General features: G+C 69.2%; 216 protein-coding genes and 3 tRNA genes (2 of these 219 running past the window's edge). 136 read left to right on the top strand and 83 right to left on the bottom strand.

The annotated features are described in order from the left end of the window. Both AA0Y20_RS03250 and AA0Y20_RS03245 read left to right on the top strand, forming a co-directional pair. A protein-coding gene (locus AA0Y20_RS03250; protein WP_412937410.1) for a LacI family DNA-binding transcriptional regulator crosses the window boundary here: on the top strand, positions 1-412 show its 3' portion. The gene continues 596 nt to the left of window position 1, outside the view; only the last 412 of its 1,008 coding nucleotides appear in the window; its start codon lies beyond the left edge, outside the window; it ends in the stop codon at positions 410-412. Between the two features lie 25 nt (positions 413-437). Beyond that, on the top strand, positions 438-1,070 hold the full coding sequence (locus AA0Y20_RS03245) for a LysE family translocator (RefSeq protein ID WP_412937407.1): 633 nt from the start codon (positions 438-440) through the stop codon (positions 1,068-1,070). Positions 1,071-1,412: 342 nt separating this feature from the next. Here AA0Y20_RS03245 and AA0Y20_RS03240 read toward each other — a convergent pair whose 3' ends face one another. Both AA0Y20_RS03240 and AA0Y20_RS03235 read right to left on the bottom strand, forming a co-directional pair. Continuing rightward, positions 1,413-2,831 (bottom strand): HNH endonuclease, encoded by a 1,419-nt coding sequence (locus tag AA0Y20_RS03240; protein WP_412937405.1) that lies wholly within the window; start codon positions 2,829-2,831, stop codon positions 1,413-1,415. Positions 2,832-2,960: 129 nt separating this feature from the next. After that, a complete protein-coding gene (locus AA0Y20_RS03235; protein WP_412937403.1) occupies positions 2,961-3,698 on the bottom strand; it encodes a GNAT family N-acetyltransferase in 738 nt (245 codons plus the stop codon). A 181-nt stretch (positions 3,699-3,879) separates the two neighbouring features. On the opposite strand from AA0Y20_RS03235, the gene AA0Y20_RS03230 reads away from it, so the two are divergent. Further along, a complete protein-coding gene (locus AA0Y20_RS03230) occupies positions 3,880-4,599 on the top strand; it encodes a Pr6Pr family membrane protein (protein WP_412937401.1) in 720 nt (239 codons plus the stop codon). A gap of 15 nt (positions 4,600-4,614) precedes the next feature. On the opposite strand, the gene map is transcribed toward AA0Y20_RS03230, so the two are convergent. Next, positions 4,615-5,385 (bottom strand): type I methionyl aminopeptidase, encoded by a 771-nt coding sequence (gene map / locus AA0Y20_RS03225; protein WP_412937398.1) that lies wholly within the window; start codon positions 5,383-5,385, stop codon positions 4,615-4,617. Between the two features lie 63 nt (positions 5,386-5,448). On the opposite strand from map, the gene AA0Y20_RS03220 reads away from it, so the two are divergent. Further along, positions 5,449-5,721, top strand: coding sequence for a helix-turn-helix transcriptional regulator (locus AA0Y20_RS03220; protein WP_412939694.1), 273 nt, complete (start codon positions 5,449-5,451; stop codon positions 5,719-5,721). Between the two features lie 69 nt (positions 5,722-5,790). On the opposite strand, the gene AA0Y20_RS03215 is transcribed toward AA0Y20_RS03220, so the two are convergent. After that, positions 5,791-6,375, bottom strand: a complete 585-nt coding sequence (locus AA0Y20_RS03215) for a hypothetical protein (RefSeq protein ID WP_412937396.1) — start codon at positions 6,373-6,375, stop codon at positions 5,791-5,793. 68 nt (positions 6,376-6,443) lie between these two features. Continuing rightward, positions 6,444-7,019: a dihydrofolate reductase family protein gene (locus AA0Y20_RS03210; protein WP_412937395.1), complete on the bottom strand. Its 576-nt coding sequence runs from the start codon at positions 7,017-7,019 to the stop codon at positions 6,444-6,446. A 71-nt stretch (positions 7,020-7,090) separates the two neighbouring features. On the opposite strand from AA0Y20_RS03210, the gene AA0Y20_RS03205 reads away from it, so the two are divergent. Next, on the top strand, positions 7,091-7,657 hold the full coding sequence (locus AA0Y20_RS03205) for a TetR/AcrR family transcriptional regulator (protein WP_412937393.1): 567 nt from the start codon (positions 7,091-7,093) through the stop codon (positions 7,655-7,657). Between the two features lie 28 nt (positions 7,658-7,685). Here the strand turns inward: AA0Y20_RS03205 and AA0Y20_RS03200 are convergent, their stop codons facing one another. Further along, positions 7,686-8,177 (bottom strand): FBP domain-containing protein, encoded by a 492-nt coding sequence (locus AA0Y20_RS03200; protein WP_412937390.1) that lies wholly within the window; start codon positions 8,175-8,177, stop codon positions 7,686-7,688. Positions 8,178-8,512: 335 nt separating this feature from the next. After that, on the bottom strand, positions 8,513-9,601 hold the full coding sequence (locus AA0Y20_RS03195) for a type I restriction endonuclease (RefSeq protein WP_412937389.1): 1,089 nt from the start codon (positions 9,599-9,601) through the stop codon (positions 8,513-8,515). Positions 9,602-9,765: 164 nt separating this feature from the next. On the opposite strand from AA0Y20_RS03195, the gene AA0Y20_RS03190 reads away from it, so the two are divergent. Both AA0Y20_RS03190 and AA0Y20_RS03185 read left to right on the top strand, forming a co-directional pair. After that, a complete protein-coding gene (locus AA0Y20_RS03190; protein WP_412937387.1) occupies positions 9,766-10,449 on the top strand; it encodes a hypothetical protein in 684 nt (227 codons plus the stop codon). An 81-nt stretch (positions 10,450-10,530) separates the two neighbouring features. Further along, entirely contained in the window at positions 10,531-11,217 is a 687-nt protein-coding gene (locus AA0Y20_RS03185; protein ID WP_412937385.1) for a phosphatase PAP2 family protein, read from the top strand. On the opposite strand, the gene AA0Y20_RS03180 is transcribed toward AA0Y20_RS03185, so the two are convergent. Continuing rightward, positions 11,162-11,767 (bottom strand): hypothetical protein, encoded by a 606-nt coding sequence (locus AA0Y20_RS03180; protein WP_412937383.1) that lies wholly within the window; start codon positions 11,765-11,767, stop codon positions 11,162-11,164. The genes AA0Y20_RS03185 and AA0Y20_RS03180 overlap by 56 nt on opposite strands. On the opposite strand from AA0Y20_RS03180, the gene AA0Y20_RS03175 reads away from it, so the two are divergent. Together AA0Y20_RS03175 and AA0Y20_RS03170 are read left to right on the top strand one after the other, a co-directional pair. After that, the gene (locus AA0Y20_RS03175; RefSeq protein WP_412937381.1) at positions 11,766-12,434 is read left to right on the top strand and encodes a peptidylprolyl isomerase; all 669 of its coding nucleotides are present in this window, start codon (positions 11,766-11,768) and stop codon (positions 12,432-12,434) included. The two genes, AA0Y20_RS03180 and AA0Y20_RS03175, sit on opposite strands and share 2 nt — an antisense overlap. Before the next feature lie 158 nt (positions 12,435-12,592). After that, complete coding sequence (locus AA0Y20_RS03170; protein ID WP_412937379.1) at positions 12,593-13,465, top strand: helix-turn-helix transcriptional regulator; 873 nt, start codon at positions 12,593-12,595, stop codon at positions 13,463-13,465. Positions 13,466-13,511: 46 nt separating this feature from the next. On the opposite strand, the gene AA0Y20_RS03165 is transcribed toward AA0Y20_RS03170, so the two are convergent. Next, complete coding sequence (locus tag AA0Y20_RS03165) at positions 13,512-14,720, bottom strand: MFS transporter (RefSeq protein WP_412937377.1); 1,209 nt, start codon at positions 14,718-14,720, stop codon at positions 13,512-13,514. 295 nt (positions 14,721-15,015) lie between these two features. Here AA0Y20_RS03165 and AA0Y20_RS03160 point away from each other — a divergent pair, with 295 nt between their 5' ends. The 4 genes from AA0Y20_RS03160 to argG all read left to right on the top strand — a co-directional run bounded on the left by AA0Y20_RS03160 (position 15,016) and on the right by argG (position 19,263). Beyond that, entirely contained in the window at positions 15,016-16,002 is a 987-nt protein-coding gene (locus AA0Y20_RS03160; RefSeq protein WP_412937375.1) for a methionine ABC transporter ATP-binding protein, read from the top strand. Next, on the top strand, positions 15,999-16,742 hold the full coding sequence (locus AA0Y20_RS03155; protein WP_412937373.1) for a methionine ABC transporter permease: 744 nt from the start codon (positions 15,999-16,001) through the stop codon (positions 16,740-16,742). Before AA0Y20_RS03160 ends, AA0Y20_RS03155 begins: the two co-directional genes overlap by 4 nt. A gap of 84 nt (positions 16,743-16,826) precedes the next feature. Then, positions 16,827-17,660, top strand: coding sequence for a MetQ/NlpA family ABC transporter substrate-binding protein (locus tag AA0Y20_RS03150; protein ID WP_412937371.1), 834 nt, complete (start codon positions 16,827-16,829; stop codon positions 17,658-17,660). A gap of 169 nt (positions 17,661-17,829) precedes the next feature. Continuing rightward, positions 17,830-19,263: an argininosuccinate synthase gene (gene argG / locus AA0Y20_RS03145; RefSeq protein ID WP_412937370.1), complete on the top strand. Its 1,434-nt coding sequence runs from the start codon at positions 17,830-17,832 to the stop codon at positions 19,261-19,263. A 104-nt stretch (positions 19,264-19,367) separates the two neighbouring features. Here argG and AA0Y20_RS03140 read toward each other — a convergent pair whose 3' ends face one another. From AA0Y20_RS03140 to AA0Y20_RS03130, 3 genes are all read right to left on the bottom strand, one after another. Continuing rightward, complete coding sequence (locus AA0Y20_RS03140) at positions 19,368-20,834, bottom strand: glycoside hydrolase family 1 protein (protein ID WP_412937369.1); 1,467 nt, start codon at positions 20,832-20,834, stop codon at positions 19,368-19,370. After that, entirely contained in the window at positions 20,831-22,738 is a 1,908-nt protein-coding gene (locus tag AA0Y20_RS03135) for a glucose PTS transporter subunit IIA (protein WP_412937368.1), read from the bottom strand. Before AA0Y20_RS03135 ends, AA0Y20_RS03140 begins: the two co-directional genes overlap by 4 nt. 67 nt (positions 22,739-22,805) lie before the next feature. Continuing rightward, positions 22,806-23,630 (bottom strand): PRD domain-containing protein, encoded by an 825-nt coding sequence (locus AA0Y20_RS03130; RefSeq protein ID WP_412937367.1) that lies wholly within the window; start codon positions 23,628-23,630, stop codon positions 22,806-22,808. Positions 23,631-23,805: 175 nt separating this feature from the next. Here AA0Y20_RS03130 and AA0Y20_RS03125 point away from each other — a divergent pair, with 175 nt between their 5' ends. Genes AA0Y20_RS03125 through AA0Y20_RS03115 form a run of 3 tightly spaced genes read left to right on the top strand, consistent with a single transcriptional unit; the run spans position 23,806 to position 27,049 of the window. Then, complete coding sequence (locus tag AA0Y20_RS03125; protein WP_412937365.1) at positions 23,806-24,444, top strand: TetR/AcrR family transcriptional regulator; 639 nt, start codon at positions 23,806-23,808, stop codon at positions 24,442-24,444. After that, complete coding sequence (locus AA0Y20_RS03120; protein WP_289330567.1) at positions 24,444-25,109, top strand: hypothetical protein; 666 nt, start codon at positions 24,444-24,446, stop codon at positions 25,107-25,109. The genes AA0Y20_RS03125 and AA0Y20_RS03120 overlap by 1 nt, the downstream gene beginning before the upstream one ends. After that, the gene (locus AA0Y20_RS03115) at positions 25,106-27,049 is read left to right on the top strand and encodes a YhgE/Pip family protein (RefSeq protein ID WP_412937363.1); all 1,944 of its coding nucleotides are present in this window, start codon (positions 25,106-25,108) and stop codon (positions 27,047-27,049) included. The genes AA0Y20_RS03120 and AA0Y20_RS03115 overlap by 4 nt, the downstream gene beginning before the upstream one ends. A 19-nt stretch (positions 27,050-27,068) precedes the next feature. Here AA0Y20_RS03115 and AA0Y20_RS03110 read toward each other — a convergent pair whose 3' ends face one another. Then, entirely contained in the window at positions 27,069-27,755 is a 687-nt protein-coding gene (locus AA0Y20_RS03110) for a helix-turn-helix transcriptional regulator (RefSeq protein ID WP_412937361.1), read from the bottom strand. A 73-nt stretch (positions 27,756-27,828) separates the two neighbouring features. On the opposite strand from AA0Y20_RS03110, the gene AA0Y20_RS03105 reads away from it, so the two are divergent. Both AA0Y20_RS03105 and AA0Y20_RS03100 read left to right on the top strand, forming a co-directional pair. Then, the gene (locus tag AA0Y20_RS03105; RefSeq protein WP_412937359.1) at positions 27,829-28,590 is read left to right on the top strand and encodes an alpha/beta fold hydrolase; all 762 of its coding nucleotides are present in this window, start codon (positions 27,829-27,831) and stop codon (positions 28,588-28,590) included. A gap of 30 nt (positions 28,591-28,620) precedes the next feature. Further along, positions 28,621-29,631: a glycoside hydrolase family 6 protein gene (locus AA0Y20_RS03100; RefSeq protein WP_412937357.1), complete on the top strand. Its 1,011-nt coding sequence runs from the start codon at positions 28,621-28,623 to the stop codon at positions 29,629-29,631. A gap of 29 nt (positions 29,632-29,660) precedes the next feature. Here the strand turns inward: AA0Y20_RS03100 and AA0Y20_RS03095 are convergent, their stop codons facing one another. The 8 genes from AA0Y20_RS03095 to AA0Y20_RS03060 form a co-directional block, all read right to left on the bottom strand. Beyond that, entirely contained in the window at positions 29,661-30,959 is a 1,299-nt protein-coding gene (locus AA0Y20_RS03095; RefSeq protein ID WP_412937355.1) for a PP2C family protein-serine/threonine phosphatase, read from the bottom strand. A gap of 85 nt (positions 30,960-31,044) precedes the next feature. Next, positions 31,045-31,395, bottom strand: coding sequence for a monovalent cation/H(+) antiporter subunit G (mnhG, locus tag AA0Y20_RS03090; RefSeq protein ID WP_412937354.1), 351 nt, complete (start codon positions 31,393-31,395; stop codon positions 31,045-31,047). After that, complete coding sequence (locus AA0Y20_RS03085) at positions 31,392-31,664, bottom strand: monovalent cation/H+ antiporter complex subunit F (RefSeq protein WP_112615609.1); 273 nt, start codon at positions 31,662-31,664, stop codon at positions 31,392-31,394. The genes mnhG and AA0Y20_RS03085 overlap by 4 nt, the downstream gene beginning before the upstream one ends. Continuing rightward, positions 31,661-32,224, bottom strand: coding sequence for a Na+/H+ antiporter subunit E (locus tag AA0Y20_RS03080; protein ID WP_412939693.1), 564 nt, complete (start codon positions 32,222-32,224; stop codon positions 31,661-31,663). Before AA0Y20_RS03080 ends, AA0Y20_RS03085 begins: the two co-directional genes overlap by 4 nt. Before the next feature lie 2 nt (positions 32,225-32,226). Continuing rightward, positions 32,227-33,792 carry a Na+/H+ antiporter subunit D gene (locus AA0Y20_RS03075; RefSeq protein WP_412937352.1) on the bottom strand — a complete coding sequence of 522 codons (1,566 nt, stop codon included), beginning with the start codon at positions 33,790-33,792 and terminating at the stop codon, positions 32,227-32,229. Beyond that, the gene (locus tag AA0Y20_RS03070) at positions 33,789-34,310 is read right to left on the bottom strand and encodes a Na(+)/H(+) antiporter subunit C (protein WP_412937350.1); all 522 of its coding nucleotides are present in this window, start codon (positions 34,308-34,310) and stop codon (positions 33,789-33,791) included. Before AA0Y20_RS03070 ends, AA0Y20_RS03075 begins: the two co-directional genes overlap by 4 nt. Further along, a complete protein-coding gene (locus AA0Y20_RS03065; RefSeq protein WP_412937348.1) occupies positions 34,307-37,219 on the bottom strand; it encodes a Na+/H+ antiporter subunit A in 2,913 nt (970 codons plus the stop codon). Before AA0Y20_RS03065 ends, AA0Y20_RS03070 begins: the two co-directional genes overlap by 4 nt. Positions 37,220-37,290: 71 nt before the next feature. Continuing rightward, positions 37,291-38,349: a LacI family DNA-binding transcriptional regulator gene (locus AA0Y20_RS03060; protein WP_412937346.1), complete on the bottom strand. Its 1,059-nt coding sequence runs from the start codon at positions 38,347-38,349 to the stop codon at positions 37,291-37,293. 56 nt (positions 38,350-38,405) lie between these two features. On the opposite strand from AA0Y20_RS03060, the gene AA0Y20_RS03055 reads away from it, so the two are divergent. Both AA0Y20_RS03055 and AA0Y20_RS03050 read left to right on the top strand, forming a co-directional pair. Next, on the top strand, positions 38,406-39,662 hold the full coding sequence (locus AA0Y20_RS03055) for an MFS transporter (RefSeq protein WP_412937345.1): 1,257 nt from the start codon (positions 38,406-38,408) through the stop codon (positions 39,660-39,662). Positions 39,663-39,844: 182 nt separating this feature from the next. Further along, positions 39,845-40,147 carry an HIT family protein gene (locus tag AA0Y20_RS03050; protein WP_412937343.1) on the top strand — a complete coding sequence of 101 codons (303 nt, stop codon included), beginning with the start codon at positions 39,845-39,847 and terminating at the stop codon, positions 40,145-40,147. A 657-nt stretch (positions 40,148-40,804) separates the two neighbouring features. Here the strand turns inward: AA0Y20_RS03050 and AA0Y20_RS03045 are convergent. Beyond that, positions 40,805-41,392, bottom strand: a complete 588-nt coding sequence (locus AA0Y20_RS03045) for a TetR/AcrR family transcriptional regulator (protein WP_412937341.1) — start codon at positions 41,390-41,392, stop codon at positions 40,805-40,807. A 64-nt stretch (positions 41,393-41,456) separates the two neighbouring features. Between AA0Y20_RS03045 and AA0Y20_RS03040 the strand changes: the two genes are divergently transcribed. Genes AA0Y20_RS03040 through AA0Y20_RS03030 form a run of 3 tightly spaced genes read left to right on the top strand, consistent with a single transcriptional unit; the run spans position 41,457 to position 43,355 of the window. Continuing rightward, the gene (locus tag AA0Y20_RS03040; protein WP_412937340.1) at positions 41,457-42,194 is read left to right on the top strand and encodes a CPBP family intramembrane glutamic endopeptidase; all 738 of its coding nucleotides are present in this window, start codon (positions 41,457-41,459) and stop codon (positions 42,192-42,194) included. A gap of 26 nt (positions 42,195-42,220) precedes the next feature. Then, complete coding sequence (gene nucS / locus AA0Y20_RS03035) at positions 42,221-42,919, top strand: endonuclease NucS (RefSeq protein ID WP_412937339.1); 699 nt, start codon at positions 42,221-42,223, stop codon at positions 42,917-42,919. A 52-nt stretch (positions 42,920-42,971) separates the two neighbouring features. Further along, positions 42,972-43,355, top strand: a complete 384-nt coding sequence (locus AA0Y20_RS03030) for a hypothetical protein (RefSeq protein WP_412937338.1) — start codon at positions 42,972-42,974, stop codon at positions 43,353-43,355. 97 nt (positions 43,356-43,452) lie between these two features. Here the strand turns inward: AA0Y20_RS03030 and AA0Y20_RS03025 are convergent, their stop codons facing one another. Next, positions 43,453-44,325 carry an aldo/keto reductase gene (locus AA0Y20_RS03025; RefSeq protein ID WP_412937337.1) on the bottom strand — a complete coding sequence of 291 codons (873 nt, stop codon included), beginning with the start codon at positions 44,323-44,325 and terminating at the stop codon, positions 43,453-43,455. Positions 44,326-44,388: 63 nt separating this feature from the next. On the opposite strand from AA0Y20_RS03025, the gene AA0Y20_RS03020 reads away from it, so the two are divergent. Both AA0Y20_RS03020 and AA0Y20_RS03015 read left to right on the top strand, forming a co-directional pair. Beyond that, positions 44,389-45,060, top strand: coding sequence for an HAD hydrolase-like protein (locus AA0Y20_RS03020; RefSeq protein ID WP_412937336.1), 672 nt, complete (start codon positions 44,389-44,391; stop codon positions 45,058-45,060). A 174-nt stretch (positions 45,061-45,234) separates the two neighbouring features. Beyond that, positions 45,235-45,726, top strand: a complete 492-nt coding sequence (locus tag AA0Y20_RS03015) for a GNAT family N-acetyltransferase (protein WP_412937335.1) — start codon at positions 45,235-45,237, stop codon at positions 45,724-45,726. Positions 45,727-46,088: 362 nt separating this feature from the next. On the opposite strand, the gene AA0Y20_RS03010 is transcribed toward AA0Y20_RS03015, so the two are convergent. Then, positions 46,089-46,856 (bottom strand): DUF2510 domain-containing protein, encoded by a 768-nt coding sequence (locus AA0Y20_RS03010; RefSeq protein WP_412937334.1) that lies wholly within the window; start codon positions 46,854-46,856, stop codon positions 46,089-46,091. A gap of 749 nt (positions 46,857-47,605) precedes the next feature. Between AA0Y20_RS03010 and AA0Y20_RS03005 the strand changes: the two genes are divergently transcribed. Beyond that, complete coding sequence (locus AA0Y20_RS03005) at positions 47,606-47,845, top strand: hypothetical protein (RefSeq protein ID WP_412937332.1); 240 nt, start codon at positions 47,606-47,608, stop codon at positions 47,843-47,845. Between the two features lie 416 nt (positions 47,846-48,261). On the opposite strand, the gene AA0Y20_RS03000 is transcribed toward AA0Y20_RS03005, so the two are convergent. Further along, positions 48,262-48,855 (bottom strand): DUF6531 domain-containing protein, encoded by a 594-nt coding sequence (locus AA0Y20_RS03000; RefSeq protein WP_413331954.1) that lies wholly within the window; start codon positions 48,853-48,855, stop codon positions 48,262-48,264. Positions 48,856-48,935: 80 nt separating this feature from the next. Here AA0Y20_RS03000 and AA0Y20_RS02995 point away from each other — a divergent pair, with 80 nt between their 5' ends. The 4 genes from AA0Y20_RS02995 to AA0Y20_RS02980 all read left to right on the top strand — a co-directional run bounded on the left by AA0Y20_RS02995 (position 48,936) and on the right by AA0Y20_RS02980 (position 54,786). Beyond that, positions 48,936-49,094, top strand: coding sequence for a helix-turn-helix domain-containing protein (locus AA0Y20_RS02995; protein WP_412937329.1), 159 nt, complete (start codon positions 48,936-48,938; stop codon positions 49,092-49,094). Between the two features lie 115 nt (positions 49,095-49,209). Further along, positions 49,210-50,682 carry a DUF3375 domain-containing protein gene (locus AA0Y20_RS02990; protein ID WP_412937328.1) on the top strand — a complete coding sequence of 491 codons (1,473 nt, stop codon included), beginning with the start codon at positions 49,210-49,212 and terminating at the stop codon, positions 50,680-50,682. Next, positions 50,675-51,430: a DUF4194 domain-containing protein gene (locus AA0Y20_RS02985; protein WP_412937326.1), complete on the top strand. Its 756-nt coding sequence runs from the start codon at positions 50,675-50,677 to the stop codon at positions 51,428-51,430. The genes AA0Y20_RS02990 and AA0Y20_RS02985 overlap by 8 nt, the downstream gene beginning before the upstream one ends. After that, positions 51,427-54,786 (top strand): ATP-binding protein, encoded by a 3,360-nt coding sequence (locus tag AA0Y20_RS02980; protein ID WP_412937324.1) that lies wholly within the window; start codon positions 51,427-51,429, stop codon positions 54,784-54,786. Before AA0Y20_RS02985 ends, AA0Y20_RS02980 begins: the two co-directional genes overlap by 4 nt. A gap of 496 nt (positions 54,787-55,282) precedes the next feature. Here AA0Y20_RS02980 and AA0Y20_RS02975 read toward each other — a convergent pair whose 3' ends face one another. Continuing rightward, positions 55,283-55,747, bottom strand: a complete 465-nt coding sequence (locus AA0Y20_RS02975; protein ID WP_412937322.1) for a hypothetical protein — start codon at positions 55,745-55,747, stop codon at positions 55,283-55,285. A 73-nt stretch (positions 55,748-55,820) separates the two neighbouring features. Next, complete coding sequence (locus tag AA0Y20_RS02970) at positions 55,821-56,603, bottom strand: hypothetical protein (RefSeq protein ID WP_412937320.1); 783 nt, start codon at positions 56,601-56,603, stop codon at positions 55,821-55,823. 240 nt (positions 56,604-56,843) lie between these two features. Here AA0Y20_RS02970 and AA0Y20_RS02965 point away from each other — a divergent pair, with 240 nt between their 5' ends. The 3 genes from AA0Y20_RS02965 to AA0Y20_RS02955 all read left to right on the top strand — a co-directional run bounded on the left by AA0Y20_RS02965 (position 56,844) and on the right by AA0Y20_RS02955 (position 60,400). Further along, a complete protein-coding gene (locus tag AA0Y20_RS02965) occupies positions 56,844-57,644 on the top strand; it encodes a toll/interleukin-1 receptor domain-containing protein (protein ID WP_412937318.1) in 801 nt (266 codons plus the stop codon). Positions 57,645-58,422: 778 nt separating this feature from the next. Continuing rightward, positions 58,423-59,487, top strand: coding sequence for a DUF262 domain-containing protein (locus AA0Y20_RS02960; protein WP_412937316.1), 1,065 nt, complete (start codon positions 58,423-58,425; stop codon positions 59,485-59,487). A gap of 7 nt (positions 59,488-59,494) precedes the next feature. Continuing rightward, positions 59,495-60,400, top strand: coding sequence for a hypothetical protein (locus AA0Y20_RS02955; protein ID WP_412937314.1), 906 nt, complete (start codon positions 59,495-59,497; stop codon positions 60,398-60,400). On the opposite strand, the gene AA0Y20_RS02950 is transcribed toward AA0Y20_RS02955, so the two are convergent. Both AA0Y20_RS02950 and AA0Y20_RS02945 read right to left on the bottom strand, forming a co-directional pair. Then, positions 60,300-60,869 (bottom strand): recombinase family protein, encoded by a 570-nt coding sequence (locus AA0Y20_RS02950; RefSeq protein WP_412939692.1) that lies wholly within the window; start codon positions 60,867-60,869, stop codon positions 60,300-60,302. The two genes, AA0Y20_RS02955 and AA0Y20_RS02950, sit on opposite strands and share 101 nt — an antisense overlap. A 153-nt stretch (positions 60,870-61,022) precedes the next feature. After that, positions 61,023-61,106, bottom strand: a tRNA-Leu gene (locus tag AA0Y20_RS02945). 141 nt (positions 61,107-61,247) lie between these two features. Here AA0Y20_RS02945 and AA0Y20_RS02940 point away from each other — a divergent pair. From AA0Y20_RS02940 to pknB, 7 genes are read left to right on the top strand one after another with little or no spacing between them, the layout of a single operon-like run. Then, positions 61,248-61,988, top strand: a complete 741-nt coding sequence (locus AA0Y20_RS02940) for an FhaA domain-containing protein (protein WP_412937313.1) — start codon at positions 61,248-61,250, stop codon at positions 61,986-61,988. Continuing rightward, positions 61,985-62,542: an FHA domain-containing protein gene (locus AA0Y20_RS02935; protein WP_114598255.1), complete on the top strand. Its 558-nt coding sequence runs from the start codon at positions 61,985-61,987 to the stop codon at positions 62,540-62,542. The genes AA0Y20_RS02940 and AA0Y20_RS02935 overlap by 4 nt, the downstream gene beginning before the upstream one ends. Before the next feature lie 9 nt (positions 62,543-62,551). Further along, a complete protein-coding gene (locus tag AA0Y20_RS02930) occupies positions 62,552-63,787 on the top strand; it encodes a PP2C family protein-serine/threonine phosphatase (RefSeq protein WP_412937311.1) in 1,236 nt (411 codons plus the stop codon). Positions 63,788-63,843: 56 nt separating this feature from the next. Then, positions 63,844-65,169, top strand: coding sequence for an FtsW/RodA/SpoVE family cell cycle protein (locus AA0Y20_RS02925; protein ID WP_412939691.1), 1,326 nt, complete (start codon positions 63,844-63,846; stop codon positions 65,167-65,169). Continuing rightward, entirely contained in the window at positions 65,166-66,626 is a 1,461-nt protein-coding gene (locus AA0Y20_RS02920) for a peptidoglycan D,D-transpeptidase FtsI family protein (RefSeq protein ID WP_412937310.1), read from the top strand. The genes AA0Y20_RS02925 and AA0Y20_RS02920 overlap by 4 nt, the downstream gene beginning before the upstream one ends. Beyond that, positions 66,623-68,464, top strand: coding sequence for a protein kinase domain-containing protein (locus AA0Y20_RS02915; protein ID WP_412937308.1), 1,842 nt, complete (start codon positions 66,623-66,625; stop codon positions 68,462-68,464). The genes AA0Y20_RS02920 and AA0Y20_RS02915 overlap by 4 nt, the downstream gene beginning before the upstream one ends. An 11-nt stretch (positions 68,465-68,475) precedes the next feature. Continuing rightward, entirely contained in the window at positions 68,476-70,224 is a 1,749-nt protein-coding gene (pknB, locus tag AA0Y20_RS02910) for a Stk1 family PASTA domain-containing Ser/Thr kinase (protein ID WP_412937306.1), read from the top strand. 18 nt (positions 70,225-70,242) lie between these two features. Here pknB and AA0Y20_RS02905 read toward each other — a convergent pair whose 3' ends face one another. From AA0Y20_RS02905 to AA0Y20_RS02890, 4 genes are all read right to left on the bottom strand, one after another. Beyond that, positions 70,243-70,884, bottom strand: a complete 642-nt coding sequence (locus tag AA0Y20_RS02905; RefSeq protein WP_412937305.1) for an anthranilate synthase component II — start codon at positions 70,882-70,884, stop codon at positions 70,243-70,245. Further along, positions 70,881-71,039 carry a hypothetical protein gene (locus AA0Y20_RS02900; protein ID WP_183045331.1) on the bottom strand — a complete coding sequence of 53 codons (159 nt, stop codon included), beginning with the start codon at positions 71,037-71,039 and terminating at the stop codon, positions 70,881-70,883. Before AA0Y20_RS02900 ends, AA0Y20_RS02905 begins: the two co-directional genes overlap by 4 nt. Continuing rightward, positions 71,039-71,749 (bottom strand): class E sortase, encoded by a 711-nt coding sequence (locus tag AA0Y20_RS02895; RefSeq protein WP_413331948.1) that lies wholly within the window; start codon positions 71,747-71,749, stop codon positions 71,039-71,041. Before AA0Y20_RS02895 ends, AA0Y20_RS02900 begins: the two co-directional genes overlap by 1 nt. Before the next feature lie 132 nt (positions 71,750-71,881). Next, positions 71,882-72,286, bottom strand: a complete 405-nt coding sequence (locus AA0Y20_RS02890) for a hypothetical protein (protein ID WP_412937301.1) — start codon at positions 72,284-72,286, stop codon at positions 71,882-71,884. A 223-nt stretch (positions 72,287-72,509) separates the two neighbouring features. Between AA0Y20_RS02890 and AA0Y20_RS02885 the strand changes: the two genes are divergently transcribed. Further along, on the top strand, positions 72,510-72,749 hold the full coding sequence (locus AA0Y20_RS02885) for a cell division protein CrgA (RefSeq protein WP_023953414.1): 240 nt from the start codon (positions 72,510-72,512) through the stop codon (positions 72,747-72,749). 75 nt (positions 72,750-72,824) lie between these two features. Here the strand turns inward: AA0Y20_RS02885 and AA0Y20_RS02880 are convergent, their stop codons facing one another. Together AA0Y20_RS02880 and AA0Y20_RS02875 are read right to left on the bottom strand one after the other, a co-directional pair. Further along, complete coding sequence (locus tag AA0Y20_RS02880) at positions 72,825-73,724, bottom strand: rhomboid family intramembrane serine protease (protein WP_412937299.1); 900 nt, start codon at positions 73,722-73,724, stop codon at positions 72,825-72,827. Between the two features lie 7 nt (positions 73,725-73,731). After that, entirely contained in the window at positions 73,732-74,289 is a 558-nt protein-coding gene (locus tag AA0Y20_RS02875) for a peptidylprolyl isomerase (RefSeq protein ID WP_412937297.1), read from the bottom strand. 92 nt (positions 74,290-74,381) lie between these two features. Between AA0Y20_RS02875 and AA0Y20_RS02870 the strand changes: the two genes are divergently transcribed. The 3 genes from AA0Y20_RS02870 to AA0Y20_RS02860 all read left to right on the top strand — a co-directional run bounded on the left by AA0Y20_RS02870 (position 74,382) and on the right by AA0Y20_RS02860 (position 76,713). Next, positions 74,382-74,960 (top strand): DNA helicase, encoded by a 579-nt coding sequence (locus tag AA0Y20_RS02870; protein ID WP_412937296.1) that lies wholly within the window; start codon positions 74,382-74,384, stop codon positions 74,958-74,960. Positions 74,961-74,965: 5 nt separating this feature from the next. After that, positions 74,966-75,451, top strand: a complete 486-nt coding sequence (locus AA0Y20_RS02865; RefSeq protein WP_412937295.1) for an aminoacyl-tRNA deacylase — start codon at positions 74,966-74,968, stop codon at positions 75,449-75,451. A gap of 149 nt (positions 75,452-75,600) precedes the next feature. Beyond that, the gene (locus AA0Y20_RS02860; protein WP_412937293.1) at positions 75,601-76,713 is read left to right on the top strand and encodes a S1 family peptidase; all 1,113 of its coding nucleotides are present in this window, start codon (positions 75,601-75,603) and stop codon (positions 76,711-76,713) included. 62 nt (positions 76,714-76,775) lie between these two features. On the opposite strand, the gene AA0Y20_RS02855 is transcribed toward AA0Y20_RS02860, so the two are convergent. From AA0Y20_RS02855 to dnaA, 9 genes are all read right to left on the bottom strand, one after another. Beyond that, positions 76,776-76,848: transfer RNA gene (locus AA0Y20_RS02855), tRNA-Ala, on the bottom strand. Between the two features lie 14 nt (positions 76,849-76,862). Continuing rightward, positions 76,863-76,936, bottom strand: a tRNA-Ile gene (locus AA0Y20_RS02850). Positions 76,937-76,997: 61 nt separating this feature from the next. Further along, on the bottom strand, positions 76,998-77,402 hold the full coding sequence (locus AA0Y20_RS02845; protein ID WP_023953427.1) for a DUF3566 domain-containing protein: 405 nt from the start codon (positions 77,400-77,402) through the stop codon (positions 76,998-77,000). Beyond that, on the bottom strand, positions 77,399-79,978 hold the full coding sequence (gene gyrA / locus AA0Y20_RS02840; protein WP_412937290.1) for a DNA gyrase subunit A: 2,580 nt from the start codon (positions 79,976-79,978) through the stop codon (positions 77,399-77,401). The genes AA0Y20_RS02845 and gyrA overlap by 4 nt, the downstream gene beginning before the upstream one ends. A 33-nt stretch (positions 79,979-80,011) precedes the next feature. Further along, entirely contained in the window at positions 80,012-82,069 is a 2,058-nt protein-coding gene (gyrB, locus tag AA0Y20_RS02835) for a DNA topoisomerase (ATP-hydrolyzing) subunit B (RefSeq protein WP_412937288.1), read from the bottom strand. A 123-nt stretch (positions 82,070-82,192) separates the two neighbouring features. Beyond that, the gene (locus AA0Y20_RS02830; protein ID WP_412937286.1) at positions 82,193-82,681 is read right to left on the bottom strand and encodes a DUF721 domain-containing protein; all 489 of its coding nucleotides are present in this window, start codon (positions 82,679-82,681) and stop codon (positions 82,193-82,195) included. After that, positions 82,668-83,834, bottom strand: coding sequence for a DNA replication/repair protein RecF (gene recF / locus AA0Y20_RS02825; protein ID WP_412937284.1), 1,167 nt, complete (start codon positions 83,832-83,834; stop codon positions 82,668-82,670). The genes AA0Y20_RS02830 and recF overlap by 14 nt, the downstream gene beginning before the upstream one ends. Positions 83,835-83,892: 58 nt before the next feature. Next, a complete protein-coding gene (gene dnaN, locus AA0Y20_RS02820) occupies positions 83,893-85,032 on the bottom strand; it encodes a DNA polymerase III subunit beta (protein WP_412937282.1) in 1,140 nt (379 codons plus the stop codon). A gap of 441 nt (positions 85,033-85,473) precedes the next feature. Beyond that, on the bottom strand, positions 85,474-86,799 hold the full coding sequence (dnaA, locus tag AA0Y20_RS02815; RefSeq protein WP_396652017.1) for a chromosomal replication initiator protein DnaA: 1,326 nt from the start codon (positions 86,797-86,799) through the stop codon (positions 85,474-85,476). Between the two features lie 396 nt (positions 86,800-87,195). Here dnaA and rpmH point away from each other — a divergent pair, with 396 nt between their 5' ends. From rpmH to AA0Y20_RS02770, 9 genes are all read left to right on the top strand, one after another. Next, a complete protein-coding gene (rpmH, locus tag AA0Y20_RS02810) occupies positions 87,196-87,333 on the top strand; it encodes a 50S ribosomal protein L34 (RefSeq protein WP_036304730.1) in 138 nt (45 codons plus the stop codon). Positions 87,334-87,346: 13 nt separating this feature from the next. Continuing rightward, the gene (rnpA, locus tag AA0Y20_RS02805; RefSeq protein ID WP_412937281.1) at positions 87,347-87,685 is read left to right on the top strand and encodes a ribonuclease P protein component; all 339 of its coding nucleotides are present in this window, start codon (positions 87,347-87,349) and stop codon (positions 87,683-87,685) included. Next, positions 87,682-88,038, top strand: coding sequence for a membrane protein insertion efficiency factor YidD (gene yidD, locus AA0Y20_RS02800; protein ID WP_412939690.1), 357 nt, complete (start codon positions 87,682-87,684; stop codon positions 88,036-88,038). Before rnpA ends, yidD begins: the two co-directional genes overlap by 4 nt. A gap of 7 nt (positions 88,039-88,045) precedes the next feature. Further along, positions 88,046-89,134 carry a membrane protein insertase YidC gene (yidC, locus tag AA0Y20_RS02795; RefSeq protein ID WP_412939689.1) on the top strand — a complete coding sequence of 363 codons (1,089 nt, stop codon included), beginning with the start codon at positions 88,046-88,048 and terminating at the stop codon, positions 89,132-89,134. 45 nt (positions 89,135-89,179) lie between these two features. Then, positions 89,180-89,686, top strand: a complete 507-nt coding sequence (locus AA0Y20_RS02790) for a protein jag (protein WP_412937279.1) — start codon at positions 89,180-89,182, stop codon at positions 89,684-89,686. Beyond that, entirely contained in the window at positions 89,679-90,326 is a 648-nt protein-coding gene (gene rsmG / locus AA0Y20_RS02785; RefSeq protein ID WP_412937278.1) for a 16S rRNA (guanine(527)-N(7))-methyltransferase RsmG, read from the top strand. Before AA0Y20_RS02790 ends, rsmG begins: the two co-directional genes overlap by 8 nt. Positions 90,327-90,456: 130 nt before the next feature. Continuing rightward, on the top strand, positions 90,457-91,386 hold the full coding sequence (locus tag AA0Y20_RS02780; protein ID WP_412937277.1) for a ParA family protein: 930 nt from the start codon (positions 90,457-90,459) through the stop codon (positions 91,384-91,386). Further along, a complete protein-coding gene (locus tag AA0Y20_RS02775; RefSeq protein WP_412937275.1) occupies positions 91,386-92,363 on the top strand; it encodes a ParB/RepB/Spo0J family partition protein in 978 nt (325 codons plus the stop codon). The genes AA0Y20_RS02780 and AA0Y20_RS02775 overlap by 1 nt, the downstream gene beginning before the upstream one ends. A gap of 34 nt (positions 92,364-92,397) precedes the next feature. Then, positions 92,398-92,736, top strand: a complete 339-nt coding sequence (locus AA0Y20_RS02770) for a tryptophan synthase subunit alpha (protein WP_412937273.1) — start codon at positions 92,398-92,400, stop codon at positions 92,734-92,736. An 80-nt stretch (positions 92,737-92,816) separates the two neighbouring features. Here the strand turns inward: AA0Y20_RS02770 and trxA are convergent, their stop codons facing one another. The 4 genes from trxA to AA0Y20_RS02750 form a co-directional block, all read right to left on the bottom strand. Further along, a complete protein-coding gene (trxA, locus tag AA0Y20_RS02765; RefSeq protein ID WP_023953450.1) occupies positions 92,817-93,140 on the bottom strand; it encodes a thioredoxin in 324 nt (107 codons plus the stop codon). A 68-nt stretch (positions 93,141-93,208) separates the two neighbouring features. Further along, complete coding sequence (trxB, locus tag AA0Y20_RS02760) at positions 93,209-94,240, bottom strand: thioredoxin-disulfide reductase (RefSeq protein WP_412937270.1); 1,032 nt, start codon at positions 94,238-94,240, stop codon at positions 93,209-93,211. A 102-nt stretch (positions 94,241-94,342) separates the two neighbouring features. Beyond that, positions 94,343-95,938: a murein biosynthesis integral membrane protein MurJ gene (gene murJ, locus AA0Y20_RS02755; RefSeq protein WP_412937268.1), complete on the bottom strand. Its 1,596-nt coding sequence runs from the start codon at positions 95,936-95,938 to the stop codon at positions 94,343-94,345. After that, a complete protein-coding gene (locus tag AA0Y20_RS02750; protein ID WP_412937266.1) occupies positions 95,935-98,076 on the bottom strand; it encodes a DUF6049 family protein in 2,142 nt (713 codons plus the stop codon). The genes murJ and AA0Y20_RS02750 overlap by 4 nt, the downstream gene beginning before the upstream one ends. 127 nt (positions 98,077-98,203) lie before the next feature. Here AA0Y20_RS02750 and AA0Y20_RS02745 point away from each other — a divergent pair, with 127 nt between their 5' ends. From AA0Y20_RS02745 to AA0Y20_RS02705, 9 genes are all read left to right on the top strand, one after another. Further along, positions 98,204-99,721, top strand: coding sequence for a methyltransferase (locus AA0Y20_RS02745; protein WP_412937264.1), 1,518 nt, complete (start codon positions 98,204-98,206; stop codon positions 99,719-99,721). A gap of 45 nt (positions 99,722-99,766) precedes the next feature. Beyond that, positions 99,767-101,200, top strand: a complete 1,434-nt coding sequence (locus AA0Y20_RS02740; RefSeq protein WP_412937262.1) for a CCA tRNA nucleotidyltransferase — start codon at positions 99,767-99,769, stop codon at positions 101,198-101,200. Positions 101,201-101,276: 76 nt separating this feature from the next. Beyond that, positions 101,277-102,605 carry a GAF domain-containing protein gene (locus AA0Y20_RS02735; protein ID WP_412937260.1) on the top strand — a complete coding sequence of 443 codons (1,329 nt, stop codon included), beginning with the start codon at positions 101,277-101,279 and terminating at the stop codon, positions 102,603-102,605. Positions 102,606-102,679: 74 nt separating this feature from the next. After that, positions 102,680-103,216 carry a putative glycolipid-binding domain-containing protein gene (locus AA0Y20_RS02730; protein WP_412937259.1) on the top strand — a complete coding sequence of 179 codons (537 nt, stop codon included), beginning with the start codon at positions 102,680-102,682 and terminating at the stop codon, positions 103,214-103,216. A gap of 34 nt (positions 103,217-103,250) precedes the next feature. Then, a complete protein-coding gene (malQ, locus tag AA0Y20_RS02725) occupies positions 103,251-105,407 on the top strand; it encodes a 4-alpha-glucanotransferase (RefSeq protein WP_412937257.1) in 2,157 nt (718 codons plus the stop codon). An 85-nt stretch (positions 105,408-105,492) separates the two neighbouring features. Further along, positions 105,493-106,002, top strand: coding sequence for a DUF2231 domain-containing protein (locus AA0Y20_RS02720; protein ID WP_412937255.1), 510 nt, complete (start codon positions 105,493-105,495; stop codon positions 106,000-106,002). Positions 106,003-106,015: 13 nt separating this feature from the next. After that, the gene (locus AA0Y20_RS02715; RefSeq protein ID WP_412937254.1) at positions 106,016-106,531 is read left to right on the top strand and encodes a DUF2231 domain-containing protein; all 516 of its coding nucleotides are present in this window, start codon (positions 106,016-106,018) and stop codon (positions 106,529-106,531) included. Positions 106,532-106,720: 189 nt separating this feature from the next. Continuing rightward, positions 106,721-108,268 carry an aldehyde dehydrogenase family protein gene (locus tag AA0Y20_RS02710; RefSeq protein WP_071918848.1) on the top strand — a complete coding sequence of 516 codons (1,548 nt, stop codon included), beginning with the start codon at positions 106,721-106,723 and terminating at the stop codon, positions 108,266-108,268. Positions 108,269-108,287: 19 nt separating this feature from the next. Further along, positions 108,288-108,725 (top strand): DUF779 domain-containing protein, encoded by a 438-nt coding sequence (locus AA0Y20_RS02705; RefSeq protein WP_412937252.1) that lies wholly within the window; start codon positions 108,288-108,290, stop codon positions 108,723-108,725. On the opposite strand, the gene AA0Y20_RS02700 is transcribed toward AA0Y20_RS02705, so the two are convergent. Further along, on the bottom strand, positions 108,685-109,884 hold the full coding sequence (locus AA0Y20_RS02700; protein WP_412937251.1) for an MFS transporter: 1,200 nt from the start codon (positions 109,882-109,884) through the stop codon (positions 108,685-108,687). The genes AA0Y20_RS02705 and AA0Y20_RS02700 overlap by 41 nt on opposite strands. 247 nt (positions 109,885-110,131) lie before the next feature. Between AA0Y20_RS02700 and AA0Y20_RS02695 the strand changes: the two genes are divergently transcribed. From AA0Y20_RS02695 to AA0Y20_RS02640, 12 genes are all read left to right on the top strand, one after another. Next, entirely contained in the window at positions 110,132-110,920 is a 789-nt protein-coding gene (locus tag AA0Y20_RS02695; protein ID WP_412937250.1) for an NAD-dependent epimerase/dehydratase family protein, read from the top strand. A gap of 121 nt (positions 110,921-111,041) precedes the next feature. Further along, the gene (locus AA0Y20_RS02690; protein WP_412937248.1) at positions 111,042-111,674 is read left to right on the top strand and encodes a TMEM175 family protein; all 633 of its coding nucleotides are present in this window, start codon (positions 111,042-111,044) and stop codon (positions 111,672-111,674) included. Between the two features lie 199 nt (positions 111,675-111,873). Then, the gene (locus tag AA0Y20_RS02685; protein ID WP_412937246.1) at positions 111,874-112,923 is read left to right on the top strand and encodes a LacI family DNA-binding transcriptional regulator; all 1,050 of its coding nucleotides are present in this window, start codon (positions 111,874-111,876) and stop codon (positions 112,921-112,923) included. Further along, the gene (locus AA0Y20_RS02680; protein WP_412937244.1) at positions 112,920-113,864 is read left to right on the top strand and encodes a carbohydrate ABC transporter permease; all 945 of its coding nucleotides are present in this window, start codon (positions 112,920-112,922) and stop codon (positions 113,862-113,864) included. The genes AA0Y20_RS02685 and AA0Y20_RS02680 overlap by 4 nt, the downstream gene beginning before the upstream one ends. After that, positions 113,861-114,700, top strand: coding sequence for a carbohydrate ABC transporter permease (locus tag AA0Y20_RS02675; RefSeq protein ID WP_354451755.1), 840 nt, complete (start codon positions 113,861-113,863; stop codon positions 114,698-114,700). Before AA0Y20_RS02680 ends, AA0Y20_RS02675 begins: the two co-directional genes overlap by 4 nt. 43 nt (positions 114,701-114,743) lie before the next feature. After that, a complete protein-coding gene (locus tag AA0Y20_RS02670) occupies positions 114,744-116,033 on the top strand; it encodes an ABC transporter substrate-binding protein (RefSeq protein ID WP_412937242.1) in 1,290 nt (429 codons plus the stop codon). A 67-nt stretch (positions 116,034-116,100) separates the two neighbouring features. Further along, positions 116,101-117,270 carry an ADP-ribosylglycohydrolase family protein gene (locus tag AA0Y20_RS02665; protein ID WP_412937240.1) on the top strand — a complete coding sequence of 390 codons (1,170 nt, stop codon included), beginning with the start codon at positions 116,101-116,103 and terminating at the stop codon, positions 117,268-117,270. Continuing rightward, positions 117,267-118,637: an ADP-ribosylglycohydrolase family protein gene (locus AA0Y20_RS02660; protein ID WP_412937239.1), complete on the top strand. Its 1,371-nt coding sequence runs from the start codon at positions 117,267-117,269 to the stop codon at positions 118,635-118,637. Before AA0Y20_RS02665 ends, AA0Y20_RS02660 begins: the two co-directional genes overlap by 4 nt. After that, positions 118,634-119,566, top strand: a complete 933-nt coding sequence (locus tag AA0Y20_RS02655) for a ribokinase (RefSeq protein WP_412937238.1) — start codon at positions 118,634-118,636, stop codon at positions 119,564-119,566. The genes AA0Y20_RS02660 and AA0Y20_RS02655 overlap by 4 nt, the downstream gene beginning before the upstream one ends. Then, positions 119,563-121,533 carry an SUMF1/EgtB/PvdO family nonheme iron enzyme gene (locus AA0Y20_RS02650; protein WP_412937237.1) on the top strand — a complete coding sequence of 657 codons (1,971 nt, stop codon included), beginning with the start codon at positions 119,563-119,565 and terminating at the stop codon, positions 121,531-121,533. Before AA0Y20_RS02655 ends, AA0Y20_RS02650 begins: the two co-directional genes overlap by 4 nt. Further along, positions 121,530-122,717 (top strand): CaiB/BaiF CoA transferase family protein, encoded by a 1,188-nt coding sequence (locus tag AA0Y20_RS02645; protein ID WP_412937235.1) that lies wholly within the window; start codon positions 121,530-121,532, stop codon positions 122,715-122,717. Before AA0Y20_RS02650 ends, AA0Y20_RS02645 begins: the two co-directional genes overlap by 4 nt. Continuing rightward, entirely contained in the window at positions 122,714-123,574 is an 861-nt protein-coding gene (locus AA0Y20_RS02640; RefSeq protein ID WP_412937234.1) for an HpcH/HpaI aldolase/citrate lyase family protein, read from the top strand. The genes AA0Y20_RS02645 and AA0Y20_RS02640 overlap by 4 nt, the downstream gene beginning before the upstream one ends. A gap of 88 nt (positions 123,575-123,662) precedes the next feature. On the opposite strand, the gene AA0Y20_RS02635 is transcribed toward AA0Y20_RS02640, so the two are convergent. After that, positions 123,663-124,655: a LacI family DNA-binding transcriptional regulator gene (locus tag AA0Y20_RS02635; RefSeq protein ID WP_412937232.1), complete on the bottom strand. Its 993-nt coding sequence runs from the start codon at positions 124,653-124,655 to the stop codon at positions 123,663-123,665. 133 nt (positions 124,656-124,788) lie between these two features. On the opposite strand from AA0Y20_RS02635, the gene AA0Y20_RS02630 reads away from it, so the two are divergent. The 13 genes from AA0Y20_RS02630 (at position 124,789) to AA0Y20_RS02570 (ending at position 137,805) form a co-directional block, all read left to right on the top strand. Continuing rightward, positions 124,789-126,672 carry a glycoside hydrolase family 2 protein gene (locus tag AA0Y20_RS02630; protein WP_412937230.1) on the top strand — a complete coding sequence of 628 codons (1,884 nt, stop codon included), beginning with the start codon at positions 124,789-124,791 and terminating at the stop codon, positions 126,670-126,672. A 77-nt stretch (positions 126,673-126,749) separates the two neighbouring features. Then, a complete protein-coding gene (locus tag AA0Y20_RS02625) occupies positions 126,750-128,060 on the top strand; it encodes an ABC transporter substrate-binding protein (protein WP_412937228.1) in 1,311 nt (436 codons plus the stop codon). A 61-nt stretch (positions 128,061-128,121) separates the two neighbouring features. After that, the gene (locus tag AA0Y20_RS02620) at positions 128,122-129,063 is read left to right on the top strand and encodes a carbohydrate ABC transporter permease (RefSeq protein ID WP_412937226.1); all 942 of its coding nucleotides are present in this window, start codon (positions 128,122-128,124) and stop codon (positions 129,061-129,063) included. After that, on the top strand, positions 129,060-129,983 hold the full coding sequence (locus tag AA0Y20_RS02615; RefSeq protein ID WP_412937225.1) for a carbohydrate ABC transporter permease: 924 nt from the start codon (positions 129,060-129,062) through the stop codon (positions 129,981-129,983). The genes AA0Y20_RS02620 and AA0Y20_RS02615 overlap by 4 nt, the downstream gene beginning before the upstream one ends. After that, the gene (locus AA0Y20_RS02610; protein WP_412937223.1) at positions 129,980-130,603 is read left to right on the top strand and encodes a hypothetical protein; all 624 of its coding nucleotides are present in this window, start codon (positions 129,980-129,982) and stop codon (positions 130,601-130,603) included. The genes AA0Y20_RS02615 and AA0Y20_RS02610 overlap by 4 nt, the downstream gene beginning before the upstream one ends. Positions 130,604-130,630: 27 nt before the next feature. Next, positions 130,631-131,425 (top strand): SDR family NAD(P)-dependent oxidoreductase, encoded by a 795-nt coding sequence (locus AA0Y20_RS02605; RefSeq protein WP_412937221.1) that lies wholly within the window; start codon positions 130,631-130,633, stop codon positions 131,423-131,425. Then, on the top strand, positions 131,422-132,168 hold the full coding sequence (locus tag AA0Y20_RS02600; protein ID WP_412937219.1) for an SDR family oxidoreductase: 747 nt from the start codon (positions 131,422-131,424) through the stop codon (positions 132,166-132,168). Before AA0Y20_RS02605 ends, AA0Y20_RS02600 begins: the two co-directional genes overlap by 4 nt. Positions 132,169-132,347: 179 nt before the next feature. Then, complete coding sequence (locus AA0Y20_RS02595) at positions 132,348-132,914, top strand: helix-turn-helix domain-containing protein (protein ID WP_412937217.1); 567 nt, start codon at positions 132,348-132,350, stop codon at positions 132,912-132,914. Between the two features lie 161 nt (positions 132,915-133,075). Continuing rightward, on the top strand, positions 133,076-134,167 hold the full coding sequence (locus AA0Y20_RS02590; protein ID WP_412937215.1) for an ABC transporter substrate-binding protein: 1,092 nt from the start codon (positions 133,076-133,078) through the stop codon (positions 134,165-134,167). Beyond that, positions 134,164-135,501: an amidohydrolase family protein gene (locus tag AA0Y20_RS02585; protein WP_412937213.1), complete on the top strand. Its 1,338-nt coding sequence runs from the start codon at positions 134,164-134,166 to the stop codon at positions 135,499-135,501. Before AA0Y20_RS02590 ends, AA0Y20_RS02585 begins: the two co-directional genes overlap by 4 nt. Next, positions 135,498-136,256 carry an ABC transporter ATP-binding protein gene (locus AA0Y20_RS02580; protein ID WP_412937211.1) on the top strand — a complete coding sequence of 253 codons (759 nt, stop codon included), beginning with the start codon at positions 135,498-135,500 and terminating at the stop codon, positions 136,254-136,256. Before AA0Y20_RS02585 ends, AA0Y20_RS02580 begins: the two co-directional genes overlap by 4 nt. Continuing rightward, positions 136,253-137,074, top strand: a complete 822-nt coding sequence (locus AA0Y20_RS02575) for an ABC transporter permease (RefSeq protein WP_412937209.1) — start codon at positions 136,253-136,255, stop codon at positions 137,072-137,074. Before AA0Y20_RS02580 ends, AA0Y20_RS02575 begins: the two co-directional genes overlap by 4 nt. A gap of 20 nt (positions 137,075-137,094) precedes the next feature. Next, the gene (locus AA0Y20_RS02570) at positions 137,095-137,805 is read left to right on the top strand and encodes a DUF1028 domain-containing protein (protein ID WP_412937208.1); all 711 of its coding nucleotides are present in this window, start codon (positions 137,095-137,097) and stop codon (positions 137,803-137,805) included. 78 nt (positions 137,806-137,883) lie between these two features. Here AA0Y20_RS02570 and AA0Y20_RS02565 read toward each other — a convergent pair whose 3' ends face one another. Next, on the bottom strand, positions 137,884-138,636 hold the full coding sequence (locus AA0Y20_RS02565) for an IclR family transcriptional regulator (RefSeq protein ID WP_412937206.1): 753 nt from the start codon (positions 138,634-138,636) through the stop codon (positions 137,884-137,886). A gap of 244 nt (positions 138,637-138,880) precedes the next feature. On the opposite strand from AA0Y20_RS02565, the gene AA0Y20_RS02560 reads away from it, so the two are divergent. The 11 genes from AA0Y20_RS02560 to AA0Y20_RS02510 are packed head-to-tail and all read left to right on the top strand — an operon-like array spanning position 138,881 to position 150,144. Further along, the gene (locus AA0Y20_RS02560; RefSeq protein WP_412937203.1) at positions 138,881-140,131 is read left to right on the top strand and encodes an ABC transporter substrate-binding protein; all 1,251 of its coding nucleotides are present in this window, start codon (positions 138,881-138,883) and stop codon (positions 140,129-140,131) included. Positions 140,132-140,149: 18 nt separating this feature from the next. Continuing rightward, positions 140,150-141,160, top strand: coding sequence for a branched-chain amino acid ABC transporter permease (locus AA0Y20_RS02555; RefSeq protein ID WP_412937201.1), 1,011 nt, complete (start codon positions 140,150-140,152; stop codon positions 141,158-141,160). After that, positions 141,157-142,236: a branched-chain amino acid ABC transporter permease gene (locus AA0Y20_RS02550; RefSeq protein WP_412937199.1), complete on the top strand. Its 1,080-nt coding sequence runs from the start codon at positions 141,157-141,159 to the stop codon at positions 142,234-142,236. The genes AA0Y20_RS02555 and AA0Y20_RS02550 overlap by 4 nt, the downstream gene beginning before the upstream one ends. Then, positions 142,233-142,967 carry an ABC transporter ATP-binding protein gene (locus AA0Y20_RS02545; protein WP_112615403.1) on the top strand — a complete coding sequence of 245 codons (735 nt, stop codon included), beginning with the start codon at positions 142,233-142,235 and terminating at the stop codon, positions 142,965-142,967. The genes AA0Y20_RS02550 and AA0Y20_RS02545 overlap by 4 nt, the downstream gene beginning before the upstream one ends. After that, positions 142,957-143,658, top strand: a complete 702-nt coding sequence (locus AA0Y20_RS02540) for an ABC transporter ATP-binding protein (RefSeq protein WP_412937197.1) — start codon at positions 142,957-142,959, stop codon at positions 143,656-143,658. The genes AA0Y20_RS02545 and AA0Y20_RS02540 overlap by 11 nt, the downstream gene beginning before the upstream one ends. A 2-nt stretch (positions 143,659-143,660) precedes the next feature. Next, positions 143,661-145,031: an MmgE/PrpD family protein gene (locus tag AA0Y20_RS02535; RefSeq protein ID WP_412937195.1), complete on the top strand. Its 1,371-nt coding sequence runs from the start codon at positions 143,661-143,663 to the stop codon at positions 145,029-145,031. Next, positions 145,028-145,711, top strand: coding sequence for a cysteine hydrolase family protein (locus tag AA0Y20_RS02530; protein ID WP_412937194.1), 684 nt, complete (start codon positions 145,028-145,030; stop codon positions 145,709-145,711). The genes AA0Y20_RS02535 and AA0Y20_RS02530 overlap by 4 nt, the downstream gene beginning before the upstream one ends. Further along, positions 145,708-146,661: a polysaccharide deacetylase family protein gene (locus AA0Y20_RS02525; RefSeq protein ID WP_412937193.1), complete on the top strand. Its 954-nt coding sequence runs from the start codon at positions 145,708-145,710 to the stop codon at positions 146,659-146,661. Before AA0Y20_RS02530 ends, AA0Y20_RS02525 begins: the two co-directional genes overlap by 4 nt. Further along, positions 146,658-147,581, top strand: coding sequence for a hypothetical protein (locus AA0Y20_RS02520; protein WP_412937192.1), 924 nt, complete (start codon positions 146,658-146,660; stop codon positions 147,579-147,581). The genes AA0Y20_RS02525 and AA0Y20_RS02520 overlap by 4 nt, the downstream gene beginning before the upstream one ends. Next, positions 147,578-149,023, top strand: coding sequence for an MFS transporter (locus tag AA0Y20_RS02515; RefSeq protein ID WP_412937190.1), 1,446 nt, complete (start codon positions 147,578-147,580; stop codon positions 149,021-149,023). Before AA0Y20_RS02520 ends, AA0Y20_RS02515 begins: the two co-directional genes overlap by 4 nt. Then, a complete protein-coding gene (locus tag AA0Y20_RS02510; RefSeq protein ID WP_412937189.1) occupies positions 149,020-150,144 on the top strand; it encodes an NADH:flavin oxidoreductase/NADH oxidase in 1,125 nt (374 codons plus the stop codon). Before AA0Y20_RS02515 ends, AA0Y20_RS02510 begins: the two co-directional genes overlap by 4 nt. Positions 150,145-150,727: 583 nt before the next feature. Here the strand turns inward: AA0Y20_RS02510 and AA0Y20_RS02505 are convergent. The 3 genes from AA0Y20_RS02505 to AA0Y20_RS02495 form a co-directional block, all read right to left on the bottom strand. After that, positions 150,728-151,183: an N-acetyltransferase family protein gene (locus tag AA0Y20_RS02505; RefSeq protein WP_412937188.1), complete on the bottom strand. Its 456-nt coding sequence runs from the start codon at positions 151,181-151,183 to the stop codon at positions 150,728-150,730. Between the two features lie 165 nt (positions 151,184-151,348). Then, positions 151,349-152,644, bottom strand: coding sequence for a hypothetical protein (locus AA0Y20_RS02500; protein ID WP_412937186.1), 1,296 nt, complete (start codon positions 152,642-152,644; stop codon positions 151,349-151,351). Continuing rightward, a complete protein-coding gene (locus AA0Y20_RS02495) occupies positions 152,641-153,627 on the bottom strand; it encodes a hypothetical protein (RefSeq protein ID WP_412937185.1) in 987 nt (328 codons plus the stop codon). Before AA0Y20_RS02495 ends, AA0Y20_RS02500 begins: the two co-directional genes overlap by 4 nt. Before the next feature lie 175 nt (positions 153,628-153,802). Here AA0Y20_RS02495 and rpsF point away from each other — a divergent pair, with 175 nt between their 5' ends. From rpsF to rplI, 4 genes are read left to right on the top strand one after another with little or no spacing between them, the layout of a single operon-like run. Next, positions 153,803-154,159 carry a 30S ribosomal protein S6 gene (gene rpsF / locus AA0Y20_RS02490; RefSeq protein WP_210007747.1) on the top strand — a complete coding sequence of 119 codons (357 nt, stop codon included), beginning with the start codon at positions 153,803-153,805 and terminating at the stop codon, positions 154,157-154,159. A gap of 5 nt (positions 154,160-154,164) precedes the next feature. Continuing rightward, positions 154,165-154,695: a single-stranded DNA-binding protein gene (locus AA0Y20_RS02485; protein WP_023953543.1), complete on the top strand. Its 531-nt coding sequence runs from the start codon at positions 154,165-154,167 to the stop codon at positions 154,693-154,695. Between the two features lie 59 nt (positions 154,696-154,754). Continuing rightward, positions 154,755-155,009, top strand: coding sequence for a 30S ribosomal protein S18 (rpsR, locus tag AA0Y20_RS02480; protein WP_023953545.1), 255 nt, complete (start codon positions 154,755-154,757; stop codon positions 155,007-155,009). 11 nt (positions 155,010-155,020) lie between these two features. Further along, positions 155,021-155,473, top strand: coding sequence for a 50S ribosomal protein L9 (gene rplI, locus AA0Y20_RS02475; RefSeq protein WP_412937183.1), 453 nt, complete (start codon positions 155,021-155,023; stop codon positions 155,471-155,473). 401 nt (positions 155,474-155,874) lie between these two features. On the opposite strand, the gene AA0Y20_RS02470 is transcribed toward rplI, so the two are convergent. Both AA0Y20_RS02470 and AA0Y20_RS02465 read right to left on the bottom strand, forming a co-directional pair. After that, positions 155,875-157,782, bottom strand: coding sequence for a beta strand repeat-containing protein (locus AA0Y20_RS02470; RefSeq protein WP_412937182.1), 1,908 nt, complete (start codon positions 157,780-157,782; stop codon positions 155,875-155,877). 80 nt (positions 157,783-157,862) lie between these two features. After that, complete coding sequence (locus tag AA0Y20_RS02465) at positions 157,863-158,939, bottom strand: hypothetical protein (protein ID WP_412937181.1); 1,077 nt, start codon at positions 158,937-158,939, stop codon at positions 157,863-157,865. A gap of 493 nt (positions 158,940-159,432) precedes the next feature. On the opposite strand from AA0Y20_RS02465, the gene dnaB reads away from it, so the two are divergent. Both dnaB and AA0Y20_RS02455 read left to right on the top strand, forming a co-directional pair. After that, positions 159,433-160,803, top strand: coding sequence for a replicative DNA helicase (gene dnaB / locus AA0Y20_RS02460; protein WP_412939687.1), 1,371 nt, complete (start codon positions 159,433-159,435; stop codon positions 160,801-160,803). 102 nt (positions 160,804-160,905) lie between these two features. Further along, on the top strand, positions 160,906-161,580 hold the full coding sequence (locus tag AA0Y20_RS02455; RefSeq protein ID WP_412937180.1) for a DsbA family oxidoreductase: 675 nt from the start codon (positions 160,906-160,908) through the stop codon (positions 161,578-161,580). A gap of 133 nt (positions 161,581-161,713) precedes the next feature. On the opposite strand, the gene AA0Y20_RS02450 is transcribed toward AA0Y20_RS02455, so the two are convergent. Further along, on the bottom strand, positions 161,714-162,049 hold the full coding sequence (locus AA0Y20_RS02450; RefSeq protein ID WP_413331924.1) for a winged helix-turn-helix transcriptional regulator: 336 nt from the start codon (positions 162,047-162,049) through the stop codon (positions 161,714-161,716). A gap of 148 nt (positions 162,050-162,197) precedes the next feature. Here AA0Y20_RS02450 and AA0Y20_RS02445 point away from each other — a divergent pair, with 148 nt between their 5' ends. Together AA0Y20_RS02445 and AA0Y20_RS02440 are read left to right on the top strand one after the other, a co-directional pair. After that, the gene (locus tag AA0Y20_RS02445; RefSeq protein ID WP_412937176.1) at positions 162,198-162,869 is read left to right on the top strand and encodes an NAD(P)-dependent oxidoreductase; all 672 of its coding nucleotides are present in this window, start codon (positions 162,198-162,200) and stop codon (positions 162,867-162,869) included. 352 nt (positions 162,870-163,221) lie between these two features. Beyond that, positions 163,222-164,250, top strand: coding sequence for an AbaSI family restriction endonuclease (locus AA0Y20_RS02440; protein ID WP_412937174.1), 1,029 nt, complete (start codon positions 163,222-163,224; stop codon positions 164,248-164,250). A gap of 32 nt (positions 164,251-164,282) precedes the next feature. Here AA0Y20_RS02440 and AA0Y20_RS02435 read toward each other — a convergent pair whose 3' ends face one another. Further along, the gene (locus AA0Y20_RS02435; protein ID WP_412937172.1) at positions 164,283-164,492 is read right to left on the bottom strand and encodes a YkvA family protein; all 210 of its coding nucleotides are present in this window, start codon (positions 164,490-164,492) and stop codon (positions 164,283-164,285) included. Between the two features lie 201 nt (positions 164,493-164,693). On the opposite strand from AA0Y20_RS02435, the gene AA0Y20_RS02430 reads away from it, so the two are divergent. After that, positions 164,694-164,885, top strand: a complete 192-nt coding sequence (locus AA0Y20_RS02430; protein ID WP_064955809.1) for a hypothetical protein — start codon at positions 164,694-164,696, stop codon at positions 164,883-164,885. A 27-nt stretch (positions 164,886-164,912) separates the two neighbouring features. Here the strand turns inward: AA0Y20_RS02430 and AA0Y20_RS02425 are convergent, their stop codons facing one another. The 5 genes from AA0Y20_RS02425 to AA0Y20_RS02405 form a co-directional block, all read right to left on the bottom strand. Continuing rightward, positions 164,913-165,623 (bottom strand): ABC transporter ATP-binding protein, encoded by a 711-nt coding sequence (locus AA0Y20_RS02425; RefSeq protein ID WP_412937170.1) that lies wholly within the window; start codon positions 165,621-165,623, stop codon positions 164,913-164,915. A 35-nt stretch (positions 165,624-165,658) separates the two neighbouring features. Continuing rightward, entirely contained in the window at positions 165,659-167,149 is a 1,491-nt protein-coding gene (locus AA0Y20_RS02420; RefSeq protein ID WP_412937168.1) for an ABC transporter permease, read from the bottom strand. A 129-nt stretch (positions 167,150-167,278) separates the two neighbouring features. Next, positions 167,279-168,673: a phytoene desaturase family protein gene (locus tag AA0Y20_RS02415; RefSeq protein WP_412937166.1), complete on the bottom strand. Its 1,395-nt coding sequence runs from the start codon at positions 168,671-168,673 to the stop codon at positions 167,279-167,281. Further along, on the bottom strand, positions 168,670-169,560 hold the full coding sequence (locus AA0Y20_RS02410) for a UbiA family prenyltransferase (protein ID WP_412937165.1): 891 nt from the start codon (positions 169,558-169,560) through the stop codon (positions 168,670-168,672). Before AA0Y20_RS02410 ends, AA0Y20_RS02415 begins: the two co-directional genes overlap by 4 nt. Before the next feature lie 4 nt (positions 169,561-169,564). Beyond that, positions 169,565-171,127: a cryptochrome/photolyase family protein gene (locus tag AA0Y20_RS02405; protein WP_412937164.1), complete on the bottom strand. Its 1,563-nt coding sequence runs from the start codon at positions 171,125-171,127 to the stop codon at positions 169,565-169,567. A 170-nt stretch (positions 171,128-171,297) separates the two neighbouring features. On the opposite strand from AA0Y20_RS02405, the gene AA0Y20_RS02400 reads away from it, so the two are divergent. Next, entirely contained in the window at positions 171,298-171,834 is a 537-nt protein-coding gene (locus AA0Y20_RS02400; RefSeq protein WP_412937163.1) for a hypothetical protein, read from the top strand. Between the two features lie 64 nt (positions 171,835-171,898). Here the strand turns inward: AA0Y20_RS02400 and AA0Y20_RS02395 are convergent, their stop codons facing one another. Continuing rightward, positions 171,899-172,855, bottom strand: a complete 957-nt coding sequence (locus AA0Y20_RS02395) for an ATP-grasp domain-containing protein (RefSeq protein ID WP_412937161.1) — start codon at positions 172,853-172,855, stop codon at positions 171,899-171,901. Positions 172,856-172,995: 140 nt separating this feature from the next. Between AA0Y20_RS02395 and AA0Y20_RS02390 the strand changes: the two genes are divergently transcribed. Beyond that, positions 172,996-174,024, top strand: coding sequence for an LLM class flavin-dependent oxidoreductase (locus AA0Y20_RS02390; RefSeq protein WP_412937160.1), 1,029 nt, complete (start codon positions 172,996-172,998; stop codon positions 174,022-174,024). A gap of 64 nt (positions 174,025-174,088) precedes the next feature. Here AA0Y20_RS02390 and AA0Y20_RS02385 read toward each other — a convergent pair whose 3' ends face one another. Beyond that, on the bottom strand, positions 174,089-177,031 hold the full coding sequence (locus AA0Y20_RS02385; protein WP_412937159.1) for a chitobiase/beta-hexosaminidase C-terminal domain-containing protein: 2,943 nt from the start codon (positions 177,029-177,031) through the stop codon (positions 174,089-174,091). Positions 177,032-177,285: 254 nt separating this feature from the next. Between AA0Y20_RS02385 and AA0Y20_RS02380 the strand changes: the two genes are divergently transcribed. From AA0Y20_RS02380 to AA0Y20_RS02350, 7 genes are read left to right on the top strand one after another with little or no spacing between them, the layout of a single operon-like run. After that, positions 177,286-178,956: an ABC transporter substrate-binding protein gene (locus tag AA0Y20_RS02380; protein ID WP_412937157.1), complete on the top strand. Its 1,671-nt coding sequence runs from the start codon at positions 177,286-177,288 to the stop codon at positions 178,954-178,956. A gap of 10 nt (positions 178,957-178,966) precedes the next feature. Continuing rightward, a complete protein-coding gene (locus tag AA0Y20_RS02375) occupies positions 178,967-179,956 on the top strand; it encodes an ABC transporter permease (protein ID WP_412937155.1) in 990 nt (329 codons plus the stop codon). 3 nt (positions 179,957-179,959) lie between these two features. Further along, on the top strand, positions 179,960-180,868 hold the full coding sequence (locus AA0Y20_RS02370) for an ABC transporter permease (protein WP_412937154.1): 909 nt from the start codon (positions 179,960-179,962) through the stop codon (positions 180,866-180,868). Continuing rightward, complete coding sequence (locus tag AA0Y20_RS02365; protein WP_412937152.1) at positions 180,865-181,722, top strand: ABC transporter ATP-binding protein; 858 nt, start codon at positions 180,865-180,867, stop codon at positions 181,720-181,722. The genes AA0Y20_RS02370 and AA0Y20_RS02365 overlap by 4 nt, the downstream gene beginning before the upstream one ends. Next, entirely contained in the window at positions 181,719-182,507 is a 789-nt protein-coding gene (locus AA0Y20_RS02360; RefSeq protein ID WP_412937150.1) for an ABC transporter ATP-binding protein, read from the top strand. Before AA0Y20_RS02365 ends, AA0Y20_RS02360 begins: the two co-directional genes overlap by 4 nt. Further along, positions 182,504-183,793, top strand: coding sequence for a hypothetical protein (locus AA0Y20_RS02355; RefSeq protein ID WP_412937149.1), 1,290 nt, complete (start codon positions 182,504-182,506; stop codon positions 183,791-183,793). Before AA0Y20_RS02360 ends, AA0Y20_RS02355 begins: the two co-directional genes overlap by 4 nt. Further along, positions 183,777-184,964, top strand: coding sequence for an ROK family transcriptional regulator (locus AA0Y20_RS02350; protein WP_412937147.1), 1,188 nt, complete (start codon positions 183,777-183,779; stop codon positions 184,962-184,964). Before AA0Y20_RS02355 ends, AA0Y20_RS02350 begins: the two co-directional genes overlap by 17 nt. Here the strand turns inward: AA0Y20_RS02350 and eda are convergent. Genes eda through AA0Y20_RS02315 form a run of 7 tightly spaced genes read right to left on the bottom strand, consistent with a single transcriptional unit; the run spans position 184,955 to position 190,518 of the window. Then, positions 184,955-185,584: a bifunctional 4-hydroxy-2-oxoglutarate aldolase/2-dehydro-3-deoxy-phosphogluconate aldolase gene (eda, locus tag AA0Y20_RS02345; RefSeq protein ID WP_412937145.1), complete on the bottom strand. Its 630-nt coding sequence runs from the start codon at positions 185,582-185,584 to the stop codon at positions 184,955-184,957. The genes AA0Y20_RS02350 and eda overlap by 10 nt on opposite strands. After that, a complete protein-coding gene (gene rbsD, locus AA0Y20_RS02340) occupies positions 185,581-185,973 on the bottom strand; it encodes a D-ribose pyranase (RefSeq protein ID WP_412937143.1) in 393 nt (130 codons plus the stop codon). Before rbsD ends, eda begins: the two co-directional genes overlap by 4 nt. Continuing rightward, positions 185,973-186,698 carry an SDR family oxidoreductase gene (locus AA0Y20_RS02335; RefSeq protein WP_412937141.1) on the bottom strand — a complete coding sequence of 242 codons (726 nt, stop codon included), beginning with the start codon at positions 186,696-186,698 and terminating at the stop codon, positions 185,973-185,975. The genes rbsD and AA0Y20_RS02335 overlap by 1 nt, the downstream gene beginning before the upstream one ends. Further along, a complete protein-coding gene (locus tag AA0Y20_RS02330; protein WP_412937139.1) occupies positions 186,695-188,230 on the bottom strand; it encodes a xylulokinase in 1,536 nt (511 codons plus the stop codon). The genes AA0Y20_RS02335 and AA0Y20_RS02330 overlap by 4 nt, the downstream gene beginning before the upstream one ends. 2 nt (positions 188,231-188,232) lie before the next feature. Beyond that, the gene (locus AA0Y20_RS02325; RefSeq protein ID WP_412937137.1) at positions 188,233-189,204 is read right to left on the bottom strand and encodes a shikimate dehydrogenase family protein; all 972 of its coding nucleotides are present in this window, start codon (positions 189,202-189,204) and stop codon (positions 188,233-188,235) included. Beyond that, entirely contained in the window at positions 189,201-189,920 is a 720-nt protein-coding gene (gene deoC, locus AA0Y20_RS02320; RefSeq protein WP_412937135.1) for a deoxyribose-phosphate aldolase, read from the bottom strand. The genes AA0Y20_RS02325 and deoC overlap by 4 nt, the downstream gene beginning before the upstream one ends. After that, positions 189,913-190,518 carry a glucose-6-phosphate isomerase family protein gene (locus AA0Y20_RS02315; protein ID WP_412937133.1) on the bottom strand — a complete coding sequence of 202 codons (606 nt, stop codon included), beginning with the start codon at positions 190,516-190,518 and terminating at the stop codon, positions 189,913-189,915. The genes deoC and AA0Y20_RS02315 overlap by 8 nt, the downstream gene beginning before the upstream one ends. Before the next feature lie 134 nt (positions 190,519-190,652). On the opposite strand from AA0Y20_RS02315, the gene AA0Y20_RS02310 reads away from it, so the two are divergent. Together AA0Y20_RS02310 and AA0Y20_RS02305 are read left to right on the top strand one after the other, a co-directional pair. Next, positions 190,653-193,121, top strand: coding sequence for a glycoside hydrolase family 2 protein (locus AA0Y20_RS02310; RefSeq protein ID WP_412937131.1), 2,469 nt, complete (start codon positions 190,653-190,655; stop codon positions 193,119-193,121). Positions 193,122-193,337: 216 nt separating this feature from the next. Continuing rightward, the gene (locus AA0Y20_RS02305) at positions 193,338-193,643 is read left to right on the top strand and encodes a helix-turn-helix domain-containing protein (protein WP_412937129.1); all 306 of its coding nucleotides are present in this window, start codon (positions 193,338-193,340) and stop codon (positions 193,641-193,643) included. Between the two features lie 73 nt (positions 193,644-193,716). Here the strand turns inward: AA0Y20_RS02305 and AA0Y20_RS02300 are convergent, their stop codons facing one another. Genes AA0Y20_RS02300 through AA0Y20_RS02290 form a run of 3 tightly spaced genes read right to left on the bottom strand, consistent with a single transcriptional unit; the run spans position 193,717 to position 196,558 of the window. After that, positions 193,717-194,670 carry a phosphotriesterase gene (locus tag AA0Y20_RS02300; RefSeq protein ID WP_412937127.1) on the bottom strand — a complete coding sequence of 318 codons (954 nt, stop codon included), beginning with the start codon at positions 194,668-194,670 and terminating at the stop codon, positions 193,717-193,719. Next, a complete protein-coding gene (locus AA0Y20_RS02295) occupies positions 194,667-195,635 on the bottom strand; it encodes an NAD(P)-dependent oxidoreductase (RefSeq protein ID WP_413331916.1) in 969 nt (322 codons plus the stop codon). Before AA0Y20_RS02295 ends, AA0Y20_RS02300 begins: the two co-directional genes overlap by 4 nt. After that, positions 195,632-196,558, bottom strand: a complete 927-nt coding sequence (locus tag AA0Y20_RS02290; protein ID WP_412937124.1) for an SIS domain-containing protein — start codon at positions 196,556-196,558, stop codon at positions 195,632-195,634. Before AA0Y20_RS02290 ends, AA0Y20_RS02295 begins: the two co-directional genes overlap by 4 nt. 62 nt (positions 196,559-196,620) lie before the next feature. On the opposite strand from AA0Y20_RS02290, the gene AA0Y20_RS02285 reads away from it, so the two are divergent. Beyond that, positions 196,621-197,373 (top strand): SDR family NAD(P)-dependent oxidoreductase, encoded by a 753-nt coding sequence (locus tag AA0Y20_RS02285; RefSeq protein WP_412937122.1) that lies wholly within the window; start codon positions 196,621-196,623, stop codon positions 197,371-197,373. A gap of 13 nt (positions 197,374-197,386) precedes the next feature. Here AA0Y20_RS02285 and AA0Y20_RS02280 read toward each other — a convergent pair whose 3' ends face one another. Next, a complete protein-coding gene (locus AA0Y20_RS02280) occupies positions 197,387-199,921 on the bottom strand; it encodes a family 78 glycoside hydrolase catalytic domain (RefSeq protein WP_412937120.1) in 2,535 nt (844 codons plus the stop codon). After that, positions 199,918-201,234 carry a DUF3863 domain-containing protein gene (locus AA0Y20_RS02275; RefSeq protein ID WP_412937118.1) on the bottom strand — a complete coding sequence of 439 codons (1,317 nt, stop codon included), beginning with the start codon at positions 201,232-201,234 and terminating at the stop codon, positions 199,918-199,920. Before AA0Y20_RS02275 ends, AA0Y20_RS02280 begins: the two co-directional genes overlap by 4 nt. A gap of 181 nt (positions 201,235-201,415) precedes the next feature. Between AA0Y20_RS02275 and AA0Y20_RS02270 the strand changes: the two genes are divergently transcribed. The 7 genes from AA0Y20_RS02270 to AA0Y20_RS02240 all read left to right on the top strand — a co-directional run bounded on the left by AA0Y20_RS02270 (position 201,416) and on the right by AA0Y20_RS02240 (position 211,460). After that, entirely contained in the window at positions 201,416-202,678 is a 1,263-nt protein-coding gene (locus AA0Y20_RS02270) for an ABC transporter substrate-binding protein (RefSeq protein ID WP_412937116.1), read from the top strand. Beyond that, a complete protein-coding gene (locus AA0Y20_RS02265) occupies positions 202,675-203,937 on the top strand; it encodes an ABC transporter substrate-binding protein (RefSeq protein ID WP_412937114.1) in 1,263 nt (420 codons plus the stop codon). Before AA0Y20_RS02270 ends, AA0Y20_RS02265 begins: the two co-directional genes overlap by 4 nt. 119 nt (positions 203,938-204,056) lie before the next feature. Then, complete coding sequence (locus AA0Y20_RS02260) at positions 204,057-206,153, top strand: DUF6259 domain-containing protein (protein WP_413331913.1); 2,097 nt, start codon at positions 204,057-204,059, stop codon at positions 206,151-206,153. Next, positions 206,150-207,142 carry a carbohydrate ABC transporter permease gene (locus AA0Y20_RS02255; protein WP_412937111.1) on the top strand — a complete coding sequence of 331 codons (993 nt, stop codon included), beginning with the start codon at positions 206,150-206,152 and terminating at the stop codon, positions 207,140-207,142. Before AA0Y20_RS02260 ends, AA0Y20_RS02255 begins: the two co-directional genes overlap by 4 nt. Further along, on the top strand, positions 207,139-207,975 hold the full coding sequence (locus tag AA0Y20_RS02250) for a carbohydrate ABC transporter permease (protein WP_412937109.1): 837 nt from the start codon (positions 207,139-207,141) through the stop codon (positions 207,973-207,975). The genes AA0Y20_RS02255 and AA0Y20_RS02250 overlap by 4 nt, the downstream gene beginning before the upstream one ends. 3 nt (positions 207,976-207,978) lie before the next feature. Next, positions 207,979-210,744, top strand: a complete 2,766-nt coding sequence (locus AA0Y20_RS02245) for a beta-mannosidase (RefSeq protein WP_412937107.1) — start codon at positions 207,979-207,981, stop codon at positions 210,742-210,744. After that, positions 210,741-211,460: a Type 1 glutamine amidotransferase-like domain-containing protein gene (locus AA0Y20_RS02240; RefSeq protein ID WP_412937105.1), complete on the top strand. Its 720-nt coding sequence runs from the start codon at positions 210,741-210,743 to the stop codon at positions 211,458-211,460. The genes AA0Y20_RS02245 and AA0Y20_RS02240 overlap by 4 nt, the downstream gene beginning before the upstream one ends. A gap of 85 nt (positions 211,461-211,545) precedes the next feature. On the opposite strand, the gene AA0Y20_RS02235 is transcribed toward AA0Y20_RS02240, so the two are convergent. After that, a complete protein-coding gene (locus AA0Y20_RS02235) occupies positions 211,546-212,427 on the bottom strand; it encodes an Abi family protein (protein ID WP_412939685.1) in 882 nt (293 codons plus the stop codon). A gap of 114 nt (positions 212,428-212,541) precedes the next feature. Here AA0Y20_RS02235 and AA0Y20_RS02230 point away from each other — a divergent pair, with 114 nt between their 5' ends. After that, positions 212,542-212,934 (top strand): DUF3253 domain-containing protein, encoded by a 393-nt coding sequence (locus AA0Y20_RS02230; RefSeq protein WP_412937104.1) that lies wholly within the window; start codon positions 212,542-212,544, stop codon positions 212,932-212,934. 32 nt (positions 212,935-212,966) lie between these two features. Then, on the top strand, positions 212,967-213,248 hold the full coding sequence (locus AA0Y20_RS02225) for a hypothetical protein (protein ID WP_412937102.1): 282 nt from the start codon (positions 212,967-212,969) through the stop codon (positions 213,246-213,248). On the opposite strand, the gene AA0Y20_RS02220 is transcribed toward AA0Y20_RS02225, so the two are convergent. The 3 genes from AA0Y20_RS02220 to AA0Y20_RS02210 all read right to left on the bottom strand — a co-directional run bounded on the left by AA0Y20_RS02220 (position 213,245) and on the right by AA0Y20_RS02210 (position 215,905). After that, a complete protein-coding gene (locus AA0Y20_RS02220) occupies positions 213,245-214,351 on the bottom strand; it encodes an acetamidase/formamidase family protein (RefSeq protein WP_412937100.1) in 1,107 nt (368 codons plus the stop codon). The two genes, AA0Y20_RS02225 and AA0Y20_RS02220, sit on opposite strands and share 4 nt — an antisense overlap. Then, positions 214,348-215,082: a YoaK family protein gene (locus tag AA0Y20_RS02215; RefSeq protein WP_412937099.1), complete on the bottom strand. Its 735-nt coding sequence runs from the start codon at positions 215,080-215,082 to the stop codon at positions 214,348-214,350. Before AA0Y20_RS02215 ends, AA0Y20_RS02220 begins: the two co-directional genes overlap by 4 nt. Before the next feature lie 88 nt (positions 215,083-215,170). Continuing rightward, positions 215,171-215,905, bottom strand: coding sequence for a FadR/GntR family transcriptional regulator (locus AA0Y20_RS02210; RefSeq protein ID WP_412937097.1), 735 nt, complete (start codon positions 215,903-215,905; stop codon positions 215,171-215,173). 182 nt (positions 215,906-216,087) lie between these two features. Between AA0Y20_RS02210 and AA0Y20_RS02205 the strand changes: the two genes are divergently transcribed. Genes AA0Y20_RS02205 through AA0Y20_RS02195 form a run of 3 tightly spaced genes read left to right on the top strand, consistent with a single transcriptional unit; the run spans position 216,088 to position 218,717 of the window. Next, a complete protein-coding gene (locus AA0Y20_RS02205) occupies positions 216,088-217,335 on the top strand; it encodes a dicarboxylate/amino acid:cation symporter (RefSeq protein ID WP_412937095.1) in 1,248 nt (415 codons plus the stop codon). Between the two features lie 45 nt (positions 217,336-217,380). Next, on the top strand, positions 217,381-217,773 hold the full coding sequence (locus tag AA0Y20_RS02200; protein WP_412939684.1) for an ArsR/SmtB family transcription factor: 393 nt from the start codon (positions 217,381-217,383) through the stop codon (positions 217,771-217,773). Continuing rightward, complete coding sequence (locus tag AA0Y20_RS02195; RefSeq protein ID WP_412937093.1) at positions 217,773-218,717, top strand: cation diffusion facilitator family transporter; 945 nt, start codon at positions 217,773-217,775, stop codon at positions 218,715-218,717. The genes AA0Y20_RS02200 and AA0Y20_RS02195 overlap by 1 nt, the downstream gene beginning before the upstream one ends. Before the next feature lie 3 nt (positions 218,718-218,720). Here AA0Y20_RS02195 and AA0Y20_RS02190 read toward each other — a convergent pair whose 3' ends face one another. Continuing rightward, positions 218,721-219,467 carry an EI24 domain-containing protein gene (locus AA0Y20_RS02190; RefSeq protein WP_412937091.1) on the bottom strand — a complete coding sequence of 249 codons (747 nt, stop codon included), beginning with the start codon at positions 219,465-219,467 and terminating at the stop codon, positions 218,721-218,723. A gap of 110 nt (positions 219,468-219,577) precedes the next feature. On the opposite strand from AA0Y20_RS02190, the gene AA0Y20_RS02185 reads away from it, so the two are divergent. Next, on the top strand, positions 219,578-220,924 hold the full coding sequence (locus tag AA0Y20_RS02185) for an APC family permease (protein WP_412937089.1): 1,347 nt from the start codon (positions 219,578-219,580) through the stop codon (positions 220,922-220,924). Here AA0Y20_RS02185 and AA0Y20_RS02180 read toward each other — a convergent pair. After that, positions 220,909-221,679, bottom strand: coding sequence for an IclR family transcriptional regulator (locus AA0Y20_RS02180; protein ID WP_412937087.1), 771 nt, complete (start codon positions 221,677-221,679; stop codon positions 220,909-220,911). The genes AA0Y20_RS02185 and AA0Y20_RS02180 overlap by 16 nt on opposite strands. A 163-nt stretch (positions 221,680-221,842) precedes the next feature. On the opposite strand from AA0Y20_RS02180, the gene AA0Y20_RS02175 reads away from it, so the two are divergent. From AA0Y20_RS02175 to AA0Y20_RS02160, 4 genes are all read left to right on the top strand, one after another. Beyond that, a complete protein-coding gene (locus tag AA0Y20_RS02175; protein WP_412937085.1) occupies positions 221,843-222,778 on the top strand; it encodes a carbohydrate ABC transporter permease in 936 nt (311 codons plus the stop codon). Beyond that, positions 222,775-223,677, top strand: a complete 903-nt coding sequence (locus AA0Y20_RS02170; RefSeq protein ID WP_412937083.1) for a carbohydrate ABC transporter permease — start codon at positions 222,775-222,777, stop codon at positions 223,675-223,677. The genes AA0Y20_RS02175 and AA0Y20_RS02170 overlap by 4 nt, the downstream gene beginning before the upstream one ends. 28 nt (positions 223,678-223,705) lie before the next feature. Then, positions 223,706-224,992 carry an extracellular solute-binding protein gene (locus AA0Y20_RS02165; RefSeq protein ID WP_412937081.1) on the top strand — a complete coding sequence of 429 codons (1,287 nt, stop codon included), beginning with the start codon at positions 223,706-223,708 and terminating at the stop codon, positions 224,990-224,992. Positions 224,993-225,097: 105 nt separating this feature from the next. Then, positions 225,098-227,352, top strand: partial view of an FAD-dependent oxidoreductase gene (locus AA0Y20_RS02160; RefSeq protein WP_412937079.1) — the 5' portion only. Its footprint extends 1 nt past the window's final position; the window shows 2,255 of its 2,256 coding nt (coding positions 1-2,255); it begins with the start codon at positions 225,098-225,100; only part of the stop codon is in view: it crosses the right edge, with 2 bases visible at positions 227,351-227,352.

The following is a 227,352-nucleotide window of genomic DNA, read 5'->3' as shown; positions in this document are numbered from 1 at the left end:
GCGACTGGCGGGGTACCGCGACGCGCTCGCGGAGGTGGGGGTGAGCCCGACCGATCGCTGGTTGAGCCTCGGCGACGACCCGTCGGCGAGCACGCGCGACGCCGTCGTCGAGCTGATGCGTTCGAGTGAGCCGCCGACCGCGATCGTGACGGGGAACAACCGGGCGACGACGGCGACGCTGCAGGCGCTGCGCGACCTGGATTCGCCGTGCGCGCTGATCGGCTTCGATGATTTCGAGCTCGCGGAGATGTTGGGGATCTCCGTCGTCGCGCACGATGCGCACGCGCTCGGCCGAGCCGCGGCGCTGCTTGCGATCGATCGGATCGACCGCCCCACGGCGCCGCCGCGACGTGTCGAGATCGCGACCTCGCTGGTGCAGCGCGGGTCGGGCGAGCGCCCGCCGCACGGCTGAAACATCGAGGGAGTAGCGTTCGCTCGTGATCCCGTTCGAGAACCTGCTGGCCTTCCTGCTCACCGCGGTCGTCATCATCGTGATTCCCGGGCCGAGCGTGCTGTTCGTCATCGGGCGGTCGATCGCGTTGGGACGCCGGGCCGGGGTGCTGAGTGTCATCGGCAACGCGCTCGGCACCGTGCCCGCTGTGATCGCGGTGGCGTTCGGCGTCGGCGCGATCGTCGCGTCGTCGGTCGCGGCGTTCACCGTGATCAAACTCGTGGGCGCCGCCTACCTGGTGTGGTTGGGTGTGCAGGCGATCCGCCATCGCCATGTGCGGGTCGACGCTCCGGGAGGCGAACGGACCTCGCCGATGCGTCTGCTCGCCCAAGGGTTCATCATCGGCATGACCAACCCGAAGACGATCGCGTTCTTCGTGGCGGTGCTGCCGCAGTTCGTCGCCCCCGAAGCTGGTCCGATCTGGATGCAGCTCCTCGCGCTCGGCCTCCTCTTCCAGGTGCTCGCGGTCGCGTGCGACAGCTTGTGGGCGCTGGCTGCGGGAACGGCCCGCGCCTGGTTCGCCGACTCGCCGCGGCGCATGTCGACGCTCACGGGGACGGGCGGCGTCATGATGATCGGTCTCGGCGGCACCCTTGCGTTCGCCGGCTCGAGGAGCTGACCCAGCACGCGCGCGCGGGTGCGTGTTCGCGCGTTCGCGCCGGAGCAGAGCGTGCGCCGTCGAGCCAACGGCGTGCCCGTTAGCGTCGGCAACGCACCCGGAGAGCATCGCGATGAACGCGGCCCGCGTCGAGCACGGCCGGGAGCATCAGGCACGGCCGGGAGCATCAAGCACGGCTGGCGCCCGAAGGCCAGCGCCAGAAGGCCAGCGTCAGAAGGCGGAGCTTCAGAAGGCCGACGTCGGTGGGCTGGCGTCAAAAGGGGTGGCGTCGAGCGCGGATGGCGTCAGATGGCCGGCGTCGGATGGTCGGCGTCGAGCGCGGCTGACGTTGGAGGGCTGGCGTCAGAAGGGTGGCGGTTCGTCGAGTGGGGCTTGACCGGGTGCGGGGTCCGGTGGTGGGTTCGCCGTGTCGATGGCGTCGCCCGTGTCGATCGTGAAGCACACCGCCGGTATCGGTACGTCTTCGCGGTAGACCCGCCCGAGGGGTGAGGTCCATTCCAGAACTCCGCCGCCGAGTTGTCTGACTTCCCATTTGGTGAATTGCTTCATCGAGTGGTGTCTTTGGCAGAGGTGCGCGAGGTTGTAGATGTGGGTGTGCCCACCCAGGGCGTAATCGATCGTGTGATCGAGTTCGCAGCGGATCGCGGCTCGTCGGCATCCGGGGAACCGGCAGTGCTGGTCTCTCGCGGTGAGGAGTTTCTTCATCGCCGCAGTGGGCCGGTAGGTGTCGATCTCGACGGGGGTGCGGGTGACCGGGTCGATGAACAGCCGGTCCCACTCCGATACCTGCCCGGCGAGCTGTCGTGCCGTTTCGGCGTCGATGAGCCCGGCGCCGACGGCCTCGGCGGGGTGCTCATCCCGACCCGTCAGGGTCTCGGCGGTCACGGCGACCTGCACGCGTGCGCGGATCGCGCCGAGCCCACCGGCCCGGTCGACCCCGTAGGTCGGGTCGACCACCGGCGCCCCGCCGAGGACGAGGTCACTGAGGATGTCCGCGCGCAGCTGATCCATCGAGCGAACATCCGATGCGGCATCCGCATGGACACTCGCGCCCGGGGCATCCAGCCTCTGAGCGCTCGGCTCTGCCACGGCGCCGGCCGCCTCAGCCCGGGCGTCCTTCACGGACTGTCCCATCTGCGTGAGGCGGTCGAGGATTCCGGCGGCGATGACGGTGGGGAGGGTGGCGATGAGGTCCGACATCCCGTCGGCACCGTGCGATACCCGAACGCACCTGCCTGCGGCGGCTTCTCGGTGCCGGTCGGTGAAGGTGCGTTCGTGCAGTTGCTCGGCCAGGGCCCGCAGGGCGGGTTTGACCCGCGTCGCGATGTCGCGCTCGCAGACCGCGATCGCGGCGACCTCGAACTCGCCCCGCACCTCATCGGGCAGCCCGGTTCCCGCTTTGACGACCACCTCGATGTGGTCGCGGGTGATCCGCCGCTGCTCCCACGCCTCGAACACGGCCGGGTAGTCATCGACGATCGTCAACGCATGGTCGATGTCGGCCTGCAGGCGCCGGTCGCTGCGCCGTGCCAGGCCGGCCGCTTCGGCCGCGACCGAGCGCAGCTCCATGTCCGACGCCATCCCGCGCACACCCTCACGGCGCGCTTCACGCAACGCCGACCGGCCCAGTTCAGCCAGAGCCCGCACCGACGCGACATCCGCGTCATGCACCAGCGCGAGCGCCTCGCCGTACGCCGCGATCGCGGGGCCGTGCGGCGAGACCTCGCCACCGTCCGCACCACCGCTGCCGTTCGCTGCCATGTTCCCATCGTGACAGCAGGATCAGACATTCGAGTCGAACAAAGGTACGAAGAATGAGAACTCATCCGACCCGCCACGTGGGGAGGAAGCCCCGGACAGCGTGAACGCCCCGGACAGCGACCGCCCTCGTCAGGGAACTCGCACGCCCGTGAAGTTCGTCCGCTGCCGCAGCTCGAAGCCGAGCTTCTCGTAGCCGGCGATCGCGTTCACGTTCGACGCGGCCGCATGCATCAGCGCGCGTCCGCCTCGCTGCTGGATGTGGAACGCGACATCCAGCACCAGCCGCGACGCCAGCCCCTGCCGGCGATACGCCTCGTCGGTCGCGACGGCGCTGATCTCGGTCCACTCGCCCGGCTGCAGGCGCTCCCCCGCCATGGCGATCAACCGCCCCTCACGGCGGATGCCGATGTACCGGCCGAGCAGGTGGGTGCGCGGCCGGAACGGACCGGGCCGATTCCGCTCGACGAGCGCGAGCATGTCGGCGACATCCGCCTCTCCGAGCTCGATCGCCTCGTCGTCCGGCCGCGGGCGAAGACGGTCCGTCTCGACAAGCTGCACTCCCGCTCCGCCGAACGTGCGGTCCCACCCCTCCGGCAGTTCCGGCACAGAGGCGGTGCCGAGCGCGTCCGCACGGTCGGGCGTGCTGATGCTGAACTCGTTGCCCGAGCCGACGACCGCGGCGAGCGAGTCCCAGACCGCCGGGTCATCCCATGTGCGCACGCCCACGAAGCCGGCGACGTCGTCGGGATACCGCCGGACGAGGTCGTCGCCGATCGCGAGATGGGCATGCGCCCCGATCAGCGAATGCCAAGCAGCGTTATCGCGGACGTCAGCGACTTCCAGAACGGGTGGGGTGGTGATGGTCATCGGGTTCGTCCTCTCACGTGCCGCGTGTTGCCTTCGTCACGGCCGCCGTCGGAGCCAACGCGTCGAGGCGTCGATCCATGCCCGCGGATGCCGCACGGCGACGCTAGTGGTCCGGACCCGCGACATCCCGCACGGGCGCCACATGCGTTCACGTTGACCCTGCGAGCGATAGGGTGCCCACGTGCAGAGCTCGAGACAGGCGACGGGATGGGCGGTCCTGCGGTTGGCGATGGCGATCGTCATCGTCGCAGCCGTCATCACCCAGCTGACCGTGTCGCTGACTCGCACGGCCGAGACCGGCGGCGACGTCGCGACTGTATTCGCGAACTTCTTCAGCTTCTTCACGATCCTCTCGAACGTCATCGCGGCGGTCGTCCTCGCGACGGCGGGCATCCGCACGCTGACTCGGCCCGACGCCGCCCTCTCGTCACTCGGGCTCTCGGCCGCGCTCGCCTGCGCGACGACGTACATGGTCATCACCGGCGTCGTCTACAACACACTCCTGCGCGGGATCACGCTGCCGCAGGGCTCGGAGCCCGTCCCGTGGTCGAACGAGGTGCTGCACCTGATCGGCCCGATCTTCCTGCTGCTGGATCTGCTGATCGGCACTCGCCGGCGAGCACTGCGGTGGCAGACGGTGTGGGTCGTGATCGCGTTCCCGCTGCTCTGGGTGGCGTATACGCTCATCCGCGGCCCGCTCGTCACCAACCCGGCCAATGGCCAGCCGTACTGGTACCCCTACCCGTTCCTCAACCCGAACAATCCGGGCGGCTGGGGCATGGTCGCCGCCTACGTCGTCGTCATCGCGATCGCCTTCGTCGCGGTAGGTTTCTTCACCGTCTGGATCACCCGGCGTCGCGAGCGCGCCGTCGACGCAGCATCCGGTCGCCCGTCGGCCTGACCTCCCGCATCCGCGTCAGCGCGGCAGCGTCAGGATCTCGGCAGCGCCCTCGGTGACGGCGATCGTGTGCTCGGTGTGGGCGGTGAGGCATCCGGTCGAGCTGCGCAGCGTCCACCCGTCGGCGTCGGTGACGAGCACCTTGGTGTCGGTCATCACCCATGGCTCGATCGCGATCAGCAGGCCCGGGCGCAGCGTGTAGCCCCGCCCCGGCCGCCCGCTGTTGGGGATGTGGAGGTCGCCGTGCATGACCGACCCGATGCTGTGTCCGCCGAACTCGGTGTTGATCGAGTAGCCGGCACCCGACAGCACGTTGCCGATCGCGCGCGAGATGTCGCCGACCCGGTTGCCCGGCCGGGCGACCTCGATCGCCGCAGCGAGCGCACGCTCGGTCGCGTCGATGAGGGCGAGGGCTTCGGCGTCGCGGGGCGTGCCGACGACGAAGCTGATGGCGGCATCCGCGGCGATCCCGTTCTTGATCACCGCGAGGTCGAGCGTGAGCAGATCTCCGTCCGCGAGGCGGTAGTCGTGAGGGAGCCCGTGCAGCACGGCGTCGTTCACGGCCGTGCAGATGTAGTGGCCGAACGGCCCGCGCCCGAACGACGGGGCGTAGTCGACGTAGCAGGAGGTCGCGCCGTTCTCGACGATGAGCCGGCGGGCCCACTCGTCGATCTCGAGGAGGTTGACGCCGACGCGCGCTCGCGACTTCAGCTCGTTCAGGATGCTGCCGACGATCGCACCCGTCTCGCGGGCTCGGTCGATCTCGTGCGGTGCGAAGATCTCGATCATCGACCGTCCTTCCGGTGCGGTATACAAATACCGGTCAAACTATACCGCTACGATGGGCGCATGATGGTCCGTCGGGCATTGACCCCGGAAGCACGCGACCGCGGCCGCCGCCTCGGAACCGTCCTGCGGCGCGCCCGCGGCGATCGGTCGATCACGCAGATCGCGAGCGCCGCCGGCGTCTCGCCCGAGACTCTCCGCAAGATCGAGACCGGCCGCCTCGCGACGCCGTCCTTCGCGATCGTCGCAGCCGTCGCTACCAGCCTCGACCTCTCCCTCGACGCCGTCGCCGCCGAGGCCTTCGCGCCCGCCACTGCGGTCGCCGACTCGCCGCACTGACGGAAGGGGACCGTCGCGCTCGTCTCGTGACGGGGCGACGCGCGGGCTCGCGGCGCGGCGGCTGTGGAGTCAGCCCATGCCCGACATCCGGTCCCACCTGATCGAGCGGTACTGGAGGTAGATGCACAGCTCCGACGCGATGCGCATCTCGGCGGCGAAGCGGGCGAGCTGCCATCCATCGATCCGGAGGTCCTCGTCGCGCGCGGTCAGCGTGACCTTCCAATCGGACCGGTCGAGACCGGCCGGCTCCATGTAGACCTCGATCGGGGTGTTGATCGGGATCATGGTGACCAGGCCCGTATCCCGCCCCAGGGAGCCGTCCTGTTCGGCCACCTTGAACGCCGAGGCGGTGCGAACGCCCTCCGTCTCGAGGAAGTCCGCAAGCCACTGCTCGAGCAACTCCTTGGAGCGGACCGGGAAGCGGGGCAGCAGGGCGTCGATCTCCGTCCACACGCTCTCGAGCCGGGCTTTGAGGGGCTGCGGTTGCGCTTCGCGCACCCTGTCGGTCTGCAGAACCCATCTCACCTGCATGAGGATCTCGGTGCCCGTCGCGCCCGTCAGGACCGCGTCCCGGAGCTGACCCGCGACGTCTCCGTAGCCGTTGTCGTCAAGCTCCGCCTCGAGGATGCGCAGACGTGCGTACAGGTCTTCCATCGCACCATCCTGCCGTTCTTCAGGGCAACGCAGGGGCGATCAGCGCGGTGCTCCCCCGGAGCAGGTGTTCACGCCCCGGTCGCGGAGACCCAGTCCTCGATGACGACGCCCGTCTTGAAGGAGCAGGTACGGGCCAGTGAGAACGGGCGCGGCTCGTACGCTGCGCCGCCGAAGATCCGGATGCCGGCACCGAAGACGACAGGGTGGCGCTTGACGACGACACGGTCGATCTCCGGCAGCAGCGCCCCGGCGAGCTGCCCGCCACCGCATAGCCAGACGTCGAGACCGTCCTCGCCCTTCAGGCTGCGGACCGTGGCGAGGGGGTCTGCCGTCAGGGTGATGCTCGCGTCGACCTCGCGAGCCTGCCGGCTCGCGACTATCTGACGGAGATGAGGGTAAGGACTGGCGATACCGGCATCGAGCGCGGGCGTGAGCGTGTTCCACCCCATGACGACCGTGTCGAATCGGGTCCTCGGGGGTTCGATTCCCAGCGCGGCGTGGGCGTGGGCGGGCAGCGCGTCCGCGTACTCGCCGAGCACCACCGAGTCGTGCTCACCCGTGGTGGCGAACGCGTCGAATCCGCCGTCCGGGTCGGCGATGAACCCGTCGATGCTGGCAGCGACGTAGTAGACGAGGTCTCTCATGGCTTCTCCGATCACGACGGGTGTCGTAGTTAAAGTACTACAGAAGCCGTGGTTCGAATAGCATGAGCGCCATGGTCCGCAACGACGAACGACGCTCCGCACTCGCCGACGCCGGCATCCGGGTGCTCGCCCGAGAGGGGGCCCGCGGCCTCACTCACCGTGCCGTCGACGCCGCGGCCGGTACGCCGCGCGGCACGACCTCGAACTACTTCTCGACGCGCGACGACCTGATCTCCGCACTCGTCGACCGCATCGGCGAGCGTCTCACGCCCGACCCCGACACGATCGCTTCGCGCGCTGCGCTGGTGCCGGACCGAGCGCTGTTCGCCGAGTACATGCGCGACATCGTGCGACGGCTCAGCGCCGACCCGGAGGTGCCGCTCGCCCTCTTCGAGCTTCGGCTCGAAGCCGCACGGCGCCCCGCTGTCGCCCTGGCCCTGACGGCCTGGCGACAGCGGGCGTTCCACGACGACGTCGCGTTCCACAGGGCTGCCGGTCTGCCTGGGGAGCGCACCGAGATCGCTCTCTTCCATTACGCGATCGATGGGCTGATGCTCGATCACCTCACCGCGCCGATCGACACAGGGCTGTCAGCCGACACGGCGATCGACGAATTCGTCGATCGGTTGCTCCCATGACACCGCGACGTCGGTCAGCTGCGTTCCCTCACTGTCCGTCACGAAGGTCGCGGAAGAACGCGTCGACGTTGGTCTGCAGCATCGCGATGCGTCGATCACGCGCTGCTGCGGCGTCGAACCCGAGATAGGGCGGCGGGTCGAGACGGCGGACGTTCCGCGAGCATTCGAACCCGGAGCACAGGAGGGTCCCGACGGTGTTGCCTGCGCGTCCGGCCTTGCCCGCACGCTTCGCGGCGAAGAAGACGACCTCGTTGGGGAGGGTGACGTCGCAGCACCACGAGCACTGTGGACGCGTGCGCGTGGCCTGGTCGGCCTGGCGAAGCTGCAGGCCGACGGCCTCGCCGTCTATCTCGGCGACGACGAAACCGAGCAGCGGGGTCTTCGGGTCGCGCCATCCGTAATAGTCACGCGTCGACCAGTCGACGTCGCCGAGATCGGCGGGGACGACGAGGGAGTTGCGCTCGCGGAGCGAGACGTTGATGAACGAGGAGCGGATGGCTTTGGCCGTGAGGGCGAACATGGAAGGGTCCTGTCTGAATACGCGTTCGCGCACCACCGCCGCGTCGACGCCCGGAACGGGCAGCGAGCGGACGATCGTGAGCGGATCATCCCGGGACGACGGAGCCGTCGCCCGGGACCGGGAGAGCGCATCGCGGACGAGAGTCGACGCGACGCGCGCCGGATCAACCGGCGAGGAGGACGAAGGATGCCGCGCCTGTGCCACCGGCGCTGAGCGCGCCGGAGACCCCCTCACGCCCAGAGGGCATCGGCAGACGGACGGTACTCACACGCCCAGGCTACTCCCTGCCCGCCCGGGCGTCGCCGGCGATAGCCCCATCGCTGGCCCAGCGCAGCTCAGCGGTAACGGACGACCGCCTCGCGGATCGCATCAGCGTGCTCGTAAATATCATCGAGGCCGTCGATCGGGTGGCGCGTTTCAATCTTGTCTACATCGAGCAGGCCGATGTACTTCTGGCGTGAGTTAAAGTGCAGCCGGGCAATGGGCTTCCGGTTGTTGTCATCCAGGAGCACGGCGAAGTAGCTCTTCGCGTCACGGTGGGTCACCCGCTGCGGCTTCGTCTCACCACACGCAATCGCCTTGACGATCTGGTAACCCTCCAACTCCTCGAGCGTCGTCTCGATCTCCGTGTCGCGATCCAGATCGTCCTGTACCGCAACCTCGCTCGTGGGGATGGGGGCATCCTGCTCGGGAACCTTGACTGCCACACCGGCGCCGAGCGCGGTTTTCAGGCGGTCGTTGACGCTCTCAGTGAGGAACTGACGCGCAGCCTTCGCCACAAGGGCCGTGAACTGCTCGCGAACGCGTGCGGTGTAGGAGCCTTCGTAGACGCGCTGGGCGAAGAACTTGATCCACTCATCGCTCGGGTCACGAAACTGGCCCGCGATCTCACGCTTCAGCGCACCGACGTACTTCAGCTCTTCAGCGGCATTGATGATCGACTCGAGGTCGAAGCTGTCCTTGCTGAGCTTCTGGACCTCGGCGATCAGGGTGTCGTCGATATCGAGCAGGTCCAGTACGAGGAAGGGCTTCGCATCCATGCGATTCGGAGCATCGAGGTCGGTAAAGAACTGCCAGATGACCCCGTTGGTGAGCGCCGCGATCCGCGCGTTCGTCGTCGAGAAGTAGCGGAAGAGCTGTGAAGCGTGCTCGATTTTTGGCACACCAGAAGAAGCCTTGCATTCGATGAGGATCTGGACCTCCCCGTCGCGCATGATGGCGTAGTCGACCTTCTCACCCTTCTTGATGCCAACGTCCGCGGTGAACTCAGGCACCACTTCTAGGGGATCGAAAACGTCGTAGCCGAGGATCGAGGAGATGAACGGCATGACGAATGCGTTCTTCGTCGCCTCTTCGGTGCCGATAATCGACGCCTGATTCGACACCTTGTTTGCGAGCGCGGCAAGACGGTCCTGAAAATCCACTGTTCCCCCGAGGATGATTTATCTTCTGTGACCTTATCCGCATCAACGCCCGAGCGCGCAACCCCCGGGTCCATCTACGCCTAACTCCGCGCATTCTGTCTCCGCCGCGTATCCCCACACCGGCGATACCACCGCCCGGGCGTCGCCGGCGATAGCATCCACCCGTGACGACGAACGATCGGGGACGACGCCTCGTCGAGCGAGCCGGGGCTCGGCTGGAGGAGCACCATCCCTCGTTCCTCACGGCGCACCCCACGGCTCTCGGTCTGGTGTGGATGATGACCGTGGTCGTCGTGCTCATCGTCTGCGACCTCCTCGGCGGCCCGCACTGGCTGCGCGCGACCCTCACCCTCACGGCCGCGCTGCCTCCGCTGGTGGCGACGCTCATCGTCCTGTCGCAGACGCCGAGGTCGCACCTCGAGTACGAGCCGTCGATCCTGACCCACTTCTTCGCGCGGTTCCTCGCCCTCTTCAGCGCCTTCGTGTTCTGGCTCGGCTCGGTCGTGATCGGCGGCGCGATCGCCGTGCAGCTCGCCGATGAGAGCGGCACGAACATCGAGACGGCCTGGCTCACCGCCGCCGACCTCTTCGCGCGCATCGTTCCGCCGGTGACCGTGCTGCTGTACTGCGTGCTGATCATCCGGTACGCCGGCTATCTCGTGCGGTTGCGCGGCTGGTCAGCCGTGCCCACCCGCCACCGCATCCCGGAGCACTTCCTCGCCGAGGCGCCGCGCACCCGCCAGATCGTGATCGGCCTCGCGCATCCGGGACTGCTGCTCGCCTCGGGTCTGCTGTCGACCCTCGTCGCGATCGCGCTCACCCTGCGCGCCGAGGCCCTGCTCTCCTGAGCGAGGAATACACCTCCCGGAGGATGCACGTGCATCTGAGAGCGGATGCCGCCGGCCGGCCCGCTTTCTAGCGTTGCTGAGGTGAGCACCGCCATCCCTCGATCGTCGATACTCCCGCTGTCCGCCGTCGCCGCCGTCGCCGCGGCCGTCCTGCTCATCCCCTGGTGGGGCGCGAGCCTCAGCGTCCTGGTGACACGCGAGGCGATGACCACCGGGCTCGCCCTGCCGGCGACCGCGTACCTATCGGACGTCTTCCTGTCGCTCCTCGCCGTCGGCACGGTCGTGTCGTTGGTCTTCGCCGTCCGGGACGGATCACGGCACCGCATCGTCTCGCTCGCCGCAGCCGGCGGCGTGGTCATCGCCTACGCGACCAGCGAGATGGTGAAGGTGGTCCTGATGCAGGCGCGCCCGTGCACCCGCTGGGCCGCGCTGACGGCCTGCGATGCGACGGACTACTCCTTCCCCTCCAACCACTCGGTACTCGCACTGGGCGCGGTCTGGGTCATCGCCGTCGCCGCGCGACGGACGTGGGCCACGTGGGCGGCCGTGGGAGCGGCGCTCATCGTGCTCTCGGGTCGGCTGTTCGAGGGCGCGCACTACCTGCACGACGTCGCCGCCGGGGCCCTGCTCGGCCTCGCCGTACCCGCACTGCTGACGATCGTCGCGGTCGGCGTGACGCGCGAACCTCGGACGACGCGGTCGGCGCCGGAGATCAGTCGATCGCGGCGCGGACCAGCTGCCGCACGCGACTCTCGACCTCGGGAGTGACCTCGACGATCGCGAACGAGGTCGGCCACATCGACCCGTCGTCCAGGGTGGCCGTCTCGTCGAAGTTCAGCGTCGGGTAGCGGGTGTCGAACTTCGACTTGGGCTGCACGAAGATGACGACCTTGCCGGCTCGCGCGTAGGCCGGGAAACCGTAGAACGTCTTCGGGTCGAGGTCGGATGCCTCCTCCGACACGATCCGGTGAACCATGCGGGCGACCTCGCCGTCGATGGACGCGAGCGCATCGATCGCGTCCATGCAGGCCTCGAGCTCCTTGGCGAGCTTGGCCGCGCCCTTCAGGCCTTTCGTCGAACGGAGCTCGTCGCCCCGCTGCTTCATCGCCGCCTTCTCCTCGTCGGAGAACCCGGCACCGCTCGCCGTGCTGTCAGCCATCGCCATCCCTTCCGCGGCCCGCGACGCGGGCATCACGGTCTGATCGTGCCACTCGCGGCGCGCGCGGACCAGGCCCGGCATCCCGACACCGCCCTGAGGCCGAATCGCGTCGATCCCGGTATCCGTCAGGCGGCATCCGAGACCGTAGGCTCGGACCATGCGCGCTCGCCTCGGTTCCGCCCTCCTCGTCCTCTCGGCCCTCGCTCTCGCCGGATGCGCATCGTCGCCCGCGCCGGCCGACCCCGACACGATGCCGACCGCCGAGACCGTGCCGGATGGCGCCTGCGCCTACGTCGAGGCCGCCGGCGGAGTGCGCGACGTCGAGCTCCCGCCCGCCGAGGCCGAGGTGACGGGCCAGGTCTCCGCCGTGCTGCAGACGTCGGCCGGCGACATCCCCATGACCCTCGACGCCGACCGCACGCCGTGCACGGTGGGCAGCTTCGTCTCGCTCGCCGAACAGGGCTACTACGACGACTCCCCCTGCCACCGCCTGACCACCTCGGGGATCTTCGTGCTGCAGTGCGGCGACCCGTCGGGAACCGGCCGCGGCGGCCCCGGGTACAACTACGCCGACGAGCTCGACGGCAGTGAGACCTACCCGGCCGGCACGGTCGCGATGGCCAACGCCGGACCGAACACGAACGGCTCGCAGTTCTTCCTCGTCTACGAGGAGACCCCGCTGCCCGCCAAGTACACCGTCTTCGGCACGCTCGACGAAGCGGGCCTCGCCGTGGTGCGCGAGGTCGCCGCCGCAGGCGCCGAGGGCGGCGCGGCCGACGGCGCCCCCGCGACCCCCGTGACGATCACCGGCATCTCGCTGGGCTGAGCCCGGGGCCCGCCCGCGCCCGCCGAGAACGTACCGTCGCGGCGAGAGCGCACCGTTCGGGGTGCGTGCTCACGGCGGCGGTACGTTCTCGGCGCGGCGGCGCGGCCGGCGCGGCGGCGCGGCGGAATGAGCCCGCCCCGCGCGGCGTTGGGAGCAGCGTGATCGCGCTCGAACAGGCCCTGGCATCCCTCGAGATCCGCCCGGGCACGGCCCACCGGGCCGGCCTCGAACCCGGTGCATCGCTGCACCTCGGCACGGGCGACGCGACGCTGGTCTACGTGCTGTCGGGCGAGATCACCGGAGATCCGGCATCCGGCACGAGTTGCACCGTCGCCGGGCCGTCGGGCGATGCCGCGGCGGCGTCGGGCGCACGCACCCTCCTCGCCGGCGACGCCTTCCTGAGCCTCGGATGCCGTCCGATCTCGCTGACCTCGCAATCGGGGGCGCAGCTCACGGTCGTGCCGGCCGATGTCTCCCTCGCTGCCGTGACCCCGTTGCCGCCCTTCGTCTTCGTCGGAGGCTTCGTCGGACTCGAGCCCGCCGCTGCGGCGCTCGCGAGCCATCTCGGCACCGGCACCCCCTCGGGACGATCCGGAGACGCGGTCATCTGCCAGATGATGATCAAGACCGTGCTGCTCGCGGCCATCCGCGCCTGGGCGGCCCCCACCACCGGCGCCTCGGCCTGGCCCGCGGCGGCGGTCGACCCGTTCCTCAGCCGCGCGGCCGAGGCCATCGCCGCCGATCCCGGCCGCGACTGGACCATCGACCAGCTCGCGAGCCTCAGCGCCATGTCACGGACGGTCTTCGCCGCGAGGTTCCGGCGCGCGTACGGCCGCCCTCCCGCGAGCTTCGTCGCCGAGATCCGGATGCAGCACGCCAAGGACATGCTCGAGTCGGGCGCGTCCGTCTCGGAGACCTCACGCGCCCTGGGCTACGGCTCAGACGAGGGCTTCAGCCGGGCCTTCCGCCGCCACACCGGGATGCCGCCGTCGCTGTGGCGATCCCGGGCGGCGGCGCCGTCGATGCACTGACGACGCCGCGCGCCCGGACCCGCATCGGCTCAGGACTCGCGCCGGGTCAGGAGTGCTGCATCCGGTCCGCCTCGTGCGTACGGACGACCCAGCCGAACAGCACGGCGCCGACCGCGAGCAGCGACAGGGCCACGATATCGACGGTGACGACGCCGGCGACATCGACCAGCAGCCCGCCGACGCCCGCCGCGAGCACGATCGCGAGCTGGAAGCCGGTGACGGTCAGGCTGCCGCCGGCCTCGAGGCGGTCGGGCATCCGGTGGCCCACCCACGTGTTGACGATGATGAGCCACGACGCGAAGAAGAAGCCCCACGCGAAGACCGCGAGGACGACGGCCGGAATCGACCCGGGCAGCACCACCAGGAGGGCGATCGCCGCGGCGATGACGACGGGCGCGGTCACGGCGAGCACGCGGAACGCCCGGTCGACGAGCAGCCCGATCACGAGGTTGCCGATGAGCCCGCCCGCGCCGAACACCGCCAGCAGCAGCACGATCGTCTCGGCACCGACATCCGGAACCCGCTCCAGCGCCAGCCGGATGTAGGTGTACGCGAGGAAATGGCCGAGGACGACGAGGACGTGGCCGATCATGCCCGCCGCGACGCCGGTGCGCCGGAGCGAGTCGACGAGCAGCCGCAGACTGGATGCCGCCGCGGCGGGCACCGCGGGCAGCGTGAAGCGCACGGCGATCGCGACGGCTGCGGTCGCGGCCCCGACGACGGCGAACGCGATGCGCCAGTCGAGCGTCTCGCTCAGGAGCACGCCGAGCGGAACGCCTGCCACAGTGGCGAGCGACACTCCGGCGGAGGTGAACATCATCGCCCGACCGATGCGTTCCGGGCCGGCCAGCCGCGCGGCGACCGTGATCGACATCGACCAGAAGGCGCTGATCGAGGCGCCGAGGAAGAAGCGCGCGACGAGGATCGTGACGAGGTGCGGTGAGAGAGCGACGACGATGCTCGACACGGATGCCGCCGCTGCGGCCCACACGAGCAGGGTGCGGCGATCGAGGCGCGGGAAGATGAGCCCGATCGTCGGGGCCACGAGGAGCCCGGCGAGCGCGGTGATCGTCACCGTCTGGCCCGCCTGGCCCGGGGTCACCCCGAGGCCCGCGGCCATCTCGGTCAGCACGCCGTTGGGGAGGAACTCCGCGGTGACCACGAGGAATCCCATGAGCATGACGACGATGAGGCCGCCGTATCTCATGGGCGCGGCGTTCTCGTGGGTGAGGGGGATCGATGCGGTCGAGGTCATGGTTCCGATGCTCCCTTGTTTGCCCGGGTCGGCGCCCGACCGAACGTCCGCGGCATCCGACCGTCCGGCCGCGGCACCGGCTCGCTGCCGCCAAAACGTACCTTCGTCGCGAGAGGGCACCGTGCAACGTGCGTTCTCGCGGCGGGGGTGCGCGCTCGCGCGGCAGGCCGCGACCGCGTGACCGCAAACCGCGGCGACATCCGGGGTAACGGGAATTCGTTTCGGCGGGCGAACACCGGGAAACTCGGGGATGACGCCGGCGACCCGACGGCGCACACCTCCGAAAGGCCCGACCGTGATCGCGCTCGAGCACGTATCGAAGACGTACGGCGGACTGACCGCCGTCGACGACGTCTCGCTGCAGATCCCCTCCGGGGAGATCTACGGCATCGTCGGCCAGTCCGGCGCGGGAAAGAGCACGCTCGCCCGCATGGTCAACCTCATCGAACGGCCGGATACAGGCCGAGTGGTCGTCGATGGCGTGGATCTGACCGCCCTCGACGCGAACAGCCTGCGCGCGGCACGCCGCCGCATCGGCATGGTGTTCCAGCGGTTCAACCTGCTCGGCAGCCGCTCGGTGCGGGGCAACGTCGAGCTCGCCCTCGAGCTCGACGGCAGCCCGCGCGCCCGGCGACGTGATCGGGCTCAGGAGATGCTCGACCTCGTCGGTCTCGGCCACCGCGGCGACGCCGCCGTGCACGAGCTGTCGGGTGGTCAGCAGCAGCGCGTCGGCATCGCCCGCGCCCTCGCGAGCGGCCCGAGCGTACTGCTCTCCGATGAGGCGACGAGCGCGCTCGACCCCGAGACCACGGCCTCGATCCTCGATCTCTACCGGCGCATCAACGCCGAGCTCGGACTCACCGTGCTCCTCATCACGCACGAGATGGATGTCGTGAAGTCGACGTGCGACTCGGCGGCGCTCATCGAGCACGGGCGAGTGATCGAGAGCGGCCGCCTGACCGACGTCATCCGCACACCCGGCTCGCGCCTGACCTCGCAGCTCTTCCCGCTCGGGCCGATCCCCGCCGGGGCCGACCCGAGCGCGACGGTCATCGACATCACCTTCGCCGGCGGCACCGCGGATCGACCCGTGATCGCGAGGATCGTCCGCGATCACGACGTCGACGTCTCGCTGCTCGGCGCCCTCGTCGAGCAGATCGCCGGCACGCAGGCCGGCCGCACCCGCCTCGAAGTGCCCGCGGCCGCGGCATCCGCCGTCATCGCCGACCTGCGCGGACAGGGTCTCCTCGTCGACGTCCTGCAGGGAGGGGATGCCGCGTGAACGAGCAACTCCTCAATCTGCTGCTGGTCGCCACCGGCCAGACGCTCTACATGGTCGGCGTCGCGCTTCTCGCGACGATCGTCATCGGCCTGCCCCTCGGCGTCGTGCTCGTCGGCACCGAGCAGGGGCGCTTCCTCGCGACCCCGTTCGGCTCGCGCCGCATCGGCATCGTCGTCAACCGTGTGCTCGACTTCATCGTCAACCTCGGCCGCTCGGTGCCGTTCATCATCCTGATGGTCGCGCTGATCCCGTTCACGCGTCTCATCGTCGGCACCTTCATCGGGCCGACCGCGGCGATCGTGCCGCTCTCTGTCGTCGCCATCCCGTTCTTCGCACGCATGGTCGAGATCGCGATCAAGGAGGTCGACGACGGCCTGCTCGAGGTCGCCGCCTCACTCGGGGCGAGCCGCTGGCAGCTCGTGACCAAGGTGCTGCTGCCCGAGGCCGCGCCCGCGATGCTGCTCGGTCTGTCGACGACCGTCACCTCGATCATCAACTTCTCGGCGATGGTCGGCACGGTCGCGGGAGGCGGCCTCGGCGACGTCGCCATCCGCTACGGCTACCAGCAGTACAGCTGGATCCACATCGTCAGCGTCATCGTCGTGATCTTCGCGATCGTCATGGTGCTGCAGGGCCTCGCGAGCTGGGGCGCCCGGCGCCTCGCCCGCCGTTCACCCCGAGCCCGCACGTCCGCGTCGAGCGCCCGGATGCAGCGGGCCGACGCCCGCAGCACCGCCTGACGCGCCCACCCGCACCACCCACGCACCGCCCGCACCGCCCGCTCAGCACCGCCAGCTCCGCCCGCACCCCGAGAGGAACCCACCATGTCCCGCACCGCACGCACCCCGCTCCTCCTCGCCGCCGTCGCCTCGGCTGCGCTCCTGCTCTCCGGATGCGCCGGCTCGCCGGCATCCGAGTCGGGCGGCGCCGACGGCGACAGCCTCGGCACGATCAAGGTCGGCGCGCTGCAGACGCCCGCCGGCGACATCCTCAACCACATCGCCGAGAACGGCGCCGCCGAGCTGGGACTCACGATCGAGTTCGTCCCGTTCACCGACTACAACACGCCCAACACCGCGCTGGTCGACGGCTCGATCGACGCGAACCTGTTCCAGAACACGACCTTCCTGGAGAACTTCAACACCAACACCGGCTCCGACCTGATCAGCGTCGGCGAGGCCTACCTGCCGTCTGCCGCGTTCTACTCGGACAAGGTCGACAGCCTCGACGAGCTCGAGGACGGCGCGACGATCGCCATCCCGAACGACCCGACGAACGAGGGCCGCGCGCTCAAGCTGCTCGCGCAGGAGGGCCTGATCGAGGTCTCCGACGACGTCGCCGACCTCACCGGCATCACCGACAACCCGCGCGACCTCCAGTTCCAGGAGATCGAGAACGCGACCCTGCCGCAGGCCGTGCCCGACGTCGACGCCGCCTTCGTCACAATCAGCTTCGCGCTGCCCGCCGGCCTCACCGCCGACCAGGCGATCCTCACCGAGGGCGAGGGCAGCCCGTACTACAACGTGCTCGCCACGCGCCCCGACCTGAAGGACGACCCCCGCATCGTCGCGCTCTACGACCTGCTGACCTCCGCCGAGGTCGCCGACTTCGAGAACGAGACCTGGGGCGGCCTCGTCGTCCCCGTCACCAAGAACTGAGCCGCGCCGCTCCACCTGCAGCAACTCCTCAGGTCCCGGCGCCCGCTCCCTCCATCGGCTCAACACCGGCCGATCGCGCCCGGATCTGAGGAGTTGGCGCGTGCCCATCGCCCCTCCCCTGGCGCCGGTCCGCACAACGGCCGCGCCCGCGCTCAGTAGGATTGTCCCCATGTCGAAGGTCCTCCAGTCCCTGCCCGTCGGCGAGCGCGTCGGCATCGCCTTCTCGGGGGGTCTCGACACCTCCGTCGCGGTCGCGTGGATGCGTGACAAGGGCGCCATCCCCTTCACCTACACCGGCGACCTCGGCCAGTACGACGAGGACGACATCGCCTCGATCCCGGGTCGCGCGCTGCAGTACGGCGCCGAGGGCTCGCGCCTGATCGACTGCAAGCCGATGATGGTCGAGGAGGGTCTCGTCGCCCTCGCGTGCGGCGCCTTCCACATCCGCTCGGGCGGCCGCACCTACTTCAACACGACGCCGATCGGCCGTGCCGTCACCGGCACGATGCTGGTCCGCGCCATGAAGGAGGACGGGGTCGACATCTGGGGCGACGGCTCCACCTACAAGGGCAACGACATCGAGCGGTTCTACCGCTACGGCCTGCTCGCCAACCCCGCGCTGCGGATCTACAAGCCGTGGCTCGACGCCGACTTCGTCACCGAGCTGGGCGGCCGCACCGAGATGAGCGAGTGGCTCGTCGCGCACGGCTTCCCGTACCGCGACTCCGTCGAGAAGGCCTACTCGACCGACGCCAACATCTGGGGTGCCACGCACGAGGCGAAGACCCTCGAGCACCTCGACGTCTCGCTCGAGATCGTCGAGCCGATCATGGGCGTCCGCTTCTGGGATCCTGCCGTCGAGATCGAGACGGAGGACGTGTCGATCACGTTCGAGGCCGGCCGGCCCGTCGCTGTCAACGGCGTCGAGTACTCCGACATCGTCGAGCTCGTCATGGCGGCGAACGCGATCGGTGGCCGCCACGGCCTCGGCATGAGCGACCAGATCGAGAACCGCATCATCGAGGCCAAGAGCCGCGGCATCTACGAGGCCCCGGGCATGGCGCTGCTGTTCATCGCCTACGAGCGTCTCGTCAACGGCATCCTCAACGAGGACACCCTCGCGACCTACCACGAGCAGGGTCGCCGCCTCGGCCGACTGATGTACGAGGGCCGCTGGCTCGAGCCGCAGTCGTTCATGCTGCGCGAATCGATCCAGCGCTGGGTGGGGTCCGCGATCAGCGGCACCGTCACGCTGCGCCTGCGCCGCGGCGAGGACTACACGATCCTCAACACCGAGAGCCGCAACCTGTCGTACTCGCCCGAGAAGCTCTCGATGGAGCGCGTCGGCGACTCGGCCTTCGGTCCCACCGACCGTATCGGCCAGCTCACGATGCGCAACCTCGACATCGCCGACTCGCGCTCGCGCCTCGAGCACTATGCCGGCATCGGCCTCATCGGCGGCCCGACGGCCGAGCTCGTCGGCGACCTCGAGCGGGGCGGCGCGGCCGAGATCACCGGCAACGTCGAGCCGACCGACCAGGATCTGGCCGACCGGGTGGATGCCGCAGGCGAGTCGGCCTCGTTCGACTTCGGCGCCGACTGACCCGGCGAACCGCCCCGACGCGACGCAACCCGCCGCATCCGATCGATCCGGACGCGGCGGGTTGCGTCATGTGCGGCGTGTGACGGCCGACACCGCGTCGCCAGTCAGTCGCGGTCGAGCAGCGCCCCGCGCGTGGTGATGAGCTCGCGGTACCAGGCGAAGCTCGCCTTCGGCGTGCGGCGCCCGGTGCCGTTCCCGTGGTCGTCGAGGTCGACGTGCACGAGCCCGTACCGCTTCGTCATCTGCGAGGTCGAGGCACTGACGATGTCGATGCCGCCCCAGCTCGTGTAGCCCATCAGCTCGACGCCGTCGGCGACCGCCTCGGCGACCTGGCGCAGGTGCTGACGCAGGTAGTCGATGCGGTAAGGATCGTCGACGGAGCCGTCGGCCGAGACGGTGTCGCTCGCGCCCAGCCCGTTCTCGACGATGAACAGCGGCACCTGGTAGCGCGTCCACAGGTCGGTCAGGGCAACGCGGATGCCGATGGGATCGAGGTGCCATCCCCATTCCGACGTCTCGAGGTGCGGGTTCTTGATCGTCGAGAAGAGGTTGCCGCCGGTCGCCCCGTACTTCTCGGGCTCGACGGCGGACACGAGGGTCATGTAGTAGCTGAACGACAGGAAGTCGACCGTTCCGTCCGCGAGCACCTGCTCGTCGCCCGGCTCCATGTGCACCTCGATGCCCTTCTCGCGCCAGAACCGCCGCACGACGCCCGGGTACGCGCCGCGCACCTGGACGTCGGTGTGCGACAGGTTCATGTCGTTGTCGTGCTGGGCCTGCTCGATGTCGCGCGGGTCGGACGACGCGGGGTAGTGCAGCATCCGGGCGAGCATGCACCCGACCTGCGCCTCCGGGTCGATCTCACGCACCAGCCGCACGGCGAGCGCACTCGCGACGTACTGGTGGTGCAGCGCCTGATGCGCGCGTCGGGTGCGGTCGCCGCGAGCAGGGTCGTCGACCACGCCGCCGCCGGTGTACGGCTCGATCGTCGTGGTATTGATCTCGTTGAACGTCAGCCAGTACTTCACGAGACCGCGGTAGCGCGTGACGATCGTGCGCGCATAGCGCTCGAAGTGGCCGATCACCTCGCGCCCCGCCCAGCCGTCGTACTCGGTCACGAGGTGCAGCGGCATCTCGTAGTGCGACATCGTGACGACGGGCTCGATGCCCCGGTCGCGCAGACGCGTGAAGAGCCGCTCGTAGAAGGCGAGACCCGCCTCGTTCGGCTCGGACTCGACCCCGTTGGGGAAGATCCGGGTCCACGCGATCGACATGCGCAGCGCCCGGATGCCGAGCTCGGCGAAGAGCTCGACATCGCCCTCCCAGTTGTCGTAGAAGAGCGATCCGTTGCGCTTGGGGTACCCCGCGGTGCCCGTCGTCGCGGCCGCGGCGCGGATGCGGTCGGGCGAGGGGCTCATCGCCTCGTGCAGGTCGACGTAGTCGAGGTCCTTGCCGAAGGGCACGACGTCGGCCTGCGAGAGCCCCTTGCCGTCGGCGTCGTAGGCGCCCTCGGCCTGATTCGCGGCGAAGGCGACGCCCCAGAGGAAGTCGTCGGGGAAGACGGTGCTCATCGCGTGGCCTCCGCGTTGACGGGCTGCATCGCGAAGAGCGGGTCGCCCGCGGTGACCGCACCCGTCCGGAGGTCGCGCAGGTCGGTGCCGGCAGCCTCGGTGACGACGACGATGACCGACGTGTCCTTCGTGCGTCCGACCTCGTCGAAGTCGACGGTCAGCACGCGCTGCCCGGCCTCGACGCAGTCGCCCTGCGCGATGTGGGCGGTGAAGCCGCGTCCTTCGAGTGCCACGGTGTCGATGCCGACGTGCACGAGCACCTCGACGCCGTCGTCGCCGCGGATGCCGAAGGCGTGGTTCGTCGGGAACAGCGCGACGACGGTGCCGGCTACGGGGGCGACGACGTCGGATGCCGCGGGCGCGATCGCGGCACCGGGGCCCATGACGCCGTCGGCGAAGACGCGGTCGGGAACGGACGAGAGGGGGACGATCTCCCCGTCGACCGGGGCGATGACCGGCACGGCCGCGCCCGCGACGCCGCCGGATGCGACGGACGACGACACGACGCCGGATGCGACGGACTCGCCGCCCGCGTCGACGGGTGCGTTGGTGGCCGCTGCCGCATACGCCGACTCGTCGAAGCCGAGCACGAGGGTCAGCACGGCGGCCACGACGAACGAGAGGACGATGCCGACGATCGCCCAGCCGAACGTCGCCCCCACGAGTCCGGGCAGGCCGGGGATGCCGCTGTTGCCCGCGAGCACGTATGCGTTGACGCCGAGACCGAGGCTCACCGCGCCACCGGCGGCGCTTCCGATCATGGTGGCGATCAGCGGGCGACGCAGCGGGACGATGAGGCCGTACAGCGCGGGCTCGGTCACGCCCATGAGCCCCGTGAAGGTCGTCGAGAAGGCGAGCGACTTCAGGGTCTTCGACTCCGCGCGGATCGCCACGCCGAGTGCCGCACCCGTGGTCGCGAAACTCTGCATGTAGGTGAGCGGTAGGAACTTGTCGGCACCGACCTGCGCGAGGTTGGTGAGGATGAACGGCACGAGGGCGTAGTGCATGCCGGTCATGATGATGAGCGGCAGGAGCGCGCCGATGACCACGCCGGCGAGCGGGCCGCCGTTCTCGAGGGCCCAGTTGATCCCGCCCGAGACGCCGTTGCCGACGAACGAGCCGAGGGGGCCCAGGACGATGAGCGTCACGGGGGCCACGACGACGAGCGTGATGAGCGGGACGACCATCATCCGCACCACGCGGGGGATGATGCGGTTGAGGCCGCGCTCGACCCACGACATCAGGTAGATCGCCAGCAGGCTGGGGATCACGGTGTACGAGTAGGTCGTCGCCGTGACCGGCATCCCGAGGAAGTCGACGGCTTCGCCCGAAGCGAGCGCCGTCACGAGCGCGGGATAGATGAGCACGCCGGCGATGGCGACGGCCACGTACTGGTTGGCGCCGAGCTTGCGGGCCGCGGTCATCGCGACGAGGACGGGCAGCAGGAAGAACACCGCGTCGCCGATCGCGCTGAGGACGAGCGCCGTGTCGGACGTGGGGTCGATCCACCCCGCGAATCCGAGCAGCGCCAGGATGCCCTTCAGCAGACCGGCGCCCGCGATCGCGGGCAGGAGCGGGGCGAAGACGCCGCCGATGAAGTCGAAGAAGCGCTGGCTGAGCTTCTGGCGCGGTGCGGGCGCCGCGCTCTCGCCGGCCAGACGGGGTTCGACGGCGGCGACGGCAGCGAAGACGTCGGGCACCTTGTCGCCGACGATGACCTGGTACTGGCCGCCGGTGTCGTTGACGCCGACGACGCTCGGGACGGCGGTCAGGGCCGTCGCATCGGCGAGCGTGTTGTCGCGCAGGGTGAAGCGCAGCCGGGTGATGCAGTGGTAGGCCGACACGATGTTGTCGGCACCGCCCACGCCGTCGATGATGGCGCGAGCATCCTTGTCGTAGGACATGAGGATCTTTCTCGGTGGTGATGAGCGGCTGACGCGGGGGTCCCTGAGCGCGCCGAGAACAGTCGGTTCAGACGAAGCGACTGACGTGCATGGCGATGTAGACCTTCTCGGTCGAGGTCATCGTGTGGTGGTGGGCTTCGCGGACGTAGGCCTCGATGCGGTCGATGGCCGCGAAGACGTGGGGCAGCTGACGGCGCAGCAGGGTCATCAGCTCGTCGTCGTCGCGCTCGATCACGGTGCCGGCGAGCACGCGCTGCGCGAAGTAGCGGACGTGCGTGGCGAACCGGGCGTACGCGGGGTCGTCATCGGCATAGACGATGCCGAAGTGCAGTCGGACGATGTCGAGGACGTCTTGCGTGAAGCTCGTCAGGGCCGCCGCCGATCCGTCACCGCCGCCCACCTCGGCGGTGATGAGGTGCAGTGCGATGTTCGCGGCCTCCGCCGCCGGCATCGCGACACCGGTCGCGGCCTCGATGAGCGGGAGCGCGTTGGTGGCGACCGCGTACTCCTTGGGGTAGAAGCGGCGCACATCGGCCTCGAGCGCCGACGCGAGGTCGATGTTCTCGCGCACACGATGCACCGCGAAGGCGATGTGGTCGGCGAGCGCGGCGTAGACCGAATCGCTGAGCTTCTCGGTGAGCTGCTCGCGCGCGAGCGTGACGATCTCGTCGGTCACCGCGAGGATCTCGGCGGGCACGTCGGCTGCGACCTGCGCCAGTCGGCTGCCCTGGGCGCTGTCGTCGAGGCGGAAGACCTTCTCGATCGCCGTCGCGTCGATCGTGTCGCCGGGCTGTGCGCGGAAGCCGATGCCGCGACCGAGCACGATGACTTCGCGCATCGCGTCATCGAGGGCGTCGACGACGCTGTTGTTGAGCACACGGCGGACGATCATGGGCAATACCTCTGGGACGATGAATCCGTCTACTCCGACGGATCGGTATTGCCCGGCGACCGGTAACAAGCCACGTTCAGCGTAGGCGAGGGCCGCTCGTCCCGCAAACGTGTTCGCCCGTTCGTCGCCGAAAGGCTTACTTGCACATGCGTGTGCAAGTTCGTATCATCGACGGGTGACCGACACCGTCTCCCCCCGTCGCCCGCGGAAGGATGCCGCCGCGAACCGCGCCGGCCTGCTCTCCGCCGCCGCACGCACGCTCGCGCTCGACCCGAGCGCTTCCGTCGACGCGATCGCCCGCGCCGCCGGCCTCAGCCGCCGCGCCCTCTACGGTCACTTCGACGACCGCGACGCGCTCGTGCGCGAGCTCGTCGCCTCGGGCGCGCAGCGCTTCAACGCGATCGCCACCGATCCCGCACTGCAGCTCGACACCGAGCCGGTCCCCGTCGCGCTCGCCCGCCTGACGGGTCGGCTGTGGGGCGAGGCATCCCACGTGCAGGTCGCCGCGGCCGTCGCCCTCGATGAACGGCACGTCGAAGACTCCGCCGCCGCCCTCGCCCCGCTTCGGCGAGCGCTGATGGAGCTCGTGCGTCGCGGGCAGCACGAGGGCACGCTCCGCACCGACGTCGCGGCACCGACGCTCGCGCGGCTCATCGAGGAGACGGCGCGAACGGTGATCGTGCGCCTCGACGCGTCGTCACCCGAGGCGCATTCGCTCGTCGTCCGTGCGGTCCTCTCGATCGCCGGGCTCTCGTGGCGCGACGCCGCCGCCCTCATCGAGTCCCACACCGACGTCGTCGAGACGGCATCCTGATGCGCGTCGAACTGCGCGAGGTGGCCAAGGGCCGGAAAGACCTGGCCCTGCCGCCCACGAGCCTGACGTTCCGCACCGGACGCGCGACGCTCGCGATCGCCGAGACCGAGCAGCGTCCGACCGTTCTGGGCCTGATCGCGAGCGGGCGGATGCGCCCCGACGGCGGCACCGTGCTTCTCGACGGCGCGCGTGCGTCGCGCACCCTGCGACACAAGACCGCGCTGATCGACGCGCCCGACGTCAGCGACCCGCCGCCGAACATCTCCACGGTCGGCGTCGTCAGCGAGGAGCTGATGTTCGCCGGCCGCCTCGCCGACCCGATCTCGGCACGGCGGTGGCTAGACGAGCACGACCTCCGCTCGTACTCGCGTGTCCCCATCGGCGATGTGCCGGCGACCGACCGCATCCGGATGCTGCTCGAGCTCGCGGTCCTGCGTCCGGGGGTCGAGGGCATCGTGCTCGTCTCCCCCGACCGCCACGGCGGCGATCCCCACGCCTGGTGGACGCTCGCCCGCGAGTTCGCGGGCCGCGGGCAGGCCGTGCTCGTGATCGCCGGGCAGGCCGCTGCGACCCTCCTCACCGAAACCGATCCCCTCGCGCCGCATCGGCGTCTGGTGCCCAGCGGCATCCGACTTCGCGGCACCCGTCCGAAGGCCTCCCGATGAAGATCCCCGCCCTGATCAGCGCGGAGCTGCGACGCCTGACGGCCACCCGGATGTCGGTGGTCGCCCTGATCGCGCTCATGCTCGTCCCCGTCCTGTACGGCGGCCTGTACCTCTGGGCCAATCAAGACCCGTACGGGAAGTTCGCCGACATCCCGGTCGCCCTCGTCGACCTCGACTCCGGTGCTCCGGCGAGCGACGGCGACGGCACGGTCAACTACGGGTCGGAGGTCGCCGACAAGCTCGTCGAGGGCGAAGACTTCGGCTGGAAGCAGATGGATGCCGCCGAGGCGCAGGAGGCACTGCGCACCGGTGAGGTCGACTTCTCGGTGACGCTTCCCGAGGACTTCTCGCTCGCCCTCACGAGCGCGGCGGGCGACGAGCCCCGACAGGCGACGCTGGTGCTCGCCACCAACGACGCGAACAACTACCTCGCGTCGTCCATCGGCTCGCAGGCGGTCGAACGCATCCGTTCGTCGGTCGCCGAACTCGTCGGCCGTGAGGCCGCATCGCGCCTGCTCACCGGCATCGCCGACATCCGCGTGCAGCTGCAGAACGCCACCGACGGCGCGAACCAGCTCGTCGACGGCGCGGGTCAGGCCCTCGACGGGGCCAACCAGCTCGCCGACGGAACGGGCCAGCTCTCGGCCGGCGCAGTGCAGCTGCGCGACGGAGCGAACCAGCTCGCCGGAGGCGCATCGCAACTCGCCGACGGCACGCGCACGCTGGCACAGGGCTCATCCGACCTGGCTTCCGGCGCGGCGCAGGTCTCGGACGGCACCGCAGAACTCGCCGGATACGCTGATCGGGTTCGCTCGGTCGTCAACGATGCGGCGGGCCAGCTCCCGCAGGTCCGGGCGGACATCGCCGCCCTGCTCGCCGACGGCGGACTCGACCAGGCGCAGGTCGCCGAGGTCCTGGCCCGGCTCGATCCGATCGGCGAACGCCTGCAGTCGGGCGTGACGCGCGTCGACGAGGCGACCGGTCAGATCGATCGCCTCGCCGCGGGGGCGGCCCAGGTCAGCTCGGGCGCCGCTCAGCTCGCGAGCGGTGCCGCGCAGGCGGCCGACGGTGCCGCATCCGTGTCGTCGGGAGCGGGCCAGCTCGCCTCGGCCACGGATGAGGCCGCGAGCGGCGCCGCTCAGCTCGACGACGGTGCACGCCAGCTCGCCTCGGGGCTCGGGACGCTCGACGGCGGCCTCGTCGAGCTGCGCGACGGGCTGAGCTCGGGCGTCGCTCAGCTGCCCGACTCGACGCCCGAGCTGCGCGACCAGCAGGCGCAGACGATCGCCGACCCCGTGTCGGTCGATTCCGGGAACATCGCGAAGGCCGGCGACTACGGTGCAGGCCTGGCCCCCTTCTTCGCAGCTCTCGCCGGATGGATCGGCATCTACGCCCTGTTCCTCATCGTCAAGCCGGTGTCGCGCCGCGCCGTGACCGCGCTGCGCTCACCGCTGCGGGTGACCCTCGCCGGATGGCTGACACCGGCGATGCTCGGCGGGATCGGCATGATCGTCCTGTTCGGCGTGCTGTCGATCGCGCTGGGGTTCAACTTCTCGAGCCCTGTCGGCACGCTCGGGATGCTCATCACGGCATCGTTCACGTACGCGGCCATCATCCTCGCGCTCAACGTGTGGCTGGGATCGGTCGGGCAGTTCATCGGACTCGTGCTGATGGTGCTCCAGCTCGTCACGGCGGGCGGGACGTTCCCGTGGCAGACCCTGCCTGCCCCACTCGCGGCCCTGCACCACGTGCTGCCCATGGGTTACGTCGTCGACGGTATGCGGCAGTGGATGTACGGGGGCGATCTCAGCCGGGTCAGTCTCGACCTGGCGGTGCTCTTCACGTGGATGGTCGGCGCCCTCGTGCTCGCCGCGATCGGCGTGGCCCGGATGACGCACGGCCGAACGCTGCGCGATCTGCAGCCGAGCCTCATCGGGTGAGCTCGACAGGCCCGATTCGCTAGAACACCGGTCGGGCATGTTCGGGCGGTTCCCCCACCTCCGCGACGGTGTGACCCGTGCACACCGTCGCGGTGACGGAGGCGCGCTCGACGCGGTGCACGGCGAACCACCGCATCGCGTCGCGCAGGCGGCACCATCCGATGAGGTACCAACGACCGCCGTTCGAGGCGAACAGCACCGGTTCGACGTCTCGCGTCGTCGTCGAACCATCGTCCGCCGTGTACCGGATGCGCACGACACGCTGCTCGACCATCGCCTGTTCGAGCGCTGATCTGACGGCGCGCGAGGTGCCGGGCGAGCCATCCACCCAGACTCTTCCGGCCAGGTCCACCGCGCGCTCCCGGGTGCGGGGGTCGAGCACATCGACGATCTTGCGCACCGCGGCCGATGCGAGGTCGGCGTACGGCGCGTCCGCGGCCGCCGCGACCGCCGCCATCAGCGCGACAGCCTGAGGGGGCGACAGGCTGATCGGCGGGAGCGAGGAGCCGGCGGCGAGCCCGTAACCACCACCGGGGCCGGGCCGCGACCAGATCGGGGCACCGGCACGTTCGAGTGCGTCGAGATCGCGCTTGACCGTCCGGACCGAGACCTCGAACTCCCGTGCCAGGCGGTCCGCTGAAACACCCCTCGCCCCGCTGCGGCGCAGTGCCTCGGACAGGGCGTGCAGGCGCTCCGCCCGCTTCATCCTCGAAACCGCGGTGAATTCATGACATAGATGATGACACACAGGTGTCCACGGCGGGGCGGATGCTGATGTCATGAACGATCAGCTCGCCTCTCCCCCGCTCCTCCTCGTCCCCGGCCACTGGCTCGGCGCGTGGGCGTGGGACGAGGTCCTCGCCCATCTCCCCTCCGCCGACGCTCGAACGCTGGCGATCACCCTTCCCGGCCTCGACGGCGACGACGCGGAGCGCGCGACGCGCACGCTCGCCGATCAGGTCGACGCGATCCGGAACGCGCTCGCCTCGCTCGGCGCCTCGTCGGACGACCCGGCGGTCATCGCGGCTCACAGCGGGGCGAACGCTCCGGTGAGCATCGTCCTCGACCGGCACCCGGAACTCGTCCGGCGCGTGGTGTGGGTCGATTCGGGCCCGATGGCGAGCGGCATGGCGTTCGCCCCCGGACTGCCCGCGGCCGTCTCGGAACTGCCGCTCCCGCCCTTCGACGAACTCGCGCAGCAGGCGAGCCTCGAGGGCATCGAGCCGGAGGGCCTGGCGCGGTTCCGCGCCCGGGCGGTCGCCGAACCCGCGCCCGTGGTGCGGGAACCGGTGATCCTCACGAACGACGCCCGCCTCGCCGTGCCGACGACCCTGGTGTGCTGCTCGATCTCCGGGGAGCAGGTCATGCAGATGGCCGAGAGCGGGCACCCCATGTTCGCCGAGGTCGCACGGCTTCAGCAGGTCGACGTCATCGACTTGCCCACGGGCCACTGGCCGATGTGGAGCACCCCGCGCGCTCTCGCTGAGATCATCCGGGCGGAGGCGGACCGACCCGCTGACGAGCGCGCGGCATCCCGATAGTCTCGGGGCACGTCTCGAGGGAGGTCTGTCGTGCGACGCATTCTCGGTGTCTTCTCGGCCGTTGCGGCGGTGCTCGCGCTCGCGGGTGCCGCCGGGATCGCCCACGCTGCGCCCGCGAACGCTCACGAGGAGAGCCGCCGCGGCGCACCCTCCGCCACCTCGACGTCGGGCTCGAATCCCCTCGCCCGCGGGGCCGCCCTGCCGACCGACTCGGCCGCAGCCCGAGCGGCGGCCGACGCTCGAGCCCAGGGGCGGACGGCTGAGGCCGACGCTTTCGACGTCATCGCGCGTATGCCCACCGCCACCTGGCTCGGCGAGTGGTACAGCGACGACGAGCTCGTCAGGGTGCTCCGGGCCGAGACCGCCGCCGCAGCCGCACAGAACAAGGTCGCGACGTTCGTCATGTACGCGATCCCCGCGCGGGACTGCTCGGCGTACTCCTCGGGCGGCCTCACGATCGAACGCTATACGGAGTGGGCGCAGCTCATCGCGCGAACACTGCGCGGAACCGCGTCAGCCGTCATCGTCGAACCCGACGCCCTGGCGATGCTCGGGGAGTGCGCCGGCCAAGGTCCGCGCACGACACTGATCCGCGACGCCGTCCGCGCCCTCGCTGCGGCCGGCGTCGCCGCCTACGTCGACGCGGGGAACGCGAACTGGGTGCCGGCCGAGACGATGGCCGAGCGCTTGCGGGATGCCGGGGTGCGGGAAGGCCGCGGATTCTCCACCAACGTGTCGAACTTCTCGCCGACGGCGGACGAGCAGCGGTACGCGGAGCGTCTGCGATCCCTTCTGGGCGGTGGCCCGCACTACGTCATCGACACGTCGCGCAACGGCCGCGGATGGCAGGGCACGTGGTGCAACCCGAGCGGCGCGGGCCTCGGCTCGCCGCCGCGCGCCGGCGTGGACGGCTCCGGCCTGGATGCGCTGCTGTGGATCAAGCGCCCCGGAGAGAGCGACGGGACCTGCAACGGCGGGCCCGCGGCGGGCAGCTGGTTCGAGCAGGCTGCGCTCGAGCTGGTCCGCAATCGCGCGTTCTGAGCATCGAGCTCGTCAGCGCCAAGCCCGCGTCACGCCGATCCCCAGCTCACGGCGAGCACCGTCACGTCGTCCTCTTGCTCACTCTGTCCGGCACGCGCGGCGAGCTCGCTGACGACGGCGTCGATGTCGTCGCTGCCGCTGACGAAGTCCCGGTAGCGATCGATCGAATCGAGCGACCCGCCGAAGAGGTCGAGCACGCCGTCGCTGACGCTGATGACGCTGTCGCCGGGCCGCAGTGAGATCTCGTCACTGCTCCAGCTGGAGCCCACACCGATCGGGAGCTGGCCCGAACGAAGGAACACGCTCGTGCCATCGGCGCTGCGCACGATCGTGAGGCCGTGCCCCGCATCGACCCATCGCAACGTGCCGTCCACGCTGATCCGCGCGTGGAAGCACGTCGTGAACTGGGCGCCGATCGCGTCGGTCGGGCCCGTGTTCAGACCCACCGCGGCACGGCGCACCGCCACCGCGGGATCGGGTTCATCGACGCTGCTCCGGATCACCGTGCGGACCGCGGCGGCGATCATCCCGGGTCCGACTCCCTTGCCCATGACATCGCCGAGGGTGAAGGCCGTGCCGCCGTCGGGCGTCGCATACCAGTCGTAGAAGTCGCCGCCCACCGTGCGTGCCGGCACGCAGGCTCCGGCCACGCGGAACCGCGGCGGAAGCTCCGATCCGTCGACGGGCTGCAACGACCGCTGCACGACGGCCGCCTGCGATACCTCGGCTTCGGCCAGGCGCCGGTGCCACTGCGACGCCGTGAGTTGCCGCAGCGCCCGTCGCGACAGCTCGTTCACCACCGTGCCCGCCGCCGCGTAGACCAGGACGGCGATCACGAGGCGCACGAACTCGCTGACGGTGAGCGCCTGACCCGGGGCGAGCGCCAGTGGCAGAAGCAGCGTGACGCACACCCCGGCGAGCGGGACGACGATGCGCCAGCGCCCCGGTCCGGCGGCGATCCAGATCACCGGGAGCACGACGATCGCGAGGAACACCGACTGGGCTTCACCTGTGCCGAAACGCAACAGACCGATCGCGACGAAGTCACCGAGCGGGATGACGAGCTCGGCTCGCCGCAGCGCCGGCCAGCGCACCATGAGCGCTCCCACGCCCAGGAGCAGCGTCGCGATCGCGACTCCCTGCCACATCCGGGCCGCGTCGGTGACCGGCAACCAGGGAACCGTCGCGCTGGCGATGGCGGCACCGACGACGAACACGGCGACGATGGTCTGCCGGGCGCAGGGCTCCCACGATCGGCGGGCCGACGCCACGACGACCGGTGCCGTGGCGAGCGAGCGGGCCCGGGTGCCGGTCGGGGCGTGCGTCATGACTCCAGTCAATACGAATCGCCGACCCGACGGGCCGGTGTGCGCGAGATTCTGGACAGGTTCGTCGCCGAACCGCGCCAACGCGTCAGTCGCGGGTGTCGCTCGGTGCCGGCGCGTCGGCGAACTCGTCGACGAAGAGCGAGTCGCCGTCGAGCTTCTTGTTGCGGTACGCCTGACGCCCGACCATGTGCGCCGACAGCGGCGCCGTCGCGAGCTGGATCAGCGCCACCGGGACGAGGAAGGCCACGACCGGCCATGACTGGAGAGACACCCCGACGGCGATGCAGATCAGGATGAAGCCGAGCACCTGCGGCTTCGTGGCCGCGTGAAGGCGGGTCGGCACGTCGCGGAAGCGCAATAGGCCGATCGCCGCGGTGAGGCACAGCAGCGCCCCGATGAGGACGAGCACGAGGGCGATGACATCGGTGATGGTCATGATGCGTCCGTGTTGTCCTTCCTCGCGACGAAGCGCGCGATCGAGATCGATCCGAACACTCCGACGGCGGCGACGATCAGCAGCACGGGCAGGGTGCGGGTGTGATGGTTGATCGCCATCTCGGCGCCGAGCGCGCAGATCACGAGGGTCAGGAGCACATCCGATGCGACGGCGCGGTCGAGGATCGACGGCCCGACGATGATCCGCCACAGCGTCAGCAGAGCCGACACGGCGAAGACGGCCGAGATGAGGACGATGAGCCAGGTCACGAGCGCTCCCTCCGCAGGTCCGACAGCTGGTGAGACTGCTCCTTCGATCCGACTGCGCGGACGATGCGCTCTTCCCAGTGCTGGATCTCGCGCCGCTGATGCTCGAGCTGCTCCTGCGAACGGATGCCGATGGCGTGCACGTAGAGGATGCGGCGGTCGCGGTCGATGTCGATGATCAGCGATCCGGGGATGAGGGATGCCGTGACCGCGACGTGCGTCATGATCAGGTCATCATCGGTACGGAGCGGCACGGCGATGATCGCGGCGCCCGGCTGATGCCTCGGGTCGATGACCTGCCAGGCCACCAGCAGCGAACCTTTGACCAGGGAGAGCAGGAATTCGAGGAAGAAGACCGCACCCCACCAGAGGTTGACCCGACCCGACAGCTCGACCGGCGGCAGCCGGAACACACGAGTGACGAAGAGGGCCACCACGATCCCGGTGAGCGCCGCGAGCACCGTGAACTGACCCCACAGCAGCATCCAGAGGGCGACCAGCCAGACGAAGAACGGCAGCTGGCGCCACAGGGCCGTCGCGGCGTTCCGTTTCGCCTCGCCCATCATCACTGCACCTCCTGCTCGAGCTGGCTGATCGTGACCGGCTGCAGGAGCGATTCTCCGATGGCTGCGCACAGGTCGTACAGGGGGCCGGCGAAGACGGTCAGCGCGACCGTGACAGCGACCATTCCTGCCGTCGCCGTCGTCATGATGCGGGGGATGACGCGCTTCTCAGTCTGCACGTCGGCACCCTCGGCATCCCCGAGGTAGGCGATACGCGAGTCGGTCTCGCTCTCGCCCTCACCGATCTCGTCCTTCTCGCGCCAGAACGAGAGGTTCCATGCACGCATCAGCGCGTAGAGGGTGAGGAGCGACGTGATGATGCCCGCGACGATCAGCACGTACATCAGCGGGCTGCCCTCGTCGGCGGCCGCGTCGAACAGCGCGTACTTCCCGATGAAGCCCGAGAAGGGCGGCAGGCCGCCGAGGTTGATGGCCGGGATGAAGTAGAGCACGGCCAGCAGCGGCGCCGCGCGCATGAGGCCCTTCACCTTGAGGATCGAGGTCGAGCCGGCCCGTCGTTCCACGAGCCCCACCGCGAGGAAGAGGGTCGTCTGAACCACGATGTGGTGGACGATGTAGTAGATCGTCGCGCCCACGGCCGCCGGCGTCGCGATGGCGAGGCCGAAGATCATGTAGCCGATATGGCTCACGAGAGTGAACGACAGGATGCGTTTGAGCTCGGCCTGCGCGACCGCGCCGAGCACCCCGACGATCATCGTCGCGAGGGCGACGATCAGCAGCAGCGTGTTGACGTCGTTGTCCTGGAAGATCTCCGTCTCGGTGCGGATGATCGCGTAGACGCCGACCTTCGTCAGCAGGCCCGCGAACACCGCCGTGACGGGCGCGGGAGCCGTCGGGTACGAGTCGGGCAGCCAGAACGACAGGGGGAAGACGGCGGCCTTGATGCTGAAGGCGAGCAGCAGCAGCAGATGCAGGACGAGCTGGGTCTCCTGCGGCAGCTCGGTCATCCGCTGCGACAGCTGCACCATGTTGACGGTGCCCAGCGCGCCGTAGATCGCGGCGATCGCCGACAGGAACAGGATCGACGACACGAGCGAGACGACGATGTAGACGACGCCCGTGCGGATACGCGACTCGGTCGAGCCGAGCGTGATCAGCACGTACGACGCGACGAGCAGGATCTCGAACCCGACGTACAGGTTGAACAGGTCGCCCGCGATGAAGGCGTTGAAGATACCCGCCGACAGGATGAGGTACGACGGGTGGAAGATCGAGACCGGTGTCTCATCGTCGCCGTCGGCGGCACCCTGGCCGACCGAGAAGAGCAGCACCGCGAGCAGGACGACGCTCGAGACGACCACCAGCAGCGCAGCCAGCCGGTCGACGTAGAGGACGATGCCGAACGGGATCGGCCATCCGCCGACCGAGACCGCGATCGGCACACCGGTGGCGTTGATGACGTTCAGCAGCACGGCGGCGATCACGAGCGTCGCGGTGAGCGTGACGATCGAGACGCCGACCTGGATGCGGCGACGGCGGCCGAAGATCAGCGCGACGGCAGCCCCCAGCAGGGGCAGCGTCACGAGGAGGGGAACCAGGGCGCTCATCGGTCTCCTCCGGGGCGATCGGTGGGCGCGTCGTCGCGCAGCGCGTCGAAGTCGCGCGAGTGCAGCACGGTGATGGGCGAGGTCTGATCGCCGACGAAGTCGGTGGTCGCGTCGTCGTCCTCATCGGTGATCTCCTGCTCCATGGCCTCGTCGTCCTCGGCGACGCGATCACGCACGGCGAGGTCGGCCTCGTCGTCCTCGACCGTGTCGGCCTGACCGAGCTGCCAGGAGCGGTAGATCAGGGCCAGCAGGAACGCCGATACGGCGAAGGTGATGACGATCGCCGTGAGCGTCAGCGCCTGCGGAAGCGGGTCGCTGAACTCGGCGGGGTCGTCGGCCGACCCGTAGAACGGCGCGACACCGGGCGCCCCCATCACGACGAGGAGGAACAGGTTGGCCGCATTGCCGAGCAGCAGGAATCCGATCAGCACGCGGGTCAGACTGCGCTCGAGCATGGCGTAGACGCCGGCCGCGAAGAGCGCGCCCATGATGATGATCAGAACCAGTGAGACGTTCATCGGGCGAGCTCCTCTCGCTCCTTGCGCTGCCGGTCGACTTCTGCGCCCAGCGAGCGGAGCACGTCGAGGACGAGACCGATCACCACGAGGTAGACGCCGACGTCGAAGATCGTCGACGTGACGAACTCGACATGGCCGAGGACCGGCAACTCCGCCTCCCAGAACGTACTCGTGAGAGCCGGCGCCCCGAAGAAGAGGGGCACGACCGCGGTTCCGACCGCGAGAGCCATCCCGACGCCGAGCAGGCGACCCGCGTCGGTCGGCGCAGCGGCACCGAGCTCGTACGGCCCGCCGGCGACGTAGCGCATGACGAGCGCCATGCCCGCGACGAGTCCGCCGGCGAAGCCGCCGCCCGGCAGATTGTGGCCGGCGAAGAGCAGATACAGCGAGACGACGATGATCGTGTGGAAGAGGATGCGGACGATCACCTCGAGCATGATCGAACGCGTCTCGGGATGGAGTTTCTGACCGCCCACGAGCCAGGCCTGTCGTGACGATCCGGACCCGGCGCGGGGCCGCGGCCCCTCCGCCGTCTCGACGAGCGGACGGCGGGTACGGAGCGCACCCGTGGGCAGAGACGAGATCGCACGCGAGAGCGTGTCGGAGCGATGCGTCACGAAGACGAGCGAGGCCACACCCGTCGCCGCCAGGATCAGCACCGACAGCTCGCCCATCGTGTCCCACCCGCGCAGATCGACGAGGGTGACGTTGACGACGTTCTTGCCGTGACCGATCTCGTAGGCGAGATCGGGGAACGCCGTCGAGATCGGCTCGGCGACGCGCGCGCTGGTCGCGACGATCGCCACGAGCGCCATCGTCGCCCCGACGCCGATGCCGAGCAGCGCGCGGCCGATCGGCCAGACCGAGGCGTTGTGATCGCCCATCCGCGAGGGGATGCGCCGCAGCACCAGCGCGAAGGCGATGAGCGTCACGGTCTCGACGAGGATCTGCGTCAGCGCGAGGTCGGGTGCGCCGGCCGACGCGAAGAGCGCGACCATGCCGAGCCCCGTGACCGACACGAGCACGACACCCGTGTAACGCTTACGGGCGCGCACGGCGATGATGCCCGCGATGATCATGATCGGCGCGACGAACACCTGCATCGGCGAGTGCCAGGCCGCGAGGTCGGCCTGCCAGCCGCCGTGCGCGATGAGCGCCGTGCCCTCGGCCGCGACGAACACGACGAAGATCGTGCCCACGTAGACCGGAAGCGAACCGCGCTGCGTCAGAGACGTCGTCCAGACCGAGGTCCGCACGATGGCGCGGACTGTTCCGTTGTAGGCGTCGACGGCGGTGAAAGGCAGCCAGCGACGCTGCGTGCCGGGGCGCCGGCCGACGAACCAGAACAGCACGAGACCGGCGAGGATGCTGCCGACCGAGAGGAACAGCGCGGGCTCGAGGCCGTGCCAGAGAGCCAGATGGTAGTCGTATCCGTCTGCGCCGGCAGCCTCGGGCATCGTGTCGGCGTAGCCCGAGAACGCGGCGTCGAGCACGGGCGCAGCGATACCGCCGACGATGGTCAGGCCGCTCAGCAGCACCGGAGCGGCGAGGAAGCCCATCGGAGGATCGGGCCACTCGGTACGCGGCAGGTTCTCGCCCGCGGCATCCTTCTTGGTGAAGAACGCACCCCACACGAAACGTGCGCCGTAGGCCGTCGTGAGCAGCGATCCGAGCACGATGCCGATCAAGGGTGCGAGGGCGAGCGGGTCGGTGCCCCCTTCGAGAAGCGACGTGAGCGCCGCCTCCTTCGCGACGAAGCCGATCGTCGGCGCGACGCCGACCATCGAGGCGATCGCGATGATCGAGAAGACCGCGAGCGTCGGGGCCTGCCGTCCCACGCCGGACAGCTCACGGATGTCGCGGGTCGACAGCTGCCGGTCGATGACGCCGACCACGAGGAACAGCGACGACTTGAAGAGGGCGTGGCCGACGAGCAGAGCCAGGCCCGCGAGAGCGGAGTTTCGCTCTCCGTAGCCGAGCACGACGGTCAGCATGCCGAGCTGGCTGACGGTGCCGAAGGCGAGGATGCGCTTGAGGTCGGACTCGCGCAGCGCCTGCAGGCCGCCGAGCAGCATCGTGAACACACCGAGGCCGATGACCATCGGCCGCCACGGGTCCTCGTGCGCGAAGGCCGGGGCGAGCCGGGCGATCAGGTAGATGCCGGCCTTCACCATCGCGGCGGCGTGGAGGTAGGCGCTCACGGGCGTCGGTGCGGCCATCGCACCGGGCAGCCAGAAGTGGAAGGGGAAGATCGCCGACTTGCTCAGCGCGCCGACGAGGGTCAGCGCGATCGCGACATTGAGCAGCACACCCTCGGGTGCCGGGGAGGCGATGATCGTGCTGAGGCTCGTCGTGCCGTAGAGCACGACGAGCATCACGACGCCGATCAGCATCACGAGGCCGCCGAGAGTCGTGACGAGCAGGGCTTGCAGCGCCGCGCGACGGCTCGCGCCACGCGCGTTGTAGAAGCCGATCAGCAGGTACGACAGGACGCTCGTGATCTCCCAGAACATCACCAGCACGACGATGTCGTCGGTGAGGACCAGGCCGTACATGGCGCCGGCGAAGGCCAGCAGCACGGCGGCGAACTGCCCGACACCGACCTTCTTGCCGTCGAAGTACCAGCGGCAGTAGATCATCACGAGCGCACCGACGCCGGTGACGATGAGCGTCATGATCCACGCGAGGGTGTCCATCCGCATCGACAGTGCGATGTCGAGCTGCGGGATCCAGGCGTATGACTCGAACGGAATGCCGCCGCTCAGAACCTCAGGAGCACGCCGGGCCGCATCGATGAATGCGGCGATCGGCAGCAGGGCTGCGACGAAGAATGCGCGGGCGCCGATCCGCTTGATCAACCACGGCAGAACCAACGGAAGAACCGCGAACGCACCGAGGAAGATCAGCAACAGGCCTCCTCTGGGCGTGGGGGGTCGTGTCATCCATCTTACCGACACGACGGCGGTCCGCGCCCCGCGATCTAAGACTTGACAGCGACCGGGCCCGTCGTGTTCCCGATCCGGAACGTACTGGTGAACCATTGCGAGTCGGGCGTGTCGCCGCCCAGCAGAGCCGCGACCGCCTCGCCGGCGGCCCGCCCCTTCTGCCACGCGGGCTGCACGAGGGTGGTCAGCTCGTACGGCGAGAGACCATCGACGACGATCCCGTCGAAGCCCGTGATGCTGACGTCATCGGGAACCCTGAGCCCGGCCTCCTCCGCCGCGCGGAGCACTCCGACGGCGAGCAGATCGCTCTGCGCGACGATCGCCGTCGGGTGGGGTCCGTCTCCCGCGAAGAGCGCACGACCGACCGCAGCACCGGCGTCGATCGAGCTGTCGACGGCGGCGTAGGCAGCGGCATCCGGGAAGACGTCGCGGAATCCGGCGAGCCGATCGGCCACCACGTCGACCGATGTCGTGCGCTCGTCATCGCTGGAGAGCCAGCCCGACTCGGATCCCCACCGCACCGGCATCGTCACCGCGACGACGTCCGTATGTCCGAGATCGCGCACGTGCTCGGCGGCGAGGCGCTGGGCCTCGCGGTTGTCGAGCGCGATCCGGGGCACCCCCTCTCCCCCGTCGCCCTCGATGACGACGACCGGGATGCCGCGGGCGCGAACGCTCGCGAGGTGATCGCGCAGCAGCGCGCTGCATCCGATCAGCACGGCGGCGTCGATGGGCGCCGTCATGAGCGTCGGCTCGCCCGCGACGACACTGCCCTCGCGCAGCAGCAGCAGTCCCGCGCCGATGGGGGCGACCGCGTCGGCGAGCGCATCCATCGTGGTGCGCATGACGGGGTCGCCGAAGACGCTGCCGAGCCTCCCACCGCTGACGACGCCGATGATGCCGCTGCGTCCGCGCCGGAGCGACGCCGCGCGCGGATCGGGTCCGAGGTACCCGAGCTCGGCGGCGGCCGCGAGGACCTTCGCCCGGGTCGCGTCGCTCACGGGCGTCTTGCCGCTGAAGACGACGGATGCCGTCGACGGCGAGACACCGGCCGCATGCGCGACATCCGAGATGGTGGGCCGACGTGCGTTCACGCCCTGATCGTACCCGGCCATGGCGCGACGTCGAATCGATTCGGTACGCTGACCCGGTGACCGATGTGCTCTCCCGCCCCGTCTACCTGCGCTGGCGCAACGCCGTCTTCGCGATCTTCGCCGCGAGCGGTCTGAGCATCGCGACCTGGGCGGCACGCGTGCCCACGATCAAGGAAGACCTCGGCATCGAGAACCGCGAGATCGGCCTGGCGCTGCTCGCGATGGGAATCGCATCGATCCTCGGGCTCTCGGCGAGCTCGGTCATCATCGCCCGGCTCGGCACACGCACCGGCATGTTCGGGGTGCTGATCACCCTGTCGATCGGCCTCGCGATCCTCGGGCTCGGCAGCGGGTTCTTCCACTCGTACGCGATGCTCATCGTCGGCCTCGCGCTGTTCGGCTTCGGGAACGGCTGCCTCGACGTCATGATGAACGTCGACGGGGCCGCGATCGAGACGCAGTCGGGCAAGACGATCCTGCCGCTGTTCCACGCCTTCTTCAGCTTCGGGACCGTGATCGGAGCGGGGCTCGGCGCGATCGCCGCCGGCCTGCGCATCGGCGTCGCCATCCACGCGGTCACGATCGCCGCGTTCATCGTCGTGCTCGCGATCGTCGCGATCGCGAACGTCCCCCGCCGCGCGGTCACCGATGCCGTCGCCGCCGACACCGCGCCCGAAGCGGCATCCACCGACGGTCCCGCGCCCGGCTGGCGTCAGCGACTCGCCGTGTCGCTTTCGGCCTGGCGAGAGCCGCGGACCTACACGCTCGGCATCATCATGCTGGGCATGGCGTTCGCCGAAGGCGGCGCGAACGACTGGCTCGCGCTCGGCGTGGTCGAGCACGAGGGCGGAACCGCCGCCATCGGCGCCGCTGCCCTCACCGTCTTCAGCGTCTCGATGACCGTGGTGCGCGTCTTCGGCGGCCCCCTCGTCGACCGCTTCGGCCGCGTCGCGACGCTGCGCGTTCTCGCGGTCGCCGCGACTGCCGGCATCCTGCTGTTCATCCTCGCCCCGAACCTGCCGCTCGTCTTCGTGGGCGCCGCGCTGTGGGGGATCGGAGCGTCGCTCGGCTTCCCGCTCGGCATGTCGGCCGCAGCCGACGACCCGGCGCGCGCGGCCGCCCGCGTGAGCGCCGCCGCGACGATCGGCTACGTCGCGTTCCTCTGTGGCCCGCCGATCCTCGGATTCATCAGCGACCACATCGGCCTGCTGCCGACGCTGTTCATCCTGGTGGTGCTCGTCGCAGCATCCGGTCTCGCCTCGTCCGCGGCGAAGCCCCTGCCCGGGGCCAAGGTCGGCGCCGGCCGCCACTGACCCGTTGCCCGCAGGCCCCGGGGGTTTGCGCCGCGAGGTCCCAGCTCGGCGGTGCGCGCGGGCGGGGCAGCTGGTCTGGCGGAGTCAGCCAGGGTCCGGTTGCGTGGACGGATGACGTCGCGGTCGGTGTTCGAATCGGTGCCCGCGGAGAATCGGGTCGCCGAGACCGACTCGCCTTCGCGGTGCGCGATGCGAACCCGGTGTCGCCCGGGCACACGCTGGTCGTCCCGAAGCGGCCGATCGCGAGCTGGTTCGACGCGACGGCGGACGAGCTCCGCGACGCGATGCGCCTCATCAGCCTGATCAAGACGCAGCTCGACGAGAGCCACCACCCCGACGGCTACAACGTCGGGTTCAACGACGGCGTGGCTGCGGGGCAGACGGTCTTCCACGCGCATATCCACGTCATTCCGCGGTTCGCCGGCGATGTCGCGGATCCGCGCGGCGGAGTGCGGCACGCCGTGATCGGCAGGGGTCACTACTAACTCGTGCCGTTGACTCGTGCCGTTAACTCGTGCCGTCGACAGGCTCAGCCGGGTCTGCGGGTCGATTTCCGTGCCTCAACAGCCGCTCAGCCTGTCGACGGGACGATGAGTCCGGGAGCGACGAGGCTCGTGGGTCGCGGGTCGCGGGTCGCGGGTCTCGGGTCGCGGGTCGCGGGGGGCGAAGCCACCCCTGTCCCGTCGACAGGCTCAGCCGCGACCGCAGCCGGCGCGCGGCACCCTCGCGTCCGCTGAGCCTGGCGACGGCACCGCGGAGGGACGAGATCCCGGCGCGTGGGACGCCGCCACAGCGAACCAGACGAACGGCCGAGCGCGCCCGCGACATCGCGGCGCGGGCCGCTTTCGGAGCCACTTCGTCCCGTCTACAGGTTCAACCGTGATTCCGGACGTCAAGCGGCGCCTCGACGGCGGTTGAGCCTGTCGGCGGGACAACGGACGGACGACGGGCACAGCCGGCCACGACGGAAACAGCCAGTCACGACGGGACAGCCAGTCACGACGGGACAGCCAGCCACGACAGAACAGCCAGCCGCAGCGGGATAGCCAGCTCCAGCGGGACAGCCAGCCACGACGAAACAGCCAGCCACGACGGAAACAGCCAGCCCCAGCGGGACGACCGGCTGACGCCGGCCGGGCAGCTCAGAGTGGCGGCGGCACCCCCATGCCGTGGAGCAGAGCGTGTACCGCGTCGACGAGGGATCCGGGCGGGACGGGCGCGGCGAGCGCGTCGGCGGCGGCGCCGTCGAGGAGCCAGCGGATCGCGCGAGCCTGGCCGGCGCACATCGCCGCGTCCGCGTCGAGCGCCAGGGCGAGATGCCGCACGAGGAACTCGTCGATCGCCGCGGTCTCGGCGGCGAGCGCCGCGCGAACGGGCGCGAGCCGTTCGACGTCGCCGATAGCCCGGACGAGCCCGGGGTACAGCTCGTCGGCGAGCTCCGCCTCGACGTGCGCGGCATAGGCCAGCACGGCGTCCGTGCCTGTGGTTCCCGACGCGATCTCCGCGAGCGCTCGCGCCGTCTCCGCACGTCCCAGCTCCAGCACCCCGACCAGGAGGTCGAGCTTCGTCGGGAAGTAGTGGAACAGCGTGCCCGACGACACCCCCGCGCGGCGGTGGATCGACGCGGTGGTGGCGGCCGCATATCCGGATGCCGCGAACTCGGCCGCCGCGGCATCCAAGATCACCGCACGTCGTTCCTCGAAGCGTTCAGGATCGCGACGGCGTGGCACGGGAGCCACGATAGCCGTCGGACGGTTACTAGAGCATGCACTCTAGAGCAGCTACTCTGTCGACGTGGACTCAGAACCCGCCCCCCGCCCGGCACCGGCCGCGCTCGACACGTCGCCAGCACAGCCGCGCCGCCGCGCGCTCGCGTGGGCGACCGTCCTGGTCGGCATCGGCCTCGCGTGGTCGCCCATGTGGCTTCCCGAAGCCCTCCGTGCGGCGGGAGCCGATCCTCGCCCTCCGCTCGCGGCAGTCGGACTCACCGGGCCCGCGGCGGCGATCTTCTGGAATACGCTCGCGACCGCACTCGTCCTCGCCTGGGTTCTCGGGGTCGAGCGGCGGCGGCTGTCGTCGCTCCGGATCGTGCGACCGACGGGCAAGGACCTCGAGTGGGCGCTCATCCTCTTCGGCGGCGCTATGGCCTGGAGCTGGCTCGCGCAGCTGATCCGCCCGCAGGCGGCGCCCGACGCGGGCTCGGCGACCATCGCCGCACTCCCCGTCCTGACGGTCGCAGCGATGATCCTGAGCGCGGCGATCTGCGAGGAGATCCTGTTCCGCGGCTACCCGCTTGAGCGATTGACCGAACTCACCGGGCGGCGCTGGATCGCGGTCGCGGCGACGCTTCCGTTCTTCGTCGTGCCGCATCTGTTCACCTTCGGTTTCGAGTGGCTGCTGTACCACGCGAGCGGGACCGCGGCCATCTACGCGCTGTATCTGTGGCGCCGCAATCTCGTCGCCTGCATGGTGCTCCACGCCGCGGTGAACGCGCCGATCCTCATCCCGACGGTCGCCGCGCATCTGCGGTGAGCGCGCGGAACGCTTAGGCTCGACGGGTGCGTCTGGTCATCGCCCGCTGCTCCGTCCAATACACGGGGCGCCTCAATGCTCACCTTCCGCTCGCTACTCGGCTGCTGGTGCACAAGGGCGACGGCAGCCTCCTCGTGCACTCCGACGGCGGGTCGTACAAGCCCCTCAACTGGATGAGCCCGCCGTGCACGCTCACCGTCGAGACGCCGGAGGACGATCCGGATGTCGAGGAGCAGGTCGTCGAGCAGTGGCGGGTGAGTCACGCGAAGTCGGGTGACACCCTCGTCGTGCGCATCTACGAGATGCTCCATGACTCGTCGCACGAGCTCGGCGTCGACCCCGGTCTCATCAAGGACGGCGTCGAGGCCGACCTCCAGCGGCTGCTCGCCGAGCAGGTCGAGGTCATCGGCGAGGACCTGACGCTCGTCCGCCGCGAGTTCCCGACCGCGATCGGTCCCGTCGACCTGCTGCTGCGCGATCCCGCCGGCGGCACGATCGCGGTCGAGGTCAAGCGCCGCGGTGACATCGACGGCGTCGAGCAGCTCACGCGCTACCTCGAGCTGCTCGGCCGCGACCCGCACCTCGCGCCCGTGTCGGGTGTCTTCGCCGCGCAGGAGATCAAGCCGCAGGCGAAGGTGCTGGCCGCCGACCGCGGCATCCGCTGCGTCACCCTCGACTACGACGCCATGAAGGGCATCGAGTCGGGCGCACCCCGCCTGTTCTGACCCGTCCGCGCCGCGGACCCATCACTTCGCTCGCGCCGCCTAGGCTTCGCGCATGGAAGACGAATCCGACGCGGTCGATGAGTTCCGCCGGCAGGAGCTGCGCTTCGAGGGCGAGCTCGACGGGATCGTGGAGTACGGCTGCGACCTCTTCCGGGGCGAAGCGCGTGAACTCGGAATCTGGCTGAGCGGGCGGAATCGCGCGGACATCGACCGACGTGTGGTTCCACTCGCGGAGGACGTGCTGCGCCGCCTCCCAACGCTCGTCGCCCTCATCGGCCCGCGTCCGCCGTCCGAGCTCGCCTCCATCGCGATCTCGCCGGGTCGTGCCGCGCTGACGTTCTGGGAGGACGGCGTCAACAACGAGTTCACCGCCGTGTTCCTCGACCTCGGCCCGGATGCCGCAGAGCGGTGGTCTTTCGTCGGCTTCGACACCTGATCCGCGCCGCACCTGATCCCCGCCTGCGCCTGATCCCCCGCCGACGACGAAGGCGCACCCGGCCGATGTCGGTCCGGGTGCGCCTCGCTGTCATCTGTCAGGAGCCGAGCTTCGACAGCTCCTCGAACTCGTCGTCGGTCAGCTCGATCTCGGCACCGCGCAGGTTGTCCTCCAGGTGCGCGACGCTCGAGGTGCCCGGGATCGGCAGCATCACCGGCGAGCGCTTGAGCAGCCAGGCGAGAGCGATCTGCGCGGGCGTGGCGTCCTTGCGCTCGGCCAGTTCGCTGAGCGGCGAGTCGGCTCCGGTCAGGCCGCCGGTCGCGAGCGGGAACCACGGGATGAAGCCGATGCCCTGCTCCGTCGACCAGTCGAGCAGGTCCTCGGCATCCCGCTTCTGCAGGTTGTAGAGGTTCTGCACCGAGACGATCGTCGCGATCTGCTGCGCAGCCTTCACCTCATCGACGGTGACCTCGGAGAGTCCGATGTGGCGGATCTTGCCCTCGTCCTGGAGCTTTTTCAGCTCGCCGACCTGGTCCTCGAGGGGAACCTGCGGGTCGATGCGGTGGAGCTGGAAGAGGTCGATGCGGTCGAGACCGAGGCGGCGGAGGCTCATCTCGGCTTCCTGGCGCAGGTACTCGGGACGACCGAGCGGCGGCCACTCGTTGGGTCCGGTCCGGGTGAGACCGGCCTTCGTCGCGATCACGACGTCGTCGCCGTAGGGGTGCAGAGCCTTTTTGAGGAGCTCCTCCGCGACATAGGGCCCGTACGAGTCGGCGGTGTCGAAGAAGTTCACGCCGAGCTCGACGGCGCGCTTGAGCACGCGGATCGCCTCGTCGTGATCCTTCGGCGGGCCCCACACGCCGGGGCCGGTCAGCTGCATCGTGCCGTAGCCGAGGCGGTTGACCTCGAGATCGCCGCCGATGCGGAACGTTCCGGAGGCGTGGGCTGAGGACGTGCTGGATGTCGTCATGAGGATGTCAGCGCACAAAGGGGGCGAGACATTCCCGAGCGACGCGGACCGTAGGGTGGGAGCATGACCCGATCGCCGTTCTCCTGCGTCCTGTGGGACATCGACGGCACGGTCGTCGATGCTTCCGAGGGCATCCTCCGTCGCCTCACCATCACGCTCGCGCACTTCGGCCACCCCGCGCCGACGCACGATGAGCTCATCCACTGGATCGGCCCGCCGATGCACGAGTCGTTCCAGACGAACCTCGGAATGACGCCCGAGAAGGCGACCGAGGCGGTGTCGTTCTATCGAGTGCTCGGCAAGGCCGACGGCTACACGACGGGAGCGCGCCTCTACCCCGGCGTCGCCGACCTCATGGTCGAGCTGAATGAGGCGGGCGTGCCGCAGTCGACGGCGAGCTCGAAGCCCGAGATCCAGGTGCGCGCGCTGATGGAGCACTTCGGCCTCGCCCCGCGGCTGCGCGAGATCGTCGGAGCCACGAGCGACGAGAAGACACTCAGCTCGAAGTCGGACATCGTCGCCGAGGCTCTTCGCCGCCTCAGCGCCGACGGCGTGGATTTGTCACGGCCTGTCCTCATCGGAGATCGCCACCACGACGTCGAGGGCGGCGCGGCGAACAGCGTCCCCGTCATCTTCGTGTCCTGGGGTTTCAGCACCCCGGACGAGGCGAACGGCGCGATCGCTGTCGCAGCCGACATCGACGAGCTGCGGTCGCAGCTGCTGCCTGCGGGCTGAGCGTCGGGACAGTCCCCCATTCGACGCCCGGGCTGCGTGCGAGAGATGCAGCGCCCGGGCGTCGACGGATCCCCCCGGATACGTCACGCGATGCGTGACGGGATAACTGTACTGATCTTCGTCCCGCACCGATACCCGTAAATGAGACGGATTTCATCCGCGTAGCGTGCCGGTGTGACTCACGTGGATCTCCGCCCCTTCGACGATGACGACGCGGATGCCGTATTCGAGATGATGCGCGACCCGGATGCCGTCGCCCAGGCCGCGTTCACCGCCGACGATCCCACGGACCGCGACGCGTTCGACGCCTGGCTCGAGCGCCACCGCGCCGACGACCGGGTCTCGATGTTCGTCGTGACCGACGACGGCGGCTTCGCCGGCACGGCGGCGGCCTTCACCGTCGACGGCGACCGCGAGGTCACCTTCTGGATCACCCGAAACGCGCGGGGCCGCGGTGTCGCCTCCGCCGCCCTGCGTTTGCTCGTCGCCCGCGAGGCCGAGCGCCCGCTCTATGCGCGGGTCGCCGCGGACAACGCGGCATCCATCGCCGTCCTCACCAAGAACGGCTTCAGTGAGATCCGACGACAGCGCGCCTACGCCCCCGCCCGCGGCGAGGAGATCGACGAGCTCGTATTGGCCCTGCCGCCCACGCTCGACGGGATCTGACCCACGGTTCGATGTCGGCGAACCGTCAGGACCCGCAACGGTGACGGCGAGCGGGACCCAACATAATGGCGTCCGTCGCTGCTTGGCACGCCTTCGTTCATAGGCGGCTCCACGGCCACGGCGATCGCTGAGCCCCGTTCAGGCCGTGGTGGATACCTGCGACGCCTGTAGGTCGAACTGTTCTCGGAGGGATGCCGGAATCGAAGCGACCAGGTTGTCCCAATGACCGAGCACCACAATGATTGCTCGGGTCGTCGCTGGTTCTCCACGGGGAGACCTCCCCATGGAGACGGCGTCTCGAGCCCATGAAGGGGCACATATCAGCGGTAGGGGTCGCGACTCTCGCCGGGCGAACGCGCAGACTACGGCTCAGGTTCCGGATCGAGCGGCTGAGGGTCGCACGTGAGAACAGCGTTGGTGATCGCCTTCTCGGCAGTCGCGCGCTCGGACTCGGGCGGGTCGTAGCCCACGATGACGAGCCGCAGAGCCTCGTCCGACAGCTCGGAGTCGTACAGGTACTGCCCCACGCAGGGAAAGAAATCCGGCTTGTCATCGTATGTGGTGATGCCGCCGGCTCTGATGGTTGCGGCGAACTCCTCGGCGATCTCCTCCGGCGACGGTCGGCTGTCGCTCGCTCCGGTAGACGGCTCGGCCGAGGGCGTCGGCGCACTCGTGGCCGGTGCGGTGTCGATCGGCGGGGGGACGTTCGCGAGGAGCGAGACCACGAGCACGACGGTTCCGATCGCGCCGCCGATCACCGAGAAGATCATGCCGACGATCGCCGGCCACTTCGCGGCGCCCTTCTTCAAGAGACCGATCAGCGACACGACGAAGCCGGCCAGCAGCAGCACCACGCCAAGGCCGAAGAGAACGGGGATACAGGCGAGCACCGCGCCCAGCACAGCCAGACCCAGACCGATGTATCCGAGAACCGGCGTCGGCCGCGAGCCGGGCGGCGGGGCGGAAGTGGCCGGGGCGGAGGCCACCGGAGCGGAGAGCGCCTGCGGGTTCGCCAAAGGCTGCGGAGATCCTGCATCGGGGGCTGGCGCGTAGTAGTCGGTCCACCGCGCGCCGTCCCACCAGCGCTGCCGCCCTGAACCGTCGTCGTACCATCCAGCAGGAATGCTCATGCGCTCGCCCTCTTCGTCGCTGCGGTCCGCATCACGCGAACGCCCATCCTACGGCGGAGCGTTTCGCAATCGCGTTGCCCATTTTCGACGCCGGTAATTGACGTCATGTCAGCTTGGATCCAATCACACACCCGGCACAAACGCCGTCCCGGTCATCGGGGCTCCTACCCGCGGCGGCTCGGGTCGGTTACGCACCAGCGGAAAGCTAGGCGCGGCTCGATCTGTCACCTTGTTCATGCTCGAAGATTGCCGCATCCGATCGGATGGATTACGACCTGCACGTCTATTGGGTTGGCGTTCCTGATACCCCGTGTGAGGCCATTCGATTCACTTCCATGCATATGTGATGCCCGATGCAATGCCTAGAGAGGGCGGGTTACCCTCGGTGCTCGACGTGGGCGTGTCGCTCATCGGATCCGTGAGGCTCACGATGTTCACCTGGCGTGCGCCGAGACCCTGTCGCGTCTCAGTCAGGATGCGCTTACTGGCGGCGAGACGATCGAGCCGGCGCAGCCTGCCGGTCTCCCCCGACCTCAGGTACTTGAGGCACGCAGTCCACTACGGCCGGTCGGGCACGGCTCGGCGGCCTTGCGTCCGGGTTCTGCACCCGCTTCGAGACTCGGGCGTAGCCGACTTCATGTGCCATACCGAAAACGGTGCTGCCGAGCTTCCGGCGCGATTCGGTTTCGGTACACGGGATCGAACTCCTTGGGGTCCGCTAGCAGAGTCCATACCGTTACAGTCCAAGCATGGGAACGTGGGCGCGCATCATCCGCAGTTGGGCGAACATGCTCCTCATCACACTCGCCCTCGTTCTTACTCTCACCGCAGTGCGATGCTTCATCGCTGGAAGGTGGGTTCCGGGCCTGGTAGCCGTGGCCCTAGCGAGCGTCCTGGCAGTTTACTTCTGGCGAACAAGCCACCGAGCCCTCGCCGATGAGGCACTTCACGCGTTGGAGAAGCACGACGCCATCGACGACGGCACCTGACCGGCACATCGGGTACCCCACCAGAGCACTCGCCCCCCGCGTAGACCTAGCGTCGGCTGACGCGATCAGGCTGTGGAACCGTTTCTAGCAACCACCACTGATGCGGGAGGGCTGTTGGCCCCGCGAGCGCATGGCAGCTCCAGAAGCGCACCTCACCCATGTCGGGAGACACACCCCATCGCCAATCGGACGGCTGCCAGCCAGCGTAACTAGAGGCGATGCCGGATCTAGAGACCTACAAAGCCGATGACAGCAACGATGATCCCGATGAGGATTGCGAGCGCTACCAGCACCGTTGTGGTCCGGGTCGGTCGGGTTGCTCGCGTCCGGACCTGGGCGACGATCGCTGCAATCAGGAGGCAGAAGCCAAGAATTGCGCCCACGATCATGACAGCGATCATGTCAGCTCCCCCCTGCTACGTATCGTACGACGGCACCTGCGGCAAGGCCGGCGATGGACGACAGGGCCCCGGAGAGAGCCCCGGGCCTATACCGCTGAGGAACGCATCCTGGACCTCTGCTTCGGATCCGCCGTCAACAGCCGTGCCGATAGCGTTCCCAAGCGCGTTGCCGACAGCGCCATAGACAATCGACGCCACTACGCAACCAACACCGGGAGCGGCGGCACAGAGCAGCACACTGACTGTAGAAACTAGGGCGTTGGTAGCTACAGAGATGTAATCTCCAGCGGACAAGCCAGTGGGGTCCGCATAGCGGATGGAGTTGCTGTTGGCATAGTCGTATGGGGCCATGGATGAGCCCCATCCGAGTGCAAATGAGCCCGAGGTGGTCCCTGAACCGGTGAGGCTGTTGTAGTAGCGATCCAGCTGCAGGGCTTGCCCCGGCCCCGCGATCGTCACATCGGTCGCGGCGAAGAACATGTTGCCGTTCGCGACATTCACACGAATCACAGCGCGATCGAAGACCGGGAAATCCTGGAACGTGTAAAACGGCAGCACGCCCACGCCCGGTGCGTTGATCTTTGGCGCGGCACCGGCCTGAGCACTCATCCGCCGTGAAGAATCGGACGCCGCCAGGCCCGGCGGAGTCCATATCTCTTCGCTGACCTCTTTACTCGGCACATGCTCACTTGTCCGCGGCGATAGGAATCACGCCAGCAAACCTTGCCGTGCTTAAGAACGGTCGCGCGAAGGCCGTCCGCTTCTCCACGCTCTCTGCCCTCTGTGAGGCGCTCTGCTGCCAGCCCGGCGACATACTCCGCTACGACAACGCCCCGGCCCGCACGTAAGCACCCACCGGTGTTTTGCGTCCGGTCGCCGAACGCGCGGATGGCGAGATTCGCCCACGCTCGACGGGATCCGACCTGACGCTTCGATGTCGGCGCGCCGGATACTGTTGCATGGATGGGAAGTACTCGCGCCGAGGCCGCATATGTGCGTGCGCTGTCGGCGTTCCGTACCCCCACGCTCGATCTTCTCCACGGCCGTTACGCGCCCTTCGTGGTCGCGACGCTCTCGCTCGTCTTCTCCGTCGATCGCCCGGCCGTCGAGATCTCGGATGCGCATGCCGAGGTCGCCGAGATCCTCGACGAGCTGCGTGCGGCCGGATACGACGAGGACGATCGCGCACTCCCGGCGGGCACAGCCCGTGAGATCTGTCGCTACTGGGTGCGGGTGGGATGGCTCGTCCCCCAGATCGACGGCGATGTCGAGGTCTACCGGCTGACGGCCCACGCGGTGGGCGCGCTGGAGATCACCGGACGCACCACCGGCGGACGCACCCGCGTCTCGAACTCCCGTGTCCGCACCCTCCTGGAGGCCGTCGAGCGGCTCTCCGACCACGCTGAGACCGACCCTGAAGTGCGCCTCACGCGCCTCATCCGCGAACGCGATGCCCTCGACGCCGAGATCGCGCGCCTTCAGCTCGGGGAAGCCGAGCCGATCGACGATGAGCAGCTCCTCGAAGAGGCGGAGAACGTGCTGCATCTCGCGCGCGAGCTACCCGCCGACTTCACGCGCGTCGCGGAGTCGATCAAGGCCATGCAGCGCGACGTCATCGCCGACCTCCGGCGCGACGTGCGACCCACCGGCGAAGTGCTGCGCGAGTACCTGCAGCGCGGACAGTACGTCATGCAGTCGACGCCGGAAGGCCGGGCGTTCGCCGGCGCGCTCCGGCTGATCGGCGATCCCGAGCGCATCGACAGCCTCACAGACCAGCTGCACACCCTGCTCACGCAGCCCTTCGCGCGCCTCATGGACACGGAGCAGCGCGCCGAGCTCGACGCGATCTCGAGGCGCGTGGAGCTCGGCGTCGAAGAAGTTCTGACCGCCCAACGTCGCGCGTCGCGGGTCATCACGGGGCAGGTGCGCACGCACGACCCCATCCGCGATCGCCACGTCGATGACCTCCTGCGTGATGTCATGGCCGGCCTGCAGGCCTGGACGCACAGCACGTCGTCCGAGGCCACCGTCGACATGATCCGTAGCCTGCCCACGGCCGATATCCGCCACCTGCGGCAGTCGACCACCGACATCCGCCCGCCCCGTGCGCCGGCACCGCTGACGGAGTCCGACGAAGACGCCGAGATTCTGGATGCCGACACGCGGGCCTGGGGCGGTCCGCGCTATGCGGAGCTGGAAGCTCACGTCGCGGCGCTCGGCGAGGAGTTCGATCTGGGTGAGGCCTTCCTCGCCGCGGACGACGACGTGCGCCGTCCGGTCGACCTGGTGGGCCTTCTCGAGATCGCCCATCGCAACGGCATGCGGGAAGGCGATGACCTCTCGGTGGTCGAGGCGCGCCGCCCCGACGGGACGACCCGGCGCTTCGCCTTCGGATCCGTGACCGCCCGCACCTCGAAGGAGCCCGACGATGACTGACACCGCCACCCTCGGCACAGCCGAAGACGAGGCCCCGGGCGACGGTGCGTTCGTCGAGCCGGCCGCGATGGAGGACGACCTCGGCGAGCTCTTCCCCGGCGATCGCGGAGTTCTTGATCCCGCGGTGCGCCGCGTGCTCGTCCACCTGCTGCAGCGGCGGTTCGTGCTCGCTGACCGCAACCGCGAGGAGTGGACGGCCCTCCTCGACAATCAGCAGCTCGTCGAGTCACGCCTCAACGACCTGTTCGTCCGGCTCGTGATCGACCACGAGCGCGGCGTCGCCTATAAACAGCAGGTGCGCTCGGATGAGCTCGATGTTCCGATCCTGCTTCGGGATGCCGCTTACACGCGCTCCGAGACCCTCGTCCTCGTGCACTTGCGCACGGTCTACCAGCGGGAATCGGCGGCCGGTGAGCCGGCCGCCCGGGTCGACATCGAGGACGTCGAGCAGACCGTGATGAGCTATTTCGCGGATGCCGACGGCGACACCGCGAAGCGGCAGCGCCTCATCCGCAAGGCGATGGACCGGCTCGCTCGCGACGGCATCGTCGACGAGGAGACGACGGGACGCTTCCGCATCAGTCCGCTCGTCGAGATCGTCCTCAGCGCTGAGAAGCTGCGGGAGCTGCGTGATTGGCTGCGAGACCGGTCGGAGTCGAACGGCGCCGGTGAGGCCGCGGCCGACGAGGCCGATGAGCAAGACGAAGACGAAGAAGGCGACGACGAGCCTCAGGAGGAGGAGCTGTGACGATGCTCGAGACGCTGTTCGGGCTCATCCCGGCGGCATCCCGCGGCCAGCAATGGCTCGCCGAAGACCTTCAGCTCATCAACTGGGGCGGCTACGAGGGCGCCCATCGTGTGCGCTTCTCCCCCGGCGCCACGCTTCTGTGCGGCGGCTCGGGGTCGGGCAAATCGACGCTGATGGACGCGTACATCGCGCTCATGATGCCCCACACCACTCCCTTCAACGGCGCCTCGAACGGAGGCGTCACGGGGCGTCCGCGCGGCTCCGAGCAGCGCAACATCCTCTCCTATGGGCGCGGCAAGATCGACGAGTCGCGCACCGAGGACGGCACGAAGATGACGGTCCTCCGCGGTGACGGCGAAGACACCTGGACCGCCGTCTCGATGACGTGGATCGATCACGACGGGTCGCAGTTCACAGCGGTGCGAGCCTGGTACATCCCGGCCAGCGCGCGTGTGCTCGAAGACACCGTGCGCGTGCGGGCGACGACCGATCGGGCCTTCGACCTCCGTTCGCTCGAACCGGCCGCCGTGCAGCGCCTCTCCGACGCCGCCGTGCGCGAGGCCGGCCTGGACCCCGTCGGGACGGACCGCGAATTCTCCGCCCGCCTGCACGCCGTGCTGGGCATCGGAGCCGCGGGGGCCGGGGCCAAGGCGATGAGCCTGCTCGCGCGCATCCAGGCGGGCCAGCAGATCACGACCGTCGACGACCTCTACAAGCGTCTCGTGCTCGAAGAGCCCGAGACGATGGAGACCGCCGACGCCGTCGTCGCGCACTTCGATGGACTCGAGAGCACGCGCATGCGCATGTTGACGGCCCGGCAGCAGGTCACCGCGCTCACGCCCATCCCGCAGCTGCGCGCCAAGATGGCCGCCGCCGCCGAGCGGGTGAACCTGATCGACGAGGTCGGCTCCTTCTCGGATGCCGGGTCGCTCGCCACGCTCTGGCGCGCGGACAGGCGCCTCGGGATGCTGCGCGACGTCGAGACCGAGCTGCGCGAGCGCAAGAACGCGGCCGAGGTCACGCTGCGCGAGAAGCGTGCGCTCGCAGACGGCGCCGAGGCTGAACGCGACGGCCTGATCGACGTGCTCCGACTCTCGGGCGGTGACCGCCTGGCCACGGCGCAGCGCGAACTGCGCGAGGTGGAGCGGCGGCTCGCCGACGTGCGGCGTCACCGCGAGGTGTTCGACACCGCGGTCAAGAGTCTGGGCGTCGAGCTGTCGAACCGCGACGAGTTCACGGCGTTCATCTCCCGCGCCCGTGCAGAGCTCGCCGACTCCGATGCGAAGGCGCGTGCTCGGTCGGCCTTTGCTGAAGCCGCATCGACGGCGAAAGCCGCGCGGATCGAGTTCGCCGAACTCGAGGCGGAGGCTCAGCGCGTGGCCTCCCGCCACGGCAACATCCCGCCCGCTCTGCACGAGTCGCGCGAGCGGCTGGCGGAGGCCGCCGGACTCACGACCGCAGACCTTCCCTTCGTCGGCGAGCTCGTCGAGGTGCGCACCGAGTTCGAGCCGTGGCGCGAGGCGTTCAACCTCGCGCTCGGCGGCTTCGCGACCACGGTGCTGATCGACACCGCGCACCTGGGACGGTTCCGCGCGGCGATCGAATCGGTCCACACCCCCGTGCGGTTGCGCTTCGAGGGCGTGCACGCGGGCATGGAGCCGGTCGCCAACCTCGACCCGCAGACCCTCCCGGGGCGTCTCGACTACCAGAGCTCGCCGTTCACCGGTTGGCTGCAGGAGCGGCTCGAGACCCGTCACGGATACGTCTGCGTCGATTCCAGCGCCGAGCTGCCGAAGCATCGCATGGCGCTCACGATCACCGGACAGGTCGCGCAGGGCAACCGCGGCGCGCACGGTGGCCACGGTCGCGAGAACGTCCTCGGATTCTCGAACGAGCGACGCCGGCACGACGTGGCTCGGCTCGTCGAGGACGCTCGTCGCCGTCTCGATGACGCCCTGCGGGAGCGGAAGGTCGCCGAGACCGAGCTCGACACCGTTGACTCGCGCCTTGCCGTCTACGCCAAGATCACTGACCTGACCTGGGAAGAGGTTGACGTCGATGCGGTCACCGCAGAGCGGGATCGCTGGATCGGCGTTCAGAGCGACGTCACGGCCGCCAACCCGGAAATCGCCGATGTGCAGCGACGGATCTCCGATATCAAGGACCGGATCTCCCACCTGCGCGACGAGATCGCCCGCGTGTCGATCGAACGTGATCAGATCGAGGCGCAGTGGGCCGAGGTGATCGATGACGTCGATTCCGATCAGTCCGTGCTCGACGACGCCGAGCGGGCAGAGCGCGCTCTCACCGCCGCACAGTCCGCGTTCCTCGACGAGCGATTCCATCTCGATGGGCCGACCTCTGACGGCACTCCGTCCGAGGCGCTGAGCCGCTTCTCCGCAGCGCTCGCGACAGCCGCGCAGCGCCTCGCGGAAGACCGACGCGCGGCCGTCGACGCCCTCGACGAGAGCCGGGAGAGCCTGCGACGCATCATGGCGAGCTTCCTCGAGCGGTGGCCGAATCCGAATCTGCTGCCCGACCCCGACACGTCGATCGACGACTTCGAACGCGCTCTGAAAGCGCTCGAGACCAGCGGACTGCATGAGCTGGAGGCCGAGTGGCGCGACAGCCTGCTCAAGCTGTCGGGCAATGACCTCACGAACCTCGACTCGACGCTCAGCCGGTCGATCCGCGAGATCCGTGATCGCATCGACCCGATCAACCGCATCATGCAGGACCTCCCGTTCTACGACGACGACCATCGCCTGCAGATCACCACGCGCGAGAACCAGTCCGAGCCTCGCCGGCGCTTCCGACGCGAGCTGCGCGAGGTGCGCGGGCTCATCGAGAACGCCACGACGGATGACGAGCGCGAACACGCGTACCGCCGGATGTCGCGCCTCATCGGGCACATGCGCCGGTCGGCGCCCGACTTCGGCGACCTCATCGACGTACGCAACCACGTTCGCGTGAGCGCCGAGCGTGTGGATGCCGTGACGAAGAAGCACGTCGCGCTGTACGACCACATCGGCGAGAAGTCCGGCGGCGAGTCGCAGGAGCTCATCGCCTTCATCGTCGGCGCGGCCCTCCGCTACCAGCTCGGCGACGCCAGCGCCGAACGCCCCCGCTACGCCCCCGTCTTCATGGACGAAGCCCTCATCAAGGCCGACGCGCACTTCACCAAGCGTGCCATCGGAGCATGGCGCGGACTCGGCTTCCAGCTCGTGATCGGCGCCCCCAACGACAAGTACAGCGCCATCGAACCGCACGTCGACGTCGAGTACGACATCCTCAAGGACACGCGCGGCCGCTCATGGGCCAAGCCGAAGGTCGCCCTGGAGGCCCCGGCGCCCTGACGGCGCGCGATCCCGGCATCCGCCGAGGGCACGATCTCACTCATTTGTGCGAACACTCGGCACGCTTTGCTGACGTTTCGGATGGCGTTTCTCATTCGTTCGGCCCACTCGAGCGGCGTGAATGCGTCTCCACCGCCTGCGTAACGCGCCTTGCGGGGACGAACGTCTCTGCGGTGCATCGCGGTCCTGACCGGCAGGCGTTAGGTTTCGAGGTCAGGGCAGCGTCGGACGCACCGGTTTGAGGGCCACGCGGGTTGCGTCGAATGGCGGCGTCCATAGAGCGCAGCATCCGCGAGTCTGTGCATGCACAGGTCTCCGAGAAGATCGCGAAGGGTGAAGCCCTCGCCCGACGGATGAAGGCGCGAAAGACGCAGCAGCAGCACTCGAAGAAGCCGACCGCGAGGTCACAGCAGCGCGGCGCGAAGCGCTTGCGGCCGGCTGGACAAGCAGGGTGCGCTAGCCCCCGAACGCTTCGACGGAGAGGTCTAGACCAGCTTCATCTCCACAGCGCGAAGAGCGGACGGTACGCCGACGATCCATCCCGTCGCGGCATGAAGGTCCACCCGGTGCTGCGCCAGAACTCATCTGCTTGCTCTGAGAAGGCGTAGAGGGTGATTGCAGGGTGTAGCTGCTCGAGCGCACGCACCACCTGGGTGCCGATTCCCCTTCGCGGGTAGAGCAGATCTGTGCGCACCTCGAGGAAGTCGACAGCGATCGCATCAAAGGGAAACTCAACGCCAGCGCCGTCGAGGTCAGCGAAGCCAGCGCCTTCCCGTAGGAGGGCGCGAGCAACCTCGTCATCTCGCTCATCAACAAAGGAATACGGGAGAAGAGAAGCGGTTCGCCTGCGAACGAACGTGTCCAACCACCAGCTGTCGTCAAACCCTCGTGCGCCGTGATCGAACGGTGAGACGTGGTCCTGTTGCTGACGAAGGAGCCGAGGGGTGAGATCTGTCTCCATCTACATCTCTTTCTTGACCGCGAGCCCCGGGGTGACCCCAATCCTGGGAAGTTTATTCCATCAAACTACTCACCTAGGGCGGTGGGGGCGCGGAGGGCATGTAACCGGCACGGAGCTCGCGCATCCGGAGCAGCTCACCGAGCAGGTGAAGCGCTTGCAGGGGAAGCCAGAGCGATAGCTCGGTTCGCGGCATCAGCTCTTCGAGGTCGTGGCCGTTCGCGACCGTCAACCTTGTCCGCTTCAGCAGCCCCTGATAGGCCCACGGTCGGCCATGAGCAAACCCGGATGCCACAGACCATTCGAAGCGAACATCCATGTTAGTGAAGGGCTTTGCGCCGTCGATGGGTGTGGTGATTCTGTAGCCCCTTGCCACCTGTTCGCGCTCGAGGCCGAGGCTATCGGCGACGCTCAGCACGGTCTGGATGTTATCCCTCGCAGCGTCACCGACCAGGTGGCCAACGGTGCCATCCTCGTCCTGGTAGTTGCGAACGTGCCAGCGCAGCACACGCTCGAAGCGCTCGTCGCGTCGCGGAGGCCCCAGCATCCAGAGGGCAGTAGCAGTGTTCTCGATGGCAGCCCGCGCAAGAGTGAACCCGACTGCAAGATGTTCAGTACGCGCGACGACGACGAGTGTCTTGACGCCATGCAGCTGATCGACTGCAGCGTTAATAAGATGGCGCACGGCCTGCGACAACTCGAATGGGTGCAGTCGCTTGTCGTCTTCTGCAAGCGAACTGCCCGGAAGGACTCCAAAGTCATTCGGGTCGCGAATCCGCTCGGCGAGACGATCTACCGCGGCCGCATACTCGAGCCACTTCGCCCGGATCTCGTCATCATCGTGGCGGTGGGATGGCATGCCCTCATTGTGCCGCCAGAGGCTCCAGAACAGCGTTGCCCTGCAGGCACGCCCCTTCTCCTCGTGGTGCTTGCAGCAGAGTCGAAGAATCGTGGGTATACGCCGATCACCGCTAGCGCAGCTGCGGCCCTAGCAGCGAGAAGCGATGATGATCCGAAGCACCTCATCCGCTAGCTTGGGCAAGCCGCGCGCTGAACCGATACGCTGTCGCTCCACGAACTAAGACGGCAGGTGCGGTTTATGCAGGTGTTCATCAGCTGGTCGGGCGAACAAACCCGGGAGCTCGGCTACGCACTCAAACTGTTCCTTGACACAGCGTTCGCGGGCCACGTCAGCACGTTCCTATCCGACGCTGACATCGCTCCCGGAGAGCGGTTCCTCGCCGCTATCAACTCCGGCCTAGACGACGCTGAGTTGGGGATCTTGCTCGTCACGCACACGAATCAGCGCTCACCCTGGCTGCTATTCGAAGCCGGTGCGCTCGCCAGCAAGACTACTGCGGGGAGTGTCATCCCCATCCTGGTCGATGTCGACCGCGCCGAGCTCGACCCGCCGCTCAGCCAATTTCAGAATGTCATCGGTACCTCACGCGACTCCCTCGTGAAGCTCTGTGCACGCATCCTGAACGAGAGCACGACCGCCCCAGGTGAGACGGCACATCGGATCCTGTTTGAGCAGGCATGGCCTGCCCTCCACGACGCCGTTGAGCGTGCCAAGCAGTGGGAGCGGTCGAGTGCGACTCCTAGGCGAGACGTCAACGAGATGCTCGAGGAGATCCTTCTATCCGTCAATTCGCTTGTGCTGAGGAAGGCACCCGAATCGGCATTCGATCTCGGATGGCAGCCGCCGTCGAGCAGGGTCCGCAACAACACGTTCACGCTGCGGCCCGGCGACGAGATCGAGCACGAGCAATTTGGGCATGGCCGCGTATCTGAAGTGACTGGGGAAGGATCGAAGGCGGTTGCGCACGTGACCTTTGACCTCGCAGGGTTTAAGAAAATTCTCGTCAAGATCGCTCCCATCCGCGTGATCGAGCGATAGGACGCCACGCGGTGCCCGTGTTTCGTCTCACCCGAGGATATCGATCGCGTTCGCTGGTCCTCCCGCAAGGCCCTCAACCTCGACAACTGCGTCGGCGCGAGCACGAGAGACGCCGATCATCGACGGCATGTCAGATACGGATTCGCTACCACTTCCGCATTCGAGAGAGCACACCGGCTCCAACAGCGCAGGTCGACGTCAGGCGATCCGCTCCGCGACCCGCCACTTCGAGGCCCTCTGGCGCATGGCCCCGCCGAGGGTCGCGACTCACAGGATCAGAAGTGCGCCGAAACCCACCACGAACCAGACTTGAGTCGCTGCCCGTCTTACGATGAGGGCGCCCCCAGCCGGGAGATGGATTCCGGCCGAAGCGATGACGGCTTCGCGCCGACGTACTCCCCGACATCGCACTGTCCGCATGTGCTCGGGGGTGAGGTACTGCCACGAAGTCTCCCCCATTATCGAAGAATCGCGGACGACCGAACCGACACCCTCGCGCGGACCGGCGGGTGTGGGCGGGCTCCTACGAGCGCAACACCCGAGCTGATCGACGCCGTCTTGATGATCGATGCGCGGAGACGTGGGTCGACCTCGACACGAAACGCCGGGGCGCAGCGCCACACGGCGCACCAATCGCCAACACAACTACACAAACTGACGAGCGACGCTTCGGGTGAGCGGTGAGTAGGTGACGTCACCGGCGGTAGTCGTGACACAGCCCACGCTACCCGTCCAGTAAGCTCGCCCACACGCGATTCGACAACGAACGGAGACGCGCATGGCGAGTGCCAGCGAACTCGAGGTGGATTATCTAGCGGCTCAACGAGCGGCTGTGCTTGAGATCGCAGACCAGGGGCTGGTGTCACTGGCCCAACTTGTCCAGTCAGGCGCCATCGACGTCTCGCCAAAGTTTCAACGTCGGGATCGGTGGACGCCGGACAAGCAGTCGTCGGTCATTGAGTCCTTCCTCGTCAACATCCCGGTCCCCCCGGTCTACCTCGCAGAGGATGAGGGACGAATCGGACGCTACGCGGTTATCGACGGGAAGCAGAGGCTGACCGCAATTGAAGCGTTCTTCAGTGATCGGCTCGTCCTCCGAAACCTCACGCGCCTGCCGTCACTAAACGGGCTCCGCTACTCGACAATGCCTGAAGGTGTCCGCAACTCGCTCGGGATGAAGAATCTCCGCGTCACAACGTTACTACGACAGTCCGACGAGGGACTGAAGCACGAAGTGTTCCTCCGCCTCAATACAGGCGGCGAGATTCTGAATGCGCAGGAGATTCGCAATGTCGCATACCGCGGATCGCTGAATGATCTGATTTACTCTCTCGCCGAGAACCGATTCCTGAGGAATCAGTTCAAGGTCGTTCCCCCTTCCAGTCCGGCATATCGCAAGATGACCGATGCCGAGTTCGTTTTGCGCTTCTTCGCTCTCGCGGACCGCTGGCACAATTTCAGCGGCGACATCCGCATCACACTCGACTCCTACATGTCAGATAATCGCGAGCCCGGGGCGCATGAACTTCAGCAGTTCGAGCGTCGATTCGATAGTTGCATCACGGTCGCGGAGGCTGTTTGGGGAGTTGAGGCTTTTAAGTGGCCCGGACGCGACCAGGCATTGGCCGGCCTATTCGATGCGCAAATGATCGCTATCTCCGAAGTAGGCGCGAGCCGGCAGGACGAATTGATTGCCGCGGCGTCCAGGGTCCGCGCTAGCACTAATCAGCTCTTCAAGCAGCCGGAATTTGAGGAGGCGGTCCGGCAAGCGACGAACACTCCGACGCGACTGCGATTCCGTGTTGAGCAGCTGCGAGATGCAATCTCGCAGGTCGTCGGATGAATCCACGATGACGTCGAAGGCGCGGGAAGCCCTCACGCGCGGGATTGAAGGGCTGAGGGCCGCTTCATTATCGACTGAAGTGCGCGCGTCGGACCCGGCGGGTGAGATTTTGCGGCGCGGGATCGCAGTCAGCGCGTTCAACCTGCTCGAGACCTTCGTCGAGGGGCGCCTCGCTGAGATCACGGCGTTCGTCAATCAGGGAGCGCTTCATTTCGCGGACCTACCAGACCGGGTACAGAAGCAGGCGACACGCAATCTCCTGAACGTTGCGGCCTCTCGCGCCCGCCGCATGCAGGCCCCCGACGTTCGGCTCTTCGTCCAATCTATTGGCGAGAGCCTCTCCGCCGTCAGTGGCGCGGTGAACCTCTCCTCCCTGACCTGGATGTGGCCCGGGAGCAACATGGGTGCCGATGACTACGCAGGGATCCTGCGTGCATTTCACGTCGACAAGCCCTGGCCCTCGGTCGCTGCGCTGAGCAGTCGGATCGGGCTGGCTCCGGGAGATCCGCAACAAGATCTTGAGTCTTTCATCAGAGAGCGCCACCGCGCCGCTCACGATGCTTCTCACCAGGTCTCGAGCCTCTGGATTCCGTTAGCAATCGATATGGTCGTCAAGTTCGCCGTATCCGTAGATACCTATGCGTCGGTGGGCGCAGCAGCGTTGCGGCGCGGCGACGCGGCGTACATGGCAGATGCGAACTGGACCGCATCGGTGGTCGGACTCCGACGGGTGAATCAGCGCGCCACCGACTGGGCCGAGTTCAAGGAGACCGGGACCCGCGCCGTCCGCCGTCATTCGGATCGCCACGTCGTCACCATGCACGCCACGAACGATTGCTCTGATCGCGACCTGCTAATCGTCTCGGATACAGCGGGGCAGGTGATCGACTGGTCGGTGCCCGCTGTGGGCTAGCACCCGCTGCGCATGGTTCAGATGTGGACGTCAGCCTTGCTGTCGTGTCGGCCCCGCCGTTGCGCGCGGCCGCCCCAGAAACGTGGATTGGGGTGATCGTCTGCGCGGGCGCCCGTCTGACGGTCGCGGCTCCGACACCGACAATGCGGCCGATACTCTCCCAACTATGGTTCTCCGCGCGCAGCCTCTGCGCCGCAGCGACGCGCTCGGGTGTCATGACGTTTGGCTGACCACCGACGGGGCCATGCGCGCGGGCATACTCGAGGCCACGTTGCGTGTTTTCTCCGATTGCGCCCACGCGCAACTGCGCGAAGACCGCCACGATCCCAACCAGCGCGCGGCCCATCGGCGACGTCGTGTCGTCCATTGGCTCGGTGAGACTGACGATATTCACCTGGCGGGCGTCGAGATTCTGCAGCGTTTCAATCAAGACGCGCTCCCTACCTGTCAGACGGTCGAGCCGGCGCACCTTGAGCCGAAAGTCGTCTTGAAGACGCCGCCGGGCCCCACCGAAACCCGCATCGAGCAGGCCCACCGACGTCCGGGCCGATCGAGCATGCCAGACCCGCACGAACGCCGAAGGCCTCCGCCGGTTTCCCGGTCGGAGGCCTTCGTCTCACTGTGCGCGAGGGGGGACTTGAACCCCCACGCCCTTGCGGGCACTGGCACCTGAAGCCAGCGCGTCTACCTATTCCGCCACTCGCGCGAGACCGTGTTTCCACGAACTCAACTTCCCGAGGATATCACGCCACCGGCGGCCCCTGAGCCGCGATCCGAGGCCCAATGCATGCTCCGTTCAGCCTCGCTGACTACGATGAAGCAACCATCCGCCTGCCTGAGGAGCCCAGTGGGACTACTTGACAGCTTCGAGAAGGGTCTCGAGCGTGCCGTCAACGGCGCCTTCGCCAAGACCTTCCGCAGCGGCGTCCAGCCGGTGGAGATCGCCTCGGCCCTCCGCAGCGAACTCGACAAGAAGGCAGCGGTCGTCAGCCGCGACCGCATCCTTGTTCCGAACGCCTTCACGGTGCGCCTCTCCGACAACGACGCCGAGCGCATGAACGCCATCGGACCTGCCCTCCTCGACGAACTCCGCGGCCTGGTCGAGAAGCACGCGAAGGCTCAGGGCTACTCGTTCTCGGGTGCCGTCTCGGTCTCCTTGCAGGACGATCCGCAGCTCTCGACGGGCACGGTGCGCGTCGACTCCAACTCGGATGCGGGCACCCGCGTGTCGTGGCAGGCCGTGCTCGACATCGACGGGACGCGGCATCCGGTTGTTGCTGCGCGCACCGTCATCGGACGCGGTAGCGACGCCGACATCACCATCCCGGATGCCGGAACCAGCCGGAAGCACGTCGAGATCCTCTGGGACGGCGAGCGCGCCATGGTGCGCGACCTCGGTTCCACGAACGGCACCCAGCTCAACGGCGCGCGGGTCAGCGAGGCCGCCCTGCCATCAGACGGCGTCGTGCGGATCGGTCGCACCGACATCGTCTTCCGTGTCGTTCCGCAGGCTCAGGCTCCCGCGCGCCCCCGGATGTCGGCTGCCGACGCGACCCGCATGTACGACACCCGAGGTGAGGCCCGATGAGTCCGCTCACCCTCCTGCTGCTGCAGATCGGCTTCCTGGTCCTGCTGTGGTTCTTCGTCTTCGCCGTCGTGTACTCGCTGCGCGCCGACCTGTTCGGCGTGAAGGTGCGCAAGCTCCCCGAGCCGGCCGCCGCCGGTGCCGCGCCCGCGGCGAGCCCCTCAGTCACGCGGCCGCCCACGTCGTCTCCGGATGCCGCGACCGCAGCGGTCGGCGCCGTCGGCACGCCCGCGCCGGCAGGCAAGGGCGGCAAGGCGACGACCGACGCCGTGTCGCGCATCGTCATCACCAGCGGACCCAAGGCCGGTCTCGAGCTTCCGCTCGGCTCCGAGCCGCTGACCATCGGCCGCTCCAGCGAGTCGGGTCTCGTCATCCGCGACGACTACACGTCGAGCCACCACGCGCGTCTCGTGCTGTGGGGCAACCAGTGGATGATCCAGGATCTCGACTCGACCAACGGCACGTGGCATGACGGCGAGCGCGTCGCTTCTCCGGTTCCGGTCGTCGTGGGAGCGCCGATCAAGGTCGGCGCGACGACGTTCGAACTGCGGAAGTAGCCCGCACGCATGGTTTTCCAGGGCTCCAGCGCCGCCATCTCGCATACCGGGAAGGTGCGCTCGAACAACCAGGACTCGGGCTTCTGCGGCTCGAACCTGTTCGTCGTCGCCGACGGCATGGGCGGTCACGCCGGCGGTGACGTCGCGTCGAGCCTCGCGGTGCGGCGGCTCGAGAGCCTCGACCACGCGTTCTCGTCGACCACCGAGGCAGAAGCCGCACTCCGTGAGGCGCTGGCAGACACGGCAGCCGAACTGATCAGTACCGTCAAGGTGCGCCCCGAGCTCGCCGGCATGGGCACGACCGTCAGCGCGCTCGTCATGGTCGACGAATACGCCGTGATCGCGCACATCGGCGACTCGCGTCTGTACCTCTTCCGCGACGGGACGCTCACCCAGATCACCACGGACCACACGTTCGTGCAGCGTCTGGTCGACTCGGGTCGCATCACCCCGGAGGAGGCCCGGTATCACCCGCGCCGCTCGGTGCTGATGCGGGTGCTCGGCGACATGGACCCCGATCCCGAGATCGACACGTTCATCATGCCCACGCAGCCCGGTGACCGGTGGCTGCTGTGTTCCGACGGACTGTCGGGGGTCGTCGACGACGCGCACACCGCGAAGGCGCTCGGGCATGGCTGGGCCCCGGGTCGCACCGCCGACAGCCTCCTCAAGCAGGCCCTCGACGGCGGCGCTCCCGACAACGTCACGATCGTCATCGTCGACGTCGGCGGTCAGCACCCCCTCTTCAGCGGACCGCCGACCGTCGTCGGCTCGGCGTCGCACCCGCTCGGCATCGAGGTGCCCGCAGCGCGTCCGCAGCGCAGCAGCTGGCTGCATCCTGCTCGGCAGGCTGCGAACGAGCCCACGCACTTCGAGCCGGCCGCCGAGTTCCTCGAGGAGCTCATCGAGGAGGACCGCCGCCGCGCACGACGCCGCCGACTCGCCTGGTTCGCCGGTTTCATCGTCATCCTCGCGGCGATCGGCGTCGTGCTGTTCGGCGCCTACAGCTGGACGCAGACCCGCTACTTCGTGGGCGTCGACGAAGACACGGTCGTGATCTACCGCGGCATCCCGCCGAGCATCGGGCCGATCTCGCTCTCCTCCCCCGAGGAAGACACCGGGATCGCCCTCGACGACCTGGCGCCGTATCAGCTGCAGCTCGTGGAGCAGACCATCACGGCCGACTCCCTCGCGGATGCACGAGCCATCGTCGAGAACCTGCGCGTGGACGGAGGATCATCGTGACCGGCACCGCCGTCTCGGCCGACACCTCGGTCATCAAGGCGCTGCGCAAGCTGCGGATGCCGCAGACGCAGCGCAACCGCGAGCTCGGCTTGCTGCTCTTCGCGTTCACCATCAACGCCGCCGCGCTCGCGCTCGTTCAGCTCGGGAAGAACGGTGCGATCGACTCGTCGTTCCTGATCTACTGCGCCGTGCTCGATGCGCTCGCGTTGGCGATCCACGTGGTGCTGCGCCTGCGGGCGCGCGACGCCGATCCCTTCGTCGTCCCGATCGCGACGCTGCTGTCGGGCATCGGCATCGCCATGATCTACCGGATCGACCTCGAGGGCACATCCGAAGGCTGGGACATGCTGGCCGTGCGTCAGATCGTCTGGTGCGCGATCGCCCTCGTGGCCGCCCTCATCGTGGTCATCGCCCTGCGCAATTACCGGGTGCTGTTCCGGTACACCTACGTCTTCGGGTTCGCCGGCATCGCCCTGCTGCTCCTGCCGTTCATCCCCGGCCTGGGTGTCGAGGCCGGCGCCGACGTCTGGGTCTCGATCGGCGGCATCGTCTCGTTCCAGCCGGGAGAGCTGGCGAAGATCGCCCTGGCGATCTTCTTCGCCGGGTACCTGGTGCGCACTCGAGAATCACTCACGTCCGTCGGCACCCGTTTCCTCGGTGTGACCTGGCCGCGCGCTCGCGAGCTCGGCCCGGTGCTGGTCATCTGGGTGATCTCGCTCGGGATCATCGTGCTCCAGCGCGACCTCGGTACCGGAACCCTGATCTTCGGCATGTTCATCGCGATGCTGTACGTCGCGACCGGCAAGACCAGCTGGGTCATGATCGGCCTGAGCCTCGTGGTGGCCGGCGGTGCGATCGCCTCGCAGGTGCTCCCATACGTCAAGGGACGATTCCAGAACTGGCTGAACCCGTTCGATCCGGCGAACGTCGATGCCGCCGGCGGCAGCTTCCAGCTCGTCAACGGCCTCTACGGTCTCGCGAAGGGCGGGTTCATCGGCACGGGGCTCGGTCAGGGCCGCCCGTGGATGACGCCGCTCTCGCAGAGCGACTACATCTTCCCGAGCCTCGGCGAGGAGCTGGGCCTCATCGGCCTCTTCGCCCTGCTGTGCCTCTACATGGTGTTCACGAGCCGCGGCGTGCGCATCGGTCTCGCCGGTCAGGACGACTTCGGCAAGCTGCTCGCGACCGGCCTGTCGTTCACGATCGCCCTGCAGGTGTTCATCATGGTCGGCGGTGTGACGCGCGTCATCCCCCTCACGGGCCTGACCACGCCGTTCCTGGCTGCCGGCGGCTCGTCCCTCGTGGCCAACTGGATCATCGTGGCCCTCCTCCTCCGCATCTCGGATGCGGTTCGCTCTCGACCCCGGGTGGTGATCGGATGACCAAGGAACTGCGGCGCCTCAGCTTCGTGATGCTGGCGATGTTCCTCGCGCTGTTCATCTCGACCAGCTGGATCCAGGTGATCCAGGCCCAGGCGCTGAACGAGAACCCGGGCAACCGGCGAACGCTGTACGACTCGTTCGAGGTGCAGCGCGGGTCGATCATCGCGGGCGGCTCGGTCGTGGCGGCATCCGTGCCGAGCGGCGACATCTACTCGTGGCAGCGCCAGTACACGGATGCCGCCATGTGGGCGCCGATCACGGGCTGGATCAACCCCGTGCTCGGCTCACCTGCATCAGGGATCGAGCAGATCATGAACCAGTCGCTCTCGGGAACCGACGACACGCAGTTCCTCGCCCGCCTGGAGCAGATCATCTCGGGTGCACCCGCGCGCGGGTCGAACGTGCTGCTCACGATCGACCCCCAGATCCAGCAGGCCGCGTTCGACGCCCTGCAGGGGTACGAAGGCGCCGTCATCGCGAGCGACCCGTCCACCGGACGCATCCTCGCGATGGTGACGAGTCCGAGCTTCGACACCAACCTGCTGGCATCGCACGACTCCGCCGGTGTCAACGCCGCGTACGACGAGCTCGCAGCCGATCCGCTCAAACCGCTGTTCAACCGCGCCATCGGCGGTGACCTCAACCCGCCAGGGTCGACGTTCAAGCTCGTCGTGACCTCCGCCGCGCTGTCCTCGGGAAAGTACACGCCCGAGTCGACGTTCCCGAACCCCGCGACCTGGACGATCCCCGGTACGAGCAACACGCTCCATAACTTCGACCTCGGCACGTGCGGCCCCGGCGACACGGTCACCCTCGCGACCGCGCTCCGACTCAGCTGCAACATCCCGATGGCCGAGCTCGCCGTCGAGCTCGGAGACGACGCCATCCGCGAAGAGGCCGAGAAGTTCGGCTTCAACAGCGAGATGGAGATCCCGCTCCCGGCCGCCGCATCCGAGTACCCCCGCGGACTGAACGACGCCCGTACGGCGCTCTCCGGCTTCGGGCAGGGCGACGTCACCGCGACGCCGCTGCAGATCAACCAGGTCTCCGCGGGCATCGCGAACGGCGGAATGGTGATGAAGCCGCAGCTCCTCGACTCCGTCGTGGCACCCGATCTGACGGTGCAGGAGAAGTTCGAGCCGAGCGAGTTCGGCCGCGCCCTGAGCAAGGACGTCGCCGAGCAGATGCGGACCCTCATGGTGGCCAATGTGAGTGACGGTGCGGCGAGCGGTGCAAGAATAGACGGCGTCGATGTCGCCGGAAAAACGGGCACTGCGGAGCACGGTCCAGGCGATCCGTACACGTTGTGGTTCACCGGCTTCGCGCCGGCGGACAACCCCCAGGTGGCCGTCACAGTGATGGTCGAGAACGGGGGCGGCCAGGGGCAGGCCGGGACGAGCAGCGGGATCGCAGCCCCCATTGCGAAGAAGGTTATCGAGGCGGTGCTGAACAGATGAGACCCATGCAAGGCGTGAGCTTCGGCGGGCGTTACGAACTGGATTCGCGGATCGCGATCGGCGGTATGGGCGAGGTGTGGGAAGCCACCGACCACGTCATCGGCCGCACCGTCGCGATCAAGATCCTCAAAGACGAGTACATGGGCGACCCCGGGTTCCTCGAGCGCTTCCGCGCCGAGGCCCGCCACGCCGCACTCGTGAACCATGAAGGCATCGCGAGCGTCTTCGACTACGGCGAGGAGAACGGCAGCGCGTTCCTCGTGATGGAGCTCGTTCCCGGCGAGGCGCTGTCCACGATCCTCGAGCGCGAAGGCTCGCTGTCGTCGGACAAGACGCTCGACATCGTCGCCCAGACCGCCTCGGCTCTGCAGGCGGCGCACGCGGCTGGCCTCGTGCACCGCGACATCAAGCCCGGCAACCTGCTCATCACGCCCGACGGCCGTGTGAAGATCACCGACTTCGGCATCGCCCGTATCGCCGACCAGGTTCCGCTCACCGCGACCGGTCAGGTCATGGGCACGGTGCAGTACCTCTCCCCCGAGCAGGCCTCCGGGCACCCGGCATCCCCCGCGACCGACATCTACTCGCTCGGCATCGTCGCGTACGAATCCGTCGCGGGAAAGCGTCCGTTCACGGGTGAGTCGCAGGTCGCGATCGCCATGGCGCAGATCAACGAGCAGCCCCCGCCGCTCCCCGCGACCGTCTCCGACCCGGTGCAGAGGCTCATCCTCGCGATGATCGCCAAGAAGCCCGACGACCGTCCGGCCTCCGCATCGGCCGTCGCGCGCGCGGCATCCGCGCTGCGTCGCGGCGACCTGGCCGCCGCTCACGCCGCTGTTCCGGCGATCGCGGCCGGCGCGGGTACGAGCGATGTCACGCAGCTGCTTCCCGCCGAGGGAGGCGACACCGCGACGCTGCTGCTCCCGGCCGGAGCCGCCGCCGCAGGTGCCGGGCTGGCAGCAGCCGGCGCGGTGGGCGCTGCCCCCGACGCCGCAGCCGCGGACGAGAACCTCGCCGAGACCCCGAAGCGCAAGCGGAGCCGGTGGACCTGGCCGCTGGTCGCGCTCATCGCCCTGCTCGTCATCGTTCTCGGTGGCACGCTGTTCGCCCTGCTCTCCGGCGGCGGAGACCCCGAGCCCGATCCGTCGACTCCGACCAACGCGGCACCCTCCACTCCGGAGAACACCCCGTCCACGCCGCCGAGCCCGAGTACTCCGGCGTCGATCAACGTCGACGACCTCGGCCTCGTCGGCCGCTCGTGCGAAGACGCCCTCGCCGTCGCCGAACGGGCCGGCCTCGAGAACGTGACCTGCGCCCCCGGCAACGCCGCGCCCAGCGAGGACCAGGTCGGCCAGGTGTACGAGGTGGTGCCGCTCGGCAACGTGCAGCCCACCGATTCGGTGACCCTCACGTCGTACGCGGAGCAGAGCCCGCTCAACGCCCCCGCCGCTCCGACGATCCAGTCCAACGGCCAGACCGTCACCAGCGTGACCGCCGGCTCGACGGTTCAGGTCATGTGGTCGAGCTACTCGTGCCCCGCCGGCCTGACGCCGTCGGAGTACCGCTTCACGGTGTCGGGCGGAACCTTCGCCAACGGCCAGACCACGTCGAGCTTCAGCCTCAACCAGCGCCCCGCGCCCGTCACCGTCGGCGACTCCGGAGCCCTCTCGGTGACGTACACCGTCACCTGCGCCGGCGAGAACGGTGACCGCACGTCGCCCGCCTCCCCCGAGGCGGCCGCCACCATCCAGACCGCGCCCTCTCCGAACCCCAGCCAGAACGGGAACGGCGGCGGGAACGGCGGAGGAAGCGGGAACGGCAGCGGAAGCGACGACTGACCGGTTCGACCATGAGTCCCACATCCGAGTACGAGTCGAACGCAGGGAGTGACGTGTCGGCAGAGCAACGTGTGCTGTCAGGGCGCTACCGCATCGACGAGCCCATCGGGCGCGGCGGCATGGCGAGTGTCTACCGGGGCTACGACGTCACCCTCGGGCGAGACGTCGCGATCAAGGTGCTCAAGCGCGAGCTCGCCGACGACCCCGGCTTCCGGATGCGATTCCGCCTCGAAGCCCAGGCGGCGTCGCGGATGGCCCACCCCTCCATCGTGCGCGTCTTCGACGCCGGGGAGGACACCGAGACCGACCCCGATGGCAGCGAGCACTCCGTGCCGTACATCGTCATGGAGCTCGTGACCGGTCGCCTGCTGAAGGACATGGTCGACGCAGGCCCCATCGCCGAGGCGGACGCCGTGCGCTACGTCGACGGCATCCTCGAGGCGCTCGAGTATTCGCACCGTGCCGGGGTGGTGCACCGCGACATCAAGCCCGGGAACGTCATGATCACCGATGCCGGGACGGTCAAGGTGATGGACTTCGGTATCGCCCGCGCGGTCTCGGACTCCTCGTCGACGGTCGCCGAGACCACGGCGATCATCGGCACGGCCGCCTACTTCTCACCCGAGCAGGCCAAGGGAGAGCCGGTCGACGCGCGCGCCGACCTCTACTCGACCGGAGTCGTGCTCTACGAGCTGCTCACCGGGCGCGCCCCCTTCCGCGGCGAGACGCCGGTGGCGGTCGCGTATCAGCACGTCAGCGAGGCACCGCTCCCCCCGTCCGAGATCGTCGACGACGTGCCGCGAGCACTGGATGCCGTTGTGCTCCGTGCCCTCGCGAAGAGCCCGTTCCAGCGATACCAGGACGCGACCGAGTTCCGCGCCGCCCTCGACCAGGCCGTCGGCGGCAAGCAGCCGACGAAGCGTCAGATGGGTGCCCTGGCGAGCGAGCTGTACGGTCCGGATCCCCGCCACGCCGCCGAGACCGCGCGGTCGCTGCGCCAGCTCAGCACCGACAACACCATGCGGCGCACGCAGTCCGGTCCCCCGGTCAGCTGGATCTGGGCCGGCGTCGCCGTGCTCGCTGCGCTGCTGATCGCCGTGCTCATCTGGGTCCTCGCGTTCCGCGACACCACGACGACGGTACCCAGCACGTCGCGCGTCGTTCCCGAGGTCGCCGGCAACTCGTGGGATCTCGCCGAGAACCTGATCGAAGAGGCCGAGCTGAACCCCGTCCGCTCCGACCGCAGCGACGAGACGGTGCCCGCCGGAGACGTCATCGGCACCGAGCCGGCGGCGGGCATCACGCTCTCCCCCGGACAACGCGTCACGGTCTACGTCTCGACCGGCCAGGAGATGGCGACGGTGCCGCAGTTGCAGAATCTCTCCCGCGCGGAAGCGACCGAAGCGCTCCAGCGAGCCGGACTGCAACTGGGCACGGTGCGGTCACGCAACGATCCGACCCTGCCCGGCGGAACAGTCATCGAGGCGTCGGCTGCGGAGGGTTCGGCTCTCGCGATGGGATCGTCCGTGAACCTCGTCGTCGCGAGCGGCACGGTGACCCTGGTCGACCTGACCGGATACACCGTCGAGGCCGCCGAGCGCGAGCTGCAGCAGGAATCACGTCAGCTCGTCCCCGAGGTGGTCGAAGACCCCGGCTGCGCCGCGGCTGCCGGCGGACGCACCGTATCGTCGCAGTCGCTGGCACCCGGTGAGGTGCCGATCGGATCGACTGTCACCCTCCGGGTCTGCACCGGCAGCTGACACCCGCACGCCCGCGGCTCAGGTTGCGCCTGCATCCCGCCGATGCGGGTGCAACCGGGCACCGCGCTCGCGCGCTTCGTCCAGTCCGATCGACGCCAGCCAGTTGCCCAGCATCCGGTAGCCGCCCTCGGTCAGAACGGACTCGGGATGAAACTGCACCCCGACCACGGGCGCATCGCGATGGGAGATCGCCATCACGGTGCCGCCCGCCGCTCGAGCCGTGACGCGGAGCTCGGCAGGGAGAGTCGCCGCCGCCACGGCGAGCGAGTGGTAACGGCCCGCCGTGAAGGTCCGCGGCAGGCCGTCGAAGAGGAACGATCCGTCGTGCCGCACCTCGGACGTCATCCCGTGCATGAGCTCCGGCGCCTCCCCCACCGTCGCGCCGAAGGCGACCGCGATGGCCTGGTGTCCGAGACAGACCCCGAGCAGCGGAACAGCGGATGCCGCCGCCGCGCGCACGACGTCGATCGACGCGCCCGCCGCCTCGGGGGTACCCGGTCCGGGAGACACCAGGACCCCGTCGAAACCGTTCAGGGTGCGAGAAGGGTCGGAGACGGCATCCGATTCCACCATCTCGGTCTCGGCGCCGAGCTCGTGGAGGTAGCCGACCAGGGTGTGGATGAAGCTGTCGTGATTGTCGATCACGAGGACGGCGGTCACCCGACTGTCGACTCCTCGCCGGGGGCGAAGAACGGGGCGACGGCGGGGAACACCCAGAAGAACAGGGCATAGACGACCGCGGCCGCGAGGATGAGCAGGAAGACCACCCGGAGCCACCACGGCCCGGGGAGGACTCGCCACAGTGCGCCGTACATCAGGCGGGGACTCCCTCTGTCAGCGACGCCGGCGGACCCGCCGAGGTCGGGGTGAACTCGTCGAACACCGCATACGAGATGATGCGCTCGAGCATGTTGAGCTTGGGCGCGCAGCTCGTCAGGGTGAGGTACTTGCCGTTGGCGCTGACGTCGACCTGTTGCGGAACCGGGTTCAACACCTCGATCGCGGTGTCCTGCACGTACTCGACGTTCCGGAACCGGTAGGTGTACCAGCCGTCCTGCGTCTGGACGACGATCGCATCTCCGACCACGAGCCGGTCGACGGGGTCGAAAGGGGCACCGGAAGTCCATCGGTGTGCCGCGACGGCCATGTTGCCGTCCGCGCCCGGCATTGCCGATCCCTCGTAGTGACCGATGTGTCCCTTGTCGAGGATCGCCTTCTTCCCCGTGCCGTTCGCGATCGTGAACTGCCAGTCGGGGCCGAAACGCGGGATGTACATGACGCCGAACTCGGCGCCCTGCTCGGGCTCGGCGAGAACCGGGATGGCGGCGGGGTCGGGAGTCTCCGGGTCGCCTGCGGGAGTCTCGCTGGGCGTGGGCGACTCTTGCGCCTGCGCCTGCCACTGCTGCGAGAGCGCCTGCGCCTCGGCCTGCTTCTGCGAGCCGATGATCATGTCGCCGAACCACATCTGCCAGCTGACGAAGAGCAGCATCACGACGCCGGCCGTGAGGAGGAACTCACCGAACACGCTGACGACGCTCACACGACGTCGCGGGCGCGACGGTGAGCGACGTGAGCGTCTGGTCGACGTACGGGTGCTCTCCACAATCGCCGAGTTTATCCTTCGGCCCTGGGGGTGGTCGCAGAGAAGGCTTCGATTTCACCCGACCATCGACGGGCGGGTGAACCGGGCGAATCGTTGCCGTCGCGTCTCGGTTCGCTCCTGCGGTTCGGCGTGCTCGCTCGCCGTATCCCGGTTCGCGGTATCGGCATCGACGAGCCCGCGGACCGAACCCGGGGTCGGGAGATCGACCCAAAGCCGGATGCTGCCCGTTCTGACGCCTGCGCCGTTCACCACGGCCGCGCCGCCGATGTGGTCGAGCAGAGGATGCATCTCGGCCGCGACGGACTCGGGCAGATATCCGACGCCGCGACCGTTCGAGAAGACGGCGACGTTGCCGCGTCCGCGCGACGCGTCCGCCTCGGTGCGCAGAACGTAGGTACGCGGGCGACGGGTCTGGCGCTCCCGGTCGTTCACGAGGTAGTGGGTGCGCTCGAGTCTCACCGCGCGAGACGGTAGCTGTCGCAGATCAGGAAGATCGTCGTGCCGCCTCACTCGACCGGTGAATGCGTGTACGACCTGTTCCCACCATGCGGGCATGTCGGCCCCTCTCGATTCGGCATGCCATCACCGGAGCGGAGCACGCTCTCACTCTCCCACGGCGGCCTGTGGGAGACCTGACCGGCGGAGCCGGGGAGACTCGGGGTCCGACGGCTAGGATTCTCCCATGGCATCTTCGAGCGACCACGACGACCCGACCGTGGAACGACGCCCCGCAGATGACGCACCTAACCCGGTCTGGTTCAAGCCGATCATGCTGGGTCTGATGCTCATCGGACTCGTGTGGGTGCTCGTCTTCTACCTCAGCAACTCCACGCTGCCCGTTCCCGGCATCGGCGGCTGGAACCTGGTGATCGGCTTCGGCATCGCTTTCGTGGGCTTCCTCATGACGACGCGGTGGCGCTGAGCGGTTCTCCACATGGGTGAATCACACCGGTGTGATTCCATCCCCACCTGGGGATAGACCTGTGGATAACTTTTCTCAGTACAGCGCGAGCGGTACCGCGAGAAGAGCGATCAGCCCCGCGGCGGTCGCGCCGAGCAGCCAGATCTGAAGCTGCCGGCGGCGGATCGTCCGCGTCCGTGCGTAGATCAGACCGACCAGTGCTCCGACCGCGAGCCCGCCCACGTGGGCCTGCCAGGAGATCTGGACACCATTGCCACCGCCGAGCCCGCTCGTGAGCAGCGGCAGGAAGGTGATGACGAGGTTGATGCCCAGGACGACGGCGATACCGGTGATGTTGGCGCCGATGTGGCGGCCGATCACGAGCAGAGCACCGAAGAGTCCGAAGATGGCGCCCGATGCGCCCACGACGGCCGACGTGAATCCGAACAGCACGACGGCGACGGATCCCCCGAGACCGCTGAGCAGGTAGAGCCACAGGAAGCGACTGCGTCCGAGCATCGGTTCGAGGCTGCGTCCGAGCATCCAGAGGGCGAGCATGTTGAGCCCGACGTGCCAGAACCCGCTGTGCACGATCAACACCGTGAACAGGCGCCATGGCTGGAACGTGCCGCTGAAGTCGGGGTAGAGCAGCGGCGGGTACAGCGCCAGGGACGACTGCACCAACGCGCCCGCGCCCGGGATGAGCCCGACGACGAAGGCGAAGAACGTCACCGCGATGATCCCGTAGGTGACCAGGGGGCGCGAGTCGTCGGAGCGCACCGCGCGAAGGATGCGCGGTGCGCGACGGGGACGCGGCGCGCCCGAGCTCTTCTGCTGATCACGCAGACATTCGGGGCAGATCACACCGACGGGCATCTGCGTCTGGCATTCTGCGCAGATGGTGCGCAGGCACCGCTGGCACAGCACGAAGCTCTGCCGGTCGGGATGCCGGTAACAGAAGTTGTCGGGGTTGCTCCGCAGCTCGGACGCGCTCACGTACGGCTCAGACGGCCGCGACGTCGATCGACGAGATGACCACCGCGTCGACCGGGCGGTCCTGTGCGCCGGTCTTCACGGCGGCGATGGTGTCGACGACCTGACGCGACGCGTCGTCCGCGACCTCGCCGAAGATCGTGTGCTTGCCCTGGAGCCACGGGGTGGGGTCGGTCGTGATGAAGAACTGCGACCCGTTCGTGCCCTCCGCCTTGCCGGTGATGGCGTTGCGGCGCAGGCCGGCGTTCGCCATTGCGAGGATGTAGGGCTTCTGGAAGTCGAGCTCGGGGCTGATCTCATCGTCGAAGTTGTAGCCCGGACCGCCGATGCCCTGTCCGAGCGGGTCGCCGCCCTGGATCATGAAGTTCGGGATGATGCGGTGGAAGATGACGTCGGTGTAGAGCGGGCCCTCACCGGGCTTGCCCGTCGCGGGGTCGGTCCATTCCTGCGAACCGTCGGAGAGGCCGATGAAGTTCTTGACCGTGCGGGGGGCCTGGTCGCCGAAAAGGTTGACGACGATGTCGCCGTGGTTGGTGTGGATCGTCGCTACTGCAGTGTGCTGAGGCATGTGTGCCATTCTCGCACCTGTCAATGCCCTGCTGGCTGGGGCGCTCTCTGGCAAGATGAGGGAAAACGTCCCACGATGCAGGGAGGGCCCACGTGAGCCTCAGCCGCAAGCGCAAGAAGCAACTCCGCAAGCTCCAGAAGCAGGCGAACACCCTGTGGGAGTCGCAGCAGGTCCTGATGGGAGAGGCCGCCAAAGTCGCACGCGACGCCGGCCACCAGCTGGGCAACTACAACCGCGAGCACGTCAAGCCCGCCGTCCAGAACACCTACGAGCAGTACGCAGCGCCGTACGTCGACAAGAGCGTCCGCGCGACCCGCAAGGTCTACAACGGCGCTCTCATCCCGGCTGCCGGTGCCGTCGTGGGTGGCGCGCTGTCGGTCTGGGACTCGGCCAACGACACTCGTGAGCGCCTCGCCCACGGTCGCGGCGTCGACCTCGACCTCACGTCGGTGAAGAAGAAGGCGGCCAAGTACGGCAAGAAGGCGACGAAGAAGCTCCAGTCGCGTGCCGCACTGCCCGAGCCGAAGAAGAAGCGCAGCGCCGGTGGCGTCATCGCTCTGATCCTCGGGGTCGCTGCCGCAGCTGGTGTGCTCTACGCCGCCTGGCAGACGCTCCGCGCCGACGACGAGCTGTGGGTTGCCGACGACCCGCTGCGCGCGCCCGACGCCTGAGTCGAATGACTGAAGATCTCGAGCCCACGTCTCGGGTCCGCCTCGCGGCGGCCGAGCGTGGGCTCGATGTCGTCGTGCGCCCGCGCCCCGACGCCGGCAGCCTCGATGAGGCCGCAGCGCTCCTCGGCCTCGAGCCCGACGACATCGTGAAGACTCTCGTCGTGAAGCGCAGCGACGACACCTACCTGTTCGCGCTCGTCCCCGGAGACCGGGTGATCTCCTGGCCGAAGCTCCGCACCCTCGTCGGGGTGAACAAGCTCCGCCTGCCGGAGCCCGAGCTCGCCCTCGCCGCGACCGGTTACGAGCGGGGCACGATCGTGCCCATCGGAAGTACCCACGACTGGCCGGTGTTCGCCGATTCATCGATCGTGGGCCGCCGCATCGCGATGGGAGCCGGAGCCCACGGCTACAGCCTGTTCGTCAACGCCGACGCCCTGATCGCAGCCTACGGCGCCACCGTCGCCGACATCACGGAGCAGCGCTCGCGCTGATCTCGGGCACCATCCTGATTTTCCACGACTGTTTCGTCGTTTGTTACATTCCGTCCAACTTTCGGGGCGATCCCTACGCAGAACGCGCTGAGGGTGCTTTGATGCCAATGGGTACCCACCATTCATTCCCCCCGATGGAAGGACAACCCATGAGATCCATGACCCGTTCGGCTCTCGGCATCGCCGCCCTGAGTCTGGCGTTCACGAGCATCATGACGGCCCCGGCGATTGCTCAGACTCCCCCACCCGATGACGGCGGCGGCGCGGTCGATGCCGGGCTCCTCGCGGCGATGGCGGACGAGCTCGGTACCGACACCGCGGGGGCCCGCGATGTCCTGGCGTTCCAGGACGTGGCGAACGCGACGACCGCAACGCTCGCCGACGAGACCGGGCCCGCTTACGGCGGCTCCTGGCTCGACGAGTCGACGCGCACGGTCTACACCGCCGTCACATCCGCAGACGCACGTCAGGCCGCCGAGAACGCGGGCGCCGTCCCGGTCGAGGTCGCATACTCGATCGATGACCTGGAGGCGATCTCCGCTCGGCTGTCCGACACGGCGACCCGCGCAGCGGTCACCTCGTGGTGGATCGACGTGACCACCAATCAGGTGGTCGTCGAGGCGCTCGAGGATGCCGCGGCGTCCGACCTCGCTGCGCAGATCGGGGCCCCCGCGGATGCGATAAGGGTGGAGACGACTTCCCAGGCGCCCGAGACGTTCGCGACCATCCAGGGCGGGATCGCCTACACGATCGACGGCACCTCGCGCTGCTCGGTCGGCTTCGCCGTCGAGGGCGGATTCGTGACCGCCGGTCACTGCGGCCAGACGGGAGCATCGACGAACTACGGCACGTTCCGCGGATCGAGCTTCCCGGGCGACGACTACGCCTGGGTCGCGACCCCGTCGCACACCCCCGTCGGGACGGTCTCGGACTATGCGGGCAGCGCCGTCGCCGTCTCCGGATCCACGCCGGCGGCGGTGGGGGCGACCGTATGCCGGTCCGGCTCCACCACCGGCTGGCACTGCGGACAGGTGCAGGCCTACAACAGCAGCGTGCGCTATGCCGAGGGAACCGTGTCGGGCCTCATCCGAACCTCGGTCTGCGCCGAGCGCGGAGACTCCGGCGGCTCGCTGCTCGCGGGGAACCAGGCACAGGGCGTCACGTCCGGTGGATCGGGCAACTGCAGCACCGGCGGAACGACGTACTTCCAGCCGGTCAACGAGATCCTCCAGGCCTACGGTCTGAGGCTCCTCACCCGCTGAGACCAGCGCCAACACGACGAAGCCGGGTATCCGTTCTGAACGGATACCCGGCTTCTCGTCTGTGGAGCCTAGGAGATTCGAACTCCTGACATCCTGCTTGCAAAGCAGGCGCTCTACCAGCTGAGCTAAGGCCCCGAGGGGGTTCGGGGTGGGGCTACCAGGACTTGAACCTGGGACCTCTTCATTATCAGTGAAGCGCTCTAACCGCCTGAGCTATAGCCCCGTACCGACGCGCTTCACGCGCCGGCAACCTCCAAGACTTTACCCGATGAATCGGGAATCTACTAATTGGAGGTGAAGCCGACGAGCAGCCCGCCGGTGACCTTCACCATCACGTTGTAGATGCCGGCGACGACTGCTCCGAGCACCGTGATGACGATGAGGTTGAGGATGGCCACGACGGCCGCGAAGGCCATGACCTGCGGCAGGTTCAGGAACTGCTTGATCGAGAAGTCGCCGTTCGAGAACGCCACGAAGAGCTCGTCCACCCGGTCGATGAGACCGGTGGTGCTGAGCACCATGAACACGAGGAACGTCGCGACGACCGTGACGATCGCCAGCGCCACAGCAGCCAGGAACGACAGCTTCACGGCCGACCAGAAGTCGACGTAGACGAGGCGCAGGCGCACCTGCTTGGCGCTGGTCTTGCTCGTGGACTTCTTGGCGAGTTTGTCGGCGACCGTGCTCATGCGTCAGAACCACTCTCTTCGGTATCCGCGGACGGGGGTGCATCCGGGGCGGGGGCATCCTCGGATGCCGCGTCTTCGGTCAGTCCACGCTCGCCGTTCCGGGCGATGGCGAGGATGCGGTCGTCGTCACCGAACCGGGCGAAGACGACGCCCATGGTGTCGCGACCCTTGGCCGGGACCTCGGCCACGGAGGAGCGTACCACCTTGCCGCTGGCAAGAACCACGAGGACCTCGTCGGTCTCCGACACGATGAGACCGCCCGCGAGGACGCCCCGATCGTCGTTCAGCTTGGCCACCTTGATGCCCAGACCGCCGCGGCTCTGGGTGCGGTACTGGTCGACCGACGTGCGCTTCGCGTACCCGCCGTCGGTGACGACGAACACGTAGCCCTCGTCGCGCACGACCGAGGCGGACAGCAGGCTGTCGTCCTCGCGGAACGAGATGCCCTTCACGCCCTCGGTCGATCGCCCCATCGGTCGCAATGCGTCGTCGGTGGCCGCGAAGCGCAGCGACATCCCCTTGCGCGTGATGAGGAGGAGGTCGTCGCCCTCGTCGACGAGCAACGCGCTGACGAGCTCGTCGCCTCCGGTCTCATCGTCCTGGCCGCGGAGGCGGATCGCGATGACGCCGCCCTGACGGTTCGTGTCGTACTCGGTCAGCGCCGTCTTCTTCACCTTGCCGTCGCGGGTCGCGAGCACGAGGTACTGCGCGGCGGAGTAGTCGCGGATGTCGAGGATCTGCGCGATCTCCTCACCCGGCTGGAGGGCGAGCAGGTTCGCGACGTGCTGTCCCTTCGCGTCACGACCGGCCTCGGGCAGCTCGTAGGCCTTGGTGCGGTAGACGCGGCCCTTCGTCGTGAAGAACAGGAGCCAGTGGTGCGTCGTCGTGACGAAGAAGTGCTCGACGACGTCATCCGCTCGCAGCTGGGCGCCCTTGACGCCCTTGCCGCCACGGTGCTGCGAACGGTAGTTGTCGCTGCGCGTGCGCTTGATGTACCCATCGCGGGTGACCGTGACCACCATCTCCTCTTCGGGGATGAGGTCTTCCATCGACATGTCGCCGTCGAACCCGTGGAGGATGTGGGTACGCCGCTCGTCGCCGTACTTGTCGACGATCGCAGTGAGCTCCTCGGCGATGATCGAGCGCTGGCGCGCGGGCGTGGCGAGGATGTCGTTGAGATCGGCGATCTTCAGCTCGAGCTCGGTCGCCTCGTCGATGATCTTCTGACGCTCGAGCGCCGCCAGGCGGCGCAGCTGCATCGACAGGATCGCGTCGGCCTGCAGGTCGTCGATGTCGAGAAGGGTCTTCAGTCCCTCGCGTGCTTCGTCCACCGTGGGGGAGCGGCGGATGAGGGCGATGACCTCGTCGAGGGCGTCGAGAGCCTTGAGGTAGCCGCGCAGGATGTGCATGCGCTTCTCGGCCTCGTTGAGGCGGTAGCGCGTGCGGCGGACGATGACCTCGATCTGGTGGGTGATCCAGTGCGAGATGAAGCCGTCGAGGGGCAGGGTGCGCGGCACGCCGTCGACGATCGCCAGCATGTTGGCGCCGAAGTTCTCCTGCAGCTGCGTGTGCTTGTACAGGTTGTTCAGCACGACCTTCGCGACGGCGTCGCGCTTGAGCACGACCACGAGGCGCTGCCCGGTGCGGTCGCTGGTCTCGTCGCGGATGTCGGCGATGCCGGTGATCTTGCCGTCACGCGCGAGGTCGCGGATCTTCAGCGCGACGTTGTCGGGGTTCACCTGGTAGGGCAGCTCGGTGATCACGAGGCAGTTGCGGCCCTGGATCTCCTCGACCTCGATGACAGCGCGCATCGTGATCGAGCCGCGACCTGTGCGGTACGCCTCGCGGATGCCCTTCGTGCCGAGGATCTGCGCGCCCGTGGGGAAGTCGGGGCCGTGGATGCGCGACATCAGCGCTTCGAGGAGCTCCTCGCGCGTCGCCTCCGGGTTCTCGAGCGACCACAGGGCGCCCTCGGCGACCTCACGCAGGTTGTGCGGCGGGATGTTGGTCGCCATACCGACGGCGATACCGACCGAACCGTTGACGAGCAGGTTCGGGAAGCGCGAGGGCAGGACGACCGGCTCCTGGGTCTTGCCGTCGTAGTTGTCCTCGAAATCGACGGTGTCCTCGTCGATGTCGCGGACCATCTCCATGGCGAGAGCCGCCATCTTCGTCTCGGTGTACCGGGGGGCCGCAGCGCCCTGGTTGCCGGGGGAGCCGAAGTTGCCCTGGCCGTCGGCCAGCGGGTAGCGCAGCGACCAGGGCTGCACGAGACGGACGAGCGCATCGTAGATCGCGCTGTCACCGTGCGGGTGGTACTGACCCATGACCTCGCCGACGACGCGGGCGCACTTCGAGTAGCTCTTGTCGGGGCGGTATCCGCCGTCGTACATGCCGTAGATGACACGGCGGTGCACGGGCTTGAGGCCGTCCTCGACGCGGGGGAGGGCGCGCCCCACGATCACGCTCATCGCGTAGTCGAGGTAGCTCCGCTGCATCTCGACCTGCAGGTCGACCTGATCGATGTTGCCGTGGTTGTGGGCAGGAGTGAGGTCGGGACGTTCTTCGTCAGACATGCGTTCTCAGTTTCTCGATGTCGCTCGGCTCGATCAGATGTCGAGGAAGCGGACGTCCTTGGCGTTGCGCTGGATGAAGGTGCGGCGAGACTCGACGTCTTCGCCCATGAGCACCGAGAAGATCTCGTCGGCAGCTGCCGCGTCGTCGATCGTGACCTGGCGCAGGGTGCGCGTGCTGTGGTCCATCGTGGTCTCCCACAGCTCCTTCGGGTTCATCTCGCCGAGACCCTTGTAGCGCTGGATGCCCGATTCCTTCGGGATGCGCTTGCCGTTGGCGAGGCCGTCGGCGAGAAGCGCGTCGCGTTCCTTGTCGCTGAACACGTACTCGTGCTCGGCGTTGGTCCACTTCAGCCGGTACAGCGGCGGCATCGCGAGGTACACGTAGCCGGCTTCGATGAGCCCGCGCATGTAGCGGAACAGGAGGGTCAGCAGCAGCGTGGTGATGTGCTGACCGTCGACGTCGGCATCGGCCATCAGCACGATCTTGTGATAGCGGGCCTTCTCGACGGTGAAGTCCTCGCCGATGCCCGTGCCGAACGCCGAGATGATCGCCTGGATCTCGTTGTTGCCGAGTGCACGGTCGAGCCGCGCCTTCTCGACGTTGAGGACCTTGCCTCGCAGCGACAGGATGGCCTGCGTCTCGGGGTCGCGGCCGCGCACGGCGGAGCCGCCGGCCGAGTCGCCCTCGACGAGGAAGATCTCGGAGATCGACGGGTCCTTGCTCGTGCAGTCCTTGAGCTTGTCGGGCATCGAGGCCGACTCGAAGACGCTCTTGCGACGCGCGGTCTCGCGCGCCTTGCGCGCCGCGAGGCGCGCGGTCGCGGCATCCACGGCCTTCATGATGACGCGCTTGGCCTGAGCGGGGTTGCGGTCGAGCCAGTCGGTGAGCTGGTCGCCCACGATCTTCTGGACGAACGCCTTCGCCTCGGTGTTGCCGAGCTTCGTCTTGGTCTGTCCCTCGAACTGCGGTTCGGAGAGCTTGACGGAGATGACGGCGGTCAGACCCTCGCGGATGTCGTCACCCGTGAGGTTGTCGTCCTTCTCCTTGAGGAGCCCCTTGTCGCGCGCATACGCGTTGACGCGCGTCGTGAGCGCGGCCCGGAATCCCTCTTCGTGTGTACCGCCCTCGTGGGTGTTGATCGTGTTCGCGAAGGTGAACACGTTCTCGGTGTAGCTCGTGGTCCACTGCATCGCGAGCTCGAGCGAGATGTGGCGCACCGTGTCTTCGGACTCGATCTCGATGATCTCGTCGTTGACGACCTCGCTCTTACGCAGCTTGTTCAGGTACTCGACGTAGTCGACGAGTCCGCGCTCGTAGAGGAAGTCGTCGTGACGCTGCTGCGACTCGGACCCGCCCTCGTCGAGGTCGACGACGACGGACGCCTCGGGACGCTCGTCGGTCAGCGTGATGCGCAGCCCCTTGTTGAGGAACGCCGTCTGCTGGAAGCGCGTGCGGAGGGTGTCGTAGTCGAAGGCGATCGTCTCGAAGATGTCGCCGTCGGGCCAGAAGGTGACCGTCGTACCGGTGTCCTCACTGTCTTCGCCCTTCGCCAGCGGAGCCTGGGGCTTGCCGCCGTCGGCGAAGGTCTGACGCCACACCGATCCCTGTCGCTTGATCTCGACCTCGAAGCGCGTGGAGAGCGCGTTGACGACCGACGAGCCGACGCCGTGAAGTCCGCCGGAGACGGCGTAGCCGCCGCCACCGAACTTTCCACCGGCGTGCAGGACCGTCAGCACGACCTCGACGGTCGACTTCGTCGGGTCGGAGGCGTGCGGATCGACCGGGATGCCGCGGCCGTTGTCGACGACGCGGAGGCCGCCGTCTTCGAGGATCGTCACATGGATCGTGTCGCAGTAGCCGGCGAGTGCTTCGTCGACGGCGTTGTCGACGATCTCGTAGACGAGATGGTGCAGGCCGCGCTCACCCGTGGATCCGATGTACATTCCCGGACGCTTGCGAACCGCCTCGAGGCCCTCGAGCACCTGGATCGCATCCGCGCCGTACTCGTTGGGGACCTTGGCCGAGGTGGTCTCGGCCGTCTCGGGGGTTTCGGGGTCTTCGGGAACGCTGTCGGGATTCTGAGACGTCATAGGTTTCGAGCGCTCCACATCGGTTCGGTCAGTCCCGTCCAGTCTACCCTTTCGGCCGCTCTCACGCGGCGCTCAGCGCCCGTATGGCGAACGAAAGTCGGATTCGATGACTGGGGACGTGGCTCAACCGTAGGTATCGCGAGGGCCACGGCCTGGAACGGCTCTGGGGCCCCATTTCCAGGAGGGGACGTCCGGGCCCACGAAACGCACTGACTGGACGCCTGACTGTGGGAACGCTTTCACGAGCTGCGTCGTGATCGCCGTCCGCATGAGATGGAGGTTCTTCGCCCAGGCCGTCGAGTCGCACTGCACGGTGAGGACACCATCGGAGAGCGCCACGGGAGAAGCATGGCGAGCGGTCTCCTCGCCGGCGACCTCGGCCCAGCGCAGCACGAGGTCTTCGCGCGAGAGCTGAGCGTCCCACCCGGCCTGACGAGTGAGGTCGGCGATCACGTCGCCGAGCCCCTTCGGGTCGCGCCCCGAGGTGAAGGGCTGGTTCTCGTCGTCGTCGGTCCGCTGCCGCTTCCGCTTCTTCCACCGTCCGGACGGTTCGAGTCCGCGAAGACGGAGGTAGGTCGAGATCGTCTCGGGAGCCTCGTCAGATGGAAGCATCGTCGTCCTCATGGAGCGTTCCCGCCTCGACGCGGACCGTGCGGGCGCGCAGGTCGAGAGGAACATCCTCGGCGACCGCGGCCGTCACGATCACCTGCTCGTAATCGGCCACGATCCCGGCGAGGCGAGCCCGCCGGTCGGCATCGAGCTCGGCGAAGACGTCGTCGAGGATGACGATCGGGTCGCCGAGCGTCGATTCGGCGCGCAGGAGCTCGGCCGAAGCGAGCCGGAGCGACAGCGCGACCGACCACGACTCGCCGTGCGATGCGTATCCCTTCACGGGCAGGTCGCGGATCCGCAGGATCAGATCATCACGGTGCGGTCCGACGAGAGTGATCCCGCGATCGAGCTCAGCGCTGCGGCGATCGGCGAGGGCCGCGCGGAACAGCTGCTCGATCGCTGCCGCATCGGCGACGCCGGCATCGGCGGGCGAGTCGTCCTCCTCGGGATCCGCGCCACCGACGGACAAGGCCCACTGCAGCTGCGGACGGTGATCGGCTCCGGCGATGGCTGCGTAGGCACGCGCTACCGGACCCGTCAGCTCCGCCGCGAGCCGGAGGCGAGCGCGGATGACGTCGGTGCCGAGCGTCACGAGCTTGTCGTCCCACACCTCGAGCGTCGCGAGCCCATCGCCTCGGATGCCGCGCGCCCGGGCCGATTTCAGCAGTGCGTTGCGCTGCTTGAGGACGCGGTCGTAGTCGCCGAGGACGCCCGCGAGGCGGGGCGCGCGCTGGATGAGGAGCTGATCCGCGAAACGACGCCGAGCAGACGGATCACCGCGGACGATCTGCAGATCTTCGGGAGCGAACAGCACCACCTGCGCGTAGCGGGGGAGCTCGGCGGTGCGCACCGGCGACCCGTTGACGCGCGCCTTGTTCGATCCCGTGCGGTTCAGTTGCGCCTCGAGCTGCACGCGCCGCTGGCCGTGGGCGAGCCGAGCGCGGACGAAGGCGGCATCCGCTCCATCGCGCACCATCGGGGCGTCCTGCGAGACGCGGTGCGATCCCAGCGTCGCGAAGTACCCGATCGCTTCGGCGAGGTTGGTCTTGCCCTGGCCGTTGCGCCCGACAAAGACGTTCGCCCCGGGAGCCAGGGAGAGCTCGGCGGCCGCGTAGTTGCGGAAATCCACCAGGCTCAACTGCTCCACGATCATCAGATCACCCTAGTTCTCGTCTCGGACAGTCCCACCGAGGTGGTCGTGCGCCCGACGATCAGCGAAGGAGGAGGTTCGGCTGCAGCAGGTACTTGAACGATTCCACGCCACCCGAGGTCTGCGGGGTGATGAGGATCGGGCTGAGCTTGTTCGCGTTCTCGCTCGAGGTGAACGTGACCCGCGTGAACTCGCTCTTCACGGCCGCGAGGGCTTCGAGCAGGTACTGCGGGTTGAGGCCGATGACGACTTCCTCCCCCGTCAGCGTCGCGTCGACCGACTCCGTCGCGCGTGCCTGCTCGGTGCCCGATGCGTCCATCGAGACCCCGTCGGCACCGAACGTGAAACGCAGCGGGGCGGAGCGGTCGAGGACGAGCGCGACGCGTCGGACGGCCTCGATCAGCTCGCCCGTGTTGACGACCGCATGGTGATCGGTCGCCTCGGGGAAGAGTCGCCGGACCGGCGGGAAATTGCCCTTGATCAGCAACGATGTGACGGTCTTGTTGCCGGCCGTGAAGGCGATGATCTCGCGGTCGCCCGAACCCGAGAACGAGACCGTGATGTCACCCGAGTGAGCGAAGGTCTTTCCCACCTCGGTCAGTGTCCGCGCCGGGACCAGGGCGGTCGTCGTGTTCTCGTCGGCGACGATGCCGCTGTCGAAGGGGATGTCACGAAGCGCGACGCGGTACCGGTCGGTGGCGACGAGGCTCAGCTGCGTGCCGCTCACCTCGAGCTGAACGCCGGTGAGAACGGGGGTGACGTCGTCGCGCGAGGCGGCGAAGGCGACCTGCGAGATCGCCGTGGCGAAATCCTCGGCCGGCACGACACCGGATTCGCCGGACACCTCGGGGATGGCGGGGTATTCCTGCACCGGCATCGACGCCAGGGTGAAGCGAGCCGATCCGCAGGTGAGGAGGATCCCGTCGTCATCGACGGCGATCTGGATCGGGGCGTTCGGCAGACGGCTGGCGATCTCGGACAGCAGGCGACCATGCACGAGGATCGTGCCCGGTTCGTCGATGGTGGCTTCGATCGTCGTTCGTGCCGAAGCCTCGTAGTCGAAAGCCGACAGCGACAGGCCGGCGTCGGTGGCCTCGATGAGCACACCCGCCAGGATCGGCTGCGGGTTGCGCTGGGGGAGGAGCTTCACGACGAACGACACAGCCTCGCTGAAGACGTCGCGATTGACCTGGAACTTCACTGGCGCTCCCTTGTCGTGGATGAAAGCTCTCCCATGCTAGTGCCCAAGTCGAGTCGTTCCCGAAGCACCCGTCCGGCCGGGCTCGGCGCCGTCGAGGTGATCGAATCGCAAATCTTCTAGATGTAACTGTCTTCTTCTTCACTGCTGTGGAAACTGTGGACAACTCTGGGGATGCCAGTCAGGACACGGGAACCACACGTCTGTAACTTGTGAGCCGGCTGCGGATGAGCTTGGGATGACAGCCGGCGGCCATCTCCCGCCGTCGAGCCGCGATCCACAGGAGATGTGTGATTCGCTCACAACTGTTCGACGACGAATCAGAGTTATCCACAGGTTTTCCACACTGTGCAGAACGGCATCATGGGCCGTCGTCCGGGCGCTGTCAAGCTGAGCCCGCAGGCGGGCGCGTCGCTGCTGTCGAGCCGCGTCAGTGAGGGGAACTCAGCGACGGCCGAGCTGCGAGGTGATCTCGGAGACCTGGTTGTAGATCGAGCGGCGCTCCTTCATGAGCTCGCTGATCTTCTTGTACGCGTACATCACGGTCGTGTGGTCGCGATTGCCGAACAGCTGACCGATCTTCGGCAGTGACAGGCTCGTGCGCTCACGGCAGAGGTACATCGCGATCTGTCGGGCGGTAGCGACGGCCTGCGACCGGCTCGATCCGTACAGATCGTCGACCGACAGGCGGAAGTACTGGGCCGTGGCGGTGATGATGTCGGTGGGCGAGATGACGTTCGCGTCATCCTGATCCACGATGTCGCGCAGCACGGTCTGTGCGAGGGAGATGTCGAGGTTGGAGCGATTGAGGCTCGCGAACGCGGACACGCGGATGAGGGCACCCTCGAGCTCGCGGATGTTCGACGAGACCTTGGTGGCGATGTACTCGAGCACGTCGTCGGGCACCAGGAGGCGTTCGGACTGCGCCTTCTTGCGCAGGATCGCGATACGGGTCTCGAGGTCGGGCGCCTGGACGTCGGTGATCAGGCCCCACTCGAAGCGGCTCCGCATGCGGTCCTCGAAGCCGGTGAGATGGCGCGGGGGGACATCGCTCGTGATCACGACCTGCTTGTCGTGGTCGTGCAGGGTGTTGAACGTGTGGAAGAACGCCTCCTGCGTCTCGGCGCGTCCCTGCAGGAACTGGATGTCGTCGATGAGCAGGATGTCGACCTCGCGATAACGCGCCTGGAAGGCGGATCCGCGGTTGTTCGCGATCGAGTTGATGAAGTCGTTGGTGAACTCTTCGCTCGAGACGTACCGGACGCGGATGCCGGTGTAGAGGTTGAGCGCGTAGTCGCCGATCGCGTGGAGGAGGTGGGTCTTGCCGAGACCCGAGTCGCCGTAGATGAACAGCGGGTTGTACGCCTTGGCCGGTGCCTCGGCCACGGCGACCGCGGCTGCGTGGGCGAAGCGGTTGGACTGGCCGATGACGAAGTTGTCGAACGTGTACTTGGGGTTCAGCCGGGTGTCGTGACGCGACGTCGAGACGGGCGCCTCGACGTATTCCTCGCCAGCGGGACGCAACGGCGCCGGCGCGGCCGCGGACTGGACGGGGATCGGTGCCGTCAGGTGGGCGTCGGCGAGCTCGGGGTTCACGACCACGCGGTAGCTCGAGGCGCCGGGGTCGACGTGAACGTGCGCGAGCGCTTCCATAATGGGCTGACGCAGCCGCTTGTTGAGCTGTGCGGCGGTGAGGTCGTTCGGAACGTCGAGGTAGAGCGTTCCGCCCATGACGCCCTGTGCGACGGCGAGACTCAGGAAGCCCTGCATCTGGGGCGTCACCCGGTCGTCGTCGGCGAGCAGGTCGAGGACCGCGTTCCACACCGGGACGTCCGGGAGATCGTGCTGAGCCAAGAGTTCCCCCGCGGATGATCGATGCTTGTCCACACAGCGATGGCCCAATCTGGGGATAGCTGTGGATAACTGCCCGTGACACGCTAGTCATGCGGTGTCGGGAGCGCCAAATCCACTGTAGTTCCGGCCCGCGTGTCGCCGCCAGAGCCTGTGTACAGCGGTGGATAATTGCGGGTTCCCATCGCTCCGGTTTGAGTTACAGGACGACGCGACGTACCCTTAGTCGGTTGACTTATGCCCGCAAGGGCAGTCCTGTACCCCCGTGTCCCCGGTCTGAAGCGTTCCGGTGACCGCCGATCCGGAGTGATCCCTATGAGCAAGCGCACGTTCCAGCCCAACAACCGCCGCCGCGCCAAGAAGCACGGCTTCCGCGCCCGCATGCGCACCCGCGCCGGTCGCGCCATCCTGTCGGCTCGCCGCGGCAAGGGCCGCACCGAGCTGTCGGCCTGACACAGCCTCTTCTGTGCTGGCGCGCGGAAACCGGATCACGCGCGGGGCGGATTACAAGGCCGTCGTCCGCGGGGGTGTTCGCTGTGCGGGTGCCCACACCGTGACCTATGTGGTGTCCACCGGCTCGAGCCGGCCACCGCGCTTCGGTTTCATCGTCAGCAAGCAAGTCGGATCAGCCGTCGTGCGCAATACAGTGCGCCGACGGCTGAAGGCCGTTTGCGCGCAGGCCCTTCCCGACGTCCGAGAGGGCGCCGACATCGTCATCCGAGCGCTCCCGTCCGCGGCGCGCTCGGATTTCGCGGATCTGAGAGACGAGGTGGAACGGTGTCTGCGACGACGTGCGGCGGTATGAGCTGGTCGACGCTGCCGACAGCATCCGTCGGCGATGGCCGCCTCTCGCCGGCATCGGTCGCTCGGGCCGTCCCCCTCGTTCCGCGCAATGCGGGGATCGCCCTGCTGCACGCCTACCGGTCTGTCGTCTCGCCCCTCTACGGCGACGTCTGCAAGTACTACCCGAGCTGCTCCGCGTATGCCGTGGGAGCCGTGCAGCAGCACGGCCTCGTGAAGGGCACCGCCCTCGCCGCTGCCCGGCTCGCCCGATGCCACCCGTGGGCGATGGGAGGCGTCGACGACGTCCCCGCCCATCGGGACTTCCGCCACACCCTGACCAGGCACGGCTTCGTCGTGCCGCCGAGAAAGGACTGATCCCGTGCTGGATCTCTTCCTCGCCACGCCGACTCCCGTCGTGCCGACCCCGACGACTCCTCCTCCCGGCGGTGCTGACTTCTTCAGCACGATCATGTGGCCGTTCAAGTTCCTCGTCGAGGCGATCCTGGTGTTCTGGCACTGGGTCCTCACCGCGGTGGGGATGCCGGCGGCAGCGGGTGCCACGTGGGTGATGTCGATCATCGGTCTGGTCATCGTGGTGCGTTCCGCCCTGATCCCGCTGTTCGTGCGGCAGATCAAGAGCCAGCGGAAGATGATGGAGCTCGCGCCCGAGATGCGCAAGATCCAGGAGAAGTACCGCGGCAAGCGCGACCAGCTCTCACGTGAGGCCATGAGCCGAGAGACGATGGCGCTCTACAAGAAGCACGGGACGACGCCGGTGTCGAGCTGTCTCCCGTTGCTCGTGCAGATGCCCATCCTCCTCGGCATGTTCTACACGCTCAGCGACGTCAAGAAGCACGCCGAATGGGGCGTCGGTGGTGTCGGCCTGCTCAACGTCGACCTGACCAAGCAGTTCTATGACGCACAGCTGTTCGACGTCGCACCCCTGCACACGAACATGATCGAGGCGATCAACCTCGGCCAGACCGCGACGGTCACCATCCTCGTGATCCTCGTCGTGCTCATGATCGCGTCGCAGTTCATCACGCAGCTGCAGATCATCTCGAAGAACCTGTCGCCCGAGGCCAAGACGGGCCAGGCGTACCAGATGCAGAAGATCATGCTCTACGTTCTGCCTCTCGCCTTCATCTTCTCCGGCGTCTTCTTCCCGCTCGGTGTCGTCATGTACTGGTTCACCTCGAACATCTGGACCATGGCGCAGCAGTTCATCGTCATCCGCAACCTGCCGACCCCCGGTTCCGAGGCAGCAAAGGCGCGCGAAGAGCGTCTCGCGCGCAAGGGGAAGGCGCTGGACGCGAAGGGCCGTGTGATCTCCATGGAGAAGTACGAGGCCGAGCAGCAGCGTCTGCTCGAAGAGGCGGAGCGTGCTCGCGCGGCTCAGCCGAAGCGCCAGCAGCCGATGAGCAAGCAGCGGGCCAAGAAGCAGTCGAATAAGGACGGCTCGCAGGGCTGACCCTGCCTGCCCTGTCAGCGCACAGATCGAACCACGCGAGGAATCATGACGAACCCCACCGAGACCCCGACGACCGAGCGCGCCGATGCGACGGTCGAAGAGCTCGAGCATGAAGGCGACATCGCAGCCGACTACATCGAGGGTCTGCTCGACATCGCCGACATCGACGGTGACCTGAACCTCGACGTGCGCGCCGGCCGTGCCTACGTGTCGGTCGAGGCGGACGACGCGAGCGCACTTCGAGTGCTGGCGGACCCGGATGTCGTGCAGGCTGTGCAGGAGCTGACGCGGATCGCGGTTCAGACGAAGACCGGGCGTTTCTCTCGTCTCATCCTCGACATCGGGGGATCGCGGGACGCGCGTCGGCGTGAGCTGGAGCGTCTCGTGGATCGGGCCGTCGAGCGACTGAACGACGGCGCATCACAGGCATCGCTGCCGGCGATGTCCAGCTACGAGCGCAAGCTCGTCCATGACATCGCGTCCGAGCGCGGTGTCGTCTCGGAGTCGTACGGCGAGGGCGCGGACCGACACACCGTCATCCGTCATGGCTGATGTTTCACGTGAAACAACCGTGATCGAGCAGGAGCCGACCGTTGCGGTCGAGGCGCTCTTCGGGCCCCGGGCGGATCTCGCTCGGCAGTACGCCGCTTCGCTGGCGGCTTACGGTGAAGAGCGAGGCCTGATCGGCCCGCTCGAGCTGCCGCGACTCTGGACGCGTCACGTGCTGAACTGTGCCGCGGCCGCGCCCCTCTTCTCCGGGCGAGTCGGCGATGTCGGCTCTGGCGCCGGTCTGCCGGGACTGGTGCTCGCGATTGCGCGCCCGGATGTCGAGTGGGTGCTCATCGAGACGATGGAACGCCGTGTCGCGTGGCTGGCAGAGCAGGTCCAGGACCTGGGTCTGGAGAACGTCGAGATCGTACGATCGCGTGCCGAAGACTGGATGGGCGCCGGCACTCTGGATGCCGTCACGGCGCGTGCCGTCAGCGCACTGCGAACCCTTATACCCCTGACCGCGCCGCTCGTGCGGGACGCCGGAGAGCTCATCCTGCTGAAGGGCGCGAACGCGCAAGCAGAGATCGCCGCTGCGGAAAAGGTCATCCGCCGATTCCGTCTCAGTGACGTGCGCGTCGAGACCGTGGGTGCTGCGCTTCTCGCGGAGCCGACTCGTGTCATCCGCGCCACCGTGAGGTGATGTTTCACGTGAAACGCCCGGCTGCCCGTTGCAACCGCCGTTTCACGTGAAACATCACGCCGCCCGTTTCACGTGAAACATGGAGAGGCGTCCGTAGAGTGATGAGATCACGAACCGAGGAGTTGAACGAATGGCAGAACCCGAGTCGGGCCGCACGTCGCTGACGTTCGACTCTCCGCTGGCGCGTGAGCTGGCCGACCTGTCGTCCCGCCGCCGTGCGCTGGATGCCGTATCCGTCGATTTCACCGGAGCAACCCGGGTCATCACCGTGTCGAACCAGAAAGGTGGCGTCGGAAAGACGACGACCGCCGTCAATCTGGCGGCATCGCTCGCGTCACTGGGGGCACGGGTGCTCGTCATCGACCTCGATCCTCAAGGCAACGCCTCCACCGCGCTCGGTGTGCCGCACAGTGCGGACGTCCCCAGCGTCTATGACGTGCTGATCGACCAGTTTCCGCTGTCGGACATCGTCCAGGTGAGCCCGGAATCACCCAACCTGTTGTGCGCACCGAGCACGATCCACCTGGCGGGGGCGGAGATCGAGCTGGTGTCGCAGGTTGCTCGGGAGCACCGCCTCCGTACTGCCGTCGAGGACTACCTCGCATCGGCCGAGGAGCGTATCGACTTCGTCGTGATCGACTGCCCGCCGTCGCTCGGACTCCTGACCATCAACGCGTTCACCGCGGCGCATGAGCTGTTGATCCCGATTCAGTGCGAGTACTACGCCCTCGAGGGCCTCAGCCAGCTTCTCGGCAGCGTGTCGATGATCCAGAAGCACCTGAACAGTCGCCTGCATTTGTCCACCATCCTTCTGACGATGTACGACGGGCGCACCCGGCTGGCGCAGCAGGTGGCGGAGGAGGTGCGATCGCACTTCCCGAACGAAGTGCTCCGCACGGTGATTCCGCGGTCCGTTCGCGTCTCGGAAGCGCCGAGCTTCGGACAGACCGTCATCGCTTACGATGGGCAGTCGGCCGGCGCTGTGGCATACCGCGAGGCGGCCGTCGAGATCGCTCAGCGAGCTTCTGCGACGACACGAGGAAACAAGGGAGAAGCCTGATGGCCAAGCGCACCGGACTGGGTCGAGGAATCGGCGCACTCATCCCGACGTCGGAGGCGACGGCGGCACGTCCCGTCGACGTCTTCTTCCCGGGCGGCTCGACCACGGCCACCACGGTCGAGGCGCCCGAGTCGGTGAAGCAGGATGACGCTCCCGAACTCGTCTCGATCCCCGGCACCGCACTCATTCAGGTCGATCCGAACGAGATCGTCCCCAACCCGCGGCAGCCGCGCACGCATTTCGACAGCGATGACCTCGCCGAGCTGGTGCACAGCGTTCGCGAGTTCGGTGTGCTGCAGCCCGTCGTCGTACGGACGAACGAGGACGGCAAGTACGAGCTGATCATGGGGGAGCGGCGCACCCGCGCTGCGCGGGAGGCCGGGCTCACCGCGATCCCCGCGGTCCTGCGTGACACCTCCGACGAGAACCTCCTCCGCGACGCCCTGCTCGAGAACCTCCACCGCTCGCAGCTGAATCCGTTGGAAGAGGCGTCTGCCTACCAGCAGTTGCTCGAAGATTTCGGCATCACGCAGGAAGAGCTCGCCACCCGCATCGGACGCTCACGCCCGCAGATCAGCAACACGATCCGCCTGCTGCGTCTGCCGGTGCCGGTACAGCAGCGTGTGGCCGCCGGCGTTCTCAGCGCCGGTCACGCTCGCGCGATCCTCTCCGTCGACGGTCCCGACGGCATGCAGCGCCTCGCTGACAAGATCGTCAACGAAGACCTGTCGGTTCGGGCCGCTGAGGCCGCTGCGAAGACCATCGAGACCGCGGGAACGCGGCGGCCGGCTCCGAAGGCCGGCGGGGTGCGTGCACACCTCGACGACGTCGCCGGACGGCTCGGCGATCGGCTCGACACCAAGGTGAAGATCTCGCTCGGTGCCCGCAAGGGTCAGATCGTGGTCGATTTCGCGACGATCCAGGACCTGAACCGGATCCTGGCCGAGCTGGGTGAGGACGCGTACGGCGCACGCTGACCCCGGTGTCGGTCGTGCGACGTAGGCTTGTTCGGTGAACGACGAGCAGAATCCCCGCCGAGCCAGCGTCGAGCTGCTGCGCGCCGAGGCGTCGGACGAGCTTTCGGTCCTCGTCGAGGAGCGCCTTCGCGCGGGAGAAGACCCGTGGGAGTTCATGGAGGAGCTGCCGTCGGTCGACGAGCTCGTGGTTCTGATGCTGCGTGCCGAGAACATCGCCGCCTACGGCGGGGGGCGCCCCAGCGCGGCACGCAACTACCGCGTGCTTCGCCAGATCGCGATGGATCATCCGGAACTGACACGTGCCGTGTGGCGGTTGCTCGGCAGTGAGCCCCACCGACGTTGGGATGCTGCGACGCGCGCAGACGCATCCTGACGCGCGGGATGCCCGCTCCCGGATACAGAAAAGCCCCGGTCAGATATATAATCTGACCGGGTCTTCGTGTGTCTGTGGAATCAGCCGATGTACGAGGCGAGATCCTGCTCGAGCGCGAATTTCGGCTTCGCGCCGATGATCGTCTTCTCGACCTCACCCTTATTGAACACCTTCATCGCCGGGATGGAGGTGATCTGGTACTGCATGGCGAGGTTGGGGTTCTCATCGACGTTCAGCTTGAGGACCGTGATCTTCTCGGGGTGCTCCGTGGCGATCTCGTCGAGGATGGGTCCGACCATGCGGCAGGGACCGCACCAGGCGGCCCAGAAGTCGACGAGGACGGGTCCATCGGCGTCGAGGACGTCCTGCTGCCAGGTGCTCTCGGTCGTGGCCTTGGCGGTCATGGTGATCTCCTTCGAAAGGGTGTCGCCTACGTCAACGACGCGGGCGGGTGAATTGTTCCGGGCGGCCGTCAGGCCGCATCGCTCTCTTCAGTCGTCTCGGTCTCGGCGACGAGCGACTCGAGGCCCTCATCAGGACGTCCGCGCAGGGGCGAGCTGTCGGCGGCGGGCTCGGACGCCTCACCGAGAGCGGCGAGATAGTGCTCCACGTCGAGGGCCGCGACCGTTCCGCTGCCGGCGGCGGTGACCGCCTGGCGATAGGTCGGGTCGATGACGTCGCCGGCGGCGAAGACGCCCGCCACGGAGGTGCGCGACGATCGTCCGTCGACCCACACGGTGCCGTGCTCGGTCAGGTCGAGCGATCCGTGCACCAGGTGCGTACGCGGGTCGTACCCGATCGCGACGAAGATGCCGTCGAGGGCCAGCTCGCGGGTGGAGCCGTCGACCGTATCGCGCAGGACGACACCCGTGACGGCATCCTCACCCAGGATGTCAGCGACCTCGCTGTTCCAGATGAACTCGATCTTGTCGTTGTTCATGGCGCGGTTCTGCATGATCTTCGACGCACGCAGCTCGTCACGGCGGTGGATGACGTACACCTTCGACGCGAACTTCGTCAGGAACGTCGCCTCTTCCATCGCGGAGTCGCCGCCGCCGACGACGGCGATCGTGCGCTCGCGGAAGAAGAAGCCGTCGCAGGTGGCGCAGTACGACACACCACGGCCCGACAGGCGGCTCTCGCCCTCGATGCCGATCTTGCGCGGGGCCGAGCCGGTCGCGAAGACCAGGCTGTCGGCCTCATGGGTCGCGCCGCTGCCGAGGGTGACCTTCTTGACGGGGCCGTCGATGTCGAGCTCGACGACGTCGTCGTAAAGGACCTCGGTGCCGAACTTCTCGGCCTGCTCCTGCATCTTGGTCATGAGGTCGGGCCCCATGATGCCCTCGGGGAAGCCGGGGAAGTTCTCGACCTCGGTGGTGTTCATCAGCTCGCCGCCCGCTTCGACGGAGCTCGCGATCAGCAGGGGCTTCAGGTTCGCGCGTGCCGCGTAGATCGCAGCCGTGTAGCCGGCGGGGCCGGATCCGATGATGATGACCTGTCGCACGTCGACATCCCTTTCTGGGGTCTGGAATCCGCGTCGCGGATACCCCGACACGTCCAACCCATGGTAGTCGCGGGGCATTCCCCGGCGGCGAGAGGCGGCGCGTCAGCGACCGAGGATGCGGCGTACGGTGCGGACGGCCGTGCCGAGCTCCGGCGCCCGGAGCAGCGCGAGGAGGAAGACGTACACGATGAGCGTCACGCCTCCGATCACGGCACCGCCCAGCAACGCCCCGACATACCCGCCGGCGACCCAGCCGGCACTGCCGCCCAGCCACGAGAAGACGAGCCAGCCGATGACCGCGGCCGGGACTCCGGCGACGATGAACCGCAGGACCGCACGCACAGCGCCGCCGAGGCCGAGCGGGCCGATCTTGCGGCGCAGCAGAACAACAGCGAGAGCGAGCTGCACGATGTTCGCCAGAGACTGTCCGAGGGCGATGCCCACGGCGAGGTGCTCGAGGGGGAGCACTGCTGCGGCGATGAGGGCGGTGACCACGACGAGCACGGCCTGGGCCAGCGTGAAGAAGAACGGCGTGCGCGTGTCTTGATGGGCGTAGAACGTCCGCTGCAGCACGAACTGGAACGACAGCGGCAGGAGGGCCACCAGATAGGCGGCAAGCACCCAGGCGAAGGCCTCCGCCGCATCCGGTGTCTTTGTGAAAACGCGTGAGATCGGGACGACCGCCGCCGCGATCGCCGCAAGTGCGCCGACCATGAAGATCCCGATGGTCCGGGTCGCCGTATCGAGGTCCGCGCGCAGAGCGTCGGGGCGGCCGGCGGAGACGTGCTCGCTGAGCCGAGTGAAGTAGGGGGTCCCGATCGACAGCACGATCACCGAGAACGGGAGCATGAAGACGAGCCACGCGTATGAGAGCACGGCGATCGACGGTCCACTCGATGATGCCGAGCCCACGATGTTGGTCTGGATGAGTCCCGCGACCTGGCCGACGACGACCATCAGGAAGGTCCAGCCGGCCAGCCGGCCGATGTGCCGGAGGCCGATGCCGCGCCAGTGGAAGTCGGGGCGGACGCGCAAGCCTGCTCGGCGCCAGAACAGCAGCAGCACGAGCGCCTGGAAGACGATGCCGAGCGTCGCCGTGCCACCCATGATCGCGACCATCGTGGGGGTCCACCCGGCCGCGTCCTCGCGGACGCCGAACATCCAGATGAAGACCAGGAAACCGGCGATGGAGACGACGTTGTTGATGATCGGCGACCAGGCGAAGGGGCCGAACACCCGCCGGGCGTTGAGGATCTCGCCGAGCAGCGCGTAGAGGCCGTAGAAGAGCAACTGGGGGAGGCACCAGTAGGCGAAGGCCAAGGCCAAGGCCTGCGTCTCGGGCGCGAGCCTCTCGCCGTAGGCGACCACCAGCAGGGGAGCGGCGACGACCGCGACAGCTGTCGTCACCGCCAGGGCGATCACCCCGAGCGTCAGCAGCTTCGACACGAACGCGCTGCCGCCGTCCCGGTGCTTCGCCGCCTGGATGATCTGGGGGACGATCACACCGGCGAGAAGGCCCGACGAGATGATCGCGTAGATGTTGTTCGGCAGCTGGGTGGCGAGCGTGAATGCGTCCGCCGCGCCGGCGCCCACCGTGCCGAGTGCCGCAGCGAGCACGATGTTGCGCACGAGACCCGTGACCCGGGAGACGAGTGTTCCCGCGGCGACGACCGCTCCTGCCCGGCCGATTCCGCTCACTCGGTGTTCTCCTGCTGTTCGGGGATGTCGTTCTGTGCCGACGCTCTGTCGTCCCGGCGGCGGCGCAGCTTCAGGATCGTACGGATGATGCCGCCCGCGATCAGCACGACGACGATGACGATGACGGCGGTGATCCCGACCGACTCCCATTCCGCGCGGACCGTGAGGCCGATGGCCTCGGGTGCGCCGATCGGCACGGCGGCCGTGCTGCGCAGCTGCAGGCTGAGCGTGGTCTCGCCGCTTCCGACACGAGCCTCGACCGGAACGTCGACGCGCGTGTTCTGCTGCGCCCCCGCCTCGACGACGGTCGTCTCCTGCACGATGAGGCGGGGGTCTCCGGTCTCGGCGAAGAGCACGAGGGACACCGGCCACGGCAGGTCGTTGCGCACGGTGACGGGTATCGGGGCGCTCGTGGCCAGGAAGTTGATCGTGCCGGGGTTGGCGATGCCCACGGCATCCAACGTGCTCTCGGTGTTCTCCTCGTGCTGCGCCACGGCCGCCGCCCACGCGGTCGGCTCGGTCAGCCAGGCGTCACCGATCAGCTGCAGGATGGCCGTGCGTTCGCGTGCGGTCAGCTGCGCGGGCTCGACCAGGGCGGTAGCGAAGGTCGCGAGCCGTTCCTCGTCGGCGAGGAAGCGCTGCAGGGCTCCGACGCGGTCTGCGTCGGCGGGGATGTCGGCGACGGTGACCTGAGCCGCTGCGGCGCTACGGAGGTCGATGAGAGAGGTCGCCGTCGCACCCGGACTCCCGGTCACCGCCGTGATGGCGGTCCTGATCGCGGTGCGCGAGCTCGTCGCGGGACGGTCGATCGTCGCGACGATCGGACCCTCGCCGCTCAGCGCGACCTGAGCCGTGGCAGCCGCGAGCTCGGCGCTGCGGACCGGAGCATCGTCGGATGCTGCAGCAACGCGGGCGAGCTCGGCGGAGACCGTGCGGTCGTACACGAGGAGACCGGCATCGCCTGCCGCCGCTCGAACGCCCCCGTCGCCGCCCGACACCGTGTCGGACGGAACGAGGGTGAGCGCATCGGCATCCGCTCCGGCCTGCGCATCGATCGTCGTGACGACATCCGGTCCTGCGGTTCCGCTCGCGGGCCAGAACACGTCGGCGACCGTGTTCGCAATGGTCCCGACGGCGAGCAGCTGCCGCAGATCGGGCACCGCCGCCGGGGCCGTGGAGCCCGCCGTGGCGCTGAAGTTCGCCGGATCGGCGTAGGGCGCGAGCGTCGTGGGTTCGAGCGGCGTCGTGAGGCCGGCATGCACCTGCGTCGCCAGGTCGGCGTCGCCGAACTGCAGAGCGAAGCGCTCGTTGGGGAGAGCCATGAGGCTCGCGAGCCACCCCGTGGCGGTGGCGGGCGCGCTCGAGCCGAGGACGCGGATCGACGCGACGATCGCGGGGTCGACGGCGAGCACGGCGGACGTTCCGGCGACGGCGTCGAGCGCCCCGCTGAGGGCACCGTCCTCACCGGTGAGCTCGCCGAGCTCGGTCGCCGTGAGGAGACCCGAGGTGCGGGCGCCGGCCGTGATCGGGACGACGACGGTGGCCGAGCGGGCTGGTGCGTCGCCACGGGGAACGGTGATGACGGTGCGCGACGACCCGCCCGGGGCCGACACCGATACCGGGTAGACACCGGGGGCCAGGCCGACGAGATCCTTCTCGGTGGCGGAGATCGACACGTTCGTGGCACGTTCGTCGCCCGCCGAGAGCTCGGCGACATCGGCGCGAGCGACCTCTTCGAAGACCGGCAGGCTCTCGTCCGTGTCGTCGCCGGGTCGCAGCCAGTCGGTGACGGCCTGCTGCGAGGTCAGGGCGGTGCGCGACAGGGCGACCGAGACGGTGCCTGCCGGCAGTGCGCGTGGGGACGCGTTGCGCTGATCGACCGAGATGACGGCATCGGCGCCGGTCTCGACGAGACCGCCGTTCGCGGGAGCGGCGATCAGCGAGGCGATCCCGGGCGTCGGGCTGCCGCTGGGGGACGGGCTCGCGCTGGGCGACGGGCTCGACGGCGTCTCGGCGAGAGCGAGTGCGGGAGAGGTCAGCGGGGCGATCACGATCGCCGCGGCAGCGAGCCAGCCGAGTACGCGGGCACCGCGACGACCGCGACGAGCGCGGGCGGTGGCAGGGGAAATGTCGGTCATGGCGGTTCTCGACACGCTGCGATACCCGACCGCAGGGTCGCACAGAGTCTAGAGCGGCCGTCCTGTGCGTCATCCGAGGCGGGCCGGGCCTGGGGCTTTTCGGGCGGACGCACGGTTGAATGGGGGAGTGACCCTGCATCCCGATGCCGACCTCTGCGCGGCGCTCCGTACCGATCTGGATGCCGCGGGCTACCGCGCCGACGCCGTGCGGGAGCTCTGGGGCGGGATGGTCGACACGGCCGTGGGCCACGGGCTCATCGAGCCCGCTCGCCGGGTGCTGGCCGGACGCACCGACGCTCTGGCGGTGCTGGCCGGTCTGCTGTTCCTGGGCGGATCGGCGCGGCACGCGTCGGTGGACGCCGCGTTGCCCTCGCTCGGCGCGGCGGGACTCGTCGACCTCGGTCTCGCTCACCTCGATGGCGACCTCGTCGTGCCCGATGCCCTCGTGCGGCCGCAGGACATTTCGGATGCCGCGGGCGAGGGCCACTGGTGGATCGCGAGCGACCTTGACGAGGCCGCCGTGGGCGGCCCGCTGCCCACCGGTCACGTCCTCGGGGTGGGCGGTGCCTCGCTGACGCTCGCGGGGCTGCAGCTCACGTCGCGGGTCGGACGCGTGCTCGACATCGGCACCGGGTGCGGCATCCAGGCGCTCCGTGCGCGCCGGGCCGGCGACACCGTCGTGGCGACGGACGTCTCGGAGCGCGCCCTCGCGTTCACGCGGCTGAATGCACTGCTGAATGACGTCGACGGCATCGAGACTCGTGCCGGCAGCCTGTTCGAGCCGGTGGCGGGTGAGCTGTTCGAGCGAGTCGTCTCCAACCCGCCGTTCGTCATCACGCCGCGCGTGGAGGGAGTGCCCGCGTATGAGTACCGGGACGGTGGGATGTCGGGCGACGACCTCGTCGCCGCCTTCGTGAGCCAGGTCGGCTCGGTGCTCGCGCCGGGCGGAGTCGCGCAGTTGCTCGGCAACTGGGAGTACCGCCCCGGTGAGGACGGGCTGGACCGGGTGCGGTCGTGGGTGTCGGGGTCGTCGGTCGCGCTCGATGCCTGGGTCGTCGAGCGCGAACAGCTCGATCCGCTCGCCTACGCCGAGCTGTGGGTCCGTGACGGGGGGACCGCGCCCGGTTCGCCCGCGTACGCACCGCTCGTGCAGGCGTGGCTCGACGACTTCGCCGCGCGCGGGGTCACCGCCGTGGGCTTCGGGTACATCACTCTGCACCGCCCCGCCGTCATCCCGACGCTCGCTCGCTATGAGCGGATCACGGGCAGCATTCCGGGAGCTCTCGGTCCTCATATCGGTGAGGCGCTGTCGGCCTGGCAGCGGCTCTCGAGCATGACGGATGCGAATCTGGGTGCCGCGGTGCTGCGGGTCGCACCGGATGTGACCGAAGCGCGCCACCACGTTCCCGGAGCCGAGGACCCCCAGGTGATCGAACTGCGCCAGGGAGGGGGTTTCGGCCGTGTGCTCGACGTCGATCCGGCGCTCGCGGCCCTGGTCGGAGCCAGCGACGGCGACCTGCCGGTCGGTGTGCTCGTCTCGGCGATCGCCGATCTGCTCGAGGTCGACGCGGCAGCGCTCCGCGCCGATCTGCTGCCGCGTGTGCGCGAACTGCTGTTCACGGGGTTCCTGCACTTCGCCGACTGACCCCGCCCTCGGGAGCGCCGGGGGCGGGCCGGTAGGCTCGGAGTCATGCTGAACATGGCCGAGGGTGTCGCGCGCCTGGGCGCCCTGGCGGCATCCCCCGTCGTCTCGACGCTGGCCGATGCGTTCGCGCGTGCCGGCTTCGAGCTGGCGATCGTCGGCGGCCCCGTGCGGGATGCGCTGCTCGGACGCGCGACGAACGACCTCGACTTCACCACGAACGCCCGACCCGACGACATCCTGCGCGTCGTCGAGCCGCTCGCCACCGCGACCTGGGACATCGGTCGCGCCTTCGGCACGATCGGCGCCAAGGTGCGCGGCGAGCAGATCGAGATCACGACCTACCGCGCCGACAGTTACGACGGGGTCACCCGTAAGCCCACCGTCGAGTTCGGCGACACCCTCGAGCAGGACCTGGCTCGCCGCGACTTCACCGTCAACGCCATGGCGCTGCGTGTTCCGGGACCGGCCCTCGTCGACCCGACCGGCGGGGTCGAGGACCTCGTCGCCACGGCGCTGCGCACGCCGAGTGATCCTGCCGTGAGCTTCGGCGACGACCCGCTCCGGATGCTGCGCGCCGCGCGCTTCGCGTCGCAGCTGGGGTTCTCGGTCGATCCCGCCACCGAGCAGGCGATGACCGAGCTGCGCGAGACGCTCCCGATCGTGAGCCCCGAGCGGGTGCAGGGCGAGCTGGTGAAGCTGCTGCGCACCGACGACCCCGCCCGCGGCATCCGGCTGCTCGTCGACACCGGCCTCATGCAGCTCGTGCTGCCCGAGGTGCCCGCGCTGCGGCTCGAGATCGACGAGCACCATCATCACAAGGACGTGTACGAGCACTCCCTGACGGTCCTGCGTCAGGCGATCGAGCTCGAGCACGAGCGGCATCCGGGCGCAGCGCCCGACGTCGTGCTGCGACTGGCCGCACTGCTGCACGACATCGGCAAGCCCGCGACGCGCAAGCTCGAGCCCGGTGGGGGAGTGAGCTTCCACCATCACGACATCAAGGGCGCCCGGTTGGCGCGCAAGCGCCTGCAGGCCCTCCGCTTCGATTCCGACACCATTTCGTCGGTCAGCCGCCTGGTCGAACTGCACCTGCGCTTCTTCGGCTACTCGGAGGGCGCGTGGACGGATTCGGCGGTCCGCCGTTACGTCCGGGACGCGGGCGATGAGATGGACCGACTGCACATCCTCACTCGCGCCGACGTCACGACGCGGAACAAGCGCAAGGCTGCTCGTCTGAAGTCGGCGTACGACGACATCGAGCGACGCATCGATGAGTTGGCGGCGGCCGAAGAGCTCGGAGCGATGCGCCCGGAGCTCGACGGCAATCGCATCCAGGAGATCCTCGGGATCCGTCCCGGGCGCGAGGTGGGAGAGGCCTACCGGTACCTGCTCGACATCCGTCTCGACGAGGGGATGATCGGCGAGGAAGCCGCCGAGCAGCGCCTGCGCGAGTGGTGGTCGGCCCGCTCGGACGGCTGACCGCGACCAGCCCTACCGCGACGAGCCCGTCCGGCTTAGGCTGAGGGCGCTCCTTCACCGCCGATCGGAGTCGCCCGTGTCGTCATCGTGGTCCGCGCAGTGGGATGTCGCTCCCGAGTCGTCCCGTCTGCTCATCGAGCGCGCACACGACGAGCTGCTCGCCGGGGCCGATGCCGAGCGCCGTCTGAACGATGTGCGATCTCTCGTCCGCGACTCGTGGCGTCGATCGATGGCGAACCTCGTCGGAGCGGAGGCGCTCCCGCCGCTGGAGTTCGACGAGCGTGCTCTCGCCGCGTACCGCAGCGCTCACCCGCTCGCCGGCGTCATGGACATGGTGCGTGCCCTCCTCGTGCCGAGCACGGACTCCGGCGTGGTCGTCGCCGTCGGGGATGCGGCCGGCCGGCTGCTCTGGGTCGAAGGGGACACGAGCGTGCGGACCCTCACCGGCGACATGGGTTTCGTCGCGGGGGCGAACTGGTCGGAGCCCGCCGTCGGCACCTCGGCGCCGGGGACGGCACTGCAGCTCGACCGCTCGGTGCAGATCCGGGGTGCCGAGCACTTCAACCGTCTGGTTCAGCCCTGGTCGTGCACGGCAGCGCCCGTGCACGACCCCGAGACCCGGCGGCTGCTCGGCGTGATCGATGTGACCGGCCGCGCGGAGGCGGCCACCCCGCAGGCGCGACTCCTCGTCGACGCGACTGCCCGTGCGATCGAGAGCGAGGTGCTCGTCGCGCGGTTGCGCTCCCGCGCAGACCCCCCGCGCGGCTTCTCGCGATCGCGCAACCGCATCCGTTCCGCGCCGACCGCCTCGACGCTGCGGGTACTCGGGCGCGATCGGGCGCTTCTCGAGATCACCGGCCCCGATGGAGAGCGAGTCGTCGAGGTCTCGGCTCGGCATGCCGACATCCTGCTGATGCTCGCCACGCACCGTCAGGGCCTGTCGGCGGAGCGGCTGGCCGAGCTCGTGTACGGTCCCGACGCCACCGACACGCTCCGCCCCGAGATGGTGCGATTGCGGCGGACGCTCGAGCGAGCGGCTCCGCACCTCGTGCCGCTGTCGCGGCCCTACCGCCTTCCCGCGGACCTCGAGACCGACGCGCAGCAGGTGGCCTCGCTGCTCGATCGTGGAGCACACCGCGTGGCCCTTGCCGCTTATCCCGGTCCGGTGCTGCCGGATTCGTGCGCCCCGGGAACCGAGGAGGTGCGCGACCGCCTGCGCGGCTCGCTGCGTGAGGCGATGCTGTCCGAAGCATCGGTCGACGTACTGCTGACCTACATCGAGACCGACGAGGGGGCCGATGACGTGGAGGTACTGCGGTTGTGCCTCCGCTTGCTTCCCGCCCGTTCTCCGAAGCGGGCGGGCATCGTCGCACGGCTGACCTCGCTCGGCAACCCCGACGACTGACCGTTCCGTCGCAAGGAAGCCGCTGACAGGATGGCGTCGCGATGTTGCACGTGAAACATCGACGGGAGGCACGCGTGAGGACGACACGGATCTCGTGGACCGGCATCGGGTCGGCCGAGACGATCGAACGATGCACCACGGAATATTCCGATGAGGGAATCCGGATGGTCGGTGAGGTCGACGGCGGCGACGAGGGATGCCGGTATGCGATCCGGCTGGGCGTGGACGGTGGGTTCCGCCACGCGACGGTGGCTGCGGGGGAGCGCTCGATCGCGATCGAGAACATCGAGGGCACCTGGACCGTCGATGGCGAGCCGCGCCCTGACCTGGCCGGCGCGACGGACCTCGACATCACGGCGACACCCGCGACGAACGCGCTCCCGATCCGCCGGCTGCGTCTCGCCGTCGGCAGCCGCGACGATATCGAGGTGGCCTGGGTGCAGGTGCCGTCGCTCGAGGTCCGGCTCAGTCGGCAGCGATACACCCGCGTCGGGCCGCGAGCGTACTGCTTCGAATCGCGCGACCACGACTTCCGACGCACGCTCACCGTCGACGAGGACGGGTTCGTGCTCAGCTATCCCGGACTGTTCGAGCGGGTGACGGGGTCGTGACGGCGCTCGAGTACAGCGAGACGAGGAGACGACGATGAGCCGAGACAGCACCGCAGACGACATCCCCGACGCGACCCTCTCGTCGCTTGCCGAGGCCTACGGCATCTCTACCGAGTACTCGTCCTTCTCGGGCGAGCACGTGCGTGCTCCCGCCGCCACGCTGCGTGCCGTCCTCGGGGCGATGGGCGTCGACGCGTCCGACGACGCTGCGGTCGAGAACGCTCTCGCCGCTCGCACCGCCGAGCCGTGGCGGCGACTCGTGGCCGCGTCGACCGTCGTCCGACAGGGGGCCGGCGAGGTGGAGGTGCACGTGGCCGACGGATCCGATGTCGAGGTCGCGCTCGTCCTCGAGGACGGATCGGTCCGTCCGCTGCCGATACCCGTCCAACAACCCGTCGCTCGCACCGTCGACGGCCGGACACGTTGGCTGGTTCGCGTGCCCATACCCGATGACGTGCCGCTGGGCTGGCACACAGTCGAGGCCCGCCAGTACGGGGGAGGCGGCGATCTGCGCGACGGCGGCGCGCTCATCGTGACACCGCAGCGCTTGCCGCTCCCCTCGGCTGAGGCCGGGCGACGGTCATGGGGCCTCATGGCGCAGCTCTACTCGGTGCGTTCCCACCGGTCGTGGGGCATGGGAGATCTCGCCGACCTCGCCGATCTCGCGGCGATCGCCGGAGAGTCGGGAGCGGACTATCTCCTCATCAACCCGGTGCACGCAGCCGACGTCACGACTCCGATCGAGCCCTCTCCCTACCTGCCGTCGTCGCGGCGGTTCCTCGCACCGCTCTACGTCCGGCCCGAACTCATTCCCGAATCGGCATACTTGTCGGGGACTGCTCGGGATCGCTTCGACCGGCTGCGGCTGAGCGCGGCGGCGGCGAACACCGACGCCGAGAGGATCGGCCGCGATTCGGTGTGGACCGCGAAGCGTGAGGCGCTCGCGCTCATTCACGGCGTGCCCCTCTCGCCGGCGCGCCGCGCTCAGCGCGACGACTTCGCCCGGCGCGAAGGGACCACGCTCGCCGACTTCGCGCTGTGGTGCGCGATACGGGAACACGAGGCCGAGACCGGAGACCGGCTCCCGGAAGCAGCGGCGATCGACGATCCCGCCACCGCACGGCTGCGCGAGCAGCTCTCGGACCGCATCGCGTTTCACATCTGGCTGCAGTGGATCGTCGACGAGCAGCTTTCGGACGCCGCTGCCGCCGCCACGGCATCCGGGATGCGGATCGGCATCATGCACGACCTCGCGGTAGGCGTCTCGACGGCAGGGTCGGATGCCTGGTCGCTCCACGAGTTGTATGCGCCGGGTGTCGTCGTGGGCGCACCCCCCGACATGTACAACCAGCAGGGCCAGAACTGGAATCAGCCGCCGTGGCTGCCCCAGGCCCTCGCCGACCATGCGTACGCGCCGCTGCGCGACATGCTCCGCTCGCTCCTGCGTCACGCGGGCGCTTTGCGCATCGACCACATCCTCGGGTTCTTCCGACTGTGGTGGATCCCCGAGGGGCTCGGGCCGGGCGAGGGCACCTACGTCCGCTACGACCACGAGGCGATGATCGGAGTCCTTGCGCTCGAGGCCTACCGTGCCGGCGCCGTGATCATCGGCGAGGATCTCGGGCTCGTCGAGCCGTGGGTGCGCGACTACCTCGCCGAGCGCGGCATCCTCGGCACGTCGGTGCTCTGGTTCGAAAGCGACGACGACGGCGGACCGCTCGCCCCCGAGCGCTACCGGACCGATGTCCTCGCCACCGTCAACACGCACGACCTGCCGCCGACGGCCGGGTACCTCGAAGGCGAACATGTGGACCTCCGGGCGCGGCTCGGTCTGCTGACCCGCTCGGTCGATGACGAGCGCGCCGATTTCGAGCGCGAGCGCGAGCGGATGCTGTCGCAGTTGCGATCGCGCGGACTGATCGATGACATGTCGAGCGAGCAGGAGGTGGTCGAGGCCCTGCATGTGTTCCTCGCCGCGTCGCCGTCGCGCTTGATCGGCGTCTCGCTCGTCGATGCCGTCGGCGAGAAGCGGGTGCAGAATCAGCCCGGCACCGACGACGAGTATCCGAATTGGCGGGTGCCCTTGGCGGATGCGGACGGCGACGCGGTCATGCTCGACGACCTCGCGTCGCTTCCGCGTTACCGCGCGCTGGTCGACGCGCTCGAGCACGCGCTGCGCGGCTCTTCGTAGAGGTCAGCCGCCGGGCTTGTCAACCCGCTACGTGCCCGACCCGGGGTGGACCGTACGGTCAGGGCGTCGAACGAGAGGAGACGCCATGGTCGACACCGCACCGCTCACGCGGGCCAAGTACCCGCGGTCGCTCATTGCGGGGCCCTACGGGCATCCGTTCCACGCGATCGCCATCATCCTGCCGATCGGCGCGTGGGTGTCGGCATCCGTCTTCGACGTCATCGCCGTGACGAGTCCCGATGCGGCGGTGTTCGCTCTGGGGGCGCGCATCCTCATCGCCATCGGTCTTCTCGGTGCCGTGGTCGCCGCCGTGCTCGGGCTGATCGACTGGAGCAGCATCCCGAAGGACACCCCCGCGCGTGCGACGGGGCTGACCCACATGATCCTCAACCTCATCGCCATGGCGGTGTTCGCCGGCAGCCTCGCGCTGCGCGTCGACGAGCAGACGGTGCCGACCCTCGCGATGATCGCGAGCTTCGTCGGGCTCGCCCTGCTGTCGGTGTCGGGCTGGCTCGGCGGCAAGCTCGCCCACACCTTCGGCGTCCGCGTCGCGACCGAGACGACCCAGGCCGAGGGCCTGGAACCGCTGCCCTGACCGAGGAGAGACCATGACCGACCTGGACACCCGTCCCGACAAGCGGCCCGCGAACCCTCTGGCAGGCCCCTACGGACATCCGTTCCACCCGATCGCCGTCACGATTCCGATCGGAGCGTGGATCGCGAGCTTCGTCTTCGACATCATCGGCCTGATCGTCGCCGACCCCACCCCCTATGCCGTCGGGTCGCGGGTCCTCATCGGGATCGGGCTCGTCGGCAGTCTCGTGGCCATCGTCCTGGGGATCTTCGACTACCTCCGCATCCCCGATCGCACGCGCTCGTCAAGCACCGCGACGATCCACATGGGGCTGAACTTCGTGGTGTGCGGCGCTTACCTGTTCCAGTTGTTCCTGCGGACCTCGACCGACGACATCCCCGTCGCGGGCGTGATCTTCAGCGCCGTGAGTCTGCTGACCCTGAGTGCGTCCGGATGGCTCGGCGGCAAGCTCGCCTATCGCTACGGCGTGCGGGTCGCGCACGAGTCGAAGCAAGCCGAAGGTTTTGTCCCCCGCCGCACCCGGCGCTGAGCGCCCTCCCCCCACCCCCCATCTCGCGCCGAGAGCGCGCATCCGCAGGGTGCTGACCCCCGACAACCGTGCAGACGCGCATCCTCGCGGCGCCGGCCGGCCCGGCCGTGCAACGCGTTGCAACGTAGCGGCGCGTAGCGTGCCCGACACCACCGCAGCATCGGCGCTGCGGGGAGTCGAGGAGATGACATGACCATCGTCGAAGAGGGCGTCTCGAGCGTCTACGCCGCTCCGGGTCAGCGCGGAGCCGTCGCGGAGTACCGAGCCCGCTATGGGCACTACATCGGCGGCGAGTTCGTCGAACCCGTCAAGGGGCAGTACTTCGAGAACATCACGCCTGTTACCGGAAAGCCGTTCTGCGAGGTCGGTCGCGGCACCGTCGAAGACATCGATCGCGCCGTCGACGTCGCCTGGCAGGCGTTCGCGTCGTGGAAGAAGACGACGCCCGCCGAGCGTGCGGTGATCCTGAACAAGATCGCCGACCGCATGGAGCAGCACCTCGAGAAGATCGCGGTGGCCGAGACATGGGAGAACGGCAAGCCGGTGCGCGAGACGCTCGCCGCCGACATCCCGCTCGCGATCGACCACTTCCGATACTTCGCCGGGGTGCTCCGCGCCCAGGAGGGTTCGCTCAGCCAGATCGACGAAGACACCGTCGCGTACCACTTCCACGAGCCGCTCGGTGTGGTCGGGCAGATCATCCCGTGGAACTTCCCGATCCTGATGGCGACCTGGAAGCTCGCTCCCGCGCTCGCCGCCGGCAACTGCGTCGTGCTGAAGCCCGCCGAGCAGACGCCCGCATCGATCCTGTTCCTCTTCGAGCTGATCGGCGACCTGCTGCCGGCCGGCGTCGTGAACATCGTCAACGGTTTCGGCATCGAAGCGGGAGCCCCGCTCGCGCAGCACCGCCGCATCCGCAAGGTCGCTTTCACGGGCGAGACGACGACGGGGCGCCTGATCATGCAGTACGCCTCGCAGAACCTCATCCCGGTCACTCTCGAGCTCGGCGGCAAGAGCGCCAATGTGTTCTTCGAGGATGTCGCGCGCGAGCGCGACGACTACTACGACAAGGCGCTCGAAGGCTTCACGTTCTTCGCCCTGAACCAGGGAGAGGTGTGCACGTGTCCGTCGCGGGCGCTCATCCAGCGCTCGGTGTACGACTCGTTCCTCGGCGACGGCCTCGACCGCGTCGGCAAGATCGTGCAGGGCAACCCGCTCGACCCGGCGACGATGATCGGCGCGCAGGCATCCAACGACCAGCTGGAGAAGATCCTGTCGTACATCGACATCGGCAAGGCCGGGGGAGCGAAGCTGCTCGCGGGCGGCGAACGGGTCGACCTCGGCGGCGAACTGAGCGGCGGGTACTACGTCGCCCCCACGGTCTTCGAGGGCACGAACGACATGCGCATCTTCCAGGAGGAGATCTTCGGCCCCGTCGTCTCGGTGACGAGCTTCGACGACTTCGACGATGCGATCGGCATCGCGAACGACACCCTCTACGGGCTGGGTGCCGGCGTCTGGAGTCGGTCGGGTGACACCGCCTACCGGGCCGGCCGCGCGATCGAGGCCGGCCGCGTGTGGACGAACACCTACCACCAGTACCCCGCGCACGCCGCCTTCGGCGGGTACAAGCAGTCGGGCATCGGTCGCGAGAACCACCTCAAGATGCTCGACCACTACCAGCAGACGAAGAACCTCCTCGTGTCGTACGCCGAAGGCGCGATGGGCTTCTTCTGAGCCGCATCCACTCATCGACATGTCGAACGACACGTACAGCAGGGTCGCGGTGACCGACGCCGCCGCGGCCCTGCTGCGCGACCTCACCGCACAGCACGGTCCGTTGATGTTCCACCAGTCGGGCGGATGCTGCGACGGCTCCGCTCCCATGTGCTACCCCGTCGGGATGTTCCTGACCGGCCCCGCCGACGTGAGGCTCGGGGATCTCGACGTCGGCCTCGACGACCCGATGGAGGTGTTCATCTCGCTCGCGCAGTTCGAGTACTGGAAGTACACCCACATCACGATCGACGCCGTGCCGGGGCGCGGCGCCGGCTTCAGCGTCGAGGGACCGACGGGGATGCGGTTCATCATCCGCTCCCGCATGCTCGACGACGCCGAGCTGGCCGCGTTCGGGCTGGCTCCGGGCGCGCGTGTCAACGTCGCGGGAAGGTCCGCAGGAGAAGCGGAGCACTGAGCAGGGTGACAGCGGCTGCGGCGACTGCGGTTCCCGCGAGGGCGAGCCCGGGCGTCGCCGCGTCCGTGATGACGCCGTAGACGAGGGCTCCGATCGCTGCGCCAAAGTTGACGGCCGTGTTGATCCAGCTGCTCGCTTCGGTTCTCACCCGCGCGTCGGTCAGATCGTCCGCGGCGAGGTACCCGACGATCAGGATGGGCGCGAGACACAGTCCCGCCAGTGCGAAGCCGACGAGGCCGGCTGCTACCCCGCCGACGGCCCCCGCAGAAGCGGCGAACGCGATGAGGGTCGCGACGAGGACGAGCAGCTGGGTCGGGAGCGAGCCGGGCAGGCGGATGCTGCCGAACAGGAGCCCGCCGAGCGCGCTCGTTCCCGCGAACAGAGCCAGAAGCACACCCGCGAGCGCGGGTGCGTCGGCATCCACGGCCATCGCCGGGGCCGCGAGCTCCACCGCGCCCAGGATCAGACCCGGCGCGGTCATGACGAGCACGACGGGGATGAAGCCGCGCGTGCGCAGGGGAGTGACGGCGGCCGGCTCGAGGCGATCGAGGTGTCGCGATCCGAGCTCCGCGCGCGACCGTCCGCTCAGCACGAACAACGTGCTCCCCACGGAGACGCATGCGGCCGACAGGATGAGCGCAGCGAGTGGTCCCGAGGTCGCGACGAGAGCCGCGGCGGCGAGCGGTCCGACGGCGAAGGTCACCTCCTCGGCCACCGCATCGATACTGAACCCGCGCGTGCGCAGCGGTCCGGCCGGGAGGGCCGACGACCAGACGACGCGCATGGTCGCGCCGAAGGGCGGCGAGGATGCTCCCGCGACGACCGCCATCAGCAACAGCGCCGGGAGCGGGGCCCGGGGGAGAAGAGCCAGCGCGACCAGCGACATGGCGTGGACAGCGCCCAGCACCGAGAGGATGCGCAGCTGCCCGAAGCGATCGATGAGTCGTGATCGCCACGGCGTGGCGATCACATTGGCCAGCCCGAGGGCCGCGGTGATGGTGCCGGCGACGGCGAAGGACGCGGTCGCCTCCTCCAGGAGGAAGACGAGGGCGAGGCCGGATGTCGCCAGGGAGAGCCGCCCGATGATGCTGGGCACGAAAGCCGGGCGGATACCCGGCGTCCGCAGGACGACGCCGTATGACGGTCGGTGGTCGGACACAGATGCTCTCCGATGTTCAGCGATCGACGCGCGTATCAGCGCGGATCATCGTTCGTGGGTCGTGGACGGCGCCGAGGCGCGCGTGGACCCGCCCGGGGCCGGTCAGGAGCTGCGAGGGGCGGGGCGCAGGACCGTCAATGGAACGAAACGATGAAGCTGAACATCGCGGCCGACACTACCCGATCGACGGAGCCGCTGACGTCGCGCAGGCCCCCGGAGGAGCGAAGCATCTGCCAAAGTGAGACGCATGCGGACGATCACGGGGTCTCGATGGGTCGTCACCGGTGCTGCCGGCAACATCGGGGCGGCGCTTCGTCACAGACTGAGGGCCGACGGGGTCCAGCTCGTCTCGACCGATGTGCGAGAGGTGGAGCCCGTCGATGCCGCGGGCGATCGGGTGATCGTCGCCGACCTTGCCGACCTCGCAACGCTGACGGCGATCTTCGCGGGCGCCGACGGCATCATTCATCTGGGCGGCCTGTCCGATGAAGCCGACTTCCATGACCTTGCGCACGTGAACATCGTCGGTACCTACCACGTGCTCGAGGCGGCCCGCCGAGCCGGTGTGCCCCGCGTCGTGTACGCGAGCAGCAACCGTGTGACGGGGATGTACTCCACTCAGACGCTCGTCGGCCCGGACATGCCGCCTCGACCCGATGGCTTCTACGGCGTCTCGAAGGTGGCGGGCGAGGCGCTGTGCCGGTTGTACTCGGACAAGTTCGACATGAGTACGATCGCTCTCCGCATCGGGAGTTACGAGGAACAGCCCGGCAATCCACGGGAGCGCTCGACGTGGCTGAGCCCTCGAGACGCGATCGCGGCCTTCACGGCGGCGATGACGACTGAGGAGCACCACGCTGTTCTCTATGCGGTATCGGCCAACACCGACGTCTGGTGGGATCTCGCGGTCGGAGATCGAGTCGGTTTCCACCCCGTCGACGACGCCGCGGCCTGGGGGATAGCGGGTGACGCGCCCGAGCCGCAGGGTGGCCCTTTCGCAGACCGGTCCTACTCGCTCGACCGCATGCGCGACTGACGCGGACGCCGGACGCCGGACGCCGGAGGCCGGACGCCTGACGCCGGGGCGGCCTCCGCTGTCGTGGCCCGGTAGGGTCGTCCGCTACCCGCGATCGCTCCGCCGCGCTAGCATCCTCGGCATGAGCGGGGATGTCGCGCCGGAGCCCGGCATCCGGGCACTCAGTGCCGAGCGCACCAAGGCGTTCGTCGATGCGGTCGTCGCCATCGCGATGACGCTGCTGATCCTGCCGCTCATGGAGAGCGTGGGCGAGAGCGCGGGGAACGATCACACGACGTGGGAGTGGCTCGTCGATCAGCGCGATCAGCTGCAGAGCTTCCTCATCAGCTTCGTGCTCATCGCGATGTTCTGGATGCTGCACCACCGCCTCTTCGTCTCGGTGCAGCGCATCACCCCGGCTCTCATGTGGATCACGGTCGCGTGGATGCTCACGATCGTCTGGATGCCGGTCGTCACCGCCCTCACCGGTCAGGTCGCGGATGACGCGCTGCAGAAGGTGCTTTACATCGGCACGCTCGTCATCACGAGCGGGATGCTGCTCGTCACGCGGGTCTACCTGGCGCGGCATCCGGATCTGCACACCGCATCCCGGAGCGATCTGCGCCGGGGGATGTCGATCGATCTGTCGATGATCGTGCTGTTCCTCGTCGCGCTGGGGATCGCCCTCGTCTTCCCGGCCGTCGGCTACCTCGGCCTGTTCGTCATGTTCCTCACCGGCACGGTGCAGAAGCTGATGGCCCGGATGCTGCGCTGACCCGGTCGTCCGGTCGCGGCCGGTAGCGAGGACGCGCATACGCACGGTGCGGACCCCCTGCGACCGTGCGGATGCGCGCTCTCGCGGTTGCGAGACGAAGGGGTGAAGCGGAGAACTGGGGTTGACAGGGGGCGGGTGGGGGTGAGAACGTTTACAGCGTCCGATGTTGGAAACGTTTACAACCGCTCGAAGGAGAGCCATGGTCCGCGTCACGATCACGCAGGTCGCCGCCCGCGCCGGCGTCTCCGTCGCGAGTGCGTCGCGAGCGCTGAACGGACTCGTCGCGAGTCCTGAGACCGCGGCGAAGGTGCGCGACGCAGCGCGCGCGCTCGGCTACGTGGCCGATGCCACGGCTCAGTCGCTCAAACGGGGTCGCACGCTGCAGCTGGGCTTCGCCGTCGCCGACATCGGCAACCCGGTCTACGTCGAGATGATGGCCGCGGTCGAACAGGTGGTCTCGGCATCCGGCTACCGCCTGCTGCTGTCGTCGACCGGCACGTCGTCGTCTTCGGTGGATGTCGTCCGCGACCTCGGTCGGGGCTATGTCGACGGGCTGATCCTGTCGCCGCTGCGCGTCACCGACGAGCTGCTCACGTCGCTCGCCGCGGCTCCGATCCCGTTCGTCGTCCTCGGTCGGCTGCCCGCTTCGGCCGACTTCGACACCGTGCGCGCCGACTCGCCGACGGCGATGCGCCTCGTCGTCGACCACCTCGTCGACGAGGGGCGCCGCGACATCGCGTTCATCAACGGCCCGACCGACACCACCCCCGGTGTCATGCGACGCGACGGTTTCATCGCGGCGGCGGGCCAGTACGACGATGTGCGGACGCGACACGTCGACGCCGCCGACTTCACGATCGCCGCCGGCTACGACGCCGCGCTCCCGCTTCTCGATCGGCCCGACCGGCCGGCGGCGGTGGTCGCGGCGAACGACCTGATCGGCGTCGGAGTCCTGCGTGCCGCCGAAGACCTCGGCCTGCGGGTCCCGGCCGACCTCGCTGTGACCGGCCTCGACAACACCGAGCTCGCCGAGGTCGTCCGCCCCGGGCTCACGAGCGTCGACCTCGGAGCGAAGGAACGCGGTCGCGCCGCCGCCGAGATGCTTCTCGCACGGATCGCCGACGACACGCGGCCGGCCCGCACGGTCACGGTTCCGCCCGCGCTGGTCGTGCGCGGATCGACGTCGGCATCCGTCCCCGCGGCGCTCCGTCGCCCCGAGCCCATCGATGAAGAGAAGGCACACGGATGACCACGCTCGCAGAGACGAAGACGTCCTCGCGCCCGCCCCGCGTCCGGCAGATCGGACCGCGTGCCCGCGCCCAGCGCAAAGAGGCGATCGCGCTCGTCGCCCCCGCCCTGCTGCCGATCATCATCTTCTCGGTCATCCCGCTCGTCAGCGGAGTTCTCCTCGGATTCACGGACGCCACCCTCGCGCGCAACGCCGAGGTCTCGTTCATCGGGCTCGACAACTTCATCGAGCTCGCCGGTGATCGTCGGTTCTGGCAGTCGTTCGGCATCGGCATCGTCTGGGCCGGGTCTGTCGCGCTCCTCACCCTGGTGAGCGCGATGGGTCTCGCTCTGCTGCTCAACAGCAACCTGCGGCTGAAGGGTCTGACCCGCGTGCTCGCGCTGATCCCGTGGGCGATGCCGCCGGTGGTCATCGCGATCGTCTGGCGCATGATCTACAACCCCAACTCGGGACCGCTCAACGGCGTGCTCGGCTGGCTCGGCATCCCGGGTGTGAACTGGCTCGGCGACTTCTCGACCGCGCTGCCGGCCGTCATCGTCGTCGGCGTCTGGGCAGGCATTCCGCAGACGACCGTGCTGCTCCTCGCGGGCATGCAGTCGATCGCCCCCGAACAGCACGAGGCTGCGGCCGTCGATGGCGCGGGAGCTGCGCGCCGGTTCTGGCACGTCACGCTGCCCGCCCTGCGGCCCGTGATCATCGCGGTGACCGCGCTCGACTTCATCTGGCAGTTCAACTCGTTCGGCCTCATCTATGTGCTGACCGAGGGTGGCCCGGGCGGCCGCACGATGATCCCGCCGCTGTTCACCTACCTCGAGGCTTTCCGCAACCGCGAGATCGGATACGCATCGGCGATGGGCAACGTCCTCGTCGTGGCGATCCTGGTGATCCTCTCGCTCTACCTGATCAACCAGTTCCGACAGAACAAGGGGGTTCGCAAGTGACCACCAAGCGCCCCCTGTACGCGACCGTCCTGATGTACCTGGCCCTCGCGGGCTACCTGATCTTCCTCGGCTTTCCGTTGCTGTGGCTGCTGTCGGCGTCGTTCAAGTCGACGCGAGAGCTGAACTCGCTCGCGGTGAACCTCATCCCGCAGCAGTGGGACTTCGGCAACTACATCGCCGCACTCGAGCGGCAGAACCTGATCACCGCGGCCGGCAACTCGGTGCTCGTCTCGATCGTCACGATGGTCGTCGCCGTGCTCCTGTCGATGCCCATGGCGTACGCGCTGGCACGGCTGAAGGGCCGGCTGCGCGCTGCCGGCACGGTGTGGATCCTGGTCAGCCAGGTGTTCCCGACGATCCTCATCATCATCCCGCTGTTCCTCGTGCTGCGGAGCCTGCAGCTCAACGACACCCTCTTCGGCCTCATCCTCGTCTACGTCACCTTCACGATGCCGTTCACGCTGTGGATGCTGCAGGGATACGTCGCGGCGATCCCGCCCGAGCTCGAAGAGGCGGCCGAGATGGACGGCGCCGGCCGGTTCACCATCCTCCGCACCGTGATCCTGCCGCTGCTGGTGCCGGGCCTGGTCGCCACGGCGATGTTCACCTTCGTCTCGGCCTGGAACGAGTTCTTCCTCGCGCTCGTGCTCATCCAGAGCCCGGAGCTGTACACGCTGCCCATCGCGTTGCGCTCGTTCCTCGGCGCCGAGGGGCAGACCCAGCTGGGGCCGCTGGCCGCCGGCGCCATCCTCGCCACGATCCCGTCCCTCATCATCTTCGGGATCCTGCAGAAGAAGCTCACCGGCGGCATGCTCGCCGGTGCCGTCAAGGGCTGACCTCCCCGTGACGACGAAACCCGAAAACCAGAAAGGCCACACCATGAGAAGAATCCGCGGCATCGGCGCCGTCGCATTCGTGGGCATCGCAGCCGTCGCGCTGGCAGGGTGCCAGCAGGGCAGCGCGAACAACAGCGGGGGAGACGGCGACGTCGTGACCCTCCAGTTCCAGTCGCTGTCGGACCAGCCCGCGACCCAAGCGGCCATCAGCGAGATCGTCGACGCCTGGAACGCCGAGCACGACGACGTCCAGGTCAAGATCATCCAAGCCGGCTGGGACGGCACCTACGACAAGCTGATCACCCAGTTCTCGGGCGGCACAGCACCCGACATCATCCACTTCGAGGCAAGCTCGATCGTCTCCTTCGCGGCCGACGGCTACCTCGCCGATCTGACCGACCTCATCGACCCCGAGTTGAAGTCGGACATCTCCGACGGCATCTGGGAGTCGGTGACCCACGACGGTCAGATCGTCGCGTACCCCTCGACCCTCCAGTCGTACATGGCGTTCGCCAACGCCGATCTGCTGGCCGAGGCCGGGGTCGAGGTGCCCACGGGCGCCACGATGACCTGGGATCAGCTGCAGGAGATCGCGAAGGCGACGACCACGGCAGATCACTACGGCCTCGGCTGGGGTCTCGGTTCGCCCACCGCGACGATGATGAGCCTGTCGATGGGCTTCGACGGCGGTTACTTCGACGGTGAGGGCGATGACGTGACGATCGAGGTGGGCGACGACGAGCTCGCCGTGCCCGAGCGCATCCACGAGATGGCCTACACCGACCGGTCGATCGACCCGACCTCGCTCACGCAGTCGGGCTCGGACGTGCTGCCGTCGTTCTACGGCGGCAAGGTAGCGCTGACGGTGCAGGGCTCGTTCCAGGCGACGAACATCGCCGCGGATGCTCCCGCGGGCCTCAACTGGGTCGCGCTTCCTCCGCTCGAGGGATCGGCTGGCGCCATTCAGGCCGCGAACCCGCAGACGTACTCGGTGAATATCGACTCGGAGCACGTGGAGGAGTCGGCGGAGTTCCTGAACTTCTTCATGGACGGCGAGAACCTCGCGAAGATCGCCTACGCCGACGCGCTGATCCCCTCGTCGGGTGCCGCCCGCACGCAGGTCGCCGAGCTCGCCGGCGACGACGCCGCGTGGAAGCAGGTGCTCGCGTCGGGCGAGGGCCTGGAAGGTCCGCCGTTCCTGAAGGTGTCGAAGTACACCGAGTGGAAGGACACGATCGCGACGCCGGCGTTCCAGCAGTACCTGGCGGACCAGATCGATCGCGACCAGCTCGCCGCGCAGCTCAGCGACGGCTGGGCCGACGTCGCCGGTTGACGATCCGCGGGGGCGGGTCGACCCGATCCGCCCCCGCCTCACACGCTCGAACGAAGAGAGGGACGTAATGGACGTGTTGCACGATCGGGTGGCAGCAGTACTGGCGGGAGCCGCCGTGGGCGATGCGCTCGGCGGTGCGACGGAGGGCTGGACCCCTGAGCAGATCGAGGAGCGGCACGGTGGACGTGTCGAGGGGATCGTCGGTCCCTTCCTGCCCGATTGGCGCACGGCTCGCCCCATCGCGCCCTACCACAAGGGCGACGGGCACGTCACGGACGACACCCTCATGACCCACGCGCTCATCGAGGTGTACGCCAAGCAGCGCCGGCACCTCGACGCGTACGATGTCGCGAGCGATCTCGTGCCCCTCATGATGAGCGAGCGCCGCTGGATCCCCGAGCTCGAAGACGAAGCGCTCATCCTGCAGCGCGTCTTCCTCGCCGAGAAGTGGCTCGTCATGAAGCTGCACTACGGCCACGCCGACCCCCGTGAGGCGGGCGTCGGAAACGTCGTCAACTGCGGCGCGACGATGTACATGGCGCCCGTCGGCCTCGTCCACATCGGCGATCCGCGCGGCGCCTACGCCGAAGCCATCGACATCGCGGGCGCCCACCAGTGGTCGTACGGTCGCGAGGCCGCCGGTGTGTTCGCCGCGGCGGTCGCGGCATCTGCGACTCCCGGAGCGACGGTCGACGACGTTCGACGGGCGGCTCTGGATGTCGCGCACGACGGCACCGCCGCCGCCATCCGTGCCGTGTTCGAGGCCGTCGACGCCTTCCGCGCCGCCGGCGGATCCCACGATCCGCGCGAGCTCGGTCGCGTCGTACGCGAAGCGGTACGGCCCTTCGACACCGTGGGCGAGGCCTACCGTTCCCCGGCCATGGACGCGCGTCTCCCCTCGCGGACGAAGGCCATCGAAGAGCTCCCCGTCGCGCTCGGCTTCGTCGTCGCTCACGACGGCGACCTCCGCGCTGCCGTGCTGGACGCCGTGAACTACGGCCGTGACGCCGACTCGATCGCCACGATGGCGGGTGCGATCTGCGGTGGCCTCCACGGCAGCGCCGCGGTTCCCGAGGAGTGGCTGCGCGACGTCGTCACTGCGAGTCGCCTGGACCTCGACGGCGTCGTCACGACGATGGTCGAGGTCGTGCGCGACGTCGCCCGCACCGATGCCGAGCGCGCCGCGGCCCGTGCGGAGTCGCTGTCTTCGCTGCTGTCGGTGGGGGCCGGGGCGTGAGGCTGACCTGGGCTCAGCCCGAGGATCTCGTCCCCGCCGAGTTCGCAGCGCTGCGCGAACAGGGGGTGCCCGACGACGAGCTGTCCCCGATCGAGCGGCGGTGGGCGGAGGCCGGCGGCGCGACGGTGCTCGCTTCCTCGGGTGCGAGCGCGACACCGGCCCCACCTGCACTGCGGGCGGAGGCGCGTCGCGTGCTCGATGAGTTGCAGGCGTTGCAGCGCCCGAGTGTCGCCGAACCCGACGAGTGGGATGCGATCGTGGCGCTGCTTCCTGCGCAGCCCGACGCGAGCGCCGGCAGCGGCGCCGCGTTCGACCGCGTGCACGGCGCGTGGCTGGGGCGGTCCGCCGGCTGCCTCCTCGGCAAGCCGGTCGAGAAGATCCCCCGCGCGGGTATCGAGCAGATCGCGCGAGCCACCGGCAACTGGCCGATCCGCGGCTACTTCACCGCGCGGGGTCTCCCCGCCGAGGTGGCCGAGCGCTGGCCGTGGAACCGCCGCTCCGCGCCGACCTCGCTCGTCGAGAACATCGCGGGGATGCCCGAGGATGACGACCTGAACTTCCCGATCCTCGCGCTCGACCTGCTCGAGCAGCATGGCTCCGCGCTGACGACCGACCACATCGCCGAGGCCTGGCTCGCCGCCCTTCCGGCGGGGCGGGTGTTCACCGCGGAACGCGCGGCGTACCGCAACATCCTCGACGCCCGCCCGGTGCCCGAGACCGCGACGCACCGCAACCCGTTCCGCGAGTGGATCGGCGCCCTCATCCGCGCCGACGTGCACGGGTGGGCGCACCCCGGCGACGTGCGGGCAGCAGCGCATTCGGCGTGGATCGACGCGCGGCTCAGTCACACCCGCAACGGCCTGTACGGCGCTATGTGGGCGGCCGCCCTCTGCGCGGCATCCCTCGTCGCCGACGCGATGGACGACGTGCTGGATGCCGCAGACACCGTCCTGCCGCCGGAGTCGCGCCTCGCCGCGGCCGTGCGGTTCGGGCGCGAGACCGGTCGCGCGCTCGCCGCGGGTGAGCTCACGACCGCGAGTGCACTCGACGCCCTGCACGCGGAGTTCGCCGAGATGCACTGGGTGCACACACTGAACAACGCCGCGCTCACCGCGTGCGCGCTGCAGGCCCACGGTCGTGACTTCGGCGCCGCCGTGGCGCTCGCCGTCGCGGGCGGCTGGGACACCGACTCGGTCGGTGCCACGGTCGGCTCGGTGGTGGGCGGTCTCGTCGGGGCCGAGGGCATCGGGGGCGCCTGGACCGAGCCGTTGCGCGACAGCGTCGCGACCTCGATGCCCGGGGGGCCGCAGCGGTCGATCCGCCAGCTCGCCGAGCGGACGCTCGCCCTCGCGGGGGGAACCTCGTGAGCGTCGTCGTCGTCGGCAGCATCAATCAGGACGTCGTCGCCCGCGTCGACCGCATCCCGGCTCCGGGCGAGACGCTGCTCGCGTCGTCGCTCGTCCGGACCGGTGGAGGCAAAGGCGCCAATCAGGCTGTCGCCGCCCGCCGAGCCGGTGGCGCCGATGTCTCCTTCGTCGGGGCCGTGGGAACGGATGCCGCGGGCGAGACCCTGCGTTCGGCGCTCGCCGCCGACGGGATCGACGTCTCGGGTGTCGTGCAGGTCGACGACGTGACCGGAACGGCGCTCATCTCGGTCGATGCATCGGGCGAGAACGCGATCGTCGTCGCCGCCGGTGCCAACGCCGCGCGCGACGCCCTCACCGACGAGCAGCGGGCCGTCGTCGCGGCGGCGTCGGTTCTGCTCACTCAGCTCGAGATCCCGGTTGCCCTCGTCCGCGACGCCGCCGGTGCCCGGGGCGAAGGTGCCTGGCATGTGCTGAACGCCGCGCCGTCCGAGCCCTTCGCGTCCGCCCGCGACGCACTGCTCGCGGCCACCGACGTGCTGGTCGTGAACGAGCACGAGGCCCTCGAGGCGGCGGGCATCGACGATCTCGACGAGGCGGTCACCGCGCTCGCGCGTGCGGTGCCCGGACTCGTCGTCACACTGGGCTCTCGCGGATGCCTCGTCGTCTGCGGTGCGCAGCGCGCCGAGGTTCCGGCGCATGTCGTGACGCCGGTCGACACGACGGGTGCCGGCGATACCTTCTGCGGCGTGCTGGCTGCGGTGCTCGCCGCCTCCGGGCGCCGCCCCGACGCCATCGACCTGGATCTGCTCGTCGATGCCGCGCAGGCCGGGGCTGCGGCATCCGCTCTGGCCGTCACTCGCCCGGGCGCGCAGGACGCCGTGCCCACCGTCGACGAGGTCGCCGCCCTGCGAAAGGAGAATCAGCCGTGAGCGGTGGATTCGACCCCCTCGTCCCCCGTGAGATCGACCGCCCGACGCCGGTGCCCCTCGGCGTCGACGTCCGGTCGGGAGACGCGGCCGTCGTCCTCGACGACGCGAAGATCTTCGTCGCGCCGACCGATCCCGCCGACCTGGAGGCGTGGCGCGCACAGCTGACGGCGTGGCGCGAGGGCGCCCGCGAACGTCACGGCGCGCCGACCCGGTACGACCAGTCGGAGTCGGCGTGGGCGAGCCGGTGCTTCACCGTCGCCCAGGTATGGCTCTGGGATGAGCTGTTCTTCGACTTCGACGAGCAGCGCTTCACCCCCGAGCGCTTCCTCGCCGACGCGCAGCGGCGGTTCGGCGGCCTCGACGGGATCGTGCTGTGGCACGCCTATCCCGTCATCGGAATCGACGACCGCAACCAGTGGGACTTCTACGCCGTGCCGGGTCTCGTCGAAGCCGCCGAGGCTCTGCGCGCCGCCGGTGTGGCCGTCTTCGTCGACTACAACCCGTGGGATGTCGGCACGCGGCGCTCGGGGAGCGATGCGGCCGAGCTCGCCGCCACGGTGCGGCGCCTCGGTGCGGACGGGGTCTTCCTCGACACGCTGCGCAAGGCCGATCCCGATCTCGTCGCGGCCCTCGATGCCGCCCGCCCGGGTATCGGGCTCGAAGGCGAGTCGAAGCTCGCGACCGAGCGCATCGCCGACCACACCCTGTCGTGGGCGCAGTGGTTCGCCGACTCGGACGTGCCCGGTGTGCTGCGCGCACGCTGGTTCGAGCGTCGGCACATGCAGCACCACATCCGCCGATGGCACCGCGACCATGCCGAAGAGCTGCGGTCGGCGTGGCTCAACGGCGTCGGCGTGATGGTGTGGGAGGTCGTCTTCGGCGTCTGGGTCGGCTGGAACGACCGGGATGCCGCGACCCTGCGGCGGATGCTGCCCGTGCAGCGCGGGATGCACCGCTGGCTCGTCGAGGGGGAGTGGACGCCGCTGGCGGTGCACGACGCACCGGTCTTCGGGTCGGCGTTCGAGCTCGACGGCGTGACCCTGCTGTGCCTCGTCAACACGTCGGGGGCCGACGTCGACTTCGGACTCGAGACGCGGGGCCGGTGGGTGCCGCTGCACGAGCCCGGCGATCAGGTCTCGTCGGTGACGGTGCCGGCTGGCGGCGTCGCCGCCGTCGTGCGGCTGGCTGCGGATGCCGCGGATGGCGCTGATGCCGCCGTGCCTGCGGTCGTGGCTGAGGTGAAAGCCGCGCTGCGCGACGAGCGTCCGGTGGCGGATGCCTCTTTCCCGCATCGCCGAGCTCGGCGCCTCACCGCTCCGGCGTGGACCGGGCCGGTACGTGGCCCGGGCGCCGCAGGCGTCGAGAGCGGGCCTACGGTGACGGTGGTTCCGGGAACGCACGTGCTCACCGTGCGGTTCCGCGCGCGCGAGACCGGGATGTACGACGGTGCACCCTACGTCGACGAGTGGAAGCCCCTGCCGCCGCGGCTGCACGATCAGCGCACGCTCGAACGCGTCGTCGAGGTGCGGCATCCGGTCAGGGTCGGGGCGTCCGAGGTGACCGAGGCCGAGTACGCGGGGTTCCTCGATGCGATCGGCGAGCACACGGATGACCGTGACGCCGAGCGCCCCGCGACGGGTATGACGTTCGCGCGGGCTCGTGAGTACGCCGCGTGGGCGGGCGGACGCCTCCCCACCGAGGACGAGTGGCAGCTCGCGGCATCCGATCCGTCGTTCGGACGGCGCGCGCCGGAGGTGTGGAACTGGACGGAGTCGGAGCATTCCGACGGCCGCACGCGTTTCGTCATGCTCAAGGGCGGCAGCGCGCACCGCAGCGAGGGGTCGGACTGGTACGTCGACGGCGGTGTGCAGCGGCCGGAGTTCGCGCTCAAGCTGCTGTTGCCCGGTCTCGGCCAGGACGCGTCGCCCTCGATCGGATTCCGCGTCTGCTGGGAGGAGCGGCCGTGACCCCGCTCGACGGACTGCGCGTCATCGACGCCTCGACGCTGTTCGCGGGTCCCATGGCCGCGATGCACCTGGGCGACATGGGGGCCGAGGTCATCAAGGTCGAGCATCCGACCCGGCCCGATCCTGCGCGGGGCCACGGGCCGAGCAAGGACGGGCAGAACCTGTGGTGGAAGACGCTGGGCCGCAACAAGCGGACCGTTGCGATCGACCTGCACACCGGCGACGGGCGGGAAGCGTTCCTGCGCCTCGCCCGCACCGCGGATGTCGTCGTCGAGAACTTCCGCCCCGGGACTCTCGAGCGCTGGGGGCTCGGTTACGACGAGCTGTCGGCGGAGAATCCCGGGCTCGTGCTCGCCCGTGTCACCGGGTTCGGTCAGATCGGCCCGTACCGCAGCCGTCCGGGCTTCGGCACGCTCGCCGAGGCGATGAGCGGGTTCGCCGCCGCGACGGGCGAGCCCGACGGCCCGCCGACCCTGCCCCCGTTCGGACTCGCCGACGGCATCGCCTCGCTCGCCACCGCCTACGCGATCATGACCGCTCTGCACGCCCGCGAGCGAGATGGGCGCGGGCAGGTGGTCGATGTGGCGATCATCGAGCCCATCCTCGCCATGCTCGGCCCGCAGATCACGCGCTGGGATCAGCTCGCGACCGTGCAGCCCCGCACCGGCAACCGATCGGCGAACAACGCGCCCCGCAATACGTACCGCACGGCCGACGGTTCGTGGGTCGCCGTGTCGACGAGCGCGCAGTCGATCGCGGAGCGGGTCATGACCCTCGTCGGCCGTCCCGACCTCGCCGCCGAACCGTGGTTCGTGAGCGGATCGAGCCGGGCGCAGCACGCCGACGAGCTCGACGAGGCCGTCGGCAGCTGGATCGCCGAGCGCACGCGCGACGAGGTCGTCGAGGCGTTCGAGGCCGCGCACGCCGCCGTCGCCCCTGTGTACGACCCGTCGGACATCGTCGCGGACCCGCAGTTCCAGGCACTCGGCACGGTCCACCGCATCCATGATCCCGACCTCGGCGACATGGCGATGCAGGGACCGCTCTTCCGGATGTCGCGTGACGAGTCGACCATCGCGTTCACCGGCCGAGCCCACGGTGCCGACACCGCCGAGGTGCTGGCGTCGCTCGGTTACACGGCCGATGACATCGTCCGCATGCGCGCGGAAGGATCGATCGCATGACACGGGCGATCATGGTCGCGCTGTACGCGCCCGCCGACCGCCCGGAACGCTTCGCGAAAGCACTGGATGCCGAAGCCGACGCCGTCATCGTCGACCTCGAAGACGCCGTGGCGCCCTCGCGCAAGGCCTCGGCGCGGGCGGCGCTCGCCGAGTTCGCCGTGGCGTGGACGTCGCACGGGGCAGCGGGACATGCGACTCCGGCGGTGCAGGTACGGGTGAACGCTCGGGGTGCGCAGACACACGACGAGGATGTCGCCGCTGTGGCGGATCTGCCCGCGGCCTTCGGCATCCGTCTTCCCAAGACCGAGTCGGCGGATGACGTCGCGGCGGTCCGCGCCGCGGCACCGGGGCGCGAGGTCCATGCGCTGCTCGAGTCGGCGCTGGCGATCGAGCGCGCGTTCGAGATCGCGCAGGCCGGGGTCGCGTCGGTCGCCGTGGGTGAGGCTGACCTGCGAGCGGAGATCGGCGTGCCCGCGGGTCGTGCCGGAGAACCCGGGCTCGCGTGGTCGCGCGCGCGGGTCGTGAACGCCGCGGCTGCGGCCGGGCTGCCCCTTCCGCTCATGGCGGTATGGGCGGACGTCGCCGACCTCGACGGGTTGGAGCAGAGCTGCCGGGCCGGACGCGCGCTGGGCTACGCGGGCCGCACCGCCATCCACCCGCGGCAGATCGAGGTGATCCGGCGGGCCTTCACCCCCGGTCCGGACGAGGTCGAGCGAGCGCAGCGCATCGTCGAGCGGGTGCGTACCGCGTCCGCGGACGGCACGGGCGCGTTCGTGCTGGAGGACGGCACCTTCATCGATATCGCCATGGTCAAGGCCGCCCGCCGCATCCTCGCCGCCGTGCCTCCGTCTCGCTGACGCCGAGAGTGCGCACCTGCACGGTGCGGGCCGCTTCCGACCGTGCGGATGCGCACCCTCGCCACCGCGCCGCAGGGCGGCGCCGGGATCAGCGGGTGATGACGCGGTACGGCACCTGGTGGTGCACGCCGGTCTGCCTCGTCGCATCGCTCAGGATGTCGAGGATCGACGCCGCCGCCTGCTCGACACCGTGGTCGACGGTCGAGAACGCGGGGATGTGGAAGCGCCCCTCCTCGATGTCGTCGAAGCCCATGACCTGCACACGATCGGGTACCGAGACGCCGTGCGTGCCGAGGGTGTACAGCGCGCCGAGGGCGAGGCTGTCGCTGAAGCAGAACAGGGCATCGAAGTCGGTTCCGCTCGCGATGAGGCGCGCGACGGCGGTCGAGCCTTCGGCGCGGTTGAACTGGTCGACCGCGGCGTAGAGCGCGGGGTCGTCGGCGATGCCCGCTGCGGTCAGCGCTCGCCGGTACCCCTCGAACCGCAGCCGCGAGGTGGCGGTCGGCCCGGATTCCTGCACGCCCACCGCGGCGATGCGCCGTCGGCCCTGCTGGATGAGCTGCGTGGTGGCTGCCGCCGCCGCCGAGACGTTGTCGATGCCGACATGGTGCACGGAGGGGTTCAGGAGCTCTTCGGCCTGCTCTCCGATCAGCACGAGCGGAGGACTGCTCGGCCGGTCGCGCACATCGTCGGCCGTGAGGGCGAGCGGGCTCATCACGATCCCGTCGAGGGCGGGGAAGCCCTCGCCCGCCATCATCGCCAGCTCCGCGGCACGCGCGCCGCCCGTCTGCGCGATGAGAACCGTCAGTGATCGGGTCTGCGCGGTGGTGACGAACTGCGACGCGAACTCGGCGAAGTAGGGCTCTCGCAGATCGGGGAGGACGAGCGCGATCAGTCCGCTGCGCCCGTTCCGCAGTTGCCGTGCGGCGAGGTTCGGTCGGTATCCGAGCTCGTCGATCGCAGCGAGGATGCGCTGCCGCATCTCGTCGCCGACCCATCCCGTTCCGTTCACGACATTGGAGACGGACTTCGCGCTCACGCCGACGCGGGCGGCGACGTCGGCGAGTGTCACACGGGTCATGCGGGCTCCTGTCGACCGGCTCGGAGGGTCGCTGTTGACTCTAGTTCAGCGTGGAACTATCGTGTAGTTCAACGTGGAACGGAAAGCGGTTTCCGCGCCGTCCACGGGCGGATCAACGACGACGCCGGCATCGATGCCGGCAGAGGGAGTCATCGCAGTGGAGCAGGATGCCGGTCGACAGCCCGACACGACGCGTGCGAGCACGCTGGAACCGGCGCGGCCGCGCCCGCAGCTCGTGCGGGACTCGTTCCTGCTGCTCGACGGAGTGTGGGGGTTCGCTCACGACGACGAAGATCGCGGTGTCGCAGACCGGTGGTTCGACGGCCGGCAGCTGGGCGGCAGCATCCTCGTGCCGTTCCCGCCCGAGTCGCCGGCCTCCGAGGTCGGCGAGACAGGGTTCCACCCGATCGTCTGGTACCGCCGCACGCTGTCCGACGCCGACCTCGCCGCCGCCGGCCACCAGCCGCAGAGTCGAGCCGTCCTCCGTTTCGGTGCCGTCGACTATCGGGCCGCCGTCTGGGTCGACGGTCAGCTGGTCGGACGGCACGAGGGCGGGCACACCCCGTTCGCCGTCGACATCACCGACGCGCTCGACCCCGACGCGCGCGAGCACGTCGTCGTCGTCCGCGCCGAGGACGATCCGCACGACCTCGCGCAGCCTCGGGGCAAGCAGGACTGGGAGGAACAGCCCCACTCGATCTGGTACCACCGCACGACCGGGATCTGGCAGTCGGTGTGGCTCGAGTGCGTCGCCCCGCAGCACATCACCGGGCTCAACTGGACGAGCGACCTCACCGACGGGACGGTGACGCTCGAGCTGCGACTCAGCCGGCCCGGGGCCGCGAGCGCGAGCGTTCGCATCGCGCACGAGGGCCGGGAGCTCGCCGCCGCGACGATGCGGACGAGCGGCACGCGAGCGACGCTGACGATCGCTCTCGACGGACAGCGAAACGGCCAGAACTACGAACGTCTCCTTTGGAGCCCCGACCGGCCCACGCTGCTCGACGCCTGGATCGACGTGACCGACGACGACGGACGCCGGGATGCCGTGGCGAGCTACCTCGGGCTGCGCAGCGTCTCATGGGACCGTGGTGCGCTGTTGCTGAACGATCGGCCCGTGACCCTGCGGTCCGTTCTCAGCCAGGGATACTGGCCCGAGTCGCACCTCGCCGCGCCGTCGCCCGACGCGCTGCGACGCGAGGCCGAGCTGATCACCGAGCTCGGCTTCAACGCGGTGCGTGTTCACCAGAAGGTCGAGGATGACCGCTTCCTGTACTGGGCGGACCGGCTCGGGCTCCTGGTGTGGGGTGAGATGGCCGCGACGTACACGTTCGACGAGCGAGCCGTGCAGCGGACGACGACGGAGTGGACGGAGGCCGTCCTGCGCGATCGCGCGCATCCCAGCATCATCACGTGGGTGCCGCTCAACGAGAGCTGGGGCGTGCAGCACATCGCCTCGCGCGCCGATCAGCGGGCCTTCGCGGAAGCGCTGTTCCACCTGACCAAGGCCCTAGACCCCACCCGGCCCGTCATCTCCAACGACGGGTGGGAGCTCGGCACCTCCGACCTGTGGACCCTGCACGACTACGAGGCGGACGGCGGCGTCCTCGCTCGCCGCTACGACGTCGACGACGAGGCGCTGCGCGGCATCGTCTCGGGCATCGGCCCGGCCGGTCGCCGCGTACGACTGCCGGGGACGTCCGACAGCGGACAGCCGGTCATGCTCACCGAGTTCGGCGGCGTGAAGTGGGCGGCCGATGCGAGCCCCGACGACTCCTGGGGCTACTCCGAGGCGCGCGGCGCCGACGAGTACGGCCGGATGGTCGCGGCCATCCTCGGTGCGGTGCAGTCGGGCACACGGGGCACCGGCGGCCGACCCGACGGTCTCGCCGGCTGGTGCTGGACCCAGCTCACCGACACCATGCAGGAGCGGAACGGCCTGCTCACCGAGGCGCGCGAGCCCAAGCTGCCCGTCGAGACCATCCGGTCCCTCGTTCGCGGGACCGATACCGACTGAACCCCCGCCGGCTCTCGACCGGCCACCGACACCGACACCGACACCCCGGGCTCATGCCCGCTCAATGAGGAGAAAACATGTTCAAGAGACTGCCCGCATCGCTCGCCCTCGTCGGAGCCGCCGCTCTTCTGCTCGCCGGCTGCGGCGCGGGAGGCGGCTCGAGCGCCGCCCCCGAGGAGATCACGTTCGACGACGAGACCGCAGCCAAGATCAGCTTCTCGTGGTGGGGCAACGAAGACCGTGCCGCTCGCTTCGAAGAGGTCGTGGCGCTCTTCAACGAGCAGTACCCCAACGTCGAGGTCGTGCGGAACTTCAACGCCTGGGGCGACTACTGGACCGCGCGCAACACCGAGGCGGCGGGGAAGTCGCTTCCCGACGTCGTGATGATGGATGCCGGCTACCTCGGCGAATACGCCAGCAAGGGTCTGCTCGCCGATCTCTCGCCCTATCGCGACTCGCTGCTGCCGCTCGAGGGCATCAACGACCAGGTACTGGGATCCGGCACGGTCGACGACGAGCTCGTCGGCGTTCCGCTGGGCACGAACGCCTGGTCGATGATGTACAACAAGGACATCCTCGACTCGTTCGGCATCGACTATCCGACCGACGACATGACCTGGGACGAGTTCAACGACTTCGTCCTCGAGGTCAACGCGGCGGGAGCGTCATCCGAACCCCGGATCTACGGGGCGGAGGACTACACGGGCGGCCTCCCGAACTTCATCTACCACCTCATGCAGGACGGCAGCCCGGTCTTCGAGGAGAACGGCGCGCCCGCGTTCGACGAGAACGATGTGATCGAGTACCTCGACTCCGCCGCCGACCTCCGCGAGGACGGCGACTTCTACCCCGTCGAGCGCAGTGTGGCCCTCTCGCCCAGCGGTGGCTTCCTGGCCGGCGAGACCGCGATCTGGTTCAACTTCTCGACGACGGTGCTGCAGGGCATGACGGATGCCGGCACCGAGAACATCGGCATGGTGCAGCCGCCGCTCGAGAAGGGCCAGGACGAGCACGTTCTCGCCCCGAAGCCGAGCATGCTGCTGAGCGTGGCGAAGAACTCCGACCAGCAGCAGGCCGCTGCCGCCTTCGTGGACTTCCTCACCACCTCGCCCGAGGTCGCCGAGATCTTCGGCACCTCGCTCGGCACCCCGCCCACGGAGGCCGGGCGCGACGCGATCGATCAGACCGCCGCCGACACCGTCAACCTCGACTACCTCGCGTCGATCGACGACGAGCTGACCGCGAGCTACCCGATCCTGCCCGCGGGCTACGGCACCATCGAGGCCAAGTGGGGAGAGCTGCACGAGCAGCTGCGCTACGGCGACCTGACCACGAAGCAGTTCGCACAGGAGCTGTTCTCCGAGATCTCGTTGGTCCTCGGCTCCTGACCGCTCCGCACGACCCTGCCGCACGGCCGAGGCGCCGGTTCGCAGGAGAAAGGAACAAGCCATGACTGCTCCTGCAGCCGTCGTCCCGGTTCGTGCGGGCTCGACCGTGCGGGCTCGGCGCGAGACGCGCGCCGGCTATCTCTTCCTGAGCCCGTGGCTCGTCGGGTTCTTCGCCCTGACCGCGGGCCCGATGGTCGCCTCGCTCGTGCTGTCGTTCACGGACTACAACCTGTTCAACGATCCCGAGTTCATCGGGGTCGACAACTACACGCGCATGTTCTCCGACCCGAACTTCCTGCAGGCGGTGAAGGTGACCGGCATCTACGTGCTGGTCGGCACCCCGCTGAAGCTCGCCGCAGCGCTCGGAGTCGCGCTGCTGCTGAACGCGCCGCGGCGCGGCCAGGGGTTCTACCGGTCGGCGTTCTACCTGCCTTCGCTGATCGGCGGCAGCGTCTCGATCGCGATCGTGTGGAAGGCGATGTTCATCGACGACGGCATCGTCGCGCAGATCGGTTCGTTCTTCGGCGGACCGCCGGCGTCCGAGGGCGGGTGGGTCGGCGACCCGGCACGGACGCTCCCCCTGCTCATCCTGCTGACGGTGTGGCAGTTCGGCGCGCCGATGGTGATCTTCCTCGCGGGGCTGAAGCAGGTGCCGCCCGAGCTGTACGAGGCCGCCTCCGTCGACGGCGCGGGACCCGTGCGCCGATTCCTCTCGATCACGATCCCGATGCTGTCGCCGGTGCTGTTCTTCAACCTGCTCCTCGAGACGATCCACGCCTTCCAGGTGTTCAACTCGGCCTACATCATCTCCAACGGCAGCGGCGGTCCGGCCGGGTCGACGCTCTTCTACACGCTCTACCTCTACCTGCGGGGCTTCCGCGATTTCCAGATGGGTTACGCCTCGGCGATGGCCTGGGTGCTCGTGATCGCCGTCGGGCTGGTCACGCTCATGCTGTTCCGCACATCGCGGGCGTGGGTTCACTATGCGGGGGACGAACGATGACGAACACCATCACTCAGACGGAGCTCATCACGACCGACCCGTCGTCGCGGCGACACGGTCGCGGCGATGCGGGAGGGCGGGGTTGGCGCACGCGGGGGAGCGCAGTGGTCTTCCATGTGCTCGCGATCGCCGTGGTCGTCGTCATCCTCTACCCGGCGGCGTGGATGGTCATGTCGTCGTTCAAGCCGGGCAACGAGATCATCGGCTCGGTGAGTCTCGTGCCGGAGACCTTCTCACTCGACAACTACGCCACAGCGTTCGCCGGGATCGGGGGAGTCTCGTTCTGGACGTTCGTCGTGAACTCGCTCGTCCTCGCGGTCGCATCGGTCGTCGGCGTCGTGCTCTCGTGCTCGGTCACGGCGTACGCGTTCGCCCGCATCCGGTTCCGCGGCAGCAAGGTGTTCTTCCTGTGCATGATCGCGACGATGCTCCTGCCGTTCCACGTCGTGATCATTCCGCAGTACATCGTGTTCAACCAGCTCGACATGATCAACACGTACTGGCCGCTGCTGCTCGGCAAGTTCCTCGCGGCCGACGCCTTCTTCGTGTTCCTCATGATCCAGTTCATCCGCGGTCTGCCGCGCGATCTCGACGAGGCCGCCCGCATCGACGGAGCCGGTCACGCCCGCACGTTCACGGCCGTCATCCTGCCGCTCATGCGGCCCGCCCTGGTCACGAGCTCGATCTTCGCGTTCATCTGGTCGTGGAACGACTTCTTCGGTCCGCTGCTCTACCTGAAGGACCCGGGCATGTACACCATGCCGCTGGCGCTGCGCCTCTACGTCGATCAGACGTCGACGAGCGACTACGGCGCGCAGATGGCGATGGCGATCCTCGCGCTGGTGCCGGTGGTCCTCTTCTTCCTCGCCTTCCAGCGGTACCTGGTGGCGGGCGTCGCGACGGAGGGGCTCAAGGGATGACGTCCGCGCGCAAAGCAGGCGGATCGCCCGAGAGCCGCGCGGTCTTCGGCGGCTCGGGTGTCGCGGGGCTCGGCGAGATGTTCGTGGTCGGCATCGGGGTGACGCTCCTCTCGCTGCCGCTCGTGACGCTCGCTCCGGCCTTCGGTGCGGGGGTGCGGCACTTCCGCGCTCACCTCGACGACGAGCCCGACTCGATCCGGCTCTTCGCCGTCCGAGGGCTCCAGGCGGTGCGCTCGGGCTGGTGGTTCGGCACGGCCTGCGCCGCCGTCATCGCGCTCCTCGTCTTGAACGCGGTCGGCGCGGCGCTGGGCGCACTTCCCGGAGGGGTGACGTTCGCGGTCATCAGCGGCGGGCTGGCGGTGGTCGTGCTCGTCGCGATGCTGCGGACCGCGGCGCTGTGGACACCGGGCGCACGGTGGAGCGACCTCTGGCGAGAGGGACGCGCGGTCACGATCGACGACCCGGTCGGAACGTCGCTGGTGCTGGTGGGGATCGGTGTGGGGGCCACGGTCGTCTGGATGCTGCCGCCGCTCATCGTGATCGCGCCGGGGCTCGTCGTCGTGTCGCTCGTCGCTGCAGAACGCCGCCGCGCTGCGACATCATCGAGGAGAGCCGCGTAGGTGCGGCTCCGATCGGAGGAGAGCACGATGCAGTGGGATCTCGACGGCAAGGTCGTCGTCGTCACCGGCGCGGGCCGCGGCATCGGCCGCGCCATCGCCGAGACGTTCATGCGTGAGCGCGCCGTGGTCGTCGCGACGGACATCGCCGAGGACGCGGTCGGCTGGGCGGATGACGCACGCCGCGCCGCCGGCCTCGACGGCGCTTCCGTGGCGTGCGACGTGCGTTCGTCCGACTCGGTGCGGCAGGCCGTGGATGCCGCGCTGACCCGGTTCGGCCGCGTCGACGTGCTGGTCAACAACGCCGGCATCCTGGGTGACGGTCTCATCGAGGATGCCGACGCCGAGACGTGGAACCGCGTCTTCGACGTCAACGTCACGGGAACGTTCCGGACCTGCCAGGCGGTCATCCCCGCGATGAAGCGGCAGGGTGGCGGACGCATCGTCAACGCCGCCTCGTTCGCCGCCATCATCCCGAGTGTCGGCGGTGCGGCCTATGCGGCATCCAAGGCCGCTGTCGTCCAGTTCACGAGAACCCTCGCCGGCGAGCTGGGGCCGTGGGGGATCACCGCGAACGCGTACGCCCCCGGGATGATCCCGACCGACATGAACGGATTCGCGGACAAGCCGCACGACGAGCAGGGCCGATTGCTCGACACGCTCACGTTGCGCCGCTGGGGTGACCCGCGCGAGGTGGCGGACGCCGTGTGCTTCCTCGCAAGCGATGCCTCGCGCTACGTCACGGGCACGTTGCTCGATGTGAGCGGCGGCAAGTTCGCGACCCAGTTCCCGCAGCGCGCGTACGAGATGGCGGCGCGGTCATGACCGGGGCCCCCGCCTCCAGCGCCGCCGAGCGGCGCGTCGCGTGGATCACCGGTGCCGGCAGCGGGATGGGCCGCGCGGCCGCACTGGCCCTGGCCCCCGATCGACGCCTCGCGCTCAGCGGACGGCGTCCGGAGATGCTGGCCGAGACCGCGCGCGATGTGGCGGCGGCGGGCGGCGAGGCGATCGTCCTGCCGTTCGACACCGGTGACGCGGGCGCGGTGAGCGCGGCGCGCGACGAGATCCGCGGGCGATGGGGGCGTATCGACGACCTCGTCCTGGCCGCGGGTCTGAACTCGCCGCGGCGGACGTGGGGCACGCAGTCGGTCGGCGAGGTCGAGCAGGTCATCGACACGAACCTCCTCGGCGTCATCCATGTGATCGACGCGGCGTTGCCGGCGCTCCGGTCGTCGGGTTCGGCCTGTGTGGTCGTGGTGTCGTCGTTCGCGGCCTGGCGCTTCTCTCCCGTCGCGGGTGTCGCATACAGCGCCAGCAAGCGCGCGCTCGCGTCGGTCTGCGAGACCCTGAACGCGCAGGAGGCTGCCGCCGGCATCCGCGTCTGTCACCTGTGCCCGGGCGACGTCGACACGGAGTTCCTGCGTCTGCGTCCCGAGGTTCCCGATGCCGAAGCACGCGAGCGGATGCTGACTCCCGATGACATCGGCCGCACGGTGCGCTTCGTCGTCGATGCGCCCCCGCACGTGCGCATCGACGAGTTGGTGATCAGCCCGGTCGTGCGCCCCTGAGCCGCGAGGGTGCGCATCTGCACGGTGTGGGGGCTCCGGACCGTGCAGATGCGCACCCCGGGTGCGCCCGGAACTCGGTTACACACACGAAACACACCAGCAATTTCCGGCGCGGTCGCCCGGTATACGCTCTGCTTACTGACACCGATCAGAGTGATTACCGACACCCCAGGAGTGCGATGGACGACGCGAATCTCGGCCCCCGCGTGCGGGAACTGCGCGCCCTGCGCAAGATGTCGACGCGCGAGCTCGCGCGGCGCGCATCGATCAGCGCCGGCTACGTGAGCCAGATCGAGAACGGTCAGGCCAACACGAGCCTCGATGTCGTCCGCCGGATCGCCGGGGCGTTCAGCATCCCGTGGACCGAGCTCTTCAGCGCTCAGCCGACCCTCGGCACGATGCTCCGCAAGGAGGAGCGCCCCATGCTGGCCGCCGGCAACGACGTGCGGCACTTCCGCATCACGCAGCCCCCGCTCGGCAACGTCGAGGTGCTCGTGTCGGAGTACGAGCCCGGCCACGGTGAGGGAAGCGACAGCTACACGCACGGCGATTCGCAGGAGGTGTGCGTCATCCTCCGCGGCGACTTCCGGTTCCGGCTCGGCGATCAGGAGTTCGAGCTCACCGCCGGCGACAGCATCGACTACCGCACCTCCACGCCGCACAGCATCGTCAACGTCGGCGATGCGGTGGGCGAGGCCCTCTGGGTCGTGACGCCACCCTCGGAGAATCCGCCCCGGACGGACTGACCCCGTCCCTCAGCTTCCGGTGCCGTCCTGCTCCCGACGGACGGCACCGGTGTTCGGCCATGCCGAAAACGCCTGCGTGCAGGCATCGCACCACTGTCCCTGAGCTCCACCCCATCGCCGGATCGCCCCCGATCCGTGCACCACCCGCGCTAGGAGACACCATGAAGTTCACCCGTACCGCGGCGGTCACCGTGACCGCCGCCCTCGCTCTCACGCTCGCCGGCTGCGCCGGTGACGACGCCGGCTCCGCCGACGGCACGACCACCGTCGAGTTCGGCATCCCCACGAACATGGGCGCGAACAACTCGCCCATGGCCGTCGCCCAGGCGATGGGCTACTTCGAGGAGGAGGGGCTGAAGGTCGACATCGTCGTGACGGGCGATTCCACCTCGATCGTTCAGGGCATCGACTCCGGTTCGCTCGACATCGGGAGCACCCCGCCCGAGCCGATCTGGCAGGCGATGACGAAGGGCAGCCAGCTGCAGCTGGTCTACAACTACATCCGCAAGCAGACCGGATCGCTCGCCGTCCTCGACGACAGCCCCATCACCTCGCTCGGCGACTTCGAGGGTGCCGTCATCGGCCAGAGCAGCCTGGGCACGTCGAACATGCTGCTGTCCGAGGGCATCCTCGCGTCGGCCGACCTCACGCCCGACGTGGATTACAGCCACCTCGCGGTCGGGACGGGCGCCGCCGCGCTGCAGGCGCTCGCGACCGGCCAGGTCGACGCGCTGTCGCTGTGGGACACCGAGTACGCCGCGTTCGAGGCCCAGGGCACCCCGCTGCGCTACTTCACCACCGACGAAGCCGCATCGCTCTTCTCGACGACCTACTTCACGAGCAGCGACTACGCGGCCGACAACGCCGAGACGATCGAGGCCTTCGGCCGGGCGATGGCCAAGGCCACGCTCTTCACCGCGACGAACCCCGAGGCCGCCCTGCGGATCATGTACGAGGAGTACCCCGACACGCTCGTCGCCGGCAACTCGATCGACGACCAGCTGGCGATCGACCTCGTCGCGCTGAACCGCCGCCTCGAGCTGCTCACCGCCGACGACCCGCAGGACACCGCGTCGTGGGGCGCGTACAGCGAGTCGGCTCTCGCCGCGTGGGGCACCTTCGCGCTCGATTCGGGAATCATCGACTCCGAGGTCGACACGGTCGCGGCCGCCCCGAACACCTTCGTCGAGGCGTACAACGACTTCGACGCGGATGCCGTCGTCGCCGAGGCTCAGAACTGGAGCGCCGAATGACCTCCCTCACCTACACCGACGGCGTCCCGGCGATCGACCACCACTCCCACGCCGGCTATGTCCGGCCCGGTGAGGAGCTCGAAGGCATCGATGCGCTCGAACGCGAGAACGCGGCCGGCCATGTCGAGGCCAACCTCCCCGTCGGCGTGTTCGACGAGTTCGTCGCCGCCCGTGGACGAGGCGACCGCGACGAGCTCGCACGGCTCGACGCGGCCCACGGCATCGAGAAGCTCTTCGACGAGAGCATCCGATTCCAGTCGACGAGCGTGCACGGCGTATCGCTCGTGGAGGGCAGTCGCGCGCTCTACGGCGACCTGGGTCACGACGAGATCGTGTGGATCAGCCGCGATCGGCGACGAGCCGACTTCGCGGGTCTGTACGGCGAGGCGCTCGACATCTCGGGCACGGCCGCGGTGCTGACCGACCTGCCGTGGATCGACGCCGAGGCGTGGCCCCACGAGCGCTACAAGCCGATCGGCCGCATCGACCCCTACCTGTACCCGTTCGGTCACCCCGCCTTCCGCCGCCGCGGCTCCGACACGCCGCGCTTCCGGCGGGTGTTCGCCACGGTGCTCGCCGGGCTGCTCGAGACGGCGGGCCTCGATGCCCCGCCGGCGACGCTGGGCGAGTACGTCGCCTTCGTGCAGGACTCGATCATCCGTCGCCAGGAGTCGGGCTTCGTCGGCCTCAAGATCGCGTCGGCGTACGTGCGGTCGCTCGACTTCCGGCGTCGCTCGCGCGACGAGGCCGAGGCGGCCTACGCCGCACTACGGTCCGACCCGGCGTCGCTCGAGACGCCCGCGTACACGGCGCTCGCCGACTACCTCGTGTTCGCGATCGCCGAGCTCGCGGTGCAGCGCGAGCTGCCGGTGCAGATCCACACCGGCATGGGCCACGCCGAGCCGGGGCTGCTGCTCAGCGGCGCCGACCCGCGGCACCTCGAGCCCCTGCTGTCGGATCCGGCGCTCAACCGGCTGCGCATCATCCTCATCCACGGCGGCTACCCGTACACGTCGCTGCTCCCGGCGCTCAGCCAGGCGCACGGCAACGTCTTCCTCGACTACTCGTGGATGCCGTACCTCCACCACCACGCCCTCGAACGGATGCTGCAGGAGTGGCTCGAGCTGCTTCCCGCCGACCGCGTGATGTTCGGCACCGACACGGGACAGCCCGAGTTCCACGTTGCCTCGACCGCCCGCGGCCGGCTCGCGCTCGACCGGGCGCTCACCGCCGGGGTCGCCGATCGCCTGTGGACCACGTCGCAGGCCGAGTGGCTCGCCTCGCGCGTGCTCAACGAGAACCTCTGCCGCGTCTACGGACTGGAGAAGCCATGAGCCTGATCGAGATCTCCGACCTCTCGAAGACCTACCAGACCCGCACGGGCGACGTGACGGCGCTCTCTCACGTCGACCTCGGGATCGCCGAGGGCGAGTTCGTCTCGGTCCTGGGGCCGAGCGGATGCGGCAAGACGACCCTGCTCCGCATCCTCGCCGGGCTCGAGGGGCACACCGCCGGCACGGCCACGATCGCCGATGTGCCGATCGGCGCCCCGCGCGGCGAGGCCGGCATGGTGTTCCAGAAGGCGACCCTGCTGCCGTGGCTGAACATCCTCGACAACGTGCTGCTGCCGCTCAGCCTGCGCCGGCGGGTGACGGCGGCCGACCGCACGCACGCACGCACGCTGCTGACGATGGTGGGTCTCGAGGACTTCACCACCAAGCACCCGCACGAGCTGTCGGGAGGGATGCAGCAGCGCGCGGCGATCTGCCGGGCGCTGGTGCACGACCCCGCCGTGCTGCTGATGGACGAGCCCTTCGGGGCGCTGGACGCGATGACCCGCGACGCCCTGAACGTCGAGGTCAACCGCATCTGGCGCGAGACCGGCACGACCGCCGTGCTCATCACGCACAGCATCAGTGAAGCGGTCTTCCTCGCCGAGCGCGTCGTCGTCATGACCCCGCGGCCGGGACGGATCGCCGAGATCATCGACATCCCGTTCGGCAAGACGCGCACCCCCGAGCTGCTCGGCGATCCCGAGTTCGCGGCCCTCACCGCCCACATCCGTCGTCATTTCGAGGTGAACGCATGACCACTTCCGTCCGGACCCGCCCCGTCACGACCCGGGTCGTCACGCGACGCGTCGTGAACACGCCCGCGAAGCGGGTCATCGCGTCGCTGGCGCTGCTGGGCGTCCTCTTGCTCGCCTGGCAGTTCGTTCCCGGCTGGACCAACACCCCGGTCTACGTCGTGCCGCCGCTGAGCGACGTGCTGAAGGCGCTGTTCGACCCGAACGCCTTCCCGCGCTACCTCGAGAACACCGCATCCACGATGTCGATCGTGCTCACGGGCCTCGGGATCGGGGTGGTCGCCGGCCTCGTGCTCGCGATCGTGCTCGCGCAGTTCCCGACGGTCTACGCCGTGGTGTTCCCCTACATCGTCTCGATCGAGTCGATCCCGAAGGTCGCGGTGGCCCCGCTGTTCATCATCTGGTTCGGCTTCGGGATGCCGTCGAAGGTCGTCGTGGTCGTGCTGCTGGCGTTCTTCCCGATGCTCGTCAACGCGCTGCACGGCTTCCGCGGCGTCGACCGCGACCAGGTCGACCTGTTCCGCGTGAACGGCGCGAAGCCGCTGCAGATCCAGACGCGCCTGATGCTGCCCGCCGCGCTGCCGCAGATCTTCTCGGGGCTCGAGCTCGCCGTCGCCAACTCGATGATCGGCGCGATCGTCGCGGAGTTCGTCGGTGCGCAGAAGGGCCTCGGTGTGCTGATCCTGCAGGCCCAGGGCCGCATGGAGACGGCGGCGGTCTTCGCGCTGCTCATCATCCTGTCGGTGCTCGGCATCGTCCTGAACCTCGTCGTGCGGATCCTCCGCCGCGTGGTCATCCGCTGGGAAATGACGGCGCGCTGAGCGCCGGGAAGGAGAACACGATGACGTTCAGCATCATCGCCACCGATCCGAGCACGGGTGCGGTCGGGGTCTGCCAGGGCACGGGGTCGATCGCGCTCGCCTCGCGGTGCCCGCATGTCGCGGGAGGGGTCGCGGTCACAAGCCAGTGGCACTCCGACTGGCGGCTCGGCCAGCGCGCCCTCGACCTCGGGACGACGGGTCTGGCGCCCGAGACGATCATCAGGGCGCTCGCCGAGACCGACGAGTCGTTCCGGTACCGGCAGCTCGGGATCGTCCTCGACGACGGCCGCGTCGCGGCCCACACCGGTGACGTCGTGATCGAGTCGCAGTACGCGGGTCACCTCGTCGGCGACGGCTTCGCCGTGCTCGGGAACACCTTGATCGGCCCGGGCGTGCTCGAGGCGATGGCCGCGTCCTACGAGAATGACACCGCGGGACTATTGGAGGAGCGCCTCATGCGCGCGCTCGAGGCCGGGCTCGCCGCCGGTGGTGAGGGGCGCCGGCACCTGTCGTCTTCGATCATCACGACGGCCCGCGGTCAGCGTCGCCCGCACGTCGACCTGCGCGTCGACATTGCCCCCGAGGGGCTCGACGCGATCGCGGAGCTGCGCCGCATCCTCGATGAGTACCTGCCCTTCGCCGACTACTACGGCGACCACTGGCTCGACCACCCCGAGACCGGCATGGCCGACTGGCTCGCCCGCCAGCCCGCCGGATCTCCCTCTCGCTGACGCCGAGAACGCGCATCTGCATGGTGCGGGCCGCCCCGGACCGTGCAGATGCGCACCCTCGCCGCGGCGAGCCGGGGGTTACTGGAGTCTGGCGGTGGCGTCGCGGGCGGCGGTGAGAACGAGCTGCGCCAGGTCGTGGTGTTGGGTGTCGCCGAGTCGGTCGACCAGGTACGCGACGGAGAGCGACCCCGCGGGGCTGCCGTCGCGATCGAAGATGGGCGCCGCGACGCTGCTCGACATCCGCACGCGCTCGCCCGCAGTGTGCGCCCACCCGCGCTCGCGGGTCTCGGCCAGGCGGTCGCGGATCATCGTCTCGTCGATGACGGTCGCCTCGGTGTACGCGTGCCGCTCCTGGCTCAGGACGTAGTCGACGTCGACGGGGTCCATGAACGCCAGGATGCTGATGCCGCTCGCCCCCGACCACAACGGGACGTCGTCTCTCATGCGCACGCTGATGCGGATCGGGTTGATGCTCTCGACGAGGCCGATGTAGTGGCGTCCGTGCCCGCGACGGGCCGTCAGCGTCGTGGTCTCGCCGGTCTGGTTGGCCAGGTGCGAGATCGCCGGCATCCCCGCCGCGTACAGCCGGTTGCCCGCGGCCGCCGTCTGACCCAGCGCGATCGCGGCCGGACCGAGGCAGTAGCGGCGGGTGTCGGGCAGATAGTCGACGAGTCCCGACGCGACGAGCGACTGCAGGATGCGGTGGACCACCGCCTTGCTCAGGTCGCACGACCTCGCGATCTGCGAGACGCCCAGCGGCGCGGTCACGTCGGTGAACGCCATCAGCACCTCGGCGACCCGGGATGTCGTCGACGGGGCGGTATCGGCCATGGCGCACTCTCCTCGTGGTGGTGAGCGTCCGGCACGCTCTGGGCAGAAGCGTACGGGCCCGTTTCACTCAACGGAACGGCAGGCGCCCGATTCGGGCGAGACGAAACATTCCGGATACACGCGGGCAACTGGCGCCGCATATCGAGGGCATACGGTCGCTTACATCCCAGTCAGGGACTAACCCGAATGTTCCGGTCACCGAAACAGCTCCATCAGACGGAACACCACCCTCCAAGGAGTCGAGTTGAAAACCACGAGTCGCTTCACGCTCGCCGTGACCGCCCTCGCCGTCGGCAGCGTCACGCTCGCGGCCTGTGCCGGATCCGCCGTCGGAGCAAGCCAGGCAGCATCCTCGGGAGAGGCACCCGAGGAGATCGTCATCGGAGCACTCCACCCGCTCAGCGGATCGAACGCGGTCGACGGCCAGCAGATGAGCAACGCCGCCCAGATGGCCGTCGATGCGATCAACGAGGCCGGCGGCATCGAATCGCTCGGCGGCGCGAAGCTCGTCCTCGAGGCGGCCGACACCCGCGGCGAGCCCGAGACCGGCCAGAGCGAGGCCACACGCCTCATCCAGGAGGGGGCCGCTGCCCTCGTGGGCTCGTACCAGAGCGCGACGAGCGCGAACATCGCCTCGGTCGCCGAGCGCAACGGCGTGCCGTTCGTCATGGACGTCTCGGCGCTCGACTCGATCCTGGAGCAGGGATACAGCAACTCGTTCCGCATCCAGCCGTCGGCGAGCATGATGGGCGAGCAGAGCGCGACCTACCTGTCCGAGATCGCGGAGGCGGCGGGCAGCCCGGTGACGAAGGTCGGCTACCTCTACGAGCAGGGCAACTTCGGGGCCTCGGCCTACGAGGCGTTCGCGGCGAAGGCGCAGGAGTACGGCATCACGGTCGACCCGGCGATCAGCTACGACCCCTCGTCGAGCGACCTGTCGACCCAGGTGCAGCAGGTCGCCGCCGCCGGTGCCGACGTCCTCGCCGTGTCGGGCTACTACAACGACAGCCTCGCGATCGCGCGTGCCGTCAGCTCCATCGCGCCGGACCTCGACGCGGTGTTCGGCGTCGCCAACGGCGGCTACGACCAGGTGCAGTTCACGGCTGACGCCCCCAACGGCGGCGAGAACTACTTCGACGCCAACTACCGCTGGGATGCCACCAACGACGAGGCGGTTGCCGTCGCCGAGGCGTTCGAGGCCGAGTTCGGCGAGCCGATGCGCACCAGCGCGATGCTCACCTACGACGCCGTGACGCTCATCGCCGAGGCGATCGACGCTGCCGCGAGTGCCGATCCGGCCGACATCCGCGACGCGATCGCCGCGACGACCTACGAGCCGCACGTCGTCAACGACGGTCCGGTGTCGTTCGACGAGACGGGGCAGAACGTCAACGCGTCGGTCGTCACGATGCAGGTGCTCGGTGGTGCGGTGACGCAGGTCTACCCGGCGGCCCTGGCCCAGCAGGAGCTCGTCTACCCGGCCCCGGTCCGCTGACAGCGAGGAGTGAGTCTCATGACGATCCAGGCATCTCCGCCCACCACCCCGGCCGGTGAGAAGCCCGCGCGCACCCGCCGGTACAACGGCCCCTCGCCGCGTGCTCTGCTCGTGACGCTCGGCGTGCTCGCGCTCGCGGCCGTCGCCGCCGGAGTCATCTCGGGCAGCCCGACCGTGCTGGCCCAGGCTCTCGTGACGGGGCTGCTGACCGGAGGCATCTACAGCCTGATCGCCATGGGACTCACCCTCGTCTACGGCGTGCTCCACATCATCAACTTCGCCAACGGGGCCATGGTCGCCCTGGCGATGTACCTCACATACGTGCTGGTGAACGTCACCGGGATGCACCCGTACGCGACGCTGCTGATCACCGTCCCGACGATGTTCCTGCTCGGCGCGGTGACGCAGGCGGGTCTGCTGAACCCGATCATGCGGGCTCCGATCCACACGCAGCTGCTCATCACCATCGGCCTGGCGTTGGCCATCGAGAACATCCTGCTGCTCGTGTTCGGGCCCAACCCCCTCTCGGTCCAGCTGCCCGGCAACACCGGTGTCTCGATCTTCGGCGCGACGGTCGACCTGAGCCGCATCTACGCCTTCGCCGGCGCCCTGGTCCTCGTCGCTGCGCTCTGGCTGATCTTGCAGCGCACGCCGGTCGGCACGGCGGTCCGCTCGGTCGCGGCGAACCCCGAGGGAGCCCGCCTGGTGGGCATCGACATCAAGGCGATCTACGTCCTCACCTTCGCGCTCGGCGCCGCCGCAGCGGGAGCCGCCGGCACACTGGTGGCCCCCTTCACCACGATCGAGCCGACGGCCGGATCGGTGTTCAACCTGACCGCGTTCGTCGTGGTGGTGCTCGGCGGGATGGGCAACGTCCCCGGAGCGCTCGTCGGCGGACTGATCGTCGGACTCACCGAGCAGCTGGGCGGGCTGATCCTGCCCGGTCAGTCGCCGCTGCTGGCCGTGTTCGTCGTCTTCCTCATCGTGCTCTTCGCCAAGCCCCGCGGAATCTTCGGGAGGACCGCATGACCGTCGCCACCCCCACGCGCCCGACGGCGCCCGACTTCTCCACCGGTGCTCACCTGCTGGCGCCGCGCGTCCCGCTGCACCGTCGCACGACCTTCCGGCACTACGTCGCCCTCGGAGTGCTGGCCGTCGTCGGGATCGTCCTGCCCTTCGTCCTTCCCGCCGCGGAGCTCGCCGTCGCCATGCGCGTGCTGATCTTCGCCCTCATGGGGATCGGCTGGAACATGATGAGCGGCTTCGGCGGGATGTTCAGCTTCGGTCACGCCGCCTACTTCGGCATCGGCTCCTACGTCACGGCCGTGCTGCTCGTCGACTTCGGAGTGAGCCCGTGGATCGGCCTCATCGCCGGGATGGCGCTGGCGGCGGCGGCGGCCGTGGGCATCAGCTTCCTCGCCCTGCGCTACAAGCTGACCGGCGCGTACTACGCGCTGTCGACGTTCGCCTTCGCCGAGATGCTCCGTCTGTTCGTCGTCGGCAACGACGCGCTCAACCGCACGGTCGGCTTCACCGTCCCCGTGCTGCGCGGTGACGACTGGGCGATGTTCCAGTTCCCGGTCGGCTCGCCGAACTACTGGTGGATCGGCGTGGGCATGGTCGTGCTTGCGCTCGTCGTGGTCATCGAGTTCCTGCGTCGCCGCACGGGCCGTTTCACGCTCGCATCGCGCGACGACGACCTGGCGGCGGCAGCCATCGGCGTCAACGTGCTGCGGTACAAGCTGACCACGGTGGCCCTCTCCGCCGCGATCACGGCCGCGGCCGGCACGCTCTACCTGGAGTACTACATGTTCATCGATCCCGAGCTGGCGTTCGGCGCCCACGTCTCGAACAACGCCATCATCACGGCCGTCGTCGGCGGGGTCGCGACCGTCTGGGGCCCCGTCATCGGAGCAGTCGTGATGGCGCCGCTCTCGGATGCCGTCGCCGCGTTCCTCCGTCATCCTCCGGAGGCGCTGTCGTTCCTTCAGGGGCACGGCGGTCTCGACATCCTCATCTACGCCGTCATCCTCATCGCCTGCGTCCTGCTCCTCCCCAAGGGCGTGTACGGCACCGTCAAGAACTGGGTGGTGAAGAAGAAGTGACCCTTCTCGAGATTCAGGGCGTCAACAAGTCGTTCCGCGGGCTCCACGCGCTGCGCGACGTCGACATCTCCGTCGACGAAGGCGAGATCGTCGGGATCATCGGCGCGAACGGTGCCGGCAAGACCACGCTGTTCAACTGCGTGACGGGCGCCTTCCCACCCGACTCGGGTCGAGTCACCCTCGACGGACGCGACATCACCGGCGCGAGGATGCACACGCTCGCGCGTTCCGGTCTCGTCCGGACGTTCCAGCTGATGCGGCCCTTCCACACGATGACCACTCTCGAGAACGTCACGATCGCCGTGCAGAGCCGCGGTGTCCGCCCCGAGCGCGCGGCGCGCGACGAGGCGGCCACGCTCCTCGATCGCACCGGCCTGTGGGCCTGGGCGGACGCCGAGTCCGGCTCGCTGCCGACGGCCGTGCAGAAGCGGCTCGAACTCACCCGCGCCCTCGCGATGCGCCCGCGGGTGCTGCTGCTCGACGAGGTCCTCGCCGGTCTCGTGCCGTCGGAGCGGACCCCGGTGCTCGATCTGCTCGACGAGCTCCGGCGTGAGGAGGGCGTGACGATGCTCTTCATCGAGCACATCATGACGGCCGTCCGTCGCCTCAGCGACCGCGTCGTGATGATGGACCAGGGAGCCGTCATCGCGCGGGGCTCGGTCGACGACGTTCTGCAAGATCCCCGAGTCATCGAGGCCTACCTCGGTAAGGAGTACGGCGATGCTGCTTGAGATCGACGACCTGCGTGCGGGTTACCACGGACTGGAGATCCTCCACGGCGTCTCGCTCTCCGTCGACGCCGGAGAGGTCGTCGCGATCGTCGGAGCGAACGGCGCCGGCAAATCGACGACCCTCAAGACCATCGCGGGCGAGGTGAAGCAGCACGGCGGATCGGTCCGCTTCGACGGCGGTGCCGTCGGCTACGGACGGAGCCACCTCGTCGCGCAGCGCGGCCTGATGCTCGTGCCGGAGCATCGCGCCCTCTTCGGCTCGCTCACCGTCGAGGACAACCTGCGCATGGGTGCCTGGGGCAAGAAGGGCCGTTCGGGGTTCTCGGAGGACGAGATCCTCGACCTGTTCCCGATCCTGCGCGAGCGCCGCCAGCAGCTCGCCGAGACGATGTCGGGCGGTCAGCAGCAGATGCTCGCCATCGCGCGCGCTCTCATGGGAGCGCCGAGACTGCTGATGCTCGACGAACCCTCGACCGGGCTCTCGCCGAAGCTCACCTGGGACGTCTTCCACGCCGTCAACGCCATCCGCGACCGCGGTGTCGGGGTGCTGATCGTCGAGCAGAACGCCCACCAGGTGCTGCAGCTCGCCGACCGCGCCTACGTGCTCGAGTCGGGAAGCGTCGCGCTCGACGGCACCGCCTCGGTGCTCGCCTCGGACGCGCGCGTGCAGGCCGCCTACCTGGGTCACTGATCATGACGAGTCACCGCGAGGTGTCCCGCGTTCTCGGCGAGTGGGCGGTGTCGGAACCGTTCGCGCGGGCTTCCGATGCCGCGAGACGCTCGCTCGTCCGTGCCGTCGAGAACCTGCTCGCGGTCACCGTCGGAGCCGCCGCCCTGCCCGAGATGCAGCGTTTGCGGCTGGCCTGGGCCCCGGCTGCCGGGCCCGCGACCCTCCTCGGCACTTCGCAGCGCGTCGCCGTCGAATCAGCGGTCTGGCTCAACGGCGCGGCCGGAGTGTCGACCGAGCGCGACGAAGGCAACCGGTACAGCAAGGGACATCCCGCGGCTCAGACTGTGCCGGCCGTGCTCGCCCTCGCCGAGACGCGGGACATCGCGGGCGACCGGCTGTGGGACGCCCTCTACGTCGCCTACGAGGTCGCCGCGCGCATCGGGCGAGCCACGACCTTCCGACCCGACGTGCATACGCACGGGCCCCTGGGCGCGGTCGGCGCGGCGGCGGGCTGCGCCGTGCTCCTGGGCGCGGATGCCGACGAAGCCGCGCGCGCGATCGCGACCGGTGCCACGATGGCGCCGGCGGCATCGTGGCACCCCGTGCTGAGCGGTTCGGCGGTTCGCGATCAGTGGGTCGGACAGGGGGCCCTGGCCGGACTGGCCGCGGCGCGCTTCTCGGCGGCGGGCCTCGCTGCCGACCCCGGGGGGCTCCCCGCCGACCTCGGCGGCCTGGGGATCATCGACCCGGATGCCGTGGTCCGAGGCCTCGGTGACGAGAGCCTCGTCACCACGAGCTACCTCAAGCAGCACTCGGCGTGCGCCTACACCCACGGCCCGGCGGATGCGGCCCTGCACGTGCGCGCACGCATGGTCGCGGCCGGCGTCGATCTCGAAGACATCGTCTCCGTGCGTGTCGAGGGGGTCGCTTCGGCGGCATCCCTGACCGCCACCTCGTGGGATTCCCGGCACGGGGCGTACTTCTCGGTCCCCTTCGCCGTCGCCAGCGCACTGTGGTTCGGAGACGTGTCCGCCGAGCGGTCCGACGTGCCTCCTCACCCGCAACTGGCGCGTATCGCAGCGGTGGTGTCGGTGACGGATGCCACGGCCGAGCTGCGGCCCGACACCCCGACGTCGCGTCCCGCACGGGTCACCGTGCACCTCGCGGACGGCACCGCGCACTCGGCATCCGTTCGCCACCCCCAGGGCGACGCCGTCGACACCCCCTTCTCGGACGCGCGCGTCGACGAGCTGCTCACCGAGGCCCTGCGCCCGACGGGCCTGCGCGCCTCCGACATCCATCTCGCCGTCCATGACTTCACCGACCCCGACCCCGGAGCGATAACCCGCGCTCTCGGCCGACTCGCCCCACCCTCCGAAGGAGACCTCGCATGAACGACACGATCGACTGGAACGTGGAGATCGACACGATCCGAGACCTGCGCGCCCGGCGCACGAAGGTCGGACCGGGCACGTCTCCCGCCGTGATCGTCATCGACTTCCAGCGCGCGTTCACCGAGCACGAGAAGATCGGCCCCGGGACGGCGGTGGCGCTCGCGCACACCAACGAGCTGCTCGAGGCGGCGCGAGCCGCGGGCGTCCCCGTCATCTACGCCGTCATGATCCTCGACTCCCTCGACGACCGGATGCTGGCGCAGCGGGTGCGTTCGAGCCTGACCGAGCGGTGCGAACGCGGCAACCCGTGGACCGAGATCAGCGCTGCCGTCCCGCCGGCTCCGACCGACCACATCGTCGAGAAGACGGTGGCGTCGGCGTTCTACCGCACGCGCCTCGACGAGCTGCTGGCCGAGCTCGGCGTCGATGAGCTGATCTTCACCGGCACCTCCACCAGCGGGTGCGTCCGCGCGAGCGTCGTGGATGCCGCCTACCGCAGCTTCCACATCAGCATCGTCGAGGAGTGCTGCGACGACTTCCGCACGGTGTCGGGCGAGGTGTCGCTATGGGACATGCAGGACCGTTTCGGCGACGTCGTGACCAAGCGATGGGTGCTCGACCGTTTCGCGGCGATGCAGGCGGCGCGCACCACTGCGGGTGCCGCCGCGGAGCTCGCATGACGATCCGCAACAACGAGCGTCTCTGGTACGCCCCGATGGCGACCCGGCCACGCGTCGAGTGGCCGAGCGGCAAGCTGCTCGCGTTCTGGCATGCGCCGAACGTCGAGCACTACGACTGGATCGCGCCGGGCGGCGGCTCGCCGCAGGGCCGGATCGCGTTCCCCGACGCGCAGCACTACATGCACCGCGACAGCGGCAACCGCGTCGGCCTGTGGCGGATGCTGCGGATCGTCGACGAGTTCGAGATGCCCTCGACCGTGTCGCTCAGCCTTTCACTGCTCGAGGAGCAGCCGGAGGTGCGCGACGCCATGTTCGAGCGGGGGTGGGAGATCATGAGCCACGGCATCTCGAACCTGCGACCCCTCTACGACATGCCCTACGACGAGGAGGACGCGTTCTACGCGCTCTCGCAGCGGCTGAGCGAGACCTACTACGGCGGCCGGCGCATCAAGGGGATGCTGGGCCCGAAGATCTCGGGAACCGACAACACCGTCGACCTCATGGCCGCGCACGGCATGCAGTACTTCGCCGACTTCATCCACGACGAGCAGCCGCGCCCGCTGCGGACGGTCGGCGACACCCCGATCGTGTCGATGCCGTACAGCTTCATGCTCAACGACGTGCCCATGCTGCACGTGCGCAGCCTCTCGGCGGCCGATTTCGTCGCTCTGACGAAAGCCCAGATCGACCGGTCGCTCGCCGACAGCGAGCGCGACGGCCAGGGCCGCGTGGTGTGTCTCGCGACGCACCCGTTCCTCTCGGGCCAGCCGTGGTTCGCCGGGGCGCTGCGCGAGCTGTTCGCGTATGTGCGCGCCGACGAGCGCATCTGGGCCACGACGGCGGGAGCGATCAGCGACCACTACCTCGCTCACCACTATGACGAGCAGGTCGAGTTCGCGCGTTCCCTCGCCGACGAACACGCGGCTCTCGTGACGGAGGTCGGCGCATGAGCCTCATCCCTCACCCCGCCGACGCGATCGTCTTCGCCCCAGACCTGCCGCGCGCCTACGACACGCATCGTCCCGCGTGGGCGCTGCCGGGCGCGAAGAAGCTCGTGGTCTCAGTCCTGCTGCACGCTCCCTCGTATCAGGACGACCTCCCCGCCGGAGCGTTCTCGCCGAAGTCGATGCAGGGCGGTGTCGGCCGTGACACGTCGGAGCCCCGCCACGGTCAGGTCGCCCGCCTGTCGCAATGGGACTTCGGCCTGACGACCGGTATCTGGCGGCTGCTCGACATCGCCGACCGAGCGGGTGTCCCCGTCGCCGTCGCGCTCGACGAGTTCGGTGCCCGCACCGTGCCGGGGCTCGCCCGCGGCGTCGCGGCGCGTGCCGACGAGATCGTCGTGCGGGGAGCCGGCGCGAACGTCATCCTGTCGCCCGAGATGGATGCCGCCACCGAACGCGCGTACATCGGAAGAGCACGCGACGCGGTGCAGCGCCTGACCGGGCGCGAGGCCACCGGATGGTTCGGCCCCGAGCGCGCCGGCACCTCGCGGACCACCGCCCTGCTGCGCGAGGCGGGATTCGGATGGTTCGGCGACTGGCCGGTCGACGAGCGCCCGGTGGCGCTGACCGGCGCCTCCGACGGTCTCGTCGCCGTGCCGCATCCGCTCGAGACGGAGGACATGTTCGAGCTCTACGCGCGGGGGATCGTCGCCGCTGACTACGAGGAGCTGCTCACCGCGACGGTCGACCAGCTGATCGCCGATGCGGACGTCGTCGGTGCCCGCCACCTCGGACTCAGCCTCTTCGGCTGGGTGTCGGGTCAGGCGTGCTTCGCCGACGTCGTGGAGCGCACCTTCCGGATGCTCGCCGCCCACCCCGATGTGCTCCTCGCGACACCGGGCGGGGTGGCGGAGCTCGCCGAGTGACGCGGGAACCTGCCGCAGCGGGTGCCTCGGACGGCAGCCGCTCACTGCCGTTGCGGCTGCCGTGGTCGCTGGGCAGCGGCACGATCCTGCTCGGGCTGAACTCGTCGATCATCGCCGTCGCGCTCGTCCCGATGGTCGCCTCGTTCGGAGGGGATGCGGCGGTCGCGACGACCGCGACAGCGTGGATCATCAGCGCCCTCTACATCGCGGCGGCGGTCGGTTCGCCCACCGCCGGACGGCTCGCCGACCTGTATGGGCCACGACGCGTCTACCTCGTGGGGCTGGCGCTCATCCTGGTGGCCTCGGTCGCCGGCCCGTTCATCACCGACAGCGGCTGGATGATCGTCGACCGGGTCGTGCTCGGCCTGGGAGCCGCCGCGCAGTTCCCTGCCGCGATGGCGATCATCCGCCGCCAGGCCGACCTCGTCCGCGCTGCGCCCACCGGCGCGATCGGCATCATCGCGCTGTGCGGGCAGACGACGGCAGCTCTCGGCCCGACCGTCGGCGGTCTCGTCGTGGTGGCGTGGGGGTGGCCGGGCATCTTCTGGATCAACATCCCGATGGTGATCCTCTGCGCGACGCTCGTGCTGGTCTTCGTCCCGGCCGACGCCTCCGCCGACCCCGGTGCCGAGCGGGCGAGCGCGGCTCAGACCTGGCGCGTGCTCGACCCCGCCGGCATGGTCCTCATGATCGGCGCGCTGGTCGCGCTCATGGTGGCGCTGCTCAGCATCGACTCGGCGCCGGCGGTCGCGGCGGTCTCCGCTGCGGTGACGGTGCCCCTGGCCGCCGGGTTCGTCTGGCGCGAGCTGCGCGCGGAACGGCCTTTCGTCGACGTGCGCCTGCTGGGCCGGTACCCGCAGTTCGGCCTCACCTGCCTGCGGGCGATCGCGACGTTCATCTCGTTCTACGTCATCTTCTACGGACTACCGCAGTGGATGCAGGCGACCCGCGACCTCGGACCGGCGCTGACCGGACTCCTCATGCTGCCGGTCTTCGGGATCGGGGCGCTCTCCACCGTCCTCGCCACCCGCCTCGGGCGCGCCTGGCACCCGCGTGCCCTGCTCGCCGTCGGCACCTCGGCGATGGTCCTGGCCGGCAGCCTCCTCGCACTCACCGGTGCAGCGGACATGCCGCTCTGGGTGCTCGCGATCGTCTGCGCCCTGCTCGGCGTGCCCAACGGCTTCAACAACCTGGGCAACCAGCTCCTGCTCCATCACGCGGTGCCCGCGGGAGCAGCCGGCGCCTCCACCGGGATCTACCGCACCGCGCAGTACGTCGGCGCCGCGCTCGCCGCCGTCGTCGTGGCGCACCTGCTCGACGCGGGCGCCGTCGCCGGCGGCATCCGCGACATCGGGCTGACGATCGCCGGACTGGGGCTCGCCCTGCTGCTCGCGACCGTCGTAGCCGTCATCCGTCTCCGCCGAAAGGAAGCAGGATCGTGACCCTGACCTCCCCGCCCCCCGCTGCGATGAGCACCGCCGACGAGGCGGACGGCCCGGCCCTGCTGCGACCGTTGCGACTGCGCGAACTGACTCTGCGCAACCGCATCGGGGTCTCGCCGATGTGCATGTACGCGGCGCCGCTGCCCGACGGCGTCGTCGACGACTGGCACGTCGTCCACTACGGCCAGTTCGCTCTCGGGGGCGCGGGACTCATCATCACCGAGGCGACGGCGGTGTCGCCGTCGGGCCGGGTGACCCCCGACGACGCCGGCATGTGGGACGACCGACACATCGCCGCCTGGCGACGGGTCACCGATGCCGTGCACCGCACCGGTGGCCGCATCGCGGTGCAGCTCGCGCACGCCGGACGCAAGGGCAGCAAGTACGCCGCGTTGCCGGGTGACCCGCCGGAGCACCGTGGATCGGTTCCCGAGAGCGCCGGCGGATGGCGCACGCTCGGCGCATCGGGCGAGCCCTTCGGGCGCTTCGCCGAACCCGCGCGCCTCGATGCCGACGAGGTGGATGCCGTCGTCTCGGAGTTCGCCGCAGCCGCGCGTCGCTCGGTCGCCGCGGGGTTCGACGCGATCGAGCTCCACGGCGCGCACGGGTACCTGCTGCACGAGTTCCTGTCGCCGGTGACGAACCGTCGCGCGGACCGGTGGGGCGCCGACCGGTCGGCTTTCGTGCTCGCGACGGTCGCCGCGGTGCGGGCGGAGATGCCCGAGGGGATGCCGCTCATCGTGCGGCTGTCGGTCGACGACGTCGCTCCGGGCGGGTCGCAGGCCGCCGACAGTGCTGAGCTCGCGCTGCGGATGCACGCGGCCGGGGTCGATCTCGTCGACTGCTCGTCGGGCGGACTCGTGGCCGGTGCCGAGTACTCCCCATCGCCCGGCTACCAGGTGCCGGGATCAGCCGTCGTTCGGGCCGCCGGGGTTCCGACCGCCGCCGTCGGCCTCATCGCCGATCCGCTTCACGCCGATCGGATCGTCGCCGGCGGCGAGGCCGACCTCGTCCTCCTCGGCCGCGAGATGCTCCGCGACCCGCACTGGGCCCGCCGTGCCGAGCTCGCTCTCACGGGCGCGGCGTCGCTCGAGCCGCGCTACCACCGCGCCTACCTCTGACACCCGTCTCACCCGCCGGGGTCCCGGTTCGGCTGGGTATCGGGACGCTCATATGCGGGCCGTGTGCCGTCAACAGGCTGTCGGCTCGGATAGGGGCCTGGGTGTGCCGGAAGCGGCGGTTCAGACTGTTTGCAGCACCGCGCGGCGCGTTTCCCCGGCGCGTTTCCCCGGCTCGTTTCCCCGGCTCGTATGCGGGTTGTGTGCCGTCAACAGGCTGTCGGCTCGGAAAGGGGCCTGGGTGTGTCGAAATCGGCGGTTCAGCCTGTTTGCAGCACCGCGCGGCACGTTTCCCCCGCGCGTTTCCCCGGCTCGTATGTGGGCTGTGTGCCGTCAACAGGCTGTCGGCTCGGATAGGGGCCTGGGTGTGTCGAAAGCTGCGGTTCAGCCTGTTTGCGGCACCGCGCGGCGCATTTCGCCGGCTCGTCTCGCCCGGCTCGTATGCGGGCTGTGTGTCGGCTGTCTGCGGGCCGCTCGGGTGCGGGCTGTGTGCCGTCAACAGGCTGTGCGCCCTGATCGTGGCCGGCCGGGCTCGGATCGAGCAGCTCAGCCTGTCGGCGGAGGGGCATACGCCCCCGCATGGCCTTCAGCCGCCGGCCGAGGGCTTCATGTCGTACGTGACCCACGCCGTGGCGCTGGCCACGCTGTCGTAGACGCGTCGCGCGGCGGCGTTGTCGGCCGCGGTGATCCAGCGGACCACGCTGGCGCCCTCGGCGTCGGCGACGGCTGCGGCCTCGCGCAGGAGTGCCGTCGCGACGCCGGCACCGCGCGCCTCGGGCGCGGTGAACAGATCGTCGAGGTACAGGCCGATCGTCGCGGAGGACGGTCTCGCGAATCGACGGAGGTTGGCGAGTCCGACGATGGCACCATCGAGGATCGCGACCAGGCCGGCGAGACCGTGCTGTCCCTGTGACACCCACTCCCACGTGCGACTCACGGCCGACGCATCATCCTCGAGCAGGTAGAAGGCTCGGTAGCCGGCGTACAGCGCCGACCACTTCGCTTCATCGGCAGCGGTGACTCGTCTGATCTCCAGCGTCATCCGCTCAGGCTACGGCCCCGGACCTTCTCGCCAGTGCCCGCTGCCTGCCTCATTCGCGCCGCGGTGCCGCGGACAGGCTTGATGTCGTCGGAGGGCGACCGGGGCGGCGGATACGGCCGCTCAGCCTGTTCGCGGCACGCGCGCACGCTTGCACGCGCCCACCGGTCAGCGAGTGGCGGCGAAGATCCCGCCGATGAAGGCGATGACCGGACCGATGGCGCCGACCGTGACGATCACCAGCACCACGACCACGGCCATCCACGGAACGCTCTTCTTCAGGCGCTGGCCCGGTGCGGCGACACCGGGCGGCGGGCGCAGCAGCCCCGAAGGCGGAGTGACGGGCAGGGCGGATGCCGCGCCGGCCGAGCCAGGCGCAGCCATTCCGGGTCCGCCGACTCCGGGTCCGCCGGCCACCGACGCCCCCGACCCCGCAGCCCCGACCGGCCCCGCAGCCCCGACCGGCCCCGCACCCCCGGCCGGCCCCGCAGGCCCGGCCGGCGCACCCGGAACGGGTGCTGCCGGCGCCGCGAGCCGGTCGTCGCGCCAGCGCTCCCACTGCGCGAACTTGTCGATCATCGCGGCCACCGCGCCGAACAGCCACGACCACGTCGCCGGGTCGAGGGTCGAGAAGTCGCGCTTGCCGTAGAAGAAGAGCCAGTCGTCGACGATCTCGACATCCAGTGCAGCAGCGTTGTCGACGAAGCGCGCCATGATGTCGGGCGTGAAGAGGTACAGCGCGTCGCGCTCGTACCCGCGCGGGCAGTACAGCCGGAAGTACTTGTCGAAGTCGCCCTCGAGGCTCAGGTGCTGGTCGCGGTCGAATGCGACCGGCAGGTTCGAGCCGAACAGTCCGTTGTTGCCGAGGGCGTCGAGCACGATGTGGGGCAGCGGCGTCGACAGGTGCACGGCGACGTAGCCCCACGTGTGCGTCTGCTGGTTCTTGCCCGACCCGGTCGTGTAGCGGTAGTTCGCGAACTCCACGAAACGCGGCTGGTCGCCGCGGACGAGGTTGGATGCCATCCGCCCCGACCCCTGCGAGAAGATCATGCCCGGCAGCGGGGGCTGGGGGCGCTGCGGCTCGAAGCTCATGCCGTTGGCCCGCGCGAACCGGTCGAGCCGGTACCAGACCGCGGCTTGCGCTGCGCGCTGTCGACGGATGAAGAACGGGATGAGCGCCGCGAGCGCGATGAGGATGACGAGGGGGATGACGCTCGTCAACGACAACACCGCACCCGAGCCCGACTGCGTCCCGATGGCGAACACCAGCCCGCCGACGATGGCCGACAGGACGCCGCCGAACACGAGCACGACGAAGGCGATGACGACGATCGCGATGACCACGCCGGCGGTGCCCGAACCGCCCGGAAGCCGGCCGCTGTCGGCCAGGTGCTTGCGGAAGGCCCGCGCGGTAGCCGGGGAGACCGGCTCGAGCAGGGGCCGCGGGTCGAACGGCACGGTCATCGATTCACCTCGTCTGCGCCCCAGGACAGGGATGCGTCGGCCGGCAGGGGCAGGGCTTCGAGCTCCGGAGAGCGGCAGATCGCGTTCACGAGCTCGCGCGAGCCCCCGACGACCGTCGAGTCGAAGTCGACTTCCGAGACCATGACCCACGCGCGGTCCGCGGGCCAGAGCAGGCTCGGGCTCTGCGACGTCGGCACGGCTCCCATCGCCTCGGCGGCGAGGTCGCGCCACGGCATCCGCAGCTCCCAGTCGTCGTCCGCGAACTCGCCGACAGCGCCGCGGAAGACGACGAAGGAGCGCTCCGGCAGTCTCAGCCGCGGCCCTTCCGAGATCTCGCGCGACAGGATGCCGTCTTGCCAGGCGGGCTTGCGGAAGACGCTGTTGAAGCGGTCCGAGAACGACGACCCGAGCATGCGGTTGTGGCGGGCCAGGGTGGCATCGTCGGGGTCGCCGATCTGGAAGACCGTGCGTGAGGGATGCCGTCCCATGCGGCCGAGCAGGCCGCCGCGGCCTTCCCAGAGGCCCGCGGCCACGTCATCCGGTGTCGACGTGTGCCTGATCAGCTCACGCGCGAGAACCGCCAGGTGGTGCGGGTCGAGATCGCCCATCCCGGGCGCGGCGAACCACCGGCCGTCGGGCGCGCTGCGCTGGTTCGAGCCGAACTCGGGCGAGCGCACGATCGAATCCCACTGCGCCAGCGGGTGCAGCGTCGTCCCGAACGCGTCGGCGGTCTCGGCCCACGTGGCGGGATCGGTGACGAGGTCTGCGGTGACCCGCTGCGACTCCTGCCACGGCATCTCGACCCATTCGTCGAACGGGGGGAGACGCTCGCCGCTCGCGCGCGACTGGACGGATGCCGGGTGCAGCACCCGCGCGTACGCCTCGAAGCCTCGCGGCACGACGTCGTGGAACGTCCCCCGCCACGGATCGTCGATGCGCTCGCGCAGCCATTCGCCGGTCGAGACGTCCGCGATCCACTCCATGCGCCCACGCTACCGGGGACCGGTCGGCGGGATCACTCGCGATCAGGTAAGCTGTTGTGGTTGTCCGACCTCGGTCGGGCACGTGCTACACACCCTCCTGCTTCCGGGAAACGCCCGGGAGCCGTTCTAGTCCGAAGGAGGTGGGTCAGTGACGCACACGTACCAGTACGAGCTCATGGTGATTCTCCAGCCCGAGATCGATGAGCGTCAGGTTGCTCCCAACCTTGACAAGTTCCTCAAGGTCATCACGAATGACGGCGGAACCATCGAGAATGTCGACATCTGGGGTCGTCGCCGTCTGGCGTACGAGATCCAGAAGAAGAACGAGGGCATCTACGCCGTCGTCAACTTCACCGCGACGAGCGAGACCACGCAGGAGCTCGACCGCCAGCTGAAGCTGAGCGAGTCGATCATGCGCACCAAGGTCCTGCGCGCCGAGGAGGCCATCGCACAGGTTGCCGCCGAGAAGGCGCGCTCCGAGGCGAAGGCCGCCCGCAAGGCTGCTGCCCCCGCTAAGGCTGCGAAGGCGTAAGGCTCATGGCCGGCGAGACCGTCATCACCGTCGTGGGCAACCTCACGGCAGACCCCGAGCTGCGTTACACGCAGAACGGCCTGCCGGTGGCGAACTTCACGATCGCCTCGACTCCTCGCACCTTCGACCGCCAGGCGAACGAGTGGAAGGACGGCGAAGCGCTGTTCCTCCGTGCGTCCGTGTGGCGCGACTTCGCCGAGCACGTGGCGGGTTCGCTGACCAAGGGCATGCGGGTCGTCGCGACCGGCCGCCTGCGTCAGCGCTCCTACCAGGACCGTGAAGGCCAGAACCGCACCGCTATCGAGCTGGAGGTCGACGAGATCGGCCCCTCGCTGCGCTATGCGACCGCTCAGGTCACGCGCGCCGCATCCGGCTCCGGTGGTGGTGGCGGCGGAAGCTTCGGCGGCGGTCAGCAGTCGCGCCCGCAGCAGCAGGTGCAGGAGGAGCCGTGGGCGACCCCGGGTTCTTCGGCTCCCGACGCGTGGAGCGCACCGGGTACCAGCGGCGCCTCCTACGGCGACGACACCCCGTTCTGAATCGGATTCCGGATGCTGCTCGCAGCGGCATCCGATCATCACTCTCGTAAGGAAAAACAATGGCTGGAAAGGCAACCGGCGACCGCCGCAAGCCGCGGAAGGGCGCGAAGAACGCGGCCCCCGCGAAGGCGATCCGCGTCGGCGTCATCGACTACAAGGACGTTTCGACGCTCCGCAAGTTCATCTCGGAGCGTGGGAAGATCCGCGCCCGTCGTATCACCGGTGTCTCGGTGCAGGAGCAGCGTCTGATCGCCAAGGCGATCAAGAACGCGCGCGAAATGGCGCTCCTGCCTTACGCCGGCGCTGGCCGGTAAGGAGCACCGACATGGCAAAGCTGATTCTCACGAACGAGGTCGCCGGGCTCGGAAGCGCCGGTGACGTCATCGAGGTCAAGAACGGGTACGCCCGTAACTACCTCGTCCCCCAGGGCTACGCCGTGGCCTGGACCCGCGGTGGCGAGAAGCAGGTGGCGTCCATCCGCGCCGCCCGCGAAGCCCGCGCGATCCACGACCACGAAGAGGCCGTGGCCCTCAAGAACAACCTCGAGTCGAACAAGGTCAAGCTGTCGGTCAAGGCCGGCGCTGAAGGCCGTCTGTTCGGTGCCGTCAAGCCCGCCGACGTGGCCGACGCCGTCAAGGCTGCCGGTCTGGGCGACCTCGACAAGCGCAAGATCCACATCACCTCGCCGATCAAGGCCGTGGGCGAGCACGAGGCGACGATTCGCCTCCGTGACGACCTCACTGCTGTGATCACCCTGCAGGTGGTCGCCGCCAAGTAATACCTGGCGCACCGTACGGATGCCGCGGACCTTTGGGTTCGCGGCATCCGTCGTTTCTGGGTGTGTGTCGGTGTTCGCGCGTGCGTGCCGCGGGCGCGGATGCAAGGGTTCTGACCTGACACCCCGGCGGTGGGTGCCGAGGGGCGGGGTGTCGGTGGTGATCTATTGCATCCCGGTGCGGCGCGGTGCCGGTGGGTGCATGTGTGCCGTGGGCGCGGATGCAAGGGTTCTGAGGTGACACCCCGGCGGTGGATGCCGAGGGGCGGGGTGTCGGTGGTGATCTATTGCATCCCGGCGCGCCGCGAAGCCGGTTTACCGATGCGCCCCGAAGGCGCGCCGGAGCGGATGCCGCAGGCCGAGGCCCGCGGCATCCGCTGTTTCCGGATATCGGGCTGCCGGGATCAGACGGTCGCGCGGCGGCGCAGCGCGACGAGCACGAGGCCCATCAGCGTGAGCGCGAGCGCTCCGATTCCGAGGGCAACCGGGGTCTCGCCACCGGTCTTGGCGAGCACCAGCGGCCGTGCCGACGATGCCGAAGCCGACGTGCCGACCACGGCCGTGCCGTTCACGCTCGACGTTGTCGAACCCGCCGGGGTTCCGCCGTTGTCACCGGTGCCGGGGGTCGTTCCCGGGTCGGTGCCGGGGTCGGTTCCCGGGTCGGTGCCGGGGTCGGTGCCGGGGTCGGTTCCCGGGTCGGTGCCGGGGTCGGTGCCGGGGTCAGTACCCGGGTCGGTTCCGGGGTCGGTGCCGGGTCCTGCCGGGGTGACGACCTCGGTGGTCGAGTCGCCGATCACAGAGATCGCGGTGCCGGTCAGCGAGATCGGGGCAGTGATCGGGAGCACCAGCTGGGTGCCGCCGAGGATGCTGTCCGAGCCGCTGGTCGACGCGCCGGGCGCGGTGCCCGTGGTGCCGCCGTTGCCGGTGGTGGTGTCGGTGGTGGCGTCTCCGATGACCGAGATGGCGGTGCCGGTGAGGTCGATCGGTGCGGTGACCGGTGCGACGACCTGGGTGCCGCCGAGGAGGCTGTCGGTGCCGTCGGTGGTTGCCTCGGGCGTGGTGCCCGTGGTGCCGTTACCGCCGTTGTTGCCACCGGTGGTGGTGTCGGTGGTGGCGTCTCCGATGACGGAGATGGCGGTGCCGGTGAGGTCGATCGGTGCCGTCACGGGTGCGAGCACCTGGGTGCCGCCGAGGATCCCGTCGGTGCCGTCGGTGGTTGCCTCGGGCGCGGTGCCCGTGGTGCCGTTACCGTTGCCGGTGGTGGTGGTGTCGCTGGTGGCGTCTCCGATGACCGAGACGGCGGTGCCGGTGAGGTCGATCGGTGCCGTCACGGGTGCGAGCACCTGGGTGCCGCCGAGGATCCCGTCGGTGCCGTCGGTGGTTGCCTCGGGCGCGGTGCCCGTGGTGCCGTTACCGTTGCCAGCGGTGGTGGTGTCGCTGGTGGCGTCTCCGATGACCGAGATGGCGGTGCCGGTCAGGTCGATCGGTGCTGTCACGGGTGCGACGACCTGGGTGCCGCCGAGGATGCCGTTGTTGCCGTCGGTGCTTGCCTCGGGCGTGGTGCCCGTGGTGCCGCCGCCGTTACCGCCGTTGCCACCGGCGGTGGTGTCGCTGGTGGCGTCTCCGATGACCGAGATGGCGGTGCCGGTGAGGTCGATCGGTGCCGTCACGGGTGCGAGCACCTGGGTGCCGCCGAGGATCCCATCAGTGCCATCGGTGGTTGCCTCGGGTGTGGTGCCCGTGGTGCCGCCGGCGTTACCGGTGGTGGTGTCGGTGGTGGCGTCTCCGATGACCGAGACGGCGGTGCCAGAGAGGTCGATCGGTGCCGTCACCGGCGCGACGACCTGGGTGCCCGAGGCGACGCCATCCGATCCGTCCGTTTCGGCGGCCGGTGCCGGGGCGGGCTGCTCCGGCGCAGGAGCCGATTCGGCCGATCCCTTGCCGCTGTCGGTCGACGACGTGCTGTCGCCGATGACGGAGACCGAGGTGCCTTCGACGGTCACGGGCACGGAGACGCTGATGAGCGCCTGCGACCCCGACCCGACGCCATCCGAGCCGCTCGTCGAGCCGCTCGGCGCCGGTGCCGACTCCGGTGCGCTCGAACCAGCCGTGGAGCTGTCCGCGTCACCGACGACGGCGATGGAGGTTCCGCTCACCGTGATCGGGGCGTCCACCGAGATGATGCCTTGGGTGCCCGAGAGCAGCCCGTCCTCTCCCGAGGTGTCGGCCGCGTAGGCGACCGACGCGCCGAGGATCGTGATCCCCCCGGCGAGGAGCGTGCCCCAGACGGCACGCGAGACGATGGTGTTCATGATTGTTCTCTCCTTGAGAATGACGAATGGATGGCGCGTAGCGCCGGTGGTCGTGCCGCGTGAATGCGGCCGGCCGTTCGTCAGTCAGGAGAGACGTCGGTGGGGTAGACGGGCGAGATCGGTCCCGTCGAGTTCGTGAGGCGCCCGCGGCGGCTGGCCGTCAGACCGGCTGCGGCGACGAACGCGAAGAGAGCTGCGGCGATGCCGCCCGCGGCGGCGGCCCCGCCGGCAGAGGCCGAGCCGGGGACGTTGGCGGGCAGGCCGGGCGTCGCGAAGCCGAGTGTGACGACGTGCCCCACGATGTCGGATGCCGCGCCGGTGGCGGCCGAGACGACGCCGGACGCGGGCGCGAGGGCGTTCGCCGACGCAGCCATCGCACCGAGAAGTCCCGACGGATCTCCGACCGGGGTCGACAGGGCCGCATCACGCAGAAGCCCGGCCGCAACGGAGGCGACCGCCTCGAGCGGCGAGTTCGTCGGGGTGCCCGGCTCGGTCCCGGCGCCGATGCCGGGAATGAGCGGAAGCCCCGGCTGCGAGCCACCCGGCAGGACGGCATCCGTGATCGGGATGATGACCGGAGACAGCGCGCCGGTGACGGGAGCGAGTGCATCGGAGATCGGCGTGATCGCCGAGACGACGGGCGACAAGGCTCCGTCGACGATGCCGAGGACGGGGTCGAGCGATCCGCCGACCACGTCGGTCACCGGCGTCAGCGAGCCGAGCGCCGGCGCGACAGCTTCGGTGACGGGAGCCGCGATATCGGACACCGTCGCGACGACGGGAGCCACGGTCTCGGCGATGGGCTCGACCACATCCGCGACCGGCTGAACCACCGCAGCGACGTTCTGGGCGACGGGCTCGACCACGTCGCGAACGACGGGTTCGACGATCGGTGCGACCACGGGGGGCGCGGTCTGCACGGCGGGAGCGACCGCCTGCACGACGGGCTCCGCGACGCGGGCCACAGGCTGGACGACCGTGTCGAGCACCGGAGCGACGACCTCGTCCACTGCCCGATCGACCGGGTCGGTCACGGCGGAGACGATGCCCTGCAGCGGTCCCGGCTCGTCGTCGGCCGCGTAGGTCGCGGGCGCGAACGCGAGGGAGAGCGCCGTCCAGGCGAAGGCGAGCCCGACGCCGGTGCCGAGAATCGGCACCCAACGCGGTCTGCGGCGGTGCTGGGCCATGACGAGCGATCACCTCCCCCAAGAGCGTCGTCATCGTTCGCACGGGAGAACCCGTGCCATCGGGTACTGCTTGGCGAAGAAACATACTCCTGTCCCGCGCGCCTGTCTAGGGGCCCGCTGAGTTCGTATTGAGCCCGCGCTGAGGGTTGTTCGCACGGGACACGGCGCCGACTTGACAAGGCGGTCGTTTTACACAAGTGAGTCCCCAGATGAACAACCTTCAAGTGACACTTCAACCACGATCTTCATCCACAGGTTGGGGAAACTCAAAGCCCAGGTCAGGACGACATTACTAAGAAAGTTTCCATGTATCCCCGGGCGTTTTCCACAGGACTTCTGCACAAGCGTCGCGGCGTTTCCCGCATCCTGTCCACAGAGTTATCCACAGGTCGGTTTGCGGGTGTCGGACGCCCTCCATACCGTGTACTCCGGCTCGGTCACAGGCCAGGATGCGGGGGTGCGGATGTCGATCGCGGACATCTCTGACGACAGGCTCGGTGGACGGCGCGAACCCGATCGCACCCCACCGCACGACATGCTCGCCGAGCAGAGCACGCTCGGTGGAATGCTGCTGTCGAAGGATGCCGTCGCCGACGTCATCGAGACCCTGCGGGGGACCGACTTCTACGTCCCCAAGCACGAGCTGATCTACGAGGCGCTGCTCTCGCTGTACTCCCACGGTGAGCCGACCGACGTCGTGGCCGTCACGGATGAGCTCATCAAGAACGGTGAGCTGCAGCGTGCCGGCGGTGCCGACTATCTGCACACCCTCACCTCGATCGTGCCGACCGCGGCGAACGCCGGCTACTACGCGACGATCGTCAACGAACGCGCACTGCTGCGCCGCCTCGTCGAGGCCGGCACCCGCATCGTGCAGATGGGCTACAACGGCCAGGGCGACGCGGTCGACCTCGTCAACAACGCGCAGGCCGAGATCTACTCGGTCACCGGTGCCGAGAAGGCCGAGGACTACGTCCCCCTCGAGGTCGCCGTCACCGCGGCCATCGACGACATCGAGGCCGCCCGTGGTCGCGACGGTCAGATGACCGGCATCCCGACCGGCTTCTCGGGGCTCGACCAGCTGACCAACGGCCTGCATCCCGGTCAGATGATCGTCGTCGCGGCGCGTCCCGCCATGGGTAAGTCGACACTCGCGCTCGACTTCGCTCGAGCCGCCGCGATCAAGAACGACTCGCCGACGATCTTCTTCTCCCTCGAGATGGGGCGCAGCGAGATCGCGATGCGCCTGATGAGTGCCGAGGGCGCCGTGCCGCTGCAGTCGATGCGCAAGGGAACCCTCGACTCACGCGACTGGACCACCGTTGCCGCGACGCGTGGCCGCATCAACGACGCGCCCCTCTACATCGACGACAGCCCCAACATGACGCTCGTCGAGATCCGCGCGAAGTGCCGCCGGCTCAAGCAGCGCGTGGGCCTCAAGATGGTCGTGATCGACTACCTGCAGCTGATGACCAGCGGTAAGCGCGTGGAATCGCGTCAGCAGGAGGTCTCGGAGTTCTCGCGTGCGCTCAAGCTGCTCGCGAAGGAGCTCCAGGTTCCCGTCATCGCGCTGTCGCAGCTGAACCGTGGCGCCGAGCAGCGCGCCGACAAGAAGCCGGCGATCAGCGACCTGCGTGAGTCGGGCTCGATCGAGCAGGACGCCGACATCGTCATCCTGCTTCACCGTGAGGCCGCGTATGAGAAAGACAGCCCCCGTGCCGGCGAGGCCGACCTGATCGTCGCCAAGCACCGTAATGGACCGACCGACACGGTGACGGTGGCGTTCCAGGGCCACTTCTCGCGCTTCACGGATATGGCCGTCGGGATGGACTGACGCAGCGGGATGCTGCACCCCGAACGTACGTCGATGTGCCTTTTGTAGCGCCCACCGAAAGCACTCACAATGTGGTTACGAACCATAAGTGAGGTATCAATCATGTTCGATGACACAAAGACCTCGTCCCCGATCGTCATCGAGGTCTGGGCCGACCTCGGTTGTCCTTGGTGCTACGTCGGGAAGCACCGACTGCAGCGTGCCATCAACTCGCGGCCCGATGCCGACCGGTTCCGGATCAGGCTCCGCTCCTTCGAGTTGAACCCGGACGCGCCGCGCGAACCCGAGACGATCGAGAGCGCCTTCATGCGCTCGCATGGCGGGAACGCAGATGTCGTCATGCAGGCCGAGAAGCGGATTCGGGCTCTCGCCCAGCGTGAGGGACTGCCCTTCGCTCTCGAGCGTTGGAACGCGAACACGTTCGCTTTCCATCGCGTAGCGCATTACGCCGACGAGGCGGGCGCGGGGCTCGCGTTCTTCTCGCGGGTGCAGGATCGCTTCTTCGCGGGCGAGATCAACCCCTTCGACACCGATGTGCTCATTCGGATCGCGGACGAGGTGGGCCTGTCGGCCGAGCGTGTCCGCGAGGTGGTATCGAGCGACGAGTACGCCGACGCGGTGCGGGCGGATGCTGAGGAAGGCCGTGCTCTCGGCATCCAGGGCGTTCCGTTCACCGTATTCGATCGCCGGTTCGCCGCTTCGGGTGCGCAGTCCGTCGAGGCCTACGCCCGAGTGCTCGACTCCGTCGTCGGAGATACGACTGAGGAAGCAGTATGAGCGGCGGCAACACCGAGAAGCCCGCGCTGCAGTTCGTGGGCGACGCCGATGCCGCGGCGTGCGATCCCGACGGTGACGCGTGCGCTCTTCCCACGGACGTGAGTCCGTGACCACCGTGGTCTCAGAACAGCGCTCAGCGTGCCTTTGCTCGCCCGACCCCGCTGGCCTCATGGTCGCGGCGGCTGGTGGCGACAGCCTCGTGGTGGGTTGCCGCCCACCCGGCCAGCGCCATGACGGCGTCGAGCAGCGACCGCCCCAGGTCGGTCAGCTCGTACTCCACGCGAGGCGGCACCTCGGGGTAGGCCGTCCGAGTGAGGAGTCCGTCGCGTTCGAGCGCCTTCAGCGTGACGGTCAGCATGCGCTGGGATATGCCCGGGATGCTCGCGTGCAGGTCTGAGTAGCGGAGCGGCTCGCCGCCCAGGGTGCTCACGACCAGCACCGACCACTTGTCGCCGATGCGATCGAGCACCTCTCGGATGAACGAGCTCTCTGCCGGCCAGGCCCTACAGGGGCCGCTGATCGTCCTCGCTGACGCCATGCTCTTTCCTCTCCTCCGCTCTGCATACCGTAAAACATGTTGCCACACTCCGCGTGCGTGACACTGAAAGGACCCGACAATGACCACCCTCCTCGTCCTCGGCGGTAGCGGCCGCACGGGCACCCATGTCCTGACGCAAGCAGTCAATCGCGGCTACCGCGTGCGGGCGCTCGTCCGGCAGCCCCTCGCGCTGAACGCACCCGCCGGTGTGGAGCTGATCGCCGGGACGCCGGCGAACATCGATGACCTGCGGCGGGCGGCGGACGGCGCCGAGGCGGTCGTCAGCGCGCTGAACAACTCTCGCGCGAGCGATAACCCATGGGCCAGATCGGTCAGCCCGCCGACGTTCATGACGGATGCGACGCGCGACACGCTCACGGTGATGGCAGAGAACGGCATCCGGCGAATAGCCGTCGCATCCACCATCGGCGCCGGTGACTCGTGGCGAACCCTCAACCCGATGTTCAAGGCAATGATCATGGCGTCCGGCATCCGTCGCGGCTACAACGACCACCATGGCGTCGACGCCGTGGTCCGCGCGTCAGACGCGGAGTGGATCCTGGCCCGATCCGTCGCCCTGACCGATGCGCCGCCGCGCGGACCGCTTCGGTCGGCGTTGGCCGGGAGCGAGAAGCCCGGGTCGCGAGTCAGCCGATCCGAGGTTGCGCGCTTCCTCGTGGACGCCATCGAGGACGACACGTGGCTCCATCGCGCGCCGATCATCTGGAACGACCCCGCCGGCGCCTCATGATCAGCAGGGAGGATCGGATACGTTCGTGCCGCGACCGCCGACGGTCTCCGTGGTCCCTCGACGGCGTTGCGGCCTCGGTTCTCGATGCGGATGCCGGTTTCCTCCTTGACGGCCGCCGGACACCCGCGCCCGACGATGTGACAGTGGCGTCCCAGGGCGATCTTTCGCGCTTCACGGATGTGGCGGTGGGGATGGACTGAACGATCGAGCGGCGACCACCGTCGCTGCCGAGCTGTGCGCGTTCCTCGAGGCGAAGTCGATCGGTCACGAGGAAGACGACCGCGACGACTCGTGACGCCGCCCCCCGGATTCGCGTGAGGGCTGCACACCGGGCGCCGATACGCTCTCGGTCATGACCGATCGTCTGCTGTATCTCGCGCGGACGCTGTCGCGCACCAAGCGCAAGGATTACGAGAACTACGTCCTCGGGGCGGTGTGGAACCGGCTCTCGTCAGAGACCCGCGAGCACATCAAGCCCGTGTCGCAGCAGACGGTTCGCGGGAGCGATGGGCGGCTGTTCTACCTCGACCTCTACTTTCCGCAGCTGAACATCGCGGTCGAATGCGATGAGCTTCACCACCTCCGTCAGAAGGATGATGACATCCTGCGCGAGAGCAACGTGCGGGCGGCTCTGGACCCTGTCGACGATCCGGACGTCTTCGCCACCATCTCCGCCATCTCCGCCGACGCCGGCTGTCGGATCCTGCGGGTCCCGGTTCCGGAGGCGCCGAAGGCGGCAGGCAAGGACGCGGCGGAATCCGCGCCCGTCCACACGCTCACCCTCGAGACCTTCGAAGCCGCCATCAACACGCAGGTGGCAGAGATCGAGACCGCTTCGCGAGAGGCGCGGGAGCGAAGCGATTTCGTGAGCTGGAACGAGCTGGACGCCCGCGACGAGCCGGAACGCTTCTACCGCGAGCGCACCGAGTTCGCGATGGAGGATGCCGTCGTCTTCTCGACCATCGGCGAGATCTGCAACGTTCTGCTCGGTGCCGGCTACTCCGCGGACCTCAACCGCACCCGCGGGTACTTCACACCGCGGTCGCTGGCAGCGACGCGGCGGTCGTCGAACGACCTGTCGGACGTCAAGCTCTGGTGCCCCTCCGAGGTGCGTGTCTCGGGAGCCCGAGCCGCATGGGGCAACACCCTCTCTCCCGATGGTCAGGAGTTGCGGGAGCACGACCGACGGAGCGACGCGGAGAAGACGAAGGCCGGACGATCCGCGGCAGATCATCCGCGAATCACCTTCCTCAAGGTCAAGGACCCCGTGACCGGCCGCAGCGGCTACCGCTTCGTCGGTCTGTTCCAGCCCCACTCCATAGACGGTGACGTGCGCGTCTACCGGCGCTCCGACACCCGCTTTCCCATCGTCGGGCGATGATCCGTCGGCATCACCGTCCGCTCCGCGTCAGCTCAACGCGGAGCGGGCCTCGCAGCCACGAGTGAAAGCAGGCTGCGCAGCCCCGCGTCGGTCCCGGGCCAGTGCTGCTCGATCGCGGCCATGCCCGCATGCCTCACCGCGAACCGGAGCGCGATTGCGACGATGATCGCGTCATCCGCGTAGCCGAGGACCGGGATGACGTCGGGGACGAGGCCGATCGGCGACAGCAGGCATCGGCTCACGAGCCCCAGCCTCGGGGCGTGCACCCTCCCACCATCTGCCTCCCCGGGCCATGCTTCGCAGGCCCCGCTCGAGGAAACGGTCGTAGGCGAGGGCGACCGCATCGATCGCGGCGCGGAGCGCGCGCAGGCCGGACCGTCAGGATCGCTTCGTGCACATAGCCTTAGTAGGCTAATTGTTCCTGCGAGAAGGAGGGCGTCAGCATGTTCGTGCTGTTCCTGGTTCTGTTCCTCGGTGGCATCTACCTGATGGGTGCCGCTTTCAACGTCGCCGAGTTCCCCGGCCTCGTCTTCACCGGAGGGCTGCTGGTCACCTCGGCGGCCGTCGGCATCCCGTTCCTGATCGCCGCCGTCGAGCACCGTGGTGAGGAGCGCAGCGACGGCAGCACGCGCTGAGGCATTCGCGGCGCGTGCTGCCGGTGGCTACCGGTGCGACTCGCTGACGACGCCGGCCGCGAGCCGTAGCCGTCTGCCGGCGCGCGCGGCGACGGCGGAATCGTGCGTGACGACGATCAGGGTGAGGCCCTCAGCATGCAGCGAGTCGAGCACTCGAAGGATGTCGTCGCGCATCGATTCGTCGAGGTTGCCGGTGGGCTCGTCGGCCAGGAGGACGCGCGGACGCTTCGCGATGGCTCGCGCGATCGCCACGCGTTGCTGCTGACCGCCGGAGAGCTCGCCGGGCAGGTGGTCGGCGCGTTCCGCGAGGCCGACGCGGGCGAGCGCTTCGGCCACCCGCGTCCGCCGTTCCTCGCGCGGCAGGCCGAGAGGCTCGAGCCCCATGTCGACGTTCTCCGCCGCGGTCAGTGTCGGGATGAGGTTGAAGCCCTGGAAGACGAAGCCGATGTCACGAGCACGGATGGCTCCGAGAGCGCGGTCGGATGCCGATGCGAGGTCGGCGTCACCGAGCTGCACGGTGCCGCTCGTGGGGCGATCGAGTGCTCCCAGCAGTTGCAGCAGAGTCGACTTGCCTCCGCCCGTCGGACCCTGGATCGTCACGAAATCGCCTGCTTCGATCTCGAGGTTCACGCCGGCGAGAGCGCGGACAGAGCGCCCGCCGCGGGAATACTCCTTCGTCACGTTCTCGATCCGGTAGCCGGCGGTCCGCGGCGGCGTCGTGATGGGGGTGTCGTTCATGGTCTCTCCTTCGGGTGAACGCGGGTCGTCGATGCTCATGCGACAGCTCGCAGGGCCTCGGCGGGCCTGAGTCGCGCGGCACGCCAGCCGCCGAGGATCCCGGCGACGAGGCCGCCAGCCAGGGCCAGCGCGAGCGCGAGCAGCACGATCGACGGAGTGATCGGCGCCGTCAGCACGATGTCTCCTGCGACCGTCGCCTGCTCCGACATCGGCCCGGGGCCGCCCATTCCGCCCGGAAAGCCCGCCGTCTCTGCGGGGGCCGATTCGGCGGCTACGGAGATGGTGGGCGCGATGGCGGTGATGAGGAGTGCGCCGACGAGGCCCACCACGGTGCCGATGACACCGCCGATCGCACCCTGGACGAGCGACTCGCCGGCGACCTGTCCGACGACGCGACGGTTGGGCCATCCGATCGCCTTCAGCGTCCCGATCTCCCGGGTGCGACGCGAGACTCCGGAGATCGTGAAGAGGACCGCGAGGGCGACGGCGACGACGAGCAGGATGACCGAGAGCCACGTACCGAGCCCGGAGATGAGGGCGCTGGCGCTCGACAGGGAGGACGACACGCTCGAAGCCAGCTCCGACTGCGAATTGACGGTCGCGTCCGGCAGTTCGGACTCCAATGCGGTCTTCACCGCCTCGATCGAGTCCGCGGACTCCGCTTGGACGTAGACCGTCGAGACGACATCCCCCGCACCGGAGATCTCCTGCGCCGTCGTCAGAGGCAGGTACACGTCGGCCGCGGTGTCGGCATCGGCGGTGGCGGATGCGACGACGCCCACGATCTCGACACCCGTGCCGCCCACGTCGATCGTGTCTCCGACCGCCAGGTTCTCGCTGGTGGCGTAGGTGGCATCGACGAGGGCCCGCGTCTCGCCGTCATCGGATGCTGCCAGGGCTCGGCCGTCGGTGACCTCGACGGCCGACAGGGGGCCGATGCCCGATGAGTCGGCGGATACGCCGAGAACGGTGAAGGAATCGATGTCGAACGAGCCGCCGCCGAAGCCCCCGCCGGGCCCGCCCTGACCCTCGCCGGGAACGGGCTGCTGCGCCGAGGCTTCGCCGTCGCCCTGAACGTCGTCCGCAACGCCGTCGCTCGGAGCCTGCGGCAGCTCCCCGTCGAAGTTCGTGTTGGTGAGGCTCAGCGCGCCGGCGGCCGCCGCGACGCCCTCGGTTCCCGCAACGGCGTCGACCGTGCTGCCGTCGAGGGTGCCGCGCCGGAAGTCGGTCATCAGCCTCGACTGACTCAGGTTCGTGGCCCCGTCCTCGTCGGTCTGCGCGTCACCGCCGCCGAACTCGAAGCTCGGTCCGCCGCCCTGCCCCGGTTGCGATTCGGAACCGGAGACGGTCAGGTCGGTCCCGACCCCGTACACGCCTGCGAGGGCCGCCGACTGAGCGTCCTTCACGCCTGCTGCGAGGGCGTTGACGATGATGACCAGCGCGATCGCGATCGCGAGGCCGGCTGCGACGATGGCGGTCTGCTTCTTTCGGCCGGACAGCTCCCGGCGCAGATAAGTCAGGTACATGGGCTCTCCTTCGGGGCGCACGGAGCGCCGACGAACGAGAAACTAAGCGGCCCGCCGATGACGAGCGTTGGCTTTTCTTATCTACGACTTATGTAACAGAGACGGTGCGGCGGGGGACCGCGAGCGCGCTCAGGCCGGATGCCGCTTCAGCAGCTTCGACGCCACGATCATGGCGCCGCCGAGCACGGCAGGGATGCCGCCACCCGGGTGAACCGATGCGCCGACGCGCCAGAGCCAGGGCGCACGGAGGTCATGCTGTGAGGGCTGGTGCAGGGGACCACTCATCCACAGCGGTCGGGATGCTCCGTAGAGGGCGCCGTGGGGTTCGCCGAACGACCCGAAGTAGCGCGGGTCGAGGACGGTCGTCTCGGCCATCCCGTCGGTCAGCGGGCCGTCGAGACCCATGACGCGCGAGATGCGCTCGATCTCACGCGTCACGAACGGGTGGTCGAGGGAGTATCCCTCGCCGTCGGCGGGGCTCGTCAGCAGGATGGCGAGCGTGCTGCGGTCGTTCGGGTAGATCTCGCCGGCGCGGTAGTGGTTGACGAATGCCATCGTGTCGGCGGGCTCGTCGCCGGCGGCGAGACTGCGGTGCAGGGCATCCGGCTTCGTGGGCAGGATGACGCTGTGCGCGGCGATCCGCTCGGGGAGGGTCTTGTCGAGCACGCCGTAGATCGCGACGGCCGAGCACGACAGCGACGGCGAAGCGGGAGCGAGCCGGCGGCGGCCCAGCAGCGCGTCGAGTCGCGACGCGTCGAGACCGCTCACGACGACATCCGCCTCGTGCACGCCGCGCTCGGTCGTGACCCGCCCGCGCTCGATGCGGGTGACGCGCTCGCCGGTGCGGATCTCGACGCCTGCGGCATCCGCCAGCCGCTCCAGCGCCAGGACGATCTCGAACACGCCGCCGCGCGGCACCCATACGCCGTCCGCCGCCATGACGGCGGGCATGCTCGCATAGAGCGCGGGGGTGCGCGCGGGGGAGACGCCCGCGTTGAGGGTGTGGATCGCGATGATCTCGCGCAGGCCCTCGGGCATCCAGGTGAGGCTGTCGAGGTAGGCGCGGGTGCTGAGGCGCCGGCCGTACACCGCGAGCAGCCGCCGCAGCGCGGGGAGCGACGCGCGGTCGAGCGGATCGGCCACGAGCAGCGCCGCGACGTCATCCGCGAGCGGGGCATGCTCGTCGCTGAAGCGCTGCCACGCGGCGTGCCAGGGGTGTCCTTCCGGCACAGGCAGCGATACCTCTTCGCCGCGGTGGTAGTAGCGGCCGACCTCGGCGAGACGAACGAGATCGAGCCCACCGGCATCCGCGTCCAGCCGGCGTGACAGCTCGTCCCATACCGACGGGAAGGTGACGAGGGATGGTCCCGTGTCGATGCGCTCGCCGTCGAGCTCGATGCGCCGGCTCTTGCCGCCGACGGTGTCGGCCGCTTCGAGCAGGGTCACGCGGTGGCCGGCATGGGCGAGCAGAGCGGATGCCGCGAGCCCGCCGAGGCCCGCTCCGACGACGACGATACGGCTCATGGATAGACCCCGAGGAACATGGCGGCGAGTAGCAGACCGCTGGCGACCGAGCCCGCGATGTACGGGAACGCGATCGACAGCGGGTAGAGCCTGCGGCCCGTGTTGGGGGTCGGGCGCAGCAGCATCCACACGACGAGAGTTCCCGCGAGAGCGAGGTTGACCAGGGCGACGGGCAGGCTGACGAGCGCGAACAGCACCGTCGAGACCAGCCACCACGTCCCGCTCCACAGGGCCGTGCCCCGCGGGCCGAGCAGGACGGCGGTCGTGGTGATGCCGGCCTCGCGGTCTTCGTCGATGTCCTGGACGGCGTCGTAGGCGTGCTTCGCGACGCTCCAGGCGAGCAGCCCGACGACGGCCGGCCAGACCGGCGGCTCCCCGAGCGCGACGGGCAGGATCAGCAGCGGCAGACCGTAGGCGGCGTTGCTGAGCGAGTCGAGGAACGGGCGCGCCTTGAACCGCAGCGGGGGCGCCGAGTAGAACACGAACACGCCCGCGTACAGCAGGATCAGACCGACCGCGGCGATGGGCAGCGCGATGACGAAGAAGACGAGGAACGGGACGTTGGTGATCGCCACCGCCCACGCGATGAGCTTCACCTCGCGCGGATCGATGCGCGCGCCCTCGATCGACCCCTTGCGCGGGTTCAGCGCATCCGTGTCCTGGTCGAAGATGTCGTTCACGCCGTAGATCAGCAGGTTGAACGGCAGCGTCAGCCAGATCAGCAGCGGGATCGCGGCGACGTCGATCAGGTGGCCGGTCAACCACATGCCGAGCGCGCCGGTGCCGATCGTGTTGATCCACAGGACGGGCCGCGAGATGTGGATGAGGCGCGCCACGGTCGATGTCTGGCGGCTGATGGCGGCGCTCCTCGGGTCGGCTGTCGTCACTATCTCACCATCGGGCGGATGCTCGTGAATCGGTCACGTCGCCGCGCCGGATGGCGTCGGCGCGATCGCGGATCGCGGTGATCTCGTCATCGTCGAGACGGCCGAGGTTCTTCAGCTGGAACGCCATGCGATGGTTCGACGCGAGGGGCTCCTCGTGCCGGATGAGGTAGTCCCAGTACAGGGTCGTGAAGGGGCAGGCGTCCTCGCCGATCCGCTTCGCCGGGTCGAACGGGCACGTCTTGCAGTACGGGCTCATCCGGTCGATGTACTTGCCCGTCGCCGCGTAGGGCTTGCTGCCCATGAGCCCGCCGTCGGCGTACTGGCTCATGCCGAGGGTGTTCGGAAGCTCGGCCCATTCGACAGCGTCGACGTAGACGGCGAGGTACCAGGCGTGCACCTCGCGGGGGTCGACGCCGAGCAGCATCGCGTAGAGCCCCGTGACCATGAGGCGCTGGATGTGATGCGCATACCCGTTCTCGAGCGTCGTGCCGATAGCGTCCGCGAGGCATGCCATCGGGGTGTCGCCGGTCCAATACCAGTCGGGCAGCGGCTCGAAGGCCTCGAACGCGTTCCGCTGGATGTAGCCGGGCATCTGCGTCCAGTAGAGCCCGCGGACGTACTCGCGCCAGCCGAGTATCTGTCGGACGAACCCCTCGACCGCCGACAGCGGCGCGTGCTTCGACCGGTACGCCTCCTCGGCGGCGGCCACGACCTCGCGGGGATGCAGCAGCTTCAGGTTCATCGACGACGACAGGTGCGCGTGCCACAGCCAGGGTTCGCCCGGCCACATGGCGTCTTGAGCATCACCGAAGCCGGGCAGGCGCTCGTCGATGAACAGTTGCAGCGCCTCGAGCGCCTGCGCGCGGGTGACCGGCCACGCGAACGTGTCGAGCGAGCCCGGGTGCTCGCCGAACTCCCTCTCGACGAGCGCGATCACCTCGCTCGTGATCTCATCGGGCGGGAAGGTCGCGCGCGGCGGCACGAGGCCGGGGCCCTGCTTCGGGAACGCTCTGCGGTTGTCGGCGTCGTAGTTCCACTGGCCGCCGACGGGCTGGCCGCGGGTCGTCATGAGGATGCCGTGCCGCTTGCGCATCTCGCGGTAGAAGTACTCCATCCGCAGGGACGTCCGGCCCTCGGCGTGCGCGGCGAACTCGGCGACCGTCGAGAAGAAGTGCCGGTCGTCGCGGATCTCGAGGGGGATGCCCGCGGCATCCGCCGTCTGCTCCAGCGCCTCACGCACCCGCCATTCGCCGGGCTCGGTCATCACGAGCGCCTCGGGCTTCAGCGTCGTCAGGTCGGCGGCGAGCTGGTCGGCGAAGGTCCCCTTGTTCCCCCCTGCGTCGAGCTCCGTGTAGTGCAGCGTGTGTCCAGCGTCGCGCTGGTCCGCCGCGAAATGGCGCATCGCGGCGAGGAACACGGCGGTGCGGGGCTTCGAGCTCCACACGTGCGTCGACTCCTCGGCGACCTCCGCCATCCAGACGGCGTCCTGCGCCGGGTCGAAGTCGTCGAAAGCGCTCGCGTCGGGGTCGAGCTGGTCGCCCAGGACGATGACGAGGTTTCGGAGCACGGTGTCAGCGTAAGAACGGCCCCCGGCGCGTCCTATCGCTTGTGCCCGGGGCCGGGCTGCGCTAGCCGAGAAGGCCGAAGCGGCGGTGAAGCCGTGAGGATCCGCTCGCCCGTCGTATGGATGACGTGAGGGGAGCCGCCGGTGGAGCACGTCGAGCGTAGACCTGAGCCATGACCCTCACGTCTCTGCTCCCGACCCTGCGTCGCAGCATCCCGTCGCCTCATGCACGGGATGCGTGGCCGGCGCGCACCGTCGTCACGTGCGATGACGTCGTCGTCTGCGGCATCTCTGCGCAGCGCTTCGTCGAACTGTGCGGGCTGCCGGCCGTCATGACGGCTCCGGCGGTCATCCCCCTGTCGGGCGGTATGGCGTCAGCCACCGCCACGACGACCGTGCTGCTGCTGCGGGTGACTCTCGGGCCGGACGACGGCAGTCCGGCTCTCGTCGTCGACGCCGACCTCGATGCGGCCGCGCTCGCGGTGTGGGGCGAGGCGCGGCTGCTCGTCCGAGTATCGAGCGCGCACGACCAGCGGTTCGCGGTCGGCGGGGCCGACGGCGTGCGTCTGCCCGGCGCAGCCGTCGTGCTGCCCGCTGATGTCCGCGCCGGCGACGTCATCGCGGTGCCGTGCGCCGGCGCGCTCGGGGTCGGCGATGTGCGTCCCCACCCGGGTCTCGCTGCGCGCGCACACGCCGGGGGAGTGAAGTGACGGTGTACGCGACCGTCGTGTGGGCGAGTCGCTGTGCGCGCTACGAGGCGATGATCGCCGCGGCTCAGGCCGCGGAGAAGGAGGGCGAGAGCAGCCCGCCGAGGAAGCGGGCGATCTCGCCCGGCCCGGACGCGTGAGCCGAGGCCTCGACATCGGGGTTGTAGTTCGTGTTGGTGTTGACGTCGTAGGTCACGAGACGCCCGTCGATCGTCTCGACGAATTCGATCCCGGCGATGCGGATGTCGTTGGCCCGCAGGAAGGCGCGGTGCTGGGCCACGAGCGGGTGCCCGGCCGTGACCTCGTCGCGCAGCGCGAACGGCGGGAATACCTGCTCGAGCGAACCGGCCGCCCCGGGCTCGACGACGCACGCATCGGCGGGACAGAGCTCGAAGCTGCCCGCGCTCGTGTCGACCCGCACCGCGTAGACGAACTCTCCCGCCACGTACTCCGCGCGTGTGACGAACGGGTCGCGGGCGAACAGGAACTCCTGGATGAGCGTGATGCCGTCGGGAGATGCCTCGAACTCGGGGCCGTCGACCCACGCGTCGAATTCGTCGTAAGAATCCCAGCGGCGGACACCGAGGCCCTTGCCGCCCTGGTTGTGCTTGCTGATGAACGGCACCGGGAACTCGCGTGCGCGCTCCTTCAGGTCACCGGTGCCGAAGACGGCGACCGTACGCGGGACATCGATCCCGGCGGCCCGCAGCGCCGCGTGCTGAGCGACCTTGCTGACCTCGAACTCGAGCACGTGGCTGCCGCCGATCACGGTTCGGCCCCACGACTCGAGCCAGCGGAGCACGGCGCGACCGTACTCCTTCGACTGCGCGTGATCGCGGGTGTGCGCCGAGGCCGACAGCCGCGACCAGAAGACGCCCTGCGGCGGTTCGGCCGACAGGTCGATCGAGCCGTCGGTGAGCAGCCACTGCTCGGCGGGCACGTCCGCGGCCGCGAAGGCGGCGGCGAAGGGCGCCCACCATTCGGGGTTCTCGTGGATCACGTACACCTGGGGCGAAGTCGACATCCCGTCAGGCTAAGCCGAGCGAGCCGGGCCGCGGGCCGCGTGACGGACCGTGACGCGACATGGACCTCCGCGAGCCCGGCACGTACCGGGCGTGTGAGGATCGACGGGACCGACGGATGCTCCGCCGGAGAGGGAGCATCATGAGGTTCGGCTACTGGACCCCTACCTACGGCGGCTGGCTGCGCAACGTCGCAGACGAGCACACGCCCGCGACCTTCGAGCACATCGCACGCATCGCGCGGGCGGCGGAGGACGGCGGTTTCGACGTCACGCTCGTGCCTGAGCTGAACCTCAACGACATCAAGGGGCATGCCGGTCCCGCGCTCGACGCCTGGGCCATCGCGACCGCGACGGCCGCCGTGACATCCCGGCTGGAGATCATGGCCGCGCTGCGGCCGAGTTACCACCCCGTCGCGCTCGCCGCGAAGCAGGCCGCTACGATCCAGGAGATCGCCCAGGGCCGCTTCACACTCAACGTCGTCTCGGCGTGGTGGGCCGAGGAGGCGCGGCAGTACGGCATCTCGTTCGCCGATCACGACGACCGCTACGCCCTGACGACCGAGTACGTCGACGTGCTGCGGGGGCTGTGGTCGCAGACGCCTTTCAGCCACGAGGGGCGCCACTTCTCGCTCGCGGGCACCCATCTCGAACCCAAGCCCGTCACGGCGCCGCTGATCTACGCGGGCGGCGAGAGCGAGGCGGGCCGGGCAGCGATCGCGGGCTTCGCCGATGCCTACGTGACGCACGGGGGCACGGTCGACGAGCTCCGGACGAAGATCGCCGACATGCGCGAGCGCCGCGAGCGCGTCGGCAAGCCCGCGTTCCGGCACTTCGGCATGGCGGCGTTCGCGATCGTGCGCGACAGCGAGGAGGAGGCGCAGGCCGAGCTGGAGCGCATCACCGACGTGCGCTCCGGGGCGGCCTACGAGTCGTACCAGGACTTCGTGACCAAGTCGCAGCTCGACGTCGAGATCAGCCTGCGCGAGTACTCGGTATCGAATCGCGGCCTGCGCCCCGAGCTCGTCGGCACGCCGCAGCAGGTCGCCGACCGCATCCGGGAGTTCCAGGACGTCGGCGTCGACACGCTGCTGCTGCAGTTCTCGCCCGCTCTCGACGAACTGGAGCGCTTCGCCGAGCAGGTCATCCCGCTCGTCAACATCCGCGGATAGACGCCCGCACGGACAGAGGCGGGCCCGGATGGAACCGGACCCGCCTCGCCGATGACGGCTCAGCTCACCGCAGGGTGAACTCGACCGTCGTGGTGTTGCCGGCGACGTCGTGCACGACGAGCGTGTTCGCGCCCGACACGGCGCCGAACACCCCGGGCTTCACGAAGTTGACGTCCGACCAGCTGTTGTCCGTCAGGTCCTTCGTCACGCCGTTGAGCACGACCTTGTCGATCTTCCCCGCGTCGAACAACTTGAAGCTCACGAGCGTGTAGCCGTCGCCGTCGCGAGTCGTGAACGACGCGCCGTCCTTCACCGTCACCGTCGGCTTCACCGTGTCGGGCTCGGGCTCGGGCTCGGGCTGGGGTGCCTCTGCCGCGACGACCTGGACGTCGTCGACGAAGCCCGTGTTGTCGCCGTCGGTCGTCGTGGCGACGAACGAGATCGTGTGCTCGCCCTCCTCGACGGTGAACGGCTCGGACTCGAAGGCTGTGTACTTCCCGTCGCGCGTCGGCACGAAGTGTCCGAGCTTCTGGTCGTCGACGAGGACGTCGAACTCCTGCTGGCCGCCGAAGCCCACGCGATTGGCAGCCGCGAAGGTGATCGCGAAGGTACCGGCCGGGAAGCGCACGGTCTGGTCGATGCGGCTCGCGAGCCCGGAGTCGCTCTTGAGGTACGCCGTGCGCTCGCCCTGCGGGGCGGGGAAGGCGGGCTGGAAGACGCTGTTGTTGTGCTGGATGCCGGCACGTGCGCTGAACGTCCATCCGTTGACCATCGGTCCGTTCGACGTCCCTCCGGTGGCGGGCCGCTCGAAGCCGGCGTTGTAGATGGTGACGATCGGCTGCTCATCGGGAACATCGGGGTTCACGAAGCACCGGTTGTCGCCGCCCGGGTTCGGGTCGCCTCCGAAGCTCGCCGCGGTGCAGTCCACGCCGTCGGTGAACGTGCCGTAGCGGAACAGACCGTCGGACCCGAAGGCCACGCTGGCCTCGCCGTCGAAGGTGCACGCACCGCTGTCCTGGTACTGGCAGAAGACGTACCCGTCGGGCGCGTTCTGCACGTCGAGCACCTTGTACAGGCGCGAGGTCACGCCCGAGTCCTCGAGGTCGTCGCCCACCGCGATCGCTCGCAGATAGGTCGTCTTCAGGGGAGCGAGGACGATCTGGCCCGTGTACAGCGTCGATTCGGCGGTGGGGACGCTGCCGTCCGTCGTGTACCGGATCTCGGCGCCGGGAGTGCCGGTCGTGATGCTGACCGCCTCGACCGATTCGTAGAGCCCCGGCTCGAGGCTGAACACCGGAGCATCCGCCACTCCGGCCTTCGAGGCCGGCGTGACCAGCACCTGGGCGACGCCGTACACGCCGTCGTCGAGGGTCGCGCGGATAGCGACTGTGCGCTCGGTCGCGACATCCGGTGCCGTGAAGAGGCCGTCCGCGTCGACCGCGCCGTTGTCATCGCCGACGACGGACCAGGTCAGGTCGTCCGAGCCGTCGATGACACGCGCGTCGAGGTCGACCTGCTCGCCCCCGGCGACGGTCGATTCGACCGGGTCGACGGCCACCTGGGTCGCCGCAGGCGAGGTCGTGTAGATGGCGAAGGTGTTCTCGTCGCCGATCGCATCGTCGGTGAACGCGTTGCCCGCGGGCGTCAGCGTTCCCGACGAAGCCGGCAGCAGCGCGTTCTTCTCGGGCTCGGCGATCGAGTCGGAGTACGCCAGGCGCGTGAACGATTCGGTGACGTCGCCTCCGGTGAACTCCACGCGGACGTCCTTAGGCGAACCCGACTGCGTCTCGACGAGCACGGTGAGCTCGCCGTCGCGATCCCGGAACGCAGTGGCGCGCACGTCGTCATGCGAGGTCTCGGTGCCGAGCACCGTGCTGTGCTCGGGGATGTACCGCATGAGCAGGCCGGCCTCGTAGAACGCGGCCGTGGGCTCGAGGCCGAGGACGAGCGAGTCCCACAGGTTGTAGGAGCCGTTCGTGTCACCCGCCGGGTCGTGGGTCATGACGCCGTTGAGCTGCCACACGAGGTTGGAATGGATGCCGTTGTTGGCGCTGCCGATGATGTAGTTCGCGTAGCCGGTTTCCCACACGCTCGTGCCCGGGTTCGTCCACCCCATCTCGGAGAGGTTGAGGGGCGCGTCGCCGATCGTCGAACGTCGCTGATCGATCGCGTCGCCGAGGAACTCGTATGACTCCCCGTACAGGTGGAACGAGTACTGATCGAAGACATCGCCCGCGTTCTCGGCCATGTACTGGGTCCAGTCGGGGGCGTTGACCTCCTCCGGACCCCAGATCTGCACCTCGTCGCGCAGGCCGTCGGCGATCAGCTGGTCGTGGACCTTGCGCGCCATCTCGGCGTAGTACGCCTTCTGATCGGCGGGGCCCTCGAAGTCCCAGCTGCCGTTGGGCTCGTTGTAGAAGGTGAGGAAGTCGATGTTGTCGTAGCCGCGCGCGTTGATCAGCTCATCGAGAAGCGCGGATGCCGAGCGTCCGTAGGCGTCGAGGTCGCCCGGAGCGCTCTCGTAGGGCTTCGTCACGCCGGGGTAGAGGAACCAGTCGTGGACGCGCTCGCCGACCTTCCAGCCGAAGTTCAGCAGAACCTCGGTTCCCGCCTGCTCGAAGGCGTCGAGGTAACGGTAGAAGGCCCGCATCTCGGGGCTGTCGAAGTCGTACTGGCCCTTCTCCAGCTCCATCCAGTCGATCTGGAACCAGACACGAGCGACCTTCGGCTGCAGCGTCAGGATGCGTTCGACGTCGACCTCCCAGTCGGCGTCGTCGTAACCGAGGCGCGTGGTGCCCTCGAGCAGGCTCCACGGAATGACGTTCACGCCGATGCCGAGGTAGTCCTCCTGCACGGTCTCATCGAGTGCGACGGTGACCGTCCGCTGCTCTGCGGGCGCGGTGTCGTCGGCGGTGGCGGGAGAGACGGGTCCGAGCGCGCCGGCGGCCACAGAGCCGGCTATCACGGTGGCGGCCGCTGCGACCGCAGCGCCGATTCGTCGTTTCACGGGGGGATCTCCTATCTGCGTCGATGGAGCGCAGTCGCTTGCGGTTCGGGACCGTCGATGGCGACACCAGGTAGTGCGACTACGAACATCTGATGTCGAGCACCGTATATCAGGGCTGTTCCGACCCACAAGGGACCAGCTTGCGGACATTCTTTGTAGTCGGGCTACCGATCTGGGCTAATTTCAGGTACTTTACTTTTCACCGGGCAGCCCGGCCCCGAACCCGCACATCGACGTGTCGGAAAGGAACGACGATGATCCTCCGAACCCCTTGGTCCCGTGCCGCCGCGCCCCTTGCGGCGGGAGCCGTAGCCCTGCTGCTCGTGAGCGGCTGTGCACCGCAGAGCGGAGACGACCGCGGCATCTCGATCTCGACCGGCGCGATCGGCGACATCACCAAGAACTTCAACCCGTTCTCGCCGAACGTGCTGCAGCCCACGCTCGGGGCCATCTACGAGCCGCTGTTCTTCTACAACAACCTCGCCGTCGGCGAGCCGCAGCCGATGCTCGGCACCGAGTACTCGTGGAACGACGAGGCGACCGAGCTGACCATCCAGGTGCGCGACGGCGTCACCTGGTCGGACGGCGAGGATCTCACCGCCGACGACGTGGCGTTCACCTTCGACCTGATCGCCGACACCCCCGAGATCAACACCATCGGCTACACCGGCTCAGCCGAAGCGATCGACGACGACACCGTCGTCGTCACCTTCGACGAACCGTCGCTGCCGATCGGTCCCGAGCTCATCGGCCGGACCGCGATCGTGCCCGAACACCTCTGGTCGACCTTCGACGACGTCGCCAACTTCGTCAACGAGGAGCCTGTCGGAACCGGACCGTTCACCCTCTCGACCTTCACGCCGCAGAGCTATGTGCTGCAGAAGAACAGCTCGTACTGGCAGGAGGGCAAACCGGCGCTCGAGACGCTGCGCTACGTCTCCTTCGCCAGCGGCGACGCGGCCACCACCGCAATGGTCAACGGTCAGCTCGACTGGAACACCGGCCTGGTCCCCGACTTCGCCGACGAGGTCGAGTCGCACCCGACGCTGAACCAGATCAACACGCCCATCAATCAGACCGCGTGGATCTCGTGCGCCGACGTCTCGCTGGGTTGTTCCGGACCCCAGACCGACCCCGCGGTCCGGCTCGCCATCAGCCTCGGCCTCGACCGGCAGGAGATCATCGACATCGCGTTCGAGGGCCTCGGCGGTGCTGTCTCGCCGGCCATGCTGCTGCCGGAGCGCGACGCCGAGTACATCGCGTCGGACCTCGGTGACACGACGTCGCCATCGGCCGACCCGGCCGCTGCCGCGGCCGTGCTCGAGGAGGCCGGTTGGTCCCCGGGCGCCGACGGCATCTACGAGAAGGACGGCGAACGGCTGAGCGTGACCGTGCAGGTCCCGCAGGAATGGACCTCCTACGTCACCGCTGTCGAGGTCGCATCGCAGCAGCTCGCCGACATCGGCATCGACCTGAAGCCCGAGGCGCTCCCCGGGGCGCAGTGGAACGAGAACCGCTTCTCAGGCAAGTTCTCGTTCACGATGGACGGCGTCTACCAGGGGCCGTCGGCCGATCCGTACTACATCTACGCGAACTACTACACGACCGCCGCCACGGCACCGGTCGGCGAGCAGGCTCCCACGAGCTACTCGCGCTACACCGACCCCGAGGTCGATGCACTCGTCGATCAGGCCCGCGTCGAGGTCGACCCGGAGCGCCGCCGAGAGCTGTATTTCGAGATCCAGCGGATCATCGCGGCATCCATGCCCTACATCCCCGTGCTCGTCGTTCCGACGGTGACGTATTACAACACCGACGACGCGACCGGTTGGCCCACCGAGGATGACCTGTACGCGTTCCCCGCAGCCTGGTCGATCTGGAACCTCGGCGTCGTGGCGGCGAACCTGCAGCCGGTCGGGGAGTGAGCCGGCGGGGATGAAGTACTACGCAAAAAAGCTCGCGTTCTACGCCATCGCCCTCTGGGCCGCGGTGACCCTGAACTTCTTCATCCCGCGCCTGCTGCCGGGCAACCCGGTCGACATCATGCTCGCCAAGCTCGCGCAGAAGGGGCCGGTCAGCCCGGCTGCGCGGCAGAGCCTCGAGCTGCTGCTGGGCACCGGTACCGACGTCCCCGTGTGGGAGGCGTACCTCGGCTACCTCCGCAACGTCCTGACGTTCGACTTCGGCCCTTCGATCACGTACTACCCGACGCCGGTCGTCGACGTCATCTCGCAGGCGCTGCCCTGGACGATCGTGCTCGTGGGGGTGTCGACCGTGCTCTCGTTCGTGCTCGGCATCACCCTCGGCACGATCGCCGGGTGGCGCCGCGGCGGCTGGCTCGACAACCTCATCCCCATCACGACGATGCTCCAGGCGGTGCCGTACTTCTGGATGGCCATCATCCTGGTCTATCTCCTGGCCGTCATCTGGCCGGTCTTCCCGGCCTTCGGCGGCTATGACATCTACACCACGATGCCGGGCTGGTCGGCCGACTTCCTGGGCAGTGCCGTCTACCACGCGTTCCTGCCCGCCCTCACGATCGTCATCAGCTCGGTCGGCGGCTGGATGCTGGGCATGCGCAACATGATGGTCGCGACGCTGTCGGAGGACTACATCACCACGGCCGAGGCGAAGGGGCTCTCGCCGGTGCGGGTGCGGCAGCGGTACGCCGCGCGGAACGCCATCCTCCCCTCCGTCGCCGGCTTCGCCCTGTCGCTCGGCTTCGTCGTCTCGGGCTCGCTCGTCACCGAGCAGGTCTTCTCGTATCCGGGCATCGGATACGCCCTTCTGCAGTCGGTGAACAACAACGACTACGCGCTCATGCAGGGGCTCTTCCTCGTGATCACGCTGGCCGTGCTCGCCGCCAACCTCATCGTCGACCTCTTCTACGGAGTGATCGACCCCCGTACCCGGATCCGGAGGTAACGGATGTCGTCGCAATCGGTCACCGCCACCCTCGCGCAGCTGTCGCCGCGCCGTCGTCGCCGCCGCCAGGTCAGCACGAAGCTGGTCGTCGGCCTGTCGATCACGGGCGCCATCGTGCTGTTCGGTCTCGTCGCCCCGTTCTTCGTCGGCGACCCGTTCCGCATCCGGCCGATCGGGATCACCCCGCCGAGCCCCGAGTTCTGGCTCGGCACGACGCAGAAGGGGCAGGACATCTTCGCGCAGCTCGCCGTGTCGACGACGAACTCGCTGCTCATCGGTGTGGTCGTGGGGGTGCTCAGCCTCGTGCTGTCGGCGTTCTTCGGCATCGTCGGTGCGTATCTCGGGCGCTGGTTCGACGAGGGCTTCTCGCTCATCACGAACATCGCCCTCGTCATCCCCGGCCTGCCGCTCATCATCGTCGTCTCGAGCTACGTCGAGAGCCGCGGTCTCGGGGTCGTCGCGCTGATCCTGGCGCTCACCAGCTGGGCGGGCGGCGCGCGAGTGCTGCGCGCGGTGACGCTCAGTCTGCGCAACCGCGACTACGTGGCGGCCGCGCGCGTCGCGGGCGAACGGACCTTCCGCATCATCACGGTCGAGATCCTGCCGAATCTGCTGCCCATCCTCGCGTCGTCCTTCATCTTCGGCGTCGTGTCGGCGATCCTCGCCGAGGCGGGGCTGTCGTATCTCGGCCTCGGGGTGACGGGCGACTACACGTGGGGGCGCATGCTCTACGACGCGCAGATGAACTCGGCACTGCGGGCCGGGGCGTGGTGGTGGTTCGTGCCGCCGGGCCTGCTCATCGCGACGCTCGGCGCGGCGCTGTCGCTCGTGAACTTCGCGCTCGACGAGATCGTGAACCCCAAGCTGCGGCTGCCGGCCGCCGCACGTCCCCGTCGGAAGGCCGTCTCATGAACGACGTCGTGCTGAGCATCGAGGATCTGCGCATCGACTACGCATCCGACCCCGTCGTCCACGCCGTCGCGGGAGTGAGCTTCGACCTGCGGCGCGGGGAGATCCTCGGCATCGCGGGCGAGTCCGGATGCGGCAAGACGACCCTCGCGTACGGCATCACCCGGCTTCTCAAGCCGCCGGCCGAGGTCGTCGGCGGTGCCGTGCGGTTCCTGGGCGGGGACCGATCGGTGCGGGTCGACGAGCTCGAGGGAGCGGCACTGCGGGCGTTCCGCTGGGATCGCATCTCGATGGTCTTCCAGGGCGCGATGAACGCGCTCAACCCGGTCCTGCGCGTGCGCGCCCAGCTCGAGGACGTGCTGACCACGCACCGCCCGACGATGACGAAGCAGGAGCGTCGCGACCGCTGCGAGCACCTCATGCGCGTCGTGGGTGTGCCGGCCGAGCGACTCGACGCCTATGCGCACGAGCTGTCGGGCGGGATGCGTCAGCGCGTCATGATCGCGATGGCGCTGCTGCTCGACCCGCCCGTGATGATCATGGACGAACCGACCACCGCCCTCGACGTCGTCGTCCAGCGCGAGATCATCGCCGAGATCACGCGACTGCGCGACGAACTGGGCTTCGCCGTCATCTTCATCACGCACGACCTGCCGCTGCTGCTCGAGATCAGCGACCGCATCGCGATCATGCGGCGCGGCGAGATCGTCGAGCTCGCTTCGACGCGAGACATCTATCACCGACCGCGGGACCCGTACACGCGCGAGCTGCTCGCCGCGTTCCCGAGCCTGACGGGCGAACGCCTCGGGTACGCCGGAGCGACGGCGACGGCGACCACGACGGAGGAGGGCGCATGACCGCGATCGAGGCCATCGGGCTGCGCAAGACGTACGGCACGGGGCGCAGCGCCGTCGAGGCGGTGAGAGGAGTCGACCTCGCGATCGACTACGGGCAGACGGTCGCGCTCGTCGGCGAGAGCGGCAGCGGCAAGTCGACGATCGCCAAGATGCTGCTGCTGCTCGAACAGCCCAGCGGCGGCGAAATCCTGCTCGACGGCGAGAAGCCCCCGACCCGGGGACGCGCGGCGCGGGAGTACCGCACCGCGGTTCAGATGGTCTTCCAGGACCCGTTCGCCTCGCTCAACCCCTTCCACTCGATCTACCACCACATCGCCCGGCCGCTCGTGATGTCGGGGCGCGTACGGGGAAAGGCACAGGTGCAGCGGGCCGCCGCCGAGCTTCTCGAACGCGTCCAGCTCGACCCCGACGAGCACCTGCACCGCCGTCCGCACGAGCTGTCGGGTGGCCAGCGTCAGCGGGTCGCGATCGCTCGCGCCCTTGCGCCGGCACCGCGCGTGCTGATCGCCGACGAGCCGGTGTCGATGCTCGACGTCTCGATCCGTCTCGGCGTTCTGCGCCTGCTGGCCGACATCCAGCGCGAAGACGACCTCGCGGTGCTGTACATCACGCACGACCTCGCGACCGCTCGGCACTTCTCCGACGAGATCCTCGTGATGTACCACGGTGAGATCGTCGAACGCGGTCCGGCCGACGACGTCATCCTGCATCCGCAGCACGCGTACACGCAGCGGCTCGCGGATGCCGCGCCCGACCCGCACCGCCGGTTCGCGGAGACGGCATGACCGGCGAGACGCACCGCCCGCAACGGGCGCACACGTGGGTGACCCCGAAGATCTTCGCCGACGTCGCCGATCCGCAGCCCGGGGTCGCGGCGTTCTTCGAGCACTACGCCGGCTGGTTCGCACGCGTCGACGAGGTCGTCGTCACCTTCTGCGCGGGCAACGGCGACCACGTGCTCGCATACCCGGGCGCGGGGCACGAGACGACGAGGTTCGACTGGGGCCGCTACAACTCCTACGTCGGCACCAACGTCTCGACGCGCGACCACAACGGCCACTGGCTGCGCGTCGCGCGGGAGGATCGCGTCATCGCGGGGAACCCGTACCACGCCGGTCCGGCGTTCGTGCTGAGCGAGCAGCCGATGGACTACGCCGTCCTCCGTGCGATCTACCGCGCATTCCGCGACGAGGCGCGGGGCCGCGGCATCCCGCTCGTGCTGCTCGAGTACCTCGAACCGGGCTCCGAGTTCTGCGCGTGCGTGTGGAAGACGGAACGGCATCCCGAGGCGGCGTCCGGATGGGTGGATGCCGGCGGCAACATCGCCCCGGGTCTCCTCGACGTGGCCGCGGTGCTCGACGCCGACACCGAGACGTACGCGTCGTACCCGGACGGCATCCCTCCCGGCGAGCCGGTCGAGCGGTTCGCCGCACGCCAGATCGCGGCGTTCGTCGCCGACTTCGGGCTCGATGGGATCACCCTCGGCAACCAGTTCGGGCTCATCGGCATCTGGCATCCCGAGCACGCGGTGGAGTCGACGCCCGAGCGCCGTGCGTCGGTGACGCGGTTCTTCACGCGATTGCGCGAGCTGCTCGACGCGGCCGCGGGCGCGACAGCCGCGGGAGCGCGCATCTACTGGCAGGACTCGTTCTGGCCCGTCGAGCTGGAGCAGGACGTCTGGGGCATGACCGATGAGGCGTACGCGGCATTGAGCGGCATCGTCGTCTCGAACTTCGCCGTCCTCGCACGCGAGGAGAACATCGAGGCGTCCGCGCGCAGCAAGATCGCGCTGCGCGAGCGGCTGGGTGGCGGGCTCGAGGTCGTCTACTCGCTCGATTTCGTCGACCCCTGGTACTGGTACCGGGTGTACCTCGACTCGCCGCACTTCTGGCATCGGCAGCGGGCCGTATACGGCGAGCTGAGTGGGATGCTGGACGGCGTCATGTTCTTCGCCAACGACACGTTCGGGCACTTCGTGATGCCCGACCCGCTCGGCACGACCCTCGCACTGCTGCCGCGACGGGCCGCCGACGCGCGCGCCGATCCGGATGCCGATGCGTCCCGTCCCTGAACCGGATGCCGCACCCGTGCGGCGCCCGACCCGAGCGGTCGTGCTCGAGTTGATCCGTGTGGCGGGCCCGATCAGCCGCACCGAGCTCGCCGAGGTGACCGCGCTGACCCCTGCCACCATGACGACGGTCGTGCGCGACCTCATCGCCGACGGCCTCGTCGTCGAGACGGGGGTAGGCGAGCCGACCGGGGGCAAGCGCCGGACGCTGCTGGAGGCCCGACCCGATTCGCGCTACGCGATCGGCATCGTGCTGGGGTTCGCCGCGACCTCGTACGTGGTGGTGAACGTCTGGGGCGAGCTCGTCGCCGAGCGCACGGCGGCGGGGGCAGGCCGGCTCGAGCCGGCGGAGGTCGTCCGCCGCATCGCCGGCGAGGTCGACTCGATCATCGCCGAGGCGGGAATCGAGCGTGAGATCGTGGCCGGGGTGGGGATGGTCGTTCCGGGCCCGATCGACGTCATGAGTGGAGCCGCCGTGCAGCTGCCGTCATCGCTGCCCTGGTCGGACTTCAGCGTGCGCGACGCGCTCGCCGAAGCCCTCGGGCTGCCGGTGGTGATGGAGAACGACGCAACGGCCGCGGCGGCGGGGGAGTACTGGTCGCGCGCGACGAACGGCCAAGGGACGTTCGCCACGATCCACATGGGCATCGGTATCGGGGCCGGCATCATGATCGCGGGCGAGCTTCTCCGCGGCATCAGCGGCAACGCGGGCGAGATCGGCCACGTCTCGATCGATCTCGACGGTCCGCGCTGCCATTGCGGCAACCGCGGCTGCCTCGAGCTGTTCGCCGCGCCGCCGGCGGCGGAGGAGCGCTACCTCGCCTCGACGGGCGAGCATCGCGACTGGCCGGACATCGCGGCGCGTGCGGGTGCGGGCGACGACGCTGACGCGGTGGCCGCGGTGGCACGCTCGGCGGATGCGCTCGCCGTCGCGGTGACGAGCCTCGTCAACCTGCTCGACCTCGACCTCGTCGTGCTCACCGGGGCCGGTTTCGCGGGCGCCGCACCCGTGTTCGCCGAGCGGATCGGTGCCGTGCTCGCGGGCACGTTCTTCGCGCGCCGGTCTCACCCCGTGCGCGTCGTGGCCTCGGCCGACCCGAGCCGTTCGGCCGCTCTCGGGGGCGCCGCGATCGTGCTGCGCGAGGCGCTGGCGGGTCCGCGGGCTCAGCTCTGAGCGGCGCGGGAGAGACGCTCGACGGTGGCCCAGTCGCCGGTGCGCAGGGTGTCGGCGGGCACCATCCACGAGCCGCTGACCGCGAAGACCGCGGGATCGGCGAGGTACTCCGCGGCGTTGTCGGCCGAGACTCCGCCCGACGGCAGGAACCGCACGTCGGGGAACGGGCCGGCGAAGGCCCGCACCGCGGCGAGGCCGCCGACGAGTCCCGCGGGAAAGAGCTTCAGATAGCGGAGGCCGCGGCGCAGCGCCGCCTGGATGTCGCTCGCCGTGGCGACGCCGGGAACGATCGGCAGGCCGCGCTCGGCGCAACGGTCGACGACGTCGGCGTCGAAGCCCGGCGAGACGGCGAACGCGGCTCCCGCCTCGACGACCGCGTCGACCTGGTCGGGGACGACGACGGTGCCCGCGCCGACGAGGATGTCGTCACGATCGCGCAGCGCGCGGATCGCGTCGATGCCCGCAGGGGTGCGCAGCGTGATCTCGGCGCATCGGATGCCGCCGGCCACGAGCGCGTCGGCGAGAGGGTGCGCGTCGGCCGCATCGTGCAGCACCACGACCGGCACGATCGGTTCGCCGCGCAGCGGTCCGGCGCCGGCCGGCGGCTCGACCCCGGTCATACCGGGAACCCGACGCCCGCGGTGAGCAGGACGTTGGCGTACGGGGTGTCTTCGGCGGTGCGCACCGCGAAGCGGATGTCGCCCTCCCGCTTGAGGTCCGCGTGGGAGAGGGTCGTGGCGTCGGGCAGGTGGCGTTCCACCTCGCCGGCGATGCCGGGGTTGGCCGCAGCCAGCTCCTCGGCCACGACGGCGGCCTCCACCACGACCTCGGCGAGGATCGCGTCGAGCACGGGCGCGAAGCCGGGCAGCCCGTAGACGACCCGCAGGTCGACGACGGGCACCCCGGCGGGAACGGGGAAGCCGGAGTCGGTCACGAGGAACCGGTCGGTGTGGCCGAGCGCCGCGAGGCGGCCCGCGAGGTCGGCGTTGAGGATGCCGCGGCGCTTCATCAGGCGTCCTGCGACGTCGGGGCGACCACGATCTCGCGGAAGCTGATGTGCTGGGGCAGCTGGTAGGCGGCGAGGATCGCCTGCGCGATGTCGTCGGGACGCAGGCCTCCGCCGATGCTGCTCTTGTAGTCGAGGTAGCCGTCGAGCACGTCGCCCGCGCCGGTGTTGCCGAGCAGGCCGGTGTCGACCATGCCGGGGGCGACGAGCAGCACCCGCACGCCGTGCGCGGCGTTCTCGCGACGGAGCCCCTCGGTCATGGCGTGCACGGCGTACTTGGTGCCGTTGTAGACGGTGTGGTCGGTGTACAGCTGCTTGCCGGCGATCGAGCCGATGTTGACGATCGTGCCGCGGCGGCGGGCCTGCATCCCCGGCAGGACGAGCTGGCTGTTCTTCATGAGCGCGACGCAGTTGACGTCGAACTGCTCCTGCACGAGCGCAGGATCCTGCTCGGCGACCGACGACAGGGCCATCAGTCCCGCGTTGTTGACGAGCAGGTCGGCGGGACCGAACCGCTCCTCGGCACGGGCGAGCGCCTCCGCCACGGCCGCGGTGTCGGTGACGTCGACGGCGGCGAGCTCGGCGTTCTCGAGGCCCAGCTCGACCATGGGCTCGAGGCGGCGGGCGATGAGGAGGAGCGGGTGCCCGGCGTCGGCGAAGGCGCGCGCCGTGGCCGCGCCGATGCCGGAGCTCGCGCCGGTGATCACGACGAGGGGGAGGTCGGTCATGTGGGGTTCTCCTGTGTCGGGGTGAGGGAGGCGAGAGCCGAGGCGGCTGCGTCGAAACGCTCGCGAGCGCGGGCGTACGACCCGGGGGCGGTGGGCACGATCTCGTCGAGGCGGGCGTGGGCGGCATCCGCTCGCGCGTAGTCGTCCCAGATGCCGAGTCCGACGAGTGCGATCGTGGCGGCACCGAGCGTCGCGGCCTGCTGATCCACGGCCGAGCGCTGCAGGGGAGACCGCAGGATGTCGGCATAGATGCCGTTCCACAGGGGCGAACGGCTGCCGCCGCCGGTGATGAGCAGCGGCTCGTGCGAGCCGCTGAGCTCGCGCATCAGGGCGAGGCTGCGGTCGAGCGAGAAGGCGATGCCCTCCAGACAGGCGCGCACGAGGTCCGCCGGGCCGGCGCCGAGGTGCAGGCCCGTGAAACCGCCCCGCGCGCCGCTGCCGCCCTCGAGCGGAGTGCCACCCGCGAGGGTAGGGACGAAGCTGACGCCGCGGGCTCCGGGCGCACTGTCCGCCGCGAGGTCGATGATGGCCGCGGTGGCGGTGCCCGGGGCGAGGGTCGCGTGCAGCCATTCGAGGCTCGTGCCGCTGCTGAAGGTCGACAGGGCGCTGACGAACATGCCGGGGATCGCGTGTGCGAAGACGTAGGGTCGCGCGTTCTCGTCGATGACGGGCCGCGCCGAAGTGACGGTGATCCAGCTCGAAGAGCCCAGTGCCGCGTAGATGCGCCCCTCGGCGGTGCCGCGTGAGCCGAGCGCCATCGCCGCGTTGTCCACGGCGCCCGCGAAGACGGGGATGCCGGACGGCAGGCCGAGCGCTGCGGCGGCCTCTCGGGTGAGCGCGCCCACCCGCTCCGAGGACGGCACGATGCGGGGGAACACGTCGCGGGGCAGCTCCGCGGCGGCGAGGAGCTCGTCGTCGTATCCGCCCGTCGCGAGATCGTACGCGCCGCTGCCCGAGGCCATGGAGGGGTCGGTCGCGAGCTCGCCGGTCAGCCGCAGGTTGATCCAGTCCTTGGACCCGACGAGGTGCCGCGTGCGCGCCCAGGCGTCCGGGTCGTCGGCGCGGAACGCCGCGGCTTTCGTCAGCGGGTACAGCGCGGCCCCGAACCCGTTGCCGGTGCGGCGGTACCACTCCGCCTCGGAGACGTTGCCGCGGGCGCTGCCGGAGGCGCCGCCGAAGACGGCGTCGGGGCGTCCGCGGGTGTCGGACCAGATCGGGGTCGTGGGGGAGACCAGCTCGCTCCGCTCGTCGAGCTGCACCGCGCCGAGGCTCTGGCCCGACAGGGCGATGCCCGAGATACGGTCGCGCGCATCGGGCGCGCGTTCCAGCAGCCGCCGAGTCGACGCGGCGACGGCATCCCACCAGTCGGCGGGGCGCTGCTCGTTGCGTCCCGGCGCGGGATGCGTCGTCGGGTAGGGCACGACCGTCTCGGCGAGCATCGTCGCGGCAGGCGTCCACAGCGAGGCCTTGCAGCCCCCGGTGCCGAGGTCGTAGGCCAGGACGAGGTCTGGCGACGTGCCGAGGTCGGTCATCGTCAGCGCGTCGAGCCCGCGAGCTCGCCGAGCCGGTCGAACGAGGGCCCGGAGGTGGGGATGTCGACGTCGAACACCTCGGCGATCACCTGCGTCCAGCCGTGCACGAAGTAGATCCACCCGTCCTCGACCTGCAGGTTGCGCGGTCCCTGCTGCGCACGTGCCTGGTCGAGGAACACCAGGTCGCCTCGGTAGTTGAGGTCCCACGCGACGCCGTGCTCGGGGAAGACTCCGGCGTCCGTGAGCGGTGAGCCGGGCGCATCCTTGCCGAGACCGGTCGCGTTGACGACGAGCGAGCGCTGCGCGAGGCCGGCGAGCACGCGGTCGTTGTCTTCGGGGGTGGGGGTCAGGACGTAATCGAACACGGTGTCGGTGTCGAGCTCGGCATGGATCTCGCGGATGTGGTCGAGGCGCTGCGCGGATCGGTTGGTGACGACGATGCGCTCGGGGCGGTCGGTCCCGGACTCGGGACGCGAGAGGTACCAGCTGATCGCGATCGTCGATCCGCCGGCGCCCATGCAGAGCGCGTCGGCGCCCGAGCCCGCCCAGAATCCGCGAGGCAGGAAGGCGTCGAGGGCGAGACCGCTCGAGATCGGGTCCTTCGCGTGGCAGACGAGGCGCCCGTCGCGCTTGGAGATGCAGCTCGTCTCGCCCATGAGGCGGGCGAACGGGTCGATCTCGTCGAACATGTCGGCGCAGGCGGTGTACAGGTCGATCTTGTGGGTCGTGACGAGGGCGCCGAGGCTCAGCGGGTCGTTCGCGATGAAGTCGACGACCCGGCGGTAGTCCTCGCGCGGCGCGTGGAGGGGCAGATCGATGCCCTGCAGCACGGCACCGTCGAGCCCGAGCTCGTCGGCCCACCGGGGGAAGACCTGCTGGATCGACGACCGCCCGGTCGTCACGCCGATGAAGTAGAGCGTCGGCGTCTGCGCGGGGCGCAGTCCGGCGGCGCTCATGGTCTGGATGATGCTCATGCGTCGTCTCCCCGTGCGGCCGTCGCCGCCGCGACCGCTGCGACGGCCGAGTCGGCGTTCATGCCGAACCGCGTGACCCCGAGGGTCGCCATGGCTCGGATCGTCTCGATGTCGCGGATGCCGCCGGCGGCCTTGATCGCGGCTCGACCATCGACCTGGTCGGCGATGATCCGGATGTGGTCGATCGTCGTGGGGTGGCCCGACCACCCGGTGCCGGTCTTGATCCACGGGATGCCGGCCGCGACGGCGGCATCCACTCCGAGGCGGATCGCGGTCTCGTCGAGGTGGCCCACTTCGAGGATCGCCCGCAGCGGCACCCGGCCGCCGGCGACGTCCGCGACGGCGGCGAGTTCGTCGGTCACATAGCCGGTCTCGCCCGAGCGCAGGCGTCCGATCGCCACGACGACGTCGAGCTCCTGCGCCCCGAGATCGAGCAGCTCCCGCGCCTCTGCGACCTTCGTCGCCGTCGTCGCGCCGCCGCTGGGAAAGCCCACGGGCGACCCCGCGAGCACTCCGGTGCCGGCGAGCAGCTCGCGGATCACCGGCAGCCAGCCGGGCAGGACGTGCGCGCTGACGAACCGCCCGGCTGCCGCGCGTCGCGCGAGCTCCTCGAGGTCGGCGCGCGCGTGCTGCGCCTGGACGCAGCTGATGTCGATGTGGGCGGCGAGGTCGGCCAGGACGCTCTCGGCGCCCGCTGCGGTCGTGGTGTCAGGCACGGTAACCTCCGTGGTCCGGATTGGGACGGGTGGTCCAGCCGCCGGCGTCGTCGGCGACCACGAGCCGGCTCATTCCGCCCGCGCGTTCGATGATGCCGTAGTCCTGCCCGGCTTCGGTCGCATAGGCGAAGAGGGTCACCAGAAGCTCGTCGCCGACGTTGACGCTGCGGTGCACCCACCCGCCCGGCACATGGACCGCGACGCCGGGCGTGATCGGCACGGCCCGAGACTCGCCGTCGACGCTGTCGAGCAGCATGACGCCCGATCCCGAGATGCCGAAGTACAGCTCCGCGAACTCGGCCTGAGCGTGCAGGTGGCCGCGGGTCATCGCGAACTCGTCGCCGACGCGACCGGGGCGCAGGACGCTGAGGCCGATCGTCAGCGCGCCCCGGCCCGTGTCGGGGGTGCTGCTGTCGACCCAGTACACGGGAGACCCGTCGTCCGTCGCGAGAGCGGCCTGGAAGGCGTCGGCATCGCGGTACAGGCCCCGCAGGTCGCCGAGGTGCTTCTCGTACCGTTCGGTGGGGCCCGTGAGCGCTCCGGCGAGGGCCTCGACGGTGAGGGCGGCGGGTTCAGCCGGTCGTGCAGCGGCGCACATGCTCACATCCATTCGTCACGACCCGGGTCTCGGATCGGTAGTGATACTACGTGAATGGGTCAGCCGCGCGCAACGAAGGCGGCTTGCGGTGCCGCACAGCGCGGATTTTCGGTAGTTGTGCTACTTCTAGTGGGGTGACTTTCCATGCCCTGCATTCCGGCTGGCACCTCACGCACGTCGCTGGAGACGTGCCGGAGACCTTCGCCGAGACCACCCGTTCGAGCATTCCCGCGACGGTGCCCGGTGTCGTGCACACCGACCTGTTGGCGGCCGGCCTGATCCCCGACCCCTATGTCGACGACAACGAGTCGGCGCTGGCGTGGATCGGCCACTCCGACTGGGCGTACGAGACGACCTTCGTGTGGTCGGCCGACGGTCAGTCCGTCCATGACCTCGTCGCGCAGGGCCTCGACACCGTCGCCCGCGTCCTCCTGAACGGGCGCGAGCTCGGACGCACCGTCAATCAGCACCGCACCTACCGGTGGCGGCTCGGCGAACTGCTCCGCGAAGGCGAGAACATCCTGCGCGTCGAGTTCTCATCGCCGATCGCGTACGCCCGCGAGCGCGAGGCCGTCCTCGGCGAACGCCCGCACTCGTACGTCCACCCCTTCAACGCCATTCGGAAGTCGGCGTGCAACTTCGGGTGGGACTGGGGGCCGGCCGTCGTCACTGCCGGCATCTGGCGCGACATCGGGATCGAGAGCTGGAGCGACGTCCGCATCGCCGGCGTGCGTCCCGTCGTCGGCGTCGACGGTGACCCGAGACGTGTCGACGTGCACGTCGAGCTCGAGTGGCAGGCACTCGATCCGGATGCCGCTCGCACGGGCACCCGCGAGATCGTGGCCGAGGTCGCGGGGGAGCGGGTCGCGGCATCCGTGGATCGCGGCGACGTCGACGCGACGCTGTCGCTGCGCGCCGCCGACGCGGAGCTGTGGTGGCCTCGCGGCTACGGCGACCAGCCGCTCTACGACCTGCGCGTCGCGGTGGGCGCGGCCGAGGCCGGACGTCGCATCGGCTTCCGCTCGGTGACGCTCGATGTCGAGGCCGACGAGGACGGCAGCCCCTTCGCGCTCGCGGTCAACGGCCGTCCGGTGTACATCAAGGGCGCGAACTGGATCCCCGAGGACACCTTCTTCCCGCGCGTGACGCGCGAGCGCCTCGCCGAGCGCTTCGACGACGCCGCCGAGGCGAACATGAACCTGCTGCGCGTGTGGGGCGGCGGCATCTACGAGTCGGAGGACTTCTACGACCTCGCCGACGAGCGCGGCATCCTGGTCTGGCAGGACTTCCTGCTGGCATGCGCCGCCTACAGCGAGGACGCCGAGCTGTGGGACGAGTTCGCCGCCGAGGCGCGTGACAACGTCGCCCGCCTGACCGGCCGCGCGAGTCTCGTGATCTGGAACGGCGGCAACGAGAACATCTGGGGCTGGGTCGACTGGAACTGGCGTTCGCGGCTGCGCGGCGCGACCTGGGGCGACGGCTACTACCAGCGGCTCTTCCCCGAGATCGTGGCCGAGCTCGCGCCGACGACGCCGTACTCGCCCGGCAGTCCCTACGGGTTCAGCTCGTACGTGCACCCCAATGACCCCGCCCACGGCACGACCCACATCTGGGACGTCTGGAACCAGGTCGACTACGACGTCTACCGCACGTACCGGCCGCGGTTCGTGTCCGAGTTCGGCTTCCAGGGGCCGCCCGCCTGGTCGACGCTGTTCTCGGTCGTCCACGACGAGCCCGCTGACCCGTACGGTCCGCTCATGCTCGTGCACCAGAAGGCGCAGGACGGCAACGGCAAGCTCGAGCGCGGTCTCGGCGAACACATCTCCGCGCCGCGGATGATCGAGGACTGGCACTGGGCCACTCAGCTCAACCAGGCGCGCGCGGTGCGGTTCGGTATCGAGCACTTCCGATCGCTGCATCCCCTCAACCAGGGTGCGATCGTCTGGCAGCTCAACGACTGCTGGCCGGTCATCTCGTGGGCCGCGGTCGACGGGCACGGACATCGGAAGCCGCTCTGGCACGCGCTGCGCGCGGTGTACGCCGACCGCTTCGCGACGATCCAGCCGCGCAAGGACGGTCTGGCCGTCGTGCTTCACAACGACACGGACGCCGTCTGGGATGCCGCGCTGACGCTGCGGCGCACCGGCTTCGACGGGGCCGTGCGCGCCGACGAGTCGGCGACGGTCAGTATCGAGCCCCGAGAAGCGATGACGCTGCCGCTGCCCCAGGCGGTCGCGACGGCGGCGGATGCCTCCGCCGAGGTCGTCTCGGCCGAGCTGTCGACCGGTGAGCGTGCGCTCTGGTACTTCGCCGAGGACCCCGAGCTGGCGCTCGAGCCCGCCGGGTACGAGGCTTCCGGGGTCGTGACCGATGCGGGCTACGAGGTTCGCGTGACGGCTCGATCGCTCGTGAAGGACCTCGTGCTGCAGGTCGACCGCGTCGATCCTGCGGCGCGAGTGGATCGCGGCCTCGTGACGCTGCTTCCCGGAGAGAGCGAGACGTTCACCATCACGGCTCCTGCCGGGATCGATCCGCACGCATTCACGGCGCCCGGCATCATCCGCTCGGCCGGCGATCTGAATCCCGCTCGCGTCGGCGTCTGAGATGGCGGCGCACCTGCTAGGCGGCTAGACCTTTCAGGGTCTGAAATGGTGGCGTGTGGAGCATCGATCTTGAGTTGATCGAGGACTGGTTGATGGAGCTGGACGACGACACCTACGCACAGGTGATCGCAGCCATCGAGCTGTTGGCGGAGAACGGTCCTCAGCTGGGACGTCCCACCTGAACGACCTGAAGAACACGGAAGGAAGGTGATGGCGATGGCTCTCACCCCGGAGCAGCTGCTTGCTAAGCGCCCTGTCAACCGCGCGCACGTCGACGCACACAAGGAGCGGATGCTCAGCGAAGTGCGGGCGTACCGCCTGCGCGACCTCCGCGAGCAGCTTGGTCTCACACAGGAACAACTCGCCGAACGAATCGGCGTCGGACAACGACAGGTCTCGAAGATCGAAAACGGCGACCTCGACAGTGCGCGCCTCGGCACGCTCCGAAAGTACCTCGAGGCGGTCGGCGGCGAGCTCGTCGTCGAGTACGTCTCGGGCGACCAGCGGTTGCAGGTCGCGTGAGGCCTGGCCCCTCCTGCGCCTGTGGTTCGGCGCATGCAAACGGCTGGATCGGACTCGACGCTGGCTCGCGGCGTCAGCCGCGGCTGACGCGCCAGGCCAGCCAGGCGGCGGGGTTTCCTCGCAGGACGCGATCCACGACGTCGTCACCGGCGGCGTCGCGCAGGCGCGGCACGAAGCGGTCGCCGAGATAGCGCAGGCCCGGGATGCCGCCGTAGGCGCGATAACGCGTTGCGCGGGCCACATCGCCGCCGAGCAGCACGCGGTCGGCTCCGCCGCGCCGCGCGGTCTCGGTGAGGCAGTCGATCAGCACCGAGTCGGGCCAGTCGCGTGCTCGCGCCGCGCCGTCGTAGCCGAGGAACGCGCCGCGGGCGGCGAGCTCGGCGTGCAGACCCGGGTCGGGATTGCGGTCGATGTGGGCGAGCGCGACGCGATCAGCGGCGACGCCGACGGACGCGAGGGCGTCGAGGGCCTCGTGGGCGGCGGTGCCGTGCTCGAGGTGCACCATCACCGGGGCGCCGGTGTCGCGATGAGCGGCTCCGACCGCGGCGATCGCCCGGCGGGCGGCGTCGTCGATGCGCCAGTAGCCGAGGCCGACCTTGAGCACCCCGGCCCGTGGGGCGGCATCCCGAGCGGTAGCGAGCCCCTCGGCGGCACCGACCGTCAGGTCGCGGAGGAACGCGGCCGCGAGCTCGTCCTCGGATGCCGAGAGCAACGGGTGATCCGCGGCGTAATGCTCGCGGCGGTGAGCGCCCGTGGTCATGACAACGGTGAGGCGGGTCGCGCGCGAGATGCGACGGATCGCCTCGGGTCGCCGTCCGAGGCCGAGCGGGGTCGCGTCGACGAGCGTGGCGAAGCCCGACTCCCGCAGCTCCGCGGCCTCGCGCCCCGATGCGTCTTCGTCGTCGAGGTCGTCGCCGGGTAGCAGCGGGGAGCGCTGGAACAGGTGCTCGTGATAGTTCACGGTGCCGAGGGCGTCGGGCTCGATGTCGCCCGTCACCGTGCGGACCCGCCCGCGAGCATCGGTCACGGCACGACCGGATGCCGCGGCTGACGGCCCTCGAGCACGGCGCGCAGGTCGGCGGTGGCCATGCCGCCCATGCCGTCGACGCCCTCGCGGGTCTGGGCGGCGAGGTGCGGCGTGACGATGACGCGATCGGCGAGATCGGGGGCGAGCAGGGGCGAGGCGCCGTCGCCGTGGTTCTCGGTCGCGAGGGTGTCGGCGGCGTACGCCCAGACGCGGCCGGAGCGCATCGCGGCGGCCACGGCATCCTCGTCGATGAGATCCGCGCGGGCGGTGTTCACCAGCAGCACGGGGCGGTCGGATGCCGCGAGCCAGGCGTCGTCGACGACGGTCTGGCCGCCGGGGGCATGCAGGGTGACGACGTCGCACGAGCGGGCAAGGTCGTCCGCCGCCGCGCGCTCGACCGTCTCGAAGATCGGGTCGTCCGCCGGCACCCAGGGATCGGCCCCCAGCACGCGTGGGCGGAATCCGCTGAGGCGCTCGATGACGAGGCGTCCGATGCGCCCGAGCCCGAGCACTCCGACGGTGAGCGCCGACAGTTCACGGGCCTGCCAGCCCGACCAGTCGCCGTCCCGGACGCGGCGGTCTGCGGCGGGGACGCCGCGCAGCGCCGCGAGCACGAGGGCGACGGTGTGCTCGGCGACCGCGCTCGAGTTCGCGCCGGGGGTGTTGGTGACGACGATGCCGCGCGCGGCGGCTGCCGCGACGTCGACCTTGTCGACCCCGACGCCGTAGCGGGCGATCACGCGGAGATCGGGAGCCAGATCGAGGTGCGCCGCCGTGATCGGGCCGGTGCCCGCGATCCACCCGTCGACGCCGGGCAGGAGCGGCTCGAGGTCGTCGAGGGCGTGAGCGGGGCTCGCTCGCACGACCTCGTAACCGGCGGCGTCCAATTCGGCGGCGAAGTCGGTGCCACCGCCGCCGAACGACCGCGAGGTGACCAGCACGCGTCGCCGCGCGGGCCCGCTCACGACGCCGGCTCCTCCGCGTCGTCGCGGTGGCGCATGGACGCGAGCTCGCTCTTCATCCGGCGGATCGCCGCGGTGTGCTCGGGGCTGCGGCGCAGCGCGACGCCCGTCGCGAGGATGTCGATGACGACGAGGCCCGCCAGGCGGCTCGTCGATGGCGTGTAGACGTCGGTGTCCTCGAAGGTGCGCGCGATGAGCGGCACCGTGGCGACCTCGGACAGCGGGCTGGGTCGCCCCGTGATCGAGATGACCGAGGCGCCCGCCTTGCGTGCAGCCTCGGCGACGATCATCGTCTGCTCGGTGTGGCCGGTGTTCGAGATCGCGACGGTGACCGACCGCGGCCCGCTCATCGTCGCGGCGATGAACTGCTGGTGGAAGTCCTCGGGGGCCTGGCACGGGACGCCGAACAGGGGGAACTTCTGCTGCGCGTCCTGCGCAATGATGCCGCTCGCGCCGAAGCCGACGAACAGGATGTCGGACGCACCGAGGATGAGCGCGATGGCCTCCTCGACCGCCGCCGCGTCGAGCGTCCGGCGGGCCCGGTCGAGGCTCGAGATCGTGTGGTCGAAGATCTTCTCCGACAGATCCGCGCTCGAGTCCTCGGGAGTGATCGACGAGTGCGTCACGGGCAGGCCGAGCGCGAGGGTCTGGGCGAGCTGGATGCGGAAGTCCTGGAACCCCTCGCAGCCGACCGATGCGCAGAACCGCATGACCGTCGGCTCGCTGACCTCGGCGGCCTCGGCGAGTCCCGCCATCGTGAACTGCACCGCTCCGACGGGGTTGTCGAGCACGATGGCGGCGACCCGCTGCTCGGATCGTCGCAGGCTCGGCAGCTGCCGTGTGATGCGCTCCAGAAGCGTGTCGCTCGAGTCCTCCGTGGGCGCTGCGGTGGTGCCGGATGCGCCGGGTGCGGTGTCCGTGGTCACGGATCCCCCCTCCATGTAGTATCGCTACAAACCCTACCCCACGACCCCCGAAGGGCACAGAGATGTACCGCGAACGGCTCGAACTGGACGGCAGAGTGGCCGTCGTCACCGGCGGATCCCGGGGCATCGGACTCGCCTGCGTCACGGCGCTGCGCGAGTTCGGAGCGACCGTCGTCATCGCCGACCTCCTCGACGACGTCGGCCGCGCCGCGGCGGAGTCCTTCGGCGGGGGAGTCGAGTACGTCCACCTCGACGTGACCGACGCGGCGGGGGTCACCGAGGTGTTCGCGGGCGTCGCCGAACGACACGGCCGGCTCGACATCCTGGTGACATCGGCGGGCATCGCCAACCACCAGCCGTCGTCCGAGATCTCGCGCGAGGCGTGGGACGCCGTGCTCGCCGTCAACGCGACCGGAACATTCTGGTGCGCCCGCGAGGCCGCTCGTCACATGACCCGCGGCGCATCGATCGTCGCGATCGGGTCGATGTCGGGAGAGCTCGCGAACGCGCCGCAGCGGCAGGCCGCCTACAACGCGTCGAAGGGCGCGGTGCACCTGGCGGTGAAGTCGCTCGCCGTCGAGTACGTCGACGCCGGCATCCGGGTCAACGCCGTGGCGCCGGGGTATATCGGTACCGATCTGACGAAGGACGGCGTCCCGGGTGAGTGGTGGGACGACTGGATCCGGCGCACTCCGATGCAGCGGCTCGGTTCGCCCGAGGAGGTCGCATCGCTCGTGGCCTTCCTGGCCTCGGACGCCGCCTCCTACCTCACCGGGTCGATCGTTCTCGCCGACGGAGGCTACTCGGCCTGGTGACCGGGCCGGTGGCTCAGGCGTGACCGCGGATCGTGTGCACGCCTGAGCCGACCTCCCGTCGGACGCCCGGCAGCACGACCTCGGCGGTGACCCCGACGGGAACCTCGCAGGTGAGCTCCACCTCGTCCGGAGCGAGATCTTCGCCCCCACGTCGCCAGCGCACCGAGAGGTCGCCGTAGGGCGTTCGCACCGACCCTTCGGCCGAGGTCAGCGAGGTGGCGGTCACCCGCGGTTCGATACCGGCTCGACGCCAGCCCGCGGCGAGCGGACGCAGCCCGGCGACATCGCCGTAGAGCCAGTCGTCGATCGTGCCGAGGAAGTAGTGTCCGCGCGAGCGCGACTCCGGCTTCCAGTGCTCCCAGAGCGACGTGGCCCCGAGCTCGACCCAGTGGCCCCAGCTCGGGAAGGTCGTCTGCGTCGCGACCGCGACAGCGGCATCCGCGTGCCCGAACCGTGTCAGCACCGGCAGGATGTGCTTCGTCGCGAGCGCGCCGGTCCACAGGTGGTCGTCGCGGTCGCGCACGTCGGCGGCGAGACGATCGGCGGCGGGCTGCCGGGCGTCTTCGGGGAGGATGTCGAAGGCGAGGGCGAGAACGGCGTGCGCCTGCCGGTACCCGTCATCGCCGACGCCTCGCACCTCGGCGCGATCGGCATCCCAGAAGGTCGCGACGAACGCCTCGCGACTGCGCTGCGCGGCCGCGAGCCATTCGTCCGCGGGTTCGCCGAGCTCGACGGCGACACGGGCGGCGGTGTCGCACATGGCGATGAGGAAGGCGGTCGCGGCGACACGGGCGTCCTCGGGCGGGTTGCCGCCGCCGGCATCCGTGTCGGGCGCGACCCAGTCGCCGAGCGTCGTCTCGGCGATGCCGCCGGGCGATCGATCGATCTCGAAGCGGAGGTAGTCGCGGGCATCGGGCCACACCGCCGCGAGCACGTCTCGGTCGCCTCGCTGCAGGTGCACCTCCCACGGCACGAGCAGCAGCGCGGAGTGCCAGGTCGGCGCGGGCGACCAGTCCATGCGCCACCCGCCGTGCGGCGCGATCACCTGAGGGGCGCCCGAGCCGTGGCGGGAGTGGGCGATATCGGCCGACCATTTCGCCAACAGCTCGTGCGTATCGAGGTTCTGGAGCATCATCCGGGCGCCGACCATGCCGTCGCCGGTCCACCCGTTCTTCTCGTACTTCGGAGTGTCGGTCGGGATGCCGTGCAGGTTGCTCAGGATCGTCCGGACGGTGAGCTCGTGGATCGTGTTCAGCAGCGGATCGGAGGACGCGAACCGCCCGGTCCGCGGGGCACGCGTGTGGACGATCGCCGCCCGCAGCCGGGGGAGCCGCGGCGCGCGCACCTCGACGTAGCGGAATCCATGCCAGGTGAATCGGGGATGCCACCGCAGCGGACCGGTCTCGCGCGTGTCGTCGAGGGTGACCCGGTCGGTCTGGAACCTGCCGTCGAAGTAGCCCTTCTCGTCCTCGTAGTTCGGCGCCCCGTCGGGCTCGAGAGTCTCGCCGAAACGGAGCTCGATCACGTCACCCGCGGCACCATCGGCCTCGATCTCTACCCAGCCCGCGATCACCCGCTCGAAGCCCACGACCCAGCGCCCTGCGCCGAGCTCGACGACCGACGTCGGCTCGAGGTGCCCGGCGACCACGATGGGGGGCTGCCGCTGCGGCTCGGGCGCACCGGCGGGGCCCGACGCCACCCGCACGAGCGGCCAGTCGGAGACGTCGGTGTCGGCGGAACCGGCTCCGACGACACGACGCCGTGCGTCGAAGTCCTCGCCGGCGTAGAGGTCGTCGCTCGTGGTCGGCCCGTCGACGGCGCGCCAGGTGTCGTCCGTCACGACGACCTGTTCTCCGTCGGCTCCCCGGAGGAGGAGCAGCAGCCGGACGCACGGGTCGTCGTGCCAGGGAGCGGTCTCCCAGTTCCAGGTGTTGCGGCCGAGCATCCCGTAGAAGCCGCGGCCGAGCTCCGCCGTCAGCACGTGGGCGCCCGGGGCCAGCCGCCCGGTGACATCGATCACGGTGTACTGGGTGACGACGTCGTAATCCGTGAACCCCGGTCCGAGCACGGAGTCGTCGACGGGTCGTCCGTCGAGCTCGACGTGCGCCAGGCCTCCCGCGGCGACGACGAGGTAGGCCTCGACCGGCTCGACGTCGACCTCGAACGAGCCGCGCACGATCGGGGCCGCAGAGGTGGGTTCGGCCGCGCCGATCCAGCGCGCGCCGCGCCAGTCGGCATCCACCACGCCGGTGACGAACGTGCCGTCGTTCACGGCGTGCCCGGACGTGGTGTCGACCTCTACGCGCCAGTGATGGCGGGCGAGCGGCTGCAGGGGCGGGCCGTCGTAGCCGATGTCGACGGACCGGTCGTCGTCGACGATGCCCGAGTCCCAGACGACGCGTCCGGCGGAATCGCGCACCTCGATGCGCCGGGACCGCTGCCGGGTATCGGGCTCATCGCTCGCGATCTGCCAGCCGAAGACCGGCCGTGCGCCGGTTCCGACCGGGTCTGCGGAATGGTCTACCGTCAGCTCTCGCAACGCGGTCATGCGTCCTCCTTCAGGCGTGCCAGCTCGACGCTGCCGCCGTAGTGGTGCTCCACGGCGGCGTCGACCAACGGGTGCTCGGCGAGGAATCGGCGCAGCGGCACCGGCTCGTCCTGCGGGCGCGTGCGCTTCTGGTTGATCTCGCCGAGCAGGCTCCACCGTCGATCGCCGAGACCCGACGGCTCGACGGCCGTGCCGTCGTAGGCGGTGTAGTCGAACACCCGGACGCCGTCGGCGTCCGTGACGACGCCCAGGCGGAAGCCTGCCGTCATGAACCAGGTGACCGTCTCGCCGCGACGTGAGGCCTGGACGCCGCTGCCGCTCTGCTCGAGCAGATAGGCCAGTCCCTCGTTGTCGGGGTGCCGGGCGCGCCACTCCTCGCCGAACTCGGCGATCGTCGGCATCTGCAGATCGGGCCAGCGCTCGCGCAGGCCGCCGAGCCAACCGCCCCAGGCCTCGAGCGTCGACGGGTCGGTCTCGAGTCCGCGGGCGACCTCGCTGATCTCGTAGTTCAAGGTCAGCCAGCCGAGGCCGTTGCGCTCGACGTTCCGGTCGTTCAGGTGCGCCTCGCTCGTCGTGTCGAGCTCGCGGAGCGCCTCGTCGCGCGGCAGGCGGTGCAGCGTCTCGATGGGGCCGAGTCCGAGACGAGAGTTGTAGTCCGACGACATCCCGGCGGTGCGGGCGGCGACGAGATCGACCGTCCAGCCGTCGAGCTGGACGGCGTCGATGCGCTGATCGCCCATTCCCGGCACGAGGAAGTGGGATGACGACGGGTAGTAGGGGTAGGCGATCGAGCCGTCGCCGTCCTGGAGGTCGATGTCGAACTGGCTCCAGATGTTGCCCTGCACCGTCCGCATTCCGCGGGCGCGTGCGTCGGCGATGTTGTGCGCCGAGAGGAATCCGGCGACGAGCGATCGGGGGGCGCGGCCGAACTCCTGCGCGATGAGGTCGGCGGCGTCGGTGATATCGCGCGAGACGTCCTCGCGTGAGCCGTATAGGTTGGCGAAGAATCCCCCGGGCACGAAGGCGACGTCGTCGCCGTGCGCCTCGGCCGCGCGGCGGACCGCGGCGCGCACGTCGCGGTAGCGGGGCGACGCGTCGGTGAGCGCTCCCCATGACAGCGCCCAGGTGACGCGCGCATCCGGGATGGCCGCGCGCACGGTGTCGGAGAACCGCTCGACGAGCGCCGCGGAGTGGAGCTCGGATTCGTCCTCCCACAGTGAGCGGGTGCGGGTGGCCTCGATCTGGTGGCGCCGGACCACGGTGTTGACGGTGACGCGTCTGCCGATGGCGTCCGGCTGCTGGGAGGATTCCATGAGGCATCACCCTAGCCACGATCAGGGCTCAGAAAGTAGTGGCACTAGCGAAATTGGCGCGTTCAACGTCTCGATTCGGTAAACACGCGACGAAACGACCGTCCATGTGTAGTATCGCTACCAATACCCGGACGTCGCGCCTCCAGCGGGCGTCGACCATCGATGAAGACAGGGAGAAGCCATGAAGAAGTGGCTCAAGGGGACAGCATTCGTCGGAGTCGCGCTCGCGACCGTCGGCACTCTGGCCGGGTGCGCAGGTGACGCCGGCGGCGGGAAGACCGAGATCAGCTTCCTGATGTGGGGCGACGGCGGCGACACGCAGAAGGCGTACGAAGACGTCATCGCCTCCTTCGAGGACGCCAACCCCGACATCACCGTCAACGCGGAGTTCTTCAACACCAACGACTACGACAACATCCTCAAGACCCGCCTCTCCGGCGGTGCCGGTCCGGACGTCTACGGCTTCGACCTCGGCAACATCGACACCTTCGTCGCCGACGGCTTCGCCGCCGACCTCTCCGACGGCGGCGAGAGCTACCTGTCGAAGCTGACCCCCGAGGCGGCGGAGGACGCGCAGCGCGCGGGCGGTACTTACAACCTGCCGATCTCGCTCTCGGGCAACGGCATCATCTACAACAAGGCGCTGTTCGACCAGGCCGGCATCACCGAGGAGCCGACGACCTACACCGAGCTCCTCGCGGCCTCGGAGAAGCTCAAGGCCGCCGGTGTCACTCCCTTCGCGATGAGCGCGCAGGACAACTGGTGGCCGCAGTTCATCGTCTACTACCCGCTCGCCGAGCACGGGGCGAACGAGGAGCTGGGCGCCGAGATGGCCGCCGGCGAGACCACGTTCTCCGACAGCAAGGCATGGGCGGAGTCGCTCGACATCGTCCGCGAGCTCACGCCGTACTACATGCCCAACCCGGTCGGCACGAGCCAGACCGCCGCGCAGTCGGCGTTCCTCAGCGGCCAGGCGGCGATGTTCCCCGCCACGTGGATCCTCTCCGACGCCCGAGACGCCGATCTGGACGTCGAGTACATGAACTTCCCGACCACCGACGACGGCTCCGACTCGATCTGGGGCACCTACCAGGTGCGCTTCGGCCTCAACCCGAACAACGGCGACGCCAAGCTCGACGCGGGGCAGAAGTTCCTCGACTACTTCATGCAGGACGACGTCTACACGGAGTTCCTCGGCAAGGTGAAGCTCTTCCCGACCACGACCGGCATCGAGATCGGCGCCGACGTCGACCCGCTGTTCCCCGACATGCAGGCGTCGTGGGAGGGCAAGCAGTTCGTCGCGGCCTTCTCTCCGACCGACCCCAGCATCCAGGATGCGCTGCTCGTGGGCCTGCAGAACATCATCAGCGGCCAGCGCGACACCCAGCAGGTGCTCGCCGACCTCGACACCGCTCTCGCCCAGTACGTGGCGAACAACCGATGACGCACGGTCCCCGCGTCCGTCTCGCGAGCGCGGCCGGCGTGGCCGCGCTCGCGGCGGCGGCGCTCACCGGATGCGGCAGCGCGGGCGACGGCGGGACCGAGCTCAGCTTCCTGATGTGGGGCGACGGCGGCGACAACCAGAAGGCCTACGAGACGGTCATCGCCGCCTTCCAAGAAGCCAACCCCGACATCACCGTCAACGCGGAGTTCGTCAACACCAACGACTACGACAACGTGTTGAAGACGCGCCTTTCGGGCGGTGCGGGGCCGGATGTCTACGGATTCGACCCGAAGAACCTGACCGACTTCATCCAGGACGGCTTCGCCGCCGATCTGTCGTCGACCGACTTCCTCGGACGGCTGAACGAGGCCGCGGCGCTCGAGGCGACGCGCGACTCCGGCGGTGAAGGCGCCTACTACGTGCCCATCTCTCAGTCGGGCAACGGGATCATCTACAACACCGCGCTCTTCGAGCAGGCCGGTATCGACGAGGTCCCGCAGACCTACACCGAGCTGAAGGATGCCGCCGAGAAGCTGTCGGCGGCGGGGATCGTGCCGTTCGCCATGTCGGCGCAGGACAGCTGGTGGCCGCAGTTCATCGCCTACTACGCGATGGCGCAGCACGTGTTCCCCGATTCCCCGGACATCATCGATGAGCTGCTGGACGGCGAGACGACGTTCGCTGAGACTCCCGGGTACGAGAGTGCTCTGGATGTCGTGGAGGAGCTGGTGCCGTACTACATGCCCGACCCGGTCGGCACGAACCAGTCGGCCGCAAAGACGGCGTTCCTGTCGGGCAAGGCCGCGATGTTCCCCGCCACCTGGATCCTCTCCGACGCCCGCGCCGCGGGCGTGGAGCCGGGCTACATGAACTTCCCCACGCTCGACGCCGACGTCGCCGACATGTGGGGGAGCTACCTCGTCGCGTGGGGAATCAACCCCGGCAACGACAAGACGGATGCGGCGGAGCGCTTCATCGACTTCTTCTTCGAGGACGACGTCTACACCGAGTTCCTCACCGGGGTGAAGGCGTTCCCGGTGACCGAGGGCATCGACGTCTCGTCGGTCGATCCGCTCTTCGGCGACATGGAGGCCGCCTGGCAGGGCAAGACGTTCCGCCCGATGGTGCTCCCCGCCCACCCGCAGCTCCAGGAGACGCTGCTGGTCGGGATGCAGAACCTGATCGCCGGGCGGACGGACTCGGCGTCGGTCGTCACCGAGCTCGACGCGTCACTTGCGGAGATCCGCGCGGCTCGCTGAGCAGTCGGGTAGCCTCGCTACCCTGGGCCCCCGATATTTGCTCGAATCGAGCGATATCGGGGGTCTTATCCCGTCATTCGTGTAGTCTTGCTACACAACGCAACTCAAGGAAGTGTTCCGTGACCCAGCTCCTCACCCTCGAGGACCCGCATCTGTCGGTCGGCTTCGATGCCCGCACCGGTGGGCTCGTGCGATTCGATGATGGCAGGGTCGGCCCGTGGCTGGAAGAGGCGAGCGCCGGTTCGCTCTTCGTCATCGAGATCCCGCGCGGAGGCGACCGCACCGTCGTCGTCCAGACCGCGCAGCAGTCGCTGTCCGGTCACGAGTTCACCGCCGACCGCAACGCTGTGACGCTGCGCTGGACCGACCCGATCACGTCCGCCGGTGAGACGCTTCACGGCGACATCACGGTCATCGCGACGATCGACCAGGGCGCTCTCCGGCTCTCGCTCTCGGTCGCCTTCGCCGAGGGCGGGGTCGAAGCCGTGCGCTTCCCGTCCCTACGCGGCATCCGACCGGGGGCACGAGAGCTCGAGCTGCGCGGCGTGGACTACTCGACCGGCACGCGCGTCGGCCTGCTGCCCGTGTTCGACAGCAACGCACCGTACTGGGGCACCATGTTCCCGGACTACGCCAGCGGCAATCTGCGGCCCGAACTCGTCGGGAACCCGACCTCCCCGTTCGTCGCCCTGGCGACCGATGTCGGCGGTGTCGCGGTCATGCCGGCGAGGCCGACGCTCGACTTCATCGGCTGGCGGGCATCGCTCGAGCCCGGGTTCGCCGACAGCCTCGCTCGCACGGCGGGTCCCGATGCCGCTGTGACCCTCGACGCCATCCACTTCCCCGCGGCAATGGACCGCATCGAACTGCCCGAGATGTCGCTCGCTCCGTACGCGGGCGACTGGACCGGTTCGCTCGAGCCGTACCGCCGCCATCAGGCGCCCACCCGACACTCGCGCGCAGCCTGGCTCACCGAGCCCCGACTGTGGCTTCAGGTGCAGCTGATGTCGACCGAGGGCGAGCCGCGGTACGACTTCGACGACCTCGTCGACATCATCGAGGAGTGCGCGGCCGAGGGCATCGGGGCCATCCAGATCGTGGGCTGGAACGAGGGCGGTCAGGACGGGCTCGTACCGTGGCATCGCCCGGCGACGAAGCTCGGCGGCCCCGCGGCGCTGCAGCGCGCGCTCGACCGGGCGCGCGAGCTCGACGTCGCCACGGTGCTCTACGTCAAGTACGTGTGGGTCGAGAAGCCCGGCCCGAACTGGGACGAGCTCGAGCGGTTCGTGTCGCGCGACCCCCACGGGCAGCCCTACGCGCAGCCCGGACCCGTCTACCACTTGTCGCGCAAGCGATACGGCATCAGCACGCCCTGGTACGTGCCCCTGTGCTTCGGCGTGCGCGAGCTGCGCGACCGCATCGCCGACGAGGTAGCCGAGATGGCCTCGTGGGGCGCGGACGGCATCCTGGCGGACGAATCGCTCTATCACGGCCGCGCTCTGCTGTGCTTCGCCGACGACCACGGCCACCCTGTCGGGGCGAGCGCCTTCACGTGGGATGCGGCCTACATCGACGACATCCGTGCGCGACTCGGTGACGCGGCCGACACCTTCGTCATCGCCGCCGAGGGCGCGTATGACGCACAGTTCGAGGACTACGACGTGTCGTACTTCCGCAGTGCGTCGGCGCAGCACCGTCCGGTCGGCAGGATGCTGCGCCCCGACGCCCGCATCGTCACGGCGCTGACCGGTTTCGACGAGCACGGCATGATCGCACAGAGCCTGCTGGACGGATACGCGATGAGCCTCGAGCCCTTCAACTTCAAGGGACGCCCCCGTGACATGCCGGTCACCGTCGAGCGAGCGCGGCGCGCGGAGCAGGTGCGTGGCCGGTACGCCGACTGGCTGTGGAACGGCGAGCTCGTGACCGATGCCGCCGTGACGGTGGCGGCCGCGGACGGAGCCGGTTCCATCGGGCTCGTGCGTCACACCGTCTGGCGCCGCAGCCCTGACGACTCCTCGCGCGTCGTCGTCGTCGCGAACTTCGGTGACGCGCCCGTGCAGGTCCGCGTCGCCGGCGTCGCGCCCGACGCGCGCGTCGTACGCCTTGACGGCTCTGCCGGCACCGCCCTCGCCGCATCGGACGCCATCGTCACCATCGACCCCCGCGACGCCGCCGTCGTGGTTCCCCCGACCGACCCGATTGGAACGACATGAGCAGCACGCGCGTCGAAGATCCCCGCGTCCTCGCCTTGGACGACCCGGAGAACGTGGCCTCGCTCCGGAAGCGCACGACGCTCACCGAGCGTCTCTGGACCGGAAGGAGCGCCACCGGGAAGTTCTGGGTGGCCATCTCGCCGGCCCTCATCCTCTACCTCGTGTTCACGGTGTACCCGATGGGTCAGGTCGTCGTCGCGAGCTTCACCGACGCCCGCGGGTTCAACCGCGCCTGGGAGTTCCTGGGCCTCGACAACTTCGTGCGCATCTTCTCGGGCGACCCGGTGCTGATGGAGGCCGTCGGAAACACCGCGATCTACGGGTTCTTCAAGATCGTCGTCCAGACGGTGCTGGCGTTCCTCTTCGCGGTGCTGCTGCACCGCCAGCTGCGGCTCGGCAACATCTACCGGGCGATCTTCTTCGCACCGATGGTGATCTCGCCCGTCGCGATCGTGTTCGTGTGGAGCTTCATGTACGACCCGACGACCGGGACGTTCAACACCATCCTCCGCAGCCTCGGACTGGGCGGCCTGGCACAGGACTGGCTCGGCAACTACGACCTCGCCCTGTACAGCGTCATCCTCGTCGACCTGTGGAGCGGTCTCGGCTTCAACATCGTCATCTTCCTCGCCGGGCTGTCGACGATCCCCGGCGAGATCCTCGAGGCAGCCAAGGTCGACGGCGCTCGCGGCTGGAAGGCGCTGCGCTTCATCACGCTGCCGCTCATGATCCCCTCGATCGGCCTCGTGCTGGTGCTCTCGATCAACGGTGCGCTGCGTGCGTTCGACACCGTCTATCTGATGACCAGGGGAGGGCCAGGGAACTCGACGCAGCTGTACATGACCCAGGTCTTCCAGGAGGGCATGGTCAACAACAACTTCGGCTACGCCTCGGCCATGGCCGTGCTGGTCATCATCGTGCTGATCGCCATCGCCGCGGTGCAGAACCGCCTGAACAACCGCATCGCCGCAGAGGAGGAGGGTCGATGAACAGCCGCACTGCCACGCGTCTGCTGCGACGCGTTCCCGTCAACGTCCTGCTGATCGTCCTCAGCATCCTGATGATCTACCCGCTCGTGATCATCGTGATCACGGCGTTCAAGCCCAACCTCGAGGTGCTGACGAACCCGACGGGTCTGCCGATCTCGCCCACCCTCGACAACTTCGTCACGTCGTGGAACGAGGCGAACTTCACCAATCTGTTCGCGAACTCGATCCTGCTGACGCTCGTCAGCATGACGGTCGCGACCTTCGTGGCCGCCCTGGCCTCGTATGCGATCGTGCGCCAGGCGACCAAGATCGGTTCGGGGATCTACCTGCTGCTCGCGGCCGGGATCTTCCTGCCGATGCAGTTGGCGCTCGTGCCGCAGTTCCGGGTCGTGCGCGACCTCGGGCTGATCAACAGCTACGCCGGCGTCATCCTGCTCTACATCGCCGGTGCCCTGCCCTTCGGCGTCTTCCTCATGGCGGCGTTCATGCGGCAGGTGCCGCGCGAGATCGTGGAGGCCGCGATCATCGACGGCGCCGGCTACTTCCAGCTGTTCTGGCGCATCTTCTTCCCGCTCGCGCGGCCCGCCGTCGCGACGTTCTGGGTGCTGCAGGGTGTGGGCGTGTGGAATGACTACCTGGTGCCGCAGCTGCTGCTCACCGACCCCGGCAAACGGACGCTGACGACCGGTGTCCTGTACTTCAAGGCGCAGTACCTCGCCGACTGGGGGAACATCATGGCCGCCGTGCTCATCATGAGTCTGCCCATCCTGCTGCTGTTCGTCTTCGCCCAGCGCTACTTCGTCAGCGGTCTCTACGCGGGCGCGGTGAAGTAACCGGTGACCGTGTCGCTGGACGACATCGAACGTGCGCGCTGGCTGAGCTCGCCGCTGCTGGGCGACCGCTGGATCGAGCACCACGCGTCGGTTCCGTCTCGGGCGGCGCAGGCGGCGGACGAGGCGACGACCGACGAGGCTTCCACCGGTGGCGAGGCCGACGTGGTGTCTCTCGACGGCGACTGGCTGCTCGCGGGGTCGCTCCCGGGGCGGGAGTTCTCCATCGAGCGGTGGCTCGGCGATCGGTCGGATGCCGCGCGCCGCAGCCCCGTCGGCTGGCACCGGCCCGACACCGACCGGTCGACCTGGGTGACGGCGTCGGTCCCCGGCACGGTGCAGGGCGCGCTCGTCGCCGCGGGGGTCATCGCCGATCCACTCGTCGACGACAACACGTACGCCGAGCTCGTCGAGCACGGTGTGCCCGACGAATGGCCGTGGTACTTCCGCCGCACGCGCATCGAGCAGCAGGAGTGGTGGTACGCCCGCCGGTTCCGCGTCCCCGAGGGTTGGCGCGGCGGCCGCATCCGACTCTCGTTCGACGGCCTCGACTACGCGGGATCCGTGTTCGTGAACGGCCGTCCCGTCGCGCGGCACGTCGGCATGTACGGCGGACCGGATGTCGACGTGACCTCGATGCTCGACCTCGACGCCGAGAACGAGATCGTCGTGCGCATCGATCCGCCGCCCCACGACTGGCACGGCGTGATGAAGCCCTCTCCCGGCTGGGGCTGGCACTACGGGCACCTCATCTCGATGGGCATCTGGCGCGGCGTGCGTCTCGAGCGGGTGCCCGAGGTCGAGCTCGCCGACCTCGCGGTCGTGGTGACCGATGCCCGCGAGGGTGCGTCGCGCGTCCGCGTGCAGTGGGATGTCGTCGCGCCGCACGACCGCATGGAGGCGCTGCCGGCCTCGGTGACGATCCGCGACCCCGAGGGGGCGGTCGTCGCGGAGCTCGCGCTGTCGACCGCGATCGGTCCCGACCTGACCCGGCATCACGTCGAGGTCGACGTGCCGGACGCCCGGCTCTGGTGGCCCTTCGGCTACGGCGAGCAGCCGCTGTACACGGCCGAGGTGCGAGCCGCGGGCCAGGCGCGGGAGGCCCGCTTCGGCATCCGCTCCGTGCGTATGGAGCCCCTGGCCGGAAACCACGGCCCCGACACCTACGACTGGCGGTTCGTCGTCAACGGGCGGGAGCTCTTCCTCAAGGGCGCGAACTGGTGCTGGACCGATCCGATGGCCCGTCGCGGATTCGAGGTCGACCGGCACATCCTCGACCTCGTGCAGCGCGGCAATCTGCAGATGCTCCGAGCGTGGGGCGGCGGCACGATCGAGAGCGACGAGTTCTACGACGAGTGCGACCGTCGCGGCATCCTCGTGCTGCAGGAGTTCCCGCTCACGTTCGGCCTCGACGCGACCGGCGCCGACCTCGCGACGATCGACGATCAGGTCTCGCGCATCGTTCGCCGGCTGCGCAATCACCCCTCGCTCATCATGTGGGGCGGCGGGAACGAGAATCCAGCGACGATCACTTCGGACGATCTGCTGACGATCATCGGACGGCGCGTCGCCCAGTACGACCCCACGCGTCCGTTCCACCGCACCGACCCGTGGGGCGGCAGCGAGCACTTCTACGGCGTCTACCACGAAGGCATGCCCGTCGAGGCATACACCGGTCTGCTGCCGGCGGTGTTCGGCGAGTACGGCCTGTCGAGCCAGTGCGATCTCGACAGCATGGCGCACTTCCTCGACCCTGCGCTGCTCGAGGAGTGGCCGCCGCCCGAGCACGGCGCGATCGTGCAGCACCAGTCGCAGTTCTCGCTGTTCGACCTGTTCAAGCAGGCGCGATACGCCGCGTACGGCCCCATTCGCGACTGGCGCACCTTCATCGAGTACTCGCAGCTCGGACAGGGCGATGCGCTGAGGTTCGCGTCGGAGCGCATGCGCGCGCACAGCGGAGACGAGACCTCGGCGTACTGGTTCTACAAGATCGGCGAGGCCTTCCCCGGAGCGTCCTGGGCGATCATCGACTACTACGGCGTGCCGAAGCTCTCGTACTACCGGGCGAAGCAGTTCGGGGCGCCGGTGTCGGCATATGCGACCTACGAGAAGTTCGACTGGGCGGAGGGCGAGACGTTCCGTGCCCGCATCCACGTGTCGAACGACACCCCCGCACCCGTGTCGGACGCCCGCGTGCACGTGCGCCTGTACGACGCCGACCTTCGGGTCGTTGTCGAACAGGAATCCCCGGTAGACGTGCCGGCCGACGGGCGTGCCGATGTCACCGAGATCGTCGCGCCGCTCGTCGAGCGACCGATCGAGCCGCTCGTGCTCGTGGTGACGCTGCGGGATGCCGCGGGTGAGCGGGTCTCGTCGCAGTGGTACCCGTTCAACCACCAGCGCAAGGACGCCGCGCTGCGCGAGCTCGAAGGGCGGCCTCTCGACGACGCGGCTCGCACCCCCGTCGCCGAGCTGCTGCAGCCGTATGCGGAGCTGACGTCGCCGCTGTCCGAGCTGCCGCGAACATCGTTGTCGGCGCACGTGGACGACCGCGCGATCGTCGTGCGGAACAGCGGCGCGCACCCGGCGCCGATCGTCCTCATCGACGGTTTCCCCCACGGCGTGGGGGCGGTGCTCGACGACAACGCGTTCGGACTCGAGGCGGGAGAGGAGCGGCGTGTCGGCTTCGCACTGGCCGCCGGCTCGGATCGCACGGGGCTCGGCGGCGTTCGTGTGCGAGCCTGGAATGCACCGGAGGTGATGCTCTCGTGAGCACAGGACGCAAGATCCTCGCGACGTGCGGCGGCTGGAGCGCCGCACAGTGGGGCGATGTCGAGTTCAGCCCCCTGCAGCGCTACGCTCTCGACCTGACCGGTGTCACCGGCCGCCGGCCCCGGGTCGCGTTCGTCAACACCGCGGCGGGCGACCAGCGTGTCGACGAGGGGCGCGAGCTCGCTGCAGCACAGCAGCTCGGTGTGGATGCCGTCCACATCCGGCTCTTCGGGCGCAATCAGCCCGACCTCCGCGAGGCGGTGCTCGGGAGCGACCTCGTCTGGGTCGCCGGTGGCAGCGTCGCGAACCTGCTCGCCGTGTGGCGGGTGCATGGGCTGCCCGACGTGCTCGCTGAGGCGGCCGACCAGGGGACCGTGCTCGCCGGCACCTCGGCGGGTGCCATCTGCTGGCACGTCGGCGGGCCGACCACGACGTTCGGGCCGGTCGCGGTGATCGATGACGCGCTCGGCTTCGTCGACCGCTCGGTGGGCGTGCACTACGACTCGCAGCCCGATCGGCGCCCTGCTCTCCAGCGCGCGATCGCCGCCGGCACGCTTCCGAACGGGTTCGGCCTCGACGAGGGCGCGGCCGTGCTCTACGTCGACGGCGAGCCGGTCGAGATGCTCACCGAGTCGGCCGAGGGTGCGGTGTGGGCCGTCGAACGCGACGGCGACGGTGTCGCTGAGTCCCGCTGCGAGACGCGTCTGCTGGGCTGACGAGACGCCCGGCTGCTGTCAACTGCTCGCGTCGGTCTCGTTGTCGAAGCCGACCCCGGGGCGCGACTCCCGCTCTTGCGGGCCGTCAGCCTTGCCAGATCGGGAAGGTTTGCCAATCGGGCGGGAAACCCATGTCGCGGACGGACCGTTCGGGGAGGTCGGCGAGCGTGCTGATCAGGTGAGCGACACGTGAGGCCCATATGGAGCCGGGCGATGTGGTTTCGAGGCTCTTCGCGACGATAGTCAGCGCGCCGTAGACACGTTCACTCTGTCCTCGAGGCGAAGCGTCCAACCAGGAGGCCGTTCGTAGTGCGTTGGTTCCGACTGGAACCAACTTTCTGTTCCAGAGCCGGCCATGGTGCGCGGAGATGTTCCGCACGATAGTGAGCTGCTCGAGCCCTCGGGCGAGGGGATGGTTCGTCACAGCTTTCCGCCGTTGAAGCGGCCGGAGAGCGTCGAGATTCATGTGTATCCCAAGTTCCTCCGCGACTGCATATTGATCGCCCGTGGACATGCCGTCGAAGAGCATCGAGACATCAGAGAAGTCGAGAACGTCGACCAATACCCAGATCGGGATGACGCCACCGTACCTCTCGGCGTGATGACGGATGAACGGCGAAATCCGTGCGGCGCGATCGACGCGCGAGCGAGCTTTCGCGAGCCAGCGAGCGTGGTCGAAACTCTCAGGGAAGATCGTCAGGTCCTCGTGGGCGAGAAGGACGTCTCCGGAGAAAAGCGATCGGTGCGCACCGGATCGCCTCGGCCGTCGCGGCTGAGAACGCGGTAGATGTACCAGTATCCACTTAGCCGGTAGTAGTCGACGGCCCGCAACTACCGCTCGGGATCCCCGTCGATCGTCATGCCACGGGCCCTCAACATCTCGACCTGCTCGTCGATCGTGAGGTATGGCTTCACCTGAGGCGACACGATCCCATTGTCGCAGCCCGAAAAGAAATCCAGCCCACACCGGAAATCCGGGCGGGCTGAACGATTGATCCCAACCTGACACGTCTCGCTGACATTCGGCGGGGACTCTGTCAACAGCCCGTCCCGACGGCCGCAGCGTGCGCAGACTGGTCACATGTCCCGAGCTGCCACGGCGTCGACGCCCCCGCCGAAGACGTGCGCCTCGTGCGGGCGCGAGATGCAGTGGCGCGCGAAGTGGGCCCGGAACTGGGACGAGGTGCGCTACTGCTCGGACGCCTGCCGCCGTCGCGGCATCCGTCCTGTCGACACGCGACTGAGCGACAAGATCCTCGAATTGCTGAGCACTCGCGCGGCGGGGGCGACGATCTGCCCGTCCGAGGCGGCGCGCGCCGTCGGCGGTGAGGAGTGGCGCGAACTCATGGAGCCCGCGCGACGTGCCGCGCGACGGCTCGTCGCCGACGGCGAGGTCGAGATCACCCAGCGCGGCGCCGTCGTCGACCCGTCGACTGCGAAAGGCCCGATCCGGATCCGTCGCACCCGCCGGTAGCCGTGAGGAGCCACTCGCTTTAGCCTGTCGGCATGGCGGACGTCCTCGGTTGGGGCACCATCGTGCTCGTGCTCTCGGTGCCGGTGGTGTTCATCGGCTCCGCCTTCGCGACCCGTCGCCGTGACGATGCGTCTCAGCCGTCGTCGGGAGGGTTGCTCGGGTTCGACGAGCTTTTCCATCCCGCGGCGCACAATGCCCGGCTCACCTGGGAGGTCGAGCAGGAGCTGCCGATTCCCGCGCCATCCCCCGACGAGGGCCCTGGGGTGATCGACGCCGGCCGCCGGATCGTCATCGAGATCGACCCGCGAGCCTAGACGCTGCTCGAGTCTCCGGTGCGGCGGGGCACTCGGTCGAAGTCGGACTCGCGAATGCGCGCGTGGATGCCGCACACGATGTCGACGACCTGCGAGATGTCGAAGTCGGTCGCCGCGCTGAGGTAGGCGTAGGCCAGGTGCTCGTTCATGCCCCACCGGGCGGTGATGAGGTCGAGCGACGCGCGGACGCATGCGCGCATCGCCTCGGCGAGGTCGACGTCGAGCCCCATGGGCACGAGGAACTCGTCGGTGCGAGCGAGGGGACCGGCGATCTCGCCGAACTCGGCGAGGGCGGCCTCGCGAGCGACGACCTCGAACCGCAGTGTCGCGCGCAGCGAGGCCTCGAGGGCGGTCAGCGCGACTTCGCCGTCGCCCTGAGCGAAGTGCGGGTCGCCGACGTAGGCGAGGGCACCGGGCACCTGAACGGGAAGGTAGAGCGCGGCGCCTTCCGTCAGCAGCTTCACGTCGAGGTTGCCGCCGTGCGCTCCGGGCGGCACCGAATGGGGTCGCTCGTCGCCGGCGACGGCCACGCCCATCGTCCCGAGGAACGGCGCCAGGGGGAACTCCACGACGCGGTCGCCGTCATCGGTCAGCGGCATCGTGCCGACGAGCCCGTCCGGACGCTCCTCGACCGGGGTGAAGACGCTGACGGGATGCGGTCCGCGCGGGAGCACGCCGACGAGAGCACCCTTGCCGTGCCGGTTCGAGATGACGCCGTACGGCACGCGTGGCACCAGGCGCTCGACGGTGATCTTCAGCAGGTCGCCGGGTTGCGCGCCCTCGACGTGGATCGGGCCGGTGACGACGTGCGGTCCGTCGTGCGCCGGGTCGCGCGAGAGCGACGCGGCGATCGCGACCGCATCGTCGAGGACGTGTTCCGGGGCGACGCCGTGACGCCCGAAGTACGCGCGCGGGTCCTTGCCCTGATCTTCGAGGATCCCCTCGTGGCTCACGGTGTCGATCGTGACGGTCGCACCCGAGGCGATCGAGAGCACCGGCCTGTCGGCGGCGCACGGCAACCGGCCCCACAGCACCGTGTCGGGACCGGCTGCGAGGTAGTGCTCGCCGGGTCGGTCGCCCTCGCCGGGCTGCAGCACGCTCACGCGGCGACCGTCTCGCGTCGCGCCGGCGTGAACAGCCGCAGATGCCCGAGCACCACGACCGCCAGCGTCAGCAGCGCCGACAGCAGGAGCGGAACGCCGGGCGTGAGCGGAAGCAGGAGGGTGCCGAGCAGGGCGCCGAGGAAGAGCACCAGGATGGCGGCGACGCGGCGGTTCCACACGCCCCGGATGCCGTGGTCGACGAACGATTCGCTCGCCAGGGACGTGAGAGTCGAGGTGACGACGACGGTCGTCATGTCGGTGACGGCGAGGCTGCGGGCGACGGCGGCCTGCGTCCCCATGGCGGCGGCCGTCAGCGTCGATGCCGTGAGGATGACCGCGTCGGAGTCGGCGGCCCCGGGGATCAGGAACGTCACACCCAGGCCCGCGAGCACGACCGCGCCCGCGGCCAGCAGTCCCGTCACCGCTCCACCCCATTCCTTCCGTCGGCTGCGCAGGAACAGCCCCGCGGCGAACGCGGCGGCGGTGAACGCTGCCAGAGCGATCGCCGGGCCGAGGACCGGGAGGTCGTCGCCGCCGGCCACCGCCATGCCGAGGATGACGATGTTGCCGGTCATGTTGCCCACGAAGACGCGGTCGAGGGCGAGGTAGCCGACAGCGTCGACCAGGCCGGTCACGAAGGTCAGGAGCATGAGTGCGATGAGAGCGGTCCGGCGCTCGGCCGGGGCCACGTCGTGACGCGCGATACGTGGGGTCGAGGGGTTGCGGCGCACGTTCTGCCTTTCGCCACGGCCCCGGGTGGGCCGATTCGAGATGACAGTAGCGGATGATCGACGGATTGGTCCTACCGGCTTCCGCGGATCACGTGTCGTTCGCGGCATCCGTCCCGAGCTCGCCGGAGCGCTCGATCAGCTGTCGGATCTCGGCCAGATGGATGCGCATGGCGTACTCGGCGGCGTCGGGATCTCCCGCGACGAGGGCCGCGAGGATCCGGCTGTGGCCGTCGTGCGACAGGCGCCTGCCGTCGGCGTCGAGGTGCGAGTACACGCGGGCTGCGACCGTCCACGAGGCCGTGAGCTCGCCCAGCGCCGCCAGCAGCGGGTTGCCCGTCGCCTGCGCCACCGCGGTGTGGAACGCGATGTCGAGTGCCGCCGATACCTCCGCGTCGTCGTCGCCGCCGGAATCGAGCAGCTCGCTGAGGGCGTCGAGCTGGGCCGTATCGACGCGCGCCGCCGCGAGGCGCACGAGTTGCGGCTCGATGACGGCGCGGAACTCCGCCGCGTTTCGGAACTCCGCCGAGACCCCGTCCATTCGTCCCGCCAGTGCGGCCGTGAGCGGAACCGTGCGAGGGATGCGGTTGGCGCTGCCCTGGCGTCGATCGATCAGCCCCCGTCCCGCCAGGCGGGTCAGTGCCTCGCGGAGAGCGTTACGCGAGACGCCGAGGGTCTGGGCGAGCACGCGCTCGGGTGGCAGCGACGAGCCTGGAGCGAGCTCGCCCGTCACGATGAGGCGCTCGATGTGCTGGGAGATGTCGTCTGCAATCAGCGCGTGCGTGCGGGGGAGGGGGCCGAGGCTCGTTCCGGCGGAATCGGTCACAGCGCATACTCCTCGTCTCGCGGGCGGGCTCAGTCTGTCACGGTCGCGGGCTGTCGGGCCGACGTTCCGATCATGTAAACGAGCCGTTACGGTCCTACCAATTTCTCGAATCAGTGACGTGCGCCCGCTTAGCGTCGATCTCACCGCCGAGCGGCGGACAGGCCGGAGAAGGGCGGAAGACCGTGAAGAGAGCTCTGAGGAGCCCCGCGCTGCAGATCGGGTTGGCGGCCCTGTCGGGGATCGCGTTCGGGCTCGTCCTGGGCGACGCGGCGGCCGCGATCGCATTCGTCGGCGACATCTTCATCCGCCTCATCCAGATGTCCATCGTGCCGCTGGTGATGTCGTCGATCATCTTCGCGATCGGCTCGCTCCGCGGCTCGGGCACCGGTCGCCTCGCGACACGGACCTTCGCCTGGATGCTGGCGTTCGCGGCTGTCGCCGCGGTGGTGGCCTGGATCATCGGCTCCGTCCTGCAGCCCGGAGCAGGCGTCGACTTCTCAGGCGGCGTCGACCCGGCACTGGCGGATGCCGCCGGCGAAGCGACGGGTTGGCAGGACACGATCGTCGGCTTCGTCTCGACGAACATCTTCGACGCCATGTCCGGCGCTGCGATGGTTCCGATCATCGTCTTCTCGCTGCTGTTCGGTGCGGCCCTGAACGTCTACGTGACGACCAGCGGCAACCGTCTCGTTCTCGACTTCTTCGATCAGATCCAGCAGGTCGTCCTGACGATGATCCGGTTCGTGATGCTGATCGCTCCGATCGGGGTCTTCTGCCTCCTGGCCGACCTCGCGGGCACGGTGGGATTCGGGGTCGTCCTCGGCGCGCTCGGCTATCTCGGCTCGACCCTCCTGGGTGTGCTCGTGCTGCTCATCATCTTCGTCGCGGTGGTCTGGGCTCGCACGCGCGTGAACATCGCGTTGCTGCCCGCGAAGCTCGCGCAGCAGACATTGATCGCGGTCACCACCACGAGCTCCGCCGTGACCTACCCGACCGTGCTGAAGACCGCGATCGAGAAGGTCGGCGTCGACCGCACGGTGGCCAACTTCACGCTCTCCGTGGGTCTCACGATGGGCTCGTACGGCGCCGTCCTCAACTACGTAATCGTCGTCATGTTCCTCGCGCAGTCCGGGGGCGTGCATCTCGATGCGGGCACCCTCCTGCTGGGGATGGGGCTGGCGATCCTCCTCAACATGGGCACGATCACCGTGCCGGGCGGCTTCCCCGTCGTCGCGACGTTCCTCGCCACGTCACTCGGCCTGCCGTTCGAGGGGGTGGGGCTCCTGATCGCCGTCGACTGGTTCGCCGGCGTCCTGCGCACCTTCCTGAACGTCAACGGCGACACCTTCGTCGCGATGCTGGTGGCGGACGACCGTGACGAGCTCGACCGGGAGATCTACCAGGGCAGGGCGCGTCTCGTGACCGTGTGACTCCTGGCGATCGCGCCTCTTCGGCGATATCATCGCCATGTGACGATGAATACACCGACGCCGAGGCGTGAGACGGCGCAGCTCGACGAACGTGCGACCGAGATCTACGCGCACCTCTTCCAGGCCCTCGCGGACCCGACTCGCCTGGCTGTGCTGCAGCACCTGTCGTACGGCGAGCATCGCGTGCGCGACCTCGTCGAGCACGTCGGCCTCGCCCAGTCGACCGTGAGCAAGCACGTCGCCTTCCTGCTCGAGTGCGGGCTCGTGACTCTTCGGCCCGAGGGGCGGTCGTCCTGGTATGCGTTGGCCGAACCGGACGCGACGGCCGGATTGGTGGATGCCGCCGAGGCCCTGCTGCGTGCGACGGGCACTCGCGCGACCCTCTGCACGCACCTCCGCCGGCCGCGGCCGGTGACCGACGTCGCGGCGGCCGGCTGATGGGTGCGGGGCACGACCACGGTGGCGGCGTCGCGACAGGGGGCGGTCAGCCCGCCGACTACCGGGTGAAGCTCTGGATCGCCTTCGGCATCACGGCGGCGATCGTGGTCACCCAGGCGATCGGCTCGATCGTGACCGGCAGCCTTGCCCTGCTGACCGACACCGCCCACGCGCTCACCGACGCCTCGGGCCTGCTCGTGGCGCTCGTCGCCGCCAACCTCATGATGCGCCCTGCCGATGCCCGCCGGACGTGGGGCTTCCGCCGGATCGAGGTGATCGCCGCCTTCGCCCAGGCGGCTCTGCTCCTCGTCGTCGGCGTGTACGCGGCGATCGAGGGCATCCGTCGCCTGTTCGAGCCGCCGGAGGTGCCCGCGATCGAGCTGCTCGTCTTCGGCGTCGTGGGTCTCGTCGCCAACATCGTCGCGATCGCCGTGCTCTCGTCGAGCCGGGGTGCGAACTTCAACATGCGCGCGGCGTTCCTCGAGGTGCTCAACGACGCACTCGGCTCGGTCGGGGTCATCGTCGCGGCGATCGTCATCGCGACGACGGGCTTCGCCCAGGCGGATGCCGTAGCCGGACTGTTCATCGCGGCGCTCATCGTGCCCCGTGCGGTCAAGCTCATGCGCGAGACGGCGTCGGTCCTGATGGAGTTCACCCCGCAGGGGCTCGACCTCGACGATGTGCGTGCGCACATCCTGCGACTGGACCACGTGACGGACGTGCACGACCTGCACGCGTCGACCGTCGCCACGGGCCTGCCGACGATCACGGCTCACGTCGTCGTCGAGGATCGATGCTTCACCGACGGGCATGCCGCGGAGGTGTTGCAGGAGGTGCGGTCGTGCGTCGCCGAGCACTTCGACGTCTCGGTGCTCCACTCGACGTTCCAGATCGAGAACGAGCACATCCGAGACGAGGAGCCCGACTCGGTCCGGCACGACTGACGGTCAGTCGCGGCTGTCGAGCACCGTGCGGGCCAGCCGAGTCGACCCCGCGACGGCGGCCGGCATCGCGACGACGGCCCCCAGGGGAACGAGGAAGCAGAGCTGCGTCGCGACGCCGAAGCCCAGGAACCGGGCGCGGTCGGCTCGGCGCAGCCGACGACGCTCGGCCGCGAGGATGCCGCGGGCCGATAGCGCGCGCGAGGTCAGCTCGTCGGCGAGGAGCCAACCGGTGAGCGACACCGCCGTGACCGACCCCAGTACGCCGCCCACGACGGGGATGAGGCCGACGAGCGCCGCGATGACGGCCGCGAGCAGGCCGCGGGCGATGAGGCCGATCGCGTCGCCGAGGGACCGCCAGAACCCGCTCTCGCTGTCGGGCACCGCGCCGCCGAGGTCGGCTTCCGCGGCGCGCCAGATGCGGTCGTAGAACGGCTCGCCCACCATGAGGGTGAGTGCCGTGAACGACACCGCCACGAGCACGATGGCTCCGCCCAGGAGGGCTGTTCCCGCGGCGACGCGCACAAGCGTCGCCCAGAGCCCCGGCCAGGCGTCGGCGAACGGGGTGAGGGCGTCGACGATGCCCGGCAGGAACGCGCCGAGGGCGATGAGCCCGCCGAGGAGGACGAGCCCGACGATCGCGGCGGGGATGAGGCCGAGCGCCATGACCCCGGGCCGGCGCGACCAGAAGCCGAACCCGTGGGCGAGGTCGGCGGCGCCGCGGAGGAACGAGCGAGCGGGAGCATCGGACATGCTCACATCCTGCCTGTATCGATCGCCGAGTCGCGGCAGAGGCACAACCACAGATCGTGCGCCGGCGCCAGAGGTTGTCGGAATTCGCGACGAGACGCTGGAGTGTTGCGATGACCAACGACACCAGTGCGCCGATCACCGATGATCGGCCCGGGCTGAAACGGGCCATCGGAACCCCTCTCCTGTTCGCGTTCATCGTCGGCGACACTCTCGGCGCCGGCATCTACACCCTCGTCGGGACCATGGCGACCGACGTGGGCGGCGTCATCTGGCTGCCGCTGCTGATCGCGCTCGTCGTCGCGCTGCTCACGGCGGGGACGTACGCGGAACTGATCACGAAGTACCCGCACGCGGGCGGCGCCGCGCGTTACGTCGACCGGGCCTTCGGAATCCCGTTCCTGTCGTTCCTCGTGGGCTTCCTGATGATGGCCTCGGGCATCACGACGGCGGCGGCCCTCGCCAACGCGTTCGCCGGCGACTACTTCGCCGCGCTGTTCGACTTCCCGCCGATCCCCGTGGCGATCGCGTTCATCGCCGTCCTCACGCTCATCAACCTCCGCGGCGTGCGCGAGTCGCTCGCGACGAACTTCGTCGCGTCGATCATCGAGGTCTCGGGCCTGGTCATCGTCATCTTCGTCGCGGCGATGGTCTTCGCCGGGGGCGGCGGCGAGCCCGCGCGGGTCTTCGAGTTCGCCCCGGATGTGCCCCCGCTGCAGGGCGCTTTCGCGGCCTCCATCGTCGCCTTCTTCTCCTTCCTCGGATTCGAGGCCGCTGCCAACATGGCGGAAGAGGTGAAGAACCCGTCGAAGTCGTACCCGCGGGCGCTCTTCGGTGCGATCATCACCGCGGCGGTCGTCTATCTGCTCATCGCGATCGGTGCCGTCATCGTCGTGCCGCCGGCGGAGCTCGCCGAATCGACCGGGCCGCTGCTGGATGTCGTCACAGCGAGCGGTGTTGCCGTGCCGCCGTGGCTGTTCAGCCTGATCGCCCTCGTGGCCATCGCGAACGGCGCCCTGCTGTTCATGGTCATGGCCAGCCGCGTCGGATACGGGCTCGCCGAGTCGGGTCTGCTGCCCCACGCCTTCGGTCGCGTGCTCTCGAAGCGCCGCACGCCGTGGGTCTCGATCCTTGTCGTCGCCGGCGCCACGATGCTCCTCACCGTGCTCGGTGACATCGGAACGCTCGCCGAGACGACGGTCCTGCTGCTCCTGCTGGTCTTCCTGTCGGCGAACGTGAGCGTCCTGGTGCTGAAGAAGGACAAGGTCGAGCACAAGCACTTCTCGGTGCCGCGGGTCGTGCCGGTGCTCGCGATCATCGCCAGCATCGTGCTGCTGACGCAGCAGACCGGGCCCGTGTGGCTCGGGACTGCCGGCTACATCGTCGTCGGCACGATCCTGTTCTTCATCGCGCGGGCGGGGCGTCGTCGCTCGGATCGCAAGGCTCAGGCCGGGCCCTGATAGCCCAGGCCCGAGCTGATGCGGTCGGCGGTCTCGACGACCGTGCGGCCGAGCTCGGCGCCACGCGACTCGAGGTCGATCGCCGTCAGCGGGCCGGAGATCGACACGGCCGCGACGATCTTCCCGCCGCGGTCGAGGATCGGCGCGGCGGTCGAGGCCCGTCCGAGCACGAACTCCTCGACCTCGATCGCGTAGCCGCGCCTCGCGGTCAGCGCGACCTCGCGGTCGAGCGCCTCGTGCGTCGTGATGGTGGCCTCCGTGAACCCGGGCAGCTCCGGCAGCAGTCGCAGGCGCTTCTCCCGATTGGTGCCGATGAGCGTGGCCTTGCCGATGCTCGTCGCATGCAGCGGCACGCGCTGCCCCATCAGCGTGTGCGACTTCGGTGAGAGCCGTCCCTCGAAGTTGCAGAGATAGACCAACTCCGCGCCACGGAGGAGGGCGATGTTGACGCCGAGGCCGATCTCGCCCGCCAGGCTCTGCGCGATCTGACGCCCGACCCGGTGCACCCGGTTCTGGTTGATGGCGATGCCGGCGAGAGTCATGAGCTCGGCGCCGAGGAAGTACAGCGAGGTCTGGGGGTCGCGCTCGACGAGCCCGCCCGCCTCGAGGGTCGCGAGCAGCCGTGACGCGGTCGATTGACCGATCCCTGCTTCGCGGGCGACGTCGCTCACGCGCATGGGCTCGCCGCTCGAGAAGGACTCGAGCACCGTGATCGCCTTCTCGACGCTCTGATTCGCGCCCTTCTCCGCAGCCATGCTTCCTCGCTTTCGCCGCTGATGTTCGTTCCCCCATTATGCACATAGTGCATGGCGGTTGCGCAGTATGCGCACGTCGTGCACTCTGAGTTCGGCGACACCGCTGGTCGCCACCCCGGGTGATCGCAGACGACGCCGCGGGACGACGAAACGAAGGACGACGATGACCTCTTCGAGCGTGACCGCTCACGAGAGCCCCGGGCGGGGGCGACTCGGCTCGCGGCTGAGCGAGCGGACCTTCCTGGTCTTCCTCCTGCTACCGGGGGTCGTGCTGCTCTGCGCGATCGTGCTGTACCCGCTGCTGCGGTCGCTCGTCTCGGCGTTCTTCGACGAGAACCTGCTCTACCCGGGTATGGAGTTCGTGGGGCTCGAGAACCTGTCCGCCGTCCTCGCGGACGACTTCGGCCGCCTCGTCTGGCAGACCCTCATCTTCACCGTCGGTGCGACGATCGCCCCCTTCCTCATCGGGCTCGCGCTCGCGCTCGTCCTGAACCAGCGCTTCCCCGGCCAGCGACTCCTGAGGGGCGCGTTCCTCATCCCGTGGCTGATCCCCGGCGTCGTCGTCTCGTTCCTCTGGATGTGGATCTTCGACGCCAACTACGGCGTGCTCAACGGCATCCTCATGAGCCTCGGCGCCATCGACAGCCCGGTCGCCTGGCTCTTCCAGACCGACACCGCTCGCGGCGCCCTCATCATCGCGAAGACGTGGAACACGTTCCCCTGGGTGATGGTCATGCTGCTGGCCGCGCTGCAGACGGTGCCCGGCGAGCTGCACGAGGCGGCCTCGATGGACGGAGCCGGCGTCGTCCGTCGCTTCTTCGCCGTCACGTGGCCGCACATCCGCGGTGTCGCAGCCCTCGTCGTCCTGCTCGAGTTCATCTGGAACTTCCAGCACTTCGACACGATCTTCGTGCTGACCGGCGGCGGCCCCGCCGGCACCACCAGCACCTTCGCGACCGAGGTGTACGACACCGCCTTCCGCGGCTACGACCTCGGCCACGCCGGCGCGCTCGGCATCGTCTGGATGGCGCTGCTGACGGTGCTGGTCGTGGTCTACGTCTGGCTCTCCGAGCGCGGCGAGAAGGAAGGCTCCCGATGAGCACCATCACCCCCGTCCCCGCGCCTGTCGTAACGAGGGCGACGGCCCCCGAGTCCCCGCGTCCGACCCGACGCCGACGCACCCGCATCCGCTGGGGCATGTGGACCGCGCTCGCCGTCATCGTCCTGTTCGGATTCGCCCCCGTGTACTGGCTCCTCGTGACGTCGCTCACGCCGAGCGACCGCGTGTTCGCCTTCCCGCCGGCCATCTTCCCGACGCAGGTGACGTTCGAGCACTACGCGACGGTCTTCGGCAACGAGCAGATCTTCGGCTACCTCCGCAACAGCGTGATCGTGTCGGTCATAACGGCCGTGCTGTCGGTCGTGGTGTCGATGTACATGGGATACGCCTTCTCGAAGTACCGCTTCGCGGGGCGCAAGTCGCTGATGTACTTCGTGCTCTCGAGCCAGATGTTCCCGCAGGCGCTGCTGCTCGTCACGCTCTACCTGGTCTTCGCGCAGTTCGGTCTCCTGAACACCTACCTCGCGCTGATCCTGTCCTTCACGACGTTCACGCTGCCGCTGTGCGTCTGGATGCTGAAGGGCTTCTTCGACGCGCTCCCCGACGACCTCATCGAGGCCGCGCGCATCGACGGTGCCGGTCCTTGGCGCATCTTCCACTCGGTCGTGTTCCCGCTGGCAGCCCCCGGTCTCGTCGCGGCCGGGCTGTTCGCCTTCGTTCGCGGGTGGAACGACTTCATCTTCGCGCTCACCCTCGCCGGCCCTGATCGGCAGACCCTGCCGCCCGGCCTCGTGAACACCTTCATCTCCGAGGCCAGCACCTCGTGGCCCGCGCTCATGGCGGCATCCCTGGTGGTGTCGGTGCCGGTCTGCGTCGCGTTCATCCTGCTTCAGCGCTTCCTCGTCGGCGGCATCACCGCCGGCGCGGTCAAGGGCTGACCCACCCACCCGATTCGAAGGAGAATTCATGGTCCAGGACATCTCGCGGCGCACGCTGCTGCGGTACTCGGTGTTCGGCATCGGCGGCGCCGCCGTGCTCGGGCTCGCCGGTTGCGCCCCGGGAGGCTCCGGTGCGCCGGCCGCGACACCGGGCGGCGGCACCGCCACCGACTTCACGTTCTCGTCGTGGAGCCTGTCGGAGGAAGCGGCGAAGCCGGCGATCGAGTCGGCTCTGTCGAGCTTCCGGCAGGCCGAGGGCATCGGAATCGACACGGTCGCCTACCCGTACAACGACTACCTCAACCAGCTGACGCTGCAGGTGCGGGGCGGTCAGTTCGCCGGTGCCGCCCAGCTCGACGTCGCCTGGCTGTCGGCGCTCGCCGCGCTGGGTAAGCTCACCGACCTCTCCGCGTTCGCGCAGGGCAAGGGATACACCGACGCCGCGCTGGGGGCAGGCACGTCAGACGGCAAGCAGCTCGGACTGCCGTGGACGATCGGCGCGGTGGGCCTCATCGGCAACGCCGAGCTGTACGACCGCGCCGGGGCGTCGCTCACCCCCACGACGATCGAGGAGTTCGAAGACGGCTTGCGAGCACTCAAGGGCATCGGCGTGATCCCCTACGCGGCGAGCACGAAGGCCGCGCAGCTCAAGGACATCGTCGTGTGGATGCAGACCTTCGGTTCGCCGATCGTCGACGGCGACGAGTCGGCGATCGGAGACGAAGCGTCGATCAAGGCCGTCGAGTGGTACAAGAAGCTCTACGACGAGGGACTCATCGCCCCCGACGTCGACCGGGCCGCCGCGCGCACCCTCTTCGCACAGGGTGCGACCGCGCTCTACGACGACGCGCCCGTGGGCAAGTCGGCCGTGCTGTCGCAGTCGCCCGACGCCTCGCTCAGCGACAAGATGACCCCGATCGCCCGGCCCGTGCTGAAGGCGGGCCAGACTCCGCAGCACGTCCTCTGGGGACACCTCGTCGTCGTCGTCGACGGCGAGGGATCGCAGACGGCGGCCGACTTCGCGTCGTGGCTCACCAGCGACACCGCGCAGAGCGAGGCGTACTTCACCGCGCTGGGCCTGCCGCCGACGACGGATGCCGCGCTGTCGTCGAACGCCGTCACCTCGAACGCTTTCGTCGAAGCCTTCACCTCGTCGATCACCGCGACCGCGAAGCCCAGTCCGCTGTGGAAGTACCCCGCCTACGGGCAGATGGAGACCGCGATCGCCGAGCAGGTGCAGGCGGTGCTCATCGGCCAGGCGCAGCCCGCCGCGGCGATGAAGAGCGCGGGGGAGGCGATCTCCCGCCTGCTCTGAGCCCGCCCGGGGGCGTGCCGTCCCCCTCCCGCTCGACCACACCGCCGTCCGACCGGCGGGAGCCGTCTCGCTCCCGCCGGTGATCCCCCCTGCCCCGAAGGAACCATGCGCACTCAGAACATCGAATCCGACATCACCGTCGTCGGCGGCGGCCTCGCCGGCGTTTGCGCGGCGATCAGCGCCGCACGGCTCGGGAAGCAGGTCGCGCTCGTCGGCAATCGGCCGGTGCTGGGCGGCAACTCGTCGTCGGAGGTGCGCGTCTGGGTCGTCGGAGCCACGTCGCACGGCATCCAGCGGTTCGCCCGTGAGAGCGGCGTGATCGGCGAGCTGTACGTCGAGAACCAGTACCGCAACCCGGAGGGGAACCCGATCATCTGGGACGAGGTCGTGCTCGACGCGGTGCGGGCCGAGCCCAACATCCGGTTGTTCCTCAACACGGACGTGCGCGAGATCGACACCGACGTCGTCGACGGCGAGCGGGTCGTGACGGCCGTCCACGGGTGGACGATGGGGTCGGAGATCGCCACGACGTTCCGCAGCCCGTATGTCGTCGACTGCACCGGCGACGGGCTCATCGGGTACCTGGCCGGTGCCGAGTTCCGGATCGGCCGCGAGTCCCGCGACGAGTTCGGCGAGGCATGGGCCCCCGAGATCGCCGACGACGAGCTCCTCGGCTCGACGATCCTCTTCTACACGAAGGACGTCGGGCGACCGGTCGACTTCGTCGCGCCGGACTCGGCGAAGGACATCACGACCACTCCGATCCCGACGTCGCGGATCCTGCGCTCCGGCGACTCGGGCGCGCACTACTGGTGGATCGAATGGGGCGGCCACCTCGACACCGTCCACGACAACGAGGCGATCCGCGACGAGCTGCGGTCGGTCATCTTCGGCATCTGGGACTACATCAAGAACTCCGGCCGCTTCGACGCCGAGACCCTCGACCTCGAGTGGGTCGGCACGATCCCGGGCAAGCGCGAGTACCGCCGGTTCCTCGGCGACCATGTGCTGACGCAGAACGACATCCTCGATCAGGTCGACCATCACGACGCGGTCGCGTTCGGCGGCTGGTCGATCGACCTGCATCCGGTCGAGGGCATGTACGCCACCGAGGCAGGGGCCCACCAGCGGTACTCGAACGGCATCTACGGCATCCCGTTCCGCAGCTACTACTCGCGCAACGTCGCGAACCTGCTTGTGGCGGGCCGCGACATCTCGGCGAGCCATGTCGCGTTCGGATCGACCCGCGTCATGGCGACGTGCGGTGCCGGCGGCGAGGCAGCGGGCACCGGCGCGGCCCTCGCGCTCGAGCTCGGGGTGCGCCCGCGCGCGCTGGCCGCCGATCATGCCGACGAGCTCCGCCAGGTGCTCCTGCGCCAGGACGCCTCGGTGTTCGGTGTGCGCAACACCGACCCGGCCGACCTGGCGCGGCAGGCCCGCGTGTCGGCGTCGTCGGTCGCGACCACGGTCGACCCCGTCGAGCTCGTACCGGATGCCGGCGTCGCCGAGCACCCGCTCGACTCCGACCTCGGGGTGCTCATCCCCGTCGACCCGCGGCTGGACGGCATCGACGTGCTGCTGACCGTGGCCCGGGGGACGACGCTCACCGCCGCGCTGTGGACCACCGGGCGTCGGCAGAACGCGGTGCCCATCGACGAACGGATGCGGGTTTCCGTCGACGTGTCGGCAGCCGCCGAGCCCCAGTGGGTTCGACTGCCCCTGGCGTGGGCCCCGGACGAGCCTGAGAACGTCGTCGTCGTCCTGGGCGCCGACCCCGACGTGAGCGTCGTCCTGGCCGACGCGCAGGTGCCCGGTGTGCTGACGCTGCCCCATCGACCGCAGGCCGACGGCGACCAGAACGTCGCCGTCGACGAGTCGGAAAGCGTCATCGCGTGGCCGGCGATCCCGCTGCGCGGCCGCACGCCGCGTGTGCGCCTGGATCCCGAGACCTCGGCGTTCGCGGCCCAGCAGGCGGTCGGCGGCTACCAGCGGTTCTTCGGCGGGCCGAACCTGTGGATGTCGCGTCCCGACGACACGGCGCCGCACCTCGCCCTCGCGTGGGATGACGCGCAGTCGATCAGCACCGTGCGCCTGGTCTTCGACGACGACACCGACGTCGAGCTGAACACTCTGCACCACCACCGCACACCCGACCGCGTGTTCCCCGAGCTCGTCCGCGACTACGCCGTGGAGACGCGCGGCACCGACGGCGTCTGGGTCGAACGGGTCAGCGTGACCGCGAACCGTCGGCGACAGCGTGTGCACGACGTCGGGGTCGGCGGGGTCACGGGCCTGCGGGTGCGGGTGACGGCCACGAACGGTGCCCCGCAGGCGCGGATCGTCTCGCTGCGCGTGATGTG

It is taken from the genome of Microbacterium pratiae (assembly GCF_047302165.1).
Classification (GTDB): Bacteria; Actinomycetota; Actinomycetes; order Actinomycetales; family Microbacteriaceae; genus Microbacterium.
Note: the sequence above shows the minus strand (reverse complement) of the source record. Positions and strands in the feature narration are given on the sequence as shown.

Excerpts from the sequence above, each read along its gene's own strand:
- AA0Y20_RS03165 (WP_412937377.1), bottom strand. The coding sequence starts at position 14,720 with ATGACCTCGACCGCATCGATCCCCCTCACCCACGAGAACGCCGCGCCC.
- AA0Y20_RS02400 (WP_412937163.1), top strand. The coding sequence starts at position 171,298 with ATGACCCTCACGTCTCTGCTCCCGACCCTGCGTCGCAGCATCCCGTCG.
- AA0Y20_RS02430 (WP_064955809.1), top strand. The coding sequence starts at position 164,694 with ATGTTCGTGCTGTTCCTGGTTCTGTTCCTCGGTGGCATCTACCTGATG.
- AA0Y20_RS02640 (WP_412937234.1), top strand. The coding sequence starts at position 122,714 with ATGACACGGGCGATCATGGTCGCGCTGTACGCGCCCGCCGACCGCCCG.
- AA0Y20_RS02990 (WP_412937328.1), top strand. The coding sequence starts at position 49,210 with ATGGGAAGTACTCGCGCCGAGGCCGCATATGTGCGTGCGCTGTCGGCG.
- AA0Y20_RS02520 (WP_412937192.1), top strand. The coding sequence starts at position 146,658 with ATGAGCCTCATCCCTCACCCCGCCGACGCGATCGTCTTCGCCCCAGAC.
- AA0Y20_RS03075 (WP_412937352.1), bottom strand. The coding sequence starts at position 33,792 with ATGAGCGCCCTGGTTCCCCTCCTCGTGACGCTGCCCCTGCTGGGGGCT.
- AA0Y20_RS02370 (WP_412937154.1), top strand. The coding sequence starts at position 179,960 with ATGTCGTCGCAATCGGTCACCGCCACCCTCGCGCAGCTGTCGCCGCGC.
- malQ (WP_412937257.1), top strand. The coding sequence starts at position 103,251 with ATGAGCCGAGACAGCACCGCAGACGACATCCCCGACGCGACCCTCTCG.
- AA0Y20_RS02960 (WP_412937316.1), top strand. The coding sequence starts at position 58,423 with ATGGCGAGTGCCAGCGAACTCGAGGTGGATTATCTAGCGGCTCAACGA.
- AA0Y20_RS02750 (WP_412937266.1), bottom strand. The coding sequence starts at position 98,076 with ATGACCGACATTTCCCCTGCCACCGCCCGCGCTCGTCGCGGTCGTCGC.
- AA0Y20_RS03220 (WP_412939694.1), top strand. The coding sequence starts at position 5,449 with ATGGTCCGTCGGGCATTGACCCCGGAAGCACGCGACCGCGGCCGCCGC.
- AA0Y20_RS03080 (WP_412939693.1), bottom strand. The coding sequence starts at position 32,224 with ATGGGCGAGGCGAAACGGAACGCCGCGACGGCCCTGTGGCGCCAGCTG.
- AA0Y20_RS03175 (WP_412937381.1), top strand. The coding sequence starts at position 11,766 with ATGCGCGCTCGCCTCGGTTCCGCCCTCCTCGTCCTCTCGGCCCTCGCT.
- AA0Y20_RS02395 (WP_412937161.1), bottom strand. The coding sequence starts at position 172,855 with ATGTCGACTTCGCCCCAGGTGTACGTGATCCACGAGAACCCCGAATGG.
- AA0Y20_RS02350 (WP_412937147.1), top strand. The coding sequence starts at position 183,777 with ATGCGTCCCGTCCCTGAACCGGATGCCGCACCCGTGCGGCGCCCGACC.
- AA0Y20_RS02605 (WP_412937221.1), top strand. The coding sequence starts at position 130,631 with ATGCAGTGGGATCTCGACGGCAAGGTCGTCGTCGTCACCGGCGCGGGC.
- AA0Y20_RS02580 (WP_412937211.1), top strand. The coding sequence starts at position 135,498 with ATGAGCCTGATCGAGATCTCCGACCTCTCGAAGACCTACCAGACCCGC.
- AA0Y20_RS02355 (WP_412937149.1), top strand. The coding sequence starts at position 182,504 with ATGACCGGCGAGACGCACCGCCCGCAACGGGCGCACACGTGGGTGACC.
- AA0Y20_RS02505 (WP_412937188.1), bottom strand. The coding sequence starts at position 151,183 with ATGACGCTGGAGATCAGACGAGTCACCGCTGCCGATGAAGCGAAGTGG.
- AA0Y20_RS02525 (WP_412937193.1), top strand. The coding sequence starts at position 145,708 with ATGACGATCCGCAACAACGAGCGTCTCTGGTACGCCCCGATGGCGACC.
- map (WP_412937398.1), bottom strand. The coding sequence starts at position 5,385 with ATGATCGAGATCTTCGCACCGCACGAGATCGACCGAGCCCGCGAGACG.
- AA0Y20_RS02665 (WP_412937240.1), top strand. The coding sequence starts at position 116,101 with ATGGACGTGTTGCACGATCGGGTGGCAGCAGTACTGGCGGGAGCCGCC.
- AA0Y20_RS02445 (WP_412937176.1), top strand. The coding sequence starts at position 162,198 with ATGACCACCCTCCTCGTCCTCGGCGGTAGCGGCCGCACGGGCACCCAT.
- pknB (WP_412937306.1), top strand. The coding sequence starts at position 68,476 with ATGAGTCCCACATCCGAGTACGAGTCGAACGCAGGGAGTGACGTGTCG.
- AA0Y20_RS02625 (WP_412937228.1), top strand. The coding sequence starts at position 126,750 with ATGTTCAAGAGACTGCCCGCATCGCTCGCCCTCGTCGGAGCCGCCGCT.
- AA0Y20_RS03095 (WP_412937355.1), bottom strand. The coding sequence starts at position 30,959 with ATGACGCACGCCCCGACCGGCACCCGGGCCCGCTCGCTCGCCACGGCA.
- gyrB (WP_412937288.1), bottom strand. The coding sequence starts at position 82,069 with ATGACGTCTCAGAATCCCGACAGCGTTCCCGAAGACCCCGAAACCCCC.
- AA0Y20_RS02200 (WP_412939684.1), top strand. The coding sequence starts at position 217,381 with ATGAATACACCGACGCCGAGGCGTGAGACGGCGCAGCTCGACGAACGT.
- AA0Y20_RS02975 (WP_412937322.1), bottom strand. The coding sequence starts at position 55,747 with ATGGAGACAGATCTCACCCCTCGGCTCCTTCGTCAGCAACAGGACCAC.
- AA0Y20_RS02550 (WP_412937199.1), top strand. The coding sequence starts at position 141,157 with ATGACCGTCGCCACCCCCACGCGCCCGACGGCGCCCGACTTCTCCACC.
- AA0Y20_RS02250 (WP_412937109.1), top strand. The coding sequence starts at position 207,139 with ATGAACAGCCGCACTGCCACGCGTCTGCTGCGACGCGTTCCCGTCAAC.
- AA0Y20_RS02585 (WP_412937213.1), top strand. The coding sequence starts at position 134,164 with ATGACCTCCCTCACCTACACCGACGGCGTCCCGGCGATCGACCACCAC.
- AA0Y20_RS02985 (WP_412937326.1), top strand. The coding sequence starts at position 50,675 with ATGACTGACACCGCCACCCTCGGCACAGCCGAAGACGAGGCCCCGGGC.
- AA0Y20_RS02470 (WP_412937182.1), bottom strand. The coding sequence starts at position 157,782 with ATGAACACCATCGTCTCGCGTGCCGTCTGGGGCACGCTCCTCGCCGGG.
- AA0Y20_RS02180 (WP_412937087.1), bottom strand. The coding sequence starts at position 221,679 with ATGGCTGCGGAGAAGGGCGCGAATCAGAGCGTCGAGAAGGCGATCACG.
- AA0Y20_RS02620 (WP_412937226.1), top strand. The coding sequence starts at position 128,122 with ATGACTGCTCCTGCAGCCGTCGTCCCGGTTCGTGCGGGCTCGACCGTG.
- AA0Y20_RS03240 (WP_412937405.1), bottom strand. The coding sequence starts at position 2,831 with ATGGCAGCGAACGGCAGCGGTGGTGCGGACGGTGGCGAGGTCTCGCCG.
- AA0Y20_RS02925 (WP_412939691.1), top strand. The coding sequence starts at position 63,844 with ATGCCGCAGACGCAGCGCAACCGCGAGCTCGGCTTGCTGCTCTTCGCG.
- AA0Y20_RS02775 (WP_412937275.1), top strand. The coding sequence starts at position 91,386 with ATGGCCAAGCGCACCGGACTGGGTCGAGGAATCGGCGCACTCATCCCG.
- AA0Y20_RS03200 (WP_412937390.1), bottom strand. The coding sequence starts at position 8,177 with ATGTTCGCCCTCACGGCCAAAGCCATCCGCTCCTCGTTCATCAACGTC.
- AA0Y20_RS02715 (WP_412937254.1), top strand. The coding sequence starts at position 106,016 with ATGACCGACCTGGACACCCGTCCCGACAAGCGGCCCGCGAACCCTCTG.
- AA0Y20_RS03025 (WP_412937337.1), bottom strand. The coding sequence starts at position 44,325 with ATGACGACATCCAGCACGTCCTCAGCCCACGCCTCCGGAACGTTCCGC.
- AA0Y20_RS02920 (WP_412937310.1), top strand. The coding sequence starts at position 65,166 with ATGACCAAGGAACTGCGGCGCCTCAGCTTCGTGATGCTGGCGATGTTC.
- AA0Y20_RS02790 (WP_412937279.1), top strand. The coding sequence starts at position 89,180 with ATGACGAACCCCACCGAGACCCCGACGACCGAGCGCGCCGATGCGACG.
- AA0Y20_RS03000 (WP_413331954.1), bottom strand. The coding sequence starts at position 48,855 with ATGAGTGCTCAGGCCGGTGCCGCGCCAAAGATCAACGCACCGGGCGTG.
- AA0Y20_RS02875 (WP_412937297.1), bottom strand. The coding sequence starts at position 74,289 with ATGCCTCAGCACACTGCAGTAGCGACGATCCACACCAACCACGGCGAC.
- AA0Y20_RS02275 (WP_412937118.1), bottom strand. The coding sequence starts at position 201,234 with ATGGAATCCTCCCAGCAGCCGGACGCCATCGGCAGACGCGTCACCGTC.
- AA0Y20_RS02330 (WP_412937139.1), bottom strand. The coding sequence starts at position 188,230 with ATGACCGACCTCGGCACGTCGCCAGACCTCGTCCTGGCCTACGACCTC.
- argG (WP_412937370.1), top strand. The coding sequence starts at position 17,830 with ATGTCGAAGGTCCTCCAGTCCCTGCCCGTCGGCGAGCGCGTCGGCATC.
- AA0Y20_RS02440 (WP_412937174.1), top strand. The coding sequence starts at position 163,222 with ATGACCGATCGTCTGCTGTATCTCGCGCGGACGCTGTCGCGCACCAAG.
- AA0Y20_RS02540 (WP_412937197.1), top strand. The coding sequence starts at position 142,957 with ATGCTGCTTGAGATCGACGACCTGCGTGCGGGTTACCACGGACTGGAG.
- AA0Y20_RS02570 (WP_412937208.1), top strand. The coding sequence starts at position 137,095 with ATGACGTTCAGCATCATCGCCACCGATCCGAGCACGGGTGCGGTCGGG.
- AA0Y20_RS02415 (WP_412937166.1), bottom strand. The coding sequence starts at position 168,673 with ATGAGCCGTATCGTCGTCGTCGGAGCGGGCCTCGGCGGGCTCGCGGCA.
- AA0Y20_RS03180 (WP_412937383.1), bottom strand. The coding sequence starts at position 11,767 with ATGGTCCGAGCCTACGGTCTCGGATGCCGCCTGACGGATACCGGGATC.
- AA0Y20_RS02780 (WP_412937277.1), top strand. The coding sequence starts at position 90,457 with ATGGCAGAACCCGAGTCGGGCCGCACGTCGCTGACGTTCGACTCTCCG.
- dnaB (WP_412939687.1), top strand. The coding sequence starts at position 159,433 with ATGTCGATCGCGGACATCTCTGACGACAGGCTCGGTGGACGGCGCGAA.
- AA0Y20_RS03130 (WP_412937367.1), bottom strand. The coding sequence starts at position 23,630 with ATGATCGTCCGCCGTGTGCTCAACAACAGCGTCGTCGACGCCCTCGAT.
- AA0Y20_RS02720 (WP_412937255.1), top strand. The coding sequence starts at position 105,493 with ATGGTCGACACCGCACCGCTCACGCGGGCCAAGTACCCGCGGTCGCTC.
- AA0Y20_RS02360 (WP_412937150.1), top strand. The coding sequence starts at position 181,719 with ATGACCGCGATCGAGGCCATCGGGCTGCGCAAGACGTACGGCACGGGG.
- AA0Y20_RS02685 (WP_412937246.1), top strand. The coding sequence starts at position 111,874 with ATGGTCCGCGTCACGATCACGCAGGTCGCCGCCCGCGCCGGCGTCTCC.
- AA0Y20_RS03215 (WP_412937396.1), bottom strand. The coding sequence starts at position 6,375 with ATGGAAGACCTGTACGCACGTCTGCGCATCCTCGAGGCGGAGCTTGAC.
- AA0Y20_RS02595 (WP_412937217.1), top strand. The coding sequence starts at position 132,348 with ATGGACGACGCGAATCTCGGCCCCCGCGTGCGGGAACTGCGCGCCCTG.
- AA0Y20_RS02680 (WP_412937244.1), top strand. The coding sequence starts at position 112,920 with ATGACCACGCTCGCAGAGACGAAGACGTCCTCGCGCCCGCCCCGCGTC.
- AA0Y20_RS02455 (WP_412937180.1), top strand. The coding sequence starts at position 160,906 with ATGTTCGATGACACAAAGACCTCGTCCCCGATCGTCATCGAGGTCTGG.
- AA0Y20_RS03205 (WP_412937393.1), top strand. The coding sequence starts at position 7,091 with ATGGTCCGCAACGACGAACGACGCTCCGCACTCGCCGACGCCGGCATC.
- AA0Y20_RS02615 (WP_412937225.1), top strand. The coding sequence starts at position 129,060 with ATGACGAACACCATCACTCAGACGGAGCTCATCACGACCGACCCGTCG.
- AA0Y20_RS02535 (WP_412937195.1), top strand. The coding sequence starts at position 143,661 with ATGACGAGTCACCGCGAGGTGTCCCGCGTTCTCGGCGAGTGGGCGGTG.
- AA0Y20_RS02600 (WP_412937219.1), top strand. The coding sequence starts at position 131,422 with ATGACCGGGGCCCCCGCCTCCAGCGCCGCCGAGCGGCGCGTCGCGTGG.
- trxA (WP_023953450.1), bottom strand. The coding sequence starts at position 93,140 with ATGACCGCCAAGGCCACGACCGAGAGCACCTGGCAGCAGGACGTCCTC.
- AA0Y20_RS02500 (WP_412937186.1), bottom strand. The coding sequence starts at position 152,644 with ATGACCGTGCCGTTCGACCCGCGGCCCCTGCTCGAGCCGGTCTCCCCG.
- gyrA (WP_412937290.1), bottom strand. The coding sequence starts at position 79,978 with ATGTCTGACGAAGAACGTCCCGACCTCACTCCTGCCCACAACCACGGC.
- AA0Y20_RS03120 (WP_289330567.1), top strand. The coding sequence starts at position 24,444 with ATGCGCGTCGAACTGCGCGAGGTGGCCAAGGGCCGGAAAGACCTGGCC.
- AA0Y20_RS03070 (WP_412937350.1), bottom strand. The coding sequence starts at position 34,310 with ATGAACGTCTCACTGGTTCTGATCATCATCATGGGCGCGCTCTTCGCG.
- AA0Y20_RS03005 (WP_412937332.1), top strand. The coding sequence starts at position 47,606 with ATGGGAACGTGGGCGCGCATCATCCGCAGTTGGGCGAACATGCTCCTC.
- AA0Y20_RS02425 (WP_412937170.1), bottom strand. The coding sequence starts at position 165,623 with ATGAACGACACCCCCATCACGACGCCGCCGCGGACCGCCGGCTACCGG.
- mnhG (WP_412937354.1), bottom strand. The coding sequence starts at position 31,395 with ATGACCATCACCGATGTCATCGCCCTCGTGCTCGTCCTCATCGGGGCG.
- AA0Y20_RS02695 (WP_412937250.1), top strand. The coding sequence starts at position 110,132 with ATGCGGACGATCACGGGGTCTCGATGGGTCGTCACCGGTGCTGCCGGC.
- rpsF (WP_210007747.1), top strand. The coding sequence starts at position 153,803 with ATGGTGATTCTCCAGCCCGAGATCGATGAGCGTCAGGTTGCTCCCAAC.
- AA0Y20_RS03105 (WP_412937359.1), top strand. The coding sequence starts at position 27,829 with ATGAACGATCAGCTCGCCTCTCCCCCGCTCCTCCTCGTCCCCGGCCAC.
- AA0Y20_RS03010 (WP_412937334.1), bottom strand. The coding sequence starts at position 46,856 with ATGAGCATTCCTGCTGGATGGTACGACGACGGTTCAGGGCGGCAGCGC.
- AA0Y20_RS02325 (WP_412937137.1), bottom strand. The coding sequence starts at position 189,204 with ATGAGCATCATCCAGACCATGAGCGCCGCCGGACTGCGCCCCGCGCAG.
- AA0Y20_RS02335 (WP_412937141.1), bottom strand. The coding sequence starts at position 186,698 with ATGACCGACCTCCCCCTCGTCGTGATCACCGGCGCGAGCTCCGGCATC.
- AA0Y20_RS02175 (WP_412937085.1), top strand. The coding sequence starts at position 221,843 with ATGACCTCTTCGAGCGTGACCGCTCACGAGAGCCCCGGGCGGGGGCGA.
- AA0Y20_RS02225 (WP_412937102.1), top strand. The coding sequence starts at position 212,967 with ATGGCGGACGTCCTCGGTTGGGGCACCATCGTGCTCGTGCTCTCGGTG.
- AA0Y20_RS02285 (WP_412937122.1), top strand. The coding sequence starts at position 196,621 with ATGTACCGCGAACGGCTCGAACTGGACGGCAGAGTGGCCGTCGTCACC.
- rpsR (WP_023953545.1), top strand. The coding sequence starts at position 154,755 with ATGGCTGGAAAGGCAACCGGCGACCGCCGCAAGCCGCGGAAGGGCGCG.
- AA0Y20_RS03115 (WP_412937363.1), top strand. The coding sequence starts at position 25,106 with ATGAAGATCCCCGCCCTGATCAGCGCGGAGCTGCGACGCCTGACGGCC.
- AA0Y20_RS02955 (WP_412937314.1), top strand. The coding sequence starts at position 59,495 with ATGACGTCGAAGGCGCGGGAAGCCCTCACGCGCGGGATTGAAGGGCTG.
- AA0Y20_RS02380 (WP_412937157.1), top strand. The coding sequence starts at position 177,286 with ATGATCCTCCGAACCCCTTGGTCCCGTGCCGCCGCGCCCCTTGCGGCG.
- AA0Y20_RS02170 (WP_412937083.1), top strand. The coding sequence starts at position 222,775 with ATGAGCACCATCACCCCCGTCCCCGCGCCTGTCGTAACGAGGGCGACG.
- AA0Y20_RS02590 (WP_412937215.1), top strand. The coding sequence starts at position 133,076 with ATGAAGTTCACCCGTACCGCGGCGGTCACCGTGACCGCCGCCCTCGCT.
- AA0Y20_RS02845 (WP_023953427.1), bottom strand. The coding sequence starts at position 77,402 with ATGAGCACGGTCGCCGACAAACTCGCCAAGAAGTCCACGAGCAAGACC.
- AA0Y20_RS03210 (WP_412937395.1), bottom strand. The coding sequence starts at position 7,019 with ATGAGAGACCTCGTCTACTACGTCGCTGCCAGCATCGACGGGTTCATC.
- AA0Y20_RS02705 (WP_412937252.1), top strand. The coding sequence starts at position 108,288 with ATGTCGAACGACACGTACAGCAGGGTCGCGGTGACCGACGCCGCCGCG.
- AA0Y20_RS03030 (WP_412937338.1), top strand. The coding sequence starts at position 42,972 with ATGGAAGACGAATCCGACGCGGTCGATGAGTTCCGCCGGCAGGAGCTG.
- AA0Y20_RS02565 (WP_412937206.1), bottom strand. The coding sequence starts at position 138,636 with ATGGCCGATACCGCCCCGTCGACGACATCCCGGGTCGCCGAGGTGCTG.
- AA0Y20_RS02365 (WP_412937152.1), top strand. The coding sequence starts at position 180,865 with ATGAACGACGTCGTGCTGAGCATCGAGGATCTGCGCATCGACTACGCA.
- AA0Y20_RS02315 (WP_412937133.1), bottom strand. The coding sequence starts at position 190,518 with ATGTGCGCCGCTGCACGACCGGCTGAACCCGCCGCCCTCACCGTCGAG.
- rplI (WP_412937183.1), top strand. The coding sequence starts at position 155,021 with ATGGCAAAGCTGATTCTCACGAACGAGGTCGCCGGGCTCGGAAGCGCC.
- rsmG (WP_412937278.1), top strand. The coding sequence starts at position 89,679 with ATGGCTGATGTTTCACGTGAAACAACCGTGATCGAGCAGGAGCCGACC.
- AA0Y20_RS03110 (WP_412937361.1), bottom strand. The coding sequence starts at position 27,755 with ATGAAGCGGGCGGAGCGCCTGCACGCCCTGTCCGAGGCACTGCGCCGC.
- AA0Y20_RS03140 (WP_412937369.1), bottom strand. The coding sequence starts at position 20,834 with ATGAGCACCGTCTTCCCCGACGACTTCCTCTGGGGCGTCGCCTTCGCC.
- dnaA (WP_396652017.1), bottom strand. The coding sequence starts at position 86,799 with ATGCAGGGCTTCCTGAGTCTCGCCGTCGCACAGGGCGTCATGGGCGGA.
- AA0Y20_RS02390 (WP_412937160.1), top strand. The coding sequence starts at position 172,996 with ATGAGGTTCGGCTACTGGACCCCTACCTACGGCGGCTGGCTGCGCAAC.
- AA0Y20_RS02305 (WP_412937129.1), top strand. The coding sequence starts at position 193,338 with ATGGCTCTCACCCCGGAGCAGCTGCTTGCTAAGCGCCCTGTCAACCGC.
- AA0Y20_RS03235 (WP_412937403.1), bottom strand. The coding sequence starts at position 3,698 with ATGACCATCACCACCCCACCCGTTCTGGAAGTCGCTGACGTCCGCGAT.
- AA0Y20_RS02230 (WP_412937104.1), top strand. The coding sequence starts at position 212,542 with ATGTCCCGAGCTGCCACGGCGTCGACGCCCCCGCCGAAGACGTGCGCC.
- AA0Y20_RS02860 (WP_412937293.1), top strand. The coding sequence starts at position 75,601 with ATGAGATCCATGACCCGTTCGGCTCTCGGCATCGCCGCCCTGAGTCTG.
- AA0Y20_RS02710 (WP_071918848.1), top strand. The coding sequence starts at position 106,721 with ATGACCATCGTCGAAGAGGGCGTCTCGAGCGTCTACGCCGCTCCGGGT.
- AA0Y20_RS02280 (WP_412937120.1), bottom strand. The coding sequence starts at position 199,921 with ATGACCGCGTTGCGAGAGCTGACGGTAGACCATTCCGCAGACCCGGTC.
- recF (WP_412937284.1), bottom strand. The coding sequence starts at position 83,834 with ATGATCGTGGAGCAGTTGAGCCTGGTGGATTTCCGCAACTACGCGGCC.
- AA0Y20_RS02885 (WP_023953414.1), top strand. The coding sequence starts at position 72,510 with ATGGCATCTTCGAGCGACCACGACGACCCGACCGTGGAACGACGCCCC.
- AA0Y20_RS02865 (WP_412937295.1), top strand. The coding sequence starts at position 74,966 with ATGACTGAAGATCTCGAGCCCACGTCTCGGGTCCGCCTCGCGGCGGCC.
- AA0Y20_RS02495 (WP_412937185.1), bottom strand. The coding sequence starts at position 153,627 with ATGGAGTGGATCGCGGACGTCTCGACCGGCGAATGGCTGCGCGAGCGC.
- AA0Y20_RS02420 (WP_412937168.1), bottom strand. The coding sequence starts at position 167,149 with ATGTACCTGACTTATCTGCGCCGGGAGCTGTCCGGCCGAAAGAAGCAG.
- AA0Y20_RS02265 (WP_412937114.1), top strand. The coding sequence starts at position 202,675 with ATGACGCACGGTCCCCGCGTCCGTCTCGCGAGCGCGGCCGGCGTGGCC.
- AA0Y20_RS02185 (WP_412937089.1), top strand. The coding sequence starts at position 219,578 with ATGACCAACGACACCAGTGCGCCGATCACCGATGATCGGCCCGGGCTG.
- AA0Y20_RS02195 (WP_412937093.1), top strand. The coding sequence starts at position 217,773 with ATGGGTGCGGGGCACGACCACGGTGGCGGCGTCGCGACAGGGGGCGGT.
- AA0Y20_RS02630 (WP_412937230.1), top strand. The coding sequence starts at position 124,789 with ATGCCGGCAGAGGGAGTCATCGCAGTGGAGCAGGATGCCGGTCGACAG.
- AA0Y20_RS02530 (WP_412937194.1), top strand. The coding sequence starts at position 145,028 with ATGAACGACACGATCGACTGGAACGTGGAGATCGACACGATCCGAGAC.
- AA0Y20_RS02930 (WP_412937311.1), top strand. The coding sequence starts at position 62,552 with ATGGTTTTCCAGGGCTCCAGCGCCGCCATCTCGCATACCGGGAAGGTG.
- AA0Y20_RS02575 (WP_412937209.1), top strand. The coding sequence starts at position 136,253 with ATGACCACTTCCGTCCGGACCCGCCCCGTCACGACCCGGGTCGTCACG.
- AA0Y20_RS02610 (WP_412937223.1), top strand. The coding sequence starts at position 129,980 with ATGACGTCCGCGCGCAAAGCAGGCGGATCGCCCGAGAGCCGCGCGGTC.
- rpmH (WP_036304730.1), top strand. The coding sequence starts at position 87,196 with ATGAGCAAGCGCACGTTCCAGCCCAACAACCGCCGCCGCGCCAAGAAG.
- AA0Y20_RS02555 (WP_412937201.1), top strand. The coding sequence starts at position 140,150 with ATGACGATCCAGGCATCTCCGCCCACCACCCCGGCCGGTGAGAAGCCC.
- AA0Y20_RS02270 (WP_412937116.1), top strand. The coding sequence starts at position 201,416 with ATGAAGAAGTGGCTCAAGGGGACAGCATTCGTCGGAGTCGCGCTCGCG.
- AA0Y20_RS02670 (WP_412937242.1), top strand. The coding sequence starts at position 114,744 with ATGAGAAGAATCCGCGGCATCGGCGCCGTCGCATTCGTGGGCATCGCA.
- AA0Y20_RS02165 (WP_412937081.1), top strand. The coding sequence starts at position 223,706 with ATGGTCCAGGACATCTCGCGGCGCACGCTGCTGCGGTACTCGGTGTTC.
- AA0Y20_RS02690 (WP_412937248.1), top strand. The coding sequence starts at position 111,042 with ATGAGCGGGGATGTCGCGCCGGAGCCCGGCATCCGGGCACTCAGTGCC.
- AA0Y20_RS02190 (WP_412937091.1), bottom strand. The coding sequence starts at position 219,467 with ATGTCCGATGCTCCCGCTCGCTCGTTCCTCCGCGGCGCCGCCGACCTC.
- AA0Y20_RS03020 (WP_412937336.1), top strand. The coding sequence starts at position 44,389 with ATGACCCGATCGCCGTTCTCCTGCGTCCTGTGGGACATCGACGGCACG.
- rbsD (WP_412937143.1), bottom strand. The coding sequence starts at position 185,973 with ATGAAGCGCCGCGGCATCCTCAACGCCGACCTCGCGGGCCGCCTCGCG.
- AA0Y20_RS02635 (WP_412937232.1), bottom strand. The coding sequence starts at position 124,655 with ATGACCCGTGTGACACTCGCCGACGTCGCCGCCCGCGTCGGCGTGAGC.
- eda (WP_412937145.1), bottom strand. The coding sequence starts at position 185,584 with ATGACCGGGGTCGAGCCGCCGGCCGGCGCCGGACCGCTGCGCGGCGAA.
- yidD (WP_412939690.1), top strand. The coding sequence starts at position 87,682 with ATGAGCTGGTCGACGCTGCCGACAGCATCCGTCGGCGATGGCCGCCTC.
- AA0Y20_RS02915 (WP_412937308.1), top strand. The coding sequence starts at position 66,623 with ATGAGACCCATGCAAGGCGTGAGCTTCGGCGGGCGTTACGAACTGGAT.
- AA0Y20_RS02485 (WP_023953543.1), top strand. The coding sequence starts at position 154,165 with ATGGCCGGCGAGACCGTCATCACCGTCGTGGGCAACCTCACGGCAGAC.
- AA0Y20_RS02740 (WP_412937262.1), top strand. The coding sequence starts at position 99,767 with ATGCTGAACATGGCCGAGGGTGTCGCGCGCCTGGGCGCCCTGGCGGCA.
- AA0Y20_RS02935 (WP_114598255.1), top strand. The coding sequence starts at position 61,985 with ATGAGTCCGCTCACCCTCCTGCTGCTGCAGATCGGCTTCCTGGTCCTG.
- AA0Y20_RS03135 (WP_412937368.1), bottom strand. The coding sequence starts at position 22,738 with ATGTCCTACGACAAGGATGCTCGCGCCATCATCGACGGCGTGGGCGGT.
- AA0Y20_RS02970 (WP_412937320.1), bottom strand. The coding sequence starts at position 56,603 with ATGCCATCCCACCGCCACGATGATGACGAGATCCGGGCGAAGTGGCTC.
- AA0Y20_RS02255 (WP_412937111.1), top strand. The coding sequence starts at position 206,150 with ATGAGCAGCACGCGCGTCGAAGATCCCCGCGTCCTCGCCTTGGACGAC.
- AA0Y20_RS02375 (WP_412937155.1), top strand. The coding sequence starts at position 178,967 with ATGAAGTACTACGCAAAAAAGCTCGCGTTCTACGCCATCGCCCTCTGG.
- AA0Y20_RS03150 (WP_412937371.1), top strand. The coding sequence starts at position 16,827 with ATGTCCCGCACCGCACGCACCCCGCTCCTCCTCGCCGCCGTCGCCTCG.
- AA0Y20_RS02900 (WP_183045331.1), bottom strand. The coding sequence starts at position 71,039 with ATGTACGGCGCACTGTGGCGAGTCCTCCCCGGGCCGTGGTGGCTCCGG.
- AA0Y20_RS02965 (WP_412937318.1), top strand. The coding sequence starts at position 56,844 with ATGCAGGTGTTCATCAGCTGGTCGGGCGAACAAACCCGGGAGCTCGGC.
- AA0Y20_RS02830 (WP_412937286.1), bottom strand. The coding sequence starts at position 82,681 with ATGCTTCCATCTGACGAGGCTCCCGAGACGATCTCGACCTACCTCCGT.